Genomic DNA, 230,686 nt, shown 5'->3' with positions numbered 1-230,686 from the left:
TCACCCTGGACGAGGCGTTCGCCGGCGTCGACGACGACTCGCGCGCCAAGTGCCTCGGTCTGCTCCGCGCCTTCGACCTCGACGTCGTCATGACCAGCGAACGCGAATGGGCCTGCTACCCCCAGGTGCCGGGCATCGCCATCGCCCAGCTCTCCCGCGTCGACGACATCGACGCCGTGCTGGTGACACGGTGGGAATGGGACGGCAGTGAACGGCGGCGCGGCACGGAGCCCGGTGCCCGGACGGACGCAGCTGCCGGCGCCGTGGACTCCGGCGAGGGGGCCGACGGACCGGTGAGTCCTTCCGGTGAGCCAGCACGGACCGCCGTCGTCCGCAGCTCCGGCGGACAGGGGGCCCTGTGGACGTGACCCCTTCGGCGACCCCGCATGACCGCGACGGCGGCCGCACGGCGGCCGGACGCACGACACCGGTAGGAGCCCGGACCGACGTCGATACGGAGCGCCTCGGACGCCTGCTCGGCGATCCCGGCCTTGCCTGGTTCGTGGACCGCGTGCGGCAGCGTATGGCCCGCGGCCGGCCGCTCACCGGCTCCGTCACCTTGTCCGACCCCGATGAATCCCAACGACGCGCCATCGAACGCCTGCTGGGACGGGCACCACGATCCAGCGGCTCCCTGAGCATTCGCCTCGCCACCGTGGACGAGATCCTGCGTCGCTCCGGTATCAGCCCCGACGGACTGCCGGCGGCCGTCGTCACCCTCACCGGCCCGGTCGTACCCCACGCGGAGACACGGAACAAGGAGGAACGGGCCTGGGAGGAGGCGTACGCCCCGCTCGGCATCCTCGACGGGGAGCTGGCCCGCTGGGCCGAGCGGATCCGCGGTGACGGTCTCGTACGGCGCCTCGCTCGTACATCGGAGGCCGCGGGCCCCCTGGTGGAGGCCGCCGTGCGCGCGTTGCGTGCGCTGCCCGCGTCACCCCCGACCTCGCGGGTGACGTTCGCGGCACGGAACCTTTCGGGCGCCCATGCCCTGGACGAGGGGACGCCGCTCGCCACGCTCGTCCTGTCCGGCATCCGTTGCCTCACCGGCTTCCCCGACGGCTCCGGTGCGCAGTGGCGGCGGGAGGCGTGGGCCTCGGCGGGCCTGCTCAAGGACGACCTGTCATCGACCGTCCTCACCCTCAACCTGCGCGGTACGCCAGCCCTCGACTGGATGGCCGACGCGGGGGAGCCGGCGGTGCTGACACTCCGCTCCCTCACCGGTCGCCTCCCGGTTGCCTCCGTTCCGACGACGAGAACCGTGCACATCTGCGAGAACCCGGCCGTGCTGTCCGCCGCCGCCGACACTCTCGGCCCGGAGTGTCCGCCCATGGTGTGCCTCCAGGGCCAACCGTCGGCCGCCGCGCTCACGTTGCTGCGCGACCTGTCGATGCGGGATGTCCGCCTTCTCTATCACGGCGATTTCGACTGGGGCGGTGTGCGCATCGCCGCAGCACTGGCGCGAAGCGTCCCTTGGCGGCCGTGGCGCTACACGGCGGCGGACTACCGAGCAGCAGTGAACGCAGTGGCCGAAGCCCCGGATTTGACGGGCCCGCCCGCTGCGACTCCCTGGGACCCGGCCCTGGCCGTCGCTCTCGCCGAGCGCGGTGTCCGGGTAGAGGAGGAAACGGTGCTGGACGACTTGCTCATGGACCTTGGAACGGGGTCCCGCTGAGGCGTATCTCGAGAGCGCGGCGGGCGCAGAGTCCGACGAGTACCGACTCACTCCCTCGTCATGCGACATCGTTCCGACGACGCATCGTGTGGAGTGTGTGTCGCTCGAAAGCCTCCACGCCCGGCCAAAAGTCCCAGAAAAGTCCCAGAGGCGCCTGTACGCCCCTCCCGTCTTACATTCGTGCAGGTCAGGAGGGGTGCGTTGGTGGCTTCTCTGAGAACCGTCAGATGTCCCGGAACTCCACCACTATGGTCTTGACCTGCATGGACGGCGCCGCCTGAAGATCATCTTGCACAAATGTTGCACAAGGCGGGTTGATCAAGGTCAAGCAGCCTTCGCATACATGCCCTTGACCGCCTGACGGACCTTCGACCCGGCGCCCGCGACGCGGTGGACATACTTACGGAGAGTAAACGCCGGATCGGAGTGTCCTAGCCTGTCCGCGAGCGTGTACACGTCCACTCCGCCGTTGATCATCATGGACGCGTACAGGTGCCGGAGAGCATGCATCATCTTGTCGTGCGACTTCTCCCACCGGCGACCCTTCGCCGTGGGGTCCAGTGGGGCGATGAGCCCGACCGCGGCGAGTGCGGGCTTCCATACGTAGCTGTTGAACCAGTTCGATTGGATGGCGGTCTTCTCCCGGGTGTAGAAGATCAACCGCACCGTTACCGGCTCGCTGTCCCTGGTGCGGTGAGGCCGTGTCACTTCGACCGGCGGGAACTTCTCCATGTGCTCCTTGAGTGCCTGGGCTACCGGGTCGTCCAGCTCAACCCAGCGGTCCTTGGGGTCGTCGTCATCCCCGCCCTTGGGTCTGTCGAAGACCAGTACAGGCCCGTCGTGCGCCACCTGCCGCTGAATGTGGACCATCGGCCCGTCGGGGTGCTCCCAGTCGATGTCATCGGGGCTGAGACCGAAGATCTCCCCTTGGCGCATCCCGAGTCCTCGCCCGCAGTCGACGAGCGCCTTGTACCGCTCCGGCAGCTCGACACGGATCTTGTCGGTGTCGTCCCACTTCAGCGCCAGTTCCTTGGGGCCTGATCCGCCGCGCTTCGGCTTGACGGCCTGCACCGCACGCAGATGGCACGGGTTTTTCCGGATCAGTTCGTCGTCCACCGCCAGGTCAAAGGCCGACTGAAGGTTGTTGAAGACCAACCGCAAGGTTGAGTCCTCCAGCAAATCGCGTCGCCCCCTGAGCCAGTCCCGCAGGGCCGAGGCTGACACGTCCTTGACCCGCATCTTCCCCAGAGGTGTGGGGACGACGTGAAGCCGTATCCGCTGTTCGTAACGCTGGTACGTACGCGGATTGTCGAAGGTCTGGCCGCCGAGCCACAGGGTGACCAGCTCGCTCACCCGGATCTCCCCGGCCTTGGGGTTGATGTAGGTCCCGTCATCGACGCCGGCCCGCATTTTCGTCTCGTGCTTCTTGGCGTCGACTTCCTTCGCGAACAGCTCGGTCTGCTGGACGCCCTCCGGGTCCCGCCACCGCGCTTGCCACCGCTTCCCGACCCCGTGATCCCTCGTCGGAGCCTTGCCGTGTTCCTTGCAGACCGGCTCTCCGGCCTTCGGGCGCGACTTGTGCCAACGGTCGTACGGCATGCAGGCAACTCCTCAACGTCGGGCGGCCTTGATGGTATTGGCGGTACATGAGGTGATACGGCCGCCATATGAGCGAATGAAAAATTGATCCCTTGTGGGGAAAATTGCCGCTCTCTACCGTCGGCTGAAGTGGGAAACGATCAGCAGGAGACGGAGAGCCCCATGGCCTCGAAGCGTCCAGGAGCACGCAGCGAACCTCCGCGCGCCAAGGCGACGGCGGAGGAGGTCGCAGCGTATCTACGAGTTAACGTAGAAACTCTCTATAAATGGCGGTACGCGAAGACGGGCCCGCAGGGCGTCCGCACGGGGAAGTACCTCCGGTACGACTGGGAGGACGTCGAAGCGTGGTGGGCCGAGCAGAAGCGGCAGGTGCCATGACACTGCCCTCGACGCGGGTGTGCGGCCCCCGTTGGCGTTAGCGCCTTTGCGATCCGATCCTGGGGCGCAGGCTGTAAGGGATGCGGGACGCGCCTCTGCGCTCGCTCCACAACCTGTCGCCGGACCTGGTGAGCATCCACCCATCGCCCTCATAGGGCATGAGCTCTCCGACATTTAGCTGCCCAAGAAGATGGGTCAGCTCCATCGCAACTCGAAGGTCAAGTTCCCGCTGCCGTGCGTCGGCGTCTGTGTATCCGTCAGCCCGCGCCGTGAAGTCCTCATAGGTCAGCTCACCGAGTCGGCGCTTGTGAGCGAGCAGAGCTTCCCGTTCGACGTATTCCACAGAATATTCCTTGCCGAACCGTCGCCCGTATTCGCGAACACGCTGCCGTTCCTCTTCCAACATGTCGGGGCTGATCCGTCTCTGACGCTCGACTGGGATGTCTTCGACACGGGCCAGGATCGGAGATAGAGGAGACGGGCACAAGAAGATTCCCAGCCTTCCGTAACCCTCCCATTCGCAATGGGTGTATCCCACTGCTTGCGCCACCCATCCGTAACGGTCACTCACGCTGGAGTTGGGGGCGAGATTTTTGAACTCGACGCCGAACGCTGGATCCTTGTCGAACCACGGATCGGGATCGCGGGGCTTCAGTACAGCATCTATTCGCGTTTGCTCACCCGTCCAGTAACGCCCTTGAACCTGCTCCTCGATGTGGAACCACTGGTCCATCTTGGCGAGCACGAACGCGGCTAGTTCGCTTTCATTGGCGAACGTTCCTGAGGCTGGTGGCAACACCTTCTGCTTGTAGCGCACTTGGCCGACTGTACGCCGTCGATGCGACACCGAGCAGTGGACAACGGATGTGCACCTGCGGTTTTGGCCGAGAAACATCGCTTTGCCGTCGTTCCAGCACTACACGATGGCGCTTGATCAAGGTCAGTCAGTAGGTCTCGCGGTGATGCCGCACTGGCCGCGCGAGGAGGAGGGAATCCGAGAGGTTCGAGAGTCGCGCGACACGATCGAGACTCTGGAGATCAGATATTAACGCACAGAAAATCCAGTGTGATTCGCTTCAAGTGGTCCGACTCCATCGACTGAATCGGGAGCCAAGATATGCCCAAGTTCAGCCCCGCCCGCCTAACAGCGGCACGTATTCAGGCCGGACTGACTCAGCGTGAACTCGCCACTCGCACTGGGAAAAGGAACGCCGTCAACACCTACGAATCCGGGCGCGTTGTACCGCCCGACTATGCCGTAGGTCTCCTCGCGCGGGCGCTTGGCATCAGCGCAGCCGTCCTCTACGAGCCGGACCCGACTGACCCTGTTCTCAGTGCTCTTGCGCAACTCGACGAAGCGCACCGGGAGACGGAGTTGGATGCCGATCACCGATCGACTTGCAGCCCGCACGCCATCGAGTGCGCTCCGGTCGCGGCCTGAACTTCCCACCACCCAAACCCAAACCCCCGGCCGGCGAAGGCCAAGAGCAGAAGATGCGGAGTGCTTCGCGTGTCAGATCCCAGTGGCATCCCCGAAATTGTGGGCGCAAAATTCGACGCGCTGACCACGGCGCAGATAGTTGCCCGCCTGACTGCGCGCCCTGGGGCGCTCCCTCTCTGGGGCGGCCCAGAAGTTCCCCTGTTCCGGCCGGGGTTGTACGAGGGACGCCTGGTGGCTTTGCAACGCCTGGGGCAAGTCGCAGGCAAGCGCATCCGCCTTGACGTGCGGGTGCGGGCGTTCGGTGAGGACGGCCAAGTGGAGGAGATCGGTGTGCGGCGGGTGCACCTGGTGCACCACATCAAGCAACTCGCAGGACTACCGATCGGTGGGTGGACGGCCGGGTACTTCGTCCGGCTCAACCGCCATGGCCACCAGTGGAGCCCGCTGCCCCACAAGATGCCGCCTCGGCGGCACAGCGCGACGCAGAAGTGAGAAAGCCCCGGTCGCCACACCGGGGCTCCTCTACCCCATCCATCCAGCCAGAGGGGACAGGAGTTAATCACCAATGACAGCTTACCAACGCGACGTGAAAACTCGTCAAACTGACGTGAACTCTGGAATCGCTGTCCGGCCGGAAGATCCACTTCAGGTAGCTGCAAGTGGGGATGAGCGCCACCGGATCCTCGACGCGGCCGAGCGGTTGCTGGAGCGCGGCTTCCACGTTTTCGCGTGCGACCATCCCGACTCGACGCGATGCGCTTGCGGAAGGTCGTGCGACGCAAAGCAGCGAGGCAAGCATCCGGCTGGACGCTGGAAGGAACTGGCGACCAACTCCCTGGTCACACTCGGGTCCCAGATGACGGGCCTGCGCAATATCGCGGTCGCCTGTGGTCCTTCTGCTCTTGTCGTTATCGACGAAGACGTCCCGGGAGCCCTGGAGACATACGCCTCCGAAGCCGGTGAAGAGATCCCCAACACGTTCCGTACGGAGACAGGAAAGGGCACTCACTTCTATTTCTCGGCGCCAGAGGAGCGGCTGGGCAATGGCCTGGGACAACTGAGAGGACGTGGGATCGACGTCCGGGGTGCGGGCGGCTACGTCATTGCGCCGGGTTCCCGCCACCAGTCCGGACGCATCTACGAAGCGTCGGACTGGAAGAGGCCGGTAGCCCAACTCCCTGCGTGGCTGGAGGGGGCGCTACGGGCCTCGCCGATGCCCAACTCCGGGCTCATCCGTGCGGATGCTGGCACGGCGGCCCGTGCAGAGTACGGCGGTGATTTGTGGCGCTTGGTATTGCAGGTTCTCACCGTGGACATGGAGACCGAGAGCCGTCACGGCCGCCTGCATTGGGCAGCCTGCCGGGCCGCTGAGGACATCGCTGCGGGCTACTACGACGAGACACAGGCACGGCAAGCCCTCGCGGCGGCGGGCGTTGACGTTGGTCTGGATGAGCGCGATGCGCGTGACTACGTCCGCCGTGCCCTGCGGTGGGGCCGTGACCACATGGGGGCGGCAGCGTGAACGCCTACACGACGGCGGGATGGAGCGCAGTCCCCGAAGGAGTCGACGATGAACTCCGCCAGCGCGCCCAGCAGATCGCGAGTGACGCGGGCGTACCGCCCCGCTCCCGCGAAGAAGGAGACATGAAGGGAGCGAAGGGTGCGAAGGGAGCGGCAGTCGGGGACCTGCACTCTTCGGCGCACTCTTCAGAAAGGACGGCAGGAGGGGGAAGGCCGGCTGTCCTCCGTCAGATCTACGGTGTCAGGTTCAGTACCTTGCGGACGCTGCGCAAAACGTGGCTGTGGGAGGAGAACGGCCATCCGATCATCCCCCTCGGGGAAGCCGGGTACGTCGCGGGACCCGGCGGCATCGGCAAGACCACCTACTTCCTCCAGCATGTAGTGGCGCGCCTCACCCGGGGCGAGCTGCCAGGCACTTTCGAGGGTGAGGCAAGGAACGCCGCTGTGTTCTGCGCAGAGGACTCGTACGAGCACATCGTGAAGCCGCGACTGATCGCCGCGAACGCGGACCTCGACCGTGTGTTCAAGATCGCTGCTCGTACCCCGGAGCGCGACGACCTTGTACCGCAGTTCCCCTACGATGCCGAATCGTTGGAGGAGTTCCTGGCCGAGAACGAGATCAGTTTCGTGCTGCTGGACCCTGTCATGTCCTGCCTTGGCCCGAGTGTCAAGCACAACGATCCGCAGGCCATCCGCACCGTCTTCGACTCCTTCCAACCCGTAGTCGAGCGCACCGAATCCACTCTGATCAGCGTTATGCACCTCAACCGCCGTCACGGTGAGGACGCCACCGCTCGCATGTCCGGCGCCCACTCGTACAGCGACTGCGCCCGTGTCGGATTCGTCTTCGCCGAGGTCGACGAGAACGCCTATGTCGTCAGCCAGAAGAAGAACAGTTACGCTCCGCAGCTTGCGCCGGACATGGCCTATCACTTCGAGTCGGTGCTTGTGGACGCCGACGACGGTCTACCGGTGAATGTTGGCCTTGTCGTGGTCGACGGCGAGTCGGACGTGTCGGCTGACGATGCGCTGACAGCGCCACGCCAGACGGCAGCGGAACGCGAGGAGTCGACTGACCTCGCCAGCGTCCTGCATGAGTACCTCCTGGAGCATGGAACAGGCGAGTTCCGTGAAATCCCGTCCAGCGAGCTGCCGGCCATCGCGAGGAAGATCGGCGCGTCGGTCGACCAGCTGAAGCGAGCCAAGCGCCGCGCCGGTATCAAGTCCGGCAAGACGCAAGGTGCGTTTGCCAGCGGTTGGGTGTGGCATCTCGCCGAGCCGGTTGCCGAGGACCAAGGGGACGAAGAGACACCAGATCAGGCGATGAACGTGATTTCCATGAAGGGAGGAGCGCGGAAGTGAGCAGGGTGCCCGTGTTGTTCCCTTCGCACTATTCGCTCCCTTCGGTTGTGCGCGGCTTACCCAGTCGCCTGATCCGCTCGGTGCCGAAGATCAGCGCGAGGGTGAGGACCGAAGCTGTCGGCCCGGCGGCTCGCCCCCGAGACCTGGAATGAGCCGCCGCTCGATCGTTACAGCTGCCGGGTGATAAGCGGCCCCAGCCGCCGAGGCGGGGGGATTGAAGGGGCCTCACCCGCCAGCTTGCGCGAGGCGAATTCCGCGAGCTGCCGCGCCGCAACCTCTGGGAAGGGGTGCAGGTTCTTGCGGCCCGCCTTGCCATGCGGGTACCACGTCGTCACGCCGAGTATGACCGCCGGAGGACGCAGCCGGTACGGCATCCAACGCGGATGCCTAGGCGGCGCGGTGTCCGCCATCCGGTTACACGGCTGGCACAGGAAGCCGCGCACAAGGTCGGTCTCGTGGCAGTGGTCCAGGCGCAGCCCACTCGCCGTCTTCTCTGCGCCGCACCCCGCACAGCGGCCGTTCTGGAAGACACTGATCGCGTCGACCGGATCTACGGAGGTCACCGCCACGGCCAGCGACGGCTTCCACGAAGCGCATGCTGGCGGACGTGCCGCCGCACGCAGTGACTGCGTGCGGCGTTCCGCGCGCTCGCGCGCCGCCGAACTAGAGATGTTGAGCAAGCGCCCGTCGAGCACTGCTTGGTGCTCGTCATCCGTGAGGTGCAGGTCGCACCCGGCTCCCTCCCACAGAGCGACGTTCTGACACCACTGGTGCTCCTCGCGATCTGTGATCGGGGCACGACGACGGCGCCCACAGACCGGCGCCGGGGTACGGATTGAGGTCATCCCCGCAGCCTTGCACGTAGGTCTGACAGCGGGGTGCGGCGGACTTCAGAAAGCGTCAGAGCTTCGCCAGCCGCCGCCGGCTCCGGATCTTCTAGGGCCAACTGCCACACAGATTGGGCGACGGAGGAAGTGAGGCAGGCTCGGTGAAAAACGCGAGGACGTTAACGTCTGCCTAGTGGCCAGGCCCAGGCGGCAACACCACGTTGCCGTGAATAGCCGCCCGAGCGGCTACGAGAAACCGTGCCCTCGCCTCACCGTAGATACGACGTTCCCTGACAGGACGTTGCAAGGCGTCATGCATTGACACCGCCTCCGCATAGACCTCTTGAGGCCCCTCCAGCTGCAGCACGCGTAGCAGGGAGGTGAGTTCAGGATCTCGGACGGAGGTCCGGGTCATCTGTTCCACTGCTTCGGCTCGCCCAAGGAATTGGGCGTACGCCTGCCGACGCGCGTCCTGAAGCCGGGCGACTCGTTGCTCGTCTAGCGTCTGTTGCACGGTAGTTAGCACAGCAAGCGCCTGCTCGTCTCCGGCATAGCGCGCGGCAGCTGCCTGTCGGCGTCCCGCAAGAACGGTGAACCAGCCGGTCAAGGCACTGCCCGCAAGGGCTGAACCGGCGGCGATAAGAGCCAATAGAAGATCCCCCACGCTGCTCATTGTGCCCACCGTGCTGCCCCAGTGCTGCCTTTCCCTTCATCCCCGGCCGCGCCTGCCACGGCGCCGGACTCCCGCTCTCCGCGCTACCCCCGCTGCACTTCGTACGTCCACCCACGAGGGACGGGGTTACCTTCATCCAGGCGCAGTGCCTCGTACGCGTCGGTCACCAGCCGGAAGGCGGCGTCCTCAGCCAGCACAAGGTCAATTTCGTACGGGCCTACGGCGTAGAGGGGTCTGCGTTCGTCGTCGACGACCTTCCAGCTGAGTCCGCGGTTGAACTGTTCGGACAAAGCGTCGTCCGGCTTCCTGTTCTTGGGCGGAACTAGCGGCTGCTGAAGGCGTCCGACTCCCATGGCGTACTCGTCGAAGTGCTCGATCACGTCCCGCGCCTTCTTGCCGCCCGGGACAGCTTTGTCGAAGTCGGCCAACGCCTCGGTCAGCAACTGCTTCGCCTCCCCAGTTTTGAGGTGCGTACGGACCATTTCGACGCCTCGGAGCACGTGCCGAAGGGCCATCACGACGTAGGGGGCGTCAAGGATTGCGTGATCCGAGTTGTCCTCGGTGAGCATCCGGTGGATGTCGAGCGCGACCTTCCGATGTGCCATCCAGGCAGACGTGTGGCCGATGTTCGCCCCATGCTCAGTCGGTCGCCACTCCGTCACGGTCTCACCCATGCCTGCACTCCCTCCGCTCCATCAATAGAACAGGCCAGAGTACGGGGTTGACGGCGGTGGGGATCGGATTTTTCGCGACTGGACTCTCGTTCGCCTCACGGCGTAGCCGGAGAGCTGATGCATCGACGCGAGGCGGGAATGAAGAGGCGCCGCCGGCCTCGTGAAGAGGTTCGACCCCGGCGGCGCTGGTGTCCCCGGCGAGACGGAGACGCATTTAGCGTAACATCGGGAAGGTCACTGCTCCCACGCAGGACACTGCCTGCTCCGAGACAGGGCATTCTCATTAGAAGCATCAGGCCCCCATTTATCTAGAATTATCACTTAAGGGTGGGGGGTCCCTTATTTCCCCCTTCGTGGATTTGTTTCGCAATTCTCGATATCTCGCGAAAAGCAACCTGTGGGCGTGGATTCTCAATCCGTGGACCGTGTTTTTTGTCACGCGAATTACCTTTCTCTGGCGCGTATTTCGCTGGTATCCTGCGGAGATTTTTCCTAGACTGCTTCTAGCGCGAAAACGCGCGCCCGGATTCGACCCCGGGTAGCCCGGCGAGAGTAGAGACAGGGGATTTCCGGAGTGAGCACCGCACGCGCGGCTATTTCGCATGCCGAAAAATGCAGAGTTCCGGCATCCGCCTCGAAGTTGGCCAAACTGGCTGCTGAACAGGGGTGGAGTGCCGAGGAACGTTGGGAGGATGGCGCGTTCGTCCTCGACCTGTACGCCGTGACTGACGAGACCGGCGGGGAATCCACGTTTGAGCTGCACTGGACGAACGGTCGCTTCAACGCCAAGGAATCCGAAGGTGTGATTCCTGAACTCACGCTTAAGGGAGCGGGCGAGTTTCTGGCGGAGACACCGGCCGTCGAGGTTGAATGTGAATTGTGCGACCCGGAGAGGGGAAAGGTCTGCCACGAGCACGCCGTGACTGGCACGTTCGATGCTCGGTTCGGCGGATGGGGCGCGTATGACACCGCGATTACCAACGGGCGCGAATACGTGACCAAGGCGAACGTGACGCGTAACTACGACCTCGTTGATTGGGAGGACGGACCGGATTTCTCCGAATACTGGATGCCGGGATATTCGGAGCGGTACGCCACGGGTCAGATGACGCTTCAGGAAGTGGTGCCGCTGTCTGTGCGCAACCGGGCGTTGCCGGTGGTTCCGGTGCCGGACATGGTGGGGGACTGCCACATGCCCGATGCGGAAGGGTGGGACGACCGATGCGAGTCGTACGGCGTGCGCCTGTACAAGGTGTCCGGCCGTCTGATGTGCGCGCTGCACGTTGAGGCAGAGACCGGCATTGCGGCCCGAGAGCTGGATGCTCCGTCGTTCGACGAGGAAGAGCAGCGGTACGCCGAAGACTGCAAGGAGGACGCGCGGCGTACGCGGATCTTCCGTGAGGCGGAGGCGTGGGCCGAGGAAAAGGAAGGGGCCGGTCACCAGGTCCCGGCGCGTGGGTTCGAGGAGTGGTGCGAGGACAACCACACCGGCGGCGACTTCCTTGCCTCGTTCCGGGCGTGGCTGACGGTCAAGGGTTGGCAGTCCGAGGAGTGGGCCCAGTGGGCGTTCGCTGAGCATGCTGCCTCGGAGCCGGAGCCGGAGCCGGAGCCGGAGCCGGAGCCGGAGCCGGAGCCTGCGGCGGCGCTGGGCGACGACGACCAGGACGGCGAGCCAGAGGACGGCCACAAGCCGCGCGGGGAGATCGTGGAATTCCACGGACACCGGTACGACGTGTTCGGGTGGGGCCACGACAATCCGGAGGCGTGGGGCGGAAAGCGCGGCTGCTGGGGGTGGAAGCGGCTACCGATCACGCAGACTTCCGCGAGCCTTTTCCACTCCAACGGCGGGGAGGGCGTGGAGACGCGCGAGAAGGCCGTAATGCTCGCGCGTGAGGACGCGGAACGGCAGAAGCGAGTACGGGATCTGACGGCCGCGTACGGGCCGCATGTGGGACCGGTGCCGCTGACGCTGGAACCGGTGGTTCAGGAGATCGGGCCCGGATATGAGCGAGTGTTCCACTTCGGCTGGGAATTCCGGCTGATCCAGCACGGGAAGAAGTGGTTCCAAGTCACCGGCGCCACCGGCGAGTTCCTACATGGCCCGATGGCGCTGCTGACACGTGAGGCGGCCCTGTCGAACATCGAGTCCTTCGGCTTCCGGTCGGTGTCAGATGAGCTGCTGCGGTTCGTGCGCTGGCACGACGAGACGCGCGTTCACTGCGTCATGTGCGAGCCCGGCTTTGCCTGGGGGCGCGGCAAGTCCCGCAAGGCGGTGGTCGACGTCGCGGGTGTCGGTGAGGTCTTCGTCTGTGACGGTGCCTTCCACCTTGGCCTGCTGAAGCTGCAGATCCCGGGGGAGCCTGTGCCGGAGGAGGCCGCGCAGAGGGGGAAGCACGAGGAGCAGACCGAGGCCTTGAAGCCTGGCGGGACGGTGGCCAAGGGAAGGGGGCCGAGGGTCGGCGACATAACGTTCAGCGGAAAGAAGGGCGCAGAGCGGACCGAACTGCTCGGGCACGTCTACGCCGTCACGATGCTGGCTGGTACGTACACCGTGGAGCACCGCGAGAGCGGTGAGCGCATCGTTCAGGGAGAGAAGTCCCGTCCGGCCATGAAGCGCGCGATCCTGGCGGACGCCGTGGCGCGTGGAGCTGTCGAGGCTGCCGACCAGAAGCCGGAGCTGGTGGCCGAGGACGGCAAACAGAAGCGGCCGCAAGACCCTTGGGCTCCATTCAGCGCGGGCGACCTGGTGACGGTGGACGAGGTCCCCGGCGAGTGGGAATTGGTCTGCCACGCCCAGATAAACGGCGTGTGGCAGGCCGTGTTGATAGGGGATACCGAGAGGCGCCAGGAGTTTCGTACGCGAGACCTTGCGCTAGAGGTACCTGCTGCGGAGGTGTGGCGGCCGGAGCAAGAGGAGCGGCAACCGGAAGGCCTGGAACTGGACGCCGAGTCGCTGGCGGAGTGGCTGGACAGCCTGAGCGCAGCGGAGCGCGAGGAGTTGGCCGGGCTGTTTCCGGCGCGCTGGCTCTACCCGCCGATGGTTGATGACGCCCCGCGGGTGCTCAACCTGTTCTGTGGCTGCGGCGGAACGTGCGTGGGGCTGCGTGGTGTGTTGGGTGTCGAAGTCGACATGGTGTGCGTCGACACCAACGCGGACGCCGTTGCGACGCAGCGCGCGGCGGGGTGCACGGCGATTCAGGCTGACGTGACGACGCTGGACCCGACGCACCCGGCGCTGCGCTACACGCGCGGCCTGATCGTGACACCCCCCTGCATTGACTACACGCAGGCCGGTAAGGGGCTGGGCACCTGGCGGAGAACATCGAGATTCTCTGTGAGGCTTTCGAGGACGCACGCCGGGCCGGTGGGGTGATCCCGCTTGCCGGTGTGCCGGGGGCATTCACCTCGTACGCCTCGCCGGACGGCCGGTCGTGGGCGCAGGTGCGCGAGGCACTGGAGGGCTACACCGGCAAGACCGGCGGCCTGATGCTCGAAGTGGCAATTTGGTCACTGGGCTTGCAGCTTGGCGGGGCTCCACTGGAGTGGGTGGCCGTCGAGCAGTCGTCGAAGCTGCCGGAGGAGATCCGCCGTGAGGTGTGGGTGGACTTCCAGCTCGCCGGGTGGGGCATGGCTGAGTGGACGGTGCGGGATGCTGCGGACAACGGTTCTCCCTCGCACCGTGTCCGGTCGCTTCTCGTGGCCCGGCGGGATGGTGACTCCGGGGTGAGCCTGGAGACCTCGCGTGAGCTGGTGACGTGGGCCAGCGACGCGACACGACGCCCGGCGGATCGGGAGGTCATCACCCGCGGCGAGCGGAAGACGTCCGGTGGGAACGCCTACCGTATGGGCCGGGTCATCCCTGCCGTCACGGGCAAGATCCGGTCCGTGGACGTCGGAGAGAAGGGCGGCCGGTTCACGATCGCCGAGGTGGCAAAGCTGGTCACGATGCCGCCGACGCACCCCGTACAAGGGTCGCGCACCGCGCAGTGCCAGCAACTCGGCGACGTGGTGGCGCCGGTGATGGCGTGCGCTCTGTTGGGCGTGGCGCTGGGCGTGGAGTGGATGCCGCACCTCAGCCGCTACCTGGGAGAGCTGTACCCGGAGGCTCATGGCCAGGCGGAGTCTGCCGACACAGCAGAGAATTCCGGCGGGGACTCGCCGGCTGAGCGTGCCCCGGAAACTCCGGCGGCGGACACGGAACAGGAGCCGCGGACAGTCATCTGCGGACCGGCCGTCTACGCGCTGACCGTTCCCGCTCGGGTGGATGAGCGAGGCGCAGTCGCCCGCATCAGGGACCTTGCCGCCCGGGTCAATGTCCAGCACCAGGACGCGCCAGAACCGGCCCTCGCCGACCCGTTCGAGGAGCTGCGCCGGGAGGCTGCGGAACTGCGGCGGGACGTCGAGGAGTGGGCGGCCGATGTGGCGGCAATGGCCGTTGCCGAGGCCGAGCGGATCGTACGAGCCGCGGAACAGGAGTTGGCGGAGTTGCGCGGGCTGGAACTGGAGCTGATGAGTAGGGAAGCTGCGGCCGTCCGGGATGCGTTGGAATGGGCACCAGTGGCCTTGCCGCATCGGGCGCGGCCCTGGGTAACGGTGTGGACAACGGCGGCATCCTGGGCGGTGTTCTGGTCGGCCGCGTGGCACGAATCCCTCGCGGTCGTCCGACCAGTGAGGTAGCTGCCGACGGCGTGTGCCTGGGCCGCGAGAGCGTCAACGTTTTGGCCCTTGCGTGCTGCTCCTGGTGCTCGGCGTCGGCCCGCGAAAATTCGTGGGTCTGTTCGCCGGCCTCCGGGACGCGACAGAAACGGCACTGCCCACGGCAGCGGCGCACGAAGCACGGAGTGGCACGCCGACCCGTCGCCTGAAGCTCAGTCCTCCTGTGCTTCCTCGATTGGCAGTTCACCGGTAGCGAGCGATGCCTAAAGGGGGCGCGCTGTCGAATCGGCGGCGCTATGAGGAGGAGCCGGGCGACCGCATCGGGTGCGTCAACCGGTGAGGTCTGATGTGTCGTTGGGATCCGTGGACTCCGGATAACGTCACATATCCGGGGTCCAGGATCCGACAGATTCAGAAAAGGGGTACCACGTGACGGATATGGATGCAGTGCGCATCCTGCCGGATCTAGAAGTTGCGACCGGCGCACCCATGTTGCCCGCGCAGTTCTCACCCGAAGTCCGGGCGCAGCTCGCGCAGATCGACGAAGCGGCTACTCGACACGTCGAGGACAACCGGCCCGAGAAGACCCGCAAGGGATACGAAGCAGACTGGAGTGCCTGGGAACGGTTCGCAACGGAGGCGGGGCTGCCGGTCCTCGCGGTGACCACTGGAACCCTGGTGCTCTTCGTCGAATGGTGCTGGATTCAGCCCGGCCGCTCCGCCGGAACCTTCCTCGCACCCAACACCATCGACCGCCGTCTGTCCGGCGTCGTCGTCTCCGGCCGCCGACAGCACAAGCTGCCCCTTCCTGCGGATATTGCCGAGGAAGCCCGCGCCCTACTGAAGGCGAAGGTCAAGGAGATGGAGAAGGCGGGGGAGCAACGCGGGCGGGGACAGGCTCCGGCTCTGCTCGTACGGCACATGCAACGCGTCGCCGCCGCCCTGCCCGACAATCTCGCAGGCATCCGCAACCTGTCCATCATGACCATGCACTTCGCGGTGGCCGGTCGCGAGCACGAATTGGCGTGGCTGCGAGAGCGAGACATCCAGGAGGACCCCGAGGACCGCGGGCTCATCGTCGACATCCGCGTCTCCAAGGTCGCGCCGCGCGAAGTCGTCGTTCCGTACGGCTCCCGAGCCTCAATCTGCCCCGTGCGCGCCTGGCGAAAGTGGAAGCAGGTGGCCGGCTTGGACGAGGCCGACGGGTTCGCGTACCGCCGCCTGCATTCCCGCTGGCACACGGTGATGAGCGCAGGACTCTCCCCGGAAGCCGTCGGCGACGTCATCACCAAGTGCGGCGAGCTGGGCGAGTTGGAAATCCGTCCGACCGGACACAGCCCGCGCCGTGGCCTGGTCACCGAGTCCCAACGCGCAGGCAACGACCCCCGCCAGGCCGAGAAGCAAGGTGGCTGGGCACGCGGCAGCAAGGCCATGGCGGGTTACCGCGAAGACGACGACCGATGGGAGGAGAACGCGCTGCACGGTGTCCTGTAGCCCGAAAAGAGCGAGGCCCGGTGGTAACGACACCGGGCCTCGCGAGACAAGAACCCCACCCGATCCATTGAGTAGGAGAACTCCGTGAGCATCATCGCACGCCTGCGTACAGCCCTCCGGCGCCGTCTGCGCCACGCAGACACCCTCGACGACGCCCCCACTCCCGAGGAAACCGCCCAAGTCGTTGCCGAGGCCGATGCCTCTACCGCGAGTCTGCCCACCGGCCGTGCCTGGAAGAAGCGCGGACTCCCCAGCGCCGAGGAAACCGAGCACGCCGTACTGCTGCGTCAGCAGGCGCGGGACCTCGGCAACGCTGGGGCTCGCCTCCAGCGCCGCACCGACGCCCTATTGAAGCGCGCACAACCGGGCGTGTACGCGGGCAAGTTGCTGAGCATCGAGACTGGACGGCTCAAGGAGTACCGAGTCGGGGACCTCCTCGAAATCATCGAACGGCACGGCCTGGACGACGAACTCCCGCCGCGCGAGCAGGCGGAGGACCTGGTACGCCTCGTCGATGCCCCCGCCGAGGATCACGCGGTGATCGAACCGGACTGGGTCACCGAAATTTTCAGCGGCTACCGGCCGGCTGCCCTCGCCGCTTGACGCGGGACGGAGCGCCCGCGCTTTTCGGAGCGGGGGCGTTTCCATTTGGGGAGGATTTTTTAGAGAAACGGACGTCGCGCGAAACGACACTGCCTGAAAATCATTCTCCCGAGGTAGTGCATCCTCCCTGGCTCCAGCTTGAAAGATGCGTGGACCTAGTTACCCCGTCCGCAATTTCATGCCGAAGGGGCGCCACAGTCCGACTGGGCCAGGGTGCGGATACTGTGAGCACCCTTGAATCTCAACGGCGTGAAGCCTGGCAGAGCTGCGCCACGACGGTGTTGCCGGTATACATGCACTTCTCCCTAGTGGTGGTCCGTGCCTTCGGCCCCCGAATTTTGGCCTCCCGTTCTGTCGGTTACCTGCGCCGAAATTTCGGGGGAGATTCTGGAAGCATGAATCCAGTGACGCAGCCCCTCATCTTCGTGCCGAATCACCAGAATGGCGTTCCGGCGCGTCTGCACTATCCGGTAGACGCCGACCCCGCCCCGCTCGTCGGGCAGTTTCCGTCCGGCTTCTTCACCTATGACGACATCGCCGGGTGCCCCACGTTCGCTGCGCACCGCGTGACGGACGTCGTCAACGCCCTGCACAAGGATTGGCCGCGCGTCGATCTCAGCTACGGGCGGTACGAGTCCGAGCCGGAGTCGAGCACGACGGTTACGCGCCCCAAGAGCGCCCGGCCGAAGGACTGGAAGAGCATGGGGCCTCGCATCCCCCAGAGCCTTTCGTAAGGCAGTCGCAATCGAAGAGTGGACCGGCATGGAGGGCAGGTGGTCGGCGTTGTCGAGAACCTGCCCGCCGCCCAGGCCCTTCTGTACCCGCCGCCGCCCGAGCGGGCGAAGCCTGCCGAGTGGGACCGGCCTGCGATGGGCAAGGGCCGGGGCCGACAGCGAAAGCCGACCTCGGGGGAGGAGCGGGACCAGCAGGCGGCCCAGCGCCCGACGGTGGTCACGGCGCATCAGCGTCGCTCGGCGAAGGCCCCGCTGCGGAGGCAGGCAGTCGCCAGCCGGGCGTAAGCGGTCGTGATCGCCAACTGGGCCAGACCGGCGGTACCTTCAGCAGCTCGGTGTCGAGTACGGGGAAGGGGAGGGGCAGCATGTCGAGGGGCAAGCAGATGTTGCGCGAGCTCGGCCACGCAGTACGAGAGGTGGCCAAAGAGGGGGCCGAGGAGAGCGCACGCGCCTATTACTTCAGTGTGTACGATCGCGGCTTCAACGAGGCGGCCCAGACCTGCCTGGGCGTCCTGTCCGATGCCACGGAAGAGTTGTTGGCGAGGATGAAGTCCGGAAGCCTGTCCAAGCAAGAACAGGCGCTGTACGCGCGGCTGACTGAACTGACGGCTGAAATGGACGAACGTCTCCGGAACGCCTGCCAAAAAGAGCCGACAGGAGACGCCCTGCCGCAGCCGTCCGGCGCCCGATCCGGCCAGCCAACAAGACTGTCCTGAGGATCACTTCTGAGGATCGGCCCCGTACGTCACGACGTCCGGCACACCGAGAGCCATGCCGGTGATGCAGCCCTTGTTCCATGCGTCGCGCTCGTCGCCATCCAGGCCGCCAGGGAGCGCGTCTGCGCACTCCCGCTGTCCCACGGAGGCGGGGTACCGGGTGTCGGAGCCGCCGGGGCGGGTGCACATGTCCTGCCGGGCGGCCACCTCCCCGCCGGTCGTGCAGTACGTGAAGTTGGTGTCGAGGACGCGCTTCGCGTAGTCCGTCGCCGTCTGCTCGCCGAACCGGTAGCCGTCCCAGTACCTCGCGGCCTTGTCCTCCTCGGTGGTGCAGCCGGCCAGCGCGAGAGCGGCGAGGGCGAGCAGTATGAAGGTGCGTCGCATGCGCCGGAGCATACGAGAAGTACCCCGTCCCCCGCAGGGGGCCGGGGTACCTGCCAGACTGCCAAGTCGTACTCGTCGGGGCAGGGTTCCTCGGTCCACAGGTCGTCGTAGTGTCCTGCACCCAGCCCACGAAATTCCGCACCCCGTAAACACAGAGTCCCCATCAGCGAACCGACGAGGACTCATGAACGATCGGGGCTAGAGGTACGGCCGGTTCCGGTTCCCGAATCTCTCAAGTTCATCAAATTGCGGTTGGCTTCGCGGAGTTCAGCCGATCACAGACCTCATGCAGACAACGCAGACGATACGCAAGCAGGTCGACGACCGCCTACGGCGCTGGTGCGCCCCCGCTGGCCTCCTCCTCAACACCTACGGCAACAACCTCTCCAAAGCAGGCGAGAACAAGGCCCTCGGCACCCTCCTCTTTGTCCTCGGCCTGGCGATGGCGCTCTACGGCGTGCCGTGGTGGAAGCGCGAGGTGTTCACGGCGCGCTGGTGGCATGACTCGGAGAAGGTGAAGACCTTCCTGTGGGCCGCGGGCCCCAGCGCCGTCATCCTCACCTACTGGAACCGACCTGAGATCTGGCAGTCGCCCGGGGATGAAAGGTTGACGTATTCCATGCTCCGGTGGGCACTGTTGGGTACATGGTTGGCGATGGCCGCTGGCGGCCAGGAGCGAGATCCCGAAAACTTCCCGATCGAAAAACTCCCTAAACGTATAGAGCGCGCAACTCACGACCGGATATGGTCCAACCTCGCTGGCCTCGGCGTCGCCGTGGTCCTGATAAGCGAGCAGTTCTTCGCCACTTACAAGGCTCCGGTCATCTCCACCAGCCTGACCCTCGCGGCGGGCGCGATCGTGCTTCTACATAAGACGCACACAAGGGTGCGCAAGTTGTGCACCAAGACCCACACCGACGTACAAGCCCTGCTCAGGGACCTCGACGACCTGGCCAAGGCCGAGCGCGACGGCATCGACAAGACCGACGCGGCGCTCAGGAGCTGGGACGCGCTCCACCTGGACTTGCGTGCCGGGATCGACACTGGATACCCGGTGGGGATGCCATTCCTACCCGCCAGCACCCTCCAGGCGCTGGAGACGAAGATCCTGGCCGCGATTCGGTCCGGCCCCGTTACCCCGGACGCCATCGACGCGGCGGGCGAGGAGCTGCGCGCCCTCCAGGCCGCTTGCGCTGACCATCTCGACCCCTTGGCCTGACCCCCGCCCCCGGGGCACACACTCACATGGAGCGCGGGGTCGTCCCAGGGTGGGGAACGGGAGCCGGTCTGGGAAGGGCCTGAGCGCGAGTTGGGAAACTCAGAGAGCCTCATCACAGTGGGTGCAGGCGGCGCAAGTGAGGCCTCGGCGCCGATCCCCTGCTATACGGCGTGAGGGCTCAGACATACACCAGGGGATCGGGGCAGCGCCCGGTACCGTCCTCGAATTGCCAGCCGAGCACGGCCGGATGGATTCCCTGCATGTCGGGTTCGATGGCGACGGCGGAATGGGTCCAGCCGGGCCGGAACCCGTCCTCCTCGCCGAGTTCCACCAACTCGTGAACGATGGGCGGAATCTGATTTCCTGGCTCATGCCGCGTCGTTGACTTCTGAACGTCAACCTTGGTGTCACCGAGACGCCAACGCATAAGGGCCTCCTTGAATAGGTGCTATCCCTAGTATCGACCGCGAAAAATCACAGTGCACCATAAGAGGGGGCCATTTCGAATCAAGGAGCTTTCCATGACCGACCAGACGCGTATCGACCCTGCCGACAACGACGTTTGTTTCCCGCCCTCGCTCGCCGACCTGCGGCGTCAGGCACACGCAGTGGCAATCCAGCGGTATCACAACAGCAAGACGCGCGACCGTGGAATGGGTGCTGCCGAGATGCCCCGCCGGCCGGTTTCCTCAGACGCGCCGAAGTCCGCTTACAGCGACGTGGTGTGAGCCGTGTACGCCGCCACCCGCCCTCCGCCGCCGCCGGAGTATGCCGCGTCGTATCGCACGCTGCGTGAGAGGTATGGGCCGCCGTCAGCGTACGAACTATCGGGAGCGCGCACGCCACCCGGTGTCTCGGCCTATCCGAAGCCGCCGAGCGGCTGTTACTGGGCTTCCGGAGTGCTGTGGTGGCAGATCACCAGCGGGACAGTGCTGCTTCGTGCTCTCGACACCGAGCGGGCGCACAACGGGCACCGATGGGTTCGGACGGTCCGCGCCAACCTCTACCTGTCCGACGGCACCGAGCTGGACGCGGTGGGCCTGCCCAGCAGCAGCCTGAGTCGCGACGTCGAGCCCCTACGGGAGTGGACGCCCCTGCGCATCATCCGCGATGGTCTGCGCCGACCCTGGCGCGCCGTAACGGTTCCGGCCAGCGGCGGGACGGCGTGGCACGAACTTGCGGAGCAGCTCAACGAGAGGGGCCCATGACGCACGAAGCCCCCGCTGCTGGTCTTCCGGGGTGCCCCGCTGCGGCCACGGCCACCCCATCGGCCGGAGTCCATGGGCTGCAAGAACGTCGCCGAGAGACGGACGTACCCCTTGTTCGGGCGCATATCAGTTGCCCCCTCGATCCCTGGCCGATCCCATTCCGCGCATGTCCCCTCTGCTGGTGTTTCTGACACCGCTACCGGTTTACGAGAGCGCCAGTAGAGGGGCGACTCCACACACCACTGAGGTGCTGAACATGAAACTGACGAAAATCCTGCACCGGCGCCGCCCCGAGGCAGAGCCGGTTATCGACGTGTCCACGCCCGAGGCGCAGCGCGCATACCTAGACCTCCTGGAAGCGAAGGAACGGGGTAGCCGGACGATGCGCCCTGTCGTGGACTTCTCCCGTCCGCCGGAGCCACCGCCCATCCGTTCGCGGTGGCGGGAGCGGCCCTACCCGGACCCGTCGATGATGACGTTCCAGGTCGTACGCAAGTCGTCGCCGACCGCGCCAAAGCCCTCGCAGGTCATCCCGGACGTGGTGGACTGAGCATGGGACTGCACCAAGGGCGCAAGCGCCGTCTCCCCACTGCTCCCCGGACCCGTGCGGCGGAGGCCCCCAGCGTAGAAGAGAGCCTCGGGGAGCCCGTATGCGAGCCGGTGAGCGCTGTACGGGAGTATGCGGAAAGAGCGCTGATGGAGCCACCCCCGGTTTCGCCCTCGGCGCCGTACGGCCCCACGGCGCCCGCATGGATGGTAGATCCGATCGTGTCACTGGACGGGACAGGAAGGCCGGTGTCATGGGTCGACACCGCTCCGCGGAAGGCATGGGAGACACGGCGTGGGCGGGCAGCCTACGAACTGATGCGCGAGAACGAGCGCGACCAATTGCGGGCGGCCGGCGAAGGACGCCACCCCGAAAAGCCTTGGGGCGGATACCGCGAGGACGCCTCCACCGCACGCGTCAACGCACTCGTCAATCACCTGGCCAACCGCCTGAGCGTGCAGGAGCGTGAGCGACGGGGGTGGGTCCTCCCATGGAACCGGACAGCGCCACAACGGAGGCACGAGGACGAGTTGCCCGAGGGCGAATGCACGTGGGAACCAGCAGGCTGGAGGCGATGACTCGCTACTGCGCTATGCCAGTCCCGGGGAGGGTGGCGGTCGGTACTCTGAGGGGGCTCACGGGTAGGGATTGCGGGGAGGAAGAACGTGGCCGACGCTGTCGACGCCAACAGCGAGGAAGCGAGTGGGGGAGTTGACCCAGAATCAGCCGCGGCACTCCGTGAGGCGCCGGTCGCTTCGCATGCTGGCCACGCCGCCCAGGTTCCCTCGGACTTGCCTTCAGGAGCCGCTGAGCATGAGGGGAATGAGGGGCAGTCGGGTGCGGAGCCGACCAAGACCGGGAGGCGGTTCGTCCGCATCAAGCGGAAGCGGGGTCCCGTAGAACTGACCTTTCAGCCTGTAGAAAACGGTGTCGACTACCTCCTGAGCGTGACTGAGCACCTCGCGGACAAGCCGAGCCCTCGGAATCTCAAGTACGCCGTTCTCCATCTTCAGGCTGCTACCGAGGTTCTTCTGAAGGCGCGTCTACAGCTTGAGCACTGGGCGCTCGTCTTCGAGAAGCCTGAAAACGCCTCGCGTGAGAGGTTCGACAATGGAGACTTTCAGAGTTGCGGGACATCTGCTTCTCTGAAGCGTTTGCAAGGCATCGCGGGCCTGGAGCTGGGGATAGACGGCTCCGTTGACAAGGACTTGAAGAAACTTGCTGAGTGGCGCAACGCACTTCAGCACTACGGGCTGACGGTGCCGGCCCCGGCCGTGGAGAAGCTCGCAGCGAACGTCCTCGACTTCCTCTTGGTGTTCGTCCGGGACCAGCTCCGACCTGCTCTTAAGCCCCGAAAGCGGCGTGACCTGGACCGTCAGATGGAATCGGTCAGCGAAGGGCTCGCCGACATCAACAAGTTCCTAACTGCACGGTGGAACCGGTTGAGCGGAGAGCTGAAGCCGCTCCTCGACGAGACCGTGCGCTGTCCGCTTTGTATGCAGAACGCGCTTCTCGTGGATGGTGAGCCAGTCTGCCGATTCTGTCAGATGGTTTGGCGTGATGGGGGAGACGCGGCAGCCGCCTATGTCGAAAACGTGCAAGGCTACAGCATTTATGCGCACGTGAAAGACGGCGGCGATGAACTCGTCACCCCGTGCCCGGAGTGTCAAAACGAGGCACTCGTGGCCGACGTGGAGATGGCCTCTGGAAGGAATGTCGAATACTTCTGCTTCCAGTGCGGGACGCAGCACGGCCCCCTTGGTTCGTGCGACAGTTGCGGGAACCCTGTTGCAGAGAACGATGGCTTCTCGCTTTGTAGTTCATGTAGGGACGCAAAGATTGACCGGTTCTGATGCGGTGAGTGTGCAACCTTCAGCCGAGGCTGTGGGCCGTTAGAGCGAAGCGCTCCGCCCTGCGGTGCTCGTGGGGCGGAGCGCATGCGTGAGCTACAGGCGCCGTTCCTTGGTTCGGCTGATGCCAGGGCGGAACTTGCAGAGGCCCCGGAGTTGATTTGGGGTCTCTTCCTATGGCGATACCCAGGTCATTCAGATTTTTGCTCGTAGGCAAGGACGATGCGGCTGTCCTCCTTGAGGATGTCGTGCCCTGTGGGCAGGTCGTCGAGGAGCGTGTCTGCCGGGTGGATCGTCATGCGAGGCACGGCGGTACGGTCGGCGCTCCAGGTGGAGATGTGGGCGACCAGGCTGCGGGCCAGAACTGGCCCGTCGGGGCCATAACCGGCCGCCCCGAGCCGCGCGGGCCGCACGGGATCGGCGTTGTCGCGTTCGGCGATCAGGTAGGCGAGGGAGTCACCGGAGACGAGGGCGGGGCTGCGGCCGGGAATCGCGGGGCGTCGTACGCCGTCCTCCAGGGCCTGCCCGGTGACTTCGATGCGGCAGACAGTGTCGTCGGAGGCGGTGGCGCGTAGCCAGATCCCGTCGAACGTTTCCTGGCTGCCAACGCGGGCGTCCGACCACAGTTCGGTGAGCGGCGTGGAGAACACGTCACCGAGGAGATCGGGGTCAACGGGCTGGTCCCGGTCATCGTGGAGGCGGACGGTGCCGTTGGCCAGCTCGATGGTCCGCTCTCCTTCCTGGCCGATGATGGGAACGAATCCGCACAGCTCCATGTCGTCGGAGACGAGCGTGTTGCCGTGGCGGGTCAGCGCGACGGAGCGGGTCTGCCCGCGCCAGCGCAGCGGGAGCACGAGTCGGCCACCGTCGTCGAGCTGCTGCCACCAGGTGGCAGGTATGTCCCAGACGCCCACCGTCGCAACGATCCGGTCGTAAGGAGCGTGCTCGGGTGCTCCCTTCAGGCCGTCGCGTTCCATCACCCTGACGTGCTCGTAGCCCGCCCGGTTCAGCGCATCGCGGGCGTGCAGGGCGACATCGGAGTCGATGTCGATCGTGGTGACCTGCCCGTCTGGTCCGACGAGTTCGGAGAGGAGCGCGGCGTTGTAGCCGGTGCCAGCGCCGATCTCCAGGACGTGGTCACCGGGCTGCACGTCGAGCTGGGCGAGCATCATCGCGACGGTGGTCGGCACGGACGCGCAGGAGAGGGGGAGGGGTCCGTTGGGGTTCTCCTTGATCGAGACCGCCCTGTCCGCGTACGCGTCAGCTGGGTCGAGCCCCGGTAGGTGGAGTTCACGGCGGACGGTGCGCAAGGCCCGCTCGACCGCAGCCGGCAGCGGCCTCTCAGCAACGATCTGGTCGACGAGCTGGTTGCGTAGGTCGTCGACGGCGGGGGTGTTGTTCACAGAAATCTCTTTCAGTTGAGAAGGAGGCAGGTCTCCCACCCTGATGCAACAGGACGGGCGGGGTTGAGGGTGTGCAGTGTGAGCAAGATGCCGTCCGCCCCGGTGAGGAGTCCGGCGGCATCGGGTAGCACCTGCTGTGCCAGGTGGGTGGCAAAGCGGGACCGCAGGGACGGCAGAAGGCGGGAGAGCGCGCTCCCGGGAGTGGTATCGGCCGCGGCCCGGTCAACAACGAGACAGAGCCCCGCCCAGCCATGGCAGACCGTCGCGTCGGTGATACGCGCCAGTTGTTCGGAGTCGGCGGCACATGATGTGAGGACGTCTTCGGCGTGGCGCTGGGTACCCGTGCGGTTGCAGGCGAGCGCGGCGAGTTGAAGCGCGCGGGCGATACCGGGGGTGCCATAGCACCATGAGGGCCTGCCCGCGTGTGCCAGCGGTCGCGGTCCGCTAAGCCACCTGTCCAAGGTGACGGTTTCCGGCCAGGCGGTACCACCGCCGGGAGAGCGTTGCGCCCACTCCTCCAGCAGGCTGCAAGCGTGTTCCAAGGTTTCGCGCTGGCCTTGCACCGTGTGTCCTGCGCGGGCGCACAGGGCGAGGAGCGCGATGGGCCCGGCAACGCCGTGCGCCGTGCTGAAGTTGCCGTGCCCGTCCGGCCAGGCGGTATCGGGTTGGCCGGACGGGCTGTCCGCAGTCCACCAGCCCGGCACCTGTTCGCCGTGGACGGTGACGGGCTGCTGGAAGAGCTGCACCAAGTAGTGCAGGACGCCGTCGAGCAAGTCGGGGCGGGTCCCGCGGCGCAGGAGATACGCGCCGAGCCCGGTCAGACCGCCGATCAGGTCGTACTCCTGCATGCGCGGTGGCAGACCGGCATCCATGCGGCGGTGGGCGTCCGAGAGTCGCGCGGTCACGAGCGTGGCGAGCGCATCGTCCAGGCCGTCGAGCGCGGAACTGTAGGCGCGGTGGCCAGCTGTGTGCAGCGCGTAGGCCATGGCAGGTGCCCCGCGGTACAAGCTCGCGCTCGCGGGATGCGCGGCGGCTGGCTGCTCGGCCATGGTTCTCGCAGCGGTGTGCACGCCTTCCCACTTGCCGCTGTCCTGGGCGAGAACAGCTTGGTAGACGACGGTTCCGGCGAGTCCTCGGCCCAAGTCGTGTGTGAGGTCGTTCACTGGCTCGCCGCCCGTGCCCGGAAGGAGCGGCATGCCTGCCGGGCCGCATGTCGGCATGCCGCCTCGGATTCCCGGTCCGGACCCATCACCCGGTTGTGGTGCATGTGGAGCAGCGACTCCAGCACCGAATCAGTCTGCTCATCGGCGAGTTGGGTCCGGTAAACGCCCAGGGCCACGCGGCGCCGCTCGTACGCGTCGCCGAGCCGGTACGTCCAGCTAGGGTGTCGCGGCAGGGCGTCGGTGCGGGCGTGCTGGAGCGTCTGGCGGGTGATGTCGAGCAGACCCCTGCCGCGGGCGGGAGAGGTGGCCAGCCAGCGTGTGCCGTCTTCGTCGCCCATGAGCCCGAGGGCAATGTCGATCATGCTGAGTGCGCACAGGACTCGTCGGTCCACGCCCGCCAGGTCGGTGAGCGCGTACCGGGCGGTGTCGCTGTCGGCGACGAACACGTTCTCGGCGGCTTCCAGAACGGCCCCGGTACCGTAGCGGCCAAATTCGGGCCGGTAGCCGTCGAGAACGAGCCGGGAGGCGAGTGCGTCACCTTGCAGGTGCTCGACCCAGCGCGCGATGGCCTGCGTCACCGCGGCATGCCTGTCCGGGCCGTGCGCGGCGATCCGCACTCGCAGGTGATCCTCTTCCTGCGGGGTGCGGTAGCGGACGAACCAGTTGTCAGGGCCGCCGAGTTCATCGAGGAGACCGGGCAGGCGGCGGGTGAGGATCTGGTCCATGGCGGTCGGGTGGGTGAACAGTTTGGCCTGCACCCAGCGCTGCCGCCCGTCGCCGGGGTTCGGCAGCATCCGGTTGGTGACGACCGGGGCCGTCGTTACGTCGGGGTGGGGCAGGGGCGGCCGGGTGGAGGTGAGGGGCAGAGCGATCTCGTGCGTGTGCCCGATCCAGCCGAGTTCCCGCTCGTCTGGGGCTTCGAGTAGATCAGCGTCGCCGTGGCGCTGAAGGTGGGCATGCAGCAGCCGCGCGTGCAAGGGCTCGGCCAGGTCCAGCCGCAGGGTGCGGTCGTCGTCGCGCAGCTCCAGGAACTGCGGGCACTTCCATTTCTGTGCCCAGTCCGCCAGGGCTTCGTGCCAGGAGGGCCGGAAGGACCCGGTGGGCAGATCAGAGGCCGTGAGGTGCCAGCGAGCCGGGGACAGAATGGCCTTGCGGTAGCGGACACGGGGCAAATATGGCATCCCGGCCGCGAGCGGTCCCCAGTCGAATTGCGTCCACGCCGTCGCGAACCCCCGCCCGAGGAGCGCGAGGAACCGGGCCATCGGCGGAGCCTGCTTCTCCAGGGCGAGGGGATGAAGGACGACCGGCTCGACTACACGGCGCTGCGAAAGGCTGACCAGGTACAGACGCGTGCTGGTGGACAGTACGGCGAGATCGTCGAGCGGAATGAGGTTGGCGGCCGGGGCCCGGTGCTCGTCGACCGGGATGACATGCGGCAAGAAGGCGGGGGTGCGCGCCACGTTCTCGGCGTGCGGATAGACCGGCGTGAAGGAGAGTTGAGCTGACAGCGCTCCGTCGACCAGAGTGGGCAGTCCTTTGTACGCGTCGGCGAGGCCGCTGTTTCGGAGAGTGGCGGCGAACCGGCCCGTGAGGGTTCCAGTGCTCCAGGCGGGGCGGACGGACACCGCGAACTCGCCACGGTCCACGGCCTGAAGAGTCGGCGCGTACACCCGCACGCCCATCTCTACGTGAGGAGCGGTCGCTGTCTCGTCGAGGTTCGTGCTGGCGCACAGCTCGTCGAGATCCGCGTCCGTTAGTCGGATCTCCTGGACGCCGCTGACCGCTGCCTGCCACGCCCTGGCGATAAGCAGCTCGTCGCGGGGGAGGATCTTCGTGGGAGGTTCCTGCCACAAGGACGTCGGGAAATCGGCAGGCAGCCCGACCCCGGCGGCAAGGTCCGCGGCATCGCGAACGGGTACCAGGCTGCCGGCGCCGTACCGTTCCCAGAAAAGGGCGTGGTAGGCGGCCCACACAGGTTTTTCGCCCAGGTTCCGGGTCAAGCGCAGCAGCGCACTGGCGGCGCGCTCGGCCTCCTCTAGGACCGGACCGGGAATGCGTACGGTGGCGTCGAAACGCAGGTCCACGCTGAGCCGCACTCGGCCTTGATCGGTGATGCCGCTCATGCGCTTCTCGGCCGTAGCCCGAAGTTCCTGCGCCGCTGCCTGGCTATCGGCCTCATCGTGTTCGATGAGGAGCCGGTGCACGTCGACCAGCTCGTCGAGACAGCCGACGGTTCCGGAATCCAGTTGGGCCGTGAGAGGCAGGAGGGTGCTCAGGATGTGGCCGAGGGGATCATGCTCGGTCATGGGAGCTGCCAGGCCACTGGTAAGAATGCCCGCCTCCAATGCGCCGGTGAGAAGCCGTGAAGCCTGCTCCGTGGTGGCACCCAGCGTGACGAGCCGGTCAGTGACCTCCTGGCATGGAATGGGGAGGGCGGCCATCTCAAGAATCGCAGCGAGCGGCCGGGTTACGCGGACGCTCGCGGTACGGCCTCCGGGAAGCGGCCTCTCCAGCATGTCACCGCGCTGCACGGTCAAGTCACTGGCCTGAAGGGTCAGATGGGGCAGAACGTCGTGGCGGCACTGGAGGTTCCGGCGAACGTGGTCGAGCCACAGGGTGTCTGGGCGGGCGACGGGGCGGTGCTCGGTACCGATCCGCACGAGGGCAGGGCCGCACTCCGCACCGACCACTCCGGCGAACAGACCGAAAGGCGTGGGGCGTCCAGCAGCTCGCAAGAGATAGCGGGCGGTCGCCATTGTCGCCTTGCGCACCCGCTTGGGTGAGACGTCGTGGTCGTCGAGGGCCTGGGCGACGGTAGCGGCGAGCTGCGGAGAGGCGACGCATACCGCCTCGGCGAAGGCGGGATCGGCCCAGATACCGCTCAGCCACCGGAGACAGTCGACAGGGTCGTCCACCGATGGCCATCGGGTGTGCTGGGCATTCAGAGGGAGCACAGCGGCCCGCAGGAGGAGCACGCTGCCGCGCTGGAGAAGACTGGTCCGCGTCATCGTTGGTCCTGTTCTGCTGGCCCTGTGCCGGGCCGGGGACGTGCCCAGCCCGGCACAGGCTTCGGCGTGGAGGTCAGCTGATGCAGGAGGAAGCGCAGGAGGACTTGCACCCGTCGCTTGTGTCGCAGTTGCTGACCACCGGCCGCGGCGAGTCGGTGATGGAGATGTCGAGCTGCCACTCGTCGTCAGGGATCGGCGTCGTCTCGGTCGTCGGGATGGCCATCCCAGTACCTCCGAAAAGTTGATCGGTACCGTCCGCGCTACGCGGACGTGGGGAGCGCGGGACCCCCGCATTCGGCTGCCACTTGGGCTGTGCAGCCGAATGCGCGGACACCGCGGGCTGACTGTTCGCCGTGCGCCGTACCGCGCTCACATTCCGGGTGCCAAGGCGAAGCGCTCCGGCATGACGTGGACAAACGCCTGCGGGGCTGCGGCCCGTAGGCGCTGGTGCAAAAGTCCACCGCGTGCGGCCGGCACCGACACGGGTACGACAAACTCGGCCCAGACCTTCTTGCCGTGGCACGTCGGCTCCCAGCCGTGCCGTGCGGAAAGGAACTCCACGAGGACCAGCCCGCGCCCCCCTTCGTCGTCCTCCGTGGTGATTTGACGACTGGGCGGCTCGGGACTGGTGTCGTGGACGACCAGGAGCAGCCGGTCTTCATCGAAGTAGAGACCGATGGTGATGAAGCCCCCAGCGTGGACAACGGCGTTCGTGATCAGCTCCGAGGCGACGAGCTTCACCGCGTTCAGGATCTCCTCGCCGGGCTGTACTCCCCACGCCTGAATCTGCGTCATGACACGGTCTCTTGCGAAGGCGACTGCGGACGGGTCACCGCTTACGGCGATCCGGGCTCGGCGGGTCATGAGGACGGCTCCTCTGCGGTCGGACTTGTCGGCTCCGTCCCGGACGGGGATCAGGGACGGGCCACAGATCTGATAACCGCCGTGCGTGGAACGTCTGTTGCTGTGGCCGCACGACGGCTGACACACAGTCAACGCCGGTCATGCGCATGGGATCATCAACTGATGCGGCACTCGCATAGGGATATGCGCTAGGCGGGTACGGGTTCGTGGCACCGTTGGTTGAGGCTCGTAGCGTGGGGGGGAAGCCGATGAACTTGCAGTCACCGGTGATCAGAGACGCATCTCGCGGGGGCGATTACGGAAGGGTTATCGAGCTGGCCCGCAAGGAAGCTCGCATGACACAGAAGCAGGTGGGCGAGGCGTGCGGTCTCTCGCAGTCAGCCGTGTCCCGCCTGGAGAAGCGCGGGACCGGTTCCTACAGCACGGACACCCTGGCTTCGGTAGCCGCCCACTTGGGCATCCCCGCTCGGATGGTCGGACTGGCCGAGCAAAGCACGGTGCGGAACGGGATTGAGCAAGTGGAGCGACGCGAATTTCTAGGTGGCGTGGCAGCAGTGGCGGCCAGCCCGATATTGGGTGCTTCCCCGGACGTGGACGCTACGGGAAACCAGGCGGCAGCCCTCCGGCTGAACACCGCGACGTATCGCAGACTCGATAGCTCGACACCGTCGCGCGATCTCGCTGAGGCTGTCCATGCACATATCCGCCTGATTCAGAGCGTGACGCGGGACGCTGTGGGAGACGGGCAGCGGCCGCGATTGGCTGCCGTCGGCAGTGAGGCAGCGAGCTTGGCAGCATGGTTGGCGTGGGACATGGGCGATCACGGGTCAGCGCGATCTTGGTACGGCTCGGCGATCCGGGCGGCACGCTCCGCACATGATCCGCTGCTTGCGGCATACCAGGCTGGCAGCCTCGCGCAGTTCGAGGCGCACGCCGGGAATGGCGCGCAGGCGCTCAACCTCGCGCGGAGTGCGCGGCGGTACCTGGGCGAGCAACGCCCGGCAGTGGCCGATGCATGGTTGTGCTCTGTCGATGCGCTCGCTCATGCAGCGAATGGCGACCGGCGCGCCGCTGACCGCTCACTGACGCGAAGCAGGGCCCTGACCGAGAAGATCGCGTTTGAGGAGCCGCCTCCGTGGCCGTGGGTCTTCCATTTCGACGTGAACAAGGTGGCTGCGTGCCGCGTTACCTGCGGCGCCCGCCTTGGCCTCGCGGAATGGGTCCTCAGCGATGATGTCGAGGCACTGGCCTCCGGACACGCGAAACAGCGGGCGCTGGTCGTCTTGGACCTGGCAGTCGGCCATCTCGCGGCCGGGAGAATCGAGGCGGCATTCGCCCTGGCATCCAGGGCACTGGATACAGGGCTCCAGTACCGTTCTGGCCGGATCGTAGAGCGCTCACGTGCGGTGCGTCGGTCTCTGTCGTTGACGTCACCGCCCAAGGTGGTGCGTGACTTCGATGAACGCCTTCACGGCGTCTACCTGTAGGAGGAAGCGTCCATGCGCGTCGGGATCACCGGGCACCGAGGGCTGAGCCCGGAAGTCGAGCAGCAGGTTCGACAGCTTCTCGAAGAGGCCATTCGCGAGCTTGATGCCACTGAGCTGGTCGGGATCTCGTGCATTGCGGACGGCCCAGATGCTTGGTTCGCCAACGCAGTACTCAAGCACGGCGGGAACCTAGAAGTCGTTGTTCCTGCGGAGCAGTACCGCGAGAGTCTCCCTGAGAACCACTGGCCGGTCTATGACGAGCTGATGCGTCACGCGGCTGAGGTGCACCACACCGGCATGACTACCTCCGACTCTCAGGCACACATGGCGGGCAGCGAGATCCTGGTCGGCCTGGCTGACGAGCTGTTCGCTGTGTGGGACGGAAAACCTGCGTGGGGATACGGCGGCACTGCGGATGTGGTCTCGTATGCCCAGCGAAACGGCGTCCCGGTGCGTGTCTTGTGGCCGGAGGGCGCCACGCGCGAGTAGTAAGGAGCACTGGTGCCAGGCACCACAACCGCCGATTCCGGCCCCCACAAGGCGGATGAGCCGGCTCGCCTCACCGCGTTGAGTGGGGTTTGGGGGTAGGCGAGCTGGTTGTCTCCGGGCTGGACATGCCGCGCTCTAGCACGCGTCAGGCGCGACCTCTCCACCACGTCGTACCGCCTCTAGCACGAGTGCCGGCTTCACCGACCATGCACATTGTGACTGTGCGGCCCTCTTTCGACTATTGCAGGCAGGCCCTACGATGACCACCTTGGGGACGCGCGCGATCACTCTGTGTCACTGAATGGGGGGCCATGCTGCACATCAATAAGGACTCTCCGCTACTTAGTCAATGATTTCACTGTGTAATCCGAAATCTGTGATTTTTGCGGCGATGAATTGGAGGGAAGAGTGGCAGTAGAGGGGTCTGCCCAGGGGGAAATCCCGCCGACTCTCAGCGCACTTCCAAGTATGCAAGGAGAAGATACCGGCATACAGACATTTTCGAGGTATCGTTGGCAGGCTAAGCAAGCCGTACGCCATTGGCTGACTTGCATTGGCTCCGAAGAGGGGGCTGTGGAAGTGGTGTGCGAACGTTTAGAAGACATTGCCATTGTCTATCCTAACTTGGTGCGCTTCGCCCAATTGAAAACGCGCGACCGAGGTTCTTGGAGTGCCAAATCGACTTGCGATAAAGGGCATGGCATAGATTCCCTGATTCGCACATATAAGGCCGCTTGTCAGATAAATGTTCAGAATGTCTCATTCTTTGAACTTTGGCTAGAGGGTCCAATGTCGGGGACCAGGGAAACGGCAGATTTTTTTGGTGACCCCAAATCGGCAAGTGCTGAAATTCGGAAAAAGATAGTGGCTCTCGGGCTCCCCAAAAATGACTTGGACCATTTCCTTAGTCGGCTTAGCGTCAAAGTGCAGCAGCCTTCGCGCGCTCACATGGACGCGGTGGTGCTTAGGGAGATGTCCGTCATATGGCCAACCTGCTCGATGAGCGAGCTCGAAGAAGTCTATGTGCGGCTGTTGGAGGCTGCGGCTGCCGCGCAGGCCGGGGAGAGCCCGATGGGAGCGGTTCACCGGTATGTCGCACAGGCCCTCAACAATCGTGAGCAAGCGAGTGGCGAAACACAAGCACCGCCTGACTTCAGCGTTCACGTCTTGACAGTGGACACCTTGCGCGCTCTTACCCCGCCATCTCCTAGTGAGTCTGACAAGAAGCTTCTTGAGCGCATGGCAGCTGGCAGCATTACGTCAATGCTTGAACTCAAGTTGCGCAGGGCCGGAGCTACAGAGGACACCTTGCGCCAAGCCAAGGAGATGCGTGCTGAAGCAGAAATAGACAGGCAACTGGTTCTAGCCAGTCGATCTAATTCCGAGCATCAGTTCGAGAAGCTTGGTAAGAGGGTTCTAACCGTAGCTAACGCTATGGCGAAGAAGGCGAACTTGAGTGGTGCGAGTAACCCCGTCGCGGCGACGCGCCCGGCTGAGTTTGTGACGGCTGAGATGCTGAGCGACCCCTCTATACTGGGCCAGTTAGACCGTGATGACCTGTTTGATTCTGACGGGCTGCGTGTTTATGGGTTCCTCTGTCACCTGTCGGATCAATGCTTGTTCGCGTGGAGGGTGATATGACTTCCGCGGCCCCTACATCCAGGCGTATCGACAGGAACAGATTTCGATCATCGCCTGAAGCTGAGGCACGACTACTGCTTCTGATTGATGGGTTCAGCCACAAGAGGGGTGGCGGAACTCGTTGCCTTGAGGGCCGGGTGAAGCTAGCGAAGTTGGACTTTCTACTGCGGTATCCGCGGCATCTGAGTCGCGTGCTTGAGCACGTAGGAGTTAACCTCACGGCGGGCGCAATGGACGGCGATGAGTCACCCCTGGATGCTCGCATGATGCGTTACCGATACGGACCTTGGGATCCTTCCTACTACGCCGTTCTCGGTTCCCTGATCGGCCGCGGATTAGTGCGGGTAGAAGCACTCCCCAGCACCACAGGACTGGGCTACGGGACCACGCAAGTCGGAGCAGAGCTGGCCAAACGCCTACGCGAAGACGAGAGTTTCCAAGTGATTGCGAATCGAGTTAGCATCCTTCGCAAATATCTCGACAAGAGTGGCTCTACTCTTAAGGACTACCTCTACAACCTCCCCGAAGTGGCCGACGCCACATGGCACGAGGAGCTTGCGTGACTCTGCATACTTTGGAAGGCGTATCAGCGGATAGGGCCTACGAGCTGTTGGTTCGCCGGGTTGAGCTCGTGGGTGGTGGCCGCGCTGTTTCTTTCAAGCATGGCCTCAATGTGGTTCATGGCAATATCATGACGGGTAAAACAACGTTTGTGCGCTTGCTGCGTGCACTACTAGGAGCGGTCCCGTCCGCGTTGCCGGCGGAAACCGAGCATGTAACTGATATACGTGCGGTCTTAGGCCTGGCCGGTCGTGACTGGGTTGTTAATCGGCCTCTTGTCACGACTCGAACCGCTCCAGTGGATATCGCTGAGGCGAGCAAGTCTGACGATAGGGAACCGCTAGCATTCAGGCTGCCAGCGTTGGGCGCCAAGGCCTCTTACTCACGTTTCCTGATGGATCAGCTCGGCATACCTGCAGTCGAAGTTCCACAAGCGCGCTCGAAGCCGACCGAAGGACTCACACCTGTAACGATGACCGATTGGCTTGGATATTGCGTCGTCACTGGCGATGAGATCGATGCACAGGTCTTTGGCCACCAGCACCCCTTCCGCGATCAAAAGCGACGTTGGGTATTTGAACTTGCGTATGGCCTCTACGATTCGCAGGTTGCCCGCTGGGTGGCACAGCTCAAGAGTGTCACGAACCAAATAAATGCTCTAGACCGCGACGAGGAACTGCAAGGAAAATTCCTTGCAGGCACCCCCTTTTCGAGTCGCGACGGTCTACTCCGACGGGAGGCAGAGCTTGATGAGATGCTGACGGGAGAGGCATCACAAGCCCGCGATATCGCACGTCGGTCTGTCACGGAGCTCGATGTGGGGAGGATTCGTGCGGAGCTGCTTGAAGAGCGGGCGCGTGCGCGAGAATTAAGCGAGGAAATTCGGCGCCACCAAGGTCAACTCACAGACCTAGTGGATTTGCTTCAGCAGCTGAAAAGCCAATTTTCTCGACTGACCCGCGCGGTTGTTTCGGATGAGTGGTTGGTCGACTTCGACTTCGTCGTCTGCCCCAGGTGTGGTAACGATGTGTCCCCCACGCGCTCAAAGGATCACAGTTGTTACCTGTGCTTGCAGCCCCCGCGACCGGCGGTTTCACGTGACTCTTTCTTGGCTGAGCAGGACCGGATTTCTGGACAGATCCAAGAGACCGAGTCAGTTATCGCTCTGCGACAGCAAAGCCTCGAATCGTTGGAAGCCGAACGCGTCGCTGTCTCTCGCAGAGAACAGGAATTGTCAGAGCGACTCAACGCCAGCACAGAAGCATTTGTTTCCGACAGCGCTGTTGAGATGCAAGAGGCGGCTGGACGACGCGCTTATCTGCTCTCTGAGAAGGCGAAGATGGCCGACTACGTTATGCTGCTTGATCGATTCGAGCAGACTGTCTCATCGCGGCAAGAGCTTGAAGAAAAGAAGGCCGAGATCGAGACGGCGATTGAAGGGCGAGAGTTCTCGGCCTCCGACGCTGAGGAAAATATTCGCGCGCTCGAAGGCAAGATGCTGGAGTACCTGCTACGGCTAAACGTTCCGCGGTTCGAAGATGATCTAACGGTCCGTATCAATAGGAAGACGTATCTTCCCGAGATCAGCGGTCGTACTTTTGATGAGCTTTCTAGTCAGGGCCTGAAGACCTTGGTGAACGTCGCCCATTCGCTTTCTCATCACACTGTCGCGATTGATCGGGGACTCCCACTTCCTGGCTTTTTGGTTCTTGACGGTCTTTCGGCCAATGCTGGACGTCGTGGCTTCGACGAGGAGCGCATCCACGACATGTATCGATTGCTGATTGACGAGGCGCAAGAGTATTCGGAACGATTGCAGATCGTGGCCGTTGATAATGATCCGCCCGCCGAGTTCGATGAGGAACTGCAAGGGCACTACGTGCTGTATCTCACGCAGGACGACAAATTGATTCGCTTTTAGGGCAGCGGAATCGGATGCCTGGCGTAATCGTTGAGGCGTCGATGAAACGGTGTTCATCGCCGTGTACGCGGGTCCGCGGACCGTCGAGATCTGCGGACCTGCCCGTTACCGCCTGGTGTAAGGCCAAGGATTTCGCGTCCCCAGATGTAGCGCCTCTGGAGGGCCCTCAGCCGGATGTTAAAGCGATCAAGGGTTCCGGTCGGCAGCCTCGACGCTGCTGTTGCCGCCCTTCCAGCGGTCCAGCCCCAATAGAGCGGCTCGAATCGCTTGGTCCCTGCCGCTGACCCTCTTCCGAACCTCGTAGACCGAGAGTGGCTCACTGCCAGGAAACGCGTCCCCAATGGCGGCCATACGCTGCTTATGAGTGAGCGTGGGGCGCCTCCGTAAGACCCCGGTGGCTCTTCGGTTGCCCTGCTTATCGGCTGCCGAAGAGCGCGAGGAGACAGTAGGCGCCACAGTCGGCAAAGACTCCGCGGCGGGCACGGCCCGGATCTCCTTGGCGGGTACTGGAGCTGCGGGTTCCTGCAGGGCGGCTGCGCTCCTCTCCACCCCGTTCACCATGCTTGGCGGGTAAGGGGTCATTGGCTTTACTTGCGGAGTGACGAATACCGTCGGGCGGGCCTTGTTCGGTCCCTTCCACGCCGTGGTGTTGACGGCCAGGGCTGCTGTGACCGGTACCGAGCCCGAGGGCAGTGCCGGGTGCACCATAGGTCCCTCGATCTCCGCGGGGCGGGTATCGGCCATCGCCCGCCGCTGCTCCTCCGAGCCGGCGTCGTGACGCTTCACCGTTACCTCGACGGTCGGAGGGGTGAGGTACTGCTGAGCACCGTCGTGCAGGGCGAATCCCCGGACGCGCATGGCCATGTCCTCAACGCTGGCGGGGTCCTGACTCAGGACTGCCTCGGCGTACCGGCGGGCGACCATTCGGTACAGCGGGGCGGTGCGCTTGCCACCACGTCCGGCGCGGCGTACCCAGCGGTCCGCACGGACCAGGAGGGCACGCTGGGCTGCCTCGGCCTCGTACTGCTGTTGCCCAATGGCTACGGCGAGGGTCTTGCTCACCTCGCGCTCCAGGAGTTCGATACCGGCGATGGTCGCCAGCGGGATGGCGGCGTGGAACAGCACGCCCTGTACGTCGTGCTCTTTGATCTGCGGGGCGATGTTGAGGGCGACGGCGAGGAACGTGGCACCCCAGGACGCGAGCCGTACGGCGAGGCTGCTGGTCTGCCCGCGAAGACCGTTGGACACGCGGTAGATCGAGAGGAGGAGCAGAACACCCTCCGCGCCCGCCCATGGCGCCCAAGAGAGCCACCCTGTCATGTTGTGGGCGATGGCGGCCCTGCTGATGGTGCCGATGGACCCGGCTGCGCCGACGACTGCGAGCGCGGTTGCGACGCCTGCCATGGCGTAGGCGGTGGCCATCCGCATTTTGGGGCGCTGCTCGATGTAGTTCCGGCGGTTCTCTGCGACTTCGCCCGCAGTCCTCGGATTTTCGTGAGGCAGGCCGGCGCGCTCGTCGGCCTGTGGCCGCTCGATCGCCGTGGGCTCTTCGACCTCTGCCCTGGTGTAATCCTCGCGGGTCACTGGTAGTTCTCCGTGGTCTGCTGCGGCTGACGGGGGCTCCACCCCTCAGCAAGGTGGGCGGCAGCCTTTCTGGCGGTCCGGCGGCCCACCGACGGGACGCGAGGCGGTACGTTCTTCATGCACGTTCTCCCAGGTAGTAGGGGGTTCGTCGTAGGCCCCGGCCGGTGTTGCAGTCACCGGTTGCGGGGCCGCCTTCGCGTGGTGCGCGGACGGGGCGGCCCTCGGGGGTTTCCTGCGAGGTGTCCACTGGCGGCGTTGCTGCGCCCGCTCATGCCACCGCTCGCAGTTGGGACTTCGCGGTCTCGCAGGTCAGGCATCGGCGCCGCTTGCCCTGCATGAGGATGTTGTCCTCGGTCAGCTCATGGCCCTGCTTGCAGTGGGGGACGACGGCGGGCTTCGCTTCGCCAGTGGGCGGCTTCGGGGCTCCGACCGTGCCGGGGGCGTACGGGCTGGTCCCCGGAGCGCGGTTGGTGATCTCGCGGCGCTGCTTGTGGCTCATGCCGCCGTAGACCCCGAAGTCGGCGCGGTTCTCCAGTGCCCAGCTCAGGCACTGCTCCCGCACCGGGCATCGTGCGCAGATGGCGAGCGCCTTGTGCTGGGCGGCTGTGCTCGCGCCCCCTGCTCCGCGGGGAAAGAACAGTTCCAAGTCCTCGCCCTGGCAGGCGGCGGCAGTCTGCCAGCCGAGCGGAGAGGAGTTGGTCCGTGCGTCGTACGCGGCGGTCACGTGGACCCCCTTGGCGATGATGCGGGTCATGCTGACCTCTGGATTCCTGTGCGGACTTCAGCAGCGCAGCCGGTGTTCCACTGCTCGTGCTCGGAGGCGGCGGGTACGTGGCGAGGGGCGAGGAAAGCGGCGAAGGCGCGGCTGATCTCGGCGCGGCAGTCGGCGCAGATCCCGTCGGCGGAGGGCTCGCCCCGGCATGGGCGTTCGCACTCCTGGCACACCTGGGTCACTTCGAAGACCGGCGCCGAGCTGCGGAAGGCGACCGGCGTTCCACGGCGGTCGGCCCAGCGCTCGACACAGATGCGACAGGTCTCGCCGGTCGGCCAGATCACGCCGTCCTCGCATGCGCCCTCGGGACAGGGGGAGTTGCGCAGACCGCGGCTGACGATCCACGGATACGGGTCGGTCACGCGCTCGTCGTCGGCCAGGTGGCGGCTGATCCGGTGCGCGACGCGCTCGACGTCGCCGCAGACTTCGCTGACGGCCCGGTCGATGGACTCGCCCGCCTTCCACCGCTGCCAGGGATTCAGCTTCACCGGAAGCACCCGGAGGACGCGGTGGGCAGCGGCCGAGATGGTCAGATTGATGGGCGAGTCCGGCGGTTCCGGCGAAGCCGCTTCGCGTGCGGCCACTGCCTGCGGAAGCGTCTTCGTGGCCGGGGTGTCCACAGGGTCTCGCGCTACAACCTGATGCGCCCTGCGGGCGGAACCACACACGACCTCGCGCGCTTGTTCCGAGAGTTGTGTTCCGAGGGTGGTGTTCCGTGCAGCCCGATCGGGGTGGGGGTCTGTAGCCGTTTCGGGGGCAGCGGGTGTAGTCGGATCAGGGTGGGGGACCGGGGCCGGATGGGCTTCGTACCGTGCGCCGTGGAGGCCGCCGCCTTCCTGGGTTTGGGTAAGCCAGCCCTCGGCAACCAGGCCGCGCACGATGAGTCGGACGGTGTCCTTTCCCGTGATGCCGCAGGCGCGGCCGGCCTGCGCGTTACGGAATTCGGTCCCGGTGTCGGCGCAGAACGACGCGTACGCGTAGACCTTGAAACGGTTGCCGCGCAGAGCATTGCGGGCGTACGCGGAAGCGCGAAAGAAGCGTTCCGACGGGGCCCCGTTCTCGTCACGGCGCAGCAGTCGAAGCCTGCGGGTGAGGGTGGAGCGGTGGGTGGAGACCGCGGTCATCGCGGTTCCGTCTTCCAGCCGTTCCAACTCGCGCATGTAGCCGTTGACGGTCACGCGGTGCAGGCCGAGGGCATCGGCGATCCATTGATCAGAGGCGTACGAGCCCTGTCCTCTGTGGCCGAGATCGAGGACGAGACTGGCGACGCGGACAGCGTCCCCGGGAAGGGGCGCCAGCCACGCCAGAGGCATGATCGTCAGGAAGGGTTCGACTGGGACAGCGACGGTGGGGCCACTGCCCGGAGGGCGTGGTGCAGGCAGGCCAGCAGGAGGCAAAACGGCAGGTTGAGTTGGCTCGTCGACTCGTGCGGGCAGCCTGCCGTGTGGCAGACTAAACATCGGTTCGGACCTGTTTTCTGAGGCCGGGTTCCGCGCGCTCTACTCGCCAAAGTTGATAAGCGCGGTCTTCGGTTGGTTAACAGGACCGGCAGGTCCGTTCCACAGAGAGCCCCGGAGTGCTTACGCGCTTCGGGGCTTTGTGTTGCGTGCTCGCCGGTGTTGTCGCCGCCCTGTTCCGCCGAGGCGGGCGCAGGGCGCCGTGAAGTTTGCACACGATGGCTCGCCCGTATGGGGCGGCGCCTTCATGTCCGAGCGAAGTTAGCACAGAGAGTTGCTAGCCGGGAGAGCCTTCGTGGCTCTGACCTGGGAACACATCGAGACCCCGCTACTCTCCGTAAAGAGTGACGGGGCCTCGGTCGCGCGAAAATCGTCCCTGACGCACCGTCAGCAATCCTTGATCATCTTGCACATCGACTGCACAAGATGCCGGAAGCTACGGGAAGCCGTGGGAAGGTGCCGGATGGTGTTTTCCCAGGTCAACGGGCAAGTTCAGCGGCTGTCGCCGCATGTGGCAATTTTGACGATTTGCACTGTTTCTCAGATGTCCCGGAAGATCTCGATCTGCGCCCCGATCGAGTTGAGCCGCTCCGCCAGATCCTCGTACCCCCGGTTGATGACATAGACGTTGCGCAGCACGGACGTGCCCTCCGCCGCCATCATCGCCAGCAGCACGACCACCGCCGGTCGCAGCGCCGGTGGGCACATCATCTCGGCCGCGCGCCAGCGGGTCGGGCCCTCGACCAGGACCCGGTGCGGGTCGAGGAGCTGGAGCCGGCCGCCGAGGCGGTTCAGGTCCGTGAGGTAGATCGCCCGGTTGTCGTACACCCAGTCGTGGATGAGCGTCTTGCCCTGCGCGACCGCCGCGATCGCCGCGAAGAACGGGACGTTGTCGATGTTCAGGCCGGGGAACGGCATGGGGTGGATCTTGTCGATCGGCGCCTCCAGCTTGGAGGGCCGCACGGTCAGGTCCACCAGCCGCGTCCGGCCGTTGTCGGCGACGTACTCGGGCGTGCGGTCGTGGTCGAGGCCCATCTCCTCCAGGACCGCGAGCTCGATCTCCAGGAACTCGATCGGCACCCGGCGCACCGTCAGCTCCGACTCGGTGACCACCGCGGCGGCGACCAGGCTCATCGCCTCGACCGGGTCCTCGGAGGGGGAGTAGTCCACGTCGACGTCGATGGTCGGCATGCCGTGCACCGTGAGCGTGGTGGTGCCGATGCCCTCGACCTTGACGCCGAGCGCCTCAAGGAAGAAACAGAGGTCCTGGACCATGTAGTTGGAGGAGGCGTTGCGGATGACGGTCACGCCGTCGTGGCGGGCGGCGGCGAGCAGCGCGTTCTCCGTCACCGTGTCGCCGCGCTCGGTCAGGACGATCGGGCGGTCCGGCCGCACGGACTGGTCGACCACGGCGTGGTATTGACCCTCCGTCGCCGTGATGTCCAGACCGAACCGGCGCAGCGCGATCATGTGCGGCTCGATGGTCCGCGTACCGAGGTCGCAGCCGCCGGCGTACGGCAGCTTGAAGCGGTCCATGCGGTGCAGCAGCGGGCCGAGGAACATGATGATGGAGCGGGTGCGGCGGGCCGCCTCGGCGTCGATGGAGCCCAGGTCCAGATCGGCCGGCGGGACGATCTCCAGGTCGACGCCGTCGTTGATCCAGCGGGCGCGGACACCGATGGACCCGAGCACCTCCAGGAGGCGGTACACCTCCTCGATGCGGGCGACCCGACGCAGCACCGTGCGCCCCTTGTTGAGCAGCGAGGCGCACAGCAGCGCCACGCACGCGTTCTTGCTCGTCTTCACATCGATGGCCCCGGAGAGCCGGCGCCCGCCGACCACCCTCAGATGCATCGGGCCCGCGTAGCCCAGAGAGACGATCTCACTGTCGAGAGCTTCACCGATACGGGCGATCATCTCAAGGCTGATGTTCTGATTGCCGCGCTCGATGCGATTGACGGCGCTCTGGCTGGTGCCGAGCGCCTCGGCAAGCTGCGACTGCGTCCAGCCCCGGTGCTGCCGGGCGTCACGGATGAGCTTGCCGATGCGTACGAGGTAGTCGTCTGCCATGAGGCTGAGGCTATCTCAGATATGAGATGGCGCCTCCTGGGGGGTCCGTCCGGGTGACGGTCCGTCAACGCCGCCGCGTCGAACGGGTCCTGCGCCATCCGAAAGGTCCGGGCAAATCCACCGAGGTCGTACGACGTCCGGTGCTGCTGCGGGTGTGCCGCGGCCCGTTCCTGCCGCCCGTCGTGATGGACCAGGAGCGTCGGTTGATGTTCAGCCGCACCCCGGGCAGGATCTGGAAACTCTTGCGGAACGTGAGTGGCATCTGCGCCTCCATTCAGTGCTCGCCGGTCTCGCCGGCTCACCTTCGGTTACCCCGGCTTCGCGCACTGATGACCGAATCAGGGGTGCCGCGCGGGACGGGCCGCCATGGAGGGCGGGGCGGAGGAGATCACACCGGGTCCGGGCATGACCATCCAGCCCCTATGTATTAGAGTTATCTCGACATCGAGATATCTGCCGAGGCGCACCGCGGCTGCGCGCCATCACACGGTCTGGCAGTAAGGGTTACCTAACTTAGCCTTACCTTAGCGGATCGGCCAAGACGGCGTGGCGGCAGGATGCGGTGGTACGCGCACATGAATGAAGGAGACCGTCGTGTCGGCGAACAGCTTCGACGCCCGCAGCACGTTGCAGGTGGGCGACGAGTCGTACGAGATCTTCCGCCTGGACAAGGTGGAGGGCTCGGCCCGGCTCCCCTACAGCCTTAAGGTCCTGCTGGAGAACCTGCTCCGCACCGAGGACGGCGCGAACATCACCGCCGACCACATCCGCGCCCTCGGCGGCTGGGACTCGCAGGCCCAGCCGTCCCAGGAGATCCAGTTCACGCCGGCCCGCGTGATCATGCAGGACTTCACCGGCGTGCCCTGTGTCGTCGACCTCGCCACCATGCGTGAGGCCGTCAAGGAGCTCGGCGGCGACCCGGCGAAGATCAACCCGCTGGCCCCGGCCGAGCTGGTCATCGACCACTCCGTCATCGCCGACAAGTTCGGCACCAACGACGCCTTCAAGCAGAACGTCGACCTGGAGTACGGCCGCAACAAGGAGCGCTACCAGTTCCTGCGCTGGGGCCAGACCGCCTTCGACGAGTTCAAGGTCGTCCCGCCCGGCACCGGCATCGTCCACCAGGTGAACATCGAGCACCTGGCCCGCGTCGTCATGGTCCGCGACGGCAAGGCCTACCCCGACACCCTGGTCGGCACCGACTCGCACACCACCATGGTCAACGGCCTCGGCGTCCTCGGCTGGGGCGTCGGCGGCATCGAGGCCGAGGCCGCGATGCTCGGCCAGCCGGTCTCGATGCTCATCCCGCGCGTCGTCGGCTTCAAGCTCACCGGTGAGCTCAAGCCGGGCACCACCGCCACCGACCTCGTGCTGACCATCACCGAGATGCTCCGCAAGCACGGCGTCGTCGGCAAGTTCGTCGAGTTCTACGGCGAGGGCGTGGCCGCCACGAGCCTCGCCAACCGCGCCACCATCGGCAACATGTCGCCGGAGTTCGGCTCGACCGCCGCGATCTTCCCGATCGACGACGAGACGCTGAACTACCTGCGCCTGACCGGCCGCTCCGAGCAGCAGGTCGCGCTCGTCGAGGCGTACGCCAAGCAGCAGGGCCTCTGGCTGGACCCGGCCGCCGAGCCGGACTTCTCCGAGAAGCTGGAGCTCGACCTCTCCACGGTCGTCCCCTCCATCGCCGGCCCGAAGCGCCCGCAGGACCGCATCGTCCTCGCGAACGCCGCCGAGCAGTTCAAGCAGGACGTGCGCAACTACGTCGACGCCGTGGACGAGGCGGGCCAGGAGTCCTTCCCGGCCTCCGACGCCCCGGCGGTCGCCCCGAACGGCGCCCCGTCCAACCCGGTCACCGTGACCGCCCCCGACGGCACGTCGTACGAGATCGACCACGGTGCGGTGACGGTCGCGGCCATCACCTCCTGCACCAACACCTCGAACCCGTACGTCATGGTCGCCGCCGCCCTGGTGGCCAAGAAGGCGGTCGAGAAGGGCCTGACCCGCAAGCCGTGGGTCAAGACCACCCTCGCCCCGGGCTCCAAGGTCGTCACCGACTACTTCGAGAAGGCGGGCCTGACCCCGTACCTCGACAAGGTCGGCTTCAACCTCGTCGGCTACGGCTGCACCACCTGCATCGGCAACTCCGGCCCGCTGCCGGAGGAGGTCTCCCAGGCCGTCAACGACCACGACCTCGCCGTCACCTCGGTCCTCTCCGGCAACCGGAACTTCGAGGGCCGCATCAACCCCGACGTCAAGATGAACTACCTGGCGTCCCCGCCGCTGGTCGTCGCCTACGCGCTCGCCGGCTCCATGAAGGTGGACATCACCAAGGACGCCCTGGGCACCGACCAGGACGGCAAGCCGGTCTACCTCGAGGACATCTGGCCGACCGAGGCCGAGGTCAACGACGTCGTCGCCCACGCCATCGGCGAGGACATGTTCTCCAAGTCCTACAGCGACGTCTTCGCGGGCGACGCGCAGTGGCAGGCGCTGCCGATCCCGACCGGCAACACCTTCGAGTGGGACGCCGAGTCCACCTACGTCCGCAAGCCCCCGTACTTCGAGGGCATGCGGATGAAGCCGGACCCGGTCCAGGACATCGCCGGCGCCCGGGTGCTCGCCAAGCTGGGCGACTCGGTCACCACCGACCACATCTCCCCGGCCGGCGCCATCAAGGCCGACACCCCGGCCGGCCAGTACCTCACGGAGCACGGCGTCGAGCGCCGCGACTTCAACAGCTACGGCTCCCGCCGCGGCAACCACGAGGTCATGATCCGCGGCACGTTCGCCAACATCCGCCTGCGCAACCAGATCGCGCCGGGCACCGAGGGCGGCTACACCCGCGACTTCACGCAGGACGGCGCCCCGGTCGCCTTCATCTACGACGCCTCCCGCAACTACATCGAGCAGGGCATCCCCCTGGTCGTCCTCGCGGGCAAGGAGTACGGCTCCGGCTCGTCCCGCGACTGGGCGGCCAAGGGCACCGCGCTGCTCGGCGTCAAGGCCGTCATCGCCGAGTCGTACGAGCGCATCCACCGCTCGAACCTCATCGGCATGGGCGTCCTGCCGCTCCAGTTCCCGGAGGGCCAGTCCGCGGCCTCCCTCGGCCTGACCGGCGAGGAGACCTTCTCCTTCTCCGGCGTCACCGAGCTCAACGACGGCACCACGCCGCGCACGGTCAAGGTCACCACCGACACCGGCGTCGAGTTCGACGCGGTCGTCCGCATCGACACCCCCGGTGAGGCCGACTACTACCGCAACGGCGGCATCATGCAGTACGTGCTGCGCAGCCTGATCCGCAAGTAAGGCTTCAGGCACGGCGACGAGGCCGCATCCCCGGGCAACGGGGGTGCGGCCCTTGTCGTGTCTCGCGTCCGGGGAACCGCTACGGGTGGCCGGCGAGCCGGTGGGCCGACTGCTCGTACGCCCGCAGCTTCTCGGGCGCCAGGACCCAGTAGGTCCCGTCGATACCGTCCGGACCCACGGTGAGGCTCACCAGGGCGACGGTGACGCCGTCCTGGACCAGCAGCACGCTGGGCATGCCGTTGGCCTCCACCACTCTGTACTCCGCCCGGGGGAAGAACTTCTTGGCGGAGCCGCAGATCATGGCCACCCGCCCGGCGCCCAGGACCCTCAGCCGGGCCACGCCGCGCATGCCGTTGCCGTCGGCGTAGGCGACCGCGTCGGCCGAGAGCACGTTCTCCAGCGCGGCGACGTCACCGTTGCGCGCGGCCGCGACGAAGGCGTCCAGCAGACGCCGGTGCTGCGCCGTGTCGACGGGGGCCCGGCGCTCGGCGGACAGGCGCTTGCGGGCCCGGCTGACGATCTGACGCGTGTTGGCCTGGCTGAGGCGCAGCATGTTCGCGATCTCGTCGTAGGCGTAGTCGAACGCCTCCCGCAGCACGTAGGCGGCCCGCTCGACGGGGTTCAGCTTCTCCAGGACCAGCAGCATGGCCAGCTCCAGCGCCTCACCGCGCTCCGCGCCGACCTGCGGATCCACGCTGGTGTCCACGGGCTCCGGCAGCCACGGCCCCACGTAGGCCTCACGGCGGACCCGCGCCGACTGGGCCACGTTGATCGCCAGCCGGGTGGTGATCTTCGCCAGGAACGCGGCGGGCTCCAGCACCACGCTACGGTCGGTGTCCTGCCAGCGCATCCACACGTCCTGCACCACGTCCTCGGCCTCGGAGGCACTGCCCAGGATGCGGTAGGCGATGCCGAACAGCCGGGGGCGCAGTTGCTCGAACGTCTCGGCCGCGGCCTTCAGCGTGTCGTCGCCTGGGGGCTGTCCCTGGTCCATGGTGCCGATGCCTCCGCTGTTCGACCGTCGTGCCCCCCAGCAGGCGTACCTCCCCGCGAGGAGGGTCGCTCCCTGTGATCCTACGGCGGCCACCTGGGGAGAGGCGCGGGGGGGAAGCGGCGCCTCCCACCAAGATCGACGAGATGCCCCCGCGAAGAGCGACGAGGTGCCCCCCAAGATCGGCGCGGAGCCTCCCCCCCAAGATCGGCGCGGGGCCTCCCGCGAGGGCGACGCGGGGCCTCCCGCGAGGACGACGCGGCCTCCGGCAAAGAAGGAAACGGCGCCTCCCGCGAAGAATCGCGCGGGAGGCGCCGCACCGGATCCCGTGTCCTTACCGGCCGAGCAGCTCGACCTCCGAGAGCGTCGTCTCCCCACCGGTGAGGACGAGGCGGTACTTCACGTAGTCACCGGCCCGGGGCACGGAGAACGCCCGGGTCTGCCGGTCCCACCGGAAGGACTCGCCCGCGCGCACGTCCAGCGTCCGCCACTTCTCGCCGTCCGCCGAGCCCTGGAGCGTCCACCCGGTCGGGGCCTTCGCGTGGTCGGCGGACGTCAGCGTGTACTGAACGGCCTTCGCCCGCCCGGACACCGGCAGCTCCACGGACGTCACGCTCGCGTTCGTCGCCGAGGTGTTGTCGAAGAGGGCGCCCTCGCCCGTGGTCAGGTCCGTGCGAGGCGCCGGCACCTTGTCGTCCTGGGTGATGGAGACGGGTGCCGCGTTTTTGCCGGTGCCCCACTTGGACGGCTTCGGCCCCATGTCGAACTCCAGCACCCCGCCCTTGGCCAGCAGCGAGTGCGGAAGCGCAGTCGACGTCCAACTGCGGCCGTTGACCCTGAGACCCTGCACGTAGACGTTCTTCGCGCTGTTCTTCGGCGCCTTGACCACCAGGTCCCGGCCGTTCTCCAGATGGACCGTGGCCTTGGTGAACAGCGGTGAGCCGACCGCGTAGTCGCCGCTGCCCATCACCAGCGGGTAGAAGCCGAGCGCGGAGAACAGGAACCAGGCCGACTGCTCGCCGTTGTCCTCGTCACCGTGGTAGCCCTGGCCGATCTCGCTGCCGGTGTAGAGGCGGGACAGCACCTCGCGCACCTTCTCCTGCGCCTTCCACGGCCGGCCTGCCGCGTCGTACATGTAGATCGCGTGGTGGGCGACCTGGTTCGAGTGCCCGTACATGCCCATCCGGACGTCCCGGGCCTCCGTCATCTCATGGATGACACCGCCGTACGAGCCGACGAACTCGGGCGAGGCCGTCTCCGGCGTCGAGAAGTACTCGTCCAGCTTGTCGCCGAGCCCGCCCCGGCCGCCGTACAGATTGGCGAGCCCCCGGCTGTCCTGCGGGGCGGTGAACGCGTAGCCCCAGCCGTTGGTCTCGGTGTAGTCGTGGCCCCAGACCCGCGGGTCGTACTTCGAGGACTCCACCCGCCAGGCGCCCTGGGCGTCTCGGCCCTGGAAGAAGCCGGCCTCGGAGTCGAAGAGGTTCACATAGTCCTGGGCGCGGTTGAGGAAGTACTCCGACTCCTCCTTGTAGCGCTTCTCCCCGGTCTTCTCGTACAGCGTCCGGCCCATCCGGGCGATGCCGTAGTCGTTGAGGTAGCCCTCCAGCGCCCACGACAGGCCCTCGTGCGTCTCGGTGCTGGTGTAGCCGAGGAAGGGGGAGGTCGCCATGCCCTTGCGGCCCACGCCCGACGCCGGCGGCACGACGGTGGCGTTCTTCACCGCCGCGTCGTACGCCGCCTTCTCGTCGAAGTCGACCCCCTTGACGTACGCGTCCGCGAACGCGACGTCCGAGGAGGTGCCGGTCATCAGGTCCGCGTACCCCGGCGACGACCAGCGCGAGGTCCAGCCGCCGTCCTTGTACTGCTGCACGAAGCCGTCGACCATCTCACCCGCCTGGCGCGGCGTCAGCAGCGAGTACGCCGGCCAGGTCGTGCGGTAGGTGTCCCAGAAGCCGTTGTTGACGTACACCTTGCCGTCAACGATCTTCGCGCCGGTGTGGGTCGGGGTGTCCGGGCCCGTCATCGGCGAGAACGGGGAGGCGTACTTGTACGTGGAACCGACCTTCTCGAAGCCGGAGTTGGGGTACAGGTACAGCCGGTAGAGGCTGGAGTACAGCGTGGTCAGCTGGTCCGGCGTCGCGCCCTCGACCTCGACCTTGCCGAGCAGCCGGTCCCACAGCCCCTGCGCCTTCGCCTTGACCGCCTCGAAGGAGGCGCCCTCCGGCATCTCCTGGCGCAGGTTGTCCTTGGCCTGGTCGACGCTGATCAGCGAGGTCGCCAGGCGCAGCGTGACCGTGCGGTCGGCGCCCGCGTCGAAGCGCAGGTAGCCCTTCACCCCGCTCGACGAGCCCTCCTTCACCGGCTTGTCGAAGGTGCCGTAGACGAAGAGCCGGGTCGCGCCGGTCGACAGGCCGGACTTCACGTCCGAGTAGCCGGTCACGACGCCGGTTTCCTTGTCCAGGGTCAGGCCGGCCTGGTCGGTCACGTTGTCGAACAGGACGCTCGCGTCGTCGCCCGGGTAGGTGAACCGGAGCATCGCCGCGTGGTCGGTCGGCGTCATCTCGGCCTTCAGGCCGTTCTCGAAGCGCACTCCGTAGTAGTGCGGCCGCGCGACCTCGTTCTCGTGCCGGAAGGGCAGCGCACGCGCCGTACGGGCGCTGTCCGGGGTGCCGGTCGCGGCGGACGGCATCACCTGGAAGGTCTGCCGGTCGCCCATCCAGGGGCTCGGCTCATGGCTGGCGCTGAACGCCTGGATCGTCGGCAGGTTGTCCGCGTTGTTCGCACGTGCGTAGTCGTACAACCAGCTGAGCGAACCCGAGTTGGTCACCGGCGTCCAGAAGTTGAAGCCATGCGGCACGGCGGTCGCCGGGAAGTTGTTGCCGCGCGAGAAGCCGCCGCTGGAGTTCGTGCCGCGCGTGGTGAGCGCGTAGTCCGAGACATGCGCCTTGGGCTTCTCCGGCGCCTTCACGGTCAGGGAGACGTCGTCCACCCAGCCGCGGAACTTCGCCGGGCCGGCGGGGGAGTCGTACGCCACCAGGATTCGGTCGACGGTCTTGCCGGCTGCCACCGAACCGATCCGTGACACGACGTTGTTCCACTGGTTGACGTAGAGCACCTTGGCCTCGCCCTGCGCGCGTGGGGTGAGCCCGAAGCCGTGCTGGTCCTTCGCCCCGAGGCCGCTGAGGTGGGTGCCGTCGGTGAAGGCGAGGTCGACGGAGACGTTGGTGGCGTCGTAGTCCAGGTCGCCGTCCGCCATCGAGGGGAAGATCCGGTACGAGAGCTCGGTGTCCCGGCCGACCGCCAGATCGACGTCGAAGATCTTGTTGTACGAGTAGGCGCGGCCGTCCGCGGTGTGCCGGCCGGCGTACCGCAGCGCCCGCTTGCCGGTGAACCCGGCGCCCGCCTTCGCGGTGGGCGAGCCGCTCGGGCCGCGGTCGACCAGCGACAGCATGTCCTGCGGCACCGGCCCGTCGCTGCCGCCCGTGGAGAACTGCACGTCCGCCAACTGCAGAATGGTTCCGCCGTTGTTCTTGGTGATGTCCAGCCGGTAGTGCTGGAACTCGGCGGCGGCGGTTTCCGCTATGTCGTACGTCTTCGTCTGGAAACGCTCCGAGAAGGCCTCACCGGAGCGGGTGTCCAGGGTCTTCCAGTCCTTGCCGTCCGTGGAGCCCTGGAGCGTCCAGTCCGCCGGGTCGCGTTCGTCGTGGTCGTTGGCCGAAGTGAGGGCGTACCGGGCCAGTTTCACCGGCTCGTCCAGGTCGAACTCGACCCAGCCCGTGGGCGTGAACGTCAGCCATTTGGTGGTGGGCTCGGTGTCGACCAGGCTCTCCTTCACCTCGCCGGCACCGGCGTTCTCGCCGTTCGCCCGTACGTCGGTGACGTGGTCGGTCACGTTGCCCGGAATGCCGCTGCTGTAGCCGCCGTCCACGCCGGCGGCCCGCTTGCTGCCGTCCGGCGCGGTGTCGACCGTGTTCAGCCAGTCCGGCGCCGGCTCCCCGGCCTCGAACGAGGACGTGAACTCCCGGTCGGCGGCGGGTGCCTCCGGCAGGGCGACGGCCACACCCTGTGAACCGACGGCCATGACAAGGGCGGCCGTTGTCCCGACCGCCGTACTCCATCTGTGCCGAACTCTGTGGCGCATCCGCCAACCCACTCCCTGCGCGCTGTGGACAACGTTGTCAAATACCGTACGCAAGGACCAGTAGTGACCCAAGTGGTCGGTGCTGTCAAGGGTGTTGGCTGAGTCGTTCCAGGCAGCATGTCGTGAATTCTTCCGGCAAGGAACCCGCCGGGGACTCATATTTCCGCGAGGTCTCAACTCGGAAAAGACCGATGGTGAACCTTGCATTCGATCTTGCTCCGCTGGCGGGAAGTGGACTATACCTGTCGGCGATTCACATGACGCGCACATCCCGCACGACCCTGCTTGACCCGACCGCGGTGCCGGGGAGGATCCGGTTCACCGCCTGAGTCCTGTTCAGAAGGCGAGGACTTGAGCATGGGATCCCCATCCGCAGAGAACTCCGGCGCCGAAGGTGTCGGCCGCCGCGCACTGATCAAACGGTCCGCCGCGCTCGGCCTGGTCTCCGTACCCGCGATGAGCCTCCTGTCCGCATGCGCCAGTGGTGGCGGGGGTGACGAATCGTCCGGCGACACCCAGGGCAAGACGTCGAAGGACAACCCCTTCGGCGTGAAGGAGGGCAGCAAGCTCGACGTCGTCATCTTCAAGGGCGGATATGGCGACGACTACGCGAAGGCCTGGGAGGCGGCGTTCCAGAAGAAATGGGGCGTCACCTCCACGCACACCGGGACCCAGGAGATCACCGGCAAGCTCCAGCCCCGCTTCAACGCGGGCAATCCGCCGGACATCGTGGACAACTCCGGCGCCCAGAAGATCAAAATCGATGTGCTGTACAAGAACGGCCAGCTGCTCGATCTCGCCGAGGTGCTGGACTCGCCGAGCGTGGACGACCCCGCGAAGAAGGTCCGCGACACCGTCATTCCCGGCACGCTGGACCCGGGGCTGCAGGGCGGCAAGGTCGTCGCCCTCAACTACATCTACACGGTGTGGGGCCTTTGGTACTCCGGCAAGCTCTTCAAGGAGAAGGGCTGGGAGGAGCCGAAGAGCTGGGACGACTTCCTCGCCGTCTGCAAGGACGCCAAGTCGCAGGGCATCGGCGGCCTCGCACACCAGGGCAAGTACCCGTACTACATCAACGTCGCCATCATGGACCTGATCGCCAAGAAGGGCGGTCTGGACGCCATGAAGGCGATCGACAACCTGGATCCGAAGGCGTTCGTCGGCTCCGACGCGGCGCAGGCCGCCGTCGAGGCCGTCTACGACGTCGTCGAGAAGGGCTATCTGATGCCCGGCACCAACGGGCTGACCCACACCGAGTCGCAGACCCGGTGGAACCAGTACAAGGCCGCGTTCATCACCAGCGGTTCCTGGCTGGAGAACGAGCAGCTGAAGCAGACGCCGTCGGACTTCGACATGAAGTTCCTGCCGATGCCGTTGCTGCCGGACAGCGTCATGCCGTTCGAGGCGATCCGCGCCGGCTCCGGTGAGCCGTTCATCATCCCGGCCAAGGCGAACAATCTGCCGGCGGCCAAGGAATTCATGCGGATGATGCTGTCCCGTGAGTGGTCGACGCTGTTCGCCAAGGAGGCGAACTCGCTGACCATCCTTCAGGACGGCGTCGACCCCAGCGTCCAGCTGCGGCCCGGTACGCAGTCCACGGTCGAGGCGTCCAAGGCGGCCGGGGACAACACTTTCCGGTTCCTGTACACCGAGTGGTACAGCGAGATGGACACCGCGATCCAGAACGCGTCCAATGAGCTCATGGCGCGGCGAATTCAGCCCAAGGAGTGGCTGAAGCGGGCGCAGGCCGCGGTGGACAAGGCGGCGAAGGATCCCGCGTCCAAGAACAACCGTCGGGAATAGTTCTCCGGGGAGTGCCGTAGGGGTGCGGTGGACTGCGGAGCGCGGGCCGTCCGCGGCTTGTCGCGCGGTTCACCGCGCCCCTTTGGATCGGGACAGCAGGGGCAGGTTTCATGCGTAAAGGGCAGTACCGGTTCGTCGCGGGGTTTCTCCTGGTTCCCGTGGTGCTTTATCTGACGTTCGTGATCTGGCCGTACATCCAGACGTTCGGGTACTCCCTGACCGACTGGAAGGGTCAGTCGCAGACCTTCGACTTCGTCGGTCTCGACAACTACAAGGCGTTGTTCCAGGACGACATCTTCATGGGTGCCATCTGGCACAACATCCTGTTCCTGGTCTTCATCCCGGTGATCACCATTCTGCTCGCTCTGTTCTTCGCCTTCATGCTCAACGCGGGCGGGCGCAGCCGGGCCGGCGGGGTCTCGGGCGTGGCCGGATCCAGGTTCTACAAGGTGGTGTACTTCTTCCCGCAGGTGCTGTCGCTGGCGATTCTCGCGGTGCTGTTCGGCGCCGTGTACCGCAGTGACAGCGGCGGTATGCTCAACGGCTTTCTGGTGAAGCTGGGCCTGGTCGACGCGAACAGCCCCGTCGAGTGGCTCAACGAACCCGATTTCGTGCTGTGGGCGCTGATCCTGGTCGTGGTCTGGCACGGGGTCGGGTTCTATCTGGTGCTGTTCTCCGCCGCGATGCAGTCCATCCCGCGGGACATCTACGAGGCGGCGCTCATCGACGGCGCCGGGCGGGCCCAGTCGTTCTTCCGCATCACCCTGCCGCTGCTGTGGGACTCCGTGCAGACCGCGTGGGTCTACCTCGGTATCGCGGCGATGGACATGTTCATCCTGGTGTCCACCATGACCTCGGGCGAGTTCGGCGGCGGACCGGACCACGCCAGCGAGGTCATGTCGACGGTGATGATGCGCAACTTCCTCTACTACGGGAAGAGCGGTTACGCCTGTGCCATGGGCGTCGTCATGCTGCTTCTCACCCTGATCCTGTCCGTGGTCATGCTGCGCGCCACCCGCCGCGAGCGCGTCGAGTTCTGAGCGGGAGAGACGACGATGAGCGCACCCATCAAGGAGAACCCCCCCACCCTCGCCAAGGAGCCCGCGTTCCGGCCCTCGGACCGGGCCGGCGAGCGGCGCGGCGAGGGCGTGGTGCTGAACGCGTTCTCGCACGGGTTCCTCGCCCTGTGGGCCCTGATGATCGTCCTGCCGTTGCTGTGGCTGATCCTCAGCGCCTTCAAGACCGACTCGCAGATCGCGGGCTCGGCCTTCGGCTGGCCGCAGAACTGGTCCCTCGACGTGTTCACGCGCGCCTGGGAGAAAGGCATCGGCGACTATTTCCTCAACACGGTCGTCGTGCTGGTCTTCTCGGTGCCGCTGACCATGCTGTTCGGCTCCATGGCCGCGTACGTGCTGGCGCGCTACCGGTTCTGGGGCAACCGGCTGCTGTACTACTTCTTCGTGGCCGGCGCGATGTTCCCGGTGTTCCTGGCCCTGGTCCCGCTGTTCTTCATGGTGAAGCGGCTGGACATGCTGAACACGTACCAGGGGCTGATCCTGGTCTACGTCGCCTACTCGATGCCGTTCACGGTGTTCTTCATGCACGCCTTCTTCCGGACCCTGCCGACGGCGGTGTTCGAGGCGGCGATCCTGGACGGGGCCTCGCACACCCGGACGTTCTTCCAGGTCATGTTGCCGATGGCGAAGCCGGGCCTGATCAGCGTGGGTATCTTCAACACGCTCGGGCAGTGGAACCAGTTCATCCTGCCGACGGTCCTCATGCAGCCACAGAGCGGTGACGATCCGGAGCGCTACGTGCTGACCCAGGGGCTGATCCAGCTCCAGCAGCAGCAGGGCTACGCCTCCGACCTCCCCGTGCTGTTCGCGGGCGTGACCATTGCGATGATCCCGATGCTGGTCGTGTACCTGTCCTTCCAGCGCCAGGTGCAGGCGGGCCTGACTTCGGCAACCCTGAAGTAACGGGAGTAACGCCTGGTGACCGATCGCTCGCACACCGCTTCCCGCCCTGGAAGCGGTGTGTGTGGCGTGCGCCCGGCTCCCTGAAACTGTTCAACCTCTTGACGGGAGGCAACCCGAACGGCTCAGCTTAGAGTTCACTAGTTGGACATAGACGGGGCCTCATCGAAGCGGTCCCGCGCGCAGGAGGTCGTCGTGGAGACTCCGGGGTCGCAGTCGTCGCTGCACCGAGCCAACCTGGAGCGGGTGGTCCGAGCCGTACGGCTGGCCGGATCCCTCACGCAGGCGGAGATCGCAAGGACGACCGGCCTGTCCGCGGCGACGGTCTCCAACATCGTCCGTGAGCTCAAGGACGGCGGAACGGTCGAGGTCACGCCCACCTCGGCGGGTGGCCGCCGCGCCCGCAGCGTCTCGCTCAGCGGCGACGCCGGCATCGTCATCGGCGTCGACTTCGGCCATACCCATCTGCGCGTCGCGGTCGGGAACCTCGCCCACCAGGTGCTGGCCGAGGAGTCCGAGCCGCTGGACGTCGACGCCTCCGCCGCACAGGGCTTCGACCGGGCCGAAGAGCTGATAAACCGGCTGATCGCGGCGACCGGGGTGGACCCGGCCAAGATCGCCGGGGTGGGCCTCGGCGTGCCCGGACCGATCGACGTGGAGTCCGGGACGCTGGGCTCGACCTCGATCCTGCCCGGCTGGACCGGCGCCCGGCCCGCCGAGGAGCTGCGGGGGCGGCTCGGCGTACCGGTGCACGTGGACAACGACGCCAACCTGGGCGCCCTAGGCGAGCTGGTCTGGGGCGGCGGCAAGGGCGTGCGCGACCTGGCCTACATCAAGGTCGCCAGCGGGGTCGGCGCCGGACTGGTGATCGACGGGAAGATCTACCGCGGGCCCGGCGGCACCGCCGGTGAAATCGGACATATTACACTCGACGAATCAGGCCCCGTATGCCGCTGCGGAAACCGGGGCTGTCTGGAGACCTTCGCGGCCGCCCGCTATGTGCTCCCGCTCCTCCAGTCCAGTCACGGCAGCGACCTGACCATGGAGGGCGTCGTACGGCTGGCGCGGGACGGAGACCCGGGCTGCCGTCGGGTGATCGCCGATGTCGGCCGTCACATCGGCAGTGGGGTGGCCAACCTCTGCAACCTGCTGAACCCGAGCCGGGTGGTCCTGGGCGGTGATCTCGCCGAGGCCGGGGAGCTGGTGCTCGGGCCCATAAGGGAGTCCGTCGGCCGGTACGCGATCCCCAGTGCCGCGCGCCAACTGTCCGTGCTTCCAGGGGCACTTGGCGGCCGTGCGGAGGTGCTCGGGGCGCTCGCCCTCGCGCTCAGCGAGATGGGTGATTCGACCCTTTTGGACGGCAGCGTCGGCGGCGCTCTTCCGACCGTTGCACCTGCCTTCACTTAGAGAACGGATGGCACCGTTGCCAACCCGTTAAGGATTTACTTCTTGACGTCGCACGTGTGGCCGAGTTGACTTCCAGCCACCTCGGCCGCAACGACGCGGCCTCGTCAGGGAGGTTATGAAGTGAACACGCGTATGCGTCGTGCCGCCGTTGCCATTGCCGCGGGTGCGATGGCCGTCTCGCTGGCTGCCTGTGGCAGCGCTGAGGAAGCGGGTGGCGACAAGGACGCCAGTGGCTCCGCCGCCAAGGGCGACAACATCAAGGTCGGCCTGCTCCTTCCGGAGAACAAGACCGCGCGTTACGAGAAGTTCGACCGGCCGCTGATCGAGAAGAAGATCAAGGAGCTGACGAACAACAAGGCGGAGATCCAGTACAACAACGCCCGCCAGGACGCCAACCTTCAGGCCCAGCAGGTCGACACGATGATCACCAACAAGGTGGACGTGCTGATCCTGGACGCCGTGGACGCCAAGGCGATCAAGAACTCCGTGCAGAAGGCCGCCGACGCCGGCATCAAGGTCGTCGCCTACGACCGCCTCGCCGAGGGCCCGATCAGCGCCTACACCTCGTTCGACAACGAGGAGGTCGGCCGCACCCAGGGCCAGGCCCTCCTGGACGCTCTGGGCGACAAGGCCAAGAGCGGCCAGATCGTCATGATGAACGGCTCGGTCACCGACCCGAACGCCGCCATGTTCAAGAAGGGCGCGCACTCCGTCCTCGACGGCAAGGTGAAGATCGGCAAGGAGTACGACACCAAGGAGTGGTCGCCGGACAACGCCAACGCCAACATGGAGGCGGCGATCACGGCGCTCGGCAAGGGCAAGATCGCCGGTGTCTACTCGGCCAACGACGGCATGGCCGGTGGCATCATCACCGCCCTGAAGGCCGCGGGCATCGCCGACATCCCGGTCACCGGCCAGGACGCCGAACTCGCCGCCGTGCAGCGCATCATCATGGACCAGCAGTTCATGAGCGTCTACAAGTCCTACCCGCAGGAGGCCGAGGTCGCGGCCGAGATGGCCGTCGCCCTGGCCAAGGGTGAGGACCTGGGCGCCATCGCCAAGGACAAGGTCTCCAGCGAGAGCGCCAAGGATGTCCCGTCGGTCCTGGTCCCGGTCGTCTCCCTGACCAAGGAGAACATCAACGACACGGTGATCAAGGACGGCATCTACACCACCGACGAGATCTGCGCCGGCAACTACAAGTCCGCCTGCGACAAGCTCGGCATCGGCGGCTGATCCGGCTCCGGCCCTCTCCTGAGCACGGGAACCCGCTGAAGGGTTCCCGTCCGGGACGGCCGCACCACAGACTCCTCCGGCGCCCCGCGTCACACACAGCCCCGCAAGCTAGTCGCGGGGCGCCGGACGGAACATCCCCCAGTCTTTCTGCACAACCTCCCGCCGGGTCAGGCGGCGAAGGAGATGGTTCACGTGTCCGCTACGCCCGTGCTGGCGTTGCGCGGGGTCTCCAAGCGTTTCGGTGCCGTTCAGGCGCTCACCGACGTAGAGCTTGAGGTCCACGCCGGTGAGGTGGTCGCCCTTGTCGGCGACAACGGCGCCGGAAAGTCCACGCTGGTCAAGACGATCGCCGGCGTGCACCCCATCGATGAGGGTGTCATCGAATGGGACGGCAAGGCCGTTTCGATCAACAGGCCGCACGACGCCCAGGCGCTGGGCATCGCGACCGTCTACCAGGACCTCGCGCTGTGCGACAACATCGACGTCGTCGGCAACCTGTTCCTCGGCCGTGAGCTGAGGAAGTGGGGGGTTCTCGACGAGGTCGAGATGGAGCGCCGCGCGCGCGAGCTGCTGACGACGCTCTCGATCCGCATTCCCAGCGTGCGCATCCCGATCGCCTCGCTCTCCGGCGGTCAGCGCCAGACCGTGGCCATCGCACGTTCGATGCTCGGCGAGCCCAAGCTCGTCATCCTCGACGAGCCGACCGCCGCCCTCGGCGTCGAGCAGACCGCCCAGGTCCTCGACCTGGTGGAGCGGCTGCGGGAACGCGGCCACGCCGTGATCCTGATCAGCCACAACATGGCCGACGTCAAGGCTGTCGCCGACAAGGTGGCGGTACTGCGCCTGGGCCGTAACAACGGCGTCTTCGAGGTCAAGACGACCTCGCAGGAGGAGATCATCTCCGCCATCACCGGCGCCACCGAGAACGCCGTGACCCGCCGTGCGGCGCGCACGAACGGGGAGGTTTCCAAGTGAGCATCGACAAGACCTCCACGCCCGCGGCGGACGGGCAGGCCGTCGAGAACCCCGAGGCGGCCGCCGCCGCGGTGACCGCGGTCGACCCCCGTCTGCTGGTACGCGAGCAGGGACTCGCCGGTTACCTGGGCGAGTTCAAGCGCAAGATGAAGGCGGGTGAGCTGGGTTCCATCCCGGTCATCGTCGGCCTGATCATCATCTGCATCGTCTTCCAGAGCCTGAACTCCGCGTTCCTGTCCGCGCAGAACATCAACGACATCACCGTCACGATGGTCGGCACCGGCATGATCTCGGTCGGCATCGTGTTCGTGCTGCTGCTCGGCGAGATCGACCTGTCGGTCGGCTCGGTCAGCGGCGCCTCCAGCGCCATCGCGGCCGTGCTCGCGGTGAATCAGGGCTGGCCGGAGTGGGCGGCGGTGCTCTTCGCCATCGCCGCGGGTGCCGCCATCGGCGCGGCGCACGGCTTCTTCTTCGCGGTGCTCGGCGCCCCGGCGTTCGCCGTCACCCTGGCCGGTCTGCTCTTCTGGCTGGGCTTCATGCTCCAGACGCTGGGCGAGAACGGCACCATCAACCTGGACAGCGAAGGCTTCATCGGCCGGCTGACGACGTACTTCTTCACCGACGTCGCCGCCGCGTACGGCCTGGCGGCCGTGGTGACCGCTGTCTTCTTCGTCAGCTCGTTCCTCGGCAACCGGCGCCGTGAGGCGGCGGGTGTTCCGTCCCGGCCGATGAGCGACACGCTGATGCGGACCGGTCTGCTTGCGGTGATCTCCTTCGCCGCGGCGTTCATGTACAACCAGTACAAGGGCCTGCCGCTGGCGACCGTGATCTTCCTGGTGTTCCTGGTGGGCACGGACTTCGTGCTCCGCCGGACCACCTACGGCCGCAAGATCTTCGCCCTCGGTGGCAGCGTCGAGGCGTCGAGGCGTGCCGGTATCAACGTCACGGCCGTCCGGATCTCCGTGTTCGCGATCTCCGGCGGGTTCGCCGCGATCGGCGGTCTCTTCCTGGCTTCGAAGATCGCCTCCGCCAACCAGAGCGCCGGCACCGGCGACCTCCTGATGAACGCGATCGCCGCGGCGGTCATCGGCGGCACGAGCCTCTTCGGTGGCCGCGGCCGCACCTGGAACGCGCTGCTGGGTGTGCTGGTGATCGTCTCCATCCAGTACGGCCTCCAGCTGGAGTCCATCGCCGAGCCGGTGAAGTACATGATCACGGCCGGTGTGCTGCTGACCACGGTGGTCATCGACTCGATCACCCGCAAGACGCAGAAGACGGCGGGTCGCGCATAGCCACGCGCCGTAGGTGACAGTGCCCGGCACCGACGAAGGTGCCGGGCACAGTCATGTCGTGGAAGCGGCTTCTGCTGGGTAGAGCCGTACGCGTGACGTACGACCCACCGCCCTGGCGTCGGGTGCCGGGGCGGAACATTAGACTCGACAAGCCCGGCAACAGCTCGAACAGCTCTACTGCAAGGAGGCACGGGTGCCGCTGCTGACCCGCATCACGGGACCGCGCGATCTGGACCGGCTCAGCCCGGAGGAGCTGGCTCAGCTGGCCGAGGAGATCCGGACCTTCCTCGTCGAGGCCGTCTCCAAGACCGGCGGCCACCTCGGACCCAACCTCGGCGTGGTCGAGCTGACCATCGCCCTGCACCGCGTGTTCGACTCGCCGAAGGACAAGGTGCTCTGGGACACCGGCCACCAGGCCTACGTCCACAAGCTGCTCACCGGCCGGCAGGACTTCTCGCGGCTGAAGATGAAGGGCGGCCTGTCCGGTTACCCCTCGCAGGCCGAGTCCGAGCACGACGTCATCGAGAACAGCCACGCCTCCACGGTCCTCGGCTGGGCCGACGGCCTGGCGAAGGCCAACCAGCTGCTCAAGCGTGACGACCACGTGGTCGCCGTGATCGGCGACGGCGCGCTCACCGGCGGTATGGCCTGGGAGGCGCTGAACAACATCGCCGACGCCAAGGACCGCCCCCTGGTCATCGTCGTCAACGACAACGAGCGCTCCTACGCCCCCACGATCGGCGGCCTCGCCAACCACCTCGCGACGCTGCGCACCACGGACGGCTACGAGCGTTTCCTGGCGCGCACCAAGGAGGTCCTGGAGCGCACCCCGGTCGTCGGCCGCCCGCTCTACGACACACTGCACGGCGCCAAGAAGGGCCTGAAGGACTTCATCGCGCCGCAGGGCATGTTCGAGGACCTCGGCCTGAAGTACGTCGGACCGATCGACGGCCACGACATCGAGGCGCTGGAGTCGGCGCTGGCCCGCGCCAAGCGGTTCGGCGGCCCCGTGATCGTGCACTGCCTCACCGAGAAGGGCCGCGGCTACCAGCCCGCCCTCCAGGACGAGGCCGACCGCTTCCACGCCGTCGGCAAGATCCACCCCGACACCGGCCTGCCGATCGCCTCCTCCGGCGCCGACTGGACCTCCGTCTTCGGCGACGAGATGGTCAAGCTCGGCCAGGAGCGCGAGGACGTCGTCGCCATCACCGCCGCGATGCTCCAGCCGGTCGGCCTGGACCGGTTCGCGAAGGCCTTCCCGGAGCGGGTCTACGACGTCGGCATCGCCGAGCAGCACGGCGCCGTCTCCGCGGCGGGCCTCGCCACCGGCGGAGTGCACCCCGTCTTCGCCGTGTACGCCACCTTCCTCAACCGCGCGTTCGACCAGGTCCTGATGGACGTAGCCCTGCACAGGTGCGGCGTGACCTTCGTGCTGGACCGGGCCGGCGTCACCGGCACCGACGGCGCGTCCCACAACGGCATGTGGGACATGTCGATCCTCCAGGTCGTCCCGGGCCTCAGGCTCGCCGCCCCGCGCGACGCCGAGCAGGTGCGCGCCCAGCTGCGCGAGGCCGTGGACGTCGACGACGCGCCGACCGTGGTGCGCTTCTCCAAGGGCGCCGTCGGCCCCGCCGTACCCGCGGTGGGCCGGGTCGGCGGCATGGACGTGCTGCGCGAGCCCGGCACCACCACCCCGGACGTGCTCCTGGTCTCGGTCGGCGCTCTCGCGCCGATGTGCCTGGAGATCGCCGCGCTCCTCGACAAGCAGGGCATCTCCACCACCGTCGTCGACCCGCGCTGGGTCAAGCCCGTCGACGAGGCCATGGCCCCGCTCGCCGAGCGCCACCGCGTGGTCGTCACCGTCGAGGACAACTCCCGCGTGGGCGGCGTCGGCTCGACCATCGCCCAGGCACTGCGGGACGCGGGCGTCGACGTGCCGCTGCGCGACTTCGGCATCCCGCCGCGCTTCCTCGACCACGCCTCCCGCGCCGAGGTCATGGCGGAGATCGGCCTGACCGCCCCGGACATCGCCCGGCAGGTCACCGGCCTGGTCTCCCGGCTCGACGGGCGCTACGTGCGGGCGGCCGCCGACGAGATCGAGGCCGCGCGCGACTGACGCCCGCGCGTCCGCGACCCCCTGAATGGGCCGGTTCCACCACTGTGAAGAGTGGTGCGACCGGCCCGTTCGCGTGAAGCCGCTCGCGCCGGGGCATACGGACCACGCCCCCTCTCGATCATGTCGGGGACGACAAGCGTGGGAGGTACGCCGTGAGCAGCACCCTCTTCCGGACGAAGAAGGTCGAGCAGTCCATCCTCGATACCGAGGAGCCAGAGCACGCGCTCAAGAAATCCCTGTCCGCCCTGGACCTGACGGTCTTCGGCGTCGGTGTGATCATCGGCACCGGCATCTTCGTCCTCACCGGCTCCGTCGCGAAGAACAACGCCGGACCGGCCGTCGCGCTGTCCTTCGTGGTGGCCGGCGTCGTCTGCGCCCTCGCCGCGCTCTGCTACGCCGAGTTCGCGTCCACCGTCCCGGTGGCCGGCTCCGCGTACACCTTCTCGTACGCCTCCCTGGGTGAGCTGCCCGCCTGGATCATCGGCTGGGACCTCGTCCTGGAGTTCGCGCTCGGGACGGCGGTGGTGGCCGTCGGCTGGTCGGGGTACATCGCCTCGCTGCTGGACAACGCGGGCTGGCAGCTGCCCGAGGCGCTCGGCACCCGGGAGGGCGCCGACGGCTTCGGCTTCGACATCCTCGCCGCCGCCCTGGTGCTGGTGCTCACCGCCATCCTCGTCGTCGGCATGAAGCTCTCCGCGCGGGTCACCTCGGTCGTCGTGGCCATCAAGGTGACCGTCGTCCTGGTCGTGATCATCGCGGGCGCCTTCTTCATCACCGGCAGCAACTACGACCCGTTCGTCCCCGACCCGGTGCCCGTGGCGGCCGGGCACAGTCTGGACGCGCCGCTGATCCAGGTGATGTTCGGCTGGGCGCCGGCCAACTTCGGCGTGATGGGCATCTTCACCGCCGCCTCCGTGGTCTTCTTCGCCTTCATCGGCTTCGACATCGTGGCGACCGCAGCCGAGGAGACCAAGAACCCGCAGCGCGACATGCCCCGCGGCATCCTCGGCTCGCTCCTCATCTGCACCACCCTCTACGTGGCGGTGTCGATCGTCGTCACCGGTATGCAGCACTACAGCGAACTGTCCGTGGACGCGCCGCTCGCCGACGCGTTCAAGGCCACCGGGCACCCCTGGTACGCCGGCTTCATCAGCTTCGGCGCCGCCGTCGGCCTGACCACCGTCTGCATGATCCTGCTGCTCGGCCAGACCCGTGTCTTCTTCGCGATGAGCCGCGACGGTCTGCTGCCGCGCTTCTTCTCCCGCGTCCACCCGCGCTTCCGGACCCCGCACCGGCCGACCATCCTGCTCGGCGTGATCATCGCGGTCCTCGCGGGCTTCACGCCTCTCCAGGAGCTCGCGGCGCTGGTGAACATCGGCACCCTGTTCGCCTTCGTGATCGTCGCCATCAGCGTGATCATCCTGCGCAGGACCCGCCCCGACCTGCCCCGTTCCTTCCGCACTCCCTGGGTGCCGGTGCTCCCGATCGTGTCCGTCCTGGCGTCGCTGTGGCTGATGCTGAACCTGCCCACCGAGACCTGGATCCGGTTCGCCGTCTGGATGGTGATCGGCATCGTCGTCTACTTCCTGTACGGCCGTTCCCACAGCCGCCTCGGCCGCCACGAGGAGACCACGGTCGAGGAGGTCGAACATCCCCCTCACGGCGACAAGGCGTGAGCGTTCCCTTCTGAGCGCCCGTCCTCGTATGTCCCGTTTCATTGGGAGATGCAGGGCCGGATAGCGTACGGCCTATGCGCGCCGAGCCCCTCGCCCCACCACGGTCCGTAGTCGAACGAGGGGCGGCGCACGGTTACTGGGCCGGGCTGCTGCCCCTGCTGGCCGCACTGGCCTGCCTCACCCGTGTGCCCTCCTTCGCGCGGCCGCTGTGGAACCCCGACGAGGGCTATCTCGCCGTGCAGGCACGCCTGCTGGCGCACGGCGGGGAGCTGTACGAGACGGTCGTGGACCGCAAGCCGCCGCTGGTGCCGTGGCTGTACGAAGGGGCGTTCGCGCTCGCCGGCTCCGAGTCGCTCGCCCCGGTCCGGGTGCTGGCGGTGCTGGCGCAGCTGCTCACCGCCGTCCTGCTCGCCTCGCTCGCACGGCGGCGGTGGGGCGACCGCGCGGGCCGCACCGCCGGGGTGCTCTACCTGCTGGTGTCCGTCGGTCTGAACCCGCAGGACGCGCAGGCCGCCGGCTTCGAGGTGTTCGTGCTGCCCTGCACGGCCGCCGCCATGTGGTGCGCCGACCGGGGCCGCTGGGGCGCCGCGGGCACGGCCGTCGCCGCGGCCTTCCTCGCCAAGCAGACCGGGGCGGCCGTACTGCTGCCGGTGATCTGGCTCTACGTCCGAACGGGCGGCGGTCCGCGGGGCGGGCTGCCGTGGCTCGTGGCGGGGGCCGTCGTACCGGTGCTGGGCGCGGCGCTGGCCACCGACCCGGCCGGCTTCCTGTTCTGGACGGTGACAGGGTCGGCGGCGTACGCCTCCTTCACCGGCTCCGAACTGCACGTACTGACCCGGGGCCTGGCCAACACCGCCCTCGTGGCCGTCGGGTGCGCGGGCCTGCTGCCGCCGGTGGTTCGGGCGCTGCGGGTGACCCGCACCGGGGCGGGGGAGCTGTGGCTGTGGCTGGCCGCGTCGGCGGGGGCGGTACTGGCCGGGTTCCACTTCTTCGGCCACTACTACCTGCAACTCCTGCCGCCGCTGGCCCTGCTGGCGACGGCCGCCCTGCAGGTACTGCCCCGCGACCGCCTGGTGACCGCCGTTCTCACCTCGGCCCTCTGCTGCGGCCTCTTCCTCGCCTGGGGCCTGTTCGCGCCCCGCCCCGAACTCGACCACGTCCAGCGCCTGGCGGAGGCCACCGCCCGCCGCACCGAGCCCGGCGACCGCGTCCTCGTCTGGGGCATACACCCGGAGACGTACTGGCTGGCCGACCGCACCCCAGCCAGCCGCTTCCTCACGGCCGGTCTCCTCACCAACTACAGCGGCGGACGCGACGGCCCCCAGGTCGGCGAGAGGTACGGCGTCGAGGGTGCCTGGCCGACCTTCCGCGCCGAACTCGCCGCCCACGCCCCGGCCCTGATCGTGGACGACTCCCGCGGCAAGCCGTACGCGCCGGAGCGGGTGCCGAGCCTGCGGAAGGTGCTGGTGGCGGGATACGAGGAGGTGGGCGAAGTGGACGGAGCGGTGCTGTACGCGCGGGTCGCGAGGGGTGCGGGGAGGCCGTAGGGGGCCGAGGGGGAGGCCGTCGGGGGATGTCCCCGGTGCGGCCGTCGCGGGAGTGCGCGGCCGCGAGGGCCCGCCCTAGGGTCTCTGGTTCGGATCAGGTCGGCTGAGACCGACTGCGCCTTTCGGCCGACCCGAGCGCGTGCCGGCCCCCGCGACGCCGACATGATCCAAACGACAGGCCCTAGCGGTTCACCGACCGTGGTCCCGCCACCTCCGCGCCGAGTTCCGTGACCCGGCGCCTGAGTTCGCGGTCGGCCGTGACGACCAGGCACGGGCGGTCACCGGCCTCGCCGACCAGTTCGACCATGCGGTCGTCGCCGCTGCCGGGTGCCGCGTCCACGCGTACGCCCGGCACGGACTCCACGGCGCGGGCCGCGCCCTCCACCACCAGGACGATCTCCACGGGCTCCGCGTGCGCCGGCAGTCCGTCCGCCGCCAGCCGGTCGCGCAGGCGCTCGGCCGCGCCGTGCCGGTCACGCCACCAGCCGTCGGGTACCGAACCGACCACGTTCGCCGCGTCGACGATCACCAGGAGCGGGGCAGTCATGTCACCCAGGGTCCCACGAGCCGTCGACGGGAACCCGGGGATGCCCGATTAAAGTAGGAGCGTGTCAATGGTCCCTGCAGTCAACGGTGACTGGCTGATACGAGGCCGGGACGGGCGGCTCGGCGCCTACGCCCCGAGCGGCGAGGCCGTCCATTGCCGGGCCGAACGCCATCCGGGCGGCGACTGGCTGCCGCCCCGGAAGGCGGGCGGCGGGCAGCGGCTGCTGCCCGGCATCGCGGTCGGCCAGGGAGCCGACGGTTACGCGCACCTCGTCGCCTGGCGGCCCACGCCGAACGGCGAGGCGGGCCTCGTGCACTCCACGCACTTCCGCCCGCACCTCGCCCCGCTGGACTGGCTTCCGATCGGCCACCCCGACAAGAAGGGGGAGCGGACCGGGATGCCGGCCGTCGCCGTGGACGCCGAGGGGCGCGCCCACCTCTTCGTGCGCAACCGCGGCACGGGCGTGCAGACCACCAACCAGAAGGAGCGTGGCGGCTGGAACGGCTGGCATGACCTGAAGGGCTCCCGGGTGCACGAGGAACTCGTCGCGGTCACGGGGGAGTCGGGCCGGGTCGAGGTGTACGCCACCGACCCCGACGGCATCCTGCGCTGGTACCAGCAGGAGCCCGGCGCGCGTCCGGTCGCCGCCGACCCGTTGCCGGTGCCGGTGGCGCCGGGCTCACTGAGCGCGCTGCCGACGTCCAAGGAGCACACGACGCTGTTCTTCGCGGATGCCGGGGGCACGTTGTACGCCTGGCGTCCCGACGGCGACCCGGTCGCGCTGATCACGGCGGCCGGGCCGGGGCCGGTGGCGGTGCTGCGCTGTGCGCTGGACGGCCACGACTGCACCGTGCTCGCCCAGCGTTCGTCCTCGGGGCGGGTGGCCTTCGCGGCGTATCCCACCGAGCAGGAGGGGGCGGGCCTGTGGTGGACCGAGTCCGGGCCCCGGCTGCCGATGGGCTCGCGGGTCGCCCTGGCCGAGGACGCCGAGGGCCGCGTCGTCGCCGCGACGGCCACGCCGGACGGCGAACTGCGGGTGGCCCGGCAGAAGGACGAGCCCGGACTGGCGCTCGCGGCGTGGCAGGTGATCTGAGGACCGAGGACCGACGAGGTCACGCCGCCGGGCAGCCGCGGGCGTACACACGGCCGCGAGGTCGAGGGCATCGCGGCGGGCCCGCGCCGCCTGACAGCCGACGACTCGCTGCGCCGCGCCATGGGCGTCGCCGCGCTGCGCAACGCCGCCCGCTACGACCCGGCGGCGGTCGCCGGCCGGTACCTGGAGCTGTTCGAGCACGCCGCCCGCAGGCACGCCGCCGCCCACCGCGCCCCCGCCGGCCCTCGGAAGGGCGGCGCCGCCCGGCTCACCGTGCCCCGGTCTCCGTCGGCGCGGCCACCGTCGACGTCACCGCCGACGACGGCGGCTGAGTCGCTTCAGCGCCGAGGCCCCGGCGAGGGTTGTAAGCGCCGCCAGTTCGTGTGACAACGGCGGCACCCGCCGCACGGCCGCCCTCACCCCTCCGTCCTGGACGAACTCGGCGACGGCCGTCGGCAGGTGACCCTGTGACCGGCAAGGCGGCCCCCGTCCACCTCAAGGCCGGCATCCGTGCGCCGAGGGACCGGCGCCTGACGGACACAGGAAAGAGGGCCCCCGCCACGGCGGGGGCCCTCTTTCCTGTGTCAGGCGGTTACGCCGGGACGCTCGCGATCCCCTGCTCGAGGAACCGCTTGCCGGTCACCCGCTCGGAGACGCCCTCGCGGTCCAGGTACGGCGTGATGCCGCCCAGGTGGAAGGGCCAGCCGGCACCGGTGATCAGGCACAGGTCGATGTCCTGCGCCTCGGCGACGACACCCTCGTCGAGCATCAGCCCGATCTCCTGCGCCACCGCGTCCAGCACCCGGGCCCGCACCTGCTCCTCGGTGAGGACGGAGTCGCCCTGCTTCAGCAGCGCGGCGACCTCCGGGTCCAGCTCGGGCCTGCCGCTGTCGTAGACGTAGAAGCCGCGCTTGCCCGCCTCGACGACCGCCTTGAGGTTCGGGGAGACCGTGAAGCGGTCCGGGAACGCCCTGTTGAGGGTCTCCGAGACGTGCAGCCCGATCGCCGGGCCGACCAGCTCCAGCAGCACCAGCGGCGACATCGGCAGGCCCAGCGGCTCGATCGCCTTCTCCGCGACGTCGACCGGCGTGCCCTCGTCGATGACGTTCTGGATCTCGCCCATGAAGCGGGTCAGGATGCGGTTCACCACGAACGCCGGGGCGTCCTTGACGAGCACGGCCGTCTTCTTCAGCTTCTTGGCGACGGCGAACGCCGTGGCCAGCGAGGCGTCGTCGGTCTGCTCGCCGCGGACGATCTCCAGCAGCGGCAGCACCGCGACCGGGTTGAAGAAGTGGAAGCCGACGACCCGCTCGGGGTTCTTCAGCTTCGCGGCCATCTCCGAGACGGACAGCGAGGAGGTGTTGGTGGCGAAGATCGCGTGCGCCGGGGCGACCGCCTCGACCTCCGCGAACACCTTCTGCTTGACACCCATCTCCTCGAACACGGCCTCGATGATGAAGTCCGCGTCCGCGAAGCCCTCGGCCTTGTCCAGGACACCGGTCACCAGCGCCTTGAGGCGGTTGGCCTTGTCCTGGTTGATCCGGCCCTTGCCGAGCAGCTTGTCGATCTCGGCGTGGACGTAGCCCACACCCTTGTCGACGCGCTCCTGGTCGATGTCGGTCAGCACGACCGGCACCTCCAGGCGGCGCAGGAACAGCAGCGCGAGCTGCGAGGCCATCAGACCGGCGCCGACGACGCCGACCTTGGTGACCGGACGCGCCAGGTTCTTGTCCGGGGCGCCCGCCGGACGCTTGCCGCGCTTCTGCACCAGGTTGAAGGCGTAGATGCCGGCGCGCAGCTCGCCACCCATGATCAGGTCGGCGAGCGCCTTGTCCTCGGCGTCGTAGCCCTGCTGCAGGTCGCCGTTCTTGGCGGCGGCGACGATGTCGAGCGCGCGGTAGGCGGCCGGGGCGGCGCCGTGCACCTTGCCGTCGGCGATGAAGCGGCCCTTGGCGACGGCCTGGTCCCAGGCCTCGCCACGGTCGATCACCGGACGCTCGATCTGGATCTCGCCCTTGAGGACGGACGCCGTCCAGATGAGCGACTGCTCCAGGAAGTCGGCGCCCTCGAAGATCGCGTCGGCGATCCCGAGCTCGTAGACCTGCTTGCCCTTGAGCTGCTTGTTCTGGTTGAGGCTGTTCTCGACGATCACCGAGACGGCCTTGTCGGCACCGATCAGGTTCGGCAGCAGGGTGCAGCCGCCCCAGCCGGGGACCAGGCCGAGGAAGACCTCGGGGAGCGAGAAGGCGGGGATGGCCGCGGACACCGTGCGGTAGGTGCAGTGCAGGCCGACCTCGACGCCGCCGCCCATCGCGGCGCCGTTGTAGTACGCGAACGTCGGCACGGCGAGGCCGGACAGACGCTTGAAGACGTCGTGGCCGCCCTTGCCGATGGCGTGGGCGTGGTCCCACTCCTTCAGCAGCTCGACGCCCTTGAGGTCGGCGCCGACGGCGAAGATGAACGGCTTGCCGGTGATGCCGACGCCGACGATCTCGCCGTCCGCGGCCTCCTTCTCGACCTGGTCGACGGCGGCGTTCAGGTTCGCCAGCGACTGCGGGCCGAAGGTGGTCGGCTTGGTGTGGTCCAGGCCGTTGTCCAGGGTGATCAGGGCGAAGCGCCCGGCACCCAGGGGGAGGTCGAAGTGACGTACGTGCGCGCTGGTGACGACCTCGTCCGGGAACAGGGTCGAGGCCTGCTGCAGAAGCTCGGCGGTGGTGCTCACTTGTCCCCCTCGAAGTGCGGGTTCTCCCAGATGACCGTCGCGCCCATGCCGAAGCCGACGCACATGGTGGTCAGGCCGTAGCGGACGTGCGGCTGCTCCTCGAACTGGCGGGCCAGCTGCGTCATCAGACGGACGCCGGAGGAGGCCAGCGGGTGGCCGAACGCGATGGCGCCGCCGTACTGGTTGACGCGCGCGTCGTCGTCGGCGATGCCGTAGTGGTCCAGGAAGGCCAGGACCTGGACGGCGAAGGCCTCGTTGATCTCGAAGAGGTTGATGTCGTCGATCGACAGGCCCGCCTTGGCGAGGGCCTTCTCGGTGGCCGGGATCGGGCCGTAGCCCATGACCTCCGGCTCGACGCCCGCGAAGGCGTACGAGACGAGGCGCATCTTGACCGGCAGGTCGTGCTCGCGGGCGAAGTCCTCGCTCGCGATGATCGACGCGGTGGCGCCGTCGTTCAGACCGGCCGCGTTGCCCGCGGTGACCCGGCCGTGCACGCGGAAGGGGGTCTTCAGACCGGCCAGGCTCTCCAGGGTCGTCCCCGGGCGCATCGGCTCGTCGGCGGTGACCAGGCCCCAGCCCGTCTCTCCGGCCTCGGCGTTGGTGCGGCGCACCGAGATCGGCACCAGGTCGGCCTGGATCTTGCCGTTGGCGTACGCCTTGGCGGCCTTCTCCTGGGAGCGCACGGCGTACTCGTCGGCGCGCTGCTTCGTGATGTGCGGGTAGCGGTCGTGCAGGTTCTCCGCGGTCATGCCCATGAACAGCGCGGACTCGTCGACCAGCTTCTCGCTCACGAACCGCGGGTTGGGGTCCACGCCCTCGCCCATCGGGTGGCGGCCCATGTGCTCGACACCACCGGCGATGACGGCGTCGTACGCGCCGAAGGCGATCGAACCGGCCGTGGTGGTCACGGCGGTCAGGGCGCCCGCGCACATGCGGTCGATCGAGTAGCCGGGCACCGACTGCGGCAGGCCCGCGAGGATGCCGGCGGTGCGGCCGATGGTCAGGCCTTGGTCACCGATCTGCGTGGTCGCGGCGATGGCGACCTCGTCGATCTCCTTGGGGTCCAGGCCGGGGTTGCGGCGCAGCAGCTCCCGGATCGCCTTCACGACGAGGTCGTCGGCGCGGGTCTCGTGGTAGATGCCCTTCGGGCCCGCCTTGCCGAACGGGGTGCGGACGCCGTCTACGAAGACGACGTCCCTGACGGTACGAGGCACGATGGCTCTCCTCCAGGGTGCGGGATGGCACTGCTGCGATGCGCTTCGCTGAGCGCGCGCTCAGGCCCATGCTACTTGTGGGTAACGTAGCTGCCCAGTCCCCCCGGGGCGAGCGGCGAACGTCACACCGCTCACCGGGACGCCCGAACGGGGGATGGCTGAATATCGACGCGGCGACCCACACCCTCCAGGGGCGTGAGGAACTGCGCGAACAGCCCTGACGGCCCGCAGCCGCCGCACATCGGACGGTACGACGGCGCTCAGGCGCCCTTCGCGGCCAGCAGCGCACCCACCAGCACCGGCGTCACCAGCTCCACCTGCCACTGACGCGCCCCGTACCCGGCCAGCGCCGCCCGCACGGACTCCGTGTCGGCCACCGCCGGCGGCTCCCAGCACACCCGCCGCACGGTGTCCGGCGCGATCAGGTTCTCCTGCGGCAGACCGAGCTCCTCGGCCAGCGCGGAGACGCCCGCGCGGGCCGCCGACAGCCGCGCGGCCGCCGCCGGGTCCTTGTCGGCCCACGCCCTGGGCGGCGGAGGCCCCGCGACCGGCTGCCCCGGCTGCGGCAGCTGCGCCTCGGGCAGCGCCTTCGCGCGGTCCACCGCCACCTGCCACTGCTCCAGCTGACGCCGGCCCATCCGGTGCCCGAACCCGTTCAGCGCCGAGAGCGCGTGCACCGTGGCCGGCAGGGCGAGCGCGGCCTCGACGATCGCCGCGTCCGACAGCACCTTGCCGGGCGAGATGTCCCTGCGCTGCGCGATCCGGTCCCGGGTCTGCCACAGCTCCCGTACCACCGCGAGCTGCCGCCGCCGGCGCACCTTGTGCATCCCGGACGTACGGCGCCAGGGGTCCTTGCGGGGCTCCGGCGGCGGCGCGGCCGCGATCGCCTCGAACTCCTGCCGGGCCCACTCCAGCTTGCCCTGCCGGTCCAGCTCCTTCTCCAGCGCGTCCCGCAGGTCGACGAGCAGCTCGACGTCGAGCGCCGCGTACCGCAGCCAGGGCTCGGGGAGCGGGCGGGTGGACCAGTCGACGGCGGAGTGGCCCTTCTCCAGGACGAACCCGAGCACGCTCTCGACCATGGCGCCGAGGCCGACCCGCGGGAAGCCGGAGATCCGCCCGGCCAGCTCGGTGTCGAACAGCCGCGTCGGCACCATGCCTATCTCCCGCAGGCAGGGCAGATCCTGGGTGGCGGCGTGCAGCACCCACTCCACGCCGGACAGCGCGTCACCGAGCGCCGACAGGTCGGGGCAGGCGACGGGGTCGATCAGCGCGGAGCCCGCGCCCTGGCGGCGCAGCTGCACGAGGTACGCGCGCTGTCCGTAGCGGTAGCCGGAGGCGCGCTCGGCGTCCACGGCGACAGGTCCGGAGCCCGCGGCGAAGGCGGCGATCATCTCGGCGAGGGCGGCTTCGTCCGCGATCACGGGCGGAATGCCCTCACGCGGCTCCAGCAGAGGGATCGGCGCCTCCGTAACAGAAGATCCGCCGTCTTCCGGAGGAGCGCCCCCGGTGGTTCGCAGTGAACTGTCTGCTGCGGTTTCTTGGGCGTCGGTCACCTGTCAAGGGTATCCGTGTATCGACGGCGCCCGCCGACGGAACGTTCCGTCGACGGGCGCAAGAGGGTCGCAAACCAGTCAGGTCCAGGTGGGTTCCCGGTCACGACCGAGGGGAGACGCGGCAGGGCCTCTGCGGCTCGATCCCGTTCACGTCAGGGAATGCCGAGGTGATCCGGCGAATGGGTGGCTCAGGGAAAGGCCGCTCGGGGAGGGGTTCGGGGAGGGACGGCGAAATGCGGCGGAGCGAGAGCGGGGGACGCGGGGAAGCGGGGAAGCGAAGGAGTGGCGGGCTGTGATCAGTGGATGATGCCGGTGCGCAGGGCCACGGCGACCATCCCGGCGCGGTCACCCGTGCCGAGCTTGCGGGCGATGCGGGCCAGGTGGCTCTTGACGGTCAGTGCGGACAGGCCCATCGAGACGCCGATCGCCTTGTTCGACTGGCCTTCGGCGACCAGGCGCAGCACCTCGACCTCGCGGCCGGAGAGCTCGCGGTAGCCACCCGGGTGACTCGGGGCACCCGGGGGGCGGCGGTGCAGACGGGCGGCGGCCGCGCCGATGGGGGCGGCGCCCGGCCGGGTGGGGAGCCCGACGTTGGTGCGGGTGCCGGTGACGACGTAGCCCTTCACACCGCCCGCGAGGGCGTTGCGCACGGCGCCGATGTCGTCGGCGGCCGACAGGGCGAGGCCGTTGGGCCAGCCCGCGGCGCGGGTCTCCGACAGCAGCGTCAGGCCGGAACCGTCCGGCAGGTGGACGTCGGCGACGCAGATGTCGCGGGGGTTGCCGATGCGGGGACGAGCCTCGGCGATGGAGGAGGCCTCGATGACATCGCGCACACCGAGCGCCCACAGATGGCGGGTGACGGTGGAGCGGACGCGGGGGTCGGCCACGACCACCATCGCGGTCGGCTTGTTCGGGCGGTAGGCGACCAGGCTTGCGGGCTGCTCAAGGAGAACGGACACCAGGCCTCCTGGGTGCGGGACGGGGTCGGCTCGTGGGGGGTGAAGCCGGGACGAACCGTGCTTTCAAGGTCACAGTCGTCTTCGGCATCAAACCGGTCCGCCTTTAGAGAATGATCACGATCTGGTGAGTAACAATCCGAGCAATTCGGACACGCGAGCGATCACCCGAAGATCGAACGGTTTCGGTTCGATTCGTTGTCCGGTCGAAAGTGGCCGTATCGACAAAGAGATCCGCCCGAATGGGTGCATGGGTGTTTACCCGGCCCGCTTTCGGTGAGCAGGGTGCGGGAAAGGGCCCTGAAGGACCGGAATTGGCGGAATCGGGCCGGAATCCGGAGAAGGGGAATTGCCGTTCGCGCGCCGCCGGTCAGCGGGCCTGCGGGTCGCGCCGTTGCGGCAGGGTCACCACGGACGCGTCGCCCGGGCCCGCCGGCGGCAGCCCCGCGACCTGGGCCAGCAGATCGCACCAGGAGGCGAGATGGGCCCCCGTGTCCGGTACACCGCCCAGACCCTCCCGGGGCGTCCAGGAGGCCCGGATCTCGATCTGCGACGCGGCGGGACGCGCGGACAGCCCGCCGAAGTAGTGCGAACTCGCGCGCGTGACGGTGCCGCTGGGCTCGCCGTACGTCAGACCGCGCGCCTGGAGCGCTCCGGTCAGCCAGCTCCAGCACACCTCGGGCAGCAGCGGGTCGGCGGCCATCTCCGGTTCCAGCTCGGCCCGCACCAGCGTCACCAGCCGGAAGGTGCCGCGCCAGGCGTCGTGTCCCGCCGGGTCGTGCAGCAGCACCAGCCGGCCGTCGGCCAGGTCCTGGTCACCGTCGACGACGGTGGCCTCCAGCGCGTACGCGTGCGGGGCCAGTCGCTGAGGGGCCCGGGTGGACTCGACCTCGATCTGCGGCCGCAGCCGCGCGGAGCGCAGCGCCTCGACGGCAGCCCGGAAAGGCGGCGGAGCAGTGTCGCCCGTATGCAGGTCCCCCTCCTTCGGGTCGTCCATTCCGCCAGCGTCGTCCGACAGTCGTCCCTGAGCCGCAGCCATGCGGTGCAGATTAAGGGGAACGGACGCCCGGTGCAGGCTAGACACCCCGCCCGGCGGTACCGGGACGCCGGGTCCTGCCACTAGAGGACCCCTCGCCGGGCCCTGGACCCCCGCCCTGCCCCTTCGACCGCCGTGCGAAACTTTCCCCGTGAGTGCCAACGAAAGCCCCACGGGCCAGCAGCCGACAGCGACGTATGACTCCGCCTTCCTCAGGGCGTGCAGGCGCGAGCCCGTGCCGCACACCCCGGTGTGGTTCATGCGGCAGGCCGGGCGCTCGCTGCCCGAGTACCGCAAGGTGCGCGAGGGCATCCCCATGCTGGAGTCGTGCATGCGGCCGGAGCTGGTCACCGAGATCACCCTCCAGCCGGTGCGCCGGCACAACGTGGACGCGGCGATCTACTTCAGCGACATCGTCGTCCCCCTCAAGGCCATCGGCGTCGACCTCGACATCAAGCCCGGTGTCGGCCCGGTCGTCGAGCGCCCGATCCGCACCCGCGCCGGCCTCGCACAGCTGCGCGACCTGACCCCCGAGGACGTCTTCTACGTCACGGAGGCGATCGGCCTGCTGACCGCCGAGCTCGGCGAGACGCCGCTGATCGGTTTCGCGGGCGCCCCGTTCACCCTCGCGAGTTACCTCGTCGAGGGCGGCCCGTCCCGCACGTACGAGAACGCCAAGGCGATGATGTACGGCGACCCGCAGCTGTGGGCCGACCTGCTCGACCGCCTCGCGGACATCACGGCCGCCTTCCTCAAGGTGCAGATCGAGGCGGGCGCGAGCGCTGTCCAGCTCTTCGACTCCTGGGCCGGCGCCCTCGCGCCCGCCGACTACCGGCGCTCCGTCCTGCCCGCCTCCTCGAAGGTGTTCCGCGCGGTCGAGGCGTACGGCGTCCCGCGCATCCACTTCGGCGTCGGCACCGGCGAACTGCTCGGCCTGATGGGAGAGGCCGGCGCGGACGTCGTCGGCGTCGACTGGCGCGTCCCCCTCGACGAGGCCGCCCGCCGCGTCGGCCCCGGCAAGGCCCTGCAGGGCAACATCGACCCCACGGTCCTCTTCGCCACCCAGGAGGCCGTCGAGGCCAAGGCCCGCGAGGTCCTGGACACGGCGACGGGCCTGGAGGGCCACATCTTCAACCTCGGCCACGGCGTCATGCCGTCCACCGACCCGGACGCCCTGACCCGCCTCGTCGAGTACGTCCACACGCGGACCGCCCGCTGAGCCGACGGCTCACCACGTCTGCCGGGGCCGCGCCCTTCTGCCGAAGAGCAGGCCGCGTGGTTCCGGTGGCGGTGGTGTGCCGGGCTTCAGGGGCCAGGCGAGGAGCATGCCGGCGAGGAAGCCGACGATGTGCGCCGCGTACGCCACGGTGCCCGCGTCGGAGACTCCCTCGCCGGAGGAGTACACCGCCTGGAGCACGAACCAGAAGCCCAGCACCATCCAGGCCGGCAACCGCAGCGGCAGGAAGATCAGGAACGGGACGAGCACCCACACCCTGGCCTTCGGATACAGCACCAGATAGGCGCCGAGCACACCGGCGATCGCCCCTGAGGCACCGATCAGCGGCTCCGCGGAGTCGGCGTTGAGGACCGAGAAGCCGTACGACGCCGCGTAGCCGCAGACGGCGTAGAACAGGGTGAAGCGCACATGCCCCATGCGGTCCTCGACGTTGTTGCCGAAGATCAGCAGGAAGAGCATGTTGCCCAGCAGATGCAGCCAGCTGCCGTGCAGGAACATCGCCGTGAGCACGCTCAGTTCGGGCGATTTCTCGTAGGCCGGCGGGCCCACCACGCAGCCCGGCCCCTGCGGGCCGACCGCGGTGTCGCCGGTGGGCACCAGTTGGGGAAGCTGATGGTGGATCAGCTCCTGGGGCACCGCCGCGTACCGGTCCAGGAACGCCTGGAGATGGCACAGTTGCGCCAGGCTGCTGTCACCCGCCACCGAACCGGCGAGGCCGGGCGTGAACAGGAACACGACGACGTTCGCCGCGATCAGCGCGTACGTCACCCACGGCGTGCGGCGCACGGGGTTGACGTCATGGACGGGGATCACCACAAGGAAGTACTGCCCTCGATGGGCCCGCCGAATCGGTGAACGCGGCCGCCCGGGCGCGCGTATCTCCTCTCGACCGGCCGCGGCACGGCGAGGCGCGTCGCGGGACGACGTGAGGAACAGGCGATGAACGACCGAGTTACTCCTGCGATGCAGGCCACCCCCGACGGCGAGGCACAGCTCGCACTGGTGGTCCACCTCCCCTGGGAGGACGTCGCCCGGCTCGGCCAGGAGGCCGGCCGCATGGCGGCGCAGTTGCAGCGGCCGGTGACCCTGGACGAAGCGGTCAGCAACCGGCTGCGGTCCGTCTCCCCGGGCGCGCACGCGAAGCCGGCGGGTGCGCAGCCCACGGCCATGCCGGCGTCGTCGGCCGCCTCGGTTTCCTCGCTGCCGTCCCGCCCTCCGGGGGAGCAGGCGCGGCAGGCGATCGACCGCATCAACGGGACGGCGTAGCCGCGGCTTCTAGGACGACCCCCGGATCCTCCCAGCGGCCTTGCGCGCGGCCACCAGCACGGGATCCCACACCGGTGAGAACGGCGGCGCGTACCCCAGGTCCAGTGCCGTCATCTGCTCCACCGTCATCCCGGCCGTGAGCGCCACCGCCGCGATGTCCACCCGCTTGCCCGCTCCCTCCCGGCCGACGATCTGCACGCCGAGCAGCCGCCCCGTGCGGCGCTCGGCGAGCATCTTCACGGTCATGGGGGAGGCCCCGGGGTAGTACCCGGCCCGGCTGCTGGACTCGATCGTCACCGCCTCGAAGCGCAGACCCACCCGCAGCGCGTCCTTCTCCCGCAGCCCGGTCCGGGCGATCTCCAGGTCGCACACCTTGCTCACCGCGGTGCCGACCACACCGGGAAACGTCGCGTACCCGCCTCCCGCATTCATGCCGATGACCTGGCCGTGCTTGTTGGCATGCGTGCCGAGGGCGATGTGCCGTTCCCGCCCGGCGACCAGGTCGAGCACCTCCACGCAGTCCCCGCCGGCCCAGATGTTCTCGTGGCCGCGCACGCGCATCGCCAGATCGGTCAGCAGCCCGCCGTGCTCTCCGAGGGGCAGCCCGGCCGCCTTCGCCAGCGTCGTCTCGGGGCGGACGCCGATGCCCAGCACGACCACGTCCGCCGGGTGTTCGGCGTCCTCCGTGGCCACCGCCCGCACCCGGCCGTCGTCACCGGTGAGGATCTTGGTGACCTCGGTGTCGTCGACCATGGTGATGCCCATGCCCTCCATGGCCTCGCGCACCAGCCGCCCCATGTCGGGGTCGAGCGTGGACATCGGCGCGGCGCCCCGGTTGACGACCGTCACCTCGTAGCCGCGGTTGATCAGCGCCTCGGCCATCTCGACCCCGATGTAGCCCGCTCCGACGACCACGGCACGTCTGCCACGCGCGCGTGTGAGGGTGTCGAGGAGTTCCTGACCGTCGTCGAGGGTCTGCACCCCGTGCACGCCGGGGGCGTCGACGCCGGGCATGTCCGGGCGGATCGGCCGGGCACCGGTGGCGATCACGAGTTTGTCGTACGGCGTCCAGGACTCGGCCCCGGAGTCGACGTCCCGCGCGCGTACCCGCGACCCGCGGACGTCGATCTCCACGACCTCCGTGCGCAGCCGCAGGTCGATGTCGCGCGAGCGGTGCTCCTCGGGGGTACGGGCGATCAGCTCGTCGCGCTCGGAGACCTGGCCGCCCACCCAGTACGGGATGCCGCACGCGGAGTACGAGGTGAAGTGGCCGCGTTCGAAGGCCACGATCTCGAGGTCGTCGGGCCCCTTCAGCCGTCGGGCCTGGGACGCCGCGGACATCCCCGCGGCGTCCCCGCCGATCACGACCAGTCGTTCTCTCGCACCGCTCACACCGCTCACGCTCATGCGAACACGCTACGGCCACGGGGAACGTCAGTCCTGCTCGCCCCGCTCCTGGGAAGCACCACGCCCGGGACCGGACACGGCACCCGTGGCGGGCTCCGCCGCCTGCCGGGCCGCCGGCAGCGGTCCCGGCGCGGCGGTCCCCGACGCCGTGGCGGGCCGGCGCGCCCTGCGGGGCCGTACGACACGCAGCCAGACGAGGGCGAGCAGCGCCGCCGACGCCGCGAAGGGCAGCACCGCGCCCAGGGCGACCACGATCCAGCGCAGCATCGTCACGAAGGCGTCCCAGCCGCCCGCCAGCGCGTCGGCGAACCCGGGGTCCTCGTCCTCCTTCGGTGCCTTCGCCACCGGCGTCTCGGACAGCGACAAGGTGATGGTGGACAGGCTCGTGCGGTCCTTCAGGGACGCCTGCTGGGCGAGCAGCGACTCCAGGTCGGCCTGGCGGCCGCTCAGCTCGCCCTCCAGCTCCACCACGTCGCTCAGCCGGGTCGCCCGGTCCATCAGCTCGCGGATCCGGGCGACGCTGGCGCGCTGGGTCTTGATACGGCTCTCCACGTCGACGACCTGGTCGGTGACGTCCGTCGCCTTCGCGGTGCGGTCGAGGAGCTTGCCCGCGCCCTCCAGCTCGGTCAGGACGTCCTCGTACCGCGCGACGGGCACCCGCAGGACGACGCGGGTGCGCTCGTTACCGTGCTCGTCCCGGGTGGTCGTCTCGCTGCCCACGAAGCCGCCCGCGGTCTCGGCGGTCGTACGGGCCTCGTCCAGGGCCTTCGGCACGTCCTTGACCTGCACGGTCAGGGACGCGGTGCGGATGATGTGGTTCATCGGGAGCCGAGGCGCGGCCGGGGGCTTCTCCGCGCCCGGCCGGCTGTCGCTGCCGTAGGCGCCCTCCGGCGCGCCGGGCCCGACGGCCGCCTCGTCCCGGGCGGCGGCCGCGTCGCCCCGGGAGTCGGAGGAGATGCCCGCCTCACCGCTGCACCCCGTCAGCGCGAGGGCGGTGACCAGCAGGAGGCCGGCCAGAGCCGGGACAGGGCGTGCGGCGAGGTGGTGTGCGGTACGTGGTGCGCGCATGTGAGCGAAACCCCCGAGGGTCGTGGCAACTGACGCTCCTTCGACGCCGGGACGGGCCGGGACGTTGGATCCGGCCGGTCCCGATGCGGTCACGGTCGGGACTCGGTGGGGCCACAGGGCCTCGGGGTGACTGTCAGCGGCGTCTGAGAAGGTGGAGCCATGAACGCAGCATCCACCGACGCCGGGCAGGCCGTGGTCGTCGGAGCCGGCATCGCCGGGCTGGCCGCCGCCCACCGGCTGCTGGACCGTGGGGCGCGGGTGACCGTGCTGGAGGCGTCCGACCGGGTCGGCGGCAAGCTGCTGCCCGGCGAGATCGCGGGCGTCCGCGTGGATCTGGGCGCCGAGTCGATGCTGGCCCGCCGGCCCGAGGCGGTCGCCCTCGCGCGCGAGGTGGGCCTCGCCGACCGGCTCCAGCCGCCGGCCACGGCGACGGCCTCCCTGTGGACCCGCGGCGCGCTGCGCCCGATGCCCAAGGGGCACGTCATGGGTGTGCCCGGCACCGCCTCCGCACTCGCGGGGGTGCTGTCCGAGGAAGGCCTCGCGCGTATCGAGCGCGACGCCGGCCTGCCCCGCACGGAGATCGGCGACGACGTCGCGGTGGGCGAGTTCGTGGCGGCGCGGCTCGGTCGCGAGGTGGTCGACCGGCTGGTGGAGCCGCTGCTCGGCGGCGTCTACGCGGGCGACGCGTACCGCATCTCGATGCGCTCGGCCGTCCCCCAGCTGTTCCAGGCAGCCCAGGCGCACGACTCGCTCACCGAGGCGGTCCGGGAGATCCAGGCCAAGGCGGCGGCCGCCGCGCGGACCGGGCCGGTGTTCATGGGCATCGAGGGCGGCGTGGGCGCCCTCCCGCTCGCCGTGGCCGAGTCGGTGCGCGCCCGCGGCGGCGAGATCGTCACCGGGGCCCCGGTGACGGAGCTGCGCCGCCAGGGCCGTACGGGCTGGCGGGTCGTGGCCGGGGGCCGTGTCCTGCACGCCGACGCCGTGATCGTCGCCGCGCCCGCGCCGTCCGCGGCCGAGCTGCTGCGCGCCGAGGCCCCGGCGGCCGCGACCGATCTGGCCGCCGTGGAGTACGCGTCGATGGCGCTGGTCACCCTCGCCTACCGCAGGTCCCAGGCGCGCCTTCCCGAGGGCAGCGGCTTCCTGGTGCCTCCGGTCGACGGACGGACCATCAAGGCGTCCACGTTCGCCTCCCGGAAGTGGGGCTGGATCGCCGGCGAGGACCCGGACCTGGTCGTGCTGCGCACCTCCGTCGGGCGGTACGGCGAGACCGCGATCCTCGGCCGTGACGACGCCGGCCTGGTGGACGTGTCGCGGCGCGACCTCGAAGCGGCCACGGGCCTGGACGCGACACCCGTCGAAACCCGCGTCACCCGCTGGGACGAGGGCCTGCCGCAGTACCCCGTCGGCCACCACGCGCGCGTGGCCCGCATCCGTGAGCAGGTCGGCAAGCTCCCCGGCCTCGCCGTGTGCGGTGCGGTCTACGACGGGGTGGGCATCCCGGCCTGCGTCGCCAGTGCGTACGCGGCGGTGGACCAGATCCACGGCGACCTGGCGGCGGTGCGCGAGCTCACCGCCCACCCGGTGCAGAGCCTGCACGGCGGAGCGGGAGAATAGCGGACATGAGTGACGACGCCTCCACCACCGCCCCCGACCGGATCCCGAACAAGGGCAAGCTGGCCAAGGACCTCAACGAGGTCATCCGCTACACCCTGTGGTCCGTGTTCAAGCTGAAGGACGTGCTGCCCGAGGACCGCGCGGGCTACGCCGAAGAGGTACACGAGCTGTTCGAGCAGCTCGCCGCCAAGGACGTCACCGTCCGCGGCACCTACGACCTCTCCGGGCTGCGTGCCGACGCGGACCTGATGATCTGGTGGCACGCCGAGACCAGCGACCAGCTGCAGGAGGCGTACAACCTGTTCCGCCGCACCAGGCTGGGCCGCGCCCTGGAGCCGGTGTGGTCGAACATGGCGCTGCACCGCCCCGCCGAGTTCAACCGCAGCCACATCCCGGCGTTCCTCGCCGACGAGACGCCCCGCGCGTACGTCAGCGTCTACCCCTTCGTGCGCTCCTACGACTGGTACCTGCTGGCGGACGAGGACCGCCGCCGGATGCTGGCCGACCACGGCAAGATGGCCCGCGGCTACCCGGACGTGCGCGCCAACACGGTCGCCTCCTTCTCGCTCGGCGACTACGAGTGGATCCTCGCCTTCGAGGCCGACGAGCTGTACCGCATCGTCGACCTCATGCGTCACCTGCGCGCCTCGGAGGCCCGGATGCACGTCCGCGAGGAGGTGCCGTTCTACACCGGCCGCCGCAAGCAGATCGCGGAGCTGGTCGCGGGCCTCGCCTGACCGGCGAAGGCTCGGCGCGGCGTCACGCTACCGGCCGGGAACGCTCCGTTCGGCGGCGCCCGGCCTCCCGGCGGCACCCGGCTTCGGCTCCGGGCGCGGTGCGCAGTTCGCGCGGCGCCCCGGGAGCCGGCCCTCGATCAGGTACGCCTCCATATGGGCGTTGACGCAGGCGTTGGGGCCGCCCGCGATGCCGTGCGTGCCGGCGTCCCGCTCGGTGACCAGGACCGAACCGGACAGCCGGCGGTGGAGTTCGAGGGCGCCGTCGTAGGGGGCGGCGGCGTCCCGTTCGGCTGCCAGGATCAGCGTCGGCGGCAGCTCGCCCGGCCCGGTCCGCACGTCCAGCGGCCGTTGACGCGGCGCCTGCCAGTAGGCGCACGGCAGGTTCAGCCACACGTTGTTCCACGTCTCGAACGGTGCCACGCGCGCGAGCCGGGTGTTGTCCCGGTCCCAGACCTTCCACTCCGTCGGCCAGGGCGCGTCGTTGCACTCGACGGCCGTGTAGACCGCACGCGAGTTCTCCGCCTGCGCGGCCGCCTTCTCCTGCGGCGCGGCAAGATCGACCAGCGGCCGCGGATCGCCCTTCAGATACGCCGACAGCGCCTGGGCCCGCGACGGCCAGTATTCGTCGTAGTAGCCGGCCACCAGGAACGCGCCCTGCAACTGCCCCGGTCCGACCTTCCCGCCCGCCGGTTTCCCCGTGAGCCGCGCCCGCGCGGTGTCGTAGCTGCGCTGTACCTCCTCCGGCGTGGCGCCGAGACCGTACACGCCGTGGTGCGCGGCGATCCATTCCTTCATGTCCGCCCAGCGGTCCTCGAACGCGGCCGACTGGGCGAGGTTGTTGCGGTACCAGACCTGCGCCGGGTCGGGGTTCACCGCCGCGTCGAACACCATCCGCCGTACGTGCGAGGGGAACAGCGTCGCGTACAGCGCCCCGAAGTAGCTGCCGTACGACGCCCCCATGAACGTCAGCTTCTCCTCGTCCAGCGCGGCGCGCAGCACGTCGAGATCGCGGGCGTTGTTCAGGGAGTTGTAGTGCCGCAGCGCGTCCCCCGACCGCTCGGCGCAGCCGCGCGCGTAGGCGGCGGCCCGCGCGATGCGCTCCCGCTTGTACGACTGAGAGGGGTGCGCGGGTGCGGACGACGGCCCCTTGAAGTGCTGCGCGGGGTCCTCGCAGGACAGCGGCGCGGAGCGGCCGACGCCGCGCGGGGCGTAGCCGACCAGGTCGTACGCGGCGGCCAGGCGCTTCCACTCGGGGAGGTGGCCGATCGTCGGGAACTGCAGGCCGGAGGCGCCCGGACCGCCCGGGTTGTAGACCAGGGCGCCCTGCCGGGGCACCTTGCGCTTGCTGTTGCGCGGGTCGCGCTGGGTGGCCGGCATCCGGCTGACCGCGAGCCCGATCTGCTTGCCGTCGGGCCGCGCGTAGTCGAGCGGGACGGTGACCGTGCCGCACTCCATGCCCGGCGGGTTCCGCGCTCCGTTCTGTGCTCCGGCGCACTCGCCGAAGTCGACACCGGTGGCAGCGGCGCGGGCGGCGGCCACGGCGGTGCCGTGCGACTCGGCCGTCGCGTCCGGGCGGGCCGGAGCGCTGCCGGCCGGGGCGGCGGCGAGGCTGGTCAGGAGCAGGGAACCGGCGGCCGTGTAGAGGGCGGCAGCTCTCATCGCGTATCCCTTCGGAGCGCGGCAGCGACAGAAGGGATGTTTCGTACGATTGTGGGGAAAGGCAAGCACAGGCGGCCGGTGTCGGCCCCAATGCGCCCGTACGCCCCGGGAAGCCCAGGAGCCTTGAGCCCGCGTCAGACGCGCCGATGGGATCCGCGGTGCGCGAAGGCCGCGCGCAGATCCGGCTCGCCGACCGCGCTGATGCCGCGTACGGCGACCGAGGTGAGGTAGGTGCGGTCGTCCCCGGCGTCACCCGGGTGCCGGGCCAGCGTCCCCAGCAGACGCTGTCCGGCCGGGGAGGCCCAGCGCGAGTAGGGGTGCGCCTCGATCCGGGCCAGGACGAGGCAGCTCAGGCAGAGGATCAGCGGCAGGGCGAACCAGAGGGCGACCAGATGCCGCGGCACCCCTTCCTGGGCGGGCATCAGCAGCGCGGCCACGCCGAGCGCGAGGACGGCCAGGGTGGCGATCCGCACCTGGCGCACCCCGGCCCCGACGGTGGCCCCCGCCCCGGCCGGCACCGCGAGACCGGCGCTGACGAGCCGGTCGGCGAGGCCGTGCACCGCGTCGGCGGCGGCCGCGGCGGCCCGTACCGGGGCGATGGGGGACTGCCCTTCCGGCCCGATGGCGCCTATCACCGACCGCTCGATGTCGTCGCGCCCTCGCGGGTCCACGACGGTCGCCCAGCCCGTGTGCGCGAGGAGCAGCCGCCGCTGGCGCGCCATCGACACCAGCGTCAGATCGGCGACCCGCGCCGGTCCGCCGGACAGGAACGCGGCTTCGTACAGCGTCAGATCGTGCTTCCCGCAGGGCTCCGCCTCGGCGTCCGCCGCGCGTACGGCGGCCAGGCACAGCCGGGTGCACGCCAGACCGGCCACGGCCCATGCCGGTAACAGGAGAAGGACCCAGAACATGCCGTGTTTCTATGCCAACCGACTGGGAAACTCCATGCCTTGTTCACATTCCGGGACGGAGCGTTGTCGGTACGTGACGTTCCGCATGCCCCGCGGGTCAACGGCGCAGCAGCACCCGCCGGGCCCGCGCCATCCGCGAGCGCGGACGCGGTGCCGAGCCGGAGCGCTCCAGCCACCACTCCCGCAACTCCCGTCGCGACCGGGCCTCCTGGGGGCGACCGGCCAGCAGCAACCGCTCGGCGAAGTCCAGGGCGTCCCGCCGGTACCCCGCGGTCATCGGGTGCCGCTGGGCGTACGCCAGGAAGGACGGCCGGTAGGCGGCCCCCAGGATCCCCAGCAGCTCCGGCGCCACCTTGGCCACCACGTCCGCCCGCTTCCCGGCCAGTGCGCGCGCCTGCACCCCGAGCCGCGCCCCGTCGAACCCCTCGGGGACGGGGGTACCGGCGACGAGGGCGGACAGCAGCGCGGCCTGCGCGAGGGCGAGACGCTGCCGGGCGGCGTCGGAAGCGGAACCGGAGGACACGGGATCGGCGGACCCGGCCGGCTCAGGGGTGGGGGCCGCAAGGTCCCGGGCGGCGACCGTTGCCCCCGTCCTCGTCCGCGTACCCTCCGCGAGCGCCTCCCGTATCGCCGTCAGTTCCCCCTCCAGCTCGGCCGGTTCCGGGAAGTTCTCGTCGCGTTCCAGCAGGACGCCCGGCGGGGTGATCCGGGACGCGAGGTCGGTGAGGATGTCGAGGACCGGCCGGGGGACCGGGTGTGCGTGGCTGTCGTGCCAGACGCCGTCGCGTGCGAAGCCGCCGGCGACATGGACGTAGGCGATGGCCTCCAGCGGGAGCTCGGCGAGCGCCTTGGCGGGGTCCTCGCCCCGGTTGACGTGGTTGGTGTGCAGGTTCGCCACGTCGATCAGGAGCCGTACGCCGGTGCGGTCGGCCAGTTCGTACAGGAACTGCCCCTCCGTCATCTCCTCGCCGGGCCAGGAGATGAGCGCGGCGATGTTCTCCACGGCGAGCGGCACCGGCAGCGCGTCCTGCGCGATGCGGACGTTCTCGCAGAGCACGTCGAGGGCGTCCCGGGTGCGCGGCACGGGCAGCAGGTGTCCGGCCTCCAGCCGCGGGGACGCGGTGAGCGGGCCGCCCGCCCGGACGAACGCGATGTGCTCGGTGACCAGGGGCGAGCCGAGCACCTCCGCCCGCTCGGCGAGCGCCGCGAGACGTCCGGGGTCGGGCCGCTCGGCGTCACCGAGGCCGAGGGAGACGCCGTGCGGGACGACCGTCACCCCCCGCTCGCGCAGCCGCAGCAGCGACTCCGGAAGGTGCCCCGGGCAGACGTTCTCGGCGACCGCCTCGACCCAGTCGACGCCCGGCATGCGCTCCACGGCGTCCGCGATCTCCGGCCGCCACCCGATTCCGGTTCCCAGTCGCTGCATGGCCCCCTCCTTCACGTCCGTCCTCCTGCACCTGGATGCGCTGTGTCGTCTCCTTCGACGGACCGCTGTTCTCCGGCGTGAGGGGGGTATGGCCCCGCTCCCGGGGCCCGAACCCTGCCGCGTGCGCCTTCAGAGCAACATTTGAGGTTGCCCGCGGCTCACCGCAGGACGCCCGCCGTGTCCTGCGGGTCCGGCCGCTTGGTGTTGACCGTGCCCGGCGCACCCGGCGACGGCTGCGACGTGGTCTCGACGTTCCCGGTCGCCTCGGCGGGCGGCGCCGACGGCACGAGCTGGCCGGGGACCGGCGCGGGCGGGCCACTCGGGCTGGAGGTCGCGGCGTTCGCGGCCGCGTTCGCGATGGCGTCGAAGTCGACCCTGCCGGTCTTCTCCAGCACGGTGATGTGGTCGAGGACGGTCTGGTTGGCGTCCGAGGCGAGCTGCCGGACCAGCGTGTTGCGCGTGCTGTTCCGGACCGCGCCGATCGCCGGGAAGATCTTGCCGTGCGCGGCGCGCAGCAGGTTGGCGAACTTGTACTCGTACTCCTCGCCGCTGGCCGCGGTCATCTCGTTCAGCCAGCCCTGCTGCTCCTCGGTCGGCTGGTTGGGCAGCTCGACACCGAGTTGGGCGGCGACGATGCGCACCCGCTTGTCGAGGTCGGTGTGGCCGACGATCAGGTGGTCGGCGGCTTCCTTGACCGCCGCGCTGGTGGGCCGCTCCATCGCCTGCTGGCCGGCCGGCAGCTCCCACAGACCGGCGAGCCGCACCCGGACGATGAGGTCACGGTCCTGCGCGGTCAGCGGCCCCCACTGGGTGCTGACGGTGCCGGCGGCCACGTTGGCCTGGCCGGTGCCGGAGCGGTCGGCGTACGACCACACCGGGAAGGCGAGAGCGCCGACGGTGGCGGCGAGTGCCGCGATGATGAGGGCCGTACCGTTGATACGCCGCAAGGGGTGCCTCCTGGGAGAAGCCAACTGGTCGTTGGTGCACGAGTCGCTAGGCCAGCGCCAGGAGATACGCGGGACGGGCCCCGGATGTTCAAGGCTCCGTGAAACCGTGGCCGGAGGTCGGGTTCAGCGCAGCGCCGGGTGGTCGGCGACGACGGTGCAGCTGCCCGCCGGGATCTCGGTGAACCCGGCGTCGCGCACCAACGGCAGCCCGGACGAGGTGAGAGGGGACCAGCGGCCCCGTGGCGCGGTGCGCACGGCGAGCGGGAACCCGGCGTCCCGCCAGGCAGCGCGCTCGGTGTCGGGAAGCGCCCACCAGGCGAGTTGGGCGCCGTGCCCGGCCTGGGCCATCGCCTTGCCCGCCGACATCTCGATCTCCGGGTTCAGCCACAGCACCGGCGCCCCCGGGTCCGCCGCGACCGGCGGCTCCGGATCGTCGAGGTCCGTCCCGGAGACCTGCAACCGCGCCAGGTCCTTCGGCCAGCCGTCCAGGGGGACCGGCGGGAACACCCTCACCGCCGCCTTCCCGGTCACCGTGATGCCGGGCAGCGCCTCGGCCCGCCGCCACTCGGCGCCCCGGGCCCGCCGCACCACCTTCCGGATCCGTGCGTCCTGCCAGTGCCGCACGGCCTCGGCCCACTCCCCCTCGCCCAGCGAGCGCGCGTCGCTCAGCAGCACGAGCACGGCGCGGGCGGCGCTCTCCAGGGCATCGGTCCGGGCGGGCGGGGCGTCCCGCTCCAGCCGCACGACCAGCGGCAGCACGAACTGGGGCGCGGTGTCGCGGGGGCCGGGCTCGGAGCGGAAGGGGCCGGCAGTCGGTTCTGTGGTCACGCGGTCCAGTCTGCCAACCTCGCGAGCGCCGGGAGCCACGGGCATACGCTGGAGGTATGAGCGACGGTGACGACTACTGCCTGATCGACGCGAGCAGGCCGCCCGAGGCGGCGGGGCCGCCGTACGCGGAGTGCGTGCTGTGCCGGAAGCCGACCGAGTATCCGGAGTCGTACAAGGGGATCACGCTGTGTCCCGAGTGTGAGTGGCTGGAGGCCCAGCGGACGGCCTGTTCCGGCTAGGGCGGTCACGACCGCCCGTCGGTGGCCGCCGCGCGGATCAGCTCGGACACCTTCACGAAACGGTATCCCTGCCGCCGAAGCTCCGGCACGACCGTACGGATCGCCCGCTCGGTCGTCGGCGCGGCGCTGCGCGTGCAGTGCAGCACGACGACCGACCCCGGCCGCACCCCCTCCAGCACCTGCCGCGCCACCGCGTCCGCGTCCGTCGCGAAGGCGTCGCCGCCCACCACGTCCCACTGCACCGCTGTCACGCCCGTGGCGCTCAGCGCCCGCAGCGCCTGCTGGTCGTAGCAGCCGCCGGGGAACCGGAAGTACGGCTTCGCGTCCCGCACGCCGGCCCGGCGGAAGGCCGTGTAGGCCCGCTCGACCTCCGTGCGCATCCGCTCCACGCCGACCGTCGGCAGGCCGTAGCAGTCGGCGGTGAAGGCGTAGTGGCTGTAGGAGTGGTTGGCCACCTCGAACAGGGGGTCCTGGCCGATGCCGCGGGCCTGGATCGGGTACTGCTCCGCCCACCGGCCCGTCATGAAGACGGTGGCCGGCACTTTCAGCGCCCGCAGCGTCGCGATCAGCTGGGGGTTGTCGAAGTGCTCGCCGTCCGCGGCACGCGGCCCCTGATCGGCGGTCATGTCGGCGTCGAAGGTGAGCGCGACGGTCTTGCCCCCGGCCCGCGGGCCGCTGGTGAACACCGGTGTGAGGCCCGCGGGGCCGGGGGCGAGGGTGGGCGGTTTCGCGGGGGAGGCGGGCGCCGAGGGGACCGCCGTCCGGCCACCCTGCGGCGCTTTGACGGTGCCGCAGGCGGCCAGGGCGGCGCCCAGGGCGCAGACGGTGATGACTCTTCGCGCATAAGTGATCACCGTAGGAAAATATGACATTCGCGTCGGCGTCAGCGCCGACGCGACGGACGGGTCACCCGGCCGGCGGCCTCCGCCACGGACCGCGCACCGCGAAGGTCGTCCCCGGGTCGTAGCAGTTGACGTACATCGTCTCGCCGTCCGGCGAGAAGGTGACGCCCGCGAACTCGCCGTACTTCGGCGCCTGGGGCGTACCGGTGTTCTGCCGGTTGCGGGCCAGCGCGTACACCTCGCCCCGGCGAGTGACTCCGAAGACGTGCTGCGCGCCGTTGCCGTCCTCGCAGACCATCAGGCCGCCGCCGGGGGCGAGGCAGATGTTGTCCGGCCACTCGCCGGGCAGCTCGACGTCGTTGTCCGGGCCGAAGACGATCACCAGGGTGAGGCGACGGGCCGCCGGGTCGTAGCGCCAGACCTGGCCGGAGTGGTCGCCCGCCGAGCCGTCCGCGCTGCGGGCGAACGACGAGACGAAGTACACGCTCCGGCCGCCCCAGTAACAGCCCTCCAGCTTCTGCGCGCGCGTGATGCCCTTGGGACCGTAGTCCTGGAGGCGCACGGAGGTGGTGGTGGCGAGCGGGTCCGGTACGTCCACCCACTCGACGCCGTCGAAGCAGGCGCCGGCCTCCTGCACCGACGACAGGTCGGGTACGCCGGGCACGCGCATCGCCTGGAGCCGCCCGCCCGCGCGCAGGGAGCCCGTGCCGCCGAGCGGCTTCTTCGGCAGGAAGCGGAAGAAGAGGCCGAAGGGCGGGACGAAGGCGTCCTCCGTCTCGTAGACGACGCCGGAGCGCGGGTCGACCGCGATCGCCTCGTGCTGGAAGCGGCCCATCGCGGTCAGCGGGACCGCGCCCGTGCGGTGCGGGTCGGCCGGATCGACCTCGAAGATGAAGCCGTGGTCCTTGGTGTAGCCGGTGGTGCCGGCTCGGTCCTCGGTCTCCTCGCAGGTCAGCCAGGTACGCCAAGGGGTGGGGCCGCCCGCGCAGTTGACGGCCGTACCGGCGATGGCCACGCGCTCGGAGCAGACCCGGCCGTCGGGCTCCAGCGTCAGCGCCGTGCAGCCGCCTTTGGCCGCCGGGTCGTAGGTGAGGCCCTCGACCACCGGGACGGGGCCCCGCGACGTGACGCGGTTCTCGTGGTTGCGGACGAGATGGACACGGCCGTGGCGGCCGGCGAGGGCGGTCATGCCGTCCTGGTTGGAGGGGACGCGGCCCTCGCCGGAGAGCAGCGGGTCGCCCTCACGGGAGAGCACCCGGTAACGGAATCCTTCCGGCAGGTCGAGCAGGCCTTCCGGGTCGGGTACGAGGGGGCCGTAGCCGGTGTGGCCGAGGTGCTGGGCGGCGGCCGTACCGGCGAAGAGCTCGGACAGGGCGCCGGAAAAGGCGATGCCCACTCCCAGGGCACCGCCGCGGGCGAGGGCATGACGACGCGTCACGGACATGGGGAAACCTTCCTGCTGGCGGACAGGACAGTGACCCCGCCGTGTCTATCAGCTACCGGCGGTCGCTGGAACCACGCGTGTAGCATCCGTCACTGAGCGTCGCTGAGGCCCGGGGTGGGGCGCGCCGGCTCATTGGCGTCGGGATCGGGAGAGGAGTCGGGCTCTCGGGTGAGGCTCGCGGTCTCGTCGGGCCGCGGGAGGTCCGGTCTGCTCTGCCCCTGGGGGTGGGCCACCGCATGGGGTGACCTCTCCAGGAAGCGGAGCAGCTCCACCGGGAAGGGGAGCACCAGGGTCGAGTTCTTCTCGGCGGCGACCGCCACGATCGTCTGGAGCAGCCGCAACTGGAGCGCGGTCGGGGTGTCCTCCATCTGCTGGGCCGCCTCGGCGAGCTTCTTCGACGCCTGGTACTCGGCGTCGGCGTTGATGACGCGGGCACGGCGCTCGCGGTCGGCCTCGGCCTGGCGGGCCATGGAGCGCTTCATCGTCTCCGGCAGCGACACGTCCTTGATCTCGACCCGGTCCACCTGCACGCCCCAGCCGACGGCCGGGCTGTCGATCATCAGCTCGAGCCCCTGGTTGAGCTTCTCGCGGTCCGACAGCAGGTCGTCCAGCTCGCTCTTGCCGATGATCGAGCGCAGCGAGGTCTGGGCCATCTGGGAGACCGCGAACTTGTAGTCCTCGACCTTGATCAGCGCGCTCGCCGCGTCGACCACCTTGAAGTACACGACGGCATCCACGCGCACGGTCACGTTGTCCCGGGTGATGCCCTCCTGGGCCGGCACCGGCATCGTGACGATCTGCATGTTGACCTTGTGCAGCCGGTCCACGAACGGGATGATCAGCGTGAATCCGGGCGCCCGCACCTGGCCCCTGAGCCGGCCGAGCCGCAGCACCACACCGCGCTCGTACTGCTTGACGACCCGCGCCGCCGCCCCGAGGTACACCACACCGGCGGAGCCGACCGCGGCGGCGGCCACCAGGATTTCTTCGAGCATGGACGACCTCCTCGCCAGAGGCCCGTGACATCCGTTCCTGCAACGATATGCCCGGTGTCCGGTCCGGGGCCACGGGGGCTCCGGACCGGACACCGGGTCGCGGGATCGGTCAGGGTATGGTCACCTTCACCGGGTCGGTGCCCGACGCGCTGTGCCGCTCGGCCCAGCTCTCCAGCGCCGTACGGCACGCGTGGTCCAGGTGATGGAGACCGGACAGGTCGAGCTCGATGGGCCGGTCGTGAGGCAGTGCCTCCAGGCTGTCGAGGATCTTGGGCAGCCGTAGGAAGGTCGCGTTGCCCGACAGGTGGGCCTGGATCGGTCCGGCACCCTTGTCTATGACCTCCAGCTTCAGGTGCGAGGCCTCCCAGGCGGTCTTGGCGACCGACAGGGCGAGGCCGATCAGGACGCCCTCGAACATGTTCACGCCGACGATGGCGGCCGCCGTGACGACGAGGATCACCGCCTCACCCCGATGGTCGCGCCACATCGTCACGAGCTGCCGGAACGGGATCAGCTTCCAGCCCGCGTGGACCAGGATGCCCGCGAGCGCGGGCAGCGGGATCAGCGCCAGCGCGGACGGCAGCAGGGCGGCGAACAGCAGCAGCCAGAGGCCGTGCAGCACCCGCGAGGCCTTGGTCCGGGCGCCCGCCTGGACATTGGCCGAGCTGCGCACGATGACCGCGGTCATCGGCAGGGCGCCGAGCGCGCCGCAGACCGCGTTGCCCGCGCCCTGGGCCATCAGTTCCTTGTCGTAGCGGGTGCGGGGACCGTCGTGTAGCCGGTCCACGGCCGCCGCGCTGAACAGGCTCTCCGCGGAGGCGATCAGCGTGAAGGCCAGGACGGTGCCGATGACGACCGGGCTCGCCAGCTCGGCGAAGGCGCCCGCGCCGGGCGGCTGGATCGAGTCGATGAGGCCGTTCACCTCGACGGTGGAGACCGGGAGGTCGAAGGCGAGGGTGGCCAGCGTGGCCAGGGCGACCGCCGCGAGGGCACCGGGCACCGCGCGCACCTTCTCCGGCAGCCGCTTCCACGACACCACGACGGCTATCGTCGCCGCTCCCATCGCCACGGAGGCCAGCGCCGTGGTGCTGCCCACGGCCAGCACGACGGCCTCGGGCAGACCGGCGATCTTGTCGATGCCGGACGTGGGGGCCTTCATGCCGGCCGCCGCGTACAGCTGGCCCGCGATGATCACGAGGCCGATGCCGGCCAGCATGCCCTCCACGACCGAGACCGAGATGGCCCGGAACCAGCGTCCCAGCTTCAGGGCGCCCATCACGAGCTGGAGCAGACCGGCCGCGAGCACGAGCACCCCGAGCACGGGCAGCCCGAACTCGGTGACCGCCTCGTAGACCAGCACGGTCATACCCGCCGCCGGCCCGGACACCTGGAGGCTGCTGCCCGGCAGCAGACCGGTGACGATGCCGCCGACGATGCCGGTGATCAGGCCGAGTTCGGCCGGTACGCCGGAGGCGACGGCCACGCCGACGCACAGCGGCACGGCGACGAGGAAGACGACGACGGAGGCCGCGAAGTCCTGCCTTAAGTAGGGGTACTTGGTCATTGCGGGCCTCACAGGGCCTCGAACGCGTCGGTGCCGGCGTGGTGTTCGCGGACGGCGCCGGTGTGCACCTCGTAGTACCAGCCGCGCAGCCGCAGCCGGCCGTCCGTCAGCCGCTGCTCGACGCACGGGTACGAGCGCAGCCGCAACAGCTGGGCCAGGACGTGGTTCTGCACGGCCTCGGCGACCGTCGGGTCGGTCGGGTCGGCGGCCTCGGGCTGGTCGGCGGCGTGCGCCAGCCAGTCCCGCACGGCCGGCACGGCGTCGAGGTCGTCGCCGCGCACCAGCGCGCCGACGGCACCGCAGTGCGAGTGGCCGCAGACCACGACGTCCCGGACGCCGAGCACCTCCACGGCGTACTCGATGGTGGCCGCCTCACCGCTGGGGCGGCCGGAGGTGTACGGGGGGACGATGTTGCCCGCGGTGCGCAGCTCGAACAGCTGGCCGGGGCGGGCGCCGGTGATCAGGGCAGGAACGACCCTGGAGTCGGAGCAGGTGATGAACAGGACTTCAGGGGACTGGCCCTGAGCCAGCTGAGCGAACTCCTCAGGGCGCTGTCCGAACGTGCGGGCGTTGTCGATGAGGGGCTGCATGACGTGGTGATTCCTCCTGGCGCGCAGTGGGGGCGCGTCGGACGTGCATGACAGGGTGACGTGGGGGACCGCTTCTGCTTCCGGCGGCCGGTCTCGGCGACCGGTCTCAGCGGCCGAAGACCTGAAACGCGGTCGGGGAGGGGGCGGTCGAGGGTCTCGACACGTGGTCGTACGCGGCGCCGGGCGCGACCGCGTCGGATTCGGCCCTCTCGCGTATTCGGAACATCGGGCCTCCCTCCGGTTCGGTCACGCCTCTAGCCCGCACCAACGGTTGGTCAACAGCTGGTCAAGAAAGACATTAACCCTGCAAAGTTGCTTGCAGGGTTAACTTGGCGTTTCGAGCCGAAGAGAGCCTCAAAAGTGAGGTTGAGCTGGCGTGATCCGTCCCTCTGACGCCCGCGACGGCGTGGCGTCACCGGCCCTCTGTCAGGCGCTGGGCGTCCCGGGCCAGCGCGGTGAGCCGCGAGATGGCCCGGAAGTACTTCTTGCGGTAGCCACCCTTCAGCATCTCCTCGCTGAACAGCTGGTCGAAGGGCAACCCCGAGGCCAGGACGGGCACTTCACGGTCGTAGAGCCGGTCCGCGAGCACCACGAGCCGCAGCGCCGTCGACTGGTCGGGAACGGGCCGCACATCGGTCAGGCACACCGCCTTGAGACCGTCCGTCAACGCGGCGTACCGGCTGGGGTGGACGCGGGCCAGGTGGTCGAGCAACCGCGGGAACGCGTCGAGCGAGGCGCCCTCGGTGGCCTGCGCCACCCGTGTCACCTGCTCGTCGGTGAACGGCGCCGGCGCCTGCGGCAGGCCGCGGTGGCGGTAGTCCTCGCCGTCGATGCGCAGGGCGCGGAAGTGGGCCGACAGGCCCTGGATCTCGCGCAGGAAGTCGGCCGCCGCGAACCGGCCCTCGCCGAGCTTGCCGGGCAGGGTGTTCGAGGTGGCGGCGAGCGCGACGCCCGCGTCGACCAGCTTGCCGAGCAGGGTGGAGACCAGGACGGTGTCGCCGGGGTCGTCCAGTTCGAACTCGTCGATGCACAGGAGGCGGTGGCCGGAGAGCGTCCGGACGGTCTGCTGGAAGCCGAGGGCGCCGACCAGGTTGGTCAGCTCCACGAACGTGCCGAACGCCTTGTGGGCGGGTTCGGCGGGGGTCGCGTGCCAGAGGGAGGCGAGGAGGTGGGTCTTGCCCACACCGTAACCGCCGTCGAGGTAGACGCCCCGGGGCCCGGCGGGGGCTTTCGGCGCCTTGGCCCTGCCGAAGCCGAAGAATCCCCGCCTGCCGCTGCCGGGGGCCGCGCCGAGGCCGGCCGCGAAGCCCTCCAGGACCCGTACCGCCTCGGTCTGGCTGGACTGGTTCGGGTCCGGGATGTACGTGCTGAAGCGCACCGAGTCGAAACGGGGCGGGGGCACCATCTCGGCCACCAGGCGGTCCGCGGGGACGTGCGGCTCCCGTGTGCAGAGGGAGAGGGGGGCGGCTTCGGCGGCTATGGGGCTTCGGCCGGCGGTGGTGGAGGAGGACACGCTTACCCATGCTAAGGGGTGGGACGGGGGCGGTTCCGGCCCGGCCCCGCGCGCGGGGGCCCCGGGGCCCCGGATGGATCGCCGCCCGCGTGGAACACTGCTCGGCATGCGACGCCTCTTTCCTGTGACCGACACGACAGTGGACCCGGCCGACCGTGAGTGGGATCTCGCGGAGCTGGCGGAGACGTACGCCTACCCCGAGCCGCCGGCGGGGGAGCCGGTTGCCTGGCTGCGGGCCAACATGGTCTCCACGCTCGACGGGGCCGCGCAGCACGACGGCAAGTCGCAGCCCATCTCCAACGCCACCGACATGCGGATCTTCGGCACGCTGCGGGCGCTCGCGGACGTCGTGATGGTCGGTGCCCAAACGGTCCGCCTGGAGGGATACCGCCCGGCACGCGTGCGGGCGGAGTTCACGGCGGCGCGCGAGGCGGCCGGACAGGAGCCCGTGCCCGCGATCGCGGTGGTCAGCGCGAGCCTGGACCTGGACTTCTCGCTGCCGCTGTTCACCTCGCCCGTGGTGCCCACGCTGATCCTCACGGGCGCGGCGGCGGCCCCGGAGCGGGTGGCCGCGGCCGAGAAGGCCGGCGCGCGGGTGGTGGTCGCCGGGGACGGCGTCGGCGTGGAGCCCGCACGGGCCGTACGGGCGCTCGCCGGACTAGGTCACACCCGGTTGCTCACCGAGGGCGGGCCGCGGCTGCTGGGGCAGCTGGTGGCGGCCGGGGTGCTGGACGAGCTGTGCCTGACCGTCTCCCCGATGCTCTCGGCCGGGGGCGCGCAGCGGATCGCCGGGGGACCGGCGGTGCCGGTCCCGCAGCGGTTCGAACTGGCGTCCCTGCTGGAAGAGGCCGGTTTTCTGTTCACCCGTTACCGTCGGTCATGAGATCGGCAGAATGTGACGTTCCGCTTGGCTCGCGACGGGCACACTAAGACGCGCACTACCCGTGCGATCACGGGGCAGGATGGTTTCCGCAGGGCCGCACGGCCGACGGAGGACGGAGGGCCGACCGGCCCTCGGAGGAGAAGGGGCGCCTGGTGTTCACAAGCGTTTTGATGATCGAGAAGGCCCTCACGTCCGCCGACGTGGAGTTCGTCACCACCCTGCACGGGGACGAGCCGGTGGCCTTCCATGTGCTGCTCCAGCCGCGCGGTGAGCAGGCGGACCGGCTGCTGCGGGCCATCGACGACCTCGCCCTGGGGGAGCTCGACGAAGCGGCGCGGGAGGGGGAGACGCCGGAGGGAGAGGCGGCCAGGAGTGAGGGGCAGCGGGCGCTGGACGTGTCCCTCCAGGCCCTGCGGGCCTCCGGCAGTGCGGCGGAGGGTCGGCTGATCGAGGACCATCCGCTGGACGCGCTCAAGGGCGTGGTCGAGGAGGTGGGGGCCGACGAGGTGATCGTGCTGACGGACCCCCACTACGTGGAGGAGTTCTTCCATCGGGACTGGGCCTCTCGGGCCCGGCACAAGGTGGGGGTACCGGTGCTGAAGCTGTTCTCCCACAGCAAGGCCTAGGCGTAGGGGTGGTTGCGGGACGGCTCCGCCCCCTTGGCAGGGCGTCCCGCGCCGTACGGAATAGGCTGGGGCCGCGCTCCCTCACCGGTGGCGCGCTGATCGTCGTAACGGATCTTGGGGAGAACACGCATGGCACCCGGCCTTCCTACCGCCATGGACCGACCGCACTTCATCGGCATCGGTGGGGCCGGGATGTCCGGTATCGCGAAGATTCTGGCGCAGCGGGGGGCCAAGGTCGCCGGCAGTGACGCCAAGGAGTCGGCGACCGTAGAGGCGCTGCGGGCGCTGGGCGCCACCGTGCACCTCGGGCACGCGGCGGAGCACCTCGCGGACGACGCCAGCTGTGTCGTGGTGTCCTCGGCGATCCGGTCCGACAACCCGGAGCTGGCCCGCGCGGCCGAGCTGGGCGTCCCGGTGGTGCACCGGTCCGACGCGCTGGCCGCCCTGATGGACGGGCTGCGGCCGATCGCCGTCGCCGGTACGCACGGCAAGACCACGACCACCTCGATGCTGGCGGTGTCGCTGTCCGCGCTCGGGCTGCGGCCGTCGTACGCGATCGGCGGGGACCTGGACGCGCCCGGCTCCAACGCGCTGCACGGCGACGGCGACATCTTCGTGGCCGAGGCGGACGAGAGCGACCGCAGCTTCCACAAGTACGCTCCCGAGGTCGCGATCGTGCTCAACGTCGAGCTCGACCACCACGCCAACTACGCGTCGATGGACGAGATCTACGAGTCCTTCGAGACCTTTGCCGGGCGGATCGTGCCCGGCGGCACGCTGGTGATCTCGGCCGACCAGGAGGGCGCGCGGGAGCTGACGCGGCGGGTCGCGGCCTCGGGCGTGAGGGTCGTGACGTACGGCTCGGCGGACGACGCCGACGTGCGGGTGCTGTCGGTCCTGCCGCAGGGGCTGAAGAGCGAGGTCACCGTCCTGCTGGACGGCCGCGAGCTCACCTTCGCGGTCTCCGTCCCCGGCCGGCACTACGCGCACAACGCGGTCGCCGCCCTCGTGGCCGGCGTCGCCCTCGGCATCCCGGCGGCGGAGCTGGCGCCGGCGCTGGCCGCGTACACCGGGGTGAAGCGGCGGCTGCAGCTCAAGGGCGAGGCGGCCGGGGTGCAGGTGATCGACTCCTACGCCCACCACCCGACCGAGATGACCGCGGACCTGGAGGCGATGCGGGCGGCCGCCGGCGACGCGCGCATCCTGGTGGTCTTCCAGCCGCACCTGTTCTCGCGGACGCAGGAGCTGGGCAAGGAGATGGGCCAGGCCCTGGCCCTCGCGGACGCCTCCGTGGTGCTGGACATCTACCCGGCCCGTGAGGACCCGATCCCGGGCGTCACCAGCGAGCTGATCATCGAGGCGGCCCGGGCCGCGGGCGCGGAGGTGACGCCCGTGCACGACAAGGGCGAGGTGCCCGAGGTGGTTGCGGGAATGTCGGGTGCGGGCGATCTGGTTCTCACCATGGGCGCGGGCGACGTCACCGACCTCGGACCGCGCATCTTGGACCGCCTGCCGAAGTGAGGGGCTGACACCCATGTCGTACGACGTCGAGAAGCCGGACGAGCAGTGGCGCGTGGAACTGACGCCGGCCGAGTACGCCGTGCTGCGCCAGGCCGCGACGGAACCCGCGTTCACCGGTGAGTACACCGACACCAAGACCAAGGGCGTGTACTCGTGCCGCGCCTGCGGTGCCGAGCTGTTCACCTCGAACACCAAGTTCGAGTCGCACTGTGGCTGGCCGTCCTTCTACGACCCCAAGGACAGCGACGCGGTGGAGCTGGTGCAGGACCGCTCGCACGGAATGCTGCGCACCGAGGTGCTGTGTGCGCGCTGCGGATCGCACCTCGGGCACGTGTTCGACGGTGAGGGGTATCCCACACCGACGGACCAGCGGTACTGCATCAACAGCATCTCGCTGCGGCTGGCCCCGGAGGACGAGGCCGAGAAGCCCGACGAGAGCTGACGAGAGCTGAGGGGGTACGGGGCCCGTGCTCACGCAGGAGTGACCGGGTCCCCCGTGCCGCCCTTGAACGCTCGCAAAATCCGTTCCGCCGCCAGCGTCGCCGTCACCTCGCCGTCCCGGACCTGACGCTCCAGGTCCGGCGCGAGGGCGCGCACGGCCGGGTGGGCGTGCAGGCGGCCCAGTAGATCGTCGCGGACCATCGTCCAGGTCCAGTCGACCTGCTGGTCACGGCGCTTGGCGGCGAGCCGGCCGGTGGAGTCGAGCAGCGAGCGATGCTGTTCGAGGCGCTCCCAGACGGTGTCCAGACCGGTCGACTCGCGGGCGCTGCAGTGCAGCACCGGCGGCGTCCAGAAGGCGTCCCTGCCGTGCATCAGCCGCAGGGCCCCCGACAGTTCACGTGCGGCAGCCCGGGCGTCGCGCTCGTGCGGGCCGTCCGCCTTGTTGACGGCGAGCACGTCGGCCAGCTCCAGGACACCCTTCTTGATGCCCTGCAGCTGGTCGCCCGTGCGGGCGAGAGTGAGCAGCAGGAACGAGTCGACCATGTCGGCGACGGCGGTCTCGGACTGGCCCACGCCGACCGTCTCGACGAGGACCACGTCGTAGCCCGCCGCCTCCATCACCACGATCGACTCGCGGGTCGCCTTGGCGACGCCGCCGAGGGTGCCGGCCGTGGGGGAGGGGCGAACGAAGGCCGCGGGGTCCACGGCCAGCCGCTCCATCCGCGTCTTGTCGCCCAGGATCGAGCCGCCGGTCCGGCTCGACGACGGGTCGACGGCGAGCACGGCGACCCGGTGGCCGAGACCGGTCAGCATGGTGCCGAACGCGTCGATGAACGTCGACTTGCCGACTCCCGGCACCCCGCTGACGCCGATCCGCCGCGCCTTCCCGCTGTACGGCAGCAGCTCGGTCAGCAACTGCTGGGCCGGCGCCCGGTGCTGCGGCCGGGTGGACTCGACGAGCGTGATCGCGCGTGCCACGATCGCCCGCTTCCCGTCGAGCACGCCCTTCACATACGCGTCGACGTCGATCACAGCTCGTGCCCGAGGCCGGCCGCCAGCCGCTGCACCAGGTCGTGGGCCGCGTCCGGGATCACCGTCCCGGGCGGGAAGACGGCCGCCGCACCCATCTCCAGCAGGGTCGGCACGTCCCGCGGCGGGATCACCCCGCCGACGACGATCATGATGTCCTCGCGGCCCTCCTCGGCGAGCTGCTCGCGCAGCGCCGGTACGAGGGTGAGGTGGCCGGCGGCCAGCGAGGACACCCCGACGATGTGCACGTCGGCCTCCACGGCCTGGCGGGCGACCTCGGCGGGCGTCTGGAACAGCGGGCCGACGTCCACGTCGAAACCGAGGTCGGCGAAGGCGGTCGCGATCACCTTCTGGCCGCGGTCGTGGCCGTCCTGGCCCATCTTGGCGACCAGGATGCGCGGGCGGCGGCCCTCGGCCTCCTCGAACCCGTCCACGAGCACGCGGGTACGGTCGACGGAGGGGGACTCGCCTGCTTCGTTGCGGTACACCCCGGAGATCGTACGGATCTGGCTCGCGTGCCGCCCGTACACCTTCTCCAGGGCGTCCGAGATCTCGCCGACGGTCGCCTTGGCGCGGGCCGCGTGCACCGCCAGCTCCAGCAGGTTGCCGTCGCCGCCGGCCGCGCGGGTGAGCGCGTCCAGCGCGTCCCGGCAGGCGGTCTCGTCACGCTCCGCGCGCAGCCGGCGCAGCTTCTCGATCTGCTGGGCGCGCACCGAGGAGTTGTCGACCTTGAGCACCTCGATCTGCTCGTCGGTCTCGACCCGGTACTTGTTCACGCCGATCACCGGCTGCCGGCCGGAGTCGATGCGGGCCTGCGTGCGGGCCGCGGCCTCCTCCACGCGCAGCTTCGGGATGCCGGCGTCGATGGCCTGCGCCATACCGCCCGCCTGCTCGACCTCCTGGATGTGCTGCCAGGCGCGGCGCGCGAGGTCGTACGTCAGCTTCTCGACGTAGGCGCTGCCGCCCCACGGGTCGATGACGCGGGTGGTGCCGGACTCCTGCTGGATGAGCAGTTGCGTGTTGCGGGCGATCCGCGCCGAGAAGTCCGTGGGCAGCGCGAGGGCCTCGTCCAGGGCGTTGGTGTGCAGCGACTGGGTGTGGCCCTGGGTGGCGGCCATCGCCTCCACGCACGTGCGCGTGACGTTGTTGAACACGTCCTGGGCGGTCAGTGACCAGCCGGAGGTCTGCGAATGCGTGCGCAGGGAGAGGGACTTGGCGTTCTGCGGGTCGAACTGTTTCACCAGCCTGGCCCACAGCAGGCGGGCCGCGCGCATCTTGGCGATCTCCATGAAGAAGTTCATGCCGATCGCCCAGAAGAAGGACAGCCGCGGCGCGAACGCGTCCACGTCCAGGCCCGCCTCCCGGCCCGCCCGGATGTACTCCACGCCGTCCGCGAGGGTGTACGCGAGCTCCAGATCGGCCGTCGCGCCCGCCTCCTGGATGTGGTACCCGGAGATGGAGATGGAGTTGTAGCGGGGCATCCGCTGCGAGGTGAAGGCGAAGATGTCGGAGATGATCCGCATCGACGGCTTCGGCGGATAGATGTAGGTGTTGCGGACCATGAACTCCTTGAGGATGTCGTTCTGGATGGTCCCCGCGAGCTTTTCCGGCGGCACGCCCTGCTCCTCGGCCGCCACGATGTACAGCGCCAGCACCGGGAGCACGGCGCCGTTCATCGTCATCGACACCGTCATCCGGTCCAGAGGGATGCCGTCGAAGAGTTGGCGCATGTCGTAGATCGAGTCGATCGCCACGCCCGCCATGCCGACGTCACCGGTCACGCGCGGGTGGTCGCTGTCGTAGCCGCGGTGCGTGGGCAGGTCGAAGGCGACGGACAGGCCCTTCTGACCGGCCGCCAGGTTGCGCCGGTAGAACGCGTTGGACTCCTCGGCGGTCGAGAAGCCCGCGTACTGGCGGATGGTCCAGGGCTGGTTGACGTACATCGTCGGGTACGGGCCGCGCAGATAGGGCGCGATGCCCGGGTAGGTGTCCAGGAAGTCCAGGCCCTCCAGGTCCTGCCCGGTGTAGAGCGGCTTGACCGCGATGCCCTCCGGGGTCTCCCAGAGCAGGTCGTCACCGCCCGCCGCCTTCTTCACCGCCGTGCGCCACTCGTCGGCGGCGCCGTCGGTGGCCGGGGTCCCCAGCTCGATCCCGGAGAAGTCGGGGAAGGACATCAGGACACTCCCATCCGGTCGAGGGTCGCGGAGAGCACGGCGATCGCGTCGCAGCCCGCGAAGACGTAACTGCCGACACCCGCGTACTGCCCCGGCCGTCCCGCGAGGGACACCTGCGTGGCGCCCGCCGCCGTCAGCTCCTGGGCGCGGGCCTCGGCCTGCTCCGCGTACAGCTCGTCGCTGGAGCAGAGGCAGGCCTCGCTCGCCCCGCTCTCCTCGAAGGTGCCCTCGCTGACGGGCTCGATGCCGCCCGCCTGGAAGAGGTTCGCGGCGAAGGTGGCGCGCGCGGTGTGGGCGGCGGCCGGGCCGAGGGTGGCCAGGTAGATCCGGGGGCGGGAGCCGGTCGCGGCGAGGTGGGCGTCGGAACGGGCGCGCAGCGCCTCGTACGCGTCGTCGCGGCGCACGCGGGGGAGGCCGCCGGTGGGCGGCTCGGGGGCCGGCTCGCGCACGACGGGTTTCTCGCCCAGGTGCGGGAACTCGCTGACGCCGGTGACGGGTTCACGCCGCTTGGCGAGCTTCGCGCTCCGGGCCGCCCAGGTCTCGGCCAGCCGCTCGCGGACCGTCCCGGACCGCAGGGCGGCGGCCTGGCCGCCCTCGCGCTCGATGTCGCGGAAGAACTCCCAGCCCGCGTGGGCGAGTTCGTCGGTGAGTCGCTCCACGTACCAGGAACCGCCCGCCGGGTCGATCACCCGGGACAGATGCGACTCCTCGATCAGGATCGTGGAGGTGTTGCGGGCGATACGGCGCGCGAACGCGTCCGGCAGGCCGAGCGCGTGGTCGAACGGCAGTACGGTCACGGCGTCGGCGCCCGCGACGCCGGCCGCCAGCGTGGCCACCGTGGTGCGCAGCATGTTCACCCACGGGTCGCGGCGCGTCATCATCACCGGCGAGGTCACGACGTGCTGCACCTGGGCGCCCGGACCCCCGCAGACCTCGGCGACCCGCGCCCACAGCCTGCGCGCCGCGCGCAGCTTGGCGATCGTCAGGAACTGGTCGGCGGTGGCCGCGTACCGGAACTCCAGCTGTCCGCACGCCTGCTCGACGCTCAGGCCCGCCTCGGTCAGCGCCCGCAGATAGGCGACACCGGTCGCCAGCGAGCACCCCAGCTCCTGCGCGGCAGAGCCGCCGGCCTCGTGGTACGGCAGCGCGTCCACGGTCAGCGCCCGCAGTCCCGGGTACTCCTCGGCGCAGCGCCGCGCGAGCCCGGCCACGACCGGGAAGTCGTACGTCCGGCCCGTACGGGCCTCGAACCCCAGTGGGTCGGCGCCCAGGTTGCCGCGCGCCGCTTCGGGGGCGACGCCCCGCTCCTCGTACAGCCGCAGCAATTCCCGCGCCGCTTCCTCCACATCGCGTCCGGCGTCGAGGACGACGGGCGCCAGGTCGAGGTAGACGCCGTCGAGGGCCTGGCCGAGCGAGGACACCGGGAGGCCGGCCTCGCCGGCGACCAGCCAGAGGGAGGTGACGCCGTTCTCCAGGTCGGCCAGCACCGCGCCGCCGTCGACGGTCGTGTGCCGCTGGCGCACGTCCCAGCCGCCGAGGGTGTTCCCCTCGGCCCGGGCGCTGCGCACAAAGGGCGCGAAACCGGGGAAGCCGGGCTCGGGTGCGGCATCGTGGGCGGTGTACAGGGGGCGGACACGGAGTCCGTCCTCCAGCGTGGTGGCCAGGGCGTCCTCGGCGGCCGCGCCCTCGACGTCCTTGCCCGACTTGCGCAGTACGCCCGCCACAAGGCGCTGCCACTGCTCACGGGTCGCGTCGGAGAACTCGGCGGCCAGGGAAAGCCCGTCGTCGGGCAGGACCGTCATGCTCGGATGCTAGGCCAGGTGGACAAAGGAGCAGCAGAGGGCATGGCTGTGACCTTGCCCTCCCCGGGTGAGCCTTGATGGGATGACGGATTTCGTACTACGCCGCAATGTGACGCCCTTCACCCGGATGTCGCCGGGTCCGGGGCTGCCCACAGGCCCCGGACGTGGCTCAGATGGCGGGTCATGACGGCGTGGACGGACTGTTCGTCGCGGGCGAGGAGGGCGTCGAGGAGTTCCAGGTGCTCCTCGGCCGACGCCTGGAGGCGGCCCTGTTCGGCGAGCGCGGTCAGGCCGTGGAGACGGGCGCGGCGGCGCAGGTCGCGGACCACCTCCACGAGGTGCTCGTTGCCCGCGAGGGCCAGCAGACCCAGGTGGAAACGCAGATCGGCCTCGATGTAGGCGATCAGGTCGCCGGCCGCGGCGGCGGTGACGATCTCCTCGGCCACCGGTCGCAGCGCCGCCAGCGCCGCCGGGTCCGCGGTGCTGGCTAGTCGGGCCGTGGTGGGGATCTCGATCAGCGCGCGCACGTGCGTGTACTCGTCGAGCTGCTTCTCCGAGACGGCCGTGACCCGGAAGCCCTTGTTGGGGACCGTGTCGACCAGGCCCTCCTTGGCCAGGTCCAGTATCGCCTCGCGCACCGGCGTCGCTGAGACGCCGAAGCGGGCGGCGAGCGTGGGCGCCGAGTAGACCTCCCCGGTGCGCAGCTCACCGGCGACGAGCGCGGCCCGCAAGGCGTCGGCGACCCGCTCGCGGTAGCTGCTCCTCGTGCCGCCGAGCGCGGGGAGGCTGGGGGGCGGCGCCGTCATGGGGTGGCTCCTCGGATTCCGTACGACGTGGTGCCTGCCATGGTCCCTCACAGCACGAATCCGGCCGGGAACGGGTCCTCGGGATCCAGCATGTACTGGGCCGTGCCCGTGATCCAGGCCCGCCCGGTGAAGCTCGGCAGCACCGCGGGGAGCCCGGCCACCTCCGTCGTGCCGAGCAGACGGCCCGTGAAGTGGGTGCCGATGAAGGACTCGTTGACGAACTCGGTGCGCAGGGGCAGTTCCCCACGCGCGTGCAGTTGCGCCATGCGCGCGCTGGTGCCCGTACCGCAGGGCGAGCGGTCGAACCAGCCGGGATGGATCGCCATCGCGTGACGCGAGTGGCGGGCGGTGGCGCCCGGGGCGAGCAGGTGGACATGGTGCAGGCCGTGGATCGACGGGTCCTCGGGGTGGACCGGCTCCTCCTCGGCGTTGACGGCCTCCATCAGCGCCAGGCCCGCCTTCAGGATGTCGTCCTTACGGTCCCGCTCGAACGGCAGGCCGAACTCCGCGAGCGGCAGGACGGCGTAGAAGTTCCCGCCGTAGGAGAGGTCGTACGTCACCGTGCGTCCGTCGGCGAGCGTGGCCTTGCGGTCGAGGCCCACGGCGAAGGACGGCACGTTGCGCAGGGTGACGTTCCTGGCCGCGCCGCCCTCGACGGCGACCTCGGCGACCACGAGACCGGCGGGGGTGTCCAGGCGGATGGTGGTGACCGGCTCGGTGACCTCGACCATGCCGGTCTCCACGAGCACGGTGGCCACGCCGATGGTGCCGTGCCCGCACATCGGCAGACAGCCGGAGACCTCGATGAAGACGACACCCCAGTCGCAGTCGGGGCGGGTGGGCGGCTGGAGGATCGCGCCGCTCATCGCGGCGTGACCGCGCGGCTCGTTCATCAGCAACTGCTTGACGTCGTCGCGGTGTTCCCGGAAGTACAGCCGCCGCTCGTTCATCGTCGCGCCGGGGATGGTGCCGATCCCGCCGGTGATCACGCGGGTGGGCATGCCCTCCGTGTGCGAGTCGACGGCGTGCAGGACGAGTGTGCTGCGCATGGCCGGTCTCCTTATCCGAGCCCCGCGGCGAGGGCCTTCTCCGTCGCCGCCCGCACCGCCGCCTCCTGCTCCGGCGACAGCGGCACACGCGGGGGCCGGCACGGGCCGCCGTACCGCCCGGCGATGTCCATCGAAAACTTGATGGCCTGCACGAACTCCACGCGCGAGTCCCAGCGCAGCAGCGGATGCAACCGCCGGTACAGCGGCAGCGCGGTCTCCAGGTCACCGGCCACCGCGGCCCGGTACAGCTGGACCGAGGCCTTCGGCAGCGCGTTCGGGTACCCGGCCACCCAGCCCTTGGCGCCCGCGATCGCCAGCTCCAGCGCGACGTCGTCGGCGCCGATCAGCAGGTCGAGTTCCGGGGCGAGTTCGGCGATGCGGTAGGCGCGCCGGACGTCGCCGGAGAACTCCTTGACGCCCTGCACGTGTCCCTCCCCGTGCAGCCTCGCGAGCAGTTCCGGCCCGAGGTCGACCCTGGTGTCGACCGGGTTGTTGTACGCCACCACCGGCAGGCCCGCCCGGGCCACCTCGGCGTAGTGGGCGAGGACCGAACGCTCGTCGGCTCGGTAGGCGTTGGGCGGCAGCAGCATCACCGCGCCGCAGCCCGCCTCGCCCGCCTGCTCGGCCCAGCGCCGGGCCTCCACCGCGCCGTAGGCGGCGACCCCGGGCATCACCCGCTCGCCGCCGACCGCGGCGACCGCGGTCTCCACGACCCTGGCGCGCTCCTCGGAGGTGAGCACCTGATACTCGCCGAGCGAGCCGTTCGGTACCACGCCGTCGCAGCCGTTCGCCACGAGCCAGGCGCAGTGCTCGGCGAACGCGTCGTGATCGACGGACAGATCCGCGGTGAGCGGGAGCGCGGTGGCGACGAGGACGCCACGCCAGGGGCGGTGCCGGTCAGTCGTCATGAGGATCCTTCCCGTCCGGAGGGTCGAGGGGCGGTGGTGCGGTCGGTGGCGCGGGGACCTGCCCGGCGAGCACCCCGAGGGGTACCGGCCGGGCGAACGGCGTGCGGGCCGGGGTCCGGGGGCGGCCGGTGAGCGCGGCGACCGCGGGCCCGCACATCCGGCCCTGGCACCAGCCCATTCCGGCGCGGGTGAGCAGCTTCACGGTCCGCACGTCCCCGGCGCCGAGTTCGCCGACCGCTGCCCGCACGGCGGACGCCGGGACCTCCTCGCAGCGACAGACCAGGGTGTCGTCGGTGACCTGCTCGGCCCAGTGCGCGGGCGGTGCGTACACCGCGTCCAGCGCGGCGGAGAACGCGCGCAGCGCCGCCCGGCTCCGCGCCGCCGCGGCCCATGTCCGTGCGTCGGGCCGCCCGCCGGTCAGCCGCGCGGCGGCCGAGCGTCCGGCGATGTGTCCCTCGGCGAGCGCGAGGTCGGCGCCGCCGACGCCGGTGGTCTCGCCCGCCGCCCACACGCCGGGTACGTCGGTGCGCTGCTCGTCGTCCACGTGCACGGCGACCCCGTCGAGGCGGCAGCCCAGGGTGGCGGCGAGGTCGGCGTGCGGCAGCATGCCGTGCCCGACGGCGAGCGTGTCGCACGCGATACGGCGCCGGGTGCCGGGCCGGATCCGGCCCCCGGCGTCGAGGGCCGCGACCGTCACGGCTTCCAGCCGCTGGTCGCCGTGCGCCTCGACCACCGTGTGGCGGGCCAGCACGGGGATCCGGTGGCGCAGGAGCCGGGCCGCGTACCCGGCGCCCTCGGCGAGCTTGGCCGGCCGCGCGGACAGCGCGCGGGAGTGACGTAGGAGGGTGTACGGGCTGGTGGCCTCGACCAGCGCGGCGACGTGCGCGCCCGCCGCGGCCAGCCCGGTCGCGACGGGGAGCAGCAGCGGCCCGGTCCCGGCGACCACGGCGGTGCGCCCGGGCAGTACGAGCCCGCCCTTCAGCATGGCCTGGGCGCCGCCCGCGGTGACCACGCCGGGGAGGGTCCAGCCGGAAAAGGGCAGCACCGTCTCGTAGCCGCCGGTGGCGAGGAGGACCGCGTCGGCGTCCACCGTCGCCCCCTCCTCCTGGAGCGGCCCGAGCAACGCGTGGACGGTGAAACCGCCGGAGTGGCGTTCCACGCACCAGACGTGATGGTCCGGCAGATGGGTCACGGCGCCCGCGGCGAGCTGCCGGTCGAGGCCCTCGCGCAGCCGCCGCCAGGTGCGCCAGTGGTGGTGCACCGCCTGTGGGCGGCGCGCGCCGAGCCCGGACGCGGGTTGCCGGTAGAACTGGCCGCCGCGTCGGGCGCGGAATCGACGAGGACGACCCGGACGCCCGCGGCGGCCGCCGCCGACGCCGCCGCGAGCCCCGCCGGACCCGCGCCGATCACGGCGAGGCGAGGAGGCTCAGTCACCGTGCCCCGTCCCTTCCTGTGTGCGGATCGCGTCGCCCGGCCGCGCCGGGACCAGGCAGGCGCGCTGGTTGGGGCGGTCGCTGACGGTCACCAGGCAGTCGAAGCAGACGCCGATCCCGCAGAACACCCCGCGCGGCCGCCCGGCGCCCCGCGTGGCGCGCCATGAGGTGACACCGGCCGCCCACAGCGCGGCGGCGAGCGTCTGCCCGGGCAGCGCGGCGATCTCACGGCCGTCGAAGGTGAGCGTGAAGGCGGGACCGGGCCGGGCGTCGGTCAACGCCAGCGGATCGGCCGGGCGTTCTCCTCGCATGCCTCCTGGGGCGTTCTTCTTGAAGGGTGTCATGGGGCCTCCTCCTCGAAGCGGTCCGGGCGGAAGGGCGCCAGGTCCAGCTCCGGGGTCCGTCCGGTGAGCACCTGGGCGAGCAGATGCCCGGTCCCCGTCGACAGCCCGATGCCCGCGCCCTCGTGCCCGCAGGCGTGCAGCAGTCCCGGCACGCGCGGATCGGGGCCGATGGCGGGCAGGTGGTCCGGGAGGTACGGGCGGAAACCGGCGTACGTCCGCACGGCCCGTACCCGCCCGAGGAACGGGAACAGCCGCACCGCGCCGGCCGCCAGCTCCCGCACCACCGGCAGCGAGAAGGACCGGTCGAACCCGACCCGTTCGCGGCTCGCGCCGATCAGCACCGGGCCGGCCGCCGTGCCCTCGACGACCGGCGAGGTCTGCAGCGCCGCCGAGTCGCCGGCCACGTCGGCCACGTAGTCGGCGGCGTAGACCTTGTGCCGTACCAGGCGCGGCAGCGGCTCGGTGACCAGGACGAACCCGCGGCGGGGCAGGACGGGCAGGTGGACCCCCGCCAGCGCGGCGACCTCGCCGCCCCAGGTCCCGGCGGCGTTCACGACGGCAGGCGCGTGGATGTCGCCACGGTCGGTCCGTACGCCGCGCACGGCGCCGTCGGGGCCGCGCAGCACACCGGTCACGGTCCGGCCGGTCTCGAGCCGCGCGCGGGAGGCCCGTACGAGATGCGCGGCGGCGAGGGCCGGCATGACCTGGGCGTCCTGCGGATAGTGCATGCCGCCCGGGAGGCCGGGCGCCAGGTGCGGCTCCAGTTCCCTGAGCCGCTGCTCGCCGACGGGGACGGCCTCGACACCGGCGGCGCGCTGAGCGGTGGCGAACTTCTCCAGGGCTGTGCGGCCCTTTGCCGACGAGGCGACGACCACTCCGCCCTTGCGCTCGTACTCGACCGCCGTGCCGAACTCTTCGGCGAGCCCCGCCCACAGCCGGGCGGACAGCAGCGCGAGCCGAAGCTCGGGGCCGGGTTCCTTGTCGGAGACGAGGACGTTGCCCTCGCCGGCGCCGGTGGTGCCGCCGGACACCGGGCCCCGGTCGACGAGCGTCACGGACAGGCCGGCCCGGGCCGCGTGGAAGGCGCAGGCGGCGCCCACCATGCCGGCCCCCACAACCACGACATCGCAGGTCAGCGACTTGGTCACGACAGTAATATGTCACATACCACCAAGCCTCGGAATACCCCCGACCCGGATTTCCTCGGGTGTCAGGGGGCAGGCCGACCGCGGCCCGAAGGGCTCACCCGGCCGATTCGGCGGCGTGCGGGCTCATCACCCCGAAGGTCACCAGGGCGATGATCACCAGGCCGAGGGCGATGCGGTAGTGGACGAAGGGCATGAAGCTCCTGGTCTCGATGAACTTCATGAACCAGGCGATCACCGCGTACCCCACGCCGAACGCGATCAGGGTGGCCAGCGCCGTGGGCCCCCAGCTGACCTGGCCGCCCTTGCCGGCGTCCTGCAACTCGAACAGCCCCGAGGCGAGGACGGCCGGGATCGCGAGCAGGAAGCAGTAGCGGGCGGCGGCCGCGCGGGTGTAGCCCATGAACAGGCCGCCGCTGGTGGTGGCGCCGGAGCGGGAGACGCCCGGGATGAGCGCCAGTGCCTGGCACAGGCCGTAGATCAGGCCGTCCCTGACGGTGAGGTCGTGGAGGGTCTTGCCTGAGGTGCGCGGGGTGTTCGGGGTGCTGAGGGTGGCCTGCGTGGCTGGAGTGCTCAGGGCCACGGGTGTGACTGGCGTGGAGGAAGTGCTGAGAGCAAGGGGGGCGCCTGGAGTGGCTTTTGCGGTGGCCTGGACGCCGCTCTCCCGCTCGGCGCGGGCGGCGCGGCGGTCGGCCACGCCCAGCACCACGCCCATGACGATGAGCATGGTCGCGGTCAGCCGGAGATCTCGGAACGGCCCCTCGATCTGGTCCTTGAACGTGACGCCGAGGACGCCGATCGGGATCGAGCCGATGATCAGCATCCAGCCCAGCCGGGCGTCCGGGTCCTCGCGTCGCGTGCGGTCCGTCAGGGAGCGGCACCAGGCGGTGACGATGCGGGCGATGTCCGACCGGAAATAGATCAGTACCGCCGTCTCCGTGCCGATCTGTGTGATCGCGGTGAAGGCGGCGCCGGGGTCCTGCCAGCCGGAGAAGGCGGCCACCAGGCGCAGATGCGCACTCGACGAGATCGGCAGGAACTCGGTCAATCCCTGGACCAGACCGAGGATGATGGATTCGAACCAGCTCATGGAAGCGCAAGGGTATCCAAGGAGGAGCCCCGGGCAGCCGATGCGTGGTCGGTGTCGCTGTACATCCCATTTAAGGTGTTTTGTGTGGCGCGATGGCTCCGGTCCTTCCGAAAACCTCCGACATCCGGCTCCGTCGGCCGTACGGACCTGCCCGCGGCGGGACCCGGCGTGTCGTCGCGGCTGATGACGCTGCGGTCGACCGTGGCGGAGATCGGGACGACGCTCGACGCGGAGACCACCTGCGCCGAGCTCACCAAGGTGGTGGCCGAGCGCGGTGGGTGCGCCGCGGCCGTCGTACGGCGCGTCACGGAGGACGCCGAGGCGGCGTACGAGGCGATCAACGGCGACCGCACCCTGCTGCCCGACCTGCGGTGGCCCGCGGCGATGGCGCGCCGGACGGACAGCCGGACCGGCTACGAAAGGAACGGCGCCGCGCTCTGCGTGCCCCTCGTCACCGGCGACGACCGCTACGGCGTCCTGGTGTGCGTCCGGGGCGCGGGACCCTTCACCCCGCCGGAGGCGGACGTGCTGGCGCTGCTTGCCGAGCGGGCCGCCTCCCACATCCGGCACGCCCGGGAGCACGACCGCATGAGCCGGATCGTCGGCGACCTCCAGCGCGCGCTCCTCGCCGAGCCCGGCCGGCCGCACCCGAACCTGGACGTCGCCATCCGCTATCTGCCGGTGGGACAGCGCGCCCTGGTCGGCGGCGACTGGTGCGAGACCGTCCGCCTGCACTTCGGGCGCACCCTGCTCGTGGTCGGTGACGTGATGGGCCACGGCCTGGAGGCGGCCGTGGACATGACCGCCTACCGCTCCGCCCTGCGCTACATCGCCTCCGCCGACCTCCCGCCGCACCGCGTGCTGCGCCAGCTCGACGACATCGCCTCCAGCGAGGCCGAGCGCCGGCCCGCCACCTGCCTGATCGCCCGCGTCGACCCTGTGCGCGGCCAGATCACGCTGGCCAGCGCCGGCCATCTGCCGCCCGCCGTGATCGACGGCAAGGGTGACACCTCGCTGCTGCCGGTGCCCGTCGGACCGCCGCTGGGCACGGGGCTCGGCGGCTACGAGCCGGCGACGTACCGGCTGGACGGCGCGGAGACCCTGCTGCTGTTCACCGACGGGCTCGTCGAGCATCGCGGCGAGGACATCGACGACTCCCTGAACCGGCTGGCCAGGCTGCGCTTCAACGCCTCGGAAGGGGTGGAGGCGATCCTCGACACCGTCCTCGCCGACCTCGACGCCGGCCACGCGGAGGACGACGTGGCCATCCTGGCGTCCCGGCTGCGGCACCGGCCGCAGCCGGACGCCGAGGGGGTGGCCTTCGCCACCTGACCGCGCACCGCCGGCCGGAGCGCATCGCGGAGATCCTGCACGGGCCGTTTCCTTACGGAACCAGGACGTCGGGGGCCGCCGGTCCCGTCGCCGCGGGCGGGATGCGAGGCTGACCGGCATGGAACAGCAGTCGTACGGGGCCCGGGTCCTGGTCGTCGACGACGACCCGACCGTCGCCGAGGTGGTCTCCGGGTATCTCGACCGGGCCGGATACGTCGTGGACCGAGCCGGTGACGGCCCCGACGCGCTGGCCCGGGCCACCGCGCACTGGCCCGACCTGGTCGTGCTGGACCTGATGCTGCCCGGCATGGACGGGCTGGAGGTGTGCCGGCGGATGCGGGTGCGCGGCCCGGTGCCGGTGATCATGCTGACCGCGCGCGGGGACGAGGACGACCGGATCCTCGGCCTGGAAGTGGGCGCCGACGACTACGTCACCAAGCCCTTCAGCCCTCGCGAGCTGGTCCTGCGGGTGGAGTCCGTGCTGCGCCGGACCCGGCCCGCCCCGCAGCAGTCCACGGACGCGCTGGGCGCCGCCGGGCTCACGGTCGATCCGGCCGGCCGGCGCGCCGCCAAGAACGGGGACGAACTCGCCCTGACCATAAGGGAGTTCGATCTGCTCGCGTTCTTCCTGCGGCACCCGGGGCGGGCGTTCAGCCGGGAGGAGTTGATGCGTGAGGTGTGGGGGTGGGACTTCGGCGACCTGTCGACGGTGACCGTCCACGTGCGGCGGCTGCGCGGCAAGGTGGAGGACGACCCGGCCCGGCCGCGGTTCATCCAGACGGTGTGGGGCGTCGGCTACCGCTTCGACGCGGGCGACGGGGAGGTGTGAGCCGTGCGCGACACCCTTCTCATCGCCCTGTTCGCCTTCCTCGGCGCCGCCGCGGCCGGGCTGCTCGGCGCCGGTGTGCTGCTGCTGATCCGGCGGCGCTCGCTCACCGAGCACATCACCGTGGTCGCCGCCGTCGCCGTGGGCGCGATGTTCGCGGGCACGCTCGCGGTCGCGCAGGCGATGTTCCTGTCCGCACACGACCTGACCGTCGTGACCACGGTGGTCGCGATGGCCGCCGTGGTCTCCCTGGTCACCGCGCTGCTGCTGGGCCGCTGGGTCGCCGCCCGCAGCCGCGCCCTCACCCTCGCCGCCCGCTCCTTCGGTGACGGCGGCGACTTCACCAGCCCCGACGGCCCCGCCGCCTACGAACTCGCCGCGCTCAGCCGCGAGTTGGAGGCGACCAGCCGCAAGCTCGCCGAGTCCCGGAACCGGGAGCGCGCCCTGGAGAGCTCCCGGCGCGAGCTGGTCGCCTGGATCTCGCACGACCTGCGCACCCCGCTCGCCGGACTGCGCGCGATGTCCGAGGCGCTGGAGGACGGCGTCGCCGCCGACCCTGACCGCTATCTCCGCCAGATCCGCGCCGAGGCCGAGCGCCTCAACGACATGGTCGGCGACCTCTTCGAGCTCTCCCGCATCCACGCGGGCACGCTGGCCCTGAGCCCGAGCCGGATGTCGGTGTACGACCTGGTCGGCGACGCCCTCGCGGGCGCCGACCCGCTCGCCCGGGAACACGGCGTACGCCTCGTCGGTGACCGGGTCGAGTCCGTGCCGGTCGAGGTGGACGGCAAGGAGATGAGCCGCGTGCTGGGGAACCTGCTCGTCAACGCGATCCGGCGGACACCGTCCGACGGCACGGTGGCGGTGGCCGCCGAGCGCTCGCCGGACGGTGTCGTCCTGTCCGTGACGGACGGCTGCGGCGGGATCGCGGAGGAGGACCTGCCGCGCGTCTTCGACACCGGCTGGCGCGGCACCGACGCCCGTACGCCACCGGCCGGCGCCGGGCTGGGGCTCGCCATCGTGCGGGGCATCGTGGAGGCCCATCAGGGACGGGCCGCCGTGCGCAACGTCACCGGCGGCTGCCGTTTCGAGGTGACACTGCCGACGTCGGACGCCTGAGCCGCGAACACGCGTCCGTACGAGGCGGCGCCACGGCCCGCTGCGGCGCCACCGCCCCCTGCGGCGCGGCCGCCCCCGGCTCCCGCGCCGCCGAGCCCGTCGACACCCGCCCGTGCGACGCAGCGCCGCCACGCCGCTGGTACCGCGCTGCCCGGCCCGCTCCCGCGCTGCCCCAGCTGCCGCGCCCCGACTCCGGTTGCCGCTCCCGCGCTGCCGCGCCAGTCGGTCGCCCGTGCGAGCCGGCGACGCGACGCCGCTGGTACTGCCCCTCGCCCTGCGCTGCCCCTCGCCCTGCGCTGCCCCTCGCCCTGCGCTGCCCCTCGCCCTGCGCTGCCCCGGCTCCCGCGCTGCCCCGGCTTCCGTGCTGGCGTCCGGCTTCCGGCTCCCGCGCCCCAACTCCCGGTGCCGCGCAGCCGCGCGCGGCGGCACTCGGCCGTGCGAGGGGGCCACGCCGCCGCCTCGCCGCGTCGCTGTCGGTTACGGCATCGGCGTCGCGCTCCGCTCCCGGGGCGCCGTGCCCGCCGGGAGGTGGACCGTGAACACCGTTGACCCCGGTTCACCGGTCAGCTCGATCGTGCCGCCGTGGGCCCGCACCAGTGAACTGGCCACCGACAGACCGAGCCCGCTGCCGCCGCGGTCGCGGCTGCGGGCCTTGTCGACCCGGTAGAAGCGGTCGAAGACGCGTTCCCGGTCGGCGGCCGGTATACCGGGCCCCGTGTCGGAGACCCGCACCAGCGCGGCCCCGGCCGTGACCGAGACCACCACGCACACCTCGGTCCCGGGCGGGGTGTGCACGGCCGCGTTGGTGAGCAGGTTGTCCAGCACCTGCCGGATGCGCTGGGCGTCCAGCCGCAGCTGAACCGGCCGGTCCCCGGTGCTCACCGTCAGCGGATGGCCGGGGCGCGCGGCGCGGAAGGCGTCGGCGGCCTGCTCGACCAGCTCCACCAGATCCGCGTCCGCGAGCCGCAGCGGTGCCTCCACCTCGGCGGCGTCGAGCCGGGCGAGCAGCAGCAGGTCGTCCAGCAGGAAACCCATCCGGGCGGCCTCGGCGCGCAGTCGCGCCAGATGCCGGTCCCGTTCCCCGGGCGCGTTCGCGGCCGCGTACTGGAAGAGGTCCGCATAACCGCGTACCGACATCAGCGGGGTGCGCAGCTCGTGCGAGGCGTCCGCGACGAACCGGCGCAGCCGCTGCTCGGCCTCGGCGCGCACAGCGAGGGAGTCGTCGATGTGCTCGAGCATCGTGTTGAACGCCGTCCGCAGCTCCTCCACCTCCGGGCCGCCGCCGCGGCGGTCGGCACGCAGCGGCAGCCGGGCCGCCGACTCGGTCAGGTCGTGCGAGGCGATGCCGTGCGCGGTGTGCGCCATGTCGCTCAGTGGCTGCAGCCCGCGCCGCAGCATCTTCCGGCCGAACACGACCAGCGCCAGCAGTGCCAGCCCGAACGTGACCGCCTGGATCGTGACCAGTTGGCGGACGGTGTTCTCGATGTCGTCCATGGGCGCGGCGCTCACCAGGACGACGCCGGGCTCGACCTCGCAGGCGCGCAGCCGGTAGGTGCCCGCGTCCTGAAGGTGCTCGGTGCGCAGGAGTTCCGTGTGCGAGGCGACCTGGGCCCGGGCCAGGGAGGTGAAGTCGCCGACGTCCGCGGGCAGGTCGGCCGCCGCCTCCGGCTTGCGCAGTACGGCGGTGCCGTCCGACACGTCGTACACGGCGTAGTACCAGCGGTAGTACTTCTTGCCCTGCAGCGTGCCGTGATCCGCGATGCCCTTGGACTGGGCGAGCTGGCCGATCTGCAACTGCTCGTCCAGCTGGGCCGACAGATAGTCCCGCATGTACGTCGTCAGCGCGGTGCCCACGACGGCGAACACGACCAGCGACAGCGCGCCCAGTCCCAGCGCCAGCCGGGTGCCCAGGCGCAGCCTGCCGTAGCTCTGCCGCAGCCGTCGCAGCACCCGGGTCACTCGGCGGCCTGCCGGATCACGTAACCGAAGCCGCGCACAGTGTGGATCAGCTCCGCGCCGCCGTCACCGCCGTCACCGCCTTCGACGGGGCCGTCGAGCTTGCGGCGCAGTCGGCTGACGACCAGCTCCACCACGTTGGAACGGCCGCCGAAGCCGTACTCCCACACGTGATCGAGGATCTGCGCCTTGGTGAGCACGGTCGGCGACCTGCGCATGAGGTAGCGCAGCACCTCGTACTCGGTCGGCGTCAGCGTCAGCAGCCGCCCGCCGCGCCGCACCTCACGGGTGTCCTCGTCCATGGTCAGGTCCCCCACCCGCAGCACCGACCGCTGGAAGCCGGGCCCCGCGGCGCGCCGCAGCACCGTGCGCAGCCGGGCCATCAGCTCCTCGACCGCGAACGGTTTCACCAGATAGTCGTCCCCGCCCCGGGTCAGCCCCGCCACCCGGTCGGACACCGCGTCACGCGCGGTGAGGAAGACGACCGGCACCATCGTGCCCGAGGCCCGCAGCCGGTCGAGGACGCCGAAGCCGTCCACGTCCGGCAGCATCAGGTCGAGCACGACGATGTCCGGACGGAACTCGGCGGCCCGGCGCAGCGCCTCGTCGCCGGAGTTCGCGGTGACCGCCTCCCAGCCCTCGTAGCGGGCGACCGTCGCGACGAGGTCGGCGATGGGCGGGTCGTCGTCCACGACCAGCAGTCGTACTTTTTCCACCCGTTCATAGTGCGGGAACGGCCGCCCGCAACTAGACCCCGGTCACCTCGCGGGCGCACATCGATATCCACTTGAAAGTCGTACGACAGGAGATCGACAGCTGCGGCCAGCCAAGCTCGGTGTCCCAAGGCCCCGACCGAGGAGTTGCCGTCCGTGACGACCGTCCAGTCACCAGCCGCGCCCGTCGCGGCGATACGCCCCAGGGTGGTGGCCCGTACCGGCCTGTACGCCGTGCTCGCCGCGAACGTGGCCGTGGTCACCTACTTCTTCGCCCAGGCCGGGTTCGCCTCCAACGCGCTGATCGTCGTCGGCCGCCTCACCGGGCTGTACGCCGCGCTGCTCATGGCCTTCCAGCTGCTGCTGGTGGCCCGGCTGCCGTGGCTCGACCGCCGGATCGGCATGGACCGGCTCACGCTGTGGCACCGCCGGCTCGGGTTCTCGCTGCTGTGGACGCTGCTCGCGCACGCGGTGTTCATCACCTTCGGCTACGCCGACTCCTCCGGACTGGACCCGGTCGACCAGCTCGTCGACCTCGCCGAGACCGTCGAGGGCGTGCTGCGGGCGGTGGTCGCGCTGGCGCTGATCATCGTCGTCGGCACGGTCTCGGGGCGGTTCGCCCGGCGCCGGCTGGCCTACGAGACGTGGCACTTCATCCACCTCTACACCTATGTCGCCGTCGTGCTGGCCTTCTCCCACCAGGTCGCGGTCGGCACGACCTTCGTCGCCTCGCCCGTGGCCGCCGCCTACTGGTGGGCCCTGTGGACCGTCGCCCTCGGGTCGGTGCTCGTCGGCCGCCTGGTGCTGCCCTCGTGGCGGAACTGGCGCCACCAGCTGCGCGTCTCGGCCGTCGTCCCCGAGAACGACGACGTCGTCTCCGTCTACGTCACCGGCCGCGACCTCGACCGGCTGCCCGCCCGCGCCGGCCAGTTCTTCCTGTGGCGCTTCATGACCCGTGGCCGCTGGTGGCAGGCCAACCCCTGGTCGCTTTCGGCCGCGCCGGACGGCCGCTCCCTGCGCCTGACCGCCAAGGCCGTCGGCGAGGGCAGCGCCGGCCTGCGCCACCTCGAGGCCGGCACCCGCGTCTTCGCCGAGGGCCCCTACGGCGCCTTCACCACCCTGCACCGCACCCGGCCGGACGCCCTGCTGATCGCCGGCGGCGTCGGCATCACCCCCATGCGGGCCCTGCTGGAGGAACTGGACGGGCACGCCGTCCTCGTCTACCGGGTGGCCACCGACCAGGACGCGGTGCTCTACGACGAGCTGCGCGAACTCGCCCACGCCAAGGGCGCCGAGCTGTACCTGGTCACCGGCCCCGCCCGGCCGGACCGCCTCTCCCGGAGCGAACTCGCCCGGCTGGTGCCCGACATCGCCGAGCGCGACGTCTATCTGTGCGGGCCGCCCGGAATGACCCGCGGGGTGCTGCGCAGCCTGCGCGAGCTGGGCGTGCCCAAGGCGCAGATCCACCACGAGCGCTTCAGCCTGGCGGGCTGACGGACCCGACGGGAACGAGGGAATCACGTGAAACGAGCACTGCCTGTCCTGGTCCTGACGGTCGCGGGCCTGATACCGGTCTGGCGCTACGCGCCGTCCACCGGCGCGCCGACCGCCGAGGCGGCCCGGCCGGCCGCACCGCCCGCCTCGCCGGGGACCTCCACCTCTCGCGTCGTCGCGGGGCCCACGGTCGGCACCGAGAAGGGTCCCGTGCAGGTGGAGGTGACCTTCGAGGGTGATGAGATCACGGCCGTGCGGATGCTCCGGCAGCCGGACCACCCGCAGACGACGGCCGCCGTGCCGACGCTGATCGAGGAGACGCTGCGGGCGCAGAGTGCGGACATCGACTCGGTGTCGGGCGCGACCGTCACCAGCGAGGGCTACCGGGAGTCGTTGCAGGCCGCCCTCGACGCGAGGGGTGTCTGACATGCACCGCGTCGAGCACGTCATGGGCTTCCCCGTCTCGCTGCGGATCGACGACGAGCACGTGCCCGAGGGGCTCGTGGACGCCGTGTACGCCTGGCTGCGCGAAGTGGACGACCGGTTCAGCCCGTTCAAGGCGGACAGCGAGGTGTCCCGGCTGGACCGGGGCGAGATCCGCCCCGGCGAGGTCAGCGCCGACCTCGACGAGGTCCTCGGCGTGTGCGAGCGGTACCGGGTCGCGACCGGCGGCGCCTTCGACGCCCGGCTGCCCCGCCGTGGACTCGACCCCTGCGCGGTGGTCAAGGGCTGGTCGGTGCAGCGGGCGGCCGAGCTGCTGACGGCCGCCGGGGTGCGGCGGTTCTGTCTCAACGCCGGGGGAGACGTGGTCGTCGCCGGCGGCCCGTGGCGCGTGGGGGTACGGCACCCCGAACACGCCGACCAGGTGTGCGCGGTCCTGGAGCTGACCGAGGGCGCGGTCGCGACGTCCGCCCGTTACGAGCGCGGCGAGCACATCGTCGACGGCCGCACCGGTCGCCCGGCGACCGGCCTGCTCAGCGTGACGGTCGTCGCGCCGACCCTGACGGAGGCGGACACCGCGGCCACGGCCGCGTTCGCGATGGGCCCCGAGGGCGTCACCTGGGCGGCCGCCCGGGAGGGCTGCGAGGTGTACGCCGTGGACGCGGCGCGCCGGGTGCGGCGTACGGCGGGACTGCCGGTCGCCGCGTAGGCCGGCCTGCGGCGCGGGGCGGGGTGCCTGCCCGCCGCGAAGGCGTTGACCGGGTGTTCGGGAAAGAACCGGACGTGGGTCGTCAAATTCTGGCAACACCACGGGTCTAGACTCGTGCGGCAATGGCCCGCCACCAGGCGAGAGCGGGCGGCGACTGCCACACCCGAAGGGCGTTCGGCGTTTTGATACGGATAGATTCAGTCACCAAGCGGTATCCCGACGGCACGGTGGCGGTCGACCGGCTGTCACTGGAGATACCCGACCGTTCGATAACCGTCCTCGTCGGACCCTCGGGGTGCGGCAAGACGACCACCCTGCGCATGATCAACCGGATGGTCGAGCCCAGCGAGGGCAGGATCCTGCTCGACGGCACCGACATCATGCAGCAGCCGGTCAACACGCTGCGCCGGTCGATGGGTTACGTCATCCAGAACGCCGGCCTCTTCCAGCACCGCACGATCGTCGACAACATCGCCACGGTGCCCCGCATGCTCGGCTGGGGCAAGGACAAGGCCCGCGCCCGCGCCCGGGAGCTGATGGAGCGCGTCGGCCTCGACGCCGCCCTCGCCAGGCGCTACCCCTACCAGCTCTCCGGCGGACAGCAGCAGCGCGTCGGCGTGGCCCGGGCGCTCGCCGCCGATCCGCCCGTGCTGCTGATGGACGAGCCGTTCTCCGCCGTCGACCCGGTCGTCCGCAAGGGCCTCCAGGACGAACTGCTGCGCATACAGGACGAGCTGGGCAAGACCATCGTCTTCGTCACGCACGACATCGACGAGGCCGTCAAGCTCGGCACGGTGGTCGCCGTGATGCGCACCGGCGGCCGGCTCGCCCAGTTCGCCCCGCCCGCCGAACTGCTCTCCAGCCCCGCCGACGAGTTCGTCGAGGACTTCCTCGGCGCCGACCGTGGCATCCGGCGGCTGTCCTTCTTCCCGTCGGCCGGACTGGAACTGCTCACCACGCCGATCGTCGCCGTCGACGCCACCGCCGAGCAGATCGCCGCGCGCGGCTCGGCCGACGTCCCCTATCTCCTCGTCACCGACCTGGACGGCAGGCCGCTCGGCTGGAGCGTGCCGCGCGACCTCACCGCCGGGCGGATCGAGCGGGACGGACTGCTGCCGTTCGGGCGGCCGTTCGTCGCCGAGCGGGACTCGCTGCGGGCCGCGCTCGACTGCGCCGTCCTGTCGCCCACCGGCTGGGCCGTCGCCGTGGACGGCGAGGGCCGGGCGGCCGGGGTCGTCCCGCAGCAGACCATCGCCGAGGCGATCCGAGGCGCGCACGCGGCGGCACCGGCCGCGGACACCTCGGCCGCCCCCACGAAGGCCGCCGAATGAACGCCCTCTTCGACATGCCCAGCGACCTCCAGCACACCTACTGGGGCCTGGTAGGACTGCATCTGCGCGAGGCACTGATCCCGGTGCTGGCCGGACTGCTCGTGGCGCTGCCCATCGCGCAACTGTGCGTACGGCTGCGCTGGCTGTACCCGCCCGTGCTGTGGGTGACGACCGTGCTGTACGCGATCCCGTCGCTCGCCTTCTTCGTCGTGCTGATCGACTACACGGGCCTCAGCGAGACCACGGTGATGATCCCGCTCGCCGTCTACAGCCTGGTGGTGTTCGTCCCGGCGATCGTGGACGGCGTCCGCTCGGTGCCGCGCGAGACCCTCGACGCCGCCACCGCCATGGGCTTCGGCCCCGTACGCCGCTACGTCCAGGTGCAGTTGCCGATCGCCGCGCCCGCGATCATCGCCGGGCTGCGGGTGGCGTCGGTGTCGAGCATCTCCCTGGTCAGCGTCGGCATGCTGATCGGCAACCAGGGAGCACTCGGCAACCTGCTCAACAGCGGCATGATCTACAACCAGCCGCGCCTGGTCTGGCTGTCCGTGATCGGCACGGCCGTCCTCGCCATCCTGGTGGACGCCGTGCTGATCGGCCTGCGGATCCTGGTGACGCCCTGGATGCCGCGCGACACCCGCAGGACCCCCCGCACGACCGCCCTGAAGGACGCCGCCCGGTGAATGTACTGAACTTCATCAACGCCTTCTTCAGCGACAGCGCCCACTGGCGTGGCTACGACGGCATCCCCACGCGTCTGCTGGAACACCTCCAGTACACGCTCATGGCGCTCGGCATCGCCGCCGCCGTCGGGCTGCCCGTCGGCCTGCTGACCGGGCACACCGGACGCGGCGGCAACACGCTCGCCCTGATCGCCACCGCGGGCCGCGCGCTGCCCAGCTTCGGCCTGATGGTGCTGATGTTCGTGCTGCTCGGACTCGGTCTGGCCCCGGTGATGATCCCGCTCGTCGTGCTGGCGATCCCGCCGATCCTCGTCACCACCTACGAGGCGATGCGCTCGGTCGACCCCGCCCCCGTGGACGCCGCGCGGGGCATGGGCATGGGCGAGGCCGAGGTCATGTTCCGGGTCGAGATCCCGGTCGCGCTGCCGCTGATCCTCAGCGGTCTGCGCTCGGCGGCCATCCAGATCGTCTCGACGGCCACCATCGCCGCCTACGTCAGCTTCGGCGGCCTCGGCCGCTACATCGTCGACGGGCTCTACCAGCGGAACTACGAGAAGGTCGTCGGCGGCGCCACGCTCGTCGCCGTGCTCGCGCTGGCCACCCTCGGCGTGTTCTGGGCCGCCGGGCGCCTCGCGGTCTCCCGTGGGGTCCGGCGCGGCGGCTGATCCCGCGTCAGCCCTCGGTGCGGGCCAGCGCCAGCTCCAGCACCACGAGCAGCGCGTCCCGCACCGAGCCGCGCTCCCGGGCGTCGAAGACGACCACCGGGACGTGCTCGGCGACGTCCAGCGCCCAGCGGACCTCCTCCAGCGCGTGCTCGACCTGCCCGTCGAAGGCGTTGATCGCCACCGCGAACGGGATCTGCCGGTGCTCGAAGTAGTCCACGGCCGCGTAGCAGTCGTCCAGCCGGCGGGTGTCGACGATGACCAGCGCGCCGATCGCGCCCTCGACGATGTCGTCCCACATGAAGCCGAACCGGCCCTGCCCCGGCGTACCGAAGAGGTACAGCTTCAGCGTCGGGTCGATGGTGATGCAGCCGAAGTCCATCGCGACCGTGGTGGTCGTCTTGCGTGGGGTGTGCGACAGGTCGTCCACCCCCGCCGCGACCTCCGTGATGGCCGCCTCGGTGGTCAGCGGCTCGATCTCGGAGATGGCGCCGACCGCGGTGGTCTTGCCCACGCCGAAGCCGCCCGCGATCACCAGCTTCACCGGCAGCGGCGGCCGTACGGCACTCTGCGCGGCCGTGCCGACGGCGAGTGGTTCAGTCGGTGTCACGGAGTACCCCCCGGGAGTCGGGGATGGCGCGGAGGCCATCGATAACCCTGCGCAGGACGGACGCGTCATGGGTGACGGCGGCGTTCGGCACGTACACCGCCAGATGCCCGGCGGTGCGCAGGTCCTCGGCGAGGACCCGGACGACGTTGAGGTGCAGCCGCAGCAACGCGGCGATCTCCGCGATGGACTGGGGCTGCTTGCAGGCGGCGACGATGTCGTGCCGCTCGAAGGAGAGCAGGTCGAGGGCGTCGAGGCCCTCGGCGGTCGCCACCACCTGGGTCTCGACGGGAATGGTCCGGGCGGACGCGGCCTCACCCGCGCCCGCCACCCGGCCGGCGGTGACGAGGAACGGCCGTACGGCGGGGACGGGGCCGGCCGGGTCCGGGCCCGGGGGCGTCGGGTCGTCCGCCATGGGGGTGTCTTCCTCCTCGACCGGGCGGTGACCGGTCAGCCCGTCGAACCGGCGCCGACGCTGTTCTTCAGTTCGAGCACGAGCTGCGGGCTGAGCGCGGCACCCGCCCGGTTGGCGAACAGAGTCATCTCGTAGGCGATGTTGCCCAGCTTGGCCTCCTTGTCGGCGACCACGCCCAGCACGGCGCCGCTGCCGATCGCGGAGACCAGGACGTGACCGCCCTCCAGGTCGATGATGACCTTGTTGAGCGCGCCCAGGCCGTAGTTGCCCGAGGCCCCGGCGGCCAGGCTGGTGAGGCCGGAGACGATCGCCGCGAGCCGCTCGGAGTGCGCACGCTCCCGCAGCTGGGCCACCGCGATCAACAGTCCGTCGGAGGACACCGCGATGGCGTCCACGACGCCGGCTGTCTCGGTCGCGAAACGGTTCAGCAGCCAGGTGAAGTCGGCTGCGGCGGCCCGCAGTTCGTCCGGTGTGGTGCCTCCCGTCGGAGTACCACCTGTCGACGTGCTCACTGCTCCGCTCCTTCCGGGAGGTGCCTGGGGTCTTGCGAGTCGCTGTCGTGCGTGCCGCGGGACTCACCCGCGCTGCTGTCGTCGCCGTCGTACGGCGGTCGTGCGCCTTCTGCCGTGTCCTCGTCGCGCCGGGCGTCGCGCCGGGCGCGTTCCACGGCCGCCTCGAACTCCTCCAGGGCGTCGCGGACGGCCTCGGCGTCGGCGGGCGCGGCGGCCTGGGTGGTGGCCAGGCGGTCGGCCTCGGCGGCGGTGGTCCGCAGCGTCGCGCCACGGACGCGGCGGCGCAACGGCCGTGCACCGCCGGCGGGGGTTTCGGTGCGGGCCCGGGGGATGAGCGGGGAGCCGTCGTCGGCCGCGGGATCACGCCGGGGGACGCGGCGGGGGAGCGGGGTGGAGTCGTCGGCGGACGCGGCCGGTTCGGCGGCGGAGGGGCGCGGCCCGGACCCGGACGCCGGAGCGTCCGAGGCCGCCGTCTCGCCATCCGTGACGGAAACGGTGCCGGCGTCCGTGCCGTCCCCGTCGGCGCCGTACTCCGTCATCCCGCCGGAGGCCACAGCGCTCATCGTGAGCAGCAGCGTGGACGGGATGCCGATCTCGGCCGTCACACCGCCGCCGGGCGTACGGGAGAGGGTCACGCCGATCTCCCAGCGGCGGGCCAGGTTGCCGACCACGAACAGGCCCAGCACCTTGGTCGGCACCAGGTCGAGGCGTTCGCGGCGGACCAGGCGGCCGTTCTCCTCGGTCAGCCGCTCGGCGCTCATGCCGAGGCCGTGGTCGGCGATGGTGATCGTCGCTCCCGCGTCGCCGGTCCGGACGGTCACCTCGACGGGACTGCCGGCCGGCGAGAACGACACGGCGTTCTCCAGGAGTTCGGCCACCATCAGTGTGAGGTCGCCGATGATGTCCGGCTCGACCATGATCTCGGTACCCGCGTGCAGCTCGACCCGCTGGTAGCCCTCGATCTGGCCGAGCGCGGCCCGTACGACGTTGGTGAGCGCGGTAGGGCCGCCGTCCAGGACGGTCTCGCGGATGCCCGCGAGCAGCATCAGGCTGTCGGCGTTGCGGCGCAGCCGGACCGCGATGTGGTCGATGCGGTAGAGGCGTTCGAGCAGCGCGGGGTCGGTCTCGCCGCGCTCGACGGCGTCGATGAGGGCGAGCTGGCGGGTGGTGAGGTTGCTGACCCGGCGGCCGACGTTGCCGAACATCTCGGCGACGTTGCGGCGGCTGAGCACCTGCCGCTCCAGCAGCGCCGCCGCGGTGGTCTGCACCTGGTTGAAGGCGTCGGCGAGGTCGCCGATCTCGTCCCTGGCGGTGACGGGGATCTCGCGCAGCCGCGGCGGGGCGTCGTCCTCGGTGTCGTCGTCCGCCACACGAGCGAGTTCGCGGCCCGCCACGTCGGCGACCTGCCGGGCCGCACCGGTGAGCGCCTGCACCGGCCGGACCACGGAGCGGCGTACCGCCACCGAGAGGGCACCCCACAGCAGGAAGCCGAACAGGGCGAGGCCGAGCAGCCAGGCGGCGTTCCACCAGGCGTCCTGGGAGGCCTCCTCGGCACGGTCGGCGATCTGGTCGATCAGCGAGCCGGTGATCGCCAGCCGGGCGTCGGACTGCTGGCCGTAGGTGGGGTAGTTGGACAGGGCGAGCGTGAACTTCGCGCGGGTCACGCTCGGCGTCGCGGCCTGCAGCGCGCTCGGGTCGATCTGGAGCTCGGCGTACTGCCGCAGGATGATCGCCTGGGCGGGGTTGTGCTCGATGCCGCGCAGCTCGGCCGTCTGCTCCTCGGTGGCGAAGCGGCCGAAGCGCTCGGCCTGGTGCTGGTACAGCTCGTAGGCGCCGACGGCGCTGACGAACTCGATGAGCGCGTTGGAGTCGCCGGTCGTGGCCGAGAAGACGCTCGTCTCGAAGGAGCTGTGGGCGGCGTCGGCGCGCAGCAGGGAGTCCAGCAGATTGCCGGTGAAGGTGGCCGCGAGGGCGGGGTTGTGGTCCAGGCCGAGGCCGTCGATCAGGCCCTTGGCGGCGTTGTGGTAGGCCGGGTCGATGTTGTCGGCGGGCAGATAGCCCTGCTCGATGGTGCTGCGCAGGCTGCCGAGGCCGTCGACCTCCCGCAGCGCCTGCCACTCGGTCTGCGGCAGCCGGTCGCCGAACGTGCCGCGCACCTTCTCGACCTGGGCGTCGGTCTCGCGTTGCGCGGCGCGGTAGTCGGTCAGCGAGGGCTTGGCACCGCTGCCGCCGGCCTCGTACCGCACGGACAGCAGGATGGCCTGCCGGTGCTCGGTCTCCACCCGGTCGACGAGTTCGGCGACCTGCGCGCTGTCCCGGACCAGGGTGGCGGCCTGCGCCGCGCTGCGGGCCAGCGTCACCTGGCTGGAGATGACATAGGTGAGCAGCACCGCGACTCCGGCCAGCGGCACACCGACCAGGATGTTGAGCTTCTGGCGGAACGGCAGGCGGTCGGCGAAGCCGCGCAGTCCGCCCCGGGACGGCGGCGGTGCCGGCAGTGGGGGTTCCCCCTGTCCCGGCGAGGCCGAGAGCCCGGGGGAGGGCGCGCCCACCTCGTTCGTGGACACCGAGCCTCCTTCGTGGGGTGTCGCACCGCGCGGAGAAGCTACGCGCGTGTCCGTTCGCGTGTCGATTCCGATCGGCTTTCGCCCGGTGTGCGACGACACCGGTGCGGTTTGTGTCACCGCTGTGACCGGAGGGGAACTCCGGTGAGACTATCGCCTCTTGGGAGGGCGGATCGCGACACTCCAAGTCAAGAATCCGTTACAACCTGCTCCTCGGAGACCGGAACTCGTCCGCATCTCCTTCACAATCCGCCTCGCAAGCGGTCACTCATTGAAGCCAATTGGTGACCTGAATTCTCTTGACCGGGTGAGAACCGGCTGGATTGGATCAGTAGGTGCTGTGTGCGTGCCACGTCCGCGGCGGGCTCCTGGTGCCCGCATGTCACGTCACCGCCATGCCCCACGCCACATCCCCCATCCCCGGAACGGGAATCGTGACTTCAACCGTGAAGAGCACCTGGTCCAGTACGAGACACCGCGGCGCGGCCGCCGTCGCCCTCGCCGTCGCGGCGGCGCTGGTCGCCGGTTGTGGATCGTCCTCCGACGACACGTCCGACCCGCTCTCCGAGGGCACGTCCGACGGCAAGACCGTCGTCGTCGGCTCCAACAACTTCGCCGAGAGCATCCTCCTCGCCGACATCTACGGCGAGGCCCTGAAGGCCAAGGGCATAGAGGTCGAGTACAAGCCCAACATCGGCAGCCGCGAGACCACCTACGGGCTGCTGAAGAACGGCTCCATCACCGTTCTGCCCGAGTACAACGGCTCGTTGCTGGCGTACCTCGACCCCGACGCCGAGCAGAAGTCGGCCGAGACGGTCAACGCCGACGCCAAGGCCAAGCTGGACAGCAAGCTGACGCTGCTGGACTCGGCGCCGGCCGAGGACAAGGACTCGGTGTCCATCAACGCCGAGACGGCCGAGAAGTACAAGCTCAGCGCCCAGTCCACGCTCGCCGACCTCAAGGACGTCGCGCCGGATCTGGTCATCGGCGGCTCGCCGGAGTTCCAGACCCGGCACCAGGGGCTGATCGGGCTGGAGAAGGAGTACGGCCTGAAGTTCAAGTCCTTCAAGGCCCTCGACGCCGGTGGCCCGCTGACCCAGGCGGCGCTGACGAAGAACACCGTGCAGGCCGCGGACATCTTCACCACCGACCCGACCATCATCAAGGAGAAGTTCGTCGTCCTGCAGGACCCGAAGAACCTCTTCGGTTTCGCGAACGTGACCCCGCTGGTGCACAAGAGCGGCCTCTCGCAGGAGGGCATCGACGCCCTCAACGCGGTCTCCGCCAAGCTCGACACCAAGACGCTGCTCGACCTGGACTCCCAGGTCCAGCTGGAGAACAAGGACCCGCTGGACGTGGCCAAGGACTGGCTGAAGTCGGTCGGCCTGAGCTGAGCCGTCCCGCCGCACCCGGCGGACTCGCTGTTCCCGACGTGCCCCGCACCGCCCTGGAGCGTGCGGGGCACGCCTGTTTTTCCTGCCGTTGCGCCATTGCGCCAATGCGCAACAAGGCAGGCGCGATGTGAACCGAAAGTGGACGCTCGTGGTCAACCCTCGGACAGAGAGGGTGCGTTTCCAGCCGGACAAAGGGTTTCCCCTGTATCCGCACAGCCGTTCCGTTGCCTATCGTTCCAGCACTGCTGACCCATAGGTAACCCCCGACGGGTCGGCGTCGCGCCAGGCCGGCCTCCGCACGCCGCTTTTCGGTTTCACCCCCCTCCGCTTCGACGACGAGGCGCACAGACCGCCGCTCCGCGCTGTCCGGAGCACGGCCACGAAAGGCAAGCTCTTGCGAACCTCCCCTGCCGTCAGACGCAAGCTGATATCCGTCGCCGCCGTCTCCGCGGCGCTGCTCACCGCCGCCACCGCCCAGGTCGCGGTGGCCCAGGACACCGCCCCCGGCGCGGCCGCCGTCCCCACCGCCCAGACCGAGGCCGCCCCGGGCGCCCCCGCCGAACGCCTCATCGTCGGCTACAAGGCAGGCGCCGCCGAGGCCAGGTCCGACAAGGCCGCCGAGGCCGACGCCGAGGCCAAGGGCGAGGAGGCCGGCGAGAGCCTCGACTTCCGGCGCCGCCTCGGCACCGGCGCCGCCCTTGTCGACCTGGGCGACCGCCTCACCAGGTCGGACGTCGCCGACGTCGTCGCCGAGTACCAGGCGGACCCGCAGGTCGCCTACGTCGTGCCGGACCGCCTCAACACCCCGCAGGCCGACCCGAACGACACCGACTACGCCAAGCAGTGGGACCTCTTCGAGGCCACCGCCGGCATGAACGTCCCGGGCGCCTGGCCGACCTCCACCGGCAGCGGTGTGACGGTCGCCGTCATCGACACCGGCTACGTGGCGCACTCCGACCTCGCCGCGAACATCGTCGGCGGTTACGACTTCATCGCCGACACCGCGGTCTCGGTGGACGGCGACGGCCGTGACAGCAACCCGGCCGACCCGGGCGACTGGTACCTCGCCAACGAATGCGGCTCCGGCATCCCGGCCGGCAACTCCTCCTGGCACGGCACCCACGTGGCCGGCACCATCGCCGCGGCCACCCACAACGGCAAGGGTATGGCGGGCATCGCCTACGGCGCCAAGATCTCCCCGGTGCGGGTGCTCGGCAAGTGCGGCGGCTACGACAGCGACATCATCGACGCCATCACCTGGGCGTCCGGCGGCACCGTCTCCGGCGTGCCCGCCAACTCCAACGTCGCCAAGGTCATCAACATGAGCCTCGGCGGCGACGGGGCCTGCACCTCCGCCACCCAGAACGCCGTCAACGCCGCCGTGAGCCGGGGCACGACGGTCGTCGTGGCCGCCGGAAACGCCAACGACAACGTGGCGAACCACTCGCCGGGCAACTGCAACAACGTCATCTCGGTGGCCGCCACCAACCGCTCGGGCGCCAAGGCGTCCTACTCCAACTACGGCTCCCTGGTGGACATCTCGGCGCCGGGCGGCCAGACCAGCACCGGCACCGCGAACGGCATCTACTCCACGCTGAACTCCGGCACCCGGACGCCGTCCTCCGAGTCGTACGCCTACTACCAGGGCACCAGCATGGCCACCCCGCACATCGCCGGCCTCGCCGCGCTGATGAAGGCGGCCAAGCCGGCGCTGACCCCGGCCCAGATCGAGTCGGCGATCAAGTCCAACGCCCGTGCGCTGCCCGGTGCCTGCTCCGGCGGCTGCGGCGCGGGCCTCGCGGACGCCGCGAAGACGGTCCAGGCCGTGGCGGGCGGCACTCCCACCGGTACGACGTTCTCCAGCAGCAGCACCGCCGTCGCCGTCCCGGACGCCGGATCGGCCGTCGAGTCCCCGATCACCGTCAGTGGCCGCACCGGCAACGCGCCCTCGGCCCTCCAGGTCGCGGTGGACATCACCCACACCTACCGTGGTGACCTGGTCATCGACCTGGTGGCCCCGGACGGGTCGACGTACCGCCTGAAGGCCGCCAGCAGCTCGGACTCCGCGGACGACGTCCGCACCACCTACACGGTCAACGCCTCCACGGAGCCGGCCAACGGCACCTGGAAGCTCCGGGTCCAGGACACGGTCGCCCAGGACACGGGCCGCCTGAACAACTGGAGCCTGACCTTCTGAGGCGGCTACGGACAACGAGCGCAGGCCGGTCGGGGCGCAAGCCCTGGCCGGCCTGCGGCCGTGCGCATGGTCTCCACGCCGTCTCCAGGCCCTGATTCCGGTGCCGTCACGAGGCGACGCGGGTGTCCAGCGACGCCAGTACCCGGGCCCCCCGGTCGGCGCGGCTGTCCACGCCCAGCAGCAGGCCGGGTACCGCGATGCTCGGCAGCATGTGGGACCACAGCACCGACAGCCGGCGCCCGAGGTCGTCCCGTCCTGTCAGGGCCCGGGACATCAGCTGTATGCCGGTGAAGGAGCCGATCAGCAGTTCCACCGTGTCCCGGGGGTCCACCGTCGGCAGCAGCTCCCCCTGCGCCTGCGCCTGCTCCAGCAGCGGCGTCAGGTGGTCCGCCCACTGCCGGAACGGCCCGGTGTGATCCACCCCCGGCGGCGCGCACTGGTCCACCGCCAGCCGCACGCTCCCGCGGAGCAGGGCGTTGCTCAGCAGCCGCTGGCCGACGACGAACGTGATGTCGACGACCTCCTGCAGCTTGCACGCCCGGGGCGGAATCGCACCGAAGGGCACCTGCTCGTCGAGGACCGCCTGGGCGAGGGACTCCTTGGAGGGGAAGTGGAAGTACAGCGCCCCTTTGGTGACTTCTGCTCGTTCCAGCACCATGGCGATGGTGGTGGAGGTGTAACCGTGTTCGTCGAAGACCGCACCGGCGGCTTCCAGGATCGCCCTGCGTGTCCTGATGGCGCGTTCCTGTTTCGCCATGAGTGACCCTCTCCGGCGCCCAGTTGGCCGGTTCATACCGCTGGCGCCACGATCGTGCCGGAACTGCCCTGATCATAGGGTGTAACGGAGTGATCGCATTGAAAACAAACCGGTCACCTCGTATTCTGACGCCCACCCGCGGCGGACGCCCCACCGTCCGCAGAACCCTTCGGGGGACCGTAGGGAGAAACATGCCACAAGCGCGGCAACTTGCCGAAGCCCCGATCCTGACGGCGACTGTGCCCCGGCAGTTCGTGCATCGCGCGGCCGTCGCCGAAACCTTTCTCACCGGCTGGAAACAGACCGGAACCGACCGCTTCGCCGTCTCGGCCCAGTGGCCCCGGGCCCACGGGTTACACGTGTCGCACGATCGTTCCGCGTACGAGCCCCTGCTCGTCGTGGAAACCGTCCGCCAGAGCGGAACCCTCCTCGCGCACACCGAGTACGACGTCCCGCTGGGCCACCACTTCGTGCTCCAGGAGTTCGAGGTCGACACCTTTCCCGCGCACCTGGCCGTCGGTCCGGTACCCGCCGAACCGTCCGTCGACGTCCACTTCGTCGAGGTGCGTCGCCGGGCAGGGCGCCCGGCCGGCGCCCGCTACACCGCCGAAGTCCTGCTGGACGGCGCCCGCGTGGCGACCGCCCGGGTCGCCTTCACCTGCGTCGCCGCGTCGGTCTACGACAGGCTCCGCGGCGGCCGCACCCCGGCCACCGTGGCCGTCCCGGCCCCACCGCCCGGTCTGCCGGCCCAGGCGGTGGGTCGCGCACTGCCCGCGGATGTCGTCCTGGCGCCGTCCGAGCGCGAAGACCGCTGGCGCCTCAGAATTGATACCGCGCATCCCGTTTTCTTCGACCATCCGCTCGACCACGTCCCCGGCATGCTCCTGCTGGAGTCCGCCCGCCAGGCGGTCTGGGCCGTGACACCCGGAGGCGGGACGCCCGCGTCCTTCCGTTCGGTCTTCCATCGCTACGCCGAACTGGACGAACCTGTATGGATCGAGGTGTTGGACCGCGGCGGCACGGACAACCGAATCGTCGCCACGCAGGGAGAGTTGACGGTCTTCGAGTGCTGGGTCGGCCTGGCCGAGGAGTGAGATATCGTGTGCGGGGGGTAAGAAACAAACGGCATAACCCGTTTTGATTCCCAGGAGAGTTCAGCCGATGGCGAGGCAGTTACGAGCCGAGCAGACCCGCGCCACGATCATCAGGGCCGCCGCCGACCTGTTCGACCGTCACGGCTACGAGTCGACCAGCCTCAGCGACATCGTCGAGCACGCCCAAGTCACCAAGGGCGCCCTGTACTTCCACTTCGCCGCCAAGGAGGACCTGGCGCACGCCATCATGGAGATCCAGTCGCACCACTCGCGACGGCTGTCCCGTGAGGTGGACGACCGGGAGTGCTCGTCGCTCGAAGGCCTGATCCGCATCACCTTCGGTCTCGTGCGGCTCACCGTGGAGGGACCCGTCGCCCGCGCCGGACTCCGGCTCGCCACCGGCGGGGTCGGGGTGCGGCCGCCCCTGCCGCACCCCTTCGCCGAGTGGTTCGACATCGTCTCCAGAAAGCTCGTCGGAGCCGTCAAGGAGTGCGACATCCACCCGGACGTCGACGTCGACGCCGTCGCCCACTCCCTCCTCAGCTTCTTCATCGGGATACGCGTCACCGGCCGCACCCTGGAACCCGTCCTGCGGCTGCCCCGACGGCTCACGGAGATGTGGTACGTCCTGATCCGCGGCCTGGTGCCCGTGACCAGACGCCCGCGCTACCTCGGACTCGCCACGCAGCTGGAACGGGAGATGAGAGCCGTCTGAGCGGCGCGGGGTACGGTGAGCCGCATGCCCGACACCGCGCCCGCGCCCGTGATCCGCGGCAACGAAACCGGTTCCTTCCCGCACCGCGTGCTGGCCGAACGCCACCCCGCGATCATCCGGCAGGTGCGCGAGGCCCTGCCGTACGGCCCCGATCGCCGGCGCGCGCTCGACGCCCTGCTCACCAGTTGCACCGAGGGCGTGATCGAACCGCTTCCGGCCGACGCGCCCGACCGGGACCGATGGGCCGCGTGGGGACTCGGCACCTACGCCGGGCAGTCCTGGTTCGACGTGCCGTGGCTGTGGTCGGAGAGCTACTTCTATCGCGCGCTCCTCGAAGCCGTCGGCTACTTCGGCCCGGGACCCGACCTGGGCATCGACCCCTTCCGCCCCGTCAAGCTCGCCGAGCTCGACGCACCCGCGACCGACGAGGAACTCGCCGCGCTCGACGACCTGGAGTCCCGCCCCGCGGCGGAGCGCGCCCAGGCCCTGCTGCACGGTTCGCTCTGGGGCAACCGCGCCGACCTCGGCTTCCGGCTGTCCGCCGGCGGCGAGACCCCGCAGGCCGCCCCCGGTCTGGTCGCCGACGACAGCGAGACCCTGTGGTCCCTGCTGCCGCACTCCGGCACCGGCACCCTCTGCCTGATCGCCGACAACGCCGGCCGTGAACTCGTCCCCGATCTGCTCCTCATCGCCCACCTCCTCGCCGAGGGCCGCGTCGAGCGGGCCGTGCTCCACGTCAAGCCCCACCCGTACTACGTCTCCGACGCCACCCCGGCCGACGTACTGGACGCGCTGCACCGGCTGACCTCCGCGCCGGGCGTGGCCCGTGCGTACGGGCGGCGGCTGTGGTCGGCGGCGACCGACGGCCGGCTGACCGTGCGGACCCACCCCTTCTCCTGCGGGCCGCTGCCGTACGCCGAGATGCCCGGCGACCTGCGCGCCGAGTTCGCCGAGGCGACGGTGACCGTCGTCAAGGGCGACCTCAACTACCGTCGCCTCGTCGGCGACCGCCGCCTGCCCCCGACCACTGCTTTCGCCGACGTCACCGACTACTTCCCCGGCCCGGTCGCCGCCCTGCGCACCCTGAAGTCCGACGTGATCTGCGGTCTCGACGCCGGCACCGAGGCCGCGCTGGTCGCGGCGGAGGAGCAGCGCTGGCGGACCGCCGGCACGCATGCGCTGATCCAGGTCAACGCGGCTCCGGGTGGAGGTCGAGGCGCAGGTGCTTGATGCCGTTGATGAAGTTCGACACCAGGCGTTCGGGGGGTTCGGACGTCCGCAGCGTCGGGGGCAGTGCCCGTAGCGCCTCCTGGTACAGCACCCGCAGTTGCAGCCGGGCGAAGTGAGCGCCCAGGCAGACGTGCGGGCCGTCCCCGAAGGAGACGTGCGGATTGGGCGTGCGCAGCAGGTCCAGCCGGTCCGGCTGGGCGAAGACCCGCTCGTCGTGGTTGGCGGCCGCGTGGAAGACGACCACCTTGTCCCCGGCCCGGACCGTCCGCCCGGCCAGCACCGTGTCCCGCACGGCGGTCCTGCGGAAGCTGAGCACGGGCGGGTGTCGGCGGAGCAACTCCTCCACGGCCGGGGCGAGATCTGCCGTTCCCGCACGCAACCGCTCGTACGCGTACGGGTGCTCGGCCAGCGTCAGCAGCCCGCCGGGTGCCGCGCTGCGTACGGTGTCGTTCCCGGCGACGGTGAGCAGGAAGAAGAACATCTCCGACTCGGCGTCGGCGAGCCCGGTCTCGTGGGCGAGCGTGGTCAGGACGTCGTCGGCCGGGTGGCGGCGCTTGTGTGCGGCGAGGTGCTGCGCATACGTGAACATGTCGCGCAGCGCCGCCGGGGACCGTGGATCGAGCGGTCTGCCCGTCGCGTCCAGGGCCGGAGGGCCGGCCTCGTCGGGGTCCTGGTAGCCGATCACCCGCTGGGTCCAGTGCAGCAGCAGCTTGCGGTCGCTCTCCGGGACGCCGAGCAGGCCCGCGAGGTTGAGCAGGGCGTAGTCGTCGGTGACGGCGGTGACGACGTCGACCGTGCCGTCGCCGGACCGGGCCTCGGCCACGGCATCCGCGAACAGCGCCCGCGCGCGCTCCCGCGCGACCGCGGCGAAGCGCTCGATGCGCCCGGGGGTGAACGCGCGACTCACCAGCCGCCGCAGCCGGTGGTGCTCCGGTGGGTCCTGATTGAGCATCATGCGGCGGATGAACGGCAGATCGTCCGGGTCCGGGTCACGGATCTGGGTCGCGCCGAGAGACGACGAGAAGGCCGCCGAGTCCTTGAGGACGCGGACGACGTCGGCGTGCCGGGTCACCGCCCAGAACCCGGGCCCGGCGGGCCAGCCCAGCACCTCGGGCTCGTCCTGCCAGGCCACGGGGTGGTGGTCCCGCAGGACGCGGTAGGCGTCGTAGGGCACCCCGGCGGCGTACCGGCGCGGGTCGAAGACGTCGGGGACGGGCGGGACCGCGTGCGTCGTCACGCCTGGTCGCCGCCGTCCGCCTCGCTGTCCCGGCCCAGGAAGTCCTCGACCACGCGGACGAGTTCGAGCGGGGTCTCGTCCATCGCGTAGTGGCCGGCGCACGGCAGTTCATGAAGCTCGGCCCGTGCGTACCAGGTGAGCCAGGTGTCGCGGAGCAGGTCGGCCGACAGGGCGGGGTCGAGCGCTCCGGCGACGGCGAGCGCGGGCACCGTGCTGCCCTCGACCTGCTCGTGGAAGTCCTCGCGGGCCCAGGAGTCCAGCCAGGCACGGAACGCCTTCGGGTCGCTGCGGGCGAGGGAGCGGGCGACCATGCGGTCCAGCCAGGCGGCGGGGCGCCGCCCGCCCGTGGTGATGTCGATGATGGCCCGCCGGTTCTCCGGCCGGTGGGCGGCGTCCGCGAACAGCTCCCACTGCTCCGGTGGCAGGGCGAGCCCCGAGGCGGGCACCGGGGAGACCCCCACCACCGCGCGCAGCCGGTGCGGGGCGACGTTGAGCAGCCGCTGGGCGATCGCGCCGCCCATGGAGTGCCCGACGACGGAGAAACGCCCCCAGCCGAGCCGGTCGGCCAGCGCCACCAGGTCCAGCGCCGCCTCCCCGGTCGTGTACGCGCCGTGCGCGTCCCTGGCCTGGCCGTAGCCGCGCAGATCGACGAGCGCGTACTGGAACGTCGTACGGTCCAGATCCGGCAGGACGGGGGCGAACGCGGACCGGTCGGCGAACCAGCCGTGCACCGCGAACACCTTGTGGGCGCCGTCGCCCTGCAGCTCATGGGGGAGCACGAAGGAGGTCATGCGAACACCGTGGCCGGTGGTCGGGGGCTCGGCAAGAGCGCGTGATGCGTGCACAAGGAGTCGAACGTCCCGAAGTCCGGTGAGAGCTCGCGGATTCGGCCTCGATTCACGCGATGGTGTGATCAGATCCCCGCTCGCGGATGCCCCCGACGGGCCGCGGGTAGGGCCCGGCCATGACGCAGCAGCCGTTCGAACTCCCGCACTTCTACATGCCGTATCCCGCGCGGCTGAACCCGCATGTCGACGAGGCCCGTGCCCATTCGACCGTGTGGGCGCGCGAGATGGGCATGCTGGAGGGGTCCGGGATCTGGGAGCAGGCCGACCTCGAAGCGCACGACTACGGCCTGCTCTGCGCCTGTACGCACCCCGACTGCGACGCCGAAGCGCTCGCGCTCATCACCGACTGGTACGTGTGGGTCTTCTTCTTCGACGACCACTTCCTGGAGACGTTCAAGCGAAGCCAGGACCGCGCCGGCGGCAAGGCCTATCTGGACCGGCTGCCGCTGTTCATGCCCCTGGACCTGTCGACGCCCGTGCCGGAGCCGGAGAATCCGGTCGAGGCGGGCCTCGCCGACCTGTGGGCGCGCACGGTGCCCTCGATGTCCATGGACTGGCGGCGCAGGTTCTCCGTCGCCACCGAGCATCTGCTGAACGAGTCCCTGTGGGAGCTGTCCAACATCAACGAGGGGCGGATCGCCAACCCTGTCGAGTACATCGAGATGCGCCGCAAGGTGGGCGGCGCCCCCTGGTCAGCCGGTCTCGTCGAGTACGCGACCGCCGAGGTGCCCGCGTCCGTGGCCGGTTCCCGGCCGCTCAGGGTGCTGATGGAGACGTTCTCCGACGGCGTCCATCTGCGCAACGACCTGTTCTCCTACCAGCGGGAGGTGGAGGACGAGGGTGAACTTAGCAACGGGGTGCTCGTCCTGGAGACCTTCTTCGGCTGCACGACGCAGGAGGCCGCGGAGGCCGTGAACGACATCCTGACCTCCCGGCTGCACCAGTTCGAGCACACCGCGTTCACCGAAGTCCCCGCGCTGGCCCTGGAGAGGGGCCTCACCCCGGACGCGCTGGCCGCGATCGCCGCCTACACCAAGGGCCTCCAGGACTGGCAGTCCGGCGGCCACGAGTGGCACATGCGCTCCAGCCGCTACATGAACGAGAACGCGACGGCCGGCAGCCCGTGGAGCATCGGCGCCACCGGGATCGGCACCTCGGGCACCGACATCCGCTCGCTGCTCGCCTCGGCGGGCGCCGAGCGGATGCGCGCGTACACGCACGTGCCGTTCCAGAAGGTCGGGCCGTCCCGGATCCCCGACATCCACATGCCGTTCCAGTTGCGCCTCAACCCCGACCTGGACGGCGCCCGCGCCCGCCTGCTGCCCTGGGTCCAGGGCGTCGGCATGCTCAGCGAGGGCGTCTGGGACGAGGACAAACTCGCCGCGAACGACCTGCCGTTGTGCTCCGCCGGCCTCGACCCGGACGGCACGCCGGAGGCTCTCGACCTCAGCGCGTGCTGGCTGGCCTGGGGCACCTACGGCGACGACTACTACCCGCTCGTCTTCGGGCACCGCCGCGACCTCGCCGCCGCCAGGCTGTCCACGGAACGTCTCTCGGCGTGCATGCCCATCGACGGCCCGGTACCGATCGTCCCGGCGAACGCCATGGAACTCGGCCTCGTCGACCTGTGGCGGCGCACCACGGCGCACATGGACGAGGAAGCCCGGCGCCGGCTGAAGGCCGCGATCGACGTGATGACGGAGAGCTGGGTGTGGGAGGTGGCGAACCAGGTCCAGAACCGCATCCCCGACCCCGTCGACTACCTGGAGATGCGCCGCGCCACCTTCGGCTCGGACCTGACCATCAGCCTCTGCCGGATGGGCCACGGCCCCCGCATCCCGCCGGAGGTCTACCGCAGCGGACCCGTCCGCTCGCTGGAGAACGCCGCCATCGACTACGCGTGCCTCCTCAACGACGTCTTCTCCTACCAGAAGGAGATCGAGTACGAGGGGGAGATCCACAACGCGGTCCTGGTGGTGCAGAACTTCTTCGGCACCGACTACCCCACCGCCCTCACCGTCGTCAACGACCTGATGACGCAGCGCATGCAGCAGTTCGAGCATGTGGCGGCGACCGAACTGCCCGTCGTGTACGACGACTTCGAGCTGTCGGCGGAGGACCGCGACAGCATGGGCCGGTACGTGGCCGCGCTGCAGAACTGGATGGCGGGGATCCTGAACTGGCACCGTCACGTCGCCCGCTACAAGGCGGACTGGCTGGAGGGTCGGGCCCATGGCTTCCTGCCCGACCGCGCCCCGTCCCTGCCCCTGACGGTCAGCTGATCCCGCGCGGTCCGTCCAGCTGTGCGGCCGTCTCCTCGGCGAGGGAACGGCCGCGCTCCGGCACGCCTGCGTGCTCGGCGCCGGCGGGCCGCGCCAAAGGGCGCCTTCCATCCTGACCGTCAGTCAGTCTCACTCTTTCGTGGCTCGTCGTGCGCCGGTGCACCGGGTAGTGCACCAGCGGAGGCGAACCATGGAACAGACTGCGCTGCGTCCCAAGCCGATCCCCGGGCAGGAGCCCGCCGGCCCCGGCCCCGGCCCCGCCCGGCGCCCGCATGCCGCACGGCGACGCGGTCGGCGGCTGACGACCCTGCTCCTCGGGCTGCTCGTCGGGACGGTGCTGGTGCTGTCCGGCGTCGGGCTGGGCACCGTGGCCGCCACGGTGATCGGCATGAGCAAGCTCGCCGAGCTCCGTAGTCAGCCCGGTCGGCCGGGGCCCTCCGCCCCGGCGTCGCCGGCACAGCCGTCCGCCTCGGCCGGCCCGGGCTCCTCGGGGCCGTCGGCCACCGGACCGGCCCCCGCGGCGGACATGGTCATGGGCGTCGAGGTCACCGACGCCGAGAAGTCCGGCGCCCTGGTCGTGGGCGTGCACATCCCGGGCCCCGGCTACGCCGCGGGCCTGGTGCGGGGCGACGTACTGCTCACGTTCGACGGCATGCCCGTCGAGTCCGCGGCGGACCTCGTCCGGGCGGTCGACAAGGCGCGTCCCGGGGCGGGCGTCCTGGTGACGGTGCGGCACGAGAGCGGGGACCACCAGCAGTTGTCGGTGGCGCCGGGCGTCCTCACGTGACCACGCGGAAGTGGCTGGTGAGCCGTCCTTCGTCGTCCAGCACATGAAAGGCGAGCCCGACCGGCGCCTCCCGGTCGGCGGCCCCCTCGCCCTCCCAGGGCAGTCGCAGCGTCCACGTCACGCCGGGGCCGACGGCGAGCGGGCGCCCGGCGAACATGGTGGAGGTCGCGCTGTGCGCGTGCCCCGCGATCAGCCCGGCGACCTCGGGGCGCCGCTCCATGAGTGCGGCCAGCCGGTGCGGCCCCCGCAGCCGGTACGAGTCGGGCAAGGGGTGGTGCAGCGGAACGGGCGGGTGGTGCAGGGCGAGCAGGGCCGGAAGACCCTCGTCGAGTTCGTCGAGCGTCGCCTCGATCCACTCGTACGTCTCGTCGTCCAGGAGCCCTTCGTCGCTTCCCGGGACGCTGGAGTCGCACATCAGCACTGCGGCGTCGTCGAAGACGTGCACCTCGTTGACCGGGCCCTCGGCCGCGGGCCGGCCCAGCAGGGCCTTGCGGTAGGGGGCGCGGCTGTCGTGGTTGCCCGGGCAGGTCAGCACCGGGAACGGTGTGTCGTCGGACCGCAGGCCGAGGATGCGGGCCGCCTCCTCGTACTCCGCCTCCGTCCCGTGGTCGGCGATGTCGCCGGTCACCAGGAGCGCGTCCACGTGGCCCGGCAGTTGCCACAGCCGGTCGCGCACCCGCTCGGCGCGCTCCGCCGCCCGCGCGCTCCCGTCCAGATGCAGGTCGCTGATGTGTGCGAGTACGAGCACGCCGGGGCCTCCCGTGGACGGTGCTAATGGATTATCTGCATCTAAACATTAGAGCCGGTGCTCGGGCCAGCTTTGTCGCGAACCGCGCTCACCGGCTCGCGTCGCCCTCTTCGGGCAGGCAGGATGCTGCCCGTGGTTCCTGAACGGCTCAAGGAGGCTGGAATGACCGGCAGTACGGCCGCGCCCTTCACGGCAGACGACTACCGGGCCCGGATGCGGCGCGCCGCGCGGGCCGCCGCCGACGCGGGGCTCGCCGGGCTGCTGGTCGCGCCGGGGCCGGACCTGGTGTGGCTCACCGGCTATGCGCCCACCGCCGCCACCGAACGGCTCACCCTGCTGGTCCTCGCCCCGGACCGGGAACCCGTCCTCGTCGTCCCGGCCCTGGAGGCCCCCGACGCCGCGCACGCGGCCGGAGCGGCCGCACTGACGCTGCGGGACTGGACCGACGGCAAGGACCCCTACGCCCTCACCGCGGGCCTTCTCGGCGCCTCCGGGCACTTCGGCATCAGTGACAACGCCTGGGCCATGCACCTGCTGGGCCTGCAGCAGACGCTGCCCGGTACGTCGTACGCCTCGCTGACGCAGGCACTGCCGATGCTGCGAGCCGTCAAGGACGCGGCGGAGCTGGAACTCCTGGCCGCCGCGGGAGCGGCCGCGGACGCCGCGTTCGAGGAGATCCGGAACGTCCCCTTCGGCGGGCGCAGGGAGTCCGACGTGGCCGCCGACCTCGCCGCCCTGCTGCGCCGGTTCGGCCACTCCCAGGTCGACTTCACCATCGTCGCCGCCGGCCCGAACGGGGCCGACCCGCACCACGAGGCCGGCGACCGTGTCGTCGAGCGCGGCGACATGGTCGTCCTCGACTTCGGCGGCCTCAAGGACGGCTACGGCTCCGACACCTCCCGCACGGTCCACGTCGGCGAACCCACCGGCGAGGAGCGCGAGGTGCACGACCTCGTGCGCGAGGCGCAGGAGGCGGGCTTCCGGGCGGTGCGCCCCGGTGTGCCCTGTCAGGACGTCGACCGGGCCGCCCGCGCGGTCATCGCCGACGCCGGGTACGGCGAGTACTTCATCCACCGCACCGGGCACGGCATCGGCGTCACCACCCACGAGCCGCCCTACATGATCGAGGGCGAGGAGCAGCCCCTGGTCCCCGGCATGTGCTTCTCCGTGGAGCCCGGGATCTACCTGCCGGGCCGGTTCGGGGTGCGCATCGAGGACATCGTCACCGTGACCGAGGACGGCGGCCGTCGCCTCAACAACACGTCCCGGGAGATGCTGATAGTGGAGTGACCCGACCCAGGAGCCCCTGTACGCACCCGAGCGACGACGGTCCCACCATGACCCAGGCACCGACACCCACCGAGGACACCGTCCGCAGACTGGTCCGTTCCCTGCTCAAGGAGGGCGCGGGGGGTCCCGACGTCCGGCCGGTCGCCGGGAGCGGCGGGCACGCCACGTGGTGGGTCGGCACCCGGCACGTGCTGCGCCTCGCCCCCGACCGCGAGGCGGCCCTGCGCCAGCGCCGCGAGCTGCGGCTGCGCGACCTCGTCCGCCCGCACCTCCCGGTCGCCGTCCCGGTCAGCGTGGCGCATGGCGAGTGGGCGCCAGGCCTCACCTACACGCTGGACGCCAAGGTGCCCGGCGGCTCGGCGCCCGAGCACGACGTCTCCGCCCTCGGCGAGGCGGACCTGGCGGGGCTCCTCAGGGGGCTGCGCGAGGTGCCCGTTCGGCAGGCGGAGGCACTCGGCGTGCCGCGTGCCGCCCCGCGCTCCCTGGAGGAGCTGCGCGCCGCTGCCCAGGACGCCGCCGAACGGCTCGGCGCGGCCGACGAGTTCGACGCCGCCCGCCTGCACCCGTTCACCCCGCCCGCGACCGTGCAGCTCGCCGCGCAGAGCGGGGGCGTGGTCCTCGTCCACCACGGCCTCACCGGCGCGCACCTGGTGGTCAGCACCGACGGCCGGGTCCGCGGCGTCCTCGGCTGGGCCGACGTGGTCCTCGGCGACCCCGCCGAGGACATCGCCGCCCTCGCCCTCGCCGTCGGCGCCCCCGCCGCCGTCCGCGCCGCCACCCTCGCCGGTTACGGCGCCCGGCCCTGTCTGCGCGGCCTGTGGCTGGCCCGCTGCGACAGCCTCGTCCACCTGGCAGACCGGCTTGCCGGCAGGGGCGAAGGGTCCCTGCCCGACCTGAGGAACGGGCTCCGCCACGCGTGGGAGGCGATCCTCCTGGAACGCGTGACGGAACTCCGGGGCGACGACGCGGACGGCGGCGACGCCGCCGACGACGCCGACGACGCCGACGACGCGGACGACGCCCTGTAGTGGTCCAGGGGCGGGCGGCGTGCCCCCGCGCGCGGGTGAGGGTGAGCGGGGGTGGGCGCGTCACCCCGAGCGGGCACCCACCCGCGCGCGTGCCACGCCTACGGCTGCGCCACCACCACACAGCACTCGCCGGGCACCTGAAGCACGCCCTCCTCGTCCGGTGGCGTGACCGGCTCCCACGCCGCGAGGATCTCGGCCGGGCGGGAGCCCAGGGGAATCCCGACGGTGGTCTTGGCGAGGTTCACCGCCACGCAGATGTCCCCGCGCCGGAAGGCGAGCCAGCGGGCCTCCTCGTCGTGGGCCACCTTGATGTCGGCGAGGTCCGGGTCCGTGAGGTCCGGCTGTTCGTGGCGCAGGGCGATGAGCCGGCGGTACCAGGCCAGCACGCGCGCGTGGTGCTCGCTGTCGGGCTCGGTCCAGTCGAGACAGGACCGGTCCCGGGTCGCCGGGTCCTGCGGGTCGGGCACGTCCTCCTCGGCCCAGCCGTGCGCCGCGAACTCCCGTCGCCTGCCCCGGCGTACCGCCTCCGCGAGCTCGGGGTCGGTGTGGTCGGTGAAGAACTGCCAGGGCGTACCTGCCGCCCACTCCTCGCCCATGAACAGCATCGGCGTGCACGGGCCCGTCAGCACCAGCGCGGCGGCGCAGGCCAGCAGGCCGGGGGCGAGGCCGGCGGAGAGACGGTCTCCCTGTGCGCGGTTGCCCACCTGGTCATGGGTCTGGCTGTAACCGAGGAGCCGGTGCGCGGCGATCCGTGAACGGTCCAGCGGCCGTCCGTGCCGTCGGCCCCGGAAACTGGAGTAGGTGCCGTCGTGGAAGAAGCCTCCGGTGAGCGTCTTGGCGAGCGCGCCGACGGGGGCGCGCGCGAAGTCCGCGTAGTAGCCCTGCGACTCACCCGTCAGCGCCGCGTGCAGGGCGTGATGGAAGTCGTCGTTCCACTGCGCCTGGAGCCCCAGGCCGCCCGCCTCACGGCCGGTGACGAGCCGGGGGTCGTTCCGGTCGGACTCGGCGATCAGGAACAGCGGCCGGCCCGCGTCCGTGGCGAGGGCGTCCACGGCGGCCGACAGCTCCTCCAGGAAGTGCACCGCGCGCGTGTCCACCAGCGCGTGCACGGCGTCCAGCCGCAGCCCGTCGACCCGGTAGTCGCGCAGCCACGCCAGCGCGCTGCCGATCAGGAACGCCCGCACCTCGTCCGACCCGGGCGCGTCCAGGTTGACGGCCGTGCCCCAGGGGGTGTGGTGCCGGTCGGTGAAGTAAGGGCCGAACTCGGGCAGGTAGTTGCCGGACGGGCCGAGGTGGTTGTGCACCACGTCCAGGACCACGCCGAGACCGAGTTCGTGGGCGCGGTCGACGAAGCGTTTCAGCGCGGCGGGCCCGCCGTACGGCTCGTGCACCGCCCAGAGCGAGACGCCCTCGTAACCCCAGCCGTGGCGCCCGGGAAACGGGCACAGTGGCATCAACTCGACATGCGTGACGCCCAGTTCGGCGAGATGCCCGAGGCGCTCCGCCGCCGCGTCCAGCGTGCCCTCACGCGTGTACGTGCCCACGTGCAGCTCGTACAGGACCGCGCCCGGCAGCGGGCGGCCGGGCCACTCGGCACGCCATGGGTGGAGCCCGTGGTCCACCACCGCGCTCAGCCCGTCCGGTCCGTCCGGCTGCCGCCGCGAACGCGGATCGGGCCGCACCGGGCCCTCGTCCACCGCGAAGCCGTAGCGCGTGCCGTCACGCGCTTCCGCGTCGATCGCCCACCACCCCGCTCGCTCCGGATCCTGCTCCATCGCGCGCGTGGCTCCGTCGCAATGGAGCGTCACACGGCCGGCCTGCGGTGCCCACACCTCGAACTGCACGGACGGTTCCCCTTCGTCTGCTCACCGTGATGTAGCTCGACCATCGTGCTTCACACGAGGTCAATCCGCTTGTGCATACCCCCTTTTGCACCCGGTGTCGTCCGGTACGCGCGCGTGCCGACCGTTTCCCCGATTCCTGGACACCCGGGGTTCACTGCCCGACAATCACCCGTGTGACGTCGTCCTTCGAGTTCTCGACCTACCCCGCGCGGCTGTCCGACGCGGAGCGCGACAAAGCGCTGAAGGTGCTGCGTGACGGCGTCGCCATGGGCCGTCTTTCGCACGACACGTTCGTCCGGCGGATGGAACTGGCGCTCGCCGCCCGCCGGTCCGACGAGCTCGCCGTGCTCACCGCCGACCTGCCCACCGAGAGCCGGGTCGCGCGCATGGTGTTCGGCACGGTCGAGGCGGTGTCGGGCTTCACCGAGCGGCTGCGCAGGGCCTGGCGGGCCGAACGGCTGCCGAAGTTGCTGCTGCCCCACCCCGCCGCCGGACACCCCCTGCGCATAGGCCGTGATCGCGCCAACGGGCTCCGGCTCAATCACGAGACGGTGTCCCGGGTGCACGCCGAACTCACCCGCCAGGGCGGCATGTGGGTGCTGCGCGACCTCGGCTCCACCAACGGCACCACCGTGAACGGGCGGCGCGTCACCGGTGCCACCGTGGTCCGCGAGGGCGACCAGGTCGGCTTCGGGCAGACAACGTTCCGGCTCGCGGCCGACTGAGCGGCCGGCCGGGCGGCGGCCGGGCGGCGGCCGGGCGGCGGCCGGGGCAGCGAACGGAGCGGCGGCCCGAGCGGCCGATCGACCAGGAAGCCCGCGTGAGCCCTGGCGCGCCGATGCCCGGGGATCGCCCGGCGTCCGCGATTCCGGGCCCCAAATAGCCCCGGCCGTCGCGGTGTTGACGTACACCTGAACTCGTGACTGACTGTGCGTACACCGCACACATCAGGTGAACCGACGGCACCACGGAGGTGTGCCCTGCCGCCACTCCTCCGCTATCCGACCGTCGACGAGCTGGGCGCGCGAGCGGCCGCCCTCGTCGCCCGCCACCCCGGTGCCGCACGGCTGCGCCGCGTCGGCACCTCGCGCGCGGGCACGCCGCTGTGGCTGCTGTCCGTCGGCCACGGCAGCCGTCAGGCCCTGGTCGTCGCCGGGCCGCACGCAAACGAACCCGTCGGCGGCGCCACCGTCCTGCTGCTGGCCGAGCGCGCCCTCGCCGACCCGCGCCTGACCGAGGGCGCCGACACGACCTGGAACCTGCTGCTGTGCCTCGACCCCGACGGCCTGCGGCACAACGAGGGCTGGCTGACGGGGCCGTACAGCCTCGACAGGTACTTCCGGCGGTTCTTCCGTCCCGGCTTCCTCGAGCAGCCCGAGTGGCTGCCCGACGGCGCGGCCGGCGCCGTCCTGCCGGAGACGCGTGCCCTGCTCGCCCTCCAGGACGAACTGAAACCTTTCTTCCAGTGCTCCCTGCACGGCGTGGACGTCGGCGGCGGCTTCGTCGAACTCACCCGTGACCTGCCCGGACTCCCGCAGGCGGTGGCCCGGGCGTCGGCCCGCCTCGGCATCCCGCGCGAACTCGGCGCGTACGACGCCCTGTACTGGCCCGTGCTCGGTCCCGCCGTCTACCGGATACCGCCGCCGCGCCGGGGTGGCCTGGTCGCGGCGATCACCGAGGCGGCCGTCGAGTCGACGTGGTACCACCCGCACCGGCACGGCACCGTGACGGCCGTCGTGGAGGCGCCCATGTGGGGCGTGGACGGCGTGGGGGACGGATCCGCGCCCGCCGACGCCGAGGCGGCGCTGCGGGCGCTCAGCCGGGCACTGCGCCACGACACGCGGCTGCTGCGGGGCATCCTCACGCGCGTGCGCCCGCATGCCGCCACGGTCCCCGAGGCGGCCCGGCTGCTGGCCCCGGTCGACGACTACCTGCTCGTGTGCCCGGGGCTCGCCGACGACTGGGACCCCGACCTCGGCGACCGGCCGCGCCGCACTCTGCCGCCGCTGACCACCGCCCATCTGACCGCCCTGCGCATCTCGGGACGGCGGCTGGCGCTGCGCACGGCGGGGCTGCTGCACCAGCTCGTCACGCGCGCGGGGCGCGATCCCGCCGGGGTGCTGCCCGAGCTGGACGCGCTGGTCGACCAGTGGTGCGCGGACTACCGGGACGGCTGCGGGGCCCACTGGATCCCCGTCGCGCGCCAGGCCGAGTACCAGTCCCAGGTGATTCTCGCCGCGTTCGACCTGGCCCGGCGGCACGCGCCCCGGGACTTCCGTTCGGGTGAGTCGGACTGGGGCTGCGAACCGGTCGTGCCGATGCATCGGGAATGACGCACACCCTCACCACCAAAGTTGTCCGGGGCGGTCTGCCGGCCGTGGCCGCCCTCCTCCTCGTCGGTGCCGCCCCGGCGCGGGCGACGGTCCCGGAGTCCCGTGTGAGCGACTGGCTCTACCTCACGGTCACCCGGGGCGAGGGCGGGTCCGGTGACACACGGGGCACCCTGTTGCTGTGCGACCCGCCCCAGGGGCACGGCCGGGCCGTCGAGGCCTGCGCACAGCTCGACTCCGTGGCCGGTGACATCAGCCGCCTCCCGCTGAAGCACGCCTACTGCCCGATGGTCCACGCGCCGGTGACGGTCCACGCGCGCGGGCAGTGGCGCGGACAGGCCGTCGACCACCGGCAGACGTTCGGGAACGCCTGCGAGACGGAGGCGCGTACGGGGGCGGTCTTCGCGCTGGACGGCTGACGGCCGGCCGGCCGGTGACGGCTGCCGGGCGGCACGCGCGCGTGGGGTGCCTCCTCACGCGCGTGGCTCCTGGTCACGCCGCCCGGTCACGCGCGTGGAGGGCCGCCGTCACGACGGTGCGGGCCTGGTGCTCGACCTGGTTCTCCAGGGGCACCCAGCGGGCAGCGAAGCGGTCGGCGAAGGCCTCGCTCCAGGTCGCGACGAGCCGTTCGAGGCGCGGGGCAGCCCGGTCGTCGGTCTCCTGAAGGACCCGCAACAGCATCGCCGCCGCCCGCAGAGGCAGGCGGCGGGCGAAGGCGTCGACGCTCCCGACATACGCCATCGTGTGCCCGGCGGGCGGCGTGTACGTCCAGTCGGCGGCCAGCCCGGGCACCAGCTCCAGCGCCCATCTGGCGGCCCGCAGCAGGGGCCCGTCGAGGCCCTCCAGACGCGGTGACGCGTCCGACAGCACCCGCTCCACCCGGAGCGCGTCCCGCAGCAGTCGGCTCGCCAGGCGCCGCATCGCCGCGGCCGGCGCCGGATGCGGGGCCGGGTCGTCCACCAGGTCGCTGGCCCACATCGGCACCTCCACGACCGCCGTCAGACCGCCGTACCGGTGCACGTGGTACCAGGTGCTGTGGCGCGCGTCGTCCGAGGGCATGCTCGGGTACGCCAGACCCGCTCCGGCGGCCGGCATCACATGCACCCCGGGTCCGGCCGCGGGCCAGCCCGCGGCGTCCGAGGCCCCTGTCTCCACCGGGATGTGCAGCTCCGCCGCGGACTTGGCGAACGGCTCGGCCAGGCCGGGTATCTCCTTCGTCAACTGCACCCAGCTGCCGCCCAGGTCGGTGCCGTGCAGGGTCACCTGGAGGTAGGGCCGCAGCTCGTCGATGACGCCGGTAAGGGCCCGCGTCTCGGGCGGCAGCCGGTCCGGCGGCAGTACGGCCGGCGACCACTCAGGCTGCTCCGGTCCCGCGGGCCGGAAGAATCCGAGGTGGTAGTCGAACAGGCTGCGCGGCGCCGGCGTGATGTGCAGGCTCGCCCCGTCCGGGTCCGCGCACAGCAGGAAGTGCCATGAGATGCCGGCCCGCAACTGCCGCTCCCGCACCACCCGTTCGGCCACCGCGAGCAGCGTCGAACCCCCCGTCGGTTCGTTCGCGTGGGCGCCCGCGACGACCAGGACGGCGTGCCGGGAGCGCCCCACGGACAGCAGGTGAAGCGGCCGGCCGGCGCGGGAGACGCCGATCTGCCGGAGAGCACACAAGCCGGGATGCTGAGCGGCCAACGCCCGGGCGGACGACACGATTTCGGTCACGGTGGGGTAGCGCAGCTCCGGCAGAAGACTCACCCCCCGACCTCTCCACCCGGCTTCGCACCCGCAGTACCGCACGGTCCAGGGGCAGTGTCAAGGAGAGGGCGGGGGAGCCTCCAAGGGGCGCCCGGATGCACGCAGGGCCGCACGCAGATACGTGGACGCCAGGGCACGGCACGCACGCCCCCACCGACCCGCCACCGGTACCGGCCCGGTGGCCCGCCGGAATGCCCGCCGGGGGGCGGGCCGCTGCCCGAGACCGCCCGCCTCTCAGCCGACCCTCTCCAGCAGCACCACCGGCAGCGGTTCCAACAGCTCGCCCACGCGCGCGTGCCCGCTGAACTCCCGCTCCGGGTCCAGCACATCCACCCAGCGCCCCGGGGGCAGCGGCAGCGCCGTGTCCCGCCAGCCGCCCGCCTCCGCCAGCCGCAGCGACAGCCGGGTGACGGCCGCGACGACCTCGCCGGAGCGGGCGTACGCCAGACAGTGCGCGGCCGCCGCGCCCTCGGCCGCCAGCGGCACGTACGTCGCGGCGTCCCCGAACACCTCGGGCCGTCGCGCCCGCAGCCGCAGAGCCGCCGCGGTCAGCGCCCCCTTGGCGCCGGGGTCCTCGACCGGCGGGAACGCGGCCGGCCGGCGGTTGTCCGGGTCGACCAGCGCCCGGTACTCGCCCTCCGTGCCCTGGTACAGATCCGGCACCCCCGGCATCGTCAGATGGACCAGCGCCGTGCCGAGCACGTTGGCCCGGATGTGGGGCTCCAGCTCCGCGCGCAGCGCGGCCACGGGCTCTCCCGGGGGACCGCACGGCCCCGCGTCCACGAATGCCGTCACCGCCTCCTCGTACGGCGGCTCCTGCTCGGTCCAGCTGGTGTACAGGCCGGCCTCGCGCACATGCTTCAGCAGCGCCTGCCGTACCCGGTCCGCGTCGGCCGTGCCGAGGCCGAACACCGTCTGCCAGGCCGCCCACGCCAGCTGCGCGTCCGGCACGCCCTCACCGGTGCGGGTCGCCTCCGTCAGCACGTCCGCCCAGCGCTGCGGGCACTCGGTGAGCAAGGCCAGCGCCGCCCGCACGTCCGCGCTGCGCTTGGTGTCGTGCGTCGAGACCACCGTCCCGGTGTGCGGCCAGTCGCGCTGCACGCGCGCGCAGTACGCGTGGAAGTCCTCCGGAGCCACTGCGGGTACCCCCGGGTTCCCGCCCACCTCGGTCGCCGACAGCAGCGGCACATAGCGGTAGAACGCCGTGTCCTCCACGGATTTCGCCCGCAGCGCCGACGCGGTCTGCGCGAACCGCGCCCGGAAATCCAACTGGTCCGGCGCGTCGCCGTACCGCCCCAGCACCAGTCCGCGCACGACGTCGACCGCGCCGCCCTCCTCGGGGACGACGAAGGCCGCTTCGGCCTCCGCCGCGGCCTCCGCCGTGACGACGGCCGCCGCGTCCCCGGAGCTGTAGGGCCGGTAGACCTCCATCCGCACCAGCAGCTCCCGCAGCGCCGTGTGCAGCGCCCAGGGTGCCCGGTCGCGCAGCTCCGGCTCCGGCGACGCCGCACACAGGCGGCTCGCCGTCCGGGTCAGGCGGTCCACCTCGGCGGCCAGCTCGTGCTCCAGCACGCGGTACGCCGCCCGCCGTACCGTCGCCTCCCAGTGCCCGCCCCGGTCCGTCTGGGGGGCCGCGAACCGCCGGTACTGACCGAGGAGTTCACCGGCGCCCGCGGGGTCCGCGAACACGCCGTCGACGTGCCGCAGGGCGTCGTAGCCCGTGGTGCCCGCGACGGGCCAGGAAGCCGGCAGGCTCTCCCCGTCGGACAGGATCTTCTCCACGACCGTCCAGCGGCCGCCGGTCGCCTCGTGCAGCCGCCGGAGGTAGGCGTCGGGGTCGGCGAGCCCGTCGGGGTGGTCGACGCGCAGCCCGTCGATCACGCCGTCGTGCAGCAGCTGAAGGATCTTGGCGTGCGTCGCCTCGAACACCTCCGGGTCCTCCACGCGCACCCCGATGAGCTCCGAGATGCTGAAGAAGCGCCGGTAGTTGAGCTCGGTACGGGCCAGCCGCCACCACACCGGGCGGTACCACTGCGCGTCCAGAAGCTGCGGCAGGGGCAGTTGCCCGGTGCCCTCGCGCAGCGGGAACGCGTGGTCGTGGTAGCGCAGGACGTCGCCGTCGGCCTTCAGGTGCTCGATCGCGTCGCCGAGCGGCTGTCCGAGCACCGGCACCAGCAACTGGCCGCCCTGCGCCTCCCAGTCGATGTCGAACCAGCGCGCGTACGGGGACGTGGGCCCCTCCCGCAGCACCTCCCACAGGGCGTGGTTGTGGCGCGGTGCCATCGCCATGTGGTTCGGCACGATGTCCAGCACCAGGCCCAGGCCGTGCTCGCGCGCGGTGCGCGCGAGCGCCCGCAGCCCGTCCTCGCCGCCCAGTTCCGCACGCACGCGCGCGTGGTCCACGACGTCGTAGCCGTGCAGCGAGCCCGGCACGGCCTCCAGGACGGGCGACAGATGCAGATGGGAAACGCCGAGCGAGGCCAGGTACGGCACGGCCGCCGCCGCGGCACCGAACGGGAACTCGGGCTGCAGCTGCAGCCGGTACGTGGCCGTGGGCACCACCGGGTCAGGACGCTCAGGTGTCATGGAGAGCTACGTACCCGCCCCGCCGGATTTCGTGTCATCGCCCGCTGCCCGTCCGCCCACACGCGCGGCCATGGGAGTGACGGGCGTCGCCGTCCCCGGTTCTCCAGGGCCGCCACACCGGACGGCGCGCCCGGCGACGTACACCGGGCGCGCCGAGGTCCCCCGACAGCGGCACCCGCGCCTAGGCGGGCCGCTGGAGCACCGTCAGGCTCCGGTCCGCAAGGGTGAGCCGGTCCCCGTCCGCCACCTTGGTGCCGGTGCCCGGGGCCACGCCCTCGGGCCGGGCGGTGTCGACGACGACCTGCCACTGCCGTCCGTGGTCGACCGGCACCACGAAGTCCAGCGCCCTGGGTGAGGCGTTGAACATCAGCAGGAACGAATCGTCGGTGATGCGTTCCCCGCGCGGTCCCGGCTCGGAGATCGCGTTGCCGTTGAGGAACACCGTCAGCGCCGACGCCTGCGCCGACTCCCAGTCCCGCTGGGTCATCTCCTTGCCCTCGGGGGTGAACCAGGCGATGTCGGACAGCTCGTCATGGGTGCCCTCCACCAGCCGGCCGTGGAAGAAGCGCCGCCTGCGCAGCACCGGGTGGTCCCTGCGCAGCCACACCATCGCGCGTGTGAAGTCCAGCAGCTCGCCGCCGTCCGGCGGCCACTGGACCCAGGCCAGCTCGCTGTCCTGGCAGTAGGCGTTGTTGTTGCCGCGCTGGGTGCGCGCGAACTCGTCGCCGTGGCTGATCATCGGCACGCCCTGGGACAGCATCAGCGTGGCGATGAAGTTGCGCATCTGCCGGCCGCGCAGTGCCAGGACGTCCGGGTCGTCGCTCTCGCCCTCCGCGCCGCAGTTCCAGGACCGGTTGTGGCTCTCGCCGTCGCGGTTGTCCTCCCCGTTGGCCTCGTTGTGCTTGTGGTCGTACGACACCAGGTCGTGCAGCGTGAAGCCGTCGTGGCAGGTCACGAAGTTGATGGAGGCCAGCGGCCGGCGTCCGTCGTCCTGGTACAGGTCGGACGAGCCGGTCAGCCGGGAGGCGAACTCCGCCATCGTGCGCGGCTCGCCCCGCCACAGGTCCCTCACCGTGTCCCGGTACTTGCCGTTCCACTCCGTCCACAGCGGCGGGAAGTTGCCCACCTGGTAGCCGCCCTCGCCCACGTCCCACGGTTCGGCGATCAGCTTCACCTGGGACACCACGGGGTCCTGCTGCACCAGGTCGAAGAACGACGACAGCCGGTCCACCTCGTGGAACTGCCGCGCCAGCGTGGCCGCGAGGTCGAAGCGGAAGCCGTCGACATGCATCTCGGTGACCCAGTACCGCAGCGAGTCCATGATCAGCTGGAGCACGTGCGGGGACCGCATGAGCAGGGAGTTCCCGGTCCCGGTGGTGTCCATGTAGTACCGGGGGTCGTCCGCCAGGCGGTAGTACGACGGATTGTCCAGTCCCCGGAAGGACAGCGTCGGGCCCAGGTGGTTGCCCTCGGCGGTGTGGTTGTAGACGACGTCCAGGATCACTTCGATCCCGGCCTCGTGCAGCGCGCGCACCGCCGACTTGAACTCCAGGACCTGCTGTCCCCGGTCGCCCCAGGAGGCGTACGCGTTGTGCGGGGCGAAGAAGCCGATGGTGTTGTAGCCCCAGTAGTTGTTCAGGCCCATGTCCACCAGACGGTGGTCATTGACGAACTGGTGTACGGGCATCAGCTCCAGGGCGGTGACGCCGAGCCCGGTGAGGTGCTCTATGACCGCCGGATGGGCGAGCGCCGCGTAGGTGCCGCGCAGTTCCTCGGGCAGCCCCGGGTGGCGCATGGTCAGGCCCTTCACATGGGCCTCGTAGATCACCGTCTCGTGGTACTCGGTGCGGGGTGGCCGGTCGTCGCCCCAGTCGAAGTACGGGTTCACCACGACGGACGTCATGGTGTGCGGCGCGGAGTCCAGGTCGTTGCGCTCGTCCGGGGAGCCGAACGGATAGCCGTACACCTCCTCGCCCCACGAGACCGAACCGCTGATCGCGCGCGCGTACGGGTCGAGCAGCAGCTTCGCCGAGTTGCAGCGCAGCCCTCGCTCGGGGGCATGGGGGCCGTGCACGCGGTAGCCGTACCGCTGCCCCGGCATGACGCCCGGCAGGTACGCGTGCCGTACGAACGCGTCGCTCTCCCGCAGTTCCACCGCCGTCTCCGAGCCGTCGTCGTGCAGCAGACACAGCTCTACTCGGTCCGCGGCCTCCGTGAAGACCGCGAAATTGGTGCCGGCGCCGTCGTACGTGGCGCCGAGCGGATATGCCTCTCCAGGCCAGACCTGCATGGATACGACTCTTCCAGGTGTGTCGTGCCGGTGGGACCGCCTTGACCCCGAGTCTCCACGAAAGTGAGGGAACCACCTATGACTTACTCCCCTCTTACCGGTCGACCAGTGCATACGGAGGTATGCCGAACCAGTGGGGCAGACACGTACTCCCATGGAGATCAGGGGGAGTAGGGGGAGATTGTGCGCAACATAGTGCACCGCCATCTGGGCAAGGTGGTGGCCGGTGCCGCCATCGCGCTCGCCGGGACGGCAGTGATGGTGGGGATCACCCTGCCGGGCACGGCAGGGGCGGACGACACGGCCGGGGGAACGGCCGGTGGACGCGGGGCCCAGCAGGCGGCCCAGGGCGCGGCGGACGGCCAGGCAGCCGTGCCGCCGGGCGTCGTCGAGCAGGCGCCGGCCCAGGGCGAGAAGGGCACCGGCCGTGACCCGCTGACCGAGGACGAGACGAAGCGGGTCGAACGGCTCGCGCTCAGCCGGCAGCTGATCAGTTCCGGCGAGGGCGTCGACGGCGGCCGCGGACCGCAGCGGCTCGGCGTCGACCTCGCCGAACCGGAGGCCGCGGAGCTGGGCGACCCGAAGGCGCCCCGGCGCGCCGAGGTCTCCTTCTACGACTACGGGGACGACACCCTTGTCACCCGGACGGTCAACCTCGACACCGGAAAGGTCGAGCGGACCGCCCGGCGGCAGGGGGTCCAGCCGCCGCTGAGCCGTGACGAGGCCACCGAGGCGGCCAGGCTGCTGATCGCCGACCCGCTGGGCGCGGGCCTGAAGGCCGACTACCAGGACGCCACCGGCAAGGAGCTCACCTCGCCGGACCAGCTGCTGCTCAACAGCATGGTGTACCGGGCCACGCCGGGCGCCCAGCCCGCCGTGCTCGACCAGTGCGGTGAGCACCGCTGCGTACGCCTGTTCCCGAAGGTGAAGAACGGGCCGTGGATCGACGCCCGTCACCTGGTGGTCGACCTGAGCGCCCGCAAGGTGGGCGAGCTCGCCGGCTGAGCCACCCGCGCGCGGGAGCACCCCGCCGCCCGCGGGCCTCGGTCCACTCTTCCAACCGATCCTCCAGAAGGCTCCGGTGAGCCTTCCGCAAGGGAGTCGATTTCGTCATGCCCGTGATCAGCAACAGCCGTGCCCGCCGGCGGACGGCCCTGGCCCTCGCCGTGGCCGGGCTGGCCGCCGGTGCCACCACCGGGGCGGTCCCGGCCGCCGCCCAGCCCAAGGCCGCGCCGGCTGCGGCGGCCGAGTGCAGCGCCGCGTACCGCATCGAGCAGAAGCTCTCCACCGGCACCACCTGGCGCATGTGCTGGCGCTACCACAAGGAGGCCGGTCTGGTACTGGAGCACATCACCTACCAGCCGCCGGGCGAGGCCCGCCCGATCAAGGTGCTGGCCTCCGGCAAGCTCGGCCAGATCCATGTGCCCTACGACGACGGCAAGGCCGAGTACCAGGACCTCACCCAGGCCGGTTTCGGCCAGGGCCTGAAGGACCTGGCGCCCGGCGAGTGCCCCGGCGGCACCATCAAGACCGTCCGGGTGCCCGAGGCCTGGGACCCCTCCCACCAGAACGTCAAGGGCCTGTGCACCACCACTCGTTCGCGTGGTCATGCCTACCGCATGCAGGGCGAGACCGCGAACAAGGTCTTCCAGAAGCAGGGCAAGGACCTGCTCGTCTACACCGTCAACCAGGTCGGCTGGTACGAGTACATCACCGAGTGGCGCTTCCAGGACGACGGCACGATCAACATGAACGTCGGCGCCACGGGCTCCCTCTCGCCCGTGGACTACGACGCCGGTGACGGCCGCGGCTGGCCGATCGGCAAGGGCGCCAAGGCCTACGCCACCAGCCACAGCCACAACGTCTTCTGGCGGCTCAACTTCAACCTGGACGGCTCGACCAAGGGCAGGATCGAGCAGTACGACTCCAAGGTCAGCGCCCCCGCGAACGGCCGCCCGGCGCCCACCAACAAGACCACCCGCACCGCGATCACCAAGGAACTCGCGGGCGACGCCAAGAACATGCGCTGGTGGCGCGTGGTCAGCGCGACCGGCAAGAACAAGGACGGGCACGCGCGCTCGTACGAGATCGTGCCCGGCGCCAGCGCCAAGTACCCCGGCCGCAGCTACACCCGGCACGACGTGTACTTCACCGAGTACGACAAGTGCGAGCAGTACGCCAGCGACAACCTGCCCGACTGCGGCGCCGGGCACGGCAAGTCCGTCGACAAGTGGGTGGGCGGCCAGACCCTGAAGAACCCCGTGGTCTGGGTCAACGTCGGCTTCCACCACGTGGCGCGCGACGAGGACCAGCAGCCCATGCCGGTCCACTGGCAGGGTCTGTCCGTCGCCCCGCGTGACGTCACCGCCATGAATCCGCTCACGCCGGCCGAGCTGGCTGATCAGAATGGACGTCCCGAGTAGGGAAGTTGGCGAACAAGCCTGCCCATCCGGCTGCACCGCCGACCGCTCCCGGAGTACCCTTCCTTGATCGTTGAGGCAGGGAGTGCTCGGGGGAGTGGAAGGCGGTGCGCGGGTGGGCTCGGGAGGGCTGGAGCTGCCCCCTGGTGACGAGGGTCACGAGGGGAGCTCCACAGAGGTCCCGCCCGGCACGGTGTCGCTGGCCAGACCGATGGAGACGCACTCGATCGGCCCGGAACTGGACTGGGACGCCGACGCCTGGCACGAGGTGCGCACCCGCGCCCAGCGAGCCGGTCGTGCCTACATCTGGCTGAACCTCGTCGAGCAGCGGCTGCGCGCGGTCGTGGCCGCCGTCCTGCGCCCCATCTACGAACCCGTCCACGGCGACGAGTGGGTGGTCGCCGCGGCCGGTCCGGCCGGCCAGGAGTGGGTCCAGCGCGCGGTCGCCGTGCGCGAGGTGAGCCGCCGCAAGGGCTATCTGCTCGACCCCGCCGACGACAACGTCCTCAGCTTCCTCACCCTGCCGCAGCTGCGCGAGCTGATGGTGCAGCACTGGCCCTGCTTCGAGCCGTACGTCGACGAGCGCCGGGACGTCGAACTCGCGCTCGACGAGCTGGAGGTCACCCGCAACGTCGTCTCGCGCAACCGGGCCCTGTCCGAGGCCGTGCTGAACCAGGCCGAGCGGGCCTCGGCGCGGCTGCTGGAGACCCTCGGCTCGGGCGGGGACGTGCCCTCGGCGCGCCGGCTGCGGGTCGACGCGGTCGAGGACCTGGTCGGCGACCGCTACTCCGACGTCGTCGCCGTGCACTCCGACCGGGTGCGGCTGATGCGTCAGTTCCCCGCCGAGGACATCTTCGGCGGGGCCCGCCGTCTCGACGCCGTCGGTATCGGCCTCAACCTGCTCGTGCAGAACTTCTCCGGGCGCCGTCTGGTGCGCCTGGCCGAGGGCGGCTGCCGGGTGCGGCTGCTGTTCCTCAACCCGGCGTCCAGCGCGGTGAAGCGGCGCGAGCGCGAACTGGGCATCAAGCGGGGCGAGCTGAGCCGGGCCGTGGAGATGAACATCCTCCACATGCGCCGGGTGCGCGCCCGGCTGCGGGACCCGGACGCCTTCGAGATCCAGGTCTACGACGAGACACCCCGCTTCACCGCCTACCTCGTGGACGGCGACGGCTCGGACGGCATCGCGGTCGTGCAGTCCTATCTGCGCCGCACCCGTGGGATGGAGGCGCCGGTGCTGGTACTGCGGAACGGCAACCGGGTGGTCAAGTCGGGCGAGGTGGACGAGAGCGGACTCTTCGGAACGTACCGGGAGGAGTTCGAGGCGGCATGGGTGGATTCCCGCCCTGTGTCCTGAATCGTCGTCACCTTTTCCGGCGTCACGCCCGGGACTCAAGCGGAACGCTGTCCTCTGATTGTCAGTGCCGCATGCGATCGTGGAGATCACTGGGGGAAAGCACCACCAAGAAGGGGGGCCGCCCATGGGCTGGCACCGGGAGCTGCTGATCGGCTTCGACCTGGAGACGACCGGGACCGATCCGCGAGAGGCGCGCATTGTCACGGGGGCCGTGATCGAGGTCAGGGGCGGTCAGCCCCTGGGACGCCGGGAATGGCTGGCGGATCCGGGAGTGGAGATCCCGGCGGACGCGGTGGCGGTGCACGGCATCAGCAACGAACGCGCGGTCACCGAGGGCCGCCCGGCCGACCGGGTCGCCGACGCCATCGCCGATGTCCTCGCGGGCCACTGGAAGACGGGCGTCCCCGTCGTCGCCTACAACGCCGCCTTCGACCTCACCCTGCTCTCCGCCGAACTGCGGCGGTACGGCCTGCCGTCCCTGCGGGACCGCCTCGGCGGCCTGCACCCGGCGCCGGTCATCGACCCGTACACCATCGACCGCCAGGTCGACCGCTACCGACGCGGCAAGCGCAACCTCGAAGCGGTCTGCACCGCGTACGGCATCGTCCACGACGGTGCCCATGACGCCTCCGCCGACGCGCTCGCCGCCGCCCGGCTGGCCTGCGCGATAGCCGGCCGCCACCCCAAGATCGCGGCCCTCGGCCCGGCGGAGCTGCACCGACGCCAGGTCGAGTGGTACGCCGAGTGGGCGGCGGACTTCCAGAAGTTCCTGCGGCGCAAGGGGAACGCCGCCGCCGTCGTGGACGGCCTGTGGCCACTGCGGGAGCCGGCCGACGAGCGGGTCTGAGCCCGCCCGGCAGCGGCCGGCGGCTCAGAACGGATACCAGCGCACGGTCTCGTCCCCGTCCCGCAGTGATGCCACCCGGCGCTCGAACTCGGCCAGCGCCTTGGGATTGCTCGGCGCGTGCTGGGCCACCCAGGCGCAACTGGCCGTCTCCCGCGCCCCGCGCAGCACCGCACAACCGTCCCACTCGCGCACGTCCCAGCCGTAGGCCTCGGTGAACGAGTCGTAGGCCTCGGCCGGCAGGCCGTAGCGGTCGCGGGAGAGGGCCATCACCACCAGGTCGTGCTCGCGCAGGTCGGCGGAGAAGGTCTCCAGATCGACGAGGACCGGCCCGTCGGGACCGATGTGCACATTGCGGGGCAGCGCGTCGCCGTGGATCGGGCCGGGCGGCAACTGCGGCGTGAGCGCGGCCGCGGCGGCCTCGAACCCGTCGCGGCGCTCGCGCAGGTACGCCGCGTCCGCCGGGGCGATCGCCTCGCCGGCCAGCCGCAGCCAGCGTTCCACCCCGCCCAGCAGTGCGCGGGGCGGCAGTGGGAAGGAGGGGGAGGGCAGTGCGTGGACGACCCGGAGCAGTTCGGCCAGATCCCGGGGCTCGGAGGGCCGTACGGGATCGGGCAGCCGGTGCCACACGGTCACCGGGTGCCCCTCGACGAGCAGCGCGGTGTCCTGGGCCACCCGGACCGCGGGGATCTCGGCCTCCGCCAGCCACAGCGCGATGGCGACCTCCCGGCGCGCCCGGTCGAGGAGTTCGGTGTCGCGGCCCACCTTGACGACCAGGTCACCGGCGGCGAACACGGCGTTCTCGCCGAGGGCGAGGAGCCGCGCGTCCCGTGCCGGACCGGGCAGTACCCCCGCCGCGGCCAGTACGTCCCGCGCCCGTGCCTCGTCCATCGTCCGCCTCCGTGATCCCTCGTCGCGGGGCCCGTGGCCCGGATCCCGCGGTGCCGCGTTCGTGCCGTCCGTCGGCCAGTGTCGCATTCGCACAGGTCGGGGGGCGTGCGCGGGCCCTTGACGACGTCGACCGCCTTCACGACCATGACGGGGGCCCGCCGGGCTCCAGAACGTCACGAGCCGCGCAAAGGAGTCGATCCCGTGACATTGGTGACCGAGGTGAGGCACGCGAAACGCGCGCCGAGCCGGGGCCGTCAGCGGCGTGGCGGCGACCACGGCGCGTGGTTCCTGGTGCTGCCCGCGCTCATCCCGATCCTCGTGCTGAGCGTGGGGCCACTGCTGTACGGGATCCTGCTGGCGTTCACCGACGCCCAGGCGGGCCGCACCGAGCCCACCGAGTGGATCGGCACCCTGAACTTCCAGGACCTGCTGCGGGACACGCTGTTCTGGGAGTCGTTCCGGATCGGGCTGGTGTGGGCGGTCGGCGTGACGGTGCCGCAGTTCCTGCTGGCGCTCGGCCTCGCCCTGCTGCTCAACGAGCGACTCCGGCTGCGCTGGCTGGCCCGCGCCCTGGCGATCGTGCCGTGGGCGATGCCCGAGGTCGTCGTCGGCATCATGTGGCGGCTCGTCTACAACCCGGACGCGGGCGTCCTCAACGAGACCCTGCGCGACCTGGGCCTCGGCGACGGCCGTGACTGGCTCAGCGGGCTCGGCACCGCCCTGCCCGCGGTGATCGTCGTCGGCGTCTGGGCGGGGATGCCCCAGACGACGGTCGCCCTGCTCGCCGGACTGCAGAACACCCCACGCGAGTTGCACGAGGCGGCCGCGATCGACGGAGCGGGTGCCTGGCGCCGGTTCCGGACGGTCACCTGGCCCGCCCTCAGACCGGTCGCCCTCGCGATCACGGCTCTGAACTTCATCTGGAACTTCAACGCGTTCGCCCTGGTCTACGTCCTGACCAGCGGTGGTCCGGGCGGCAGAACCAGGCTGCCCATGCTCTTCGCCTACGAGGAGGCCTTCCGCTACGGCCAGTTCGGCTATGCGGCGGCGATGGGCTGTGTGATGGTCGCGGTGATCACGGTACTGCTGGCGCTCTTCCTGGTGGGCCGGCTCAGGGGAGGAGACGACGTATGAGGACCAGCACCGGGGCGCGCGTCGGCCAGTACGTGGCGCTGCTCGCGTACCTCGTCTTCCTCGCCTTCCCCTTCCTGTGGCTGATCTCCACCGCCTTCAAGCCGCCGCGGGAACTGGGCAGCCTGCACCCCACCTGGATCCCCGAGGACCCGACGCTGGCCAACTTCCGGCAGGCCTTCGAAGAGCAGCCGCTGCTGCGGGCCGCGCTCAACTCCCTGTTCGCCGCGACGGGGGCGGCGGTTGTCGCCGTGCTGATCGCGACGCCGATGGCGTACGTCATGGCCCGCCACCGCACCCGGTTGGCGCGGGCGGCGACCGGCTGGGTCGTGGTCAGTCAGGCGTTCCCGTTCGTGCTGGTGATCATCCCGCTCTTCCTGGTGCTGAAGAACCTGCGGCTGATCAACTCCCTGCCGGGCCTGGTGATGGTGTACGTCGTCTGGGCACTGCCGTTCGCGCTGTGGATGCTCGTCGGATACGTCCGGGCCGTGCCGGCCGAACTGGAGGAGGCGGCGGCGGTCGACGGCGCCGGTCGGCTGCGGACGCTGGTGTCGGTGACCGCGCCGCTGCTGGCCCCGGGGATCGTGGCGACGGCCCTGTTCGCCTTCATCACCGCGTGGAACGAGTTCTTCTTCGCCCTGGTGCTGCTGAAGACCCCGGAGGAACAGACACTGCCCGTGATCCTGACCCACTTCATCGGCGCGGAGGGCGTGGCGGACCTCGGTCCCCTCGCCGCGGCCGCGTTCCTCGCGACCCTGCCCTCCCTGCTCGTCTTCGCCGTCATCCAGCGGCGGATCACGGGCGGCATGCTCGCCGGGGGCGGTGAAGAGCTGATGCGCGCCAGGAGGGCAGGGATCGTCGCGGCCGCCCTGATGCTGCTGACCGCCTGCACGGGCGGGGCGCGGGACCACTCCGCGGACGGCAGGATCACGCTCCGCTTCCAGTCGCTGGCCTGGCAGCAGGAGTCCGTCGAGGCCCACAAGGAGCTGGTGGCGGAGTGGAACGCCGCCCATCCGGACGTCCGTGTCGAATACGTCCAGGGCAGCTGGGACAGCGTCCACGACCAGCTCCTGACCTCGTTCGAGGGCGGTGAGGCGCCGGACATCATCCACGACGCCTCCGACGACCTCGCCGACTTCGCGTACGGCGGCTACCTGGCCGACCTCACCGGCCTGCTGCCCGAGCGGCTGAAGGCCGACATCCCGCGGCGCAGCTGGGAGACTGTGACCTTCGGGGACGGGATCTACGGGGTGCCGTTCCTCCAGGAGCCGCGGGTGATCATCGCGAACTCGGCCTGGCTGAGGGATTCGGGTGTCCGGATCCCGACCCCCGAAGAGCCCTGGACGTGGGCGGAGTTCCGCGAGGTGACGAAGGAACTGAGCGCCGAGGGGAAGTACGGGGTGGCCTGGCCGCTGAAGGAACCCGTCTCGGCCACGCTCAACCTCTCCCTCTCGGCGGGCGGACAGCTCTTCCACCGGGGCGCGGACGGCAAGGTGACGGTCCGTTTCGAGGCGGGCGACGAGGTGGTGCCGCGCACCGTCCACCACCAGGTCAACTCCGATGGCAGCGCGCCGGGTTCGACGCTCGGCAGCGGCGGTTCGGACACGCTTCCCGGGTTCTTCGGCGGCAAGTACGCGATGGTGCCGCTCGGCTTCTCGTACCGCCAGCAGATCGTCCAGCAGGCGCCGAAGGGCTTCGACTGGCAGGTGCTGCCGGCCCCGGCCGGTGCGGCCGGGCTCGCCCAGGGCGTCAGTCCGCAGACCCTGTCGATCGCCGAGGACAGCCCGTACAAGAAGGAGGCGGCGGCCTTCCTCGACTTCCTGCTGCGGCCGCAGAACATGGTGCGCCTGGCTCTGGGCGACTGGATGCTGCCCACCGGCACGCAGGCCCTGAAGGACCCCGCCCTGCGCACGGCCCGGTACGGCTGGGCCACCGGCACCACCCTCGCGACGCACCTCCGCCCGGCGCCCGCGCAGTCGGTGCGGGGGTATCCCGAGTGGAAGGACAAGGTGGCGACGCCCGCGCTGCAGGAGTACTACAGCGGCGCGATCGGCCTCGACGAGCTGCGAAGACGGCTGGAGGAGGACGGGAATCTGGTACTGGCGCGGTATCAGCGCTGACGGGGGAGGGGAGACCGGAAGGCAGTTGCACGAGACGTATCGTCTCGCTTAAGGTCGGGGGCATGACGCACATCGCCATGTTCTCCATCGCTGCCCACGGCCACGTGAACCCGAGCCTGGAGGTGATCCGTGAGCTCGTCACGCGGGGGCACCGGGTGACGTACGCGATTCCCCCGGTGTTCGAGAAGAAGGTCGCCGAGACCGGCGCCGAGGTGAAGCTCTGGAAGTCGACCCTGCCGGGCCCCGACGACGACCCGGAGGCGTGGGGCGAGACGCTGCTGGACAACGTCGAGCCCTTCCTGAACGACGCCATCCAGGCCCTGCCGCAGCTGATCGAGGCGTACGAGGGCGACGAGCCGGATCTCGTGCTGCACGACATCGCCTCGTATCCGGCGCGGGTGCTGGCCCATCGCTGGGGCGTCCCGGCCGTCTCCCTCTCGCCGAACCTGGTGGCCTGGGAAGGCTACGAGGAGGAGGTCGCCGAGCCGCTGTGGGAGGAGCCGAGGAAGACCGAGCGCGGTCAGGCCTACTACGCGCGCTTCCAGGCCTGGCTGGAGGAGAACGGCATCTCCCGGCATCCGGACCCGTTCGCCGGCCGGCCGGCCCGTTCCCTCGTGCTGATCCCCAAGGCGCTCCAGCCGAACGCCGACCGGGTCGACGAGACGGTGTACAGCTTCGTCGGCGCCTGCCAGGGCGACCGCGGCGCGGAGGGGGACTGGCGGCGGCCCGCCGATGCCGAGAAGGTCGTGCTGGTCTCGCTCGGCTCGGCGTTCACCAAGCAGCCGGCGTTCTACCGGGAGTGCGTGCGGGCCTTCGCGGGGCTGCCGGGCTGGCACGTGGTGCTCCAGATCGGCAAGCACGTCGACCCCGCCGAGGTGGGGGAGGTGCCGGGGAACGTCGAGGTGCGGTCCTGGGTTCCGCAGCTCGCGATCCTCAAGCAGGCCGACCTGTTCGTCACGCACGCGGGCGCGGGCGGCAGCCAGGAGGGCATGGCCACGGCCACGCCGATGATCGCCGTGCCGCAGGCGGTCGACCAGTTCGGCAACGCGGACATGCTCCAGGGCCTCGGGGTGGCCCGCCATGTCCCGGCCGAGGAGGCCACCGCCGAGACGCTCCGCGAGGCGGCCCTCGCACTCGTCGACGACCCGGAGGTCGCCCGCCGCCTGGCGGATCTTCAGGCGGAGATGGCCAAGGAGGGCGGCACACGGCGCGCGGCCGACCTGATCGAGGCCGAACTGGCAGCGGCGAGCGCATGAGTGAGGGCCCGTGGGTTCCTCCGGACTACACGGGCCCTTGGCCGGCTGGCCGGCTCGGCCGACGTACGGTCACGGGACGGCCGGGAGGAGGGGTTTACGCCCGGCCGTCCCGCCCACGAGGGTCAGACCCGGACCCGCCCCCCTTCCTTCCGCACCATCGGCGCCCCCGCCACCGCGTCCGCCGACTCGTCGTGCGTCAGGTCCGGGAGGCGGTTCAGCCACCTCGGCAGGTACCAGTTGCGTTCGCCGAGGAGCGACATCACCGCCGGCAGCAGCACACCACGGATGATCGTCGCGTCGATGAGCACCGCCGCCGCGAGGCCGACGCCCATCTGCTTCATGGACTGCATGGACAGGGTGCCGAAGATCGCGAAGACGGCGACCATGATGACGGCGGCGCTGGTCACGACCCCCGCCGTGGTGACCACGCCGTGCGTGATGGCGTCCTGCGTCGTACGGCCGCGCAACCGCGCCTCGCGGATCCGCGAGACCACGAACACGTGGTAGTCCATCGACAGCCCGAACAGGATCACGAAGAGGAACAGCGGCAGCCAGCTGACGATGGCGCCCACGCCCTGAGCGCCCACCAGCGACGCGCCCCAGCCGTGCTGGAAGACGGCGACCAGGATGCCGTAGGCCGCGCCCACGGACAGCAGGTTCAGCACGATCGAGGTGATCGCGATCGTCAGCGAGCGGAACGACAGCAGCATCAGCAGGAAGGCGAACACCACGACGAACGCGAAGACCGGGGCGACCGCGCCGACGAGTTGGTCGTTGAAGTCCTTCGACATGGCGACCCCGCCGGTGATCGGCGCCTCGACGCCGTCGACCGCGCCGAGCGTGGCCGGCCGTACCTCGTCGCGGAGCTTGTCCAGGCCGGCGCCCGCCTTGTCCAGGTCGGAACCGCCGACGAGCGGGACGTATACGAAGGCGACGTTCTCGGCGTCGTCCAGCTTGATGTCGACAGGTCCCCGCGAGGCGCCCGAACTGATCGCCCGTTCACGGAACTCGGCGAGCGCCGACTGCACCTCGGGCGCGTTGATGTCGTCGGCCTTCACGACCACCTCCGCCGGCTCGGAGCCGCCCGGGAAGGCCTCGTTGAGCCGGTCGTAGGTCTGCACGATGGGCAACGAGTCGCCGAACTCCTGGTCCAGCGTGAGGTTCTGGGTCTTCATGCCGACCGCGGGAGCCGCGACGGCCAGCAGCGCCCCGGCGGCCACGACGACGGAGACGACGGGCTTGGCGAGGACCCCCTTCAGCACAGCCGTCCAGAAGCGGCTCTCGCCGTTTCCGTCGCGGCGACGGCGGCGCAGGAACGGTATCCGCCCCTTCTCCACCCGCTCACCCAGCAGCGACAGGAGCGCCGGCAGCACCGTCACCGAACCGACCATGGCAACGGCGACGACCATCAGCGACGCCAGTCCCATCGCCTCGAACTCGGCGAGCCCGGTGAACAGCATGCCCGCCATCGCCACGCACACCGTGACACCGGAGACGATGATCGCGCGCCCACTCGTCGCGGCGGCGACCCGCAGGGCCGTCTGTGCGTCCCGGCCGGCCTCGCGCTCCTCGCGCTCCCGGCGCAGATAGAACAGGCAGTAGTCGACGCCGACGGCCAGACCGACCAGGAGCATCACGGAGTTCGCGGTCTCGCTCATCGGCATCACATGACTGACGACGCCCATCAGACCCATCGTCGCCATGATCGCGCTGAGCGCCAGCGCCACCGGCAGCAGCGCCGCCACCAGCGCGCCGAACGCGATGAGCAGAATGCCGAGGGCGACCGGTACGGCCGAGTACTCGGCCTTGCGGAAGTCGTCGCCGAACGCGTCGTCGAACGTCTTCATCATGCTGGCGCCGCCGATCTCCTCGATCCGGAGCGCATCGTGCTCCCGCTGGACCCGCTCGACGGCCTTCAGCACCGGCTCGACCCGCTCGCCCGCGGTGTCCGACGCCCCCCGCATGTCGAACTGCACCAGCGCGCTGCGCCCGTCCTGGGAGATCGTCCTCGTGTCGTACGGCGTGGTGACGTCCGTGACCTCACCGGTCGCGTCGACGGCCCGCACGACATCGGCGACGGCGGCCCGGAACGCGGGGTCGGTGGCCTTGAGTCCGCCGTCCTTCGACTGGATGAGGACGGTCTCGCCCGCCGGTTCCTCGATCCCGGCGTCCTCGATGATCTTCGCGGCGGTGTGGGTCTCCCCCTTGAGCTGGTCGCTGTCCTTGACGTCGACCCGGCCGGCCGCCGAGCCGAGCCCCATGGCCAGGACGACGAACAGCACCCAGATTCCGACGGCCGCCCATCGGTGCCGGGCACTCCAGCCGCCTGCCCGGGCGGCGAGTCCCCGCACGCGTATGTCTCCGTTCCCCATGACGGGCTGCCCCCTCGTGAGCGGTGACAGCCCCCTGCCGCCACCTTTCGTCTCGAAGGTATGGGCCGGACAAGGCCGTCTCGTCGTGCTGCCCGGTGAAGCGGCGGACCCCCTGGTCCTCCGGACGGCCACCCCGCCCTCACCACTGGGGAGGACACCGGCCCCTTACATCTATCGGCCGATGTCCGGGCCGATGATCAGGGATCCACCCTTGGCGCCCTTTGTGGCGACTCCTGATTGCGAAACCTTGTTGAACAAGTCACAGGTGCGTGTAGTGGTTGCTACCGGCCGGTTCGATGGGCCAGAGTTTCGCGCAGCCCGCACGCCGGGCCCGGCCGTCGTGCCCGCCCCCACGGGGCACGACGGCCGCTTAGGGTGGACGGGTGACGACGTATGCGGTGCTGCTGCGCGGAATCAACGTGGGCGGCAGCAAGAAGGTCCCGATGGCCGACCTGCGCGCCCTGATGGAGAGCCTCGGTCACGGGGGCGTGCGGACGTATCTCCAGAGCGGTCAGGCCGTGTTCGGCGCCGACCACGGCGACGAGGAGTCCCTGGCCGCCGAGCTCACGCGGGCGATCGAGAAGCGGTTCGGCTTCGGGGTGGACCTCATCGTGCGCGACCACGCCTATCTGAAGGCGGTCGCCGACAACTGCCCGTTCCCGGCGGCCGAACTGGAGGCCAAGCAGCTGCACGCCACCTACTTCTCCGTACCGGTCGACGCCGGGCGTTTCGCCGAGATCGACCAGGCGGCCTTCCTGCCCGAGGAGTTCCGGCTCGGCGACCGCGTCCTGTACCTGTACGCGCCGAACGGCCTGGGCCGTTCCAAGCTCGCCGAGTACCTGGCGAGGCCCCGCCTGAACAAGGGCGTGACCGCCACGACCAGGAACTGGAACACCGTCGTCAAGCTGGTGGAGCTCACCGGGTCGTCCACCGGGTAGTGGCCCAGGAGAAAGGCCCGGCAACTGGACCGGGAACCATCCATCGGCCCGGTGCGGGTGGCGGTGGCCGCCGCCGAGCGGCACGGCGAGAACGTACTGCGTGACCTGTATTCCGCGTTCGGCGTCCGCATACACGAAGGCGAGGCCGAGGACTTCGACGTGGTGATCGCCGAGGCGCTGGCCGAAGTGGGGCTCGACGGCGACCTCGCCACCGCTCACGACCCGGCGTACGACGAGGCGGTCCGCCGTGGCCACGAGGCGGGCGCGGAGGCCGACTCCAGGCGATATGTGGGAACTCCCACCGTCCATGCCGACGGCACGGTGTGGTTCGGGCCCGTGCTGCGGGCGATTCCGCGTGGCCCGCGGGCCGCCGAGCTCTTCGACAGCTTCCGCGTCCTGGCCGGCCACCCGGACTTCTTCGAGCTGGGGCGGACCCGCGCCGGAGGGCTCTGGTTCGACTGAGGCCGGTTCAGGCCCCGACAGCCGCCCGCAGCGGCACCCGCGCCCCCTCGTACCGCTCCAGCAGCACCCGGGCCACCTCCGGCGCCGGACCCAGCACACCGGCCAGTACGTCCGCCTCGGCGGCGCCCCGCGCGATGCGGTCCGGCAGGAAGCCGGGGGCCAGGACGTACGGCGCGACGGCGACGCGTTCGCAGCCGAGGGCGCGGAGTTCCCGCACCGCGTCCTCGGTGCGGGGGAACCCCGCGGGAGAACCGGCGGAGGCGAACGCAGGCCGCACGGCGCACCAACCGGTGTGCCGCCACTCCCGCGCGATTTCTGCGATCACTGCGATCGCCTCCGGGTCCGTGGACCCCGCCGAGGCCAGGACGACCCCGGTCGAGGACTTGTCGGCGGGCGTCAGCCCCGCCTCGTACAGCCGCCGCTCCAGCGCGGCCATCAGCAGCGGGGAGGGGCCGAGCACCTCCGCCTGGCGGATCCGCAGCCGCCGGGGCGCCTCCCGCAGCACCGCCGGGATGTCCGCCTTCGCATGGAAGGCGCGCGTCAGCAGCAGCGGCAGCGCCACGACGTCGCGGACGCCCTCCACCGCCAGGGACTCCAGCACGCCCCGCACGGACGGGACGTTGAAGTCCAGGAAACCGGTTTCGACCCGCAGGCCCGGCCGCAGCGACCGCACCCGCCGCACCAGGGCGTGCACGGTCGCGGCGTGCCGCGGGTCGCGGCTGCCGTGGGCGATGACGACGAGGACCGGTTCGTGGCGCATGGGGATCAGCTCTTCACCAGGAGGCCGCGGCTGCGCAGCACCCGCCGCTCCAGCGGACTGAAGATCAGCAGGTCGATGGCGATACCGACGATCAGGATGAGCAGGATGGCGAGGAAGACCATGGACATGGAGCTGGTGTTGCGGCCGTTCTCCAGCAACTGGCCGAGCCCCACGCCCAGGTCGGGGGAGGAGGCGATGATCTCGGCGGCCATCAGGGACCGCCAGGCGAACGCCCAGCCCTGCTTCAGGCCGGCCAGGTAGCCGGGCAGCGCGGCCGGCATCACGATGTGCCAGGTGCCCTTCAGGCCCGTCGCGCCGAGCGTGCGGCCCGCCCGCAGGTAGAGCGGCGGCACCTGGTCCACGCCCGAGACGAGGCCGTTGGCGATGGAGGGGACCGCGCCCAGCAGGATCACGGCGTACATCATCTGGTTGTTCAGACCGAGCCAGATGACGGCCGGCGGCACCCAGGCCACCGAAGGCAGCGACTGCAGGCCGGACAGGATCGGACCGATCGCGGCCCGTACGAACCGCACCCGCGCCACCAGCAGGCCCAGCGGGGTGCCGATGGCCAGTGCCATCAGGAAGCCCAGCAGACCGCGCGAGACGCTGGTCCAGATGTAGTCGAGCAGCGTCCCCTGAAGCCAGGCGGTCCGCACCTCGCCCCACACGTCGGAGGGCGAGGGCAGCTTGCTGGGGTCGTCGACGACGCCGAAGGTGACCAGCGCCTGCCACACCGCCAGCACCAGCAGGACGGCGGTGACCGGCGGCACGATCTTCTGCGTGAACGTCGTGCGCAGCGGCGTACGGCCCGTCTGCACCGTGTCCAGGGCGTCCAGACCCGCCTCGACGCCGGCCAGATCGTGGCCGCCCTTGACGGCGTGCGTATCAGTGCTGGCCATGTCGGCGGATCTCCCCACGCAGTTCTTCGGTGATCTCACGGGACAGCTCCGCCACCGCGGCGTCCTCGATGCGGCGCGGCTGCGGGATGTCGACCGTCCACTCGCGCGCGATCCGTCCCGGACGCGACGACAGCAGCACGACGCGCTGCGCGAGCCGCGCCGCCTCCCGCACGTTGTGCGTCACGAAGAGCACGGACAGCCGTGTCTCCGTCCAGATCCTGGTCAGCTCGTCGTGCAGCACGTCGCGGGTGATCGCGTCGAGCGCCGCGAACGGCTCGTCCATCAGCAGCAGGCTGCTGTCCTGCGCGAGCGCGCGGGCCAGCGCCACCCGCTGCCGCATGCCGCCCGACAGCTCGTGCACCCGCTTGCCGTACGCCCCCTGGAGCCGGACCAGTTCCAGCAGTTCCTCCGCGCGGCCGCGTCGCTCCGCCTTGGGCACACCGCGCAGCTTCAGGGCGAGCTCGATGTTCTTGCCCGCGGTCAGCCACGGGAAGAGGGCGTGCTCCTGGAACATCAGTGCCGGGCGGCCGTCCGTCGTGATCGAGCCGGCCGACGGCTTGTCTAGCCCCGCCACCAGGTTGAGCAGCGTGGACTTGCCGCAGCCCGAGGCCCCCAGGAGGGTGACGAACTCGCCCGGCGCGACATCGAGCGTGATGTCGTCGAGGACGAGCTGCTGCCCGGCGGGGCCGGCGAAGGACTTCGAGACGTGCTCGATGCGCGCGGCGTGCTCCACCGACGTACCGGCGTCGGCGGCCTTGGCGAAGGTCGTGGCCATGGTCGTCACCTCCTGGGAACTGGTCAGGGACTTATGAAGCGGCGCCGAGGCCGGCGTCGGCGACGGTGGCCTCGCCCTCGGCGGCGAGGATCTTGTTCAGCGGCGTGAGGTCGTAGATGCCCTTCAGGTCGGGCCGCTCCAGCAGGCCGGCCTGCACCGCGTGCCGCGCCTGGACGTCGAGCGTGGTCGCGAGGGGGTCGTCGGTGATGCGGATCGACCGCCAGGCCGGGTCCAGCACCTCGGGCGGCAGCGGCTTTCCGGTGTCCGCCTGGAGCTGCCGGTTCGCCGCCGCCCTCGCATCGGCGGGGTGGGCGTTGATCCACTTGTTGGTCCCGACGGACGCCCGCAGCACCGCCTCGACCGCCTTCGGGTGCTCTTTCAGGAAGCTCTGCGACACGATGATGTTGGTGATCACGAACTTCTTGTCGGGCCACAGGTCGGACTCGTCGAGCAGTACCTTCCCGCCCTCGGCGACCAGCTTCGACGCGGTCGGCTCGGGCACCCAGGCGCCGTCGACGGACCCTGACCGGTAGGCGTCCGGGGCCACCTTGTTGTCCGTGCGGACCACGGAGACGTCGCCCTCGCCGCTCTCCGCGTCGACCTTCCAGCCCTGCTCGGAGATCCAGTTCAGGAACGCCACGTCCTGCGTGTTGCCGAGCTGCGGGGTGCCGATCCGCTTGCCCTTGACGTCCTTCAGGGACTTGACCTTCTCGGGGTCGACCACGAGCTTCACCCCGCCCGAGGCCGAACCGCCGATGATCCGCAGGTTCTTGCCGCCCGACTTGATGTAGCCGTTGATCGCCGGGGAGGGGCCGATCCAGCCGATGTCGATCGAGCCCGAGTTCAGGGCCTCGATCTCCGAGGGCCCGGCGTTGAAGGTGGCGTACTCGGCCTTGGTGGCGCCGAGTTCCTTCTGGAAGAAGCCCTGCTGCCGGCCGACCAGGGCGGTGGCGTGGGTGAGGTTGCCGAAGTAGCCGATCCGGACGGAGTCCAGACCGTCGATCTTCTTCGCCCCGGCGGCGACCTTGACCGTGTCGTCGTCCTTGGCCTGGGAGCCGTAGCCGCAGGCGGCGAGCGCGAGCAACGGCAGCGCGGCCATCGCCACGAGAGTGCGGCGCAGGGCGGTGGTGGCAGGCACGGGAGGTGTTCCTCTCGGAGTCCCGGCGGTCACGACACCTCAGGTCGTGGCCGGGGGGTCGGCGGGTTTTCGGCGGCGCGCGCGGGGCGCGTACGTCCGCGCGCGCATCGTGGGCGTCACGCACATCGCGCCACTCCGCCCTGCCCGCTGCCGAGGGCGCCGCTGCCGACGCGGCCGCCCTCCTTCGCGAAGGACGAGTAGAAGTCGGTCGGGTGCATGGTCAGAAGTCCCACCCGTCGTCCTCGGCGTCGCCCCGGACCGGCTCCGGGGCGGCGAACGACTCGCCGACCATGCCCGCGGTGAGCGTGGTGCCGTCGCTGGGGTCGATCAGGATGAACGAACCGGTGCGCCGCGAGTCGGCGTAGGAGTCGACCGGCAGCGGCTCGGCGGTGCGGACCTTCACCCGGCCGATGTCGTTGGCGGCGAGCTGCCCCGGGTGCGGGTGCAGGGACAGGTCGTCCAGGGTGAGCCGGGACGGGATGTCCTTGACGATCGCCTTGACCGTGCGCGTGCCGTGCTTGAGCAGCACCCGGTGGCCGACGGTCAGCGGCTGGTCGGCCACGTGGCAGACGGTCGCCTCGATGTCCTGGGTGGTCGGCGGCGCGTCCTTGCTGGGCACGATCAGGTCGCCGCGCGAGATGTCGATGTCGTCCTCCAGCAGGAGGGTGACCGACTGCGCGGTCCAGGCGACGTCGACCGGCTCGCCCAGCAGGTCGATGCCGGAGATCTTCGTCGAACGCCCGGCCGGCAGGACGGTGATCTGCTCGCCGACGCGGAAGGTGCCCGCCGCGATCTGCCCCGCGTAGCCCCGGTAGTCCGGGTGCTCGGCGGTCTGCGGCCGGATCACGAACTGCACCGGCAGGCGCGCGTGACAGTGCGCCAGGTCGTGGCTCACCGGAACGGTCTCCAGGTGCTCCAGAACGGTCGGGCCGCCGTACCAGTCCATGTTCGCGGACGGTTCCACGACGTTGTCGCCGTTCAGCGCGGAGATCGGGATCGCGGTGACCTCGGGGACGCCGAGCTCGGTCGCGTACGCCGTGAACTCGTCGGCGATCGCGCCGAAGACCTTCTCCTCGTAGCCGACGAGGTCCATCTTGTTGACGGCGAGGACGACGTGCGGGACGCGCAGCAGGGCGGCGATCGCGGCGTGCCGGTGGGTCTGCTCGACGACGCCGTTGCGGGCGTCGACGAGGACGATCGTCAGCTCGGCGGTGGAGGCGCCGGTGACCATGTTCCGGGTGTACTGCACGTGCCCGGGGGTGTCCGCGAGGATGAACCGGCGGCGCGCAGTGGCGAAGTAGCGGTAGGCCACGTCGATGGTGATGCCCTGCTCGCGCTCGGCGCGCAGGCCGTCCGTCAGCAGCGCGAGGTCCGGGCCCTCCTGGCCACGGCTCGCCGAGGCGCGCTCCACGGCCTCCAGCTGGTCGGTGAGGACCGACTTGGAGTCGTGCAGCAGCCGGCCGACCAGGGTGGACTTGCCGTCGTCGACCGAGCCGGCGGTGGCGAACCGCAGCAGGGTGGTCGCCGACAGCTGCTCGACCGACAGCGTCTCGGTGGGTTCGGTGGTGCTCGTCATGGCTAGAAGTACCCCTCGCGCTTGCGGTCTTCCATCGCGGCCTCGGAGAGCTTGTCGTCGGCCCGGGTGGCGCCCCGCTCGGTCAGCCGGGACGCGGCGATCTCGGTGATCACCTGCTCCAGGGTCCGGGCGTCGGAGTCGACGGCGCCGGTGCAGGACATGTCGCCGACTGTGCGGTAGCGGACCTGCCGCTTCTCGACGGTCTCGCCCTCCTTGGGGCCGCCCCACTCGCCGGCGGTCAGCCACATGCCGCCGCGCCGGAAGACCTCGCGCTCGTGGGCGAAGTAGATCTCCGGCAGCTCGATGCCCTCGCGGGCGATGTACTGCCAGACGTCCAGCTCGGTCCAGTTGGACAGCGGGAAGACGCGGACGTGCTCGCCCGGGGCGTGGCGGCCGTTGTACAGGTTCCACAGCTCGGGCCGCTGCCTGCGCGGGTCCCACTGGGAGAACTCGTCCCGCAGCGAGAACACCCGCTCCTTGGCCCGGGCCTTCTCCTCGTCGCGGCGGCCGCCGCCGAACACCGCGTCGAAGCGCTCCGCCTGGATCCTCTCCGTCAGCGGCAGCGTCTGGAGCGGGTTACGGGTCCCGTCCGGGCGCTCCTTGAGCACACCGCGGTCGATGTAGTCCTGCACGGACGCGACATGCAGCCGCAGGCCGTGCCGGGCCACCGTGCGGTCGCGGTACTCGATGACCTCGGGGAAGTTGTGCCCGGTGTCCACGTGCAGCAGGGAGAAGGGGAGCGAGGCCGGCGCGAACGCCTTCAGCGCCAGGTGCAGCATGACGATGGAGTCCTTGCCGCCGGAGAACAGGATCACCGGCCGCTCGAACTCGCCCGCCACCTCACGGAAGATGTGCACCGCCTCGGATTCCAGCGCGTCCAGGTGCGAGAGGGCGTACGGGGTCTCCGTCTCCTCGGTCACGGGTGCGACGGTCGTCATGCCAGTCCCCTTTCGGCGAGCAGGGCGTACACCGACGCGGCGGACTCCTGCACGGTCTGGTGCTGCGACTCGATGCGCAGGTCGGGCGAGGCGGGCTCCTCGTACGGGTCGTCGACGCCGGTCAGCCCCGTCAGCTCGCCCGCGGCCTGCTTGGCGTACAGCCCCTTCACATCGCGCACGGAGCACACGTCGACCGGGGTCGCCACGTGCACCTCGACGTAGGCGGTGCCGTTCGTCTCGTGCCGCTTGCGCACCGCGTCGCGGCTGTCGGTGTACGGCGCGATCACCGGGACGAGGGCCTTCACGCCGTTACGGGCGAGCAGTTCGGCGACGTAACCGATGCGCTGCACGTTGGTGTGCCGGTCCTCGCGGCTGAAGCCGAGGCCCGCCGAGACGAACTCGCGGATCTCGTCGCCGTCGAGCACCTCGACGAGGTGGCCCTCCGCCCGCAGCCGGCCGGCCAGTTCGTACGCGATCGTGGTCTTGCCGGCGCTCGGCAGGCCCGTGAGCCAGACGGTGGCTCCGCTCGTCACGTGCTTCTCCTGAGGGGTCGGTGTGGTGGTCGTCATCCGTGCAGCCCGCACTCGGTCTTGGACCGCCCGGCCCAGCGGCCGGCGCGCGCGTCCTCGCCCGCGAGCACCCGCCGGGTGCACGGGGCGCAGCCGATGGAGGCGTAGCCGTCCATCAGGAGCGGATTGGTCAGGACGCCGTGCTCGGTGACGTAGGCGTCCACGTCGTCCTGGGTCCAGCGGGCGATCGGCGAGATCTTGATCTTCTGGCGCTTCTCGTCCCAGGCGACCACGGGGGTGCCCGCCCGTGTCGGGGACTCGTCACGGCGCAGTCCGGTCGCCCAGGCCGCGTAGTCGGCGAGCCCCTGCTCCAGCGGCTTGACCTTGCGCAGGAAGCAGCACAGGTCGGGGTCGCGGTCGTGCAGCTTCGGGCCGTACTCGGCGTCCTGCTCGGCGACCGTCTGCTCCGGGGTGAGGGTGATGACGTTGACGTCCATCACCGCCTCGACGGCGTCCCGGGTGCCGATGGTCTCCTCGAAGTGGTAGCCGGTGTCGAGGAAGACGACGTCGACGCCGGGCATCACGCGGGACGCGAGGTGGGCGACGACCGCGTCCTCCATGGACGAGGTCACGCAGAACCGCTTGCCGAAGGTCTCCGCCGCCCACCGGAGGATCTCCAGCGCGGACGCGTCCTCGAGGTCGCGGCCCGCCTGCTCGGCGAGCGCCTTCAGCTCCTGCGTCTCGCGCATCTCCTGAGCCGTCGTCATATCCCGTCCCCTCCCTTCGTGCCCTTCGTGTCCTGCTGGAGCCCACGGGAGAGCAGCCCCAGGAACTTCAGCTGAAAGGCGCGGTTGCACGCCGCGCACTCCCAGGCGCCGTGGCCCTGCTCGCTCGGACGCAGGTCCTCGTCGCCGCAGTAGGGGCAGAAGAAAGGTGCGGCACGCTCACTCACAGGGCATCCCTCGTCTCGCTCGCCGCACTCACGAAAGGGCCTCCTCGGAGGCGCGGGCCGCCCAGGTCGCGAACCGCTCGCCGTCCTCGCGCTCCGCCTGGAAGCGCTTCAGGACGCGCTCGACGTAGTCGGGCAGCTCCTGCGAGGTGACCTTCAGGCCGCGCACCTTGCGGCCGAACCCGGCCTCCAGGCCGAGCGCGCCGCCGAGGTGCACCTGGAAGCCCTCGACCTGCTCACCCTGGTCGTTGACGACCAGCTGGCCCTTGAGACCGATGTCCGCGACCTGGATACGGGCGCAGGCGTTCGGGCAGCCGTTGATGTTGATGGTGATCGGCTCGTCGAAGTCCGGGATCCGGCGCTCCAGTTCGTCGATCAGGGAGGCGCCGCGCGCCTTGGTCTCGACGATGGCGAGCTTGCAGAACTCGATGCCGGTGCAGGCCATCGTGCCGCGCCGGAACGGGGACGGGCTGACCGTGAGGTCCAGCGCCTCCAGGCCCTCCACGAGGGAGTCGACCTGCGACTCGTCGACGTCCAGCACGATCATCTTCTGCTCGACGGTGGTGCGGACCCGGCCCGAGCCGTGCGCCTCCGCCACCTCGGCGATCTTCGTCAGCGTGGCGCCGTCGACGCGGCCGACCCGCGGTGCGAAACCGACGTAGAACCGGCCGTCGTTCTGCCGGTGCACGCCGACGTGGTCGCGCCAGCGCTCCACGGGCTGGGCGGGCGCGGGGCCGTCGACCAGCTTGCGCTCGAGGTACTCGTCCTCCAGCACCTGGCGGAACTTCTCCGCACCCCAGTCGGCGACCAGGAACTTCAGGCGGGCGCGGGTCCGCAGCCGCCGGTAGCCGTAGTCGCGGAAGATCGAGATGACGCCCTCGTGGACGTCCGGCACCTCGTCCAGCGGGACCCATGCGCCGAGCCGGACGCCGATCTTCGGGTTGGTGGACAGGCCGCCGCCGACCCACAGGTCGAAGCCGGGTCCGTGCTCGGGGTGGACGACACCGACGAAGGCGACGTCGTTGATCTCGTGCGCCACGTCCAGCAGCGGCGAGCCGGAGATCGCGGACTTGAACTTGCGGGGCAGGTTCGAGAAGTCCTTGTTGCCGATGATCCGGCGGTGGATCTCCTCGACGGCCGGGGTGCCGTCGATGATCTCGTCGGCGGCGATCCCGGCGACGGGCGAGCCGAGGATCACGCGGGGCGTGTCGCCGCAGGCCTCGGTGGTGGACAGGCCGACCGCCTCCAGGCGGTTCCAGATCTCGGGCACGTCCTCGATCCGGATCCAGTGGTACTGCACGTTCTGCCGGTCGGTGATGTCGGCCGTGCCACGGGCGTACTCCTGCGAGATCTCACCGATCACCCGCAGCTGCTCGGTGGTGAGCCGGCCGCCGTCGATGCGGACGCGCAGCATGAAGTACTCGTCGTCCAGCTCCTCCGGTTCCAGGATCGCGGTCTTGCCGCCGTCGATCCCGGGCTTGCGCTGGGTGTACAGGCCCCACCAGCGCATCCGGCCGCGCAGGTCGTTGGGGTCGATCGAGTCGAAGCCCCGCTTGGAGTAGATCGTCTCAATGCGTGTCCGCACATTGAGACCGTCGTCGTCCTTCTTGAACTGTTCGTTGCCGTTGAGCGGGGTGAAGTGACCCGCGGCCCACTGACCCTCACCGCGGTGACGGCTCACCTTGCGGCGGGGAGTCGCGGCAGCGGGGTTCTGCGGGTTGGCGGCCATGGTTTCTACGTCCTTCGGGACAGGGGGAAAGCGGCTCTGATCTGCGCGTACGGGCGCATGAGGGCGTACGGGCGCGCGATCGCGCAGGGACAGACGAAGCTGGGGGGATCGGCGGTGCTGGAGACGTCTCAGCTCGCCGGACAGATGGCGCTGGACATGCGGCCGAGGTCGACGTGCCGCCGACTCACCAAGGCAATTCCAGTTCCAGACATGACGGAAGCGTGTCACGGCGATCTGGACACAGTCCAGCTTTATCCAAAATGTGGACACCCTTGTCCCGGAATGTGGAACAAGGGTGTCATCGGTCACATGGCGTGAACGCCGTCTTGTCCGGCCAGGTCAGACGGGGTATGCGCCGGGCCACGGACCGGGCGTCGCGACGTCCGGCTCCTCCTCGACCTTGGTGTCGAACAGCTTGAAGCCACGGCGCAGGTAGTTGTCCATGGCGTGCTCGCCGTCCTTGCTGCACGTGTGCAGCCAGACCCGCTTCGTCGCGGCGAGCCCCGGCCACCGGTCCGCGAGATCCCACGCGCGGGCGGCGCCGTGCGCCAGCAGGTGCCCGCCGATGCGGCGGCCGCGAAAGGCGGGGATCAGGCCGAAGTAGACGATCTCCACGACACCGTCGTCCTGCGGCTCGAGCTCCACATAGCCGGCGGGCGTGCCCCGGTCGTAGGCCACCCAGGTCTCCACCCCGGGCCGCCCCAGGTGCTCCTGCCAGCGCGCGTACGGCCAGCCCAACCGGTCCGTCCAGCGGATGTCCCCGCCCACCGAGGCGTACAGGAAACGGCTGAACTCGGGGGAGGGCACCTCGGCGCGGGCGATCCGCACGTCGCCCTCCGGCGCCGCGGCCGGGAGCAGGTCGGCGGGGGCGGTCTGCTCCAGGGACCAGGTGGTCACGGGGATGTTCGTCATGCCGGTCAGGGAATCATCTAGTCCAGCGCCCTGTCGATCGTGTCCAGCGGCAGCGAGAACAGCATCCGCCCCGACTGCGACCAGACCTCGCCGCTCTCCTCCCAGTAGGAGAGGGACCGCGCGGAGCCGCTCCAGCACAGATACGTCTCGTCCGTCCCGCACCGCGCCACCCGCGCGCCGTCGCTGTCCTGCCGCCACAGGGTCCCGTGCTCGCCCGCCGTACGGGCCAGGTACCACTGGGAGCGGTGGGCGAACACACCCCGGACGCCGGCCGCCTTCGTCTCGTAGGCCTCCTGCGGCCCCGTGCCGAGCAGGCCCGCGCCGGAGGGGTCGTCGTCGAGCCCGTAGCGCCACAGCCGGGTGGGCCGGTCGGCGTCCGCCGGGACGGACTCGCCGGCGACCAGGCTGTCGGGCGTGGTGCTGCGGTCGAGGGAGAGCGCGCCGATCCGGGCCCCGGTCAGCCGGTACGAGCGGACGGCGGGCAGCGTGTAGCGGTCGCCCCGCGCCGGGGGCGTGGTCGCGGCGGTGTCGGCGGAGGCGCGCCGGATGCGGTCCAGGTCGTAGACGTACAGTCCGCGTCCCTCGTCGGCGGTGACGAGCAGTTTGTCCTGGTACCAGACCATGCCGGTCAGTGCCGAGACGAGCGGCCGGCCGACGGGGTCGCCGCTCGTGGGGACGGTGAGCGCGACCCAGGTGTAGGTGAGGCGCTCGGGATCGTTGGCGTCGACGAAGGCGACCCGGGAGTGGCCGCGCGGGTCGCTCCAGCCGGAGAGGATCACGCGGTTCGCGCCCCACCGGCCGTCGTCGTCGGCGTCCCCCGAGGTGGTCAGGCCGCCGGTGCGCCACTGCTCGGTGCCGGCCTCGTCCCAGCAGTGCGCCCGGGTGGCCGCGGGCGCTATCGGCAGCGCGGAGCGATCGGCACCGGCGCAGTCGGCCGCGGCGCGCAGGCTGCGGTCGGCGTCCGCGAGGACGGCGGCGACGCCGACGGGCCGGGCCGGTCCGTCGGGCACGGGCCGCGCGAGAGGCTTCTCGCTCAGGCGCAGATCGGCCAGGGAGGTCGCGGAGGTTATCGGCTTCAGGGCGCCCGGGTCGTTGCCGGACGTGGCCTGGGAGGTGCTGATCAGGGTGGCGGCGCCGGTGAGCGCGAGAGCGGTGCCGGCCAGGAACGCCCGCAGCGCCTGGCCCCGCTTGCGTCGGCGGTGTCTGCCGCGATGCTTCATCTGTCCTCCCGAGGTGGGCCAACTGCGCCTGTTGATCCGTGCGTTGACCTGGGAGCAGGTGGGGTGGCCCGGTAGGGGATGCTACGTCAGGTACGGCGGAGCGGGGACGAAGACCCCGTAAATATGCGGAAGAAGCTCTCGGATCTGTGGAAGTCGCCATCGGATGTACGGCGACGGCATACCCTGCTGTCACGGTGTGTAACCTCACCCCGGCTCAGAGCACCGCCGGAGCCGCCCGCACCCTGAGCACCGCCGGCGCGCCGGAGTGCGGCAACAGATCGGACGGCTCGGGTGGGAGGATCACCTGGACCTCGGCGTCATCGCAGAAACGATAGGGCCGGTGCTCCAGGATTCCCCCGAGATACCGCCGTACCCGCGACATCTCGGCGCGCACCGTCACCGTGCGGCGCGGGTCGCCGAACACGTCCGCGGCAAGCTGCGCCGCGGTGCGCCCGGCCCGGTGCTCGGCCAGCAGGAACAGCAACTCGCTGTGCCGGGGACTCAGTTCGTGGGCCCAGGAACCGGCACTGCCCGACACCGTCACCGTCCAGCGGCGCGGCTGCCCCAGGTCCAGCACGATCCGGGTGGCACCGGAGGGCAGCGGCTCGTCGGCGGGCCGCACCAGCCATCCCTCGGCAAGCGGTTCCACCCGGCACAGCCCCAGCAGGGGCAGCGGGCGGCGGCCCGGCGACAGCGCCTTGGGCAGCGCGATCCGGCTCGTGTACGGCATCCCCGTCACCGCCGCCGTCCAGCCCTCCCGGTCCACCACCAGCGCGCGGCCCGTCAGCCGGGCCAGCATCGGGGCGGCCACGGCGCGCAGCCCTTCCAGCGCCGTCAGATGCAACTCCCGCAGCCGGGCCTCGGCGAGCTTGGCGACCGAGTCGACCCAGGCGAGGGTGGCCGGATGCATTGTCTCCAGCGGCCCGCTGACGTCCACCACGCCGATCAGCCGGCCGTCGCGCGGATCGGTGACGGGGGCGCCGGCGCAGGTCCACGAGGCGTGCGAGCGGACGAAGTGCTCGGCGCCGAACACCTGAACGGGCCGGCGCACCACGGCCGGTGTCCCGACGCCGTTGGTGCCGACGGTGTTCTCCCGCCAGTCGGCGCCCAGCAGGAAACCCAGCCCGTCCGCCTTGCGCAGCACCGCGGAACTGCCCTCGCGCCACAGCACCCGGCCCTCCGCGTCGGTGATCACCATGATGTGCTGGGCGGTGTCCGCGACCGAGAGCAAGCCTTCCCGCAGCACCGGAAGCGCATGTCGCAGCGGTGAGTCCTCACGCCGCCGCAGGACCTCCTCCGGCGGCAGCAGACCGGACCGGAAGTCGTGCTCCGGGTCCACCCCGCCGCGCAGCATGCGTCCCCAGGACTCCTCGATGACCGGGCGGGGGGCGAGGTCCGGGCTCTCGCCGGAGAGCGCGGCGTCGCGTAAGGCGCTGAGCATCCGCGCGGCCCGTGGCGCGTCGACGGCGGCCAGGTGCGACACGTTCATGGGCGACCGCGGCACTGAGATCCTCCCCGGGTTCACACTGATGTGCGACCGGCTGTCAAGGCCTGGTGGCGTCGTTTTCCGGTCGCGTCCTGCTCGTGACCCATACTGCCGCCCGCCGCTGACGGAGGGGCCCAGTCCGGTCACACACACCGGAAAGTTGCAACCCCTTGCAACCCTGGTGAACCGACCTCCGGTGTTTGAAACTTGAGCGACGTCGCCCGTGCGGCGCGCTTGGCCTCAACGGGCCGGCAGGGGCAGGGGTGGTGCCGTGTCGGCGCAGCACCACCCCTGTCGGCGCGCGGCTTTCCAGGTGTCGCCCGGTCAGGGCCCCGCAGGCGTCGTACCCGCGTCAGGAGACCGGCCGCGCCCGCTCCACCACCGACGCAAGATCCAGCGTGTGCGGAAGGGTCCCGAAGGCGTTTCCCCAGTCGCCGCCCAGCCGCGAGCCGCAGAACGCGTCGGCGACCTCCGGCGGCGCGTACCGGACGAGCAGCGCGCCCTGAAGCACCAGCGCGAGCCGCTCGACCACACGCCGGGCACGGGCCTCGATGCCCTCCAGATCGGCCAGTTCGGTCAGCAGGTTCTTGATCGCGGCGTCCAGCCTGTGGTCGGCGCCGCGTGCCCGCCCGACCTCCTGGAGAAAGGCGTTGAGGGCCTCCGGCTCACGCTGCAACGCGCGCAGCACGTCCAGCGCCTGGACGTTGCCCGCGCCCTCCCAGATCGAGTTCAGCGGCGACTCGCGCACCAGCCGGGGCAGCCCCGACTCCTCGACATAGCCGTTTCCGCCGAGGCACTCGGCCGCCTCCACCGCCACCGGCGTACAGCGCTTGGTCACCCAGTACTTCGCGGCCGGCACCGCCAGCCGCAGGAACGCCCGCTCCTGCTCGCTCCCGTCGTCGTAGGCGGCGGCCAGGCGCATCCCGAGAGTCGTCGCGGCCTCCGACTCAAGAGCGAGATCGGCCAGGACGTTGCGCATCAGCGGCTTGTCGATCAGCTTGCCGCCGAACGCCTCCCGGTACGTGCAGTGATGGATCGCCTGCGCGACGGCCTGCCGCATCAGCCCCGCCGAGCCGAGCACGCAGTCGAGCCGGGTCGCGGCGACCATCTCGATGATGGTCCGCACCCCGCGGCCCTCGTCGCCGACCCGGCGCGCCCAGGTCCCGTCGAACTCGACCTCGCTGGAGGCGTTGGAACGGTTGCCCAGCTTCTCCTTCAGCCGCTGGATCAGGAACACGTTCCTGCCGCCGTCGGCGAGGACCCGCGGCACCAGGAAACAGGTCAGCCCGCCCGGTGCCTGTGCCAGCACCAGGAAGCCGTCCGACATCGGTGCCGAGCAGAACCACTTGTGCCCGGTCAGCTCGTACGTCCCGTCCTGCGCGAGCGGCCGGGCGACGGTCGTGTTGGCACGGACGTCGCTGCCGCCCTGCTTCTCCGTCATGCCCATCCCGAACAGCACCCCGGCCTTCTGCCCGGCGGGCCGCTGATCACGGTCGTAGATCATCGACGTCAGCCGCGGCTCCCACTCGGCGGCGATGGCCGGGTCGGTGCGCAGGGCGGGCACGGCGGCGTGGGTCATGGACAGCGGACAGCCGTTGCCGGCCTCGACCTGCGTCCACATGAGGAATCCGGCCGCCCGCCGCACATGCCCGGCCGGCCGTGCCCAGGCCGCGGTCAGGCCCGCGGCGACGCCCTTGCCGAGCAGCCGGTGCCAGGACGGATGGAACTCGACCTCGTCGACGCGATGCCCGTAGCGGTCGTGGGTGCGCAGGCCGGGCGGGTTCTCGTTGGCCAGCACCCCCCACTCCTGCACCTGCGCCGACCCCGAGGTGCGGCCGAGCGCCGCGAGCTCGTCCAGGGCCTCGTCGAGCAGGTCCGGGGCGACGTGCCGTTCGACGGCCGCGACGAGGGCGCGGTCGGCGCCGAAGACGTCGTATCCGACGAGCGGCGGGACCTGGTTCGTCACGATGTGGGTGCTGCGTGCCATGTCTCGGAACCTACCCCGAGCACGGGGGTGGTCACCCCACGGAAGCGGCGTCGTGGGCCACCGTCCGACCAGGGTGAACCGTGCCCGGTGCGACGGATACCTTTGGGTCGTGCAGCCAGCAAGTGACATCCCCGAACCCTCCGGTCGCCTCCACCGCGCGCGTGCCCTCTACCGGAACGTCTCGAAGCGCCGGACCGCCTGGCTGCTGCTGAAGGACACCGTCAACTCGTGCATCGAGTACCGCATCCTCGGCCTGGCCGCCGAGGCCGCCTTCTTCACGCTGTTGTCGGTGCCGCCGCTGCTCCTCAGCCTGATCGGCCTGCTCGGCTACGTCGACTCCTGGACCGGCACGGACACCATCTCCAGCCTGGAGACCAACATCCTGGAGGCCTCCCGCACGGTCCTGTCCGACAAGGGCGTCAACCAGATCGCCCGGCCGATCCTGGACGACGTGATGCAGGGCGGGCGCCCGGACGTCATCTCCATCGGTTTCCTCTTCGCGCTGTGGTCGGGATCCCGGGCGGTGAACGTCTTCATCGACACCATCACCGTGATGTACGGCCTCGACGGCGTCCGGGGGATCGTCAAGACCCGGCTGGTGGCGTTCCTGCTGTTCATCGCGGCTCTGCTGATCGGCTCGGTGGCGCTGCCGCTGATGGTGGCGGGCCCGGACGCGGTGGTGCGGATCGTGCCGTGGTCGACGACGGTGGTCCAGGTCCTCTACTGGCCCGTGGTCATGGTCCTGTCGATCATCTTCCTGACCACGCTGTACCACGTCTCCGTCCCGGTCCGCTCCCCGTGGGTCGAGGACGTACCGGGCGCCCTGGTCGCGCTCGCCATGTGGGTGCTCGGCAGCTTCCTGCTGCGTATCTACCTGGCCAACACCATCGAGGGCGCGACGATCTACGGCTCCCTGGCGGCCGCCGTCGCCGTGCTGCTGTGGATCGGTGTGTCCGCGTTCGCCGTGCTCGTCGGCGCCGCCGTCAACGCGGCGATCGACCGGGTCTGGCCGGCCGCCGCGACGGCCGCCGCCCGTGCCGCCAACGAGCGGCTGCGCGAGGCGCAGGTCGCCGAGTACGTCGCCCGCGCCGCCGCGGCCCGCGGGGCCGACCCCGACCCGGACGACCCCGACATGCCGTCCGAGTTCCCCGAGCGCTGGTCCCGCTTTCTGCCTCCGGAGGACGTGACGGCACGGCTGCGCACGCAGGTGAAGAGCTCGCACAACGCGTCGCAGAACTCTTCTCAGAACTCCTCGCAGAACTCCTCGCAGAAGGGGGCCGGGGAGAACGGAGTGGAGCCGCCCCGGGAGAAGTGAGGCCGGCCCCGGGGCGCCCGCCGCTCAAGGCGTCCAGGTTCCCGCCGCGGCGGCCTCGGTCGCGAACGCCGTGAAGTCCCGCGGCTCGCGGCCCAGCACCTGCCGGACACCGTCCGAGAGATGGGCGTTGCGGCCGTCCAGGAGCGTCTCGAACACGTCCACGAGCAGCTCCACCACCTCGGGCGGCTCCCCGAAGGCGGCCAGCCGCGCGCCGTACTCGGCCGCCGGCACCGGCCGGTACGTCAGCTCGCGCCCCGCCGCCTCAGCGACCTCCGCGACCGCCTCCCCGAAGGTCAGCAGCCGGGGCCCCGTCACGTCGATGCCCAGCCCCACGTATCGGTCACCCGCCGCCAGCGCGGCCACCACCACGTCCGCGACGTCCCGCAGATCCACGAACGGCTCCCGCACCGCACCGCCCGGGAACACCAGCTCCCCACCCAGCCGCAGCCCCTCCACCAACGGCCCCTCGCTGAAGTTCTGCATGAACCACGCGGAGCGTACGACCGTCCAGTCCGCGCCCGACTCCCGCAGCGCCTCCTCGGTCGGCCGCGCCTGCACCTCGCCCCGCGCCGACAGCAGCACCAGCCGCCGTACGCCGAGGGCGACCGCCTCGTGCGCCAGCAGCCCGACCGCGAGGGTGGCCTGCGGGGAGCCGACATCCCCGGGGTGGACCAGATACGCCGCGTCCGCGCCCCGCAGCGCGGGCGCCCACGTCGACCGGTCCGCCCAGTCGAAGCCCTGGGCGCGCGTGGCCGGCCGCACCTCCAGTCCCGCCGCCCGGGCGGCCCGCGCCACCCGGCTGCCCGCACGACCGGACGCCCCGGTCACCACTACCGTCATGTCCGTTTTCTGTGTCATGTCTCCAGTGAACTGCCGTACCGCTCCTGGGCCCATGGCTGAACGGCTCATTCCCCTACGCGCGCGTCTACGCTGACGCCATGGACCCACTCGCAGGCCTGCTGGAAGGCCCTCGCGCGCGTGGCGCCTTCATGATCCGGGCGTGTTTCGATCCGCCCTGGGCCGTGCGCGTCGAGGACCGGGCGCCGCTCACCGTGATGCTGATGGTGCGCGGCGACGCCTGGATCGTCCCGGACACGGGCGAGCCGGCGCGGCTGCGGGCCGGCGACCTCGCCATCGCGCGCGGCCCCGACCCGTACACCTGCGGCGACGACCCGGCGACGGCGGCGCAGGCGGTGATCCTGCCGGGCGGCGAGTGCCGCTACCCCGATGGCAGGCCGCTGAGCGGCCGGATGGACCTCGGCGTGCGCACCTGGGGCGACCGCCTGGACGGCGCCGCGGTGATGCTGATCGGCACCTACCTCTGGCAGGGCGAGATCAGTGGGCGGCTCCTCGACGCCCTGCCCCCGCTGCTGTCGCTGACCTCGGACGTCTGGAACTGCCCGCTCACCCCGCTCCTCATGGAGGAGATCGTGCGGGACGAGCCGGGTCAGGAGGTCGTCCTGGACCGCCTTCTGGACCTGCTGGTCATCGCCGCGCTGCGGGCCTGGTTCTCGCGCCCCGAGGCGGCGGCTCCGGCCTGGTACCGGGCGCAGGCCGACCCCGTCGTCGGTCGCGTGCTGCGCCTTCTCCAGGACGAGCCGGGCCGGCCGTGGACCGTGGCGTCGCTCGCCGCCGAGGCAGGGGTGTCCCGGGCCGCGCTCGCCCGCCGGTTCACGGAACTGGTGGGCGAACCCCCGATGACCTACCTCACCGGCTGGCGCCTCGCCCTCGCCGCCGACCGCCTGCGCGACAGCGAGGACACCCTGGAGGCGATAGCCCGCCACATCGGCTACGGCAGCGCCTTCGCCCTGTCCAACGCCTTCAAGCGGGTGTACGGGGTGAGCCCCCAGGAGCACCGGACGCGGGGGCGCGTGGTCGGGGTGGGGGTGGGGGTCTAGCGGGGCGAGCCGGACCGCGAGGTCCCGCGAGCGGGCGGACTTCGCCCCGGGCCCGGGCGCGCGGCGTAGCCTGGCCGCGTGTACGTGGAGCGGGTGTCACGGCTGGGCGGTGCGGTGGTGTGGACGAACACCCCGTGCCCCGCATCCGGCGCGGGGCGGGTGCTGCCCGACGGCTGCATGGACCTGCTCTGGCACGACGGGCGCCTGCTGGTCGCGGGCCCGGACACGCGCGCGCACCGCACGGACGGCGACGACGGCGCCTGGGCGGGCGTCCGCTTCTTCCCGGGCACCGCGCCCACCTTCCTGGGTCTGCCCGCGTACGAGGTCCGCGACCGGCGGGTCGAACTCGCCGACCTCTGGCCGGACGCGCGGGTACGTCGGCTCACCGCGCGGGTGGAGGCGGCCGCCGATCCCGCGCGCGGCCTCGAGGAGGCGGCGCTGGCCCTCGCGGCCGACGCCGATCCGCCGGACCCGCTGCTGCTGCGGGTCGTCACGACGCTGGACGCGGGCCGCCCGGTCGCCGCGACCGCCGACGAACTCGGCCTCGGAGTTCGCCAGTTGCACCGCCGGGCGCTGACCGCCTTCGGATACGGCCCGAAGACGCTCGCCCGCGTGCTGCGCCTGCAACGGGCCCTGACCCTCGCGCGGGGCGGCCTGCCGCTCGCGGAGACCGCCGTGCAGGCCGGTTACGCGGACCAGCCGCATCTGGCGCGCGACGTCAGGGACCTGACGGGCGCCACCCCGGGCGAACTACTCGGCGGCGGCTGACGGCAGCGGGGCGAACAGGTCGACGCCGTTGCCGTCCGGGTCGTTCACGACGGCGTACCGCTGGCCCCAGAAGGCGTCCCACGGTTTGAGCTCGCCGTGGTAGCCCGCGCCCACCATCTCCTCGTACACCGCGTCGACCTCGCCCGGTCCGTCGCACAGCAGCGCCAGCGAGGCCCGGCCGCCCGCGGTGGGCGGCCGCCACCCGGCATGGAAGGACCGCACGCTCTCCTCCGTGTCCAGCAGCAACCGCAGCCCGCCCGGCAGCCCGGCCTCCGCGTGCGGCTGCTCCTCCACTCCCTGGGGGAACGCGAATCCCAGGCGGCGGTAGAAGGCGACGGAGGCGGCCATGTCGGAGACGACCAGGCCGATGGCATCGAATCGTGGAGTCATGAGGCCCACGGTAGGCAGAGGCGGGGCAGGGGTCTTGAAGGAAACGGACAGCGAGCGCGGGCGCCGCGGTCAACCCGCTCAGTCGAACCGCACCGGCCCCTTCGGCGTGTCCACCGTGAACGACAGCCCCACCGGGCCTTTCGCGAGGGGCAGTTCGGTGTCCAGGGCCGCCAGGAGCGGGCGGATCTCGGCGGGGTCGGGGGCCGTGGCCGTCAGGGACAGCAGCGGGGTGACGGGCAGGCCGGTCGCGGAGGGGTGGCGTGCGGCGCTCCAGTCGATGAGGAAGGGGACCAGGCCGGAGGGGTGCGCGGCCGCGCCGTCGGTCAGGCGCCAGCGCAGCAGCGTGCCGTCGGGGGTGCGGCGGCTCATCGCCCGCGGTGTGCCGGGGTCGTAGCCCCGCGCCCGTGCCGAGGCCACCGCCGCGTCCAGGTCGGGCGGGCTGATCGCCCAGGTCAGCGTGCGTGGCGCGGGCAGCTCGTCGACGCCGAAGGGCCTGGGGCCGCCGGGCGTGGACTGCTCGGGATCCGGGCCGATGATCTCCAGGTAACCGGTTCCGCCCAGGCCGACCAGGTAGTTGCGGGTGCCGAGACCGACATGAGAACCGCCGGTCACCGGCGTCACACCGGTGCGCCGCGCGAACTCGGCGACCGTCGCCGCCAGATCCGGGGTCGCGAGGACAAGGTGGTCGAGGTGTGCGGGAATCGTGTTCATCGTCGCCGAGGCTACGCAACGCGCTCGCCCATATGGAACACCTGTGCGGCGCGATGGGTGGCCTGCCGTCGGAGGGCCATCGGTGTGGGTCGTGTACTGCATCCGGGTGGGATCGCCCGCAGGTCTGCCGTGTTTCGCCCGCTCCGGAGCCGATCCTTCGCCCCGCGCGGCCAGGATTGCGGTCATCACCAGGTCCAGTCATGAACACCGGGAGACACAGCTCGTGAGCATTCTCGACGAACCGCAGGACTCGGCGGCTGAGAGTTATTACGCGAACGAGCTGCCGGTCAGGGCCAAGCAGCCCGGCAACGTCGTGGTGAAGTGGCTGACGACCACCGACCACAAGACGATCGGCACGCTGTACCTGTCGACGTCGTTCATGTTCTTCCTGATCGGTGGCGTGATGGCGCTCTTCATGCGCGCCGAGCTCGCCCGTCCGGGCACCCAGATCATGTCGAACGAGCAGTACAACCAGGCGTTCACGATGCACGGCACGATCATGCTGCTGATGTTCGCGACGCCGCTGTTCGCCGGTTTCACGAACTGGATCATGCCGCTGCAGATCGGCGCGCCGGACGTGGCGTTCCCGCGGCTGAACATGTTCGCCTACTGGCTCTACCTGTTCGGCTCGCTGATCGCGGTGGCCGGCTTCCTCACCCCGCAGGGCGCTGCCGACTTCGGCTGGTTCGCCTACTCCCCGCTGTCGGACGCGGTCCGCTCGCCGGGTGTCGGCGCCGACATGTGGATCATGGGTCTGGCCTTCTCCGGCTTCGGCACCATCCTCGGCTCGGTCAACTTCATCACCACCATCATCTGCATGCGCGCCCCCGGCATGACGATGTTCCGCATGCCGATCTTCACCTGGACCGTGCTGCTGACCGGTGTCCTGGTCCTGCTCGCCTTCCCGGTCCTGGCGGCCGCGCTGTTCGCGCTGGAGGCGGACCGCAAGTTCGGTGCCCACGTCTTCGACGCGTCCAACGGCGGAGCACTGCTCTGGCAGCACCTCTTCTGGTTCTTCGGACACCCGGAGGTGTACATCATCGCGCTGCCGTTCTTCGGCATCATCAGCGAGGTCGTCCCGGTCTTCTCCCGCAAGCCGATGTTCGGCTACTCGGGTCTGATCGCGGCGACCATCGCGATCGCGGGTCTGTCCCTGACGGTGTGGGCCCACCACATGTACGTCACCGGCGGTGTGCTGCTGCCGTTCTTCTCCTTCATGACGTTCCTCATCGCCGTCCCGACCGGTGTGAAGTTCTTCAACTGGATCGGCACGATGTGGAAGGGCTCGCTGTCCTTCGAGACACCGATGCTCTGGGCGACCGGGTTTCTCGTGACGTTCCTCTTCGGTGGTCTGACCGGTGTCGTCCTGGCCTCGCCGCCGATGGACTTCCACGTCTCCGACTCGTACTTCGTGGTGGCGCACTTCCACTACGTCGTCTTCGGCACCGTCGTCTTCGCGATGTTCGCGGGCTTCCACTTCTGGTGGCCGAAGTGGACCGGCAAGATGCTCGACGAGCGGCTCGGCAAGATCACCTTCTGGACGCTGTTCATCGGCTTCCACGGCACCTTCCTGGTCCAGCACTGGCTGGGCGCCGAGGGCATGCCGCGCCGGTACGCCGACTACCTGGCGGCCGACGGCTTCACCGCCCTGAACACGGTCTCGACGATCAGCTCGTTCGTGCTCGGCCTGTCGGTCCTGCCGTTCTTCTACAACGTGTGGAAGACGGCCAAGTACGGCAAGCCGGTCGGCGTCGACGACCCATGGGGCTACGGTCGCTCGCTGGAGTGGGCGACCTCCTGCCCGCCGCCGCGGCACAACTTCCTCACCCTGCCGCGGATCCGCAGCGAATCCCCGGCGTTCGACCTGCACCACCCCGACATCAGCCGGCAGTACGAGCTGGAGGACCACGGCAACGTGGCCGTCCGGGCGGCCGACCGGCGCGGAGGCGAGCGATCATGAGATCCGGCCGCTCCGGCACCCCCGAGGAGGCACAGGGCGCCGTGCTCGCCAACGAGGCCGAGGGCTATCTCCTCGCGCAGGCCGAGCGGGAGCAGGCACGGTCCGAGGCCGCGGCGCTCTGCGGCCGCCTGCCCTGGCTCACGACCGGGCAGGCGGAAGACCTCACCGAGCACTACGTACAGCAGCGCATGGGCCTCACACGGCAGGCCCTGCAGGCCACCGCCGACCGGGCCAAGTACCTGCGGGGCGAATACGAAACACGCTACGCCGAGCTGCGTCGGGTCCTGCTGAGAGTCCACACCGCCTGCGCGTGCCTTCTGGTCTCCGGCTGCTCGGCGGCTCTGCTGCTGATCCGTGGATCGTGACGGCAGCGCGGTCGCCCGCTCGCGCCTAGGCTCGTGTCCCATGGCAGCGCGACTCCTCGTCTACACCCGCACCAGCGACTACCGCCACGACTCCATACCGGACGCCGTGGCCGCGGTGGACGCTCTCGGGTCCTTCGACATCGAGCACACGGAGGACCCGGCGGCCCTGGAGGCCCCGCTGGACGAGTACGCCGCCGTGCTCTTCCTGTCCACCAGCGGCGAGGTCCTCACCCCGCCCGGCCGCGAGCGGCTCGCCGCGTACGTCGGGTCGGGCGGGGGTTTCGCCGGCGTCCACGCGGCGGCCTGCACCGAGTACGACTGGCCGTACTACGGCGAACTGCTCGGCGCCCGATTCGCCCGCCACCCCGCGTACCAGCCGGGCAGGGCGCTCGTGGTGGACCGCGCCCATCCCGCGACCCGGCATCTGCCGGCCGTCTGGCACTTCACCGACGAGTGGTACGACTTCCGCCCCGGCCCGCGTGGCGCGGCGCGCGTCCTCGTGTCCGCCGACGAGACCTCGTACGAGGGCGGCGGGATGGGCGAGGACCATCCGCTGGTCTGGTGCCGTGAGCAGGGCGCCGGCCGCGTCTTCTACACGGCGCTCGGGCATGCCTCCGAGGCCTACGCGGACCCCGACTTCCGCACCCATCTGCGGGGCGGGATCGGCTGGGCGGCGGGGCTGCTGTCCTGATCGGCGGCGTTGCTCCCCTGATCGGCGGGCGGCGTGCACCGCGAGGGCCGTCGCCGCGTCCGGCACCGGAAGGTCAGGCGACCCGCGTCAGGTCCGCGTGGTGGACCTGGTGGGCGAGGGGCAGGCCTGCTGCCAGGCGGTCCAGTTCCTCGCAGACGATGTGGCCGAGGCGTTCCAGCTCGTTGCCGAGCGAACCGGCGATGTGCGGGGTGAGGAAGACGTTGGGGAGGGTGTAGAGGGGGGAGTCCGCCGGGAGCGGTTCGGGTTCGGTGACGTCCAGGATCGCGCCGAGACGGCCCGCGACCAGTTCGTCGGTGAGGGCGGCGTGGTCGACGAGGGCGCCCCGTGAGGTGTTGACGAGCACCCCGCCGTCCCGGATCAGGGCGAGGCGCTCCCGGTTCAGCAGGTGGCGGGTTCCGGGAATGTCGGGGGCGTGCAGGGTGACGATGTCGCTCCCGGCCAGCAGGGCTTCCAGCGGCAACCAGCGGGCGCCGAGCGCGGATGCCCCGGCGGCGTCCACGTAGGGGTCGTGGAGCAGGATCTCGAAGTCGTGGGGTCGCAGCAGTTCGAGGAGTCTGCGGCCCACGCGGGAGGCGCCGACGACGCCGACGCGGCGGCCCAGGTTCCCTGTCGCCGCCGTCTGCGCGGCGGCCGGTCGGGCGTGGGTGGCGCGGAAGCGCTCCCGGTGGGCGAAGACGTCCTTTCCGGCGAGCAGGATCATCGCGAGCGTGTACTCCGCCACCGGCACCGCGTTGCCGGTGACCGCGCTGGACACGGCGACGCCGTGCTTCCACAGGGCCTCGCCGACGAGCGAGCGGACGGAGCCGGCGGCATGCAGCACCGCGCGCAGCCGCGGAGCCGCGGTGAGTACGTCCTCGCCCAGCCGCGGACAGCCCCAGCCGGTGATCAGCACCTCGGCGCGGGACAGCACCTCCGTGACGCCGGGGTCGGTGAAGTCCCGTACGACGACTGCCGGATCGATGTCCACCGCCTGCCGCAACCGCGCGAGGAGCGGAGCGGGGAAGAGCAGCGGAAGGTGCACCGGATCCATGGCGAACACGGCCCTGGGCGGCGGGGCGCTGGGCATGACCCTCCTGGGGAGTGAGGGAGCGGAGGCGAGGCCGGGTGGAAGCGTCTCCGACGACCCGTCCACCGTAGATCCGGGTCCGGCACAGGAGCAATCGGCGGTCGGGCGTGGTCGCTTCGCCCACGGCGGCGTGTACGCCGAACAGCCCACCCGAGCCCCGACTCCCCGCTCGTGCGCCGGAACACATCCCGGTGATGTGATGCTCTGACCGGAGCGGTGCACAGGCGCGGCGAAGGGTGGTGGGCGGATGACGGCGTCAGAGGTGGCGGGCCCCGTGGTCAGGACGCCGTACGGGGCCGTGCGCGGCCGCCACGAGGACGGCGTCGCCGTCTTCCGCGGAATCCCTTACGCGGCACCCCCCTTCGGCCGGAACCGGTTTCGGCCCCCCGTGCCGCCGGAGCCGTGGGACGGTGTGCGCGACGCCGGCGCCTTCGGCCCCACGCCGCCGAAGCCGCCGTACTCGGAGGCGTTCGCCCAGTACCTGTGCGACCCGGTCGTCCCCGGGGAAGACTGCCTCAACCTCAACGTCTGGACCCCCGAACCCGCCCCGGGAGCCCGCCTCCCGGTGCTCGTGTGGCTGCACGGCGGCGCCCTGACGAGGGGATCGTCGTGCGTTCCCGTGTACGACGGGACCTCCTTCGCGCGCGACGGTGTCGTCCTAGTCTCCGTCAACTACCGGCTGGGCGTGGAGGGATACGGCCTGTTCCCGGACACCCCCGCCAACCCCGGCCTGCGGGACCAGCTCGCCGCCCTGCGCTGGGTGCGGGAGTCGATCGGGGCCTTCGGCGGGGATCCCGGCCGTGTGACCCTGGCCGGGCAGTCGGCCGGGGCGATCAGCGCCGGCGCCCTGATCGCCGCACCGCAGGCGCAGGGCCTGTTCCGGCGGGCCGTCCTGCAGAGCGGGCCGCCGGAGGTGGTCGAGCGCGACAAGGTACGGCGGATGGTGCGCCGCATGGCGGCCCGGCTGAAGGTGCCCGCGACGGCCGAGGCCTTCGCCGCCGTCGATCCCGAACTGCTGTTGCGCACCCAGGCCGAGGTCGGCCGGCTCAGCAGCCCGGTGGTGGGCGGACCGGCCTTCGGGATCGTCGTCGACGGCGACCTCGTACCCCGCGACCCCCTGGAGGCGCTGGTCGACGGGGAGGCCGCGTCCGGCGTCGACCTGCTGCTGGGCTGGACCCGCGACGAGTACCGGCTCTGGCTCGTGCCCGGTGGCCTGCTGGAGCGGATCGACCGGCTCGGCGCCGTCGCCCTGGCGGGCGCGATGGCCCGCTGCCGCTGCGGCCACGAGGTGCCGCGCGGCTACCGCGCCCTGCACCCCGAGGCCGGCACCGCCGAGATCGTCGGCCAGCTGGTCACCGACCACCTGCTGCGCCGGCCACTGCACCGGCTGGCCGACGCCCGCCCCGGATCGGCGTACGTCTACGAGTTCGCCTGGCCCTCGCTGCGGCCCGGGCTCGGCGCCTGCCACGCCCTGGAGCTCGGTTTCGTCTTCAACACCGGGGAAGCTCCCGAGTCGGCCCGGCTGGCGGGCTGGGGCGCGCCGACGGAGCTGGGCGACGCGATGCACACGGCATGGGTGCGGTTCGCGGCAGACGGCGACCCGGGCTGGCAGCCGTGGGACGACTCGCACCCGGTGCGGATCTTCGGCGAGAGCGAGGCGGGGGAGCGGGACGGGCCGGCGGGGCGAGGTGAGGCAGGGGCGCGGGCTGAGGCGGGGGAGCGGGGGCCGACGAAGGAGCCGTACACCGCCTACGGGCCGCGCGACCGGGAGTTCGCACTGTGGACCGCCGATCTCGGCAACCGGGACGCCGCGTCCGCCCCGGCGACGGACGGCGCGCCTCCCCGCAACGCGGAGATGCGGTCGGTCGTACGACTCCTGCGTCGCACCAGCGGCGCCCGACGGCACTGACGACGGGCGGGGTCCCCGGTCAACCCGCCAGCGTCCGCGCGACGGACCTGATCGCCTCCGGCCCCACCCGGCAGCACCCGCCGATCAGTCGGGCGCCGGAGCCGCGCCAGCCCAGGACCTGCTCCGGCGTGAACGTGGAGCCGCCGCTCCAGGCGCGTGCCTCGGCGTCCCAGGCCTCGCCGCTGTTGGGGTAGGCCACCACCGGCTTGCCGGTCACCCGGGCCGCGAGCGCGACGGCGGCGTCGACGTCCTGCGGCGCGCAGCAGTTCACACCCACCGCGATCACCTCGTCCACGTCGGCGGCCAGGGCGAAGGCCTCCTCCAGCGGCCCGCCGGCGCGGGTGCGGTCGCCGGTCACGCTGTACGACAGCCAGGCCGGCACGCCGAGCCCGCGCACCGCCCGCAGCAGGGCCGTCGCCTCGTCGGCGTCCGGGACCGTTTCCAGAGCCAGCACGTCGGGACCGGCGGCGGCGAGGGCCTCCATCCGGGGGCGGTGGAAGCGTTCCAGCTCGTCCACCGTCAGCCCGTAGCGGCCCCGGTACTCCGAACCGTCCGCGAGCATCGCCCCGTAGGGCCCGACCGAGGCCGCCACCCAGAGCGGACGGGTGACTCCCCGTGCCGCCGCCCGCGCCGCCGCCACGCGCGCCGCCGCCACGCTGAGCCGCAGCAGTCCGGCCGCCCGGTCATGGCTGATGCCATGCTTCGCGAAGCCCTCGAAGGTGGCCTGGTAGCTGGAGGTGATCGCCACGCTCGCGCCCGCCAGGAAGTACGCGAGGTGCGCCTCGGTGATCGCCTCGGGCCGCTCGGCGAGCAACCGCGCCGACCACAGCTCGTCGCCGAGATCGTGCCCGGCCGACTCCAGCTGGTTGGACATACCGCCGTCGAGCACGACCGTCCCGGCGGCGAGGGACTCGGCGAGGCCGAGCGGGGCTCCCGGGGTGTTGCTGGTCATGTCACCGACGCTAGTCGACGGAGTCGTGGTCTCGCCCCCGAACATTTCGCCGACTCGGCACCGGCCTTGCCGACCGGGAATGCCGGAAAGCGCTTGCCGAACGGCGGTGCCGTCCAGCCGTCAGCCTGCACGACCCGACCGAGGAGCCGAACGGAGCCCGCCGATGGATCTGCCCCCGGACGACCGCACCCGGAGCCCGTACACCGGTTACACACGTGCCCACTGGGAGGCCGCCGCCGACGCCCTGCTCGCCGCCGTGGAGCCGTACGCCACCCAGGACCACGCCCTCTACGACCTGCCCGGCGACCACACCAGCTCGTCCGGCAGGCTCTCGGACGGCCTGGAGGGCTACGCCCGTACCTTTCTGCTGGCGGCCTTCCGGCAGGACGGCACCGTCCTCGAGCGGTACGCGGACGGGCTTGCGGCCGGCGTCGCCGGCGTCTGGCCCCGTGTCCTGGACCGCAGCCAGCCCCTGGTGGAGGCGGCGTCCATCGCCCTCGGCCTGCGCCTGACCCGCGAACTGCTGTGGGACCGGCTCGACGACCCCGTACGTCGGCGGACGGCAGCCTGGCTGACCGACGCGCTCACGGCGCGGCCCTGGCCGAACAACTGGGAACTGTTCCCGGTGACGGTCGGCGGGTTCCTCCAGGACGTCGGCCACGCGACGGAGGCGTCCCGCACGGCGATCGACCGGGGGTTGGAGCGCATCGAGGAGTGGTACGTCGGGGGCGGGTGGTACACCGACGGGTACGGCCGCAGGTTCGACCACTACAACGGCTGGGCGATGCACCTCTACCCGGTCCTGCACGCCTGGCTCGCCGAGGACAGCCGGCTGCTGGAGCTGTACGGCGGCCGGCTCGCCCGGTATCTCGACGGCTACGCCCGCCTGTTCGGAGCCGACGGCGCCCCGATGCACCAGGGCCGCTCCCTCACCTACCGCTTCGCCACCGCGGCCCCGCTGTGGCTGGGCGCGCTCACCGGCCACACCCCGCTGGCCCCGGGGGAGACCCGGCGGCTGGCGTCGGGCGCGCTGCGGTACTTCCTGGACCGGGCAGCGGTGGACGAGAACGGACTGCTGACCCTGGGCTGGCACGGCCCCGACGAGGCGCTGCTGCAGGCCTACTCCGGTCCGGCGTCCCCGTACTGGGCCGGCAAGGGCTTCCTCGGCCTCCTCCTGCCATCCGGTGACGAGGCGTGGACGGCGACCGAGGAACCGGGTCCGACGGACCGGGCCGACGCGGTCACGCCGGTCGGGCCGCCCAACTGGCTGGTGCAGTCCACGCGTTCGGACGGCGTGGTCCGGCTACACAACCACGGCAGCGAGGACGTGCGCTACGACCCCTACTACGCGCGGCTCGCCTACTCGACCGTGACGGTCCCTTCGGCGTCGTACGACAACAGCGTGATCGTCGGGGGCGACGCGAGCCGGACGGAGATCGTGCCGCTCGGGGTGGGCGAGGGCTGGGCGGCCTCCCGGCACACCGTCCGTGACGGGATCCGGGTCACGAGCCTGGTGGCCGCCGAGGGCGCGGTGGAGGTCCGCGCGCATCTGGTGGCGGGCGCGACGGCCGGGACCCCGGTACGGGTCACGGGGTGGGCGGCCGGGGACGGCCCGCGCGCCGAGCTCGTCCCGGTCGTCGGGCTCGACGACACCCTCACCGGCACCGTCACCGGCACACCCGGACTGTTCGTCGTCCTCGCCCGGCTGAGCGGGGAGGCGGATCCGCAACCGCTTCCGCGGCTGGTCTCGGTGGACGTGCGCGATGGCTGCGAGCTGCACGTACGGTGGGCCTCCGGATCCGCCGCGCGCTTCCGGTTCACGGTGTCGGACGAGGCGACCACAGCGCCGTCCTGGACGGTGACGGCCATCTGAGACCGGGCGCCGCCGAACCCCGACACTTCGGCCGGGGCCGAAGCGATCCGCGCCTAGCGTGCGGTCATGGCTGCCATGACCCGCTTCGCGGCACTCCACCACAGCGCCGGACCCCTGCTGCTCCCCAACGCCTGGGACCACGCCTCGGCCCGGGCGCTCGCGGCGCAGGGCTTCACGGCGATCGGCACGACCAGCCTCGGGGTCGCCGCGGCGGCCGGGCTCCCCGACGGGGCGGCGGGGACCCGGGACGAGACGCTACGGCTGGCCCTCACGCTGGGCAGGGGGCCGTTCCTGCTCTCCGTCGACGCGGAGGGCGGCTTCAGCAAGGTCCCGGAAGAGGTGGGGGAGTTCGCGCGGCAGCTGGCGGTCGTCGGTGCCGTCGGCATCAACCTGGAGGACGGCCTCGCCCCTGCCGCCCGGCACGCGGCGAAGACCGCCGCTGTCAAGTCGGCAGCCCCCGGCCTGTTCGTCAACGCCCGCACGGACACGTACTGGCTCGGCGGCCACGATCGCCGCGCGGAGACACTCGCCCGCCTCGACACCTACCGACAGGCGGGCGCGGACGGCGTTTTCGTCCCCGGGCTCACCGACCCCGCCGAGATCGCCGCACTCGTGAAACACCTCGACGTGCCCCTCAACGTCCTCTACTCACCGTCCGGCCCCACCCTCACCTGCCTCACCGACCTCGGTGTGCGCCGCGTCAGCCTCGGCTCGCTGCTCTACCGGCGTGCGCTGGGCGCGGCCCTGGAGGCCGTCGCGGAAGTACGGGAGGGCCGGGCGCCCCACGGCCCGGCGCCGACGTACGACGACGTGCAGGCGCTCAGTGGCTGACCCGGCCGCCGCCGTGGGGTTCGCGGTCCGGCCGACCGACGGGGGTTCCTACGGCCGTGGAGCGGAGCGCGCGGGCCAGTGCTCCAGTGCGATGTGCAGGGCGTCGACGGCCCGTTCCCATGAGGCCTGCACGTCCCGTGGCGCGCCGAAGCCGCCGGAGGCCTCCAGTGCGCAGAAACCGTGAAAACTGCTGCGCAACAGGCGTACGGCGTCGGTGAGATCGGGCTCGTCCAGGCCGTAGCCGCGGAGCATGCCGTAGGTGATGTCGGCGGTGCGCCGCATGGCGGGGGCGTCGGCGACGAGGTCCTGGTCGACGCGGACCTGGGTGGCGGCGTACCGGCCGGGGTGGGCGAGCGCGTACTCCCGGTAGGCGCCGGCGAAGGCGGCCAGCGCGTCCTTGCCGGCCCGCCCCGCCACCGCCTCCGCGATCCGGTCGATCATCTCGCCGCCCGCGAGCAGGGCCATGCGGGTGCGCAGGTCCCGGAGGTTGCGGACGTGCGAGTACAGGCTCGCGTCCTTGACACCGAAGCGCCGGGCCAGCGCGGAGAGCGTGACCTGGTCGAAGCCGACTTCGTCGGCGAGGTCGGCGGCGGCCGCGACCAGGCGGTCGACGGTGAGGCCGGCTCTGGCCATGGACACCTCCCTTCGAGACCTGAGCGGTCCAGGTTACGACCCAGGGGGGCACGGGAGGGGAGAGGCGCCCGGACTTGGCTGTGAATGCCGTTGCGGACAAGGCAAGTTGGGGGAATGGTGCGCGTGGGATCGAGCGGTCGCTCCCTTGACGCCCGCGGATCACACGAAGGCCGTTGAAAGTTCATCTGCTGCCTCGATTCTCCTCACAGGCGCAGCAGCGTCGCTGATCCAGGAGGCGCATCATGGGGCACAGCCACGGACCCGGGCATCACCATCACGGGCATGACCACGACCACGGCCACGAGCACGCGGCGCTGCCGGCCGCCTTCGACACCTCCGTGCCCGACGACGCCCTGACCCCGGAGCAGGGCTCCCGCCGCTCGCTGCTGCGCCGCGCCGGTCTGCTGGGCGCGGGCCTGGCCGCCGGCAGCGTGCTGTCGGGCGCCGCCGCCGCCACGGGCGCCGTCCCCGCGGCCGCCGCCCCCGGTAACCGCCACGGCAAGGGTTTCCTGTGGCTCGCCGGTGACCACCACATCCACACGCAGTACAGCAGCGACGGCAAGTACCGCGTCGTGGACCAGGTCCGCCAGGGCGCCAAGCATGGCATGGACTGGCTGGTCATCACCGACCACGGCAGCACCACCCACGCCAAGATCGGTGTGGAGAAGGTCAACCCGGACATCCAGCAGGCCCGCGCCGCCTACGAGGACACCCTCGTCTTCCAGGGCCTGGAGTGGAACATCCCGTCCGCCGAGCACGGCACGGTCTTCGTGCACCCCGGCCGCAACGAGGTCTCCGTCCTAAAGCAGTTCGAGACGGACTACGACGGCAGCGTCAAGAACGCCTCCGGCTCCTCGCCCGCCAACGAGGCGCTGGCCGTCGCGGGCCTCGCCTTCCTCTCCGACCAGGTGAAGCGGCGCAAGGTCAGGGACGCGCTGATGCTCGCCAACCACCCGGCGCGGCGCGGTGTCGACTCCCCGCACGAGATCCGCGCCTGGCGTGACGCGTCCCCCGCGAGCCACCAGATCGCCGTCGGCTTCGAGGGCGCCCCCGGCCACCAGGCCGCCGGCATCCCCGCACCGCTCGGCATGGGCCGGGCCCGTGGCATCTACGACAACAACCCCAGCGCCGACTCCTTCGCGGGCTACCCGCTGGAGAGCTACCGCACCTGGGGCGGCTTCGACTGGATGACCGCCACCGTCGGCGGCCTGTGGGACAGCCTCCTGGCCGAGGGCAAGCCCTGGTGGATCACCGCCAACTCCGACTCCCATCAGATCTACGCCGACACCGCGGCGCGCGGCGGCGGCGACTTCAACGCCAACGGCCGCTACGACGACCCGGTCTACGCCGGCAAGATCGACGTCAGCCAGGGCGACTACTGGCCCGGCTACTACAGCCGCACCCACGTCGGCGCCGACGGCTTCTCCTACGCCGCCGTCATGGACGGCATCCGCGCGGGCCGCATCTGGGTCGACCACGGTCAGCTGATCAGCGGACTCGATGTCCGTGTCTCCGGCGGCAGCCGCTGGGCCACGCTCGGCGGCGCCCTGCACGTGCGCAAGGGCACGAAGGTCACGCTCACCGTGGACGTGGCACTGGCCGGCGGCCCCAACTGGGCGGGCTTCCTCCCGACGCTGGCCCGCGTCGACGTCATCCAGGGCGACGTGACGGGCGAGGTCTCCGACAAGGACACCTTCACCGCGCCGACCGCCAAGGTCGTCAAGTCGTACGAGGTCAACAGGTCCAGCGGCACCGTCCGCCTCACCTACGACCTCGGCAAGGTCGACCGCCCCGTCTACGTCCGGCTGCGCGGCACCGACGGCAAGCGCGGCGCCGTCGGCGCGATGGGCGCGGCCGTGGACCCGGCGGGCCCGGCACTCGACGTCGTCGGCGACGCCGACCCGTGGCTGGACCTGTGGTTCTACTCCAACCCGGTGTGGGTCCTGCCCTCGTGACCTCGTACGTCCTCACCGTCGACGCGGGCCTGAAGGACCTGCGCGAGGCCGACCACCTCCTCCAGGCGCTGACGGCCGAACTCGCCCTCTCCGACGGCACGTTCGGCTGCACGCACCTCGTCCGGGACGAGCGTCCCCGGGTCGCGCTGTCCTTCGCGGTGGAGTCGGAGGCGGCCCTGCTGTCTGCCCGTCGGCGGCTGACGGCACAGGGCCACGAGGTGACGGACGGCGCTCCCGACGAGGTGGGCCGCGCCGTGCTCTACCCGGGCGCGGCCGGTCTCACCGGCACGGTGACGGTCGCGGAGCTGCTGTCCCGCTCCGCGATCGCCCGCGTCACCGTCCTGGGCACGACGGAACCGCCCGCCGCGGACACCGCCGTCGTCACCCGGGACCACGTACGGCCGCAGTGGCAGGACGGCGAGCTGGTGCTCGCCGTCCAGCCGGCGGCCGGGGGGACACTGACCCCCTTCGAGGTACCGGACCCGACCCCCTGCTGCGCCGACCACTGAAGGCCGGTCGCCGTACGGTCGCTCAGCCGGTCTCGGTGAAGACGAAGGCGAACGTGCCGGGGCCCGCGTGCAGGTGGTACCGGGGGAGGGCGCCGGGCCCGCAGGACTGGGAGCCGATGCCCATCTGGCCGTGGTCCAGGTTGACCCACACCGTCCCGCCCGGCGTGAGGTCGGTCAGGTGCGTGGCCGCGTCCAGCTGCTCGGTGGTCCAGCGCCGGGCGGTGAACCAGAACTCCGGGTCGCCCTCGATGCGCAGACCGCCCAGTTCCGCCCAGCGGACGTCGGCGCGGGCGCCGTTCTCCTGCGGGCGGACGTACGGGGTCTGCAGCGCGTCGACCGTCGAGTGCCAGCGGCCCAGCATCGAGGCCGACCTGGTGTCGGGGTACGCCTCACCGGGGCCCCCGCCGAACCAGGTGACGCGGTCCGCCGACGCCAGGCCGAGGCGGACGCCGAGCCTCGGCAGGGGCAGTCGCCAGTCGCCCTCGGGCGTCACGGAGACGGAGAGCCGCAACCGGGTGCCGTCGGCCGTCCAGCGGTACACCGTCCGCAGGGCGACCTCGGCGCCCGCGGGCGCCACCCGTGTCCGTACCGTCAGCGCGTCCTCCGCCGACTCCACGCCGTCCAGCCGGTGCTGCATCCGGTGCAGGCCGAGCTTGCGCCAGAGCGGGCCGTGGCGGGCGTCGGACTGCCAGGGGGCGCCGTCGTCGTTGTCGGTGGTGGCGCGCCAGACGTCGAGGCGGGGCGGTGACGTCACCTCGACGCCCCCGATGGTCCGCAGCGCGCCCGTGCGGGCGTCGAAGACGGCCGGGCCGAGACGGACGAGCGGCCCGTCGGCGGTGGGGCGTGCGGTGGCCGACAGGACGGCGGGCTCCCGCTTGCTGAGGGGGAGTTGGGACCAGGCGACCACGTGGCCCCGTTCGCCCCACGGCGTGTCCTGCGCGAGCAGCGCCCGTACCGTCCACTGCGTCTCCGCACCGGCGGGAGCCTCGGGCGGTGCCGGGAGCTTCACGTCGGCCGACTCGCCCGGCGTGAGCGGCGGGACGGACAGCGGGCCGGACTCGACCGTCTCGCCGTCCACCTGGCAGGACCACTCGAAGGCCAGCGCGGACAGGTCGGCGAAGTCGTGGGCGTTGGTGACCCGCACGGTGCCGGACGGGCCGTCCCCCTCGATCCGGACCGGCTCGATCACCTTCTTGAAGTCCGTCAGGCCCGGCGACGGCGTCCGGTCCGGGAAGACCAGCCCGTCGCACACGAAGTTCCCGTCGTGCAACTCCTCGCCGAAGTCGCCGCCGTAGGCGAAACCCAGCTGGGGGTGGGTGACGCCGTGGTCGATCCACTCCCAGATGAAGCCGCCCTGGAGCCGGTCGTACGACTCGAAGATCCGCTGGTAGTCGGCGAGACCGCCGGGGCCGTTGCCCATCGCGTGGCCGTACTCGCAGAGGATGAAGGGCAGCCCGCGGCGCTTGTGCGTACCGCCGTCCAGGCGGCGGCCGATCTTCTCGACCTCGGCGTGACGGGCGTACATCCGCGAGTACATGTCGGTGTCACGGCAGTCGATGTCGCCCTCGTAGTGCACGAGGCGGGAGTCGTCGCGGGCGTGGATCCACTCCGCCATGGCGGTCAGCCCGCGTCCGGTGCCGGCCTCGTTGCCGAGGGACCAGACGACGACCGACGGGTGGTTCTTGTCCCGCTCGACCATCCGGGCCGCCCGGTCGAGCAGGGCCGGGGTCCAGCGGTCGTCGTCGACGGGGTTGTCGCGCCAGGACTGTTCGGTGAAACCGTGCGTCTCCAGGTCGCACTCGTCCATCACCCACAGGCCGTACTCGTCGCACAGGTCGAGGAAGGCGGGGTGCGGCGGGTAGTGGGAGGTGCGGACCGCGTTGACGTTGTGCCGCTTCATCAGCAGCACGTCCGCGCGCATGGTCTCGACGTCGAGGGCGCGGCCGCGCTCGGGGTGCCACTCGTGCCGGTTGACGCCCTTGAAGAGGACCGGGCTTCCGTTGACCTTGATCAGGCCGTCCTCGACCGACACGGTGCGGAACCCGATCCGCAGCCGGACCCGCTCACCCTCGGTGGCCAGCACGCCGTCGTAGAGGCGCGGGGTCTCCGCCGTCCAGGGCTCCACGGCGACCGTGACCGGCTCGCCGGTGGCCACGTCGACGGACAGCTCCGGGACGGTGACCCGGCCGGCCACGTCGGAGTCGACGCGCAGGGTGCCCTCGCCGGTGACGTGGTCGTAGGAGGCGTGGACGAAGAGGTCGCGCGCGCCGTGCTCCGGGCGGTGCAGCAGGGTGACGTCACGGAAGATGCCCGGCAGCCACCACTGGTCCTGGTCCTCCAGGTACGAGCCCGCCGACCACTGGTGGACCCGGACGGCGAGCACGTTGCCGGCCGGCTCCAGCAGCCTCCCGACCTCGAACTCGTGCGGCAGGCGGGAACCCTTGAACTCGCCGAGCTCCGTGCCGTTCAGCCAGACCCGCGCACAGGACTCGACACCGTCGAATCGCAGGACCGCGTCGCCGGTCTCCGGCCAGCCCTCGGGCAGGTCGAAGTGGCGGAGGTGGTCGCCGGTGGGGTTCTCGGTGGGGACGCGCGGGGGGTCCACCGGGAAGGGGTAGAGGTGGTTGGTGTAGATGGGTGCCCCGTGGCCCTGGAGGACCCAGTGGCCGGGGACGGCGATCTCCGTCCAGCCCGTGGCGTCGTACCCGGGCCCGGCGAAGGAGTCGTCCTCGGCGTCGGCGGCCGGCGACAGCCGGAAGCGCCAGTCGCCGTTGAGGGAGACGGAGGCCGCGTCGGAGGTGTAGCGGGCACGGGGCGGGAGGCTCCCGTGGCCCGGTGCGACGTCCTCGACGTAGCCGACGGCAGGTGTGGTGGTGCGCAGGGACATCGGTCTCCTAGGTCAGCCCTTGATACCGAGATTTCGAGTGGGGCACCTTCAGCTCCTTCCCCGGGACGATCAGTCCCCGGTGGCTGTCCACCCGACCGGGTGACGGGACCGCCGTGCGGTCGGTGCCGTCCTCTGCGGGGCGCCCGCGGACTGCAGGGCGCCTTCGAGGGCGAACGTCGCCGCGCCGAGGGAGACCGGGTCGGTGGGGATGGGGGAGAGGACGATCTCGGTGGCGGCCAGGGGCCGCCGCAGCGCGTGCCGGGCCACGGCCGCGCGCACCTCGGTGAGCAGGGGCTCGCCGAGGCTCGCCGCGACCCAGCTGCTGAGGACGACCACCTCCGGGTTGAGGAGGTTGACCAGGTCCGCGATACCGGCGGCGAGGTAACGGGCGGTGTCCTGGACGACCTTGAGGGCGACCGGGTCGCCCGCGCCCGCCGCGCGGGCGAGGGCGTCGACGGTGGCCGTCTGGTCCTCGGGGTGCAGCAGCGGGCTGTCCGGGCTCAGCTCGCGCAGGTGCTGCATGATGCCGGGAGCGCCCACGTAGGTCTCCACGCAGCCGTGGTTGCCGCAGTGGCACAGCCTGCCGTCCAGGACGAGGGTGGTGTGGCCCCACTCGCCTGCGCTGTTGCTGACGCCGCGGTGCAGCCCGCCGCCCAGGACCAGCCCGGCGCCCACCCCCGTCCCGAGGTTGACCACCACCGCGTCACCGCGCCCCCGCGCCGCCCCGAACCACAACTCGGCCACCGCGCAGGCCCGCAACGGGTTGTCCAGGTGCAGCGGGTGGGAGATCTGCTCGGCGAGCAGGCCCAGCAGGGGCACGTCGTGCCAGGCCCAGTTGGGCGCGTACTCCGCGACGCCCGCGTCGCGGTCCACCTGCCCCGGCACACACACCCCCACGCCGAGCACGCGCGCGTCTTCGACGCCGGCCTGCGCGACCACCGAGTCCACGGCGGCGGCGACATGGCCGACGACCTGCTCCGGACGGCTCTCGCCGGGGCGCATCTCCTCGTCGGCGCGGGCGAGGACGTTCAGCGCGAGGTCGAACAGCTCGACGTGGACGTACGTCTCCGCGATGTCGACCCCGATCAGCGCGCCCCCGGAGGCGTTGACGGCCACCAGACCGCGCGGCCGGCCGCCCGCCGAGTCCTCGAAGCCGACTTCGGTGATCATGCCGAGGCCCAGCAGCTCGCCGACCAGCGTGGCGACGGTGGCGAGGCTCAGACCGGTCGCGGCGGCCAGCTCCTGCCGCGAGGTGGGAGACTCGGCGATGATCTGGCGCAGCACCTCGTAGCGGTTCGCGGTGCGGATGTCACGTGATGTGCCGCGCCTCATCCCCCAGCCTCCATCCCCTCGGCCCGCCGGGGCGGCATCGGCACCGGCGCGGCGCACAGGCTATGGGCTGCGGGGACTTTCGACAAGGGGTTAGGAAAGGGGGTGGGGAAAGGGGTTCGGGGGAAGCGGGTGAGGAAGGGGGCGCGGGACGTGTCAGCCGGCCAGCGCACCTCGCACGAAGGCGTTGCTGAACTTACCCGCCGGATCCAGATCCTCCACCAGTGCCCGGAACCCGGGCAGTTCCGGGAACCGCTCCCGCAGCACCGTCCCCGGCATCGTGAACACCTTCCCCCAGTGCGGCCGCGCGTCGAACGCCTCCAGTGCCTCCTCCACCCGTCGTACCACCGGCAGCACCGCCGCCGTGTCCGCGACCCAGGTGAAGTGCACCGCCACGCTGTCCCGTCCGTACGCGGGGCTCAGCCACTGCTCGTCGGCGGCCACCGTGCGCACCTCGCAGGTCTGCAGGACCGGCGCGATGACGGTACGGATCGCGTCGAGGGCGCGCAGCGCGCCGGGCGCGGACGCCCGCGGCATCAGATACTCCGACTGCAACTCCGCACCGCTGCTCGGCGTGAACTCCGCCCGGAAGTGCGGCAGTCGCTCGTGCCAGGGCCCGGGCACGCCGAACTGCTCGGTGCAGTTCACCGCGGGCATCCCCGGCACCGGGTGCAGGGCCCGCGTCGCGGGCGCCGCCCAGGGGAAGCCGGGCAGCGGCTGGTCGGTACGGCGCTTGACCCACACCTGCCGGAAACCGGGCTCACGCCAGTCGGTGAACAGGCTGACGCTGTACCCCACCGCCATGACCGTCTCGAAGTCCAGTCCTTCCAGGGGCAGTTCGGTGAACAGGTGCTGCTCGACCTCGAAGGCCGGCTCCAGGTCGAGGGTGAGCGCAGTGACCACGCCGAGCGCGCCGAGCGAGGTGACCGCGCCCGCGAACCGTTCCTCACCCCGGCCGATCCGGACGGTCCCGCCGTCGCCCGTGACCAGTTCGACCTCGCGCACCGCCGCGGCCAGCGGGGCGTTGCCCACGCCCGAGCCGTGCGTGCCGGTCGCCACCGAACCGGCGACCGAGATGTGCGGCAGGGACGCCATGTTGGCCAGCGCGAGGCCGTGCGCGTGGACCCGGCGGGCGAGTTCGGCGTAACGGACGCCGCCCGAGACCCGTACCGAGCGGGCCGTCGTGTCGACCTCGATCGTGGGCGGCAGCGCGTCCAGGGAGAGCAGCGTGCCCTCGGGGCCCGGTTCGGCGATCTCGTTGAACGAGTGCCCGCTGCCCAGGACCCGCACCCGCGGGCTGCCCGCGACGAGCGAGCGCAGCGCGTCGAGCCTGGGCGGGCGGTGCAGCTCCTCGGCGCTGTAGGTGATGTTGCCCGCCCAGTTGGTCACGGTCCCGGTCATGCGGTCGCCTTCTTCCCGACGAAACGTGTCGACGTCGGGGATCAGCAAACCACCCGCGTCCGGCGGCCCGGCCTGGGGGCCGGTGCGGGCCGCCGCTCGGCGACCGCGGTGACGAACCTGGCGAAAAGCGGCAGGTGCGCCACCGTATGCTGTCCGCCGGGCGGTGTCCGTTTCGTTCGCCTTCCGGTGCTCGCGCCGGACCCGGCTGCACGGTCCCGGAGGCAGGGGGCATACCGTGAGGAGTCGAACACCGCAGCAGGCCGTCGCAGGGAGGAGTCACGGGATGAGCAGCCGCACCGCGCTCGTCGAGGATCTGATGGAGCGCTTCCCGCACGTGCCGCGGGAAGCCGTCTTCAAGGAGGACCTGCTCCGGGGCGGCGTCGCCTTCGATCCTTCCGCGCTCAGCGACAACGAGGGCGGCGAGGTCAAGCCGAAGTCGTACTTCATCTTCTCCTTCGACCACGGCACCCTGCCCGAGCTGGGCGAGGCGGCGCTGCGCCGGCCGCCGGAGGAGATCATCCTCACCGGAGGCCCCTACGACCTGCGCCGGACCGTCGTGTCGGTGCGGGTGAACCCTGCCTCGCCCTACCGCGTCGCCGCCGGCGAGGACGGGCTGCTCGGCCTCTATCTGGACGGGAGGCGCATCGCCGACGTCGGTGTGCCGCCTATGCCGGAGTACTACCGGCACAAGTTGTCCAACGGGAAGTCCGTCATGGAGGTGGCCCCGACCATCCAGTGGGGTTACCTGATCTACCTGACCGTCTTCCGGGTCTGCCAGTACTTCGGCGCCAAGGAGGAGTGCCAGTACTGCGACATCAATCACAACTGGCGCCAGCACAAGGCCGCCGGCCGGCCGTACACCGGGGTCAAGGACGTCGAGGAGGTCCTGGAGGCCCTGGAGATCATCGACCGGTACGACACAGCCAAGGCGTCCACCGCCTACACGCTCACCGGCGGCGCCATCACCAAGACCGTCGCCGGACGTGACGAGGCCGACTTCTACGGCCACTACGCCAAGGCAATCGAGGACCGCTTCCCGGGCCGCTGGATCGGCAAGGTGGTGGCCCAGGCGCTGCCGCGCGACGACGTCCAGCGCTTCAAGGACTACGGCGTGCAGATCTACCACCCCAACTACGAGGTCTGGGACCGGCGGCTGTTCGAGCTGTACTGCCCGGGCAAGGAGCGCTACGTCGGCCGGGACGAGTGGCACAAGCGGATCCTGGACTCGGCGGAGATCTTCGGCGCGCGCAACGTGATCCCGAACTTCGTGGCCGGCGTGGAGATGGCCGAGCCGTTCGGGTTCACGACCGTCGACGAGGCCATCGCGTCGACCACCGAGGGCCTGCGGTTCTTCATGTCGCACGGCATCACGCCCCGGTTCACCACCTGGTGCCCCGAGCCCACCACCCCGCTCGGCAAGGCCAACCCGCAGGGCGCCCCGCTGGAGTACCACATCCGGCTGCTGGAGGCCTACCGGGCCACCATGGACGACTTCGGCCTCTCCTCGCCTCCCGGCTACGGCCCGCCCGGCCCCGGCAACGCGGTCTTCTCCGTCAGCTCCTTCATGGACAGCCTCCCGGCCCAGGAGGAGTCGCAGACGCAGCAGGGGGCACCGGAGCCGTCCGCCACGGTGACACCGTAGGACGACACGGCCCGCACCGTCCCGCAGGGCCCGATCGCGATGGACCGCGATCGGGCCCTCGCGGCGTTTTGAATACCCCGCTTGTCAGTTGTGTCGGAACCGTGAAAGGCTCTTGCCCTGCCCGAGGTTTCCCCACAACTCCCGCTGTCGTTATGGGGAGTTGACCTCGCACGATGCAGGAGACCCATGCCCGACCTGCCGACCCCTCAGGACGCCACCGAGGCGGCGCTGTTCTCCGAGTGCTGGGACACGGTGCTCTCGTACGCCGACCTGTGCACGGCCGGATCAGCGGCCGCGACGGCACTCGCCCGCGAGGCGTTCGCGCTCGGGATACGCGAGGCCCGCACCGCCGGGTCCGGACCGGACCCGATCGCCGGCCGCCGCCGGCTCCGGCAGCCCCGGCTGCCCCGGATGGCCCTGCTCCTGACGGCCGTGCGCACCACGGCGGCCGACTGGGAGACGCAGGGCCACGGCCACCGGCTCGACCCCGAACTGCGCCTGTGGCTCAACTCCGAGGGCGCCGCCCGCCACACCGGCCCCCCGCTGCGCCGCCCGCTCGCGCTGCGCGCCCTGCGCGACATGCAGGGCCCCGACGCCGAACTGCTGTGGCTCGCCGAGGTCGAGGCCCTGCCGCTGCCCGTGCTCGCCCGCCGCCTCGGCCTCGACCCGAGCGGCGTCGCCGGTGAACTCACCGAGGTGCGCGGCCTGTTCCGGGACCGCTGCCTGCGCAACCATCTGGACACACCGATGGACCCGCAGTGCCGCAGCTACGCCCGGCTCCTCGACGCCGTCACCCGCTCACCGCTCTCCGACACCCCCGACGACCTCTCCCGGCACCTCGCCCGCTGTGTGCAGTGCGCGGAGGCCGCCGCCTGTCTGCGCCTGCACGGCGGCGGCCTGCCCGGCGCCCTCGCCGGCGGCGTCGTCGGCTGGGGCGGCCTCGCCTATCTGGAGCGCCGCCGCCGCGCCGCCGAGGCACGCCTCGGCGCCGGCCGCCCCGACGCCCCCGACCCCGACGACGAGGCGGCCCCGGCCGGTACCGACAAGGCACGCGTGCTGCGGGGTGGCCTGCTCGTCGCCGCCGTCCTGGTCTCCCTGTTGGCCCTCGCCGTGACCCTGATGCAGCAGGGCGACAGCGGTGACGGCGCCATGGCACCCACGGACGCCGCCGACCGCCGGCCCGTGGCCGGTCCCGGCCTCTCCCTGCCGGCCGTCACCCGGACCCCCTCGCAGCCGGCGTCGCCCTCTCCGAAGCCCTCGGGCAAGGAGACTTCCGCCGCGCCGTCCGCGCACGAGGGCACCGACCCCGAACCCCAGGGCTCGACGACCGGTCCCACGGCGCGGACCCGGCCGGCGCCCGGCGCGAGCGCCCGGCCGACCTGCCACGTCACCTACGACCTCGTCGGACAGTGGCCCGACGGATTCCAGGCGGCCGTCAAGGTCACCACCGAGCGCTCCCTCGACGACTGGCGGGTCGCCTGGACCTTCCGGGACGGCCAGCAGGTCGGCCAGATGTGGGACGCGGACGTCAGCCAGAGCGGCTCCCGCGTCACCGCCACCGCCGCCGACTACAACCGGACCGTCGCCGCCGACGGCAGCCTCGCCTTCGGCTTCCTCGCCTCCTGGCGCGGCAGGAACTCACCGGCGTACGACTTCACGCTGAACGGACGGGAGTGCTCGGGGGCCTGAAGGTCTCCGGTGCGCAGAAAACGCGTTGACGGGGCACCGAGGCGCCCGGTTAGAGTGAGGGCGCAACCGGCGGTGGCCCCGATGCCGCCGCCGTACCACCGAGTGTGTGTCGAGGAGGTGTAGACCCGATGACTGTCGCCGTGCTGTGCGCTGCCCGCACCCAGGAACTCATCAAGTCCACCTCCGTGGCCACCGGCTGACACACTCCACGCTTTCGCGCGCCGTCCGTGCGCGCCCCGCCGGGGCCACCCTTGTGAAGGGTCACCCTGTTGTCTTCCACCTCTGTTTCCACCGCGCTCGCTCCCTACGGCTGGGACGACGCGTGGGCGGACGAGTTCGCCCCGTACGACTCCGAAGGGCTGCTGCCCGGGCGGGTGGTCCGGGTCGACCGCGGTCAGTGCGACGTGGTCACCGCCGGCGGGGTGCTGCGGGCCGACACCGCCTTCGTCACGCCCCACGACCCGCTGCGGGTCGTGTGCACCGGCGACTGGGTCGCCGTCGAACCCGCGGGCACTCCCCGCTACGTACGGACGTGTCTGCCGCGCCGTACCGCCTTCGTGCGCTCCACCTCCTCCAAGCGGTCCGAGGGGCAGATCCTCGCCGCCAACGTCGACCACGCGATCGTCGCCGTGTCGCTGGCCGTCGAGCTCGACCTCGGCCGCATCGAGCGCTTCCTCGCCCTCGCCTGGGAGTCCGGGGCGCAGCCGGTGGTCGTGCTGACCAAGGCCGACCTGGTCCCGGACGCGGTGACGCTCTCGCACCTCGTGCAGGACGTGGAGAACACGGCGCCGGGCGTGCCCGTGCTGGCGGTCAGCGCCGTCGGCGGGGACGGACTGGACGTACTCGCCGCCGTCGTGGCCGGGGGGACGTCCGTCCTGCTCGGGCAGTCCGGCGCGGGCAAGTCGACGCTCGCCAACGCGCTGCTCGGACAGGACGTGATGGAGGTGCAGGCCGCCCGGGACGTCGACGGCAAGGGGCGGCACACGACCACGACGCGCAACCTGCTGACGCTGCCCGGCGGCGGTGTCCTGATCGACACGCCGGGCCTGCGCGGCGTCGGGCTCTGGGACGCCGGCACCGGGGTCGGGCAGGTGTTCGCCGAGATCGAGGAGCTGGCGGACGACTGCCGGTTCCACGACTGCGCCCACGAGGCCGAACCGGGCTGCGCGGTGCTGGCCGCGCTCGACTCGGGTGAACTGCCGGTACGGCGGCTGGAGAGCTATCGCAAGCTGCTCCGGGAGAACCAGTGGATCGTGGCCAAGACCGACGCCCGGCTCCGGGCGGAGATCCGCAAGGACTGGAAGCGCAAGGGCGCCGAGGGGCGGGCCGCGATGGAGGCCAAGCGGGGGCGTCAGCGGTAGGACGTACCCGGGGCGGGCACGGGTGGGGGCACCGGCCGGTGCCGTGCGGCGCTGCCGCGCCCGCCCGAGCCCGTCCCCCGGGGCGCACGTCGCACGTCACACAGCAGGGTGTCCGAATTCCGCCAGCCGCACCCCTCTCCAGGGCGCAGACTGGACAGCGTGATGGATGAAGACACCAGGTACGCGGCCGTGCGCAGCAGGGACGCCCGGTTCGACGGCGAGTTCTTCTTCGCGGTCGAGACCACGGGCATCTACTGCCGGCCCAGCTGTCCCGCCGTCACCCCCAAGCGGCCCAACGTGCGGTTCTTCGCGACGGCCGCCGCCGCGCAGGGAGCGGGCTTCCGCGCCTGCCGGCGGTGCCGCCCGGACGCCGTGCCGGGGTCGGCCGAGTGGAACGTCCGGGCCGATGTCGTGGGTCGGGCCATGCGGCTGATCGGCGACGGCGTCGTGGACCGGGAGGGCGTCGCCGGGCTCGCCACGCGGCTCGGGTACAGCGCCCGGCAGGTGCAGCGCCAGCTGACCACCGAGCTCGGCGCCGGGCCCGTCGCCCTCGCCCGGGCCCAGCGGGCGCACACCGCGCGCGTGCTGATCCAGACCACCGGCCTGCCCATCACGCAGATCGCGTTCGCCGCCGGGTTCGCCAGCGTGCGGCAGTTCAACGACACCATGCGCGAGGTGTACGCCTCGACCCCGAGCGAACTGCGGGCCGCCGCGCCCAAGGGACGTACCGCCCGGCGGGCGGACACCCCGAGCGCCGGGATCCCGCTGCGGCTCGCCCACCGCGGGCCCTACCACGCGGGTGCCGTCTTCGACCTGCTCGCGCGCGAGGCCGTGGCCGGCATCGAGGACGTCGGCGGGACGCCCGGCCGGCGCACCTACCGGCGCACGCTCCGGCTGCCGTACGGCACCGGCATCGTCGCCGTGGACGAGCGCACCCGGAGCTCCGGCTCCGCCACCCACCCCGGCGGCTGGCTCGACGCCCGGATGCACCTGACCGACCAGCGGGACCTCACCACCGCCGTGCAGCGGCTGCGGCGGCTGCTCGACCTCGACGCCGATCCGTACGCCGTCGACGGGCGCCTCGGCGCCGATCCGCGGCTCGCCCCCCTGGTCGCCGCGCGGCCCGGGCTGCGGTCGCCCGGCGCCGCCGACCCGGAGGAACTGGCGGTACGTGCGCTGGTGGGCCGGCCGGCGGCGGAGGGGCTGGTTCGGCGGTACGGCAAGGCGCTCGACGCGCCCTGCGGCACCCTCACCCACCTCTTCCCCGAACCGGCCGTCCTCGCCGGCGCCGAACCCGAGGGCACCCTGGGCGCCCTGACCACGGCCCTCGCCGACGGCGCCGTACGCCTCGATCCGGGCGCCGACCGGTACGACGCGCAGGCCGCGCTGCTCGCCGTACCCGGCCTGGACGCCACCACCGTCGCCGTCATCCGCACCCGCGCCCTCGGCGACCCCGACGTCGCCCCGCCCGGCGCGGACGTCCCCGACAGCTGGCGCCCCTGGCGCTCGTATGCCGTACGACACCTGCGCACAGCAGGGGAGTTGGAGTTCCTGTGAGCATCACCGCCCGTCCCCCCGTGACCACCGCTGTCGCCTCCGTGGAGATCCACTGGGCCACCGTCGGCAGCCCTCTCGGCGAGCTGCTGCTCACCGCCGACCCGGACGGCACCCTCACCTCCCTGTCCGTGCCCGGGCAGAAGGGCGGACGTAGCGTCCAGGACGGCTGGCGGCATGATCCCGCGCTCTTCCGCGAGGCGGAGGAGCAGCTCGCCGCTTACTTCGCCGGGGAGCTGAAGGAGTTCCGGCTGCGACGGCGTTCCGAGGGGACGCCGTTCCGGCAGCGGGTGTGGGACGCGATCGAATCGCTGCCCTACGGGGCGACCACCACGTACGGTGAGATCGCGGCGCGGATCGGCGCCCCGCGCGCCGCCGTACGGGCCGTCGGCGGCGCGATCGGCGCCAATCCGCTGCTCGTCGTGCGCCCCTGCCACCGGATCATCGGCGCCGACGGCTCGCTGACCGGCTACGCGGGTGGCCTGGACCGCAAGGTGCGGCTGCTCACACTGGAGGGCGTGCTGCCGCCCTTGGGCGCCGCCGGATAACCGATTGAACCGCCTGCCGCCCACGTGGTTCCGTGGGCGGCATGGTGCAGACCGATCGACTCGCGGCCTTCGCCGCCATGTCGTTCCTGCTGATCGTGGTCCCCGGGCCGAGTGTCCTGTTCGTGGTCGGGCGCGCCCTGGCGCAGGGGCGCCGGGCCGCGCTGACCACCGTGGTGGGCAACACGCTGGGGGCGTACGCCGCCGTGGCCGCCGTGGCGTTCGGCGTGGGTGCCGTGGTGGAGCGGTCGGCCGTCGTCTTCATGGCGCTGAAGCTGGCCGGCGCCGCCTACCTGATCCACCTGGGCATCCGGGCGATACGGCAACGGCACGCGCTGCGGGCGGCGTTCGGCCAGGCGCAAGCCGGCCCCGGGGGGCTGCGCACGCTGTGGGAGGGGTTCGCGGTCGGGGTGACCAACCCGAAGACGATCGTGTTCTTCGCCGCCGTACTGCCCCAGTTCGTGGACCGCGCGCAGGGGCACGTCATCGCGCAGATGCTGCTGCTCGGCCTGGTCTTCAACCTCATCGCCGTCGCCTGCGACAGCGTCTGGGGGCTGGCCGCGGCCGGTGCCCGGAACTGGTTCGCCCGGTCCCCGGGGCGGCTCGCGGCCATCGGTGGCGCCGGCGGTCTGACCATGATCGGCCTCGGTGTGACGGTCGCGGTGACCGGCCGCAAGGACTGATCGTCCGCCGGGCCGGTCAGCCCCAGATCACGACGCCCAGCCAGACGCCCATGATCAGCTGACAGGTGAACAGCTCCGCGAGCACGCTGGAGCCCCCCGAGCGCATCGCCGTGCGCACGGCGGCCCAGGCCTCGGCGTGGCGGCCGAGCCGGAGGCGTTCGCAGAGGTAGATGCCCGCCATGAAGCCCGGGATCGCGCCGACGACCGGGACGACGAAGAAGCCGACGAGCGAGCCGAGCCCGGCGTACACCGCCATCCGGGGGGTGGCGTCGCTCTCCCGGAGCCTGCGCGGTGGCAGGGCCCAGCGCACCACCTGCGCCAGGAACAGCGCGACGGTGGCGCCGACCAGCACGAACCATGCGGTCGGCTGCGGGTCCTGCAGCGCCCACCACATCACCGCCGCCCACACCAGCCACGACCCCGGAACCCCGGGCACCAGCACTCCGCACAGGCCGGCCAACATCAGCAGGCCGGCCAGCAGGAGCTGCCACACTCCCATCTGCCCAGCCTGCCGGAGCCCACGGAACCTCGCAGGTCGCCGGCGGCGCCGCGCGTGGGCTGGCGCGCCGCGCTCCGGTGCCTCAGCGGCCCCGGGCCACCCACCCGCGCTCGTACACGTGCCACCCCAGCTGCCACCGGGTCGTCATCCCCGTCAGCCGCTGAACGGTCCTCAGACCCAGGTCCAGCTGTCTGGCGAACCGCAGCGGCAAGGCCCGGGACGGATCGGGCACGTCGGCGGCGCCCACCGCCACCAGCGCGCGGTACGTCGACTCGTGCGTCCCGTCCAGCCCGATCGCCGCCGGCGTCAACCCTCGCCCCTCCCCGGAATCCGGACCCGCCGACCGGCCGTGGCGCAAACAGGCCACGGCGCAAAGCCGCCACGGCACATCATCGCCGTACCGCGCGTAACCCTGCCAAGGTGGGGCCACCGGCGCCGACGGGCACCGGGTGTTTCGCGTCGCCGGGCGGCTCTCCCGTGGGGGGTGGAGTCGCCCGGTGGCCTCTCTCGCACGTCCGTGCGATGCCTGGCCCCGGCGCGCGTACGCCGCACCCGACACCCGTACGACACGTCACCCCGACACGCCGTGCGAACCCGGAGAGCCGCGTCCCATTTTCCGAACGCCCCGTTTTCATCCGGGCCGTGCGGTGGACAATTGAGGGCATGAGCCAGCAGGGGGGAAGGCCCGCCGGTCACTCCGACGACTGGTGGCGGCAGCTGTACGACGACACCACCGAGGACACGGGCCCCACGCGCACGCCCGAGTCGCTCGACGACCGTTTCGCCTCGGCGGCGGACGCGGTGACCGAACCGCCGGGCGCTCCCGGCGGCTCACCCGCGCCGCGCCGCGGCGGCGCACGACCGCCACGGGGCGGCGCCGACCGCGCGGACGCATCGCCCCGCGCCGACGGGCCGGTCCCCGGGCCGCGCGACGCCGAGACGGCCCCTCCCCTGCCGCTCCCGCCCACCGGCCCCACCACCTCGGCCACCGGCCGCCCCGCCCCCACCTTCGCTGAGCCGCCCCCGCCGTTCCCGCCGCCCCCACCCGCACCACCCCGCCTGGCCCCCGTCACCCCCACTCCGCTGCACCACGTCGGTTCCGGCCCGCCCACCTACGAGCCCGAGCCCACCGCCCTGCCGCCCGCCGACCCCGACGACCTCGGCGACCTGGTCGCCGACACCGTGCTGGACGGCGCCCACTACGGCGCCTGCACCCTGCGCGCCGCCTCCGTGCGCGGGGACTCCGCGCGCTACCGGGGCGAGCCCCGCCGCGACGCCCTGTTCACCGCCCGGTTCGGCACCGGCGACACCGCGCTCGTACTGGTCGCGATGGCCACCGGCGCACGTGCCACCGCCGGTGCGCACCGCGCCGCCGCCGAGGTGTGCCAGTGGATCGGGCGTGCGGTCGGGCGCAGCCACGCACGGCTCGCCGAGGACATACGCGCCGGCCGCCGCGGCGACCTGAAGTCCGGCCTGCACCGGCTCACCGACCGCAGCCTCGGCAAACTTCGCGCCAGCGCCGCCGAACAGGGCCTGCTGCCCGACGAGTACGCCGCCACCCTGCGCTGCCTGCTCCTGCCCGCAGACCCCGGCTGCCGTACCCGCGTCTTCTTCGGCGTCGGCGCCGGAGGCCTGTTCCGGCTGCGCGACGGAGCCTGGCAGGACATCGAACCGCAGTTCGGCGAGGTCACCGGTGAGCCCGTCCTCAGCTTCGGGTCACCGCCCGCCGAGACCCCCGCGGGCGACCGGCTCACCATGGACCTGGGCATACCGACCCCGCCGAGCCCCTACGAACCGGCCCCCGAGCCACCCCGCGAACCCTTCCGCTTCCGCGCCTCCGTCGCCCGACCGGGTGACACGCTCCTGATGTGCACGGGCGGCCTCGCGGAGCCGCTGCGCGGCGAACCGGAGCTGCCCGCGCATCTGCGGGAGCGGTGGGCGGCCGCGCAGCCACCGGGTCTCGCCGCCTTCCTCGCCGACACCCAGGTACGGGTGAAGGGATACGCCGACGACCGTACGGCGGCCGCCGTGTGGGAGGCGTGAGGGCGAACCCTGTGGATTGATGGACCCAAGGACAGTCGAAGGGGTGCATCGAACCATGGCCAAGCAGAACGTCGCCGAACAGTTCGTCGACATCCTCGCCCGCGCCGGAGTCAAACGCCTGTACGGCGTCGTCGGCGACAGCCTCAACCCGGTCGTCGACGCGGTCCGCCGCAACTCCGCCATCGACTGGATCCACGTCCGGCACGAGGAGACCGCCGCCTTCGCGGCCGGCGCGGAGGCGCAGATCACCGGGAAGCTGGCGGCCTGCGCCGGTTCCTGCGGACCCGGCAACCTGCACCTCATCAACGGCCTGTTCGACGCCCACCGCTCCATGGCCCCGGTGCTCGCCCTCGCCTCCCACATCCCGTCAGGCGAGATCGGCCTCGGCTACTTCCAGGAGACCCACCCCGACCGGCTGTTCCAGGAGTGCAGCCACTACAGCGAGATGATCTCCAGCCCGCAGCAGATGCCGAGGCTGCTCCAGACCGCCATCCAGCACGCGATCGGGCAGGGCGGCGTCAGCGTCGTCACCCTGCCGGGCGACATCGCCGACCGGCCCGCCCCCGACAGGGCGCCCGAGTCCGCCCTCGTCACCTCCCGGCCCAGCGTCCGGCCCGGCGACGCCGAGATCGACCGCCTCGTCCGACTCATCGACGACGCCGACAAGGTCACCCTCTTCTGCGGCAGCGGCACGGCGGGGGCGCACACCGAGGTGATGGAGTTCGCCGAGAAGATCAAGTCCCCGGTCGGGCACGCCCTGCGCGGCAAGGAGTGGATCCAGTACGACAACAAGTTCGACGTCGGGATGAGCGGACTCCTCGGCTACGGCGCCGCCTACGAGGCCACCCACGAGTGCGACCTGCTGATCCTGCTGGGAACCGACTTCCCCTACAACGCCTTCCTTCCCGACGACGTGCGGATCGCCCAGGTCGACGTGCGCCCGGAACGCCTGGGGCGCCGCTCCAAGCTGGACCTCGCCGTCTGGGGCGACGTCCAGGAGACGCTGCGCTGCCTGATCCCGCGGGTGCGGACCAAGACGGACCGGCGCTTCCTCGACAAGATGCTCAAGAAGCACGCGGACGCGCTGGAAGGGGTCGTCAAGGCGTACACCCGCAAGGTCGAGAAGCACGTCCCGATCCACCCCGAGTACGTGGCGGCCGTGCTGGACGAACTCGCCGACGAGGACGCCGTCTTCACCGTGGACACCGGTATGTGCAACGTCTGGGCGGCCCGGTACATCTCGCCCAACGGCCGGCGCCGCGTCATCGGTTCGTTCTCCCACGGCTCGATGGCGAACGCCCTGCCGATGGCGATCGGCGCCCAGTTCACCGACCCGGGCCGGCAGGTCGTGTCGATGTCGGGGGACGGCGGATTCGCCATGCTGATGGGGGACTTCCTGACCCTGGTGCAGTACGGCCTGCCGGTGAAGGTCGTACTGTTCAACAACTCCGCGCTCAGCATGGTCGAGCTGGAGATGCTGGTGGCCGGCCTGCCCTCGTACGGCACCACCAACACCAACCCCGACTTCGCCGCCGTCGCCCGCGCCTGCGGTGCCTACGGCCTCCGCGTCGAGAAGCCCAAGCAACTCGCCGGCGCCCTCAAGGACGCCTTCCGCCACAAGGGCCCCGCCCTCGTGGACGTCGTCACCGACCCCAACGCGCTGTCCATCCCGCCGAAGATCAAGGCCGAGATGGTGACAGGGTTCGCCCTGTCCGCCTCGAAGATGGTCCTGGACGGCGGCGTCGGCCGCATGCTCCAGATGGCCCGCTCCAACCTCCGCAACGTGCCCAGGCCCTAGTCGACGTAAGGCGTCCAGCGGCGCGCGGACGTGTCGTACGCGTACCGGGGCAGGTCCTCGATGGCGGTCGTGCGGAACGGGTGGCCGTCGTCGTCGATGCGGATCGTGCCGGACCGGCCCTGGGAGGACCAGTCCAGCTCCAGGTACCACGAACAGTCGCAGTGCCCGGTACGGGCGTTGACCAGGAGGACCTCCGGGTCCTCGGCGGACACGCGGTAGGGCATGCGCACCGCCGGGAGGGGGTCGCCCGCGTCGTTGCCGGGCATCGCGCGGGCGATCGGGCGGTCGGCGTCCAGGTCGACCGCGAAGTGGCGGGGCGTCAGCGCGCCGCCGCAGCCCTGGTCCATGGCGTACGCCGTGCCGGGCACCGGGTCGGTACGGCCCACGACACGGACGCGCAGCGCCTCCAGGACCACGGCCGTGGACGTCCTGCCCTGCACGGAGACCCGGATGTTCGTCTCACGCCCGTGCACGGCGTCCTGGGTCGCCGCCCACCGCCCGGCGTCCTGTGGGGCCGGGGGCGGCGGGACCCGGTCCGGAGATCTGCGGATGACGTAGTCGTGACCGCAGCCGAGCGACCACGCCTGGGAGTCGGCGGTCCACGCGAGCGGAGCGGCGACGGCCACCGGACGCGGGGGCTTCGCCTGCTCCTTGCCGCCCCCACCGTCCGGACGCAGGGCGACGAGGGCGACGACCAGGGCGGAGGCGAGTCCGGCGGCGAGGGCCAGGCGGCGATGCCGGTACCAGGGGCGGGCGATCCTCCGCGAGGGCGTCGGTACGGGCGCCGGCTCCGTGCGAGGCTCCTTCGGAGGGCCCTCCTCCACCGCCGCTTCGCGCGCGGCGGCCGAGGTCGACCCCGCCGTCCGGCCCTTCCGGCGGGCCGCGACGGCCAGGAGCCAGTGGCGGTGGATGTCCAGGCGTTCCTCCGGTGTGGCGCCGCACAGCGCGGCGAGGCGTTCGACCGGGGCGAAGTCGAGCGGGACCGCCTCGCCGGCGCAGTAGCGGTGCAGCGTCGAGGTGTTCATGCCCAGGCGGCGGGCCAGCGAGCCGTAACTGCGGTCGGTGCGCGCCTTGAACGCCCGCAGCAGCGCCGCGAACTCCGCCACGTCGTCGTGTGCCGGCACCGTACCCTCCGTCCCGGCCCGGGCGGCATCCCAGGCACTCACATATCTGCACGTCAGCCGGGCTGGGATGGTTCCACCGTGCCGGATGCCGCGCCGGCTGTTGCGGCTGCCCGCCGGTACGGCCGATGCTCTTGGCGTCGCCCCTGGTTCCGCCGGACCGACCGTCAGGCGCCGGGCGGCGATTCCACTTCGTACGACACCTTCACGGGGAGACCCATGCCCAACCGCATCCGAGCCGGCGCGCTCACCGCACTCGTCGTCGCCGGGCTCACCACGCTCACGACCCTCGCCGCACCGGCGGGCGCCGCCGCCCCGGCGAAGCCCGCCCCAGCCTTCCTCTCGGCGTCCCAACTGCCGCCGCACCCCTCGTCCTCCTGGACCGCGGGCAAGGTCACCGACGGGGTGCCGCTGGAGCTCGGTCTCTGCCTCGCCGACGTCTTCCCGGGCTACGACTCCCGCTACCGGGAGTTCCGCACCGACCTCGACACCGGCGCCCGTCAGCTCACCATCGTCACGGGCAGTGCTGTCAAGGCCAAGGCCCTCGCCGGCCGCATGAACGAGGAGATCCGGAACTGCCCCGACCGCCTCGAGACGGACCCTGAGATCGGCGCCGCGCACCGCGACTACGGCGCCGTGCCGGTCGAGGAGGGCGCCCACGTGCACGGTCTGCACACCTGGACGGCGTGGGGTGCCACGGACATCCGCCTGATGTCGGTGGGCCGCGACGGCCGGACCGTCACCGTCGTGGACTGGGCGCAGATGGGCGACTTCTCCGACGCCCCGGTGCGCGCCTTCAAGAAGACCACCACCACCGCGGTGAACAAGCTGTACTGACCGCACGGTCCCCGTGAGGAACGGCGGCGTCCTCTCCCACGGGGGTGGGGAGGGCGGCCGCCGTGCCGTACGGTTCTGGCCAGTCTCGCCGTCCGCGCCACGGCACCGCTACGGCGGCCCGCGACCGGATGTCGTTAGCCGGCGGCCCCACGCGCTCAGCGGCTACGGCCGGATCGGCAGCCCCAGGTCGGCAGTTGAGACCATCCGGGTCGGCCCGGACCGCGCCGGACGCGCGGGCGGCGGCCCCGTGGGGCGCCCGGGACGGACACCGCCGTGGCCGAACACACGGTCGTTGACAATTCCACATGACTGCCGCGGCGCCCATCGGGCAAGGATCCCCCTGAACGTGTTCGAGCAGGAGGGGAACCGACATCGGCACGCGGGCGGGGGACATGAAGAGGCAGGCACGAGGGGGCGGTCCCGCGGCGTTCGGGGCCTTCTCGGCGGGGACGGTGGAGGAAGAGGCCGACGGCGTCACGGAGCAGGCACATGCGTCGCAACTGAAGCGCAGACTCGGGAGGGCGGACCTGAGGGCGGTCCCGGAGGCCCGCAGAGAGCTGCGCGACCTGCTACGGCACTGGGGACAACCCGGCCGGGCGGAGATAGCGGAACTGCTCACCAGCGAACTCGTCACCAACGCGATCGTCCACACCGACCAGGAGGCCGTCCTGACGGCCACCGTCGGGCCCCACGGGCTGCGGGTGGAGGTCCGGGACTACGTGGCCCGCAGGCCCCGGTTGCGGGTGGCGAACCCCGACGAGAACACGCACGGCAGGGGGCTGGTGCTGGTGGAGTCCCTCGCGGACGCGTGGGGCGTAAGGCCGCACGAGTCGGGGAAGTCCGTGTGGTTCGAACTGGAGGCGGACGCGGAGGCCGCCTGAACGGTACGGGGTGCGGTCCGTGTCGGACCGCACCCCCGTCCCGTGCTGTCCGGTCCTAACCGAACTGCTGCTCCAGGTCCTTCAGCTTGCGCTCAAGGGAGTCGAGGCGCGGGAGGGCCATGGTGTCGTCCTCCGCGGTGAGGTCGACCGTGAGCGGATCGGAGCCGGTGCGCACGGGCTGCAGTGAGGGCCGTGCGCGGAGCGGCAGTGGTTCCGCGGTGGATATGGCAGGCTCCGCGGGGACGCGTTCGGCGACCTGCTCCACGGCGGGCAGCTCGGCGTGCCGTCCGCCGCCCCGGCCGACGAAGCCGCGACCGTGGCCCCGGCTGATCGCCTTGAGCTGCGCACGCTCCAGCCGCTCCTGCTCACGCCGCCGCAGTCGCGTCTGCTCCTTCTGCCGCTTGTCCTCGCGCACCTCGTCGACGGCCTCGTCGAGGGTGCGGACACCTTCCAGCAGCATCAGCGACCATGCCCTGTACGTCTCACGCGGCGCCCGCAGCCAGCGGACTATGCGGATCTGCGGCAGTGGTCGCGGAATCAGACCCTGCTCACGCAGCGCGGCCCGGCGGGTCTGCTTCAGGGCGCGGTCGAAGAGGACCGCCGCCGACATGGACATGCCCGCGAAGAAGTGGGGGGCGCCGTCGTGGCCGAGGCCGCGGGGGGCGTGCACCCAGTTGAACCAGGCCGCCGCGCCCGCGAACGTCCACACCAGTATCCGGGAGCCGAGCGCCGCGTCACCGTGGCTGGCCTCACGCACCGCGAGCACCGAGCAGAACATCGCCGCGCCGTCGAGGCCGAACGGAACCAGGTATTCCCAGCCGCCGGTGAGGCCGAGGTTCTGCTGGCCGAAGCCGACGAGGCCCTTGAAGGAGAGCGCCGCGGCGACCGCGGCACAGCAGAAGAGGAGTACGTAGGAAGCGGTGCCGTATATGGCTTCCTTGCGCCTGCGGCGCTCCTCCATACGCTCCCACGAGTCGTCCGCGCTCGCGTCCTTCCCCGCGGAACGCTTGCCGCGCTGGAGTACCGCAACCGCCGTCAGCATGCCCGCGAGCAGTACGGCGCACGGTAGCAGCCAGTTCAGCGATATGTCGGTCAGTCTCATCTGGGGTCCCTTGCATTGGGATAGGGCGTAACGCCCGCCATGGTGGCCCAAACCCACCGGCCCTCAGGGGGTTTCGGGGCAAGAGGCCGCCATGGAGGTGCAAGGGGATGCCCGGGGCGGCGTTCTGCTCGAACTGCCGCGTGAGGGGCGGGAGTTGAGTTCGAATAAGACTACCCGTACGAGTGATGCCGGCGGTACGAGTGGTGCTGGTGTGGTTGCCCGGGCGGTCCCGATGATCTTACGGGATGTGACGGGGTGTGAGTCGCCTCAACCGACCGTCGTGGCCAGCAGTTTGGTCACGCGGTCCGCGTCGCAGGTGCGCGGACAGGTGGCGCAGGTGTCCTCGGGGCGGAGGGTGTAGAACATGCAGCAGCTCGCCCGGTCCCGGGTGGGCAGCGTCTCGCCGTTCGGGCCCTTGAGCTCACGGAAGGCGGCCGAGCCGGCGTACGGCTTGGTCGCGCCCGGCAGCAGCAACTCCAGCTCGTGGCGCGCGCGGTCCTCCTCGCCGAGGAGGTGGGCGACGTACCACAGGCCCTCGACGATCTCGTCGGTCGCCATGCCCCACAGGGCGCGGCCGCGGCGGCGCATCCGGGGGCCGAAGGCGGCCAGGACCGGTTCGAGGTGCTCGGCGACGGCCGCGCGTACCTCGGCCCGCAGCGCCTCCTCGTCCGGGACCACCGTGGCGCCCGGGAGGATCGCGGCGGGGTCGTCGGGGAGGCAGGCGAAGCCGTGCGGGCGGACCATGAGGTGGCCCATGGCCAGGCCGGGGGCGTCGCGGTCGTACGAGACGTGCGTCACGGGGTAGCGGGGGACGCGGCGGCTGAGGAACCACGGGACGGTGATCAGCAGGCAGGCCGGCCAGGCGTAGCGGTGCAGGCCGAAACTGGCTATCACGTCGGGGCGGGCCTGTCGGCCGTAGTCGCGGACGACCTGGGCCTCGTCGTGGGCGAGGAAGTCGTCGAGGGCGGTGCCGCCTGCGGCGAGGGCGTCGCTGGTGATCCATCCGGGGCCGGTGGGGAAGGGCTCCGCGTGGTCCAGTTCCGTGACGCCCATGCTGGGGACGGCTTCCGTGAGGCGGGCGTACGCGCTTGCTGTGGCCGAGGCGGGCACGGGCATACGGGGACCACCCATTCGCAGACGTTTGGGGCCGTTCAGAGGTAAGGCTAACCTTACCCGACGGGGTGCGGATTTGAACCGGGGGCTTCTGCGCCTAAGGTGCTTGACGGACGAGTAACAAGCCGCCGTTAATGACCCCAAGTACTGACACGTCCGGAGGAGGACCCCGTGGAGCGAGGTGCGCAGGGCTTCGCCGAGGGTGGCTTCGCCGAAAGTGGCTTGGCCGAGGGTGGCTTGGCCGAAAGTGGCTTCGCCGAGGGTGGCTTTGCCGAGGGTGGCTCGGCTGATTTCGCGGTGCCGCGGGTGCGGGTTCCGGCGCAGCCCGCGGGTGCGGAGCGGGGGCGGGACCGGGAGCAGGGCGATGCGGGTGGTGCCGTCGGGGCTGTGCGGGGGGAGCACACGCACAGTGAGGCGCCGATCCGGCCCGTGGTGCAGCGGGCCTCCGTGCGGGGGCAGATCCTGGACGCTTTGCGGGCCGCGCTGGTGAGCGGGGAGTTGCGGCCGGGGGAGGTGTACTCGGCGCCGGCGTTGGCGGAGCGGTTCGGGGTGTCGGCGACGCCTGTGCGGGAGGCCATGCAGCAACTGGCGTTGGAGGGCGCGGTCGAGGTCGTGCCCAACCGGGGCTTCCGGGTCGTCGTGCGGGATGCGCGTGAGCTTTCCGAACTCGCCGAGGTACGGCGCCTGATCGAGGCGCCGTTGATTCTGCGGCTGGCGCGGGTGGTGCCCGCGGAGCGGTGGGCGGAGCTGCGGCCGTCGGCCGAGGCGACCGTGCGGGCCGCGTCCTCCGGATGCCGGGCGACGTATGCGGAGGCCGACCGGGCGTTTCACCGGGCCGTGCTGGCGCTTGCGGGGAACGAGCAGTTGGTGCGGATCGCCGACGACGTGCAGCGGCGGGCGCAGTGGTCGTTGGTCGCGGCCTCCGGGGGGCGTACGGAGCTGATGGCCGATGCGGCTGAGCATGCCGCGTTGGTGGATGCGCTCGTGCTGCGGGATCTGGACGCCGTGCGGGTGGTCGTGGAGGAGCACTTCGCGCGCTGGTGTTAGCCGGTGCGCGATGCCAGTGCGGGTGAGTGCCTGGTTGCTGCGGCGCCTTCTGTCCGGGGGGTGGGTCGGGGCCGTGCCGGGGGGTGTCCGTCCTCGGAACGGCGCGGAATCGGTCACTTACCGACGCACCCGTGTTGGCGCGCCAACCGCTGCGGGCGGACACCCCCCGACACGACCCCTTCTCGCCGCGGGCGGGTGCCGTCCCTGACACGAGCTTCTCGTCGTGGGTGGGTGCCGCCCTTGTGTGTCGGGCTTCTCGTCGTGGGTGGGTGCCGCCCTTGTGTGTCGGGCTTCTCGTCGTGGGTGGGTGCCGTCCCTGACACGGGCTTCTCGTCGTGGGTGGGTGCCGTCCCTGACACGGGCTTCTCGTCGTGGGTGGGTGCCGTCCCCGTGTGCCCGGGTTCTCGCCGTACGCGGGTGCGGCTTCGTGCGTCGGTCGCTCAAGTCGCGGGCATGCGTGCCGCCTGGGGCGGCAACCCGCCCCGGGGGGCGGGGACGCGTGCCGCTCGGCGATCTCGTTGCTATGCCGTTGCCGCGTCCGGGGTCGGTGGGGTGAGGTGGGCTGCCAGCCAGGTGGGGACGCCGCCCAGGAGGCGGTAGAGGCGGCGGGCCTCCTCGCGTAGGCGGGAGGCCTCCGGTTCGGGTTCCGTGTCGGCCAGGGAGGCCAGTGCGGGGGCCGTGCCGACCAGGTAGCCCAGTTCCTCGCGGATGCGCAGGGACTCGGCGAAGCCGTGCCGGGCCTCGGTCAAATCGCCTTCCCTGAGGGCCAGTCCGGCCAGGTGGCGCCAGGTGAAGGACAGCAGGAGGGTGTTGCCGTGGGCCGTGGCGCCCGCGTGGGCGCGGCGGTAGGCGGCCTGGGCGGACTGGGGGGAGTGCGCGAGGTTCTCGGCGAGCAGGCCGCGGCGGAAGTCCAGCAGGGGGCGGCCGGAGGTGCCAGGGGGGATCAGGGCCGCCGCCCGGCCGAGGGCCGCCCGTGCCTCGTCGGCGCGGTCCCGGACCGTGTGCAGGGTGGCGGCGTAGGCGAGCTGCCCGCGCTCGCAGGCCGCCGCGCCCCGTTCCTCGTCGGTGAGGGCCAGGGCCTCGGCCGTGCGCAGGGCGTCCTCTGCCTCCTCCCAGCCCTGCTCGGTGTACAGACATCGTTCGACCAGCAGTGCGGCGCGCTGCAGCGCGGCCGCCGGCGTGGCCGGGGTCAGCAGGGCGGCCGCGTCGGCCCAGCAGGCCCGTGAGCGCAGCCTCCATACCGCGGTCTGGAGGGGATCGTCGTCAGAGGTCGTTCCAGTACCAGACATGGCGGTATGCGCCACGTTGCCCTCCCCGAGCACGCCATCGAGCTGTTGAGTGGTGGCCGCATTTCAACACCAATTCAGCTGCCCGGCCAAGGGGGTGGGTGAAGGATTTCACAAAGTCGTGGGAGTCCTCGGCCTTTCAGGTTTCAGCTCATGCGCAGCGCCAGGAAGAAGTCCAGCTTGTCCTCGAGGCGGGAAAGGTCGCGACTCGTCAACTGCTCGATGCGGCCGACCCGGTAGCGCAGCGTGTTGACGTGCAGGTGGAGGCGGGAGGCGCAGCGGGTCCAGGAGCCGTCGCTCTCGAGGAACGCTTCGAGGGTCGGGATCAGCTCGGCGCGGTGGCGGCGGTCGTAGTCGCGCAGCGGGTCCAGCAGCCGGGCCGTGAAGGCGCGGCGTACGTCGTCGGGGACGAAGGGCAGGAGGAGGACGTGCGACGCCAGTTCCTGGTGGCCCGCCGCGCAGACCCGCCCGGTGCGGGCCGCGGCCACCCGGCGGGCGTGCCGTGCCTCCTCCAGGGCGCCGCGCAGGCCCTCCGCCGAGTGGACGGCCGCGCTGACGCCGAGGGTCACCCGGCCGTCGTCGTCCAGGCCGGCCGACAGGGGGTCCCGTACGGAGGTGAGCAGGGCGTCCGCGAGGACGCCGCTCTCCGAGCCGTCGTGCTCCGCCGAGACGGCCGGAAGGGGAACCAGGGCGATCGCCTCGTCGCCCGTGTGGGCCACGGCGATGCGGTCGGACGGTTCGGGACCGGTGGCCGCCGGGTCGACCAGGATCTCCTCCAGCAGGGACTGGGCCACCGGGCCCGCCTCGATCTCGGAGCCCGCCCATTCGACGCGGGCCACGACCACCTGCCAGTGGGGGGCCGCGCCGAGGCCGGGCAGGAGGACCGGCGCGGCGACGCGCAGGCGGGCCGCGATCTCGGCGGGGGCGGCGCCCGTCTGGACGAGTTCCAGGACCTCCTGGGCGAGGCGGCGGCGGACCGTGCGGGCGGCGTCGCGGCGGTCGCGCTCGACCGCGATCAGCTGGGTGACGCCGTGCAGCAGGTCCAGGCGCTCCTCCGCCCAGTCCCCGGCGTCCGCCTCCACGGCGAGCAGCCAGTCCGACAGGACCGTCTCGCGGACGTCCCGGGAGGCCTGCGGGGAGCGGCCGCTGCTGCGGATGGGGAAGACCGAGTAGGTCGTGGTGCCGAGGATCAGGCGGTGGGGACCGCGGCGGCCGGTGCGGGCGGCCGCCAGGTGCTCGGCTGCCAGCTTGGCGCAGGCCTCGGGGGGCAGCGCGGGGCCGCCGACCTCGGAGCCCGCGATGAGGCGGCCGGTGGGGGAGAGGACCCAGGCGCGCAGGTCCAGGTCGGAACCGAGGAGGTCGAGCACGACGTCCGGTCCGCCGCCCGCCGGGCCCGAGGTCATCATCCGGCGGTGCCGGTCGACCACGGCGGCGAGGTCCCCGGCGCGCTCGCCGGAGACCTGCCGTACGACGTGCTCGGTGATCGTCGCGAAGGCCACCGACTCGTGGACGGCGAACAGCGGGAGGCGGTGCCGGGCACACGCCTGGACCAGGTCCTCGGGCACATCGCCCAGCTCGGCCTCACCGGCCGCGAGGGCCGCGACGCCCGCCTGCGCCAGGATCCGCACGAAGGGCTCGGAGTCGGCCGCGTCCCGGCGCCAGGCCAGGCCCGTCAGCACCAGTTCGCCGCCGGAGAGGTAGCGGCTGGGGTCCCGCAGGTCCGTGGTCATCACGCCCCGCACGGTGCGGTCCAGCTCGTCCTCGCCGCCGAGCAGCCTGAGGCCCAGCGCGTCGGTGTCCAGCAGTGCGCGCAGCCGCATTCTCGTCGCCGCCGTTCTTTGTCTCGAAAACTACGATGGATCTTGACGGGCCAGGGGTGGGTGGCCCGTGCGGTGGGCGGTTGAGCGGTGCTAGCCGTCTCCCGTGCTGTGCTCCAGGTCACGCGGGCTGTGCCGGACGTTTCCCCAGGAAATCCAGGAGGTTACTGATGACCTCTGTTCATACGAATCTACAAGATGCCCGCACTGGCCAGCCAACTCCTTCATGGTTTCGGTGACTGACCCCGTTGGAGCATGGGGCTGTGTACTGACGTCAATCCGCGTTAACAGCACATGAACGAGCCGGGCCCGCCGCACACGGATTGGCTCAATTTGTACGACCCACGAGACGAAGAAGAGAGCCGGTCATGGACTTCCTTCGCCCTGCCAGCTGGGAGGAGGCGCTCGCCGCGAAGGCAGAGCACCCCACCGCTGTGCCGATTGCGGGTGGCACCGATGTGATGGTCGAGATCAACTTCGACCACCGTCGGCCCGAGTACCTCATGGACCTCAACCGCATCGGCGACCTCTTCGAGTGGGAGGTCGGCGAGGACTCCGTGCGACTGGGTGCCTCCGTCCCGTACTCCCGAGTCATGGAGCACCTGCGCGCCGAGCTGCCGGGTCTGGCCCTCGCCTCGCACACCGTGGCCTCCCCGCAGATCCGCAACCGCGGCGGCGTCGGCGGCAACCTCGGCACCGCCTCCCCGGCCGGTGACGCCCACCCCGCCCTGCTCGCCGCCGGCGCCGAGGTCGAGGTGGAGTCCGTCCGGGGCTCCCGGCGCATCCCGATCGACGAGTTCTACACCGGGGTGAAGCGCAACGCGCTGGCCGCCGACGAGCTGATCCGCGCCGTGCACGTGAAGAAGGCGGACGGGCCCCAGCAGTACTCGAAGGTGGGCACCCGCAACGCCATGGTCATCGCCGTGTGCGCCTTCGGGCTCGCGCTGCACCCGGAGACGAGGACGGTCCGTACCGGCATCGGCTCGGCCGCCCCGACCCCCGTCCGGGCCAGGGCCGCGGAGGAGTTCCTGAACGCGGCGCTCGACGAGGGCGGCTTCTGGGACAGCGGAAAGATCATCACGCCGTCGGTCGCCAAGCAGTTCGCGGACCTGTGCTCCGGCGCCTGCAACCCGATCGACGACGTCCGGGGCACGGCGAGCTACCGCCGGCACGCGGTGGGCGTCATGGCCCGCCGGACGCTGACCTGGACCTGGGAGTCGTACCGCGGCACCGCCGCACGCACGGAGGGAGCCGCGTAATGCGCGTCAATTTCACGGTCAACGGCCGTCCGCAGGAAGCCGACGACGTGTGGGAGGGCGAGTCCCTGCTGTACGTGCTGCGTGAGCGGCTCGGTCTGCCCGGGTCCAAGAACGCCTGCGAGCAGGGCGAGTGCGGCTCCTGCACGGTCCGGCTGGACGGTGTGCCGGTGTGTTCGTGCCTGGTCGCCGCCGGGCAGGTCGAGGGCCGCGAGGTCGTCACCGTCGAGGGCCTCGCGGACTACGCCAAGCAGCGGTCCTGCGGCACCGGCGCCTGCGGCGGGACCTCGCTCGACGAGGCGAAGCAGTGGCAGGCCAAGGGCACCGACTCGCAGACCGGCGAGGGCGACGAACTCTCCCCGGTGCAGCAGGCGTTCATCGACGCCGGCGCCGTGCAGTGCGGCTTCTGCACCCCGGGCCTGCTGGTCGCCGCCGACGAGATGCTGGAGAGCAACCCGAACCCGTCCGACGCGGACATCCGCGAGGCGCTCTCGGGCAACCTGTGCCGCTGCACCGGCTACGAGAAGATCATGGACGCGGTCCGCCTGGCGGCCGCCCGTCAGTCCGAGGGGGTCTGACATGCCCTCCCCCAAGCTCTCCACCACGTTCGAGCAGGGCGGTGCCCCCACCGGCGCTCCTGCGAAGATCACGCAGGGCACCCGCACCAAGGGTGGCATCGGCGAGTCCACGCTCCGCCCGGACGGCACCCTGAAGGTCACCGGCGAGTTCGCGTACTCGTCCGACATGTGGCACGAGGACATGCTGTGGGGGCAGATCCTGCGCTCCACGGTCGCGCACGCCGAGATCGTCTCGATCGACACGTCCGAGGCGCTGGCGACGGCGGGTGTGTACGCCGTGCTGACCTACGACGACCTGCCCACCGAGGTGAAGAACTACGGCCTGGAGATCCAGGACACCCCGGTCCTCGCGCACGGCAGGGTGCGCCATCACGGTGAGCCGGTCGCGATCGTCGCCGCCGACCACCCGGAGACGGCCCGCCGCGCCGCCGCCAAGATCAAGGTCGAGTACCGCGAGCTGCCCGTGATCACCGACGAGGCGTCCGCGACCGCGCCGGACGCGATCCTCCTCCACGAGGGCCGCGACGACCACCACGCCGGCCATGTGCCGCACCCCAACGTCGTGCACCGCCAGCCGATCGTGCGCGGCGACGCGGAGGAGGCCGCCAGGAGGGCGGACGTGATCGTCAGGGGCGAGTACACCTTCGGCATGCAGGACCAGGCCTTCCTCGGCCCCGAGTCCGGCCTCGCGGTGCCCGAGGAGGACGGCGGCGTCCACCTCTACATCGCCACCCAGTGGCTCCACTCCGACCTGCGCCAGATCGCGCCCGTGCTCGGCCTGCCCGAGGACAAGGTCCGGATGACGCTGGCCGGCGTCGGCGGCGCGTTCGGTGGCCGCGAGGACCTGTCGATGCAGATCCACGCCTGCCTGCTGGCGCTGCGCACGGGCAAGCCGGTGAAGATCGTCTACAACCGGTTCGAGTCCTTCTTCGGGCACGTCCACCGTCACCCGGCGAAGCTCTACTACGAGCACGGCGCCACCAAGGACGGCAAGCTCACGCACATGAAGTGCCGGATCGTCCTGGACGGCGGCGCCTACGCCTCCGCCTCCCCGGCGGTCGTGGGCAACGCCTCGTCCCTGTCGGTCGGCCCGTACGTCATCGACGACGTCGACATCGAGGCCATCGCCCTCTACACCAACAACCCGCCCTGCGGCGCCATGCGCGGCTTCGGCGCGGTCCAGGCGTGTTTCGCGTACGAGGCACAGATGGACAAGCTCGCCGCGAAGCTCGGCATGGACCCGGTGGAGTTCCGGCAGCTCAACGCCATGGAGCAGGGCACCCTGCTGCCGACCGGCCAGCCCGTGGACTCGCCGGCCCCCGTCGCCGAACTCCTGCGCCGGGTGCGGAAGATGCCGATGCCGCCGGAGCGCCAGTGGGAGTCCAGCGAGGGCGCCGACGTGCGCCAGCTGCCCGGCGGCCTGTCCAACACCACGCACGGCGAGGGCGTCGTACGCGGTGTCGGCTACGCGGTCGGCATCAAGAACGTCGGCTTCTCCGAGGGCTTCGACGACTACTCCACCGCCAAGGTGCGCATGGAGGTCGTCGGCGGCGAGCCCGTCGCGACCGTGCACACCGCCATGGCGGAGGTCGGTCAGGGCGGCGTCACCGTCCACGCCCAGATCGCCCGTACCGAGCTGGGCGTCGCGCAGGTGACGATCCACCCGGCCGACACCCAGGTGGGCAGCGCCGGTTCGACGTCGGCCTCGCGGCAGACGTACGTCACCGGCGGTGCCGTCAAGAACGCCTGTGAGCTGGTCCGTGAGAAGGTGCTGGAGCTCGGGCGCCGCAAGTTCGGCTCCTACCACCCCGCCTGGGCCACCGCAGAGCTGCTGCTGGAGGGCGGCAAGGTCGTCACCGACGGCGGCGAGGTACTGGCCGCTCTGACCGACGTCCTGGAGGACGAGACCGTCGAGGTGGAGGAGGAGTGGCGGCACCGGCCGACCGAGGCCTTCGACCTGCGCACCGGCCAGGGCAACGGCCACGTCCAGTACTCCTTCGCCGCGCACCGCGCCGTCGTCGAGGTCGACACCGAGCTCGGCCTGGTCAAGGTGATCGAGCTGGCCTGCGCCCAGGACGTCGGCAAGGCACTGAACCCGCTGTCCGTCATCGGCCAGATCCAGGGCGGTACGACCCAGGGTCTGGGTGTGGCGGTCATGGAGGAGATCGTCGTCGACCCGAAGACCGCGAAGGTGCGCAACCCCTCGTTCACGGACTACCTGATCCCGACCATCCTCGACACGCCGACCATCCCGGTCGACGTCCTCGAACTCGCCGACGACCACGCCCCGTACGGGTTGCGCGGCATCGGTGAGGCCCCCACCCTGTCGTCGACCCCGGCGGTCCTCGCGGCGATCCGCAACGCGACCGGCCTGGAGCTGAACAGGACGCCGGTCCGCCCCGAGCACCTGACCGGCACCGCGTAAGAGCTCTCCGGGCGGCGCACGGAACGTCACACACTCCGCGTCGCCCGGAGCCCCAGGTACCGCTCCGCTCGCGGTGCCTGGAACCGATCCGAATCGTTCGTCTCGGGCCGTCCCCCGGGTCGTGCGGCCGAAGCACCTTCCCAAATCCCGCAGCCGCACGGCGGTACCCATGCGGGTGCCCCTTTGAACCTTGGGAGTAGGCCCACATGACCCAGCAGTCACTGGAGCCGAAGACCGTCTCGGAGGACGCGGGTGGGGGAACCCGCGTCCCGGCCGGACGCTCTTGGCTCGACCGTTACTTCCACATATCCCACCGGGGATCCACGGTCGCGCGTGAGGTGCGCGGCGGCGTCACCACCTTCATGGCGATGGCGTACATCCTGCTCCTCAATCCCCTGATCCTGTCCGGCAAGGACGCGGCGGGGGACACGCTCGGCCAGCAGGCCCTGATCACCGCGACCGCGTTCGCGGCGGCACTCACCACGCTGCTGATGGGTTTCGTCGGCAAGGTTCCCCTCGCGCTCGCCGCGGGCCTCTCCGTCTCCGGTGTCCTCGCCTCCCAGGTCGCCCCCCAGATGACCTGGGCCCAGGCGATGGGCATGTGTGTGATGTACGGCGTGGTCATCATGCTGCTGGTCGTCACCGGCCTGCGTGAGATGATCATGAACGCGATTCCGCTGCCCCTGAAGCACGCGATCACCATGGGCATCGGACTCTTCGTGGCACTGATCGGCTTCTACAAGGCCGGCTTCGTGCACCAGGGCGAGAGCACCCCGGTCGTCCTGGGCCCGACGGGCGAGCTGGCCGGCTGGCCGGTGCTGCTCTTCGCGGTGACCCTTCTGGCGATCTTCATGCTCCAGGCGCGCGGCGTCCCGGGCGCCATCCTGATCGGTATCGTCGCGGGCACCGTGGTCGCCGTCGTCCTCAACGCGGCCGGCGTCATCGACCCCGGGCAGTGGGCCGGCGGCGCGCCCGAACTGAGCGGCAGCGCGGTCTCCATGCCCGACTTCTCGGCCTTCGGGGACGTCGAGTTCGGCGGCTGGGGCGAGGTCGGCGCGATGACCGTCGGCATGATCGTCTTCACCCTGGTGCTGGCCGGCTTCTTCGACGCGATGGCCACCATCATCGGCGTCGGCACGGAGGCCAAGCTCGCCGACGACAAGGGCCGGATGCCGGGCCTGTCCAAGGCGCTGTTCATCGACGGCGCGGGCGGCGCGATCGGCGGCGTCTCCGGCGCCTCCGGCCAGACCGTGTTCGTGGAGTCGGCGACCGGTGTCGGCGAGGGCGCCAGGACCGGCCTGTCGTCCGTGGTCACGGGTCTGTTCTTCGCGGCCTGTCTGTTCTTCACGCCGCTGACGGCGATCGTGCCGGGCGAGGTCGCGGCCGCCGCCCTGGTGGTGATCGGCGCCATGATGATGATGAACGCCCGGCACGTCGACTGGTCCGACCGGGCCACCGCGATCCCGGTCTTCCTGACCGTCGTGATCATGCCGTTCACCTACTCGATCACCGCGGGCGTCGCCGCGGGCGTCGTCTCGTACGTCGCCATCAAGATCGCGCAGGGCAAGGCGCGCGAGATCGGCGCCTTCATGTGGGCCCTGACGGTGATCTTCGTGGTGTTCTTCGCACTCCGTCCCATCGAGAGCTGGATGGGCGTCCACTAGGGCAGGCCCAGGCGCCCGCCCTTCACGCAACCGCTTAAGGAGACCGACAGATGCTGGACATCGCCGACGAGTTGCACCGGTGGGTCGAGCAGGGACGCGACTTCGCCGTGGCCACCGTGGTGGCCGTGGGGGGCAGCGCCCCGCGCCGGCCCGGCGCCGCCCTCGCGGTGGACGCCGACGGCTCGGCGATCGGGTCGGTCTCCGGCGGCTGTGTGGAGGGGGCGGTCTACGAGCTGTGCCGGCAGGCGTTGCGGGACGGGGAACCGGTCCTGGAGCGCTTCGGCTACAGCGACGAGGACGCATTCGCGGTCGGCCTGACCTGCGGCGGCGTCATCGACATCCTGGTCACCCCGGTCCGGGCGGACGATCTCGTCCGGCCGGTGGTGGCGGCCGCGGTGGCCGCCGCGTCCCGGCGGGCGCCCGCCGCGGTGGCCCGGATCGTCTCCGGCCCGGCCGAACTGACGGGTGGCCGCGCGCTGCTGGTCCGCCCCGACGGGTCGTACGACGGCGGCTTCGGCGCCCATCCCGAGCTGGACCGCACCGTCGCGGCCGAGGCCGGCGCCTTCCTGGACGCCGGCCGTACCGGCACCCTGGAGATCGGAGAGCAGGGCTCCCGGTGCGGAGCACCGCTCACGGTCCTGGTCGAGTCCTCCGTCCCCGCCCCCCGCATGATCGTCTTCGGTGCCATCGACTTCGCCTCGGCGCTGGTCCGCGTCGGCAAGTTCCTCGGCTACCA

The 230,686-nt window shown here is 70.9% G+C and carries 193 protein-coding genes and 4 pseudogenes (2 of these 197 only partly in view); 102 read left to right on the top strand and 95 right to left on the bottom strand.

The window, feature by feature from the left end; translation table 11 throughout:
• Both ACFV6X_RS01885 and ACFV6X_RS01880 read left to right on the top strand, forming a co-directional pair.
• Positions 1 to 368 carry the final stretch of a TIGR02680 family protein gene (locus ACFV6X_RS01885; protein ID WP_385376141.1) on the top strand. 3,862 nt of this gene lie to the left of the window's left edge, so only the last 368 of its 4,230 coding nucleotides appear in the window; its start codon lies off the left edge, out of view; it ends in the stop codon at positions 366 to 368.
• Entirely contained in the window at positions 359 to 1,675 is a 1,317-nt protein-coding gene (locus tag ACFV6X_RS01880; protein WP_385376138.1) for a TIGR02679 family protein, read from the top strand. Before ACFV6X_RS01885 ends, ACFV6X_RS01880 begins: the two co-directional genes overlap by 10 nt.
• A 324-nt stretch (positions 1,676 to 1,999) precedes the next feature.
• Here ACFV6X_RS01880 and ACFV6X_RS01875 read toward each other — a convergent pair whose 3' ends face one another.
• Positions 2,000 to 3,274, bottom strand: coding sequence for a tyrosine-type recombinase/integrase (locus ACFV6X_RS01875; RefSeq protein WP_385376135.1), 1,275 nt, complete (start codon positions 3,272 to 3,274; stop codon positions 2,000 to 2,002).
• 162 nt (positions 3,275 to 3,436) lie between these two features.
• Between ACFV6X_RS01875 and ACFV6X_RS01870 the strand changes: the two genes are divergently transcribed.
• A complete protein-coding gene (locus ACFV6X_RS01870; protein WP_385376132.1) occupies positions 3,437 to 3,652 on the top strand; it encodes a helix-turn-helix transcriptional regulator in 216 nt (71 codons plus the stop codon).
• 37 nt (positions 3,653 to 3,689) lie between these two features.
• On the opposite strand, the gene ACFV6X_RS01865 is transcribed toward ACFV6X_RS01870, so the two are convergent.
• Entirely contained in the window at positions 3,690 to 4,469 is a 780-nt protein-coding gene (locus ACFV6X_RS01865; protein WP_385376129.1) for a hypothetical protein, read from the bottom strand.
• A 300-nt stretch (positions 4,470 to 4,769) separates the two neighbouring features.
• On the opposite strand from ACFV6X_RS01865, the gene ACFV6X_RS01860 reads away from it, so the two are divergent.
• From ACFV6X_RS01860 to ACFV6X_RS01845, 4 genes are all read left to right on the top strand, one after another.
• Positions 4,770 to 5,093: a multiprotein-bridging factor 1 family protein gene (locus ACFV6X_RS01860; RefSeq protein ID WP_385376127.1), complete on the top strand. Its 324-nt coding sequence runs from the start codon at positions 4,770 to 4,772 to the stop codon at positions 5,091 to 5,093.
• A 231-nt stretch (positions 5,094 to 5,324) separates the two neighbouring features.
• Positions 5,325 to 5,585, top strand: coding sequence for a hypothetical protein (locus ACFV6X_RS01855; protein ID WP_385376124.1), 261 nt, complete (start codon positions 5,325 to 5,327; stop codon positions 5,583 to 5,585).
• 73 nt (positions 5,586 to 5,658) lie between these two features.
• Positions 5,659 to 6,615: a bifunctional DNA primase/polymerase gene (locus ACFV6X_RS01850; protein ID WP_385376121.1), complete on the top strand. Its 957-nt coding sequence runs from the start codon at positions 5,659 to 5,661 to the stop codon at positions 6,613 to 6,615.
• Positions 6,616 to 6,869: 254 nt separating this feature from the next.
• Positions 6,870 to 7,976 carry an AAA family ATPase gene (locus ACFV6X_RS01845; RefSeq protein ID WP_385376118.1) on the top strand — a complete coding sequence of 369 codons (1,107 nt, stop codon included), beginning with the start codon at positions 6,870 to 6,872 and terminating at the stop codon, positions 7,974 to 7,976.
• Between the two features lie 167 nt (positions 7,977 to 8,143).
• Here ACFV6X_RS01845 and ACFV6X_RS01840 read toward each other — a convergent pair whose 3' ends face one another.
• Complete coding sequence (locus tag ACFV6X_RS01840) at positions 8,144 to 8,821, bottom strand: endonuclease domain-containing protein (RefSeq protein WP_385376115.1); 678 nt, start codon at positions 8,819 to 8,821, stop codon at positions 8,144 to 8,146.
• Positions 8,822 to 9,559: 738 nt separating this feature from the next.
• Positions 9,560 to 10,150, bottom strand: coding sequence for a hypothetical protein (locus ACFV6X_RS01835; protein ID WP_385376113.1), 591 nt, complete (start codon positions 10,148 to 10,150; stop codon positions 9,560 to 9,562).
• Positions 10,151 to 10,724: 574 nt separating this feature from the next.
• Between ACFV6X_RS01835 and ACFV6X_RS01830 the strand changes: the two genes are divergently transcribed.
• The 7 genes from ACFV6X_RS01830 to ACFV6X_RS01800 all read left to right on the top strand — a co-directional run bounded on the left by ACFV6X_RS01830 (position 10,725) and on the right by ACFV6X_RS01800 (position 18,353).
• Positions 10,725 to 13,523, top strand: a complete 2,799-nt coding sequence (locus ACFV6X_RS01830; protein WP_385376110.1) for a hypothetical protein — start codon at positions 10,725 to 10,727, stop codon at positions 13,521 to 13,523.
• On the top strand, positions 13,520 to 14,827 hold the full coding sequence (locus ACFV6X_RS01825; RefSeq protein ID WP_385376107.1) for a hypothetical protein: 1,308 nt from the start codon (positions 13,520 to 13,522) through the stop codon (positions 14,825 to 14,827). The genes ACFV6X_RS01830 and ACFV6X_RS01825 overlap by 4 nt, the downstream gene beginning before the upstream one ends.
• 417 nt (positions 14,828 to 15,244) lie before the next feature.
• Positions 15,245 to 16,300, top strand: coding sequence for an integrase (locus tag ACFV6X_RS01820; RefSeq protein ID WP_385376280.1), 1,056 nt, complete (start codon positions 15,245 to 15,247; stop codon positions 16,298 to 16,300).
• An 84-nt stretch (positions 16,301 to 16,384) separates the two neighbouring features.
• Positions 16,385 to 16,903 carry a hypothetical protein gene (locus ACFV6X_RS01815; RefSeq protein ID WP_385376104.1) on the top strand — a complete coding sequence of 173 codons (519 nt, stop codon included), beginning with the start codon at positions 16,385 to 16,387 and terminating at the stop codon, positions 16,901 to 16,903.
• 395 nt (positions 16,904 to 17,298) lie between these two features.
• Entirely contained in the window at positions 17,299 to 17,637 is a 339-nt protein-coding gene (locus ACFV6X_RS01810; RefSeq protein ID WP_385376101.1) for a hypothetical protein, read from the top strand.
• Positions 17,638 to 17,676: 39 nt separating this feature from the next.
• Positions 17,677 to 17,922 (top strand): DUF6087 family protein, encoded by a 246-nt coding sequence (locus tag ACFV6X_RS01805; RefSeq protein ID WP_385376098.1) that lies wholly within the window; start codon positions 17,677 to 17,679, stop codon positions 17,920 to 17,922.
• Between the two features lie 80 nt (positions 17,923 to 18,002).
• Entirely contained in the window at positions 18,003 to 18,353 is a 351-nt protein-coding gene (locus ACFV6X_RS01800) for a hypothetical protein (protein ID WP_385376095.1), read from the top strand.
• Positions 18,354 to 18,356: 3 nt separating this feature from the next.
• Here ACFV6X_RS01800 and ACFV6X_RS01795 read toward each other — a convergent pair whose 3' ends face one another.
• A complete protein-coding gene (locus ACFV6X_RS01795) occupies positions 18,357 to 18,737 on the bottom strand; it encodes a hypothetical protein (RefSeq protein WP_385376092.1) in 381 nt (126 codons plus the stop codon).
• 286 nt (positions 18,738 to 19,023) lie between these two features.
• Between ACFV6X_RS01795 and ACFV6X_RS01790 the strand changes: the two genes are divergently transcribed.
• Entirely contained in the window at positions 19,024 to 19,956 is a 933-nt protein-coding gene (locus tag ACFV6X_RS01790; RefSeq protein ID WP_385376089.1) for a hypothetical protein, read from the top strand.
• Between the two features lie 178 nt (positions 19,957 to 20,134).
• Here ACFV6X_RS01790 and ACFV6X_RS01785 read toward each other — a convergent pair whose 3' ends face one another.
• The gene (locus ACFV6X_RS01785) at positions 20,135 to 20,383 is read right to left on the bottom strand and encodes a hypothetical protein (RefSeq protein ID WP_385376086.1); all 249 of its coding nucleotides are present in this window, start codon (positions 20,381 to 20,383) and stop codon (positions 20,135 to 20,137) included.
• A 94-nt stretch (positions 20,384 to 20,477) separates the two neighbouring features.
• Here ACFV6X_RS01785 and ACFV6X_RS01780 point away from each other — a divergent pair, with 94 nt between their 5' ends.
• From ACFV6X_RS01780 to ACFV6X_RS01765, 4 genes are all read left to right on the top strand, one after another.
• Entirely contained in the window at positions 20,478 to 20,684 is a 207-nt protein-coding gene (locus ACFV6X_RS01780) for a hypothetical protein (protein WP_385376083.1), read from the top strand.
• Positions 20,685 to 20,885: 201 nt separating this feature from the next.
• A complete protein-coding gene (locus tag ACFV6X_RS01775) occupies positions 20,886 to 21,164 on the top strand; it encodes a hypothetical protein (protein ID WP_385376080.1) in 279 nt (92 codons plus the stop codon).
• Between the two features lie 256 nt (positions 21,165 to 21,420).
• Complete coding sequence (locus ACFV6X_RS01770; protein WP_385376077.1) at positions 21,421 to 21,714, top strand: hypothetical protein; 294 nt, start codon at positions 21,421 to 21,423, stop codon at positions 21,712 to 21,714.
• Between the two features lie 662 nt (positions 21,715 to 22,376).
• Complete coding sequence (locus tag ACFV6X_RS01765; RefSeq protein ID WP_385376075.1) at positions 22,377 to 23,564, top strand: hypothetical protein; 1,188 nt, start codon at positions 22,377 to 22,379, stop codon at positions 23,562 to 23,564.
• Positions 23,565 to 23,752: 188 nt separating this feature from the next.
• On the opposite strand, the gene fxlM is transcribed toward ACFV6X_RS01765, so the two are convergent.
• The 5 genes from fxlM to ACFV6X_RS01740 form a co-directional block, all read right to left on the bottom strand.
• Entirely contained in the window at positions 23,753 to 24,964 is a 1,212-nt protein-coding gene (fxlM, locus tag ACFV6X_RS01760; RefSeq protein ID WP_385376072.1) for a methyltransferase, FxLD system, read from the bottom strand.
• A gap of 11 nt (positions 24,965 to 24,975) precedes the next feature.
• Entirely contained in the window at positions 24,976 to 26,127 is a 1,152-nt protein-coding gene (locus ACFV6X_RS01755) for a lanthionine synthetase C family protein (RefSeq protein ID WP_385376069.1), read from the bottom strand.
• Entirely contained in the window at positions 26,124 to 29,135 is a 3,012-nt protein-coding gene (locus tag ACFV6X_RS01750) for a lantibiotic dehydratase (RefSeq protein ID WP_385376066.1), read from the bottom strand. Before ACFV6X_RS01750 ends, ACFV6X_RS01755 begins: the two co-directional genes overlap by 4 nt.
• Before the next feature lie 73 nt (positions 29,136 to 29,208).
• On the bottom strand, positions 29,209 to 29,358 hold the full coding sequence (fxlA, locus tag ACFV6X_RS01745) for an FxLD family lanthipeptide (RefSeq protein WP_327326638.1): 150 nt from the start codon (positions 29,356 to 29,358) through the stop codon (positions 29,209 to 29,211).
• A gap of 146 nt (positions 29,359 to 29,504) precedes the next feature.
• Positions 29,505 to 29,999, bottom strand: a complete 495-nt coding sequence (locus ACFV6X_RS01740; protein ID WP_385376062.1) for an ATP-binding protein — start codon at positions 29,997 to 29,999, stop codon at positions 29,505 to 29,507.
• 248 nt (positions 30,000 to 30,247) lie between these two features.
• On the opposite strand from ACFV6X_RS01740, the gene ACFV6X_RS01735 reads away from it, so the two are divergent.
• The 4 genes from ACFV6X_RS01735 to ACFV6X_RS01720 all read left to right on the top strand — a co-directional run bounded on the left by ACFV6X_RS01735 (position 30,248) and on the right by ACFV6X_RS01720 (position 36,098).
• Positions 30,248 to 31,486 (top strand): helix-turn-helix domain-containing protein, encoded by a 1,239-nt coding sequence (locus ACFV6X_RS01735; RefSeq protein ID WP_385376059.1) that lies wholly within the window; start codon positions 30,248 to 30,250, stop codon positions 31,484 to 31,486.
• Positions 31,487 to 31,498: 12 nt separating this feature from the next.
• Entirely contained in the window at positions 31,499 to 31,975 is a 477-nt protein-coding gene (locus ACFV6X_RS01730; RefSeq protein WP_385376056.1) for a hypothetical protein, read from the top strand.
• 468 nt (positions 31,976 to 32,443) lie between these two features.
• Positions 32,444 to 33,616, top strand: a complete 1,173-nt coding sequence (locus ACFV6X_RS01725; protein WP_385376053.1) for a dsDNA nuclease domain-containing protein — start codon at positions 32,444 to 32,446, stop codon at positions 33,614 to 33,616.
• A gap of 559 nt (positions 33,617 to 34,175) precedes the next feature.
• Positions 34,176 to 36,098 carry a hypothetical protein gene (locus tag ACFV6X_RS01720; protein ID WP_385376050.1) on the top strand — a complete coding sequence of 641 codons (1,923 nt, stop codon included), beginning with the start codon at positions 34,176 to 34,178 and terminating at the stop codon, positions 36,096 to 36,098.
• Between the two features lie 186 nt (positions 36,099 to 36,284).
• Here the strand turns inward: ACFV6X_RS01720 and ACFV6X_RS01715 are convergent, their stop codons facing one another.
• From ACFV6X_RS01715 to ACFV6X_RS01695, 5 genes are all read right to left on the bottom strand, one after another.
• Positions 36,285 to 37,682: a DUF2637 domain-containing protein gene (locus ACFV6X_RS01715; protein WP_385376047.1), complete on the bottom strand. Its 1,398-nt coding sequence runs from the start codon at positions 37,680 to 37,682 to the stop codon at positions 36,285 to 36,287.
• 268 nt (positions 37,683 to 37,950) lie between these two features.
• Positions 37,951 to 38,436 carry a WhiB family transcriptional regulator gene (locus ACFV6X_RS01710; protein ID WP_385376044.1) on the bottom strand — a complete coding sequence of 162 codons (486 nt, stop codon included), beginning with the start codon at positions 38,434 to 38,436 and terminating at the stop codon, positions 37,951 to 37,953.
• On the bottom strand, positions 38,433 to 39,767 hold the full coding sequence (locus ACFV6X_RS01705) for a helix-turn-helix domain-containing protein (RefSeq protein WP_385376041.1): 1,335 nt from the start codon (positions 39,765 to 39,767) through the stop codon (positions 38,433 to 38,435). The genes ACFV6X_RS01710 and ACFV6X_RS01705 overlap by 4 nt, the downstream gene beginning before the upstream one ends.
• A gap of 684 nt (positions 39,768 to 40,451) precedes the next feature.
• Positions 40,452 to 41,981 carry a UDP-N-acetylglucosamine 1-carboxyvinyltransferase gene (locus ACFV6X_RS01700; protein ID WP_365453147.1) on the bottom strand — a complete coding sequence of 510 codons (1,530 nt, stop codon included), beginning with the start codon at positions 41,979 to 41,981 and terminating at the stop codon, positions 40,452 to 40,454.
• A gap of 64 nt (positions 41,982 to 42,045) precedes the next feature.
• Positions 42,046 to 42,243: a DUF4236 domain-containing protein gene (locus ACFV6X_RS01695; protein ID WP_385376039.1), complete on the bottom strand. Its 198-nt coding sequence runs from the start codon at positions 42,241 to 42,243 to the stop codon at positions 42,046 to 42,048.
• Positions 42,244 to 42,575: 332 nt separating this feature from the next.
• Between ACFV6X_RS01695 and acnA the strand changes: the two genes are divergently transcribed.
• Positions 42,576 to 45,293 (top strand): aconitate hydratase AcnA, encoded by a 2,718-nt coding sequence (gene acnA, locus ACFV6X_RS01690; protein ID WP_385376036.1) that lies wholly within the window; start codon positions 42,576 to 42,578, stop codon positions 45,291 to 45,293.
• A 79-nt stretch (positions 45,294 to 45,372) separates the two neighbouring features.
• Here acnA and sigJ read toward each other — a convergent pair whose 3' ends face one another.
• Positions 45,373 to 46,287 carry an RNA polymerase sigma factor SigJ gene (gene sigJ, locus ACFV6X_RS01685; protein WP_385376033.1) on the bottom strand — a complete coding sequence of 305 codons (915 nt, stop codon included), beginning with the start codon at positions 46,285 to 46,287 and terminating at the stop codon, positions 45,373 to 45,375.
• 331 nt (positions 46,288 to 46,618) lie between these two features.
• Entirely contained in the window at positions 46,619 to 50,365 is a 3,747-nt protein-coding gene (locus tag ACFV6X_RS01680; RefSeq protein WP_385376030.1) for a GH92 family glycosyl hydrolase, read from the bottom strand.
• A gap of 417 nt (positions 50,366 to 50,782) precedes the next feature.
• Between ACFV6X_RS01680 and ngcE the strand changes: the two genes are divergently transcribed.
• The 10 genes from ngcE to ACFV6X_RS01630 all read left to right on the top strand — a co-directional run bounded on the left by ngcE (position 50,783) and on the right by ACFV6X_RS01630 (position 64,453).
• The gene (gene ngcE, locus ACFV6X_RS01675) at positions 50,783 to 52,228 is read left to right on the top strand and encodes an N-acetylglucosamine/diacetylchitobiose ABC transporter substrate-binding protein (RefSeq protein ID WP_385376028.1); all 1,446 of its coding nucleotides are present in this window, start codon (positions 50,783 to 50,785) and stop codon (positions 52,226 to 52,228) included.
• 110 nt (positions 52,229 to 52,338) lie between these two features.
• Positions 52,339 to 53,268, top strand: a complete 930-nt coding sequence (locus ACFV6X_RS01670) for a carbohydrate ABC transporter permease (RefSeq protein WP_385376025.1) — start codon at positions 52,339 to 52,341, stop codon at positions 53,266 to 53,268.
• A 15-nt stretch (positions 53,269 to 53,283) separates the two neighbouring features.
• A complete protein-coding gene (locus ACFV6X_RS01665; protein ID WP_385376022.1) occupies positions 53,284 to 54,207 on the top strand; it encodes a carbohydrate ABC transporter permease in 924 nt (307 codons plus the stop codon).
• Positions 54,208 to 54,399: 192 nt separating this feature from the next.
• Positions 54,400 to 55,611: an ROK family protein gene (locus ACFV6X_RS01660; protein WP_385376020.1), complete on the top strand. Its 1,212-nt coding sequence runs from the start codon at positions 54,400 to 54,402 to the stop codon at positions 55,609 to 55,611.
• 132 nt (positions 55,612 to 55,743) lie between these two features.
• A complete protein-coding gene (locus ACFV6X_RS01655) occupies positions 55,744 to 56,847 on the top strand; it encodes a substrate-binding domain-containing protein (protein WP_385376277.1) in 1,104 nt (367 codons plus the stop codon).
• A gap of 183 nt (positions 56,848 to 57,030) precedes the next feature.
• Entirely contained in the window at positions 57,031 to 57,822 is a 792-nt protein-coding gene (locus tag ACFV6X_RS01650; protein WP_365446517.1) for an ATP-binding cassette domain-containing protein, read from the top strand.
• Positions 57,819 to 59,114 (top strand): sugar ABC transporter permease, encoded by a 1,296-nt coding sequence (locus tag ACFV6X_RS01645; RefSeq protein WP_385376017.1) that lies wholly within the window; start codon positions 57,819 to 57,821, stop codon positions 59,112 to 59,114. Before ACFV6X_RS01650 ends, ACFV6X_RS01645 begins: the two co-directional genes overlap by 4 nt.
• Before the next feature lie 193 nt (positions 59,115 to 59,307).
• Entirely contained in the window at positions 59,308 to 61,230 is a 1,923-nt protein-coding gene (gene dxs / locus ACFV6X_RS01640; RefSeq protein WP_385376014.1) for a 1-deoxy-D-xylulose-5-phosphate synthase, read from the top strand.
• 152 nt (positions 61,231 to 61,382) lie between these two features.
• Entirely contained in the window at positions 61,383 to 62,906 is a 1,524-nt protein-coding gene (locus ACFV6X_RS01635) for an amino acid permease (RefSeq protein ID WP_385376011.1), read from the top strand.
• Positions 62,907 to 62,980: 74 nt separating this feature from the next.
• A complete protein-coding gene (locus tag ACFV6X_RS01630; RefSeq protein ID WP_385376008.1) occupies positions 62,981 to 64,453 on the top strand; it encodes an ArnT family glycosyltransferase in 1,473 nt (490 codons plus the stop codon).
• A 181-nt stretch (positions 64,454 to 64,634) separates the two neighbouring features.
• Here the strand turns inward: ACFV6X_RS01630 and ACFV6X_RS01625 are convergent, their stop codons facing one another.
• A complete protein-coding gene (locus tag ACFV6X_RS01625; RefSeq protein ID WP_385376006.1) occupies positions 64,635 to 65,000 on the bottom strand; it encodes an NTP pyrophosphohydrolase in 366 nt (121 codons plus the stop codon).
• 67 nt (positions 65,001 to 65,067) lie between these two features.
• On the opposite strand from ACFV6X_RS01625, the gene ACFV6X_RS01620 reads away from it, so the two are divergent.
• On the top strand, positions 65,068 to 66,093 hold the full coding sequence (locus tag ACFV6X_RS01620; protein WP_385376003.1) for a hypothetical protein: 1,026 nt from the start codon (positions 65,068 to 65,070) through the stop codon (positions 66,091 to 66,093).
• A 592-nt stretch (positions 66,094 to 66,685) separates the two neighbouring features.
• Here ACFV6X_RS01620 and ACFV6X_RS01615 read toward each other — a convergent pair.
• The 5 genes from ACFV6X_RS01615 to ACFV6X_RS01595 form a co-directional block, all read right to left on the bottom strand.
• Positions 66,686 to 68,815, bottom strand: coding sequence for a 3-hydroxyacyl-CoA dehydrogenase NAD-binding domain-containing protein (locus ACFV6X_RS01615; RefSeq protein WP_385376000.1), 2,130 nt, complete (start codon positions 68,813 to 68,815; stop codon positions 66,686 to 66,688).
• On the bottom strand, positions 68,812 to 70,029 hold the full coding sequence (locus ACFV6X_RS01610; protein ID WP_385375997.1) for a thiolase family protein: 1,218 nt from the start codon (positions 70,027 to 70,029) through the stop codon (positions 68,812 to 68,814). The genes ACFV6X_RS01615 and ACFV6X_RS01610 overlap by 4 nt, the downstream gene beginning before the upstream one ends.
• A gap of 260 nt (positions 70,030 to 70,289) precedes the next feature.
• Positions 70,290 to 71,582, bottom strand: a complete 1,293-nt coding sequence (locus tag ACFV6X_RS01605) for an HRDC domain-containing protein (protein ID WP_385375995.1) — start codon at positions 71,580 to 71,582, stop codon at positions 70,290 to 70,292.
• Positions 71,583 to 71,878: 296 nt separating this feature from the next.
• On the bottom strand, positions 71,879 to 72,541 hold the full coding sequence (locus tag ACFV6X_RS01600) for a response regulator transcription factor (RefSeq protein WP_003993737.1): 663 nt from the start codon (positions 72,539 to 72,541) through the stop codon (positions 71,879 to 71,881).
• 367 nt (positions 72,542 to 72,908) lie between these two features.
• Positions 72,909 to 73,535: a DUF3000 domain-containing protein gene (locus ACFV6X_RS01595; protein WP_385375992.1), complete on the bottom strand. Its 627-nt coding sequence runs from the start codon at positions 73,533 to 73,535 to the stop codon at positions 72,909 to 72,911.
• 190 nt (positions 73,536 to 73,725) lie between these two features.
• On the opposite strand from ACFV6X_RS01595, the gene hemE reads away from it, so the two are divergent.
• A complete protein-coding gene (gene hemE / locus ACFV6X_RS01590; protein WP_385375989.1) occupies positions 73,726 to 74,793 on the top strand; it encodes a uroporphyrinogen decarboxylase in 1,068 nt (355 codons plus the stop codon).
• 9 nt (positions 74,794 to 74,802) lie between these two features.
• Here hemE and ACFV6X_RS01585 read toward each other — a convergent pair whose 3' ends face one another.
• Positions 74,803 to 75,627 carry a rhomboid family intramembrane serine protease gene (locus ACFV6X_RS01585; protein WP_385375986.1) on the bottom strand — a complete coding sequence of 275 codons (825 nt, stop codon included), beginning with the start codon at positions 75,625 to 75,627 and terminating at the stop codon, positions 74,803 to 74,805.
• A gap of 123 nt (positions 75,628 to 75,750) precedes the next feature.
• Here ACFV6X_RS01585 and ACFV6X_RS01580 point away from each other — a divergent pair, with 123 nt between their 5' ends.
• Positions 75,751 to 76,077, top strand: coding sequence for a hypothetical protein (locus tag ACFV6X_RS01580; RefSeq protein WP_365446493.1), 327 nt, complete (start codon positions 75,751 to 75,753; stop codon positions 76,075 to 76,077).
• A gap of 9 nt (positions 76,078 to 76,086) precedes the next feature.
• Here the strand turns inward: ACFV6X_RS01580 and ACFV6X_RS01575 are convergent, their stop codons facing one another.
• Together ACFV6X_RS01575 and ACFV6X_RS01570 are read right to left on the bottom strand one after the other, a co-directional pair.
• The gene (locus ACFV6X_RS01575; protein WP_385375983.1) at positions 76,087 to 77,484 is read right to left on the bottom strand and encodes an FAD-dependent oxidoreductase; all 1,398 of its coding nucleotides are present in this window, start codon (positions 77,482 to 77,484) and stop codon (positions 76,087 to 76,089) included.
• Positions 77,485 to 77,511: 27 nt separating this feature from the next.
• Positions 77,512 to 78,552 (bottom strand): DUF4349 domain-containing protein, encoded by a 1,041-nt coding sequence (locus ACFV6X_RS01570; protein WP_385375980.1) that lies wholly within the window; start codon positions 78,550 to 78,552, stop codon positions 77,512 to 77,514.
• Positions 78,553 to 78,711: 159 nt separating this feature from the next.
• Here ACFV6X_RS01570 and hemG point away from each other — a divergent pair, with 159 nt between their 5' ends.
• On the top strand, positions 78,712 to 80,166 hold the full coding sequence (hemG, locus tag ACFV6X_RS01565) for a protoporphyrinogen oxidase (protein ID WP_385375977.1): 1,455 nt from the start codon (positions 78,712 to 78,714) through the stop codon (positions 80,164 to 80,166).
• Between the two features lie 5 nt (positions 80,167 to 80,171).
• On the top strand, positions 80,172 to 80,903 hold the full coding sequence (gene hemQ, locus ACFV6X_RS01560) for a hydrogen peroxide-dependent heme synthase (protein WP_385375974.1): 732 nt from the start codon (positions 80,172 to 80,174) through the stop codon (positions 80,901 to 80,903).
• A gap of 27 nt (positions 80,904 to 80,930) precedes the next feature.
• Here the strand turns inward: hemQ and ACFV6X_RS01555 are convergent, their stop codons facing one another.
• The 5 genes from ACFV6X_RS01555 to ACFV6X_RS01535 all read right to left on the bottom strand — a co-directional run bounded on the left by ACFV6X_RS01555 (position 80,931) and on the right by ACFV6X_RS01535 (position 86,719).
• Entirely contained in the window at positions 80,931 to 82,562 is a 1,632-nt protein-coding gene (locus ACFV6X_RS01555; RefSeq protein WP_385375971.1) for an alpha/beta hydrolase, read from the bottom strand.
• 134 nt (positions 82,563 to 82,696) lie between these two features.
• The gene (locus tag ACFV6X_RS01550; protein WP_385375968.1) at positions 82,697 to 83,473 is read right to left on the bottom strand and encodes a TIGR04222 domain-containing membrane protein; all 777 of its coding nucleotides are present in this window, start codon (positions 83,471 to 83,473) and stop codon (positions 82,697 to 82,699) included.
• Positions 83,474 to 83,570: 97 nt separating this feature from the next.
• Positions 83,571 to 84,899 carry a DUF692 domain-containing protein gene (locus ACFV6X_RS01545; RefSeq protein ID WP_385375965.1) on the bottom strand — a complete coding sequence of 443 codons (1,329 nt, stop codon included), beginning with the start codon at positions 84,897 to 84,899 and terminating at the stop codon, positions 83,571 to 83,573.
• Positions 84,900 to 85,057: 158 nt separating this feature from the next.
• Complete coding sequence (locus ACFV6X_RS01540; protein ID WP_385375962.1) at positions 85,058 to 85,846, bottom strand: DUF4142 domain-containing protein; 789 nt, start codon at positions 85,844 to 85,846, stop codon at positions 85,058 to 85,060.
• Positions 85,847 to 85,969: 123 nt separating this feature from the next.
• A complete protein-coding gene (locus tag ACFV6X_RS01535) occupies positions 85,970 to 86,719 on the bottom strand; it encodes a peptidyl-tRNA hydrolase (protein WP_385375959.1) in 750 nt (249 codons plus the stop codon).
• A gap of 11 nt (positions 86,720 to 86,730) precedes the next feature.
• Between ACFV6X_RS01535 and ACFV6X_RS01530 the strand changes: the two genes are divergently transcribed.
• A complete protein-coding gene (locus ACFV6X_RS01530; RefSeq protein ID WP_385375956.1) occupies positions 86,731 to 86,913 on the top strand; it encodes a hypothetical protein in 183 nt (60 codons plus the stop codon).
• A 5-nt stretch (positions 86,914 to 86,918) separates the two neighbouring features.
• Here the strand turns inward: ACFV6X_RS01530 and ACFV6X_RS01525 are convergent, their stop codons facing one another.
• From ACFV6X_RS01525 to zapE, 6 genes are all read right to left on the bottom strand, one after another.
• The gene (locus tag ACFV6X_RS01525) at positions 86,919 to 87,767 is read right to left on the bottom strand and encodes a polysaccharide deacetylase family protein (RefSeq protein WP_385375953.1); all 849 of its coding nucleotides are present in this window, start codon (positions 87,765 to 87,767) and stop codon (positions 86,919 to 86,921) included.
• Positions 87,768 to 87,819: 52 nt separating this feature from the next.
• Positions 87,820 to 89,199, bottom strand: coding sequence for an alkaline phosphatase PhoX (locus tag ACFV6X_RS01520; protein WP_385375950.1), 1,380 nt, complete (start codon positions 89,197 to 89,199; stop codon positions 87,820 to 87,822).
• Between the two features lie 89 nt (positions 89,200 to 89,288).
• Positions 89,289 to 90,194: a slipin family protein gene (locus ACFV6X_RS01515; RefSeq protein WP_385375948.1), complete on the bottom strand. Its 906-nt coding sequence runs from the start codon at positions 90,192 to 90,194 to the stop codon at positions 89,289 to 89,291.
• Positions 90,195 to 90,303: 109 nt separating this feature from the next.
• Entirely contained in the window at positions 90,304 to 91,758 is a 1,455-nt protein-coding gene (locus ACFV6X_RS01510) for a SulP family inorganic anion transporter (RefSeq protein WP_385375945.1), read from the bottom strand.
• Positions 91,759 to 91,766: 8 nt separating this feature from the next.
• A complete protein-coding gene (locus ACFV6X_RS01505; protein WP_385375942.1) occupies positions 91,767 to 92,348 on the bottom strand; it encodes a carbonic anhydrase in 582 nt (193 codons plus the stop codon).
• A gap of 412 nt (positions 92,349 to 92,760) precedes the next feature.
• Positions 92,761 to 93,861 carry a cell division protein ZapE gene (zapE, locus tag ACFV6X_RS01500; protein ID WP_385375939.1) on the bottom strand — a complete coding sequence of 367 codons (1,101 nt, stop codon included), beginning with the start codon at positions 93,859 to 93,861 and terminating at the stop codon, positions 92,761 to 92,763.
• Positions 93,862 to 93,967: 106 nt separating this feature from the next.
• Here zapE and ACFV6X_RS01495 point away from each other — a divergent pair, with 106 nt between their 5' ends.
• The 4 genes from ACFV6X_RS01495 (at position 93,968) to msrB (ending at position 97,333) form a co-directional block, all read left to right on the top strand.
• Positions 93,968 to 94,744 (top strand): pyrimidine reductase family protein, encoded by a 777-nt coding sequence (locus ACFV6X_RS01495; protein ID WP_385375936.1) that lies wholly within the window; start codon positions 93,968 to 93,970, stop codon positions 94,742 to 94,744.
• 152 nt (positions 94,745 to 94,896) lie between these two features.
• A complete protein-coding gene (locus tag ACFV6X_RS01490) occupies positions 94,897 to 95,370 on the top strand; it encodes an indole-3-glycerol phosphate synthase (RefSeq protein WP_365446457.1) in 474 nt (157 codons plus the stop codon).
• A 129-nt stretch (positions 95,371 to 95,499) separates the two neighbouring features.
• Positions 95,500 to 96,891 carry a UDP-N-acetylmuramate--L-alanine ligase gene (gene murC / locus ACFV6X_RS01485; protein ID WP_385375933.1) on the top strand — a complete coding sequence of 464 codons (1,392 nt, stop codon included), beginning with the start codon at positions 95,500 to 95,502 and terminating at the stop codon, positions 96,889 to 96,891.
• A 13-nt stretch (positions 96,892 to 96,904) separates the two neighbouring features.
• A complete protein-coding gene (gene msrB, locus ACFV6X_RS01480) occupies positions 96,905 to 97,333 on the top strand; it encodes a peptide-methionine (R)-S-oxide reductase MsrB (RefSeq protein WP_365446453.1) in 429 nt (142 codons plus the stop codon).
• 29 nt (positions 97,334 to 97,362) lie between these two features.
• Here the strand turns inward: msrB and meaB are convergent, their stop codons facing one another.
• From meaB to ACFV6X_RS01430, 10 genes and pseudogenes are all read right to left on the bottom strand, one after another.
• Positions 97,363 to 98,364: a methylmalonyl Co-A mutase-associated GTPase MeaB gene (gene meaB / locus ACFV6X_RS01475; RefSeq protein ID WP_385375931.1), complete on the bottom strand. Its 1,002-nt coding sequence runs from the start codon at positions 98,362 to 98,364 to the stop codon at positions 97,363 to 97,365.
• Positions 98,361 to 100,535: a methylmalonyl-CoA mutase gene (gene scpA, locus ACFV6X_RS01470; protein ID WP_385375929.1), complete on the bottom strand. Its 2,175-nt coding sequence runs from the start codon at positions 100,533 to 100,535 to the stop codon at positions 98,361 to 98,363. Before scpA ends, meaB begins: the two co-directional genes overlap by 4 nt.
• On the bottom strand, positions 100,535 to 102,337 hold the full coding sequence (locus tag ACFV6X_RS01465; RefSeq protein WP_385375926.1) for a methylmalonyl-CoA mutase family protein: 1,803 nt from the start codon (positions 102,335 to 102,337) through the stop codon (positions 100,535 to 100,537). Before ACFV6X_RS01465 ends, scpA begins: the two co-directional genes overlap by 1 nt.
• 119 nt (positions 102,338 to 102,456) lie before the next feature.
• On the bottom strand, positions 102,457 to 103,143 hold the full coding sequence (locus ACFV6X_RS01460; protein ID WP_385375923.1) for a GntR family transcriptional regulator: 687 nt from the start codon (positions 103,141 to 103,143) through the stop codon (positions 102,457 to 102,459).
• A 47-nt stretch (positions 103,144 to 103,190) separates the two neighbouring features.
• The gene (locus ACFV6X_RS01455) at positions 103,191 to 104,192 is read right to left on the bottom strand and encodes a proline racemase family protein (protein ID WP_385375920.1); all 1,002 of its coding nucleotides are present in this window, start codon (positions 104,190 to 104,192) and stop codon (positions 103,191 to 103,193) included.
• A gap of 11 nt (positions 104,193 to 104,203) precedes the next feature.
• Positions 104,204 to 105,100 (bottom strand): dihydrodipicolinate synthase family protein, encoded by an 897-nt coding sequence (locus tag ACFV6X_RS01450; RefSeq protein ID WP_385375918.1) that lies wholly within the window; start codon positions 105,098 to 105,100, stop codon positions 104,204 to 104,206.
• Positions 105,090 to 106,534, bottom strand: a pseudogene (locus ACFV6X_RS01445) (FAD-dependent oxidoreductase). Before ACFV6X_RS01445 ends, ACFV6X_RS01450 begins: the two are co-directional and overlap by 11 nt.
• Complete coding sequence (locus ACFV6X_RS01440; RefSeq protein ID WP_385375915.1) at positions 106,527 to 106,877, bottom strand: (2Fe-2S)-binding protein; 351 nt, start codon at positions 106,875 to 106,877, stop codon at positions 106,527 to 106,529. The pseudogene ACFV6X_RS01445 and the gene ACFV6X_RS01440 overlap by 8 nt, the downstream one beginning before the upstream one ends.
• Positions 106,874 to 108,025, bottom strand: a complete 1,152-nt coding sequence (locus tag ACFV6X_RS01435) for an NAD(P)/FAD-dependent oxidoreductase (protein ID WP_385375912.1) — start codon at positions 108,023 to 108,025, stop codon at positions 106,874 to 106,876. Before ACFV6X_RS01435 ends, ACFV6X_RS01440 begins: the two co-directional genes overlap by 4 nt.
• 94 nt (positions 108,026 to 108,119) lie before the next feature.
• Complete coding sequence (locus tag ACFV6X_RS01430) at positions 108,120 to 109,112, bottom strand: undecaprenyl-diphosphate phosphatase (protein WP_385375910.1); 993 nt, start codon at positions 109,110 to 109,112, stop codon at positions 108,120 to 108,122.
• A gap of 183 nt (positions 109,113 to 109,295) precedes the next feature.
• Between ACFV6X_RS01430 and ACFV6X_RS01425 the strand changes: the two genes are divergently transcribed.
• The 3 genes from ACFV6X_RS01425 (at position 109,296) to ACFV6X_RS01415 (ending at position 112,389) form a co-directional block, all read left to right on the top strand.
• Positions 109,296 to 110,444: a PP2C family protein-serine/threonine phosphatase gene (locus ACFV6X_RS01425; RefSeq protein WP_385375907.1), complete on the top strand. Its 1,149-nt coding sequence runs from the start codon at positions 109,296 to 109,298 to the stop codon at positions 110,442 to 110,444.
• A gap of 118 nt (positions 110,445 to 110,562) precedes the next feature.
• Positions 110,563 to 111,273 (top strand): response regulator transcription factor, encoded by a 711-nt coding sequence (locus ACFV6X_RS01420; protein WP_385375904.1) that lies wholly within the window; start codon positions 110,563 to 110,565, stop codon positions 111,271 to 111,273.
• A gap of 3 nt (positions 111,274 to 111,276) precedes the next feature.
• A complete protein-coding gene (locus ACFV6X_RS01415; RefSeq protein ID WP_385375901.1) occupies positions 111,277 to 112,389 on the top strand; it encodes a sensor histidine kinase in 1,113 nt (370 codons plus the stop codon).
• 477 nt (positions 112,390 to 112,866) lie between these two features.
• On the opposite strand, the gene ACFV6X_RS01410 is transcribed toward ACFV6X_RS01415, so the two are convergent.
• Complete coding sequence (locus ACFV6X_RS01410) at positions 112,867 to 114,339, bottom strand: sensor histidine kinase (RefSeq protein WP_385375898.1); 1,473 nt, start codon at positions 114,337 to 114,339, stop codon at positions 112,867 to 112,869.
• Positions 114,340 to 114,344: 5 nt separating this feature from the next.
• Complete coding sequence (locus ACFV6X_RS01405; RefSeq protein WP_385375895.1) at positions 114,345 to 115,061, bottom strand: response regulator transcription factor; 717 nt, start codon at positions 115,059 to 115,061, stop codon at positions 114,345 to 114,347.
• Positions 115,062 to 115,214: 153 nt separating this feature from the next.
• Between ACFV6X_RS01405 and ACFV6X_RS01400 the strand changes: the two genes are divergently transcribed.
• The 6 genes from ACFV6X_RS01400 (at position 115,215) to ACFV6X_RS01375 (ending at position 120,381) form a co-directional block, all read left to right on the top strand.
• On the top strand, positions 115,215 to 116,552 hold the full coding sequence (locus ACFV6X_RS01400) for a ferric reductase-like transmembrane domain-containing protein (RefSeq protein ID WP_385375893.1): 1,338 nt from the start codon (positions 115,215 to 115,217) through the stop codon (positions 116,550 to 116,552).
• A gap of 27 nt (positions 116,553 to 116,579) precedes the next feature.
• Positions 116,580 to 116,978, top strand: coding sequence for an FMN-binding protein (locus ACFV6X_RS01395; protein ID WP_385375890.1), 399 nt, complete (start codon positions 116,580 to 116,582; stop codon positions 116,976 to 116,978).
• 1 nt (position 116,979) lies between these two features.
• Positions 116,980 to 117,702 (top strand): FAD:protein FMN transferase, encoded by a 723-nt coding sequence (locus tag ACFV6X_RS01390; RefSeq protein WP_385375887.1) that lies wholly within the window; start codon positions 116,980 to 116,982, stop codon positions 117,700 to 117,702.
• Between the two features lie 182 nt (positions 117,703 to 117,884).
• Positions 117,885 to 119,033, top strand: coding sequence for an ABC transporter ATP-binding protein (locus ACFV6X_RS01385; protein ID WP_385376274.1), 1,149 nt, complete (start codon positions 117,885 to 117,887; stop codon positions 119,031 to 119,033).
• Positions 119,030 to 119,716, top strand: a complete 687-nt coding sequence (locus tag ACFV6X_RS01380; RefSeq protein ID WP_385375884.1) for an ABC transporter permease — start codon at positions 119,030 to 119,032, stop codon at positions 119,714 to 119,716. The genes ACFV6X_RS01385 and ACFV6X_RS01380 overlap by 4 nt, the downstream gene beginning before the upstream one ends.
• Positions 119,713 to 120,381, top strand: coding sequence for an ABC transporter permease (locus ACFV6X_RS01375; protein ID WP_365446415.1), 669 nt, complete (start codon positions 119,713 to 119,715; stop codon positions 120,379 to 120,381). Before ACFV6X_RS01380 ends, ACFV6X_RS01375 begins: the two co-directional genes overlap by 4 nt.
• 7 nt (positions 120,382 to 120,388) lie before the next feature.
• Here the strand turns inward: ACFV6X_RS01375 and ACFV6X_RS01370 are convergent, their stop codons facing one another.
• Genes ACFV6X_RS01370 through ACFV6X_RS01355 form a run of 4 tightly spaced genes read right to left on the bottom strand, consistent with a single transcriptional unit; the run spans position 120,389 to position 124,479 of the window.
• Positions 120,389 to 120,988, bottom strand: coding sequence for an ATP/GTP-binding protein (locus tag ACFV6X_RS01370; protein WP_385375881.1), 600 nt, complete (start codon positions 120,986 to 120,988; stop codon positions 120,389 to 120,391).
• Positions 120,975 to 121,400 (bottom strand): DUF742 domain-containing protein, encoded by a 426-nt coding sequence (locus ACFV6X_RS01365; protein ID WP_365446412.1) that lies wholly within the window; start codon positions 121,398 to 121,400, stop codon positions 120,975 to 120,977. The genes ACFV6X_RS01370 and ACFV6X_RS01365 overlap by 14 nt, the downstream gene beginning before the upstream one ends.
• 35 nt (positions 121,401 to 121,435) lie before the next feature.
• Positions 121,436 to 121,912 carry a roadblock/LC7 domain-containing protein gene (locus ACFV6X_RS01360; RefSeq protein WP_385375878.1) on the bottom strand — a complete coding sequence of 159 codons (477 nt, stop codon included), beginning with the start codon at positions 121,910 to 121,912 and terminating at the stop codon, positions 121,436 to 121,438.
• Positions 121,909 to 124,479 (bottom strand): ATP-binding protein, encoded by a 2,571-nt coding sequence (locus ACFV6X_RS01355; protein ID WP_385375875.1) that lies wholly within the window; start codon positions 124,477 to 124,479, stop codon positions 121,909 to 121,911. The genes ACFV6X_RS01360 and ACFV6X_RS01355 overlap by 4 nt, the downstream gene beginning before the upstream one ends.
• 431 nt (positions 124,480 to 124,910) lie before the next feature.
• Between ACFV6X_RS01355 and ACFV6X_RS01350 the strand changes: the two genes are divergently transcribed.
• The gene (locus ACFV6X_RS01350; protein WP_385375872.1) at positions 124,911 to 125,870 is read left to right on the top strand and encodes an ABC transporter substrate-binding protein; all 960 of its coding nucleotides are present in this window, start codon (positions 124,911 to 124,913) and stop codon (positions 125,868 to 125,870) included.
• A gap of 394 nt (positions 125,871 to 126,264) precedes the next feature.
• A complete protein-coding gene (locus ACFV6X_RS01345) occupies positions 126,265 to 128,067 on the top strand; it encodes a S8 family serine peptidase (protein ID WP_385375869.1) in 1,803 nt (600 codons plus the stop codon).
• A gap of 106 nt (positions 128,068 to 128,173) precedes the next feature.
• Here ACFV6X_RS01345 and ACFV6X_RS01340 read toward each other — a convergent pair whose 3' ends face one another.
• On the bottom strand, positions 128,174 to 128,824 hold the full coding sequence (locus ACFV6X_RS01340; protein WP_365446404.1) for a ScbR family autoregulator-binding transcription factor: 651 nt from the start codon (positions 128,822 to 128,824) through the stop codon (positions 128,174 to 128,176).
• Positions 128,825 to 129,015: 191 nt separating this feature from the next.
• Here ACFV6X_RS01340 and ACFV6X_RS01335 point away from each other — a divergent pair, with 191 nt between their 5' ends.
• The 3 genes from ACFV6X_RS01335 (at position 129,016) to ACFV6X_RS01325 (ending at position 131,863) form a co-directional block, all read left to right on the top strand.
• Complete coding sequence (locus ACFV6X_RS01335; RefSeq protein WP_385375866.1) at positions 129,016 to 129,918, top strand: ScbA/BarX family gamma-butyrolactone biosynthesis protein; 903 nt, start codon at positions 129,016 to 129,018, stop codon at positions 129,916 to 129,918.
• Positions 129,919 to 129,985: 67 nt separating this feature from the next.
• Positions 129,986 to 130,633: a ScbR family autoregulator-binding transcription factor gene (locus tag ACFV6X_RS01330; RefSeq protein WP_385375863.1), complete on the top strand. Its 648-nt coding sequence runs from the start codon at positions 129,986 to 129,988 to the stop codon at positions 130,631 to 130,633.
• Positions 130,634 to 130,657: 24 nt separating this feature from the next.
• Entirely contained in the window at positions 130,658 to 131,863 is a 1,206-nt protein-coding gene (locus tag ACFV6X_RS01325) for a damage-control phosphatase ARMT1 family protein (RefSeq protein WP_385375861.1), read from the top strand.
• Here the strand turns inward: ACFV6X_RS01325 and ACFV6X_RS01320 are convergent.
• Together ACFV6X_RS01320 and ACFV6X_RS01315 are read right to left on the bottom strand one after the other, a co-directional pair.
• The gene (locus ACFV6X_RS01320; RefSeq protein ID WP_385375858.1) at positions 131,823 to 133,100 is read right to left on the bottom strand and encodes a cytochrome P450; all 1,278 of its coding nucleotides are present in this window, start codon (positions 133,098 to 133,100) and stop codon (positions 131,823 to 131,825) included. The genes ACFV6X_RS01325 and ACFV6X_RS01320 overlap by 41 nt on opposite strands.
• The gene (locus ACFV6X_RS01315) at positions 133,097 to 133,891 is read right to left on the bottom strand and encodes an alpha/beta fold hydrolase (RefSeq protein ID WP_385375855.1); all 795 of its coding nucleotides are present in this window, start codon (positions 133,889 to 133,891) and stop codon (positions 133,097 to 133,099) included. The genes ACFV6X_RS01320 and ACFV6X_RS01315 overlap by 4 nt, the downstream gene beginning before the upstream one ends.
• 173 nt (positions 133,892 to 134,064) lie before the next feature.
• On the opposite strand from ACFV6X_RS01315, the gene cyc2 reads away from it, so the two are divergent.
• Positions 134,065 to 136,230, top strand: a complete 2,166-nt coding sequence (gene cyc2 / locus ACFV6X_RS01310) for a germacradienol/geosmin synthase Cyc2 (protein ID WP_385375852.1) — start codon at positions 134,065 to 134,067, stop codon at positions 136,228 to 136,230.
• 190 nt (positions 136,231 to 136,420) lie between these two features.
• A complete protein-coding gene (locus ACFV6X_RS01305) occupies positions 136,421 to 137,017 on the top strand; it encodes a PDZ domain-containing protein (RefSeq protein ID WP_385375849.1) in 597 nt (198 codons plus the stop codon).
• Here ACFV6X_RS01305 and ACFV6X_RS01300 read toward each other — a convergent pair.
• A complete protein-coding gene (locus ACFV6X_RS01300) occupies positions 137,010 to 137,765 on the bottom strand; it encodes a metallophosphoesterase (protein ID WP_385375846.1) in 756 nt (251 codons plus the stop codon). The two genes, ACFV6X_RS01305 and ACFV6X_RS01300, sit on opposite strands and share 8 nt — an antisense overlap.
• Before the next feature lie 162 nt (positions 137,766 to 137,927).
• Here ACFV6X_RS01300 and ACFV6X_RS01295 point away from each other — a divergent pair, with 162 nt between their 5' ends.
• Together ACFV6X_RS01295 and ACFV6X_RS01290 are read left to right on the top strand one after the other, a co-directional pair.
• Complete coding sequence (locus ACFV6X_RS01295) at positions 137,928 to 139,055, top strand: M24 family metallopeptidase (RefSeq protein ID WP_385375843.1); 1,128 nt, start codon at positions 137,928 to 137,930, stop codon at positions 139,053 to 139,055.
• A 47-nt stretch (positions 139,056 to 139,102) separates the two neighbouring features.
• A complete protein-coding gene (locus tag ACFV6X_RS01290) occupies positions 139,103 to 140,083 on the top strand; it encodes a phosphotransferase family protein (protein ID WP_385375840.1) in 981 nt (326 codons plus the stop codon).
• 98 nt (positions 140,084 to 140,181) lie between these two features.
• On the opposite strand, the gene treZ is transcribed toward ACFV6X_RS01290, so the two are convergent.
• Positions 140,182 to 141,927 (bottom strand): malto-oligosyltrehalose trehalohydrolase, encoded by a 1,746-nt coding sequence (treZ, locus tag ACFV6X_RS01285; RefSeq protein ID WP_385375837.1) that lies wholly within the window; start codon positions 141,925 to 141,927, stop codon positions 140,182 to 140,184.
• Between the two features lie 173 nt (positions 141,928 to 142,100).
• On the opposite strand from treZ, the gene ACFV6X_RS01280 reads away from it, so the two are divergent.
• From ACFV6X_RS01280 to ACFV6X_RS01270, 3 genes are all read left to right on the top strand, one after another.
• Positions 142,101 to 142,652 (top strand): FHA domain-containing protein, encoded by a 552-nt coding sequence (locus ACFV6X_RS01280; RefSeq protein ID WP_385375834.1) that lies wholly within the window; start codon positions 142,101 to 142,103, stop codon positions 142,650 to 142,652.
• A 255-nt stretch (positions 142,653 to 142,907) separates the two neighbouring features.
• Positions 142,908 to 144,260 (top strand): M14 family zinc carboxypeptidase, encoded by a 1,353-nt coding sequence (locus ACFV6X_RS01275; RefSeq protein ID WP_385376271.1) that lies wholly within the window; start codon positions 142,908 to 142,910, stop codon positions 144,258 to 144,260.
• Positions 144,257 to 144,676: an SSI family serine proteinase inhibitor gene (locus ACFV6X_RS01270; RefSeq protein WP_385375831.1), complete on the top strand. Its 420-nt coding sequence runs from the start codon at positions 144,257 to 144,259 to the stop codon at positions 144,674 to 144,676. The genes ACFV6X_RS01275 and ACFV6X_RS01270 overlap by 4 nt, the downstream gene beginning before the upstream one ends.
• Before the next feature lie 73 nt (positions 144,677 to 144,749).
• On the opposite strand, the gene ACFV6X_RS01265 is transcribed toward ACFV6X_RS01270, so the two are convergent.
• The 3 genes from ACFV6X_RS01265 to glgX all read right to left on the bottom strand — a co-directional run bounded on the left by ACFV6X_RS01265 (position 144,750) and on the right by glgX (position 150,879).
• Positions 144,750 to 146,003: a M14 family zinc carboxypeptidase gene (locus ACFV6X_RS01265; RefSeq protein WP_385375828.1), complete on the bottom strand. Its 1,254-nt coding sequence runs from the start codon at positions 146,001 to 146,003 to the stop codon at positions 144,750 to 144,752.
• Between the two features lie 234 nt (positions 146,004 to 146,237).
• The gene (gene treY / locus ACFV6X_RS01260) at positions 146,238 to 148,589 is read right to left on the bottom strand and encodes a malto-oligosyltrehalose synthase (protein WP_385375825.1); all 2,352 of its coding nucleotides are present in this window, start codon (positions 148,587 to 148,589) and stop codon (positions 146,238 to 146,240) included.
• A gap of 181 nt (positions 148,590 to 148,770) precedes the next feature.
• A complete protein-coding gene (gene glgX / locus ACFV6X_RS01255) occupies positions 148,771 to 150,879 on the bottom strand; it encodes a glycogen debranching protein GlgX (protein ID WP_385375823.1) in 2,109 nt (702 codons plus the stop codon).
• A 183-nt stretch (positions 150,880 to 151,062) separates the two neighbouring features.
• Here glgX and ACFV6X_RS01250 point away from each other — a divergent pair, with 183 nt between their 5' ends.
• From ACFV6X_RS01250 to ACFV6X_RS01235, 4 genes are all read left to right on the top strand, one after another.
• Entirely contained in the window at positions 151,063 to 151,884 is an 822-nt protein-coding gene (locus ACFV6X_RS01250) for a Tat pathway signal sequence domain protein (protein WP_385375820.1), read from the top strand.
• Positions 151,885 to 151,991: 107 nt separating this feature from the next.
• Positions 151,992 to 153,302, top strand: a complete 1,311-nt coding sequence (locus ACFV6X_RS01245) for a copper amine oxidase (RefSeq protein WP_385375817.1) — start codon at positions 151,992 to 151,994, stop codon at positions 153,300 to 153,302.
• Positions 153,303 to 153,414: 112 nt separating this feature from the next.
• The gene (locus ACFV6X_RS01240) at positions 153,415 to 154,653 is read left to right on the top strand and encodes an SAV2148 family HEPN domain-containing protein (RefSeq protein WP_385376268.1); all 1,239 of its coding nucleotides are present in this window, start codon (positions 153,415 to 153,417) and stop codon (positions 154,651 to 154,653) included.
• A 124-nt stretch (positions 154,654 to 154,777) separates the two neighbouring features.
• Positions 154,778 to 155,500: a 3'-5' exonuclease gene (locus tag ACFV6X_RS01235; protein WP_385375814.1), complete on the top strand. Its 723-nt coding sequence runs from the start codon at positions 154,778 to 154,780 to the stop codon at positions 155,498 to 155,500.
• A 24-nt stretch (positions 155,501 to 155,524) separates the two neighbouring features.
• On the opposite strand, the gene ACFV6X_RS01230 is transcribed toward ACFV6X_RS01235, so the two are convergent.
• The gene (locus ACFV6X_RS01230; RefSeq protein ID WP_385375811.1) at positions 155,525 to 156,388 is read right to left on the bottom strand and encodes a phosphotransferase enzyme family protein; all 864 of its coding nucleotides are present in this window, start codon (positions 156,386 to 156,388) and stop codon (positions 155,525 to 155,527) included.
• Between the two features lie 144 nt (positions 156,389 to 156,532).
• On the opposite strand from ACFV6X_RS01230, the gene ACFV6X_RS01225 reads away from it, so the two are divergent.
• The 4 genes and pseudogenes from ACFV6X_RS01225 (at position 156,533) to mgt (ending at position 160,895) form a co-directional block, all read left to right on the top strand.
• Positions 156,533 to 157,522 (top strand): carbohydrate ABC transporter permease, encoded by a 990-nt coding sequence (locus ACFV6X_RS01225; protein ID WP_385376265.1) that lies wholly within the window; start codon positions 156,533 to 156,535, stop codon positions 157,520 to 157,522.
• Positions 157,519 to 158,337, top strand: a pseudogene (locus ACFV6X_RS01220) (carbohydrate ABC transporter permease); the annotation flags it as partial. The gene ACFV6X_RS01225 and the pseudogene ACFV6X_RS01220, both read left to right, overlap by 4 nt.
• Positions 158,338 to 158,352: 15 nt before the next feature.
• Positions 158,353 to 159,639 (top strand): ABC transporter substrate-binding protein, encoded by a 1,287-nt coding sequence (locus ACFV6X_RS01215; RefSeq protein WP_385376262.1) that lies wholly within the window; start codon positions 158,353 to 158,355, stop codon positions 159,637 to 159,639.
• Between the two features lie 62 nt (positions 159,640 to 159,701).
• Positions 159,702 to 160,895: a macrolide-inactivating glycosyltransferase gene (mgt, locus tag ACFV6X_RS01210; protein WP_385375808.1), complete on the top strand. Its 1,194-nt coding sequence runs from the start codon at positions 159,702 to 159,704 to the stop codon at positions 160,893 to 160,895.
• A 122-nt stretch (positions 160,896 to 161,017) separates the two neighbouring features.
• Here the strand turns inward: mgt and ACFV6X_RS01205 are convergent, their stop codons facing one another.
• A complete protein-coding gene (locus ACFV6X_RS01205; RefSeq protein WP_385375805.1) occupies positions 161,018 to 163,267 on the bottom strand; it encodes an MMPL family transporter in 2,250 nt (749 codons plus the stop codon).
• A gap of 383 nt (positions 163,268 to 163,650) precedes the next feature.
• Between ACFV6X_RS01205 and ACFV6X_RS01200 the strand changes: the two genes are divergently transcribed.
• Positions 163,651 to 164,205 carry a DUF1697 domain-containing protein gene (locus ACFV6X_RS01200; protein ID WP_385375803.1) on the top strand — a complete coding sequence of 185 codons (555 nt, stop codon included), beginning with the start codon at positions 163,651 to 163,653 and terminating at the stop codon, positions 164,203 to 164,205.
• A 33-nt stretch (positions 164,206 to 164,238) separates the two neighbouring features.
• Positions 164,239 to 164,667 (top strand): annotated as a pseudogene (locus ACFV6X_RS01195) (DsbA family protein); the annotation flags it as partial.
• 7 nt (positions 164,668 to 164,674) lie between these two features.
• Here ACFV6X_RS01195 and ACFV6X_RS01190 read toward each other — a convergent pair.
• From ACFV6X_RS01190 to ACFV6X_RS01120, 15 genes are all read right to left on the bottom strand, one after another.
• Positions 164,675 to 165,427: a sirohydrochlorin chelatase gene (locus ACFV6X_RS01190; protein ID WP_385375800.1), complete on the bottom strand. Its 753-nt coding sequence runs from the start codon at positions 165,425 to 165,427 to the stop codon at positions 164,675 to 164,677.
• Between the two features lie 5 nt (positions 165,428 to 165,432).
• The gene (locus tag ACFV6X_RS01185; RefSeq protein WP_365457549.1) at positions 165,433 to 166,326 is read right to left on the bottom strand and encodes an ABC transporter permease; all 894 of its coding nucleotides are present in this window, start codon (positions 166,324 to 166,326) and stop codon (positions 165,433 to 165,435) included.
• Positions 166,313 to 167,101: an ABC transporter ATP-binding protein gene (locus ACFV6X_RS01180; RefSeq protein WP_385375797.1), complete on the bottom strand. Its 789-nt coding sequence runs from the start codon at positions 167,099 to 167,101 to the stop codon at positions 166,313 to 166,315. Before ACFV6X_RS01180 ends, ACFV6X_RS01185 begins: the two co-directional genes overlap by 14 nt.
• Before the next feature lie 31 nt (positions 167,102 to 167,132).
• Positions 167,133 to 168,239: an aliphatic sulfonate ABC transporter substrate-binding protein gene (locus ACFV6X_RS01175; protein WP_385375794.1), complete on the bottom strand. Its 1,107-nt coding sequence runs from the start codon at positions 168,237 to 168,239 to the stop codon at positions 167,133 to 167,135.
• Positions 168,240 to 168,459: 220 nt separating this feature from the next.
• On the bottom strand, positions 168,460 to 169,815 hold the full coding sequence (locus tag ACFV6X_RS01170) for a sulfate adenylyltransferase subunit 1 (RefSeq protein ID WP_385375792.1): 1,356 nt from the start codon (positions 169,813 to 169,815) through the stop codon (positions 168,460 to 168,462).
• A gap of 2 nt (positions 169,816 to 169,817) precedes the next feature.
• Entirely contained in the window at positions 169,818 to 170,753 is a 936-nt protein-coding gene (gene cysD / locus ACFV6X_RS01165; protein ID WP_385375789.1) for a sulfate adenylyltransferase subunit CysD, read from the bottom strand.
• The gene (cysC, locus tag ACFV6X_RS01160; RefSeq protein ID WP_385375787.1) at positions 170,750 to 171,286 is read right to left on the bottom strand and encodes an adenylyl-sulfate kinase; all 537 of its coding nucleotides are present in this window, start codon (positions 171,284 to 171,286) and stop codon (positions 170,750 to 170,752) included. Before cysC ends, cysD begins: the two co-directional genes overlap by 4 nt.
• 32 nt (positions 171,287 to 171,318) lie before the next feature.
• Entirely contained in the window at positions 171,319 to 172,029 is a 711-nt protein-coding gene (locus ACFV6X_RS01155) for a phosphoadenylyl-sulfate reductase (RefSeq protein WP_385375784.1), read from the bottom strand.
• A complete protein-coding gene (locus tag ACFV6X_RS01150) occupies positions 172,026 to 172,214 on the bottom strand; it encodes a hypothetical protein (RefSeq protein WP_385375781.1) in 189 nt (62 codons plus the stop codon). The genes ACFV6X_RS01155 and ACFV6X_RS01150 overlap by 4 nt, the downstream gene beginning before the upstream one ends.
• Positions 172,215 to 172,242: 28 nt before the next feature.
• Positions 172,243 to 173,940 carry a nitrite/sulfite reductase gene (locus tag ACFV6X_RS01145; RefSeq protein ID WP_385375778.1) on the bottom strand — a complete coding sequence of 566 codons (1,698 nt, stop codon included), beginning with the start codon at positions 173,938 to 173,940 and terminating at the stop codon, positions 172,243 to 172,245.
• Between the two features lie 128 nt (positions 173,941 to 174,068).
• A complete protein-coding gene (locus ACFV6X_RS01140) occupies positions 174,069 to 174,152 on the bottom strand; it encodes a putative leader peptide (RefSeq protein ID WP_309486338.1) in 84 nt (27 codons plus the stop codon).
• 127 nt (positions 174,153 to 174,279) lie between these two features.
• Positions 174,280 to 174,852, bottom strand: a complete 573-nt coding sequence (locus tag ACFV6X_RS01135; RefSeq protein WP_385375775.1) for a GNAT family N-acetyltransferase — start codon at positions 174,850 to 174,852, stop codon at positions 174,280 to 174,282.
• Positions 174,853 to 174,869: 17 nt separating this feature from the next.
• Positions 174,870 to 176,072 (bottom strand): hypothetical protein, encoded by a 1,203-nt coding sequence (locus ACFV6X_RS01130; RefSeq protein ID WP_385375772.1) that lies wholly within the window; start codon positions 176,070 to 176,072, stop codon positions 174,870 to 174,872.
• 214 nt (positions 176,073 to 176,286) lie between these two features.
• On the bottom strand, positions 176,287 to 177,561 hold the full coding sequence (locus ACFV6X_RS01125; RefSeq protein ID WP_385375769.1) for a GAF domain-containing protein: 1,275 nt from the start codon (positions 177,559 to 177,561) through the stop codon (positions 176,287 to 176,289).
• Positions 177,562 to 177,910: 349 nt separating this feature from the next.
• Positions 177,911 to 179,545, bottom strand: a complete 1,635-nt coding sequence (locus ACFV6X_RS01120) for an acyl-CoA dehydrogenase family protein (RefSeq protein ID WP_385375766.1) — start codon at positions 179,543 to 179,545, stop codon at positions 177,911 to 177,913.
• 109 nt (positions 179,546 to 179,654) lie between these two features.
• Here ACFV6X_RS01120 and ACFV6X_RS01115 point away from each other — a divergent pair, with 109 nt between their 5' ends.
• A complete protein-coding gene (locus ACFV6X_RS01115; protein WP_385375763.1) occupies positions 179,655 to 180,860 on the top strand; it encodes a YihY/virulence factor BrkB family protein in 1,206 nt (401 codons plus the stop codon).
• Between the two features lie 24 nt (positions 180,861 to 180,884).
• On the opposite strand, the gene ACFV6X_RS01110 is transcribed toward ACFV6X_RS01115, so the two are convergent.
• On the bottom strand, positions 180,885 to 181,718 hold the full coding sequence (locus tag ACFV6X_RS01110; RefSeq protein ID WP_385375762.1) for an NAD(P)H-binding protein: 834 nt from the start codon (positions 181,716 to 181,718) through the stop codon (positions 180,885 to 180,887).
• An 80-nt stretch (positions 181,719 to 181,798) separates the two neighbouring features.
• Between ACFV6X_RS01110 and ACFV6X_RS01105 the strand changes: the two genes are divergently transcribed.
• A complete protein-coding gene (locus ACFV6X_RS01105) occupies positions 181,799 to 182,758 on the top strand; it encodes an AraC family transcriptional regulator (RefSeq protein ID WP_385375759.1) in 960 nt (319 codons plus the stop codon).
• Between the two features lie 78 nt (positions 182,759 to 182,836).
• Positions 182,837 to 183,526: a helix-turn-helix domain-containing protein gene (locus ACFV6X_RS01100; protein WP_385375756.1), complete on the top strand. Its 690-nt coding sequence runs from the start codon at positions 182,837 to 182,839 to the stop codon at positions 183,524 to 183,526.
• Here the strand turns inward: ACFV6X_RS01100 and ACFV6X_RS01095 are convergent.
• Together ACFV6X_RS01095 and ACFV6X_RS01090 are read right to left on the bottom strand one after the other, a co-directional pair.
• Positions 183,509 to 183,916: a VOC family protein gene (locus tag ACFV6X_RS01095; RefSeq protein ID WP_385375754.1), complete on the bottom strand. Its 408-nt coding sequence runs from the start codon at positions 183,914 to 183,916 to the stop codon at positions 183,509 to 183,511. The genes ACFV6X_RS01100 and ACFV6X_RS01095 overlap by 18 nt on opposite strands.
• Before the next feature lie 78 nt (positions 183,917 to 183,994).
• Positions 183,995 to 184,627, bottom strand: a complete 633-nt coding sequence (locus ACFV6X_RS01090; RefSeq protein WP_385375751.1) for a VOC family protein — start codon at positions 184,625 to 184,627, stop codon at positions 183,995 to 183,997.
• 223 nt (positions 184,628 to 184,850) lie between these two features.
• Between ACFV6X_RS01090 and ctaD the strand changes: the two genes are divergently transcribed.
• The 3 genes from ctaD to ACFV6X_RS01075 are packed head-to-tail and all read left to right on the top strand — an operon-like array spanning position 184,851 to position 187,643.
• Positions 184,851 to 186,587, top strand: a complete 1,737-nt coding sequence (ctaD, locus tag ACFV6X_RS01085) for a cytochrome c oxidase subunit I (RefSeq protein WP_385375748.1) — start codon at positions 184,851 to 184,853, stop codon at positions 186,585 to 186,587.
• Positions 186,584 to 186,952, top strand: coding sequence for a hypothetical protein (locus ACFV6X_RS01080; RefSeq protein WP_385375745.1), 369 nt, complete (start codon positions 186,584 to 186,586; stop codon positions 186,950 to 186,952). The genes ctaD and ACFV6X_RS01080 overlap by 4 nt, the downstream gene beginning before the upstream one ends.
• 40 nt (positions 186,953 to 186,992) lie before the next feature.
• Positions 186,993 to 187,643 (top strand): ThuA domain-containing protein, encoded by a 651-nt coding sequence (locus ACFV6X_RS01075; RefSeq protein WP_385375742.1) that lies wholly within the window; start codon positions 186,993 to 186,995, stop codon positions 187,641 to 187,643.
• A 73-nt stretch (positions 187,644 to 187,716) separates the two neighbouring features.
• Here ACFV6X_RS01075 and ACFV6X_RS01070 read toward each other — a convergent pair whose 3' ends face one another.
• Positions 187,717 to 188,730, bottom strand: a complete 1,014-nt coding sequence (locus tag ACFV6X_RS01070; RefSeq protein ID WP_385375739.1) for a hydroxyacid dehydrogenase — start codon at positions 188,728 to 188,730, stop codon at positions 187,717 to 187,719.
• Positions 188,731 to 188,977: 247 nt separating this feature from the next.
• Here ACFV6X_RS01070 and ACFV6X_RS01065 point away from each other — a divergent pair, with 247 nt between their 5' ends.
• Entirely contained in the window at positions 188,978 to 190,639 is a 1,662-nt protein-coding gene (locus ACFV6X_RS01065; RefSeq protein WP_385375736.1) for a carboxylesterase/lipase family protein, read from the top strand.
• 19 nt (positions 190,640 to 190,658) lie between these two features.
• On the opposite strand, the gene mmuM is transcribed toward ACFV6X_RS01065, so the two are convergent.
• Positions 190,659 to 191,591, bottom strand: coding sequence for a homocysteine S-methyltransferase (mmuM, locus tag ACFV6X_RS01060; protein WP_385375734.1), 933 nt, complete (start codon positions 191,589 to 191,591; stop codon positions 190,659 to 190,661).
• A 163-nt stretch (positions 191,592 to 191,754) separates the two neighbouring features.
• Here mmuM and ACFV6X_RS01055 point away from each other — a divergent pair, with 163 nt between their 5' ends.
• On the top strand, positions 191,755 to 193,464 hold the full coding sequence (locus tag ACFV6X_RS01055; protein ID WP_385375731.1) for a DUF2264 domain-containing protein: 1,710 nt from the start codon (positions 191,755 to 191,757) through the stop codon (positions 193,462 to 193,464).
• 75 nt (positions 193,465 to 193,539) lie between these two features.
• Entirely contained in the window at positions 193,540 to 194,295 is a 756-nt protein-coding gene (locus ACFV6X_RS01050; RefSeq protein WP_385376259.1) for an isocitrate lyase/phosphoenolpyruvate mutase family protein, read from the top strand.
• A 48-nt stretch (positions 194,296 to 194,343) separates the two neighbouring features.
• Here the strand turns inward: ACFV6X_RS01050 and ACFV6X_RS01045 are convergent, their stop codons facing one another.
• Positions 194,344 to 194,928: a TetR-like C-terminal domain-containing protein gene (locus ACFV6X_RS01045; protein WP_385375728.1), complete on the bottom strand. Its 585-nt coding sequence runs from the start codon at positions 194,926 to 194,928 to the stop codon at positions 194,344 to 194,346.
• A 242-nt stretch (positions 194,929 to 195,170) separates the two neighbouring features.
• On the opposite strand from ACFV6X_RS01045, the gene ACFV6X_RS01040 reads away from it, so the two are divergent.
• On the top strand, positions 195,171 to 196,883 hold the full coding sequence (locus ACFV6X_RS01040) for a PHP domain-containing protein (protein WP_385375725.1): 1,713 nt from the start codon (positions 195,171 to 195,173) through the stop codon (positions 196,881 to 196,883).
• Entirely contained in the window at positions 196,880 to 197,392 is a 513-nt protein-coding gene (locus ACFV6X_RS01035) for a hypothetical protein (protein WP_385375722.1), read from the top strand. The genes ACFV6X_RS01040 and ACFV6X_RS01035 overlap by 4 nt, the downstream gene beginning before the upstream one ends.
• A 22-nt stretch (positions 197,393 to 197,414) precedes the next feature.
• On the opposite strand, the gene ACFV6X_RS01030 is transcribed toward ACFV6X_RS01035, so the two are convergent.
• The 3 genes from ACFV6X_RS01030 to ACFV6X_RS01020 form a co-directional block, all read right to left on the bottom strand.
• Complete coding sequence (locus ACFV6X_RS01030; protein ID WP_385375719.1) at positions 197,415 to 200,279, bottom strand: glycoside hydrolase family 2 TIM barrel-domain containing protein; 2,865 nt, start codon at positions 200,277 to 200,279, stop codon at positions 197,415 to 197,417.
• 69 nt (positions 200,280 to 200,348) lie between these two features.
• Entirely contained in the window at positions 200,349 to 201,611 is a 1,263-nt protein-coding gene (locus ACFV6X_RS01025) for an ROK family transcriptional regulator (RefSeq protein ID WP_385375716.1), read from the bottom strand.
• A 153-nt stretch (positions 201,612 to 201,764) separates the two neighbouring features.
• Positions 201,765 to 203,009, bottom strand: a complete 1,245-nt coding sequence (locus tag ACFV6X_RS01020; protein ID WP_385375713.1) for a D-arabinono-1,4-lactone oxidase — start codon at positions 203,007 to 203,009, stop codon at positions 201,765 to 201,767.
• A 283-nt stretch (positions 203,010 to 203,292) separates the two neighbouring features.
• Here ACFV6X_RS01020 and ACFV6X_RS01015 point away from each other — a divergent pair, with 283 nt between their 5' ends.
• The 6 genes from ACFV6X_RS01015 to ACFV6X_RS00990 all read left to right on the top strand — a co-directional run bounded on the left by ACFV6X_RS01015 (position 203,293) and on the right by ACFV6X_RS00990 (position 210,483).
• On the top strand, positions 203,293 to 204,651 hold the full coding sequence (locus ACFV6X_RS01015) for a radical SAM protein (protein WP_385375710.1): 1,359 nt from the start codon (positions 203,293 to 203,295) through the stop codon (positions 204,649 to 204,651).
• Between the two features lie 186 nt (positions 204,652 to 204,837).
• Positions 204,838 to 206,340, top strand: coding sequence for a cellulose binding domain-containing protein (locus ACFV6X_RS01010; RefSeq protein WP_385375708.1), 1,503 nt, complete (start codon positions 204,838 to 204,840; stop codon positions 206,338 to 206,340).
• 269 nt (positions 206,341 to 206,609) lie between these two features.
• Positions 206,610 to 207,701, top strand: coding sequence for a ribosome small subunit-dependent GTPase A (rsgA, locus tag ACFV6X_RS01005; RefSeq protein ID WP_385375705.1), 1,092 nt, complete (start codon positions 206,610 to 206,612; stop codon positions 207,699 to 207,701).
• 162 nt (positions 207,702 to 207,863) lie between these two features.
• Positions 207,864 to 209,258, top strand: coding sequence for a DNA-3-methyladenine glycosylase 2 family protein (locus ACFV6X_RS01000; RefSeq protein ID WP_385376256.1), 1,395 nt, complete (start codon positions 207,864 to 207,866; stop codon positions 209,256 to 209,258).
• A 20-nt stretch (positions 209,259 to 209,278) separates the two neighbouring features.
• Positions 209,279 to 209,803 carry a methylated-DNA--[protein]-cysteine S-methyltransferase gene (locus tag ACFV6X_RS00995; RefSeq protein ID WP_385375702.1) on the top strand — a complete coding sequence of 175 codons (525 nt, stop codon included), beginning with the start codon at positions 209,279 to 209,281 and terminating at the stop codon, positions 209,801 to 209,803.
• 41 nt (positions 209,804 to 209,844) lie between these two features.
• Entirely contained in the window at positions 209,845 to 210,483 is a 639-nt protein-coding gene (locus tag ACFV6X_RS00990) for a LysE family translocator (protein WP_385375699.1), read from the top strand.
• 16 nt (positions 210,484 to 210,499) lie between these two features.
• On the opposite strand, the gene ACFV6X_RS00985 is transcribed toward ACFV6X_RS00990, so the two are convergent.
• Both ACFV6X_RS00985 and ACFV6X_RS00980 read right to left on the bottom strand, forming a co-directional pair.
• Complete coding sequence (locus tag ACFV6X_RS00985; protein ID WP_385375697.1) at positions 210,500 to 210,982, bottom strand: DUF456 domain-containing protein; 483 nt, start codon at positions 210,980 to 210,982, stop codon at positions 210,500 to 210,502.
• Positions 210,983 to 211,064: 82 nt separating this feature from the next.
• Positions 211,065 to 211,178 (bottom strand): annotated as a pseudogene (locus ACFV6X_RS00980) (helix-turn-helix transcriptional regulator); the annotation flags it as partial.
• A gap of 467 nt (positions 211,179 to 211,645) precedes the next feature.
• Between ACFV6X_RS00980 and ACFV6X_RS00975 the strand changes: the two are divergent.
• Together ACFV6X_RS00975 and ACFV6X_RS00970 are read left to right on the top strand one after the other, a co-directional pair.
• On the top strand, positions 211,646 to 213,025 hold the full coding sequence (locus ACFV6X_RS00975; RefSeq protein WP_385375694.1) for a protein phosphatase 2C domain-containing protein: 1,380 nt from the start codon (positions 211,646 to 211,648) through the stop codon (positions 213,023 to 213,025).
• A gap of 55 nt (positions 213,026 to 213,080) precedes the next feature.
• Entirely contained in the window at positions 213,081 to 214,823 is a 1,743-nt protein-coding gene (locus ACFV6X_RS00970; protein WP_385375692.1) for a pyruvate dehydrogenase, read from the top strand.
• Here the strand turns inward: ACFV6X_RS00970 and ACFV6X_RS00965 are convergent.
• A complete protein-coding gene (locus ACFV6X_RS00965) occupies positions 214,820 to 215,947 on the bottom strand; it encodes a helix-turn-helix domain-containing protein (RefSeq protein ID WP_385375689.1) in 1,128 nt (375 codons plus the stop codon). The genes ACFV6X_RS00970 and ACFV6X_RS00965 overlap by 4 nt on opposite strands.
• A gap of 216 nt (positions 215,948 to 216,163) precedes the next feature.
• Here ACFV6X_RS00965 and ACFV6X_RS00960 point away from each other — a divergent pair, with 216 nt between their 5' ends.
• Together ACFV6X_RS00960 and ACFV6X_RS00955 are read left to right on the top strand one after the other, a co-directional pair.
• Entirely contained in the window at positions 216,164 to 216,781 is a 618-nt protein-coding gene (locus ACFV6X_RS00960) for a hypothetical protein (RefSeq protein WP_385375686.1), read from the top strand.
• A 392-nt stretch (positions 216,782 to 217,173) separates the two neighbouring features.
• Positions 217,174 to 217,662 carry an ATP-binding protein gene (locus tag ACFV6X_RS00955; protein WP_385375683.1) on the top strand — a complete coding sequence of 163 codons (489 nt, stop codon included), beginning with the start codon at positions 217,174 to 217,176 and terminating at the stop codon, positions 217,660 to 217,662.
• A gap of 55 nt (positions 217,663 to 217,717) precedes the next feature.
• On the opposite strand, the gene ACFV6X_RS00950 is transcribed toward ACFV6X_RS00955, so the two are convergent.
• Both ACFV6X_RS00950 and ACFV6X_RS00945 read right to left on the bottom strand, forming a co-directional pair.
• The gene (locus ACFV6X_RS00950; RefSeq protein WP_385375681.1) at positions 217,718 to 218,764 is read right to left on the bottom strand and encodes a DUF2637 domain-containing protein; all 1,047 of its coding nucleotides are present in this window, start codon (positions 218,762 to 218,764) and stop codon (positions 217,718 to 217,720) included.
• A 267-nt stretch (positions 218,765 to 219,031) separates the two neighbouring features.
• Positions 219,032 to 219,880, bottom strand: coding sequence for a (2Fe-2S)-binding protein (locus ACFV6X_RS00945; protein WP_385375678.1), 849 nt, complete (start codon positions 219,878 to 219,880; stop codon positions 219,032 to 219,034).
• 294 nt (positions 219,881 to 220,174) lie between these two features.
• Here ACFV6X_RS00945 and ACFV6X_RS00940 point away from each other — a divergent pair, with 294 nt between their 5' ends.
• On the top strand, positions 220,175 to 220,924 hold the full coding sequence (locus tag ACFV6X_RS00940; RefSeq protein WP_385376253.1) for a GntR family transcriptional regulator: 750 nt from the start codon (positions 220,175 to 220,177) through the stop codon (positions 220,922 to 220,924).
• Between the two features lie 521 nt (positions 220,925 to 221,445).
• On the opposite strand, the gene ACFV6X_RS00935 is transcribed toward ACFV6X_RS00940, so the two are convergent.
• Together ACFV6X_RS00935 and ACFV6X_RS00930 are read right to left on the bottom strand one after the other, a co-directional pair.
• Positions 221,446 to 222,213, bottom strand: a complete 768-nt coding sequence (locus ACFV6X_RS00935) for a hypothetical protein (RefSeq protein ID WP_365457004.1) — start codon at positions 222,211 to 222,213, stop codon at positions 221,446 to 221,448.
• Between the two features lie 143 nt (positions 222,214 to 222,356).
• Entirely contained in the window at positions 222,357 to 224,030 is a 1,674-nt protein-coding gene (locus tag ACFV6X_RS00930; protein ID WP_385375675.1) for a PucR family transcriptional regulator, read from the bottom strand.
• A 365-nt stretch (positions 224,031 to 224,395) separates the two neighbouring features.
• Here ACFV6X_RS00930 and ACFV6X_RS00925 point away from each other — a divergent pair, with 365 nt between their 5' ends.
• From ACFV6X_RS00925 to ACFV6X_RS00905, 5 genes are all read left to right on the top strand, one after another.
• A complete protein-coding gene (locus ACFV6X_RS00925) occupies positions 224,396 to 225,286 on the top strand; it encodes an FAD binding domain-containing protein (RefSeq protein ID WP_385375672.1) in 891 nt (296 codons plus the stop codon).
• Positions 225,286 to 225,861, top strand: a complete 576-nt coding sequence (locus tag ACFV6X_RS00920) for a (2Fe-2S)-binding protein (protein WP_385375669.1) — start codon at positions 225,286 to 225,288, stop codon at positions 225,859 to 225,861. The genes ACFV6X_RS00925 and ACFV6X_RS00920 overlap by 1 nt, the downstream gene beginning before the upstream one ends.
• 1 nt (position 225,862) lies before the next feature.
• On the top strand, positions 225,863 to 228,286 hold the full coding sequence (locus ACFV6X_RS00915; protein WP_385375667.1) for a xanthine dehydrogenase family protein molybdopterin-binding subunit: 2,424 nt from the start codon (positions 225,863 to 225,865) through the stop codon (positions 228,284 to 228,286).
• A 206-nt stretch (positions 228,287 to 228,492) separates the two neighbouring features.
• Complete coding sequence (locus tag ACFV6X_RS00910; RefSeq protein ID WP_385375664.1) at positions 228,493 to 229,950, top strand: NCS2 family permease; 1,458 nt, start codon at positions 228,493 to 228,495, stop codon at positions 229,948 to 229,950.
• Positions 229,951 to 230,000: 50 nt separating this feature from the next.
• On the top strand, positions 230,001 to 230,686 hold the 5' portion of the coding sequence (locus ACFV6X_RS00905; RefSeq protein WP_385375661.1) for an XdhC family protein. The gene runs 469 nt beyond the window's last position; 686 of the gene's 1,155 nt are visible here — the first part of the coding sequence; its start codon is at positions 230,001 to 230,003; the stop codon falls past the right edge of the window.

The sequence above is a fragment of the Streptomyces sp. NPDC059861 genome (genome assembly GCF_042731435.1).
Taxonomy (GTDB): domain Bacteria; phylum Actinomycetota; class Actinomycetes; order Streptomycetales; family Streptomycetaceae; genus Streptomyces.
This window is presented reverse-complemented; position numbering and strand designations above follow the sequence as displayed.

Coding starts and splice junctions, on each gene's coding strand:
- ACFV6X_RS01090 (WP_385375751.1), bottom strand. CDS start 184,627: ATGAACACGATTCCCGCACACCTCGACCACCTTGTCCTCGCGACCCCG.
- ACFV6X_RS01695 (WP_385376039.1), bottom strand. CDS start 42,243: ATGCCACTCACGTTCCGCAAGAGTTTCCAGATCCTGCCCGGGGTGCGG.
- ACFV6X_RS01030 (WP_385375719.1), bottom strand. CDS start 200,279: ATGTCCCTGCGCACCACCACACCTGCCGTCGGCTACGTCGAGGACGTC.
- mgt (WP_385375808.1), top strand. CDS start 159,702: ATGACGCACATCGCCATGTTCTCCATCGCTGCCCACGGCCACGTGAAC.
- ACFV6X_RS01860 (WP_385376127.1), top strand. CDS start 4,770: ATGCCCAAGTTCAGCCCCGCCCGCCTAACAGCGGCACGTATTCAGGCC.
- ACFV6X_RS01465 (WP_385375926.1), bottom strand. CDS start 102,337: ATGACGGTCCTGCCCGACGACGGGCTTTCCCTGGCCGCCGAGTTCTCC.
- ACFV6X_RS01055 (WP_385375731.1), top strand. CDS start 191,755: ATGGATCTGCCCCCGGACGACCGCACCCGGAGCCCGTACACCGGTTAC.
- ACFV6X_RS01440 (WP_385375915.1), bottom strand. CDS start 106,877: ATGACACCCTTCAAGAAGAACGCCCCAGGAGGCATGCGAGGAGAACGC.
- ACFV6X_RS01450 (WP_385375918.1), bottom strand. CDS start 105,100: ATGACGACTGACCGGCACCGCCCCTGGCGTGGCGTCCTCGTCGCCACC.
- ACFV6X_RS01820 (WP_385376280.1), top strand. CDS start 15,245: ATGGATGCAGTGCGCATCCTGCCGGATCTAGAAGTTGCGACCGGCGCA.
- ACFV6X_RS01190 (WP_385375800.1), bottom strand. CDS start 165,427: ATGCGCCACGAACCGGTCCTCGTCGTCATCGCCCACGGCAGCCGCGAC.
- ACFV6X_RS01705 (WP_385376041.1), bottom strand. CDS start 39,767: ATGCCTCTGGCGTGGCTGGCGCCCCTTCCCGGGGACGCTGTCCGCGTC.
- ACFV6X_RS01120 (WP_385375766.1), bottom strand. CDS start 179,545: ATGGCACGCAGCACCCACATCGTGACGAACCAGGTCCCGCCGCTCGTC.
- glgX (WP_385375823.1), bottom strand. CDS start 150,879: ATGCAGGTCTGGCCTGGAGAGGCATATCCGCTCGGCGCCACGTACGAC.
- ACFV6X_RS01740 (WP_385376062.1), bottom strand. CDS start 29,999: ATGACCCGCCGAGCCCGGATCGCCGTAAGCGGTGACCCGTCCGCAGTC.
- ACFV6X_RS00935 (WP_365457004.1), bottom strand. CDS start 222,213: ATGTCTGGTACTGGAACGACCTCTGACGACGATCCCCTCCAGACCGCG.
- ACFV6X_RS01110 (WP_385375762.1), bottom strand. CDS start 181,718: ATGACACAGAAAACGGACATGACGGTAGTGGTGACCGGGGCGTCCGGT.
- hemG (WP_385375977.1), top strand. CDS start 78,712: ATGAACGCAGCATCCACCGACGCCGGGCAGGCCGTGGTCGTCGGAGCC.
- ACFV6X_RS01380 (WP_385375884.1), top strand. CDS start 119,030: ATGAACGCCCTCTTCGACATGCCCAGCGACCTCCAGCACACCTACTGG.
- cysD (WP_385375789.1), bottom strand. CDS start 170,753: ATGACGACCGTCGCACCCGTGACCGAGGAGACGGAGACCCCGTACGCC.
- murC (WP_385375933.1), top strand. CDS start 95,500: ATGGCACCCGGCCTTCCTACCGCCATGGACCGACCGCACTTCATCGGC.
- ACFV6X_RS01215 (WP_385376262.1), top strand. CDS start 158,353: ATGCGCGCCAGGAGGGCAGGGATCGTCGCGGCCGCCCTGATGCTGCTG.
- ACFV6X_RS01170 (WP_385375792.1), bottom strand. CDS start 169,815: ATGACGAGCACCACCGAACCCACCGAGACGCTGTCGGTCGAGCAGCTG.
- ACFV6X_RS01770 (WP_385376077.1), top strand. CDS start 21,421: ATGAAACTGACGAAAATCCTGCACCGGCGCCGCCCCGAGGCAGAGCCG.
- ACFV6X_RS01205 (WP_385375805.1), bottom strand. CDS start 163,267: ATGGGGAACGGAGACATACGCGTGCGGGGACTCGCCGCCCGGGCAGGC.
- ACFV6X_RS01555 (WP_385375971.1), bottom strand. CDS start 82,562: ATGAGAGCTGCCGCCCTCTACACGGCCGCCGGTTCCCTGCTCCTGACC.
- ACFV6X_RS01295 (WP_385375843.1), top strand. CDS start 137,928: ATGACCGGCAGTACGGCCGCGCCCTTCACGGCAGACGACTACCGGGCC.
- ACFV6X_RS01850 (WP_385376121.1), top strand. CDS start 5,659: ATGACAGCTTACCAACGCGACGTGAAAACTCGTCAAACTGACGTGAAC.
- ACFV6X_RS01670 (WP_385376025.1), top strand. CDS start 52,339: ATGCGTAAAGGGCAGTACCGGTTCGTCGCGGGGTTTCTCCTGGTTCCC.
- ACFV6X_RS01535 (WP_385375959.1), bottom strand. CDS start 86,719: ATGCCCGTGGCTCCCGGCGCTCGCGAGGTTGGCAGACTGGACCGCGTG.
- ACFV6X_RS01735 (WP_385376059.1), top strand. CDS start 30,248: ATGAACTTGCAGTCACCGGTGATCAGAGACGCATCTCGCGGGGGCGAT.
- ACFV6X_RS01455 (WP_385375920.1), bottom strand. CDS start 104,192: ATGCGCAGCACACTCGTCCTGCACGCCGTCGACTCGCACACGGAGGGC.
- ACFV6X_RS01835 (WP_385376113.1), bottom strand. CDS start 10,150: ATGGGTGAGACCGTGACGGAGTGGCGACCGACTGAGCATGGGGCGAAC.
- ACFV6X_RS00955 (WP_385375683.1), top strand. CDS start 217,174: ATGAAGAGGCAGGCACGAGGGGGCGGTCCCGCGGCGTTCGGGGCCTTC.
- ACFV6X_RS01545 (WP_385375965.1), bottom strand. CDS start 84,899: ATGCAGCGACTGGGAACCGGAATCGGGTGGCGGCCGGAGATCGCGGAC.
- ACFV6X_RS00950 (WP_385375681.1), bottom strand. CDS start 218,764: ATGAGACTGACCGACATATCGCTGAACTGGCTGCTACCGTGCGCCGTA.
- ACFV6X_RS01730 (WP_385376056.1), top strand. CDS start 31,499: ATGCGCGTCGGGATCACCGGGCACCGAGGGCTGAGCCCGGAAGTCGAG.
- ACFV6X_RS01505 (WP_385375942.1), bottom strand. CDS start 92,348: ATGCAGCCCCTCATCGACAACGCCCGCACGTTCGGACAGCGCCCTGAG.
- ACFV6X_RS00925 (WP_385375672.1), top strand. CDS start 224,396: ATGGACTTCCTTCGCCCTGCCAGCTGGGAGGAGGCGCTCGCCGCGAAG.
- ACFV6X_RS01045 (WP_385375728.1), bottom strand. CDS start 194,928: ATGGCCAGAGCCGGCCTCACCGTCGACCGCCTGGTCGCGGCCGCCGCC.
- ACFV6X_RS01015 (WP_385375710.1), top strand. CDS start 203,293: ATGAGCAGCCGCACCGCGCTCGTCGAGGATCTGATGGAGCGCTTCCCG.
- ngcE (WP_385376028.1), top strand. CDS start 50,783: ATGGGATCCCCATCCGCAGAGAACTCCGGCGCCGAAGGTGTCGGCCGC.
- ACFV6X_RS01075 (WP_385375742.1), top strand. CDS start 186,993: ATGGCAGCGCGACTCCTCGTCTACACCCGCACCAGCGACTACCGCCAC.
- ACFV6X_RS01620 (WP_385376003.1), top strand. CDS start 65,068: ATGGTCCCTGCAGTCAACGGTGACTGGCTGATACGAGGCCGGGACGGG.
- ACFV6X_RS01140 (WP_309486338.1), bottom strand. CDS start 174,152: ATGTCTGGAACTGGAATTGCCTTGGTGAGTCGGCGGCACGTCGACCTC.
- ACFV6X_RS01025 (WP_385375716.1), bottom strand. CDS start 201,611: ATGAGGCGCGGCACATCACGTGACATCCGCACCGCGAACCGCTACGAG.
- ACFV6X_RS01130 (WP_385375772.1), bottom strand. CDS start 176,072: ATGAAGCATCGCGGCAGACACCGCCGACGCAAGCGGGGCCAGGCGCTG.
- ACFV6X_RS01750 (WP_385376066.1), bottom strand. CDS start 29,135: ATGACGCGGACCAGTCTTCTCCAGCGCGGCAGCGTGCTCCTCCTGCGG.
- ACFV6X_RS00990 (WP_385375699.1), top strand. CDS start 209,845: ATGGTGCAGACCGATCGACTCGCGGCCTTCGCCGCCATGTCGTTCCTG.
- ACFV6X_RS01305 (WP_385375849.1), top strand. CDS start 136,421: ATGGAACAGACTGCGCTGCGTCCCAAGCCGATCCCCGGGCAGGAGCCC.
- ACFV6X_RS01050 (WP_385376259.1), top strand. CDS start 193,540: ATGACCCGCTTCGCGGCACTCCACCACAGCGCCGGACCCCTGCTGCTC.
- ACFV6X_RS01185 (WP_365457549.1), bottom strand. CDS start 166,326: ATGGCCAGCACTGATACGCACGCCGTCAAGGGCGGCCACGATCTGGCC.
- ACFV6X_RS01315 (WP_385375855.1), bottom strand. CDS start 133,891: ATGACCTCCTTCGTGCTCCCCCATGAGCTGCAGGGCGACGGCGCCCAC.
- ACFV6X_RS00920 (WP_385375669.1), top strand. CDS start 225,286: ATGCGCGTCAATTTCACGGTCAACGGCCGTCCGCAGGAAGCCGACGAC.
- ACFV6X_RS01580 (WP_365446493.1), top strand. CDS start 75,751: ATGAACGACCGAGTTACTCCTGCGATGCAGGCCACCCCCGACGGCGAG.
- ACFV6X_RS01515 (WP_385375948.1), bottom strand. CDS start 90,194: ATGCTCGAAGAAATCCTGGTGGCCGCCGCCGCGGTCGGCTCCGCCGGT.
- ACFV6X_RS01550 (WP_385375968.1), bottom strand. CDS start 83,473: ATGTTCTGGGTCCTTCTCCTGTTACCGGCATGGGCCGTGGCCGGTCTG.
- ACFV6X_RS00930 (WP_385375675.1), bottom strand. CDS start 224,030: ATGCGGCTGCGCGCACTGCTGGACACCGACGCGCTGGGCCTCAGGCTG.
- hemQ (WP_385375974.1), top strand. CDS start 80,172: ATGAGTGACGACGCCTCCACCACCGCCCCCGACCGGATCCCGAACAAG.
- ACFV6X_RS01235 (WP_385375814.1), top strand. CDS start 154,778: ATGGGCTGGCACCGGGAGCTGCTGATCGGCTTCGACCTGGAGACGACC.
- ACFV6X_RS00970 (WP_385375692.1), top strand. CDS start 213,081: ATGGCCAAGCAGAACGTCGCCGAACAGTTCGTCGACATCCTCGCCCGC.
- treY (WP_385375825.1), bottom strand. CDS start 148,589: ATGACACCTGAGCGTCCTGACCCGGTGGTGCCCACGGCCACGTACCGG.
- ACFV6X_RS01145 (WP_385375778.1), bottom strand. CDS start 173,940: ATGGCCGCCAACCCGCAGAACCCCGCTGCCGCGACTCCCCGCCGCAAG.
- msrB (WP_365446453.1), top strand. CDS start 96,905: ATGTCGTACGACGTCGAGAAGCCGGACGAGCAGTGGCGCGTGGAACTG.
- ACFV6X_RS01330 (WP_385375863.1), top strand. CDS start 129,986: ATGGCGAGGCAGTTACGAGCCGAGCAGACCCGCGCCACGATCATCAGG.
- ACFV6X_RS01365 (WP_365446412.1), bottom strand. CDS start 121,400: ATGGCGGACGACCCGACGCCCCCGGGCCCGGACCCGGCCGGCCCCGTC.
- ACFV6X_RS01155 (WP_385375784.1), bottom strand. CDS start 172,029: ATGACGACGGCTCAGGAGATGCGCGAGACGCAGGAGCTGAAGGCGCTC.
- ACFV6X_RS00960 (WP_385375686.1), top strand. CDS start 216,164: ATGCCCAACCGCATCCGAGCCGGCGCGCTCACCGCACTCGTCGTCGCC.
- ACFV6X_RS01020 (WP_385375713.1), bottom strand. CDS start 203,009: ATGACCGGGACCGTGACCAACTGGGCGGGCAACATCACCTACAGCGCC.
- ACFV6X_RS01625 (WP_385376006.1), bottom strand. CDS start 65,000: ATGACTGCCCCGCTCCTGGTGATCGTCGACGCGGCGAACGTGGTCGGT.
- ACFV6X_RS01135 (WP_385375775.1), bottom strand. CDS start 174,852: ATGACGAACATCCCCGTGACCACCTGGTCCCTGGAGCAGACCGCCCCC.
- ACFV6X_RS01245 (WP_385375817.1), top strand. CDS start 151,992: ATGCCCGTGATCAGCAACAGCCGTGCCCGCCGGCGGACGGCCCTGGCC.
- ACFV6X_RS01780 (WP_385376083.1), top strand. CDS start 20,478: ATGACCGACCAGACGCGTATCGACCCTGCCGACAACGACGTTTGTTTC.
- ACFV6X_RS00915 (WP_385375667.1), top strand. CDS start 225,863: ATGCCCTCCCCCAAGCTCTCCACCACGTTCGAGCAGGGCGGTGCCCCC.
- fxlA (WP_327326638.1), bottom strand. CDS start 29,358: ATGGCCATCCCGACGACCGAGACGACGCCGATCCCTGACGACGAGTGG.
- ACFV6X_RS01520 (WP_385375950.1), bottom strand. CDS start 89,199: ATGTCCGTGACGCGTCGTCATGCCCTCGCCCGCGGCGGTGCCCTGGGA.
- mmuM (WP_385375734.1), bottom strand. CDS start 191,591: ATGACCAGCAACACCCCGGGAGCCCCGCTCGGCCTCGCCGAGTCCCTC.
- ACFV6X_RS01655 (WP_385376277.1), top strand. CDS start 55,744: ATGCGTCGTGCCGCCGTTGCCATTGCCGCGGGTGCGATGGCCGTCTCG.
- ACFV6X_RS01010 (WP_385375708.1), top strand. CDS start 204,838: ATGCCCGACCTGCCGACCCCTCAGGACGCCACCGAGGCGGCGCTGTTC.
- ACFV6X_RS01390 (WP_385375887.1), top strand. CDS start 116,980: ATGCACCGCGTCGAGCACGTCATGGGCTTCCCCGTCTCGCTGCGGATC.
- ACFV6X_RS01180 (WP_385375797.1), bottom strand. CDS start 167,101: ATGGCCACGACCTTCGCCAAGGCCGCCGACGCCGGTACGTCGGTGGAG.
- ACFV6X_RS01270 (WP_385375831.1), top strand. CDS start 144,257: ATGACGCACACCCTCACCACCAAAGTTGTCCGGGGCGGTCTGCCGGCC.
- ACFV6X_RS00985 (WP_385375697.1), bottom strand. CDS start 210,982: ATGGGAGTGTGGCAGCTCCTGCTGGCCGGCCTGCTGATGTTGGCCGGC.
- scpA (WP_385375929.1), bottom strand. CDS start 100,535: ATGTCCTTCCCCGACTTCTCCGGGATCGAGCTGGGGACCCCGGCCACC.
- ACFV6X_RS01665 (WP_385376022.1), top strand. CDS start 53,284: ATGAGCGCACCCATCAAGGAGAACCCCCCCACCCTCGCCAAGGAGCCC.
- ACFV6X_RS01225 (WP_385376265.1), top strand. CDS start 156,533: ATGACGGGGGCCCGCCGGGCTCCAGAACGTCACGAGCCGCGCAAAGGA.
- ACFV6X_RS01875 (WP_385376135.1), bottom strand. CDS start 3,274: ATGCCGTACGACCGTTGGCACAAGTCGCGCCCGAAGGCCGGAGAGCCG.
- ACFV6X_RS01595 (WP_385375992.1), bottom strand. CDS start 73,535: ATGGACGACCCGAAGGAGGGGGACCTGCATACGGGCGACACTGCTCCG.
- ACFV6X_RS01070 (WP_385375739.1), bottom strand. CDS start 188,730: ATGCCCAGCGCCCCGCCGCCCAGGGCCGTGTTCGCCATGGATCCGGTG.
- ACFV6X_RS01840 (WP_385376115.1), bottom strand. CDS start 8,821: ATGACCTCAATCCGTACCCCGGCGCCGGTCTGTGGGCGCCGTCGTCGT.
- ACFV6X_RS01800 (WP_385376095.1), top strand. CDS start 18,003: ATGTCGAGGGGCAAGCAGATGTTGCGCGAGCTCGGCCACGCAGTACGA.
- ACFV6X_RS01790 (WP_385376089.1), top strand. CDS start 19,024: ATGCAGACAACGCAGACGATACGCAAGCAGGTCGACGACCGCCTACGG.
- ACFV6X_RS01680 (WP_385376030.1), bottom strand. CDS start 50,365: ATGGCCGTCGGTTCACAGGGTGTGGCCGTCGCCCTGCCGGAGGCACCC.
- ACFV6X_RS01460 (WP_385375923.1), bottom strand. CDS start 103,143: ATGACGGCGCCGCCCCCCAGCCTCCCCGCGCTCGGCGGCACGAGGAGC.
- ACFV6X_RS01810 (WP_385376101.1), top strand. CDS start 17,299: ATGAATCCAGTGACGCAGCCCCTCATCTTCGTGCCGAATCACCAGAAT.
- ACFV6X_RS01570 (WP_385375980.1), bottom strand. CDS start 78,552: ATGCGCGCACCACGTACCGCACACCACCTCGCCGCACGCCCTGTCCCG.
- ACFV6X_RS01530 (WP_385375956.1), top strand. CDS start 86,731: ATGAGCGACGGTGACGACTACTGCCTGATCGACGCGAGCAGGCCGCCC.
- ACFV6X_RS01785 (WP_385376086.1), bottom strand. CDS start 20,383: ATGCGTTGGCGTCTCGGTGACACCAAGGTTGACGTTCAGAAGTCAACG.
- ACFV6X_RS01040 (WP_385375725.1), top strand. CDS start 195,171: ATGGGGCACAGCCACGGACCCGGGCATCACCATCACGGGCATGACCAC.
- ACFV6X_RS01230 (WP_385375811.1), bottom strand. CDS start 156,388: ATGGACGAGGCACGGGCGCGGGACGTACTGGCCGCGGCGGGGGTACTG.
- ACFV6X_RS01125 (WP_385375769.1), bottom strand. CDS start 177,561: ATGAACGTGTCGCACCTGGCCGCCGTCGACGCGCCACGGGCCGCGCGG.
- ACFV6X_RS01340 (WP_365446404.1), bottom strand. CDS start 128,824: ATGGCGAAACAGGAACGCGCCATCAGGACACGCAGGGCGATCCTGGAA.
- ACFV6X_RS00945 (WP_385375678.1), bottom strand. CDS start 219,880: ATGCCCGTGCCCGCCTCGGCCACAGCAAGCGCGTACGCCCGCCTCACG.
- ACFV6X_RS01630 (WP_385376008.1), top strand. CDS start 62,981: ATGCGCGCCGAGCCCCTCGCCCCACCACGGTCCGTAGTCGAACGAGGG.
- ACFV6X_RS01000 (WP_385376256.1), top strand. CDS start 207,864: ATGGATGAAGACACCAGGTACGCGGCCGTGCGCAGCAGGGACGCCCGG.
- ACFV6X_RS01290 (WP_385375840.1), top strand. CDS start 139,103: ATGACCCAGGCACCGACACCCACCGAGGACACCGTCCGCAGACTGGTC.
- ACFV6X_RS01065 (WP_385375736.1), top strand. CDS start 188,978: ATGACGGCGTCAGAGGTGGCGGGCCCCGTGGTCAGGACGCCGTACGGG.
- ACFV6X_RS01425 (WP_385375907.1), top strand. CDS start 109,296: ATGACGCTGCGGTCGACCGTGGCGGAGATCGGGACGACGCTCGACGCG.
- ACFV6X_RS01700 (WP_365453147.1), bottom strand. CDS start 41,981: ATGGCAGACGACTACCTCGTACGCATCGGCAAGCTCATCCGTGACGCC.
- ACFV6X_RS01725 (WP_385376053.1), top strand. CDS start 32,444: ATGCAAGGAGAAGATACCGGCATACAGACATTTTCGAGGTATCGTTGG.
- ACFV6X_RS00975 (WP_385375694.1), top strand. CDS start 211,646: ATGAGCCAGCAGGGGGGAAGGCCCGCCGGTCACTCCGACGACTGGTGG.
- ACFV6X_RS01495 (WP_385375936.1), top strand. CDS start 93,968: ATGCGACGCCTCTTTCCTGTGACCGACACGACAGTGGACCCGGCCGAC.
- ACFV6X_RS01325 (WP_385375861.1), top strand. CDS start 130,658: ATGCCCGACACCGCGCCCGCGCCCGTGATCCGCGGCAACGAAACCGGT.
- ACFV6X_RS01095 (WP_385375754.1), bottom strand. CDS start 183,916: ATGACTCCACGATTCGATGCCATCGGCCTGGTCGTCTCCGACATGGCC.
- ACFV6X_RS01870 (WP_385376132.1), top strand. CDS start 3,437: ATGGCCTCGAAGCGTCCAGGAGCACGCAGCGAACCTCCGCGCGCCAAG.
- ACFV6X_RS01575 (WP_385375983.1), bottom strand. CDS start 77,484: ATGAGCGTGAGCGGTGTGAGCGGTGCGAGAGAACGACTGGTCGTGATC.
- ACFV6X_RS01335 (WP_385375866.1), top strand. CDS start 129,016: ATGCCACAAGCGCGGCAACTTGCCGAAGCCCCGATCCTGACGGCGACT.
- ACFV6X_RS01080 (WP_385375745.1), top strand. CDS start 186,584: ATGAGATCCGGCCGCTCCGGCACCCCCGAGGAGGCACAGGGCGCCGTG.
- ACFV6X_RS01510 (WP_385375945.1), bottom strand. CDS start 91,758: ATGACCAAGTACCCCTACTTAAGGCAGGACTTCGCGGCCTCCGTCGTC.
- sigJ (WP_385376033.1), bottom strand. CDS start 46,287: ATGGACCAGGGACAGCCCCCAGGCGACGACACGCTGAAGGCCGCGGCC.
- cyc2 (WP_385375852.1), top strand. CDS start 134,065: ATGACGCAGCAGCCGTTCGAACTCCCGCACTTCTACATGCCGTATCCC.
- ACFV6X_RS01105 (WP_385375759.1), top strand. CDS start 181,799: ATGGACCCACTCGCAGGCCTGCTGGAAGGCCCTCGCGCGCGTGGCGCC.
- ACFV6X_RS01710 (WP_385376044.1), bottom strand. CDS start 38,436: ATGACCCGCATCATCGCCAAGGGGGTCCACGTGACCGCCGCGTACGAC.
- ACFV6X_RS01650 (WP_365446517.1), top strand. CDS start 57,031: ATGGTTCACGTGTCCGCTACGCCCGTGCTGGCGTTGCGCGGGGTCTCC.
- ACFV6X_RS01795 (WP_385376092.1), bottom strand. CDS start 18,737: ATGCGACGCACCTTCATACTGCTCGCCCTCGCCGCTCTCGCGCTGGCC.
- ACFV6X_RS01430 (WP_385375910.1), bottom strand. CDS start 109,112: ATGAGCTGGTTCGAATCCATCATCCTCGGTCTGGTCCAGGGATTGACC.
- ACFV6X_RS00910 (WP_385375664.1), top strand. CDS start 228,493: ATGACCCAGCAGTCACTGGAGCCGAAGACCGTCTCGGAGGACGCGGGT.
- ACFV6X_RS01420 (WP_385375904.1), top strand. CDS start 110,563: ATGGAACAGCAGTCGTACGGGGCCCGGGTCCTGGTCGTCGACGACGAC.